The sequence below is a fragment of the Arthrobacter sp. NPDC058192 genome, from assembly GCF_042883665.1.
Lineage (GTDB): Bacteria > Actinomycetota > Actinomycetes > Actinomycetales > Micrococcaceae > Arthrobacter.
This window is the reverse complement of sequence record NZ_JBHVVJ010000003.1, coordinates 56,413-283,832: the sequence shown is the minus strand read 5'-3', so window position 1 is coordinate 283,832 and position 227,420 is coordinate 56,413. Positions and strand designations below refer to the sequence as shown.

Below are 227,420 nucleotides of genomic sequence, written 5' to 3'. Positions count from 1 at the left end.
GCGCTGGATACGGGTGCGGCACCGGCGCGGGATACGGACGCGGCACCGGCCTTCGACTTTGCGTCGTCAGACATTGCGGCAAACTTTGCGTTCGACTCGGCGACCGGCCCGGCGGCGACCGGCCCGGCGTCGTCCGACTCGTCGTCGTCCGACTCGTCGTCAGCCAGCAGGCGGTCCGTGCTGGCAACTACCGCGGCGCTCGACTGCCCGAAGCCCCGGAAAACCAAGGCTGCGATGGCCGCGCCGACCAGGGGTGCCACCCAAAACAGCCACAGCTGCCCGAGCGCGTTCGGACCGCTGAAGATCGCCGACGCCGTGGCCCGGGCCGGGTTGAAGGGGACGTTGCCGAGCGCCTGGCCGAACTGCAGCAGCACCGCCGTCGTCAGGCCGACCGCGAAGGGGGCAGCAGCCCTGGCGGGATTCCTGCTGGCCGTCGTGGCGAGGAACACCGCGACGAGCAGGGCCGTGCCGAGGACCTCCATGAGCAGGACGCCGGCCATGGGCACCTGGATGATCGAGTGCTCGCCGAATCCTGCCGCCACGGTGGCAAAGGCGCCCTGGCTGTCGGCAATCGTCGGGACGGTGGACAGGACGCCAAACAGGGCGGCGGCTCCGAGCGCGGCGCCCACCAACTGGGCGCCGATGTAGGCGGCGGCAGGGCCAGGCTTGATCCGGCCGGCAATGACGTTGCCCACAGTGACGGCTGGGTTGAAGTGCCCGCCGGAGACGTAGCCGACGGCCAGCATTGCCGCCGTCAAGGCCAGCCCGGCGGCCAGGGCGGCGGGCAGCGGGTTCGACTGCGGAATGGTGAACAGTGGCACGCCAAGCCCTGCGACCACGATGATCAGAGTTCCGAACGCCTCGGCGGACAACCTGGCGGCGAGGCGGGGGCGGCGCGGGCTGCTGTCGACGGCGGCCATGGGCAGGACGCCGCCGGACTCGGGGGCAGGAACAAGCAGGGTCATGGTCAGGTTTTTTCCTTTGCTGATGGCGGCACGCCCCGGGTCCGGTTTTTTGCGCCGTCGCTGGCTGCCGCGGGGTCGTGCTCCGGGTGCGCCTTGGGCCACGCGGAGAATTGGGTCCACCCGCAGTCTGTCAGCGCCGTCTGGATGTTGGCTGGGTTGCCCCTGCAGGCCCGCTCAGTGCCCCAGGCCCACTGCGGCCACGGCGCTGGCGGCGAGGACGACGACGGCGGCCGCGGCCCAGCGCAGGAGCCCCGCCGGCGGCGCGGCGTTGGAGCGGCGGAGCTCCCGCCCGCGGACCAGCACGCACACGCCCAACACCAGGGTGGCGGCCATGGCTACGAGGGCGCAGATCCCCAGATAGTCAACAGGCCCCGGGACGCTGCGGGACGCTGCGAGCGCCCAGGTCCGCCATATCAGCAGGTCCGCAACGATCAGTGCCAGCAGGGTCCGGCGCCACGCCAGGGAAGTCCGCTCCGGCTGCAGCCCTGGATCCCGGGACTCGCCGGGGCCTACCGCACCCCGGCTCACCGGACCATCAGGATCAGGACGGCGAACACGAGGGCAGCGGCCGCGACGCCGATCGTCATCACCAGCATCACGCCGGAAAACGGCAGCTCCCGGTTATTGCGCATGGCCGCCTCCATGAGCCCCCACCGGCGATAGGCCAGGGCGGCCAGGCCGGCGCCCAGGAACGCGAGGATGACGCACAGCACGACGCGCACGGGTGCCGGCGCAATCTCCGGGGCTAGTTGGTCAATCGCCAGCGCGCCCGCGATCAGGGCCAGGGACGTGCGGATCCAAGCCAGGAACGTCCGCTCATTGGCTAAGGAAAATCTGTAATCCGGCGTGCTGCCGGTCTTCCGCCACGCTGGTTCGTGCATTGGTTTCCTCTTACTGGGCGTATCTGGGCCGGCCGGGCACGGCGGCGGCTGCTTTGCCTGCGTCGGACTGACCGCCGGACGGGTCCTAACTGCACCCTACCGGCGTTGGGCACCGGCGGGGCGGCATTGGGTGCGGCAGCTTCGGTCAGGCAGCACGGGGCAATGCGGGATCGGGCGTCATTGGGCGGTGCGCGGCGGTGCCGGTAAATTTGGGGACATGAGCACCGAGCCCGGGACCACGCCCGCACCTGCCCCAGTACCCGGCCCGCCGCACGCCCCGGCCCCGGCCCCGGACCCGGACCCGGACCACGGTTCGCGCATCCACGGCTGCCTGCTCGGCGGGGCGCTCGGCGATTCGCTGGGCTACGCCGTCGAGTTCGACGATATTTCCGCGATCCGTGCCCGGTTCGGCCCCGCGGGCCTGCAGGACTTTTCTGCGCTCGACGCCGGCAGCCCCTTCTCGGACGACACCCAGATGACGCTGTACACGGCCGACGGCCTGCTCGAGGCGCTGGAATGGGCCAGCGACGGCGTGGCGGCCGACATCAACGCGTGCGTGTGGCTGGCGTACCTGCGCTGGCTCGGGACCCAGGGCGTCGCGGTGCCGCCCTCGGCCCCGGTCCAGCCGCCACGCTGGATCGACGGCCAGGATGTCCTGAAAAACCGCCGTGCGCCCGGCAACGCGTCCCTCAGCGGACTCGCCACGGGCGAGATGGGTACCGTCCAGCGTCCGGTCAATCCCGATTCAAAGGGTTGCGGCACCGTGATGCGCTCGGCTCCGTTCGGCCTGATCCCCCACCTCGCACCCGAAACGGTCTATAAGCTCAGTGCCGACGCCGCGTCCCTGACCCATGGGCACCCCGCGGCACGGCAAAGCGCCGGAGTCTTCAGCCTGGTCGTCCAAGCCCTGGCTTCCGGGCTCGAACTGCGTGAAGCAGCGGAATCGGCGCTCGGGCACCTGCGCGGCGGGGTCCTGCGCAAGGGCGAAGAGCCCGATGCTGAAGTGGTGGCCCGGCTGGAGTCGGCCCTGCGGCTGGCGGGCGACCGGCTCAGCCCCGAGGCCCTGGTCAGCGAACTCGGCGAGGGATGGGTCGCCGAGGAGGCCCTCGCCGTCGCGCTTTACGCCGTACTGGCAACAGTCCCGGAAACGGGAACGACGACGGCGGCCGGCGCTGCTGAGGCCCATTTCCGCGCGGCGATCGCCGTCGCGGTAAACCACAGCGGGGACAGCGACTCGACGGCGTCGATCGCCGGGAACATCCTGGGGGCCTACTACGGCGAGCAGTGCCTGCCGGCCGGCTGGCTGTCGGCCCTGGAGGCGCCGGAGGTCATCCGGGGCATGGCGTCAAGGCTGGCGGCCGTCACCGGCGCCTGAACTCACCGGGGGCACATGTCCATTCCTGGCCGCCGCATCCCCGGCACATGCCCACCCTCCGCGGCGAGGAATGGACATTACGCCATCATGTCCAACCGTCAGCGCCTCCCGAGCACACGTCCCTCCCTGGCCGCGGGCTCGCCGGGACATGTCCAACTCCGCCTGCGAGCGCGGAACATGTCCGCCCCAGGTGCCACGCCACTAGGACATGCCCTGTGGCCCCTCGCCGCGGGGCACATGTCCATTCCTGGCCGCCGCACCCCCGGCACATGCCCAACCTCGGCGGCGAGGAGTGGACATAATGCCATCATGTCCAACCGTCAGGGCCTCCAGAGCACATGTCCCTCCCTGGCCGCCGGCTCGCCGGACATGTCCAACTCCGACTGCGAGCGCGGCGCATGTCCATTCCTGGTGCCACGCCACACTAGGACATGACCTGTCACGCCTGACTGCGACGGACATGTTCATCTGCCGCCGCCCAACCACGACATGCTCTGTGACCCCCTCGCCGCGGGGCACATGCCCATTCCTGGCCGCCGCACCCCCGGCACATGCCCAACCTCGGCGGCGAGGAGTGGACATAATGCCATCATGTTCAACCGTCAGGCCCTCCCGAGCACATGTCCCTCCCTCGCCGCCGGCCCGCCGGGACATATCCAACCGTCAGGCCCTCCCGAGCACATGTCCCTCCCCGGCCGCCGGCCCGCCGGGACATGTCCAACCGTCAGGCCCTCCCGAGCACATGTCCCTCCCCGGCCGCCGCGGCCCGCCGGGACATGTCCAACTCCGACTGCGAGCGCGGAACATGTCCGTCACATCTCCAGGCGCCAGTCTTACGTGCGCGGGAGCGCAATGTTGTTGCAGGCCTCGCAGACGTCTTCGGGGATGAGCCCGCGGCGCTGCAGGAAGCCGAAGATGCTGCAGCCGAGGCAGAACCCGGCGAACGCCTCCAGCGAGGCCGCGGCGATCAGCACGGCCAGAAGGACCCACGCCGCCGGGGCGAGGCCGGCGGCCAGTAGCAATGCGGCGGCCGTCGACGCGGCGGTGCCGATGCCCTGGGCGAAGCGCTTGGGCGGGCCGGGAACCAGCCGGGTCCGCCCGAGCCAAGGCGTCAGGATCTTGACGGAGAGCCGGGCCAGGGGCGAGATCCGCGGGCCGAACAGCACGCGCAGCCAGAACCCGGCCGCGATAATGGCAAGCCCCCAGCCGAACCCGGTCAGCAGCGTCACTGCGGAGAGCGCCACCACCAGGGCAGCAGTGATGCGGGCGGAGTACTCGTTCACCGGGTTAGGGAACGCGAACACCCTGCGCCAGTCGATTCCGTGCTCCGTTGCCGCGGCGGGAGCCTGTGGATCCGGTTTGCTCATGGGCCAAGAGTAGGGAGCGGCGCCCGCCGGCGGAATGATTGTTGCGCCGTGTGACCGCCCGCATGCTCAGGCCGGGGCAGCCGCCACGTGGCCGCCAACCATCTGAAGGAATTCCCCCTCGGACAGGACTTCGATCCGTTGCCCGCGTTCGTGCAGTTCCAGGACACGGCGTGCCTTGCCTGTGAGCCGGCCGGAGCGCAGGTCCGCGGCCACGAAGCCGTCGCCCACCACCAGGACGGTGGTCCTGGCCGTGACCCGGCTTTCGGGCCGGGCACCCAGCTCGGCGGAGCGGACCTTGGCTTCTGTGCGCGGCATCGCCAGCTCGCCGGTGAACACGACGGTCTGGCCGAACAGCGGGTGGCCGGGGCTGGCTGCGGCGTTGGGCTCGGGGTTCGGTCCTTCCTCAGGCCACCCGGCAACGAATGGCCGGCGGGAGGGCGCGGCCGTTCCACCGGCGAGCGCCTCCAGGGCGGCCACGCTGGCTTTGGACAGCGGGTCCAGCCGGGGGTCGAAGGCCGGCTGGTGCGAAACGGCCAGGCCGAGGGACAGATGGAGTTCGGCAATGCTCGCCGCCCCGTTGCGGCGGGCGATGTCGATCAGGATGCCGGCACAGGCACGGGCGTCCTCGGCGGCATCGTGGTGGTTGACCAGCGGCACACCGGCTTCCTCCGCGGCGTAGGGCAGCGAATTGGACACCAGCGAGTAGCAGCGCCGGGACAGCATCACCGTGCAGACGTAGTCGTAGGCAGGACCGGGCAGCCCCGACACTTCCAGGCCGGAGCGGATCACGCCAAGGTCAAACGCGGCGTTGTGGGCGGCCAGCACGTCCCCGCCAATGAAGGCCCCGATCTCAGGGAAAAGCTCGCCGAAGCGCGGCAGGCCGGCCACCTGGTCCGGTCGGATGCCGTGGATCCGGACGTTGTGGTGATCGAACGTGTCGTAGTTTTCCGGCGGCCGCATGAGCCAGGACGCCTCTTCGACGACGACGCCGCCGCGGACCTTGCTCAGGCCAACGGCGCACGGTGAACCCCGGAAGCCGTTCGCGGTCTCAAAGTCGATCGCCGTAAAGTCCAAACCCACGGCCCAAACTTTACCGCCCGATGGCGGAACCTCGCGCACGGGACTCCGGCCGCGGCGCTAGGCCGGCCACCGCACCGCCGGCCGGCGCGGGGCCGTCAAGTACCCTTAACGGGTGAACGTATTAGCAATGAGCGACCTTGCCGTGTCCGCCCTTGGCGGTGCCGGCCCCGTGCAGCCGCACCTGGCCTCCTTCCTGCCCGACTGGCTCAACCCGCAGGTCTTCCTGGCCAATCCGGCTTTCGCGCCGTGGGTGGTCCTGCTGGTCTGCGGCATCATCTTCGCGGAAACCGGGCTGCTGGTGGGCTTCTTCCTGCCCGGGGACTCCATGCTGTTCACGGCCGGGCTGCTCGTGGCCACCGGCACCATCCAGGTCAACATCGTGGTCCTGACAGCTCTCATCATTGTCGCCGCGATCATCGGCAACCAGGTGGGCTTCCTGATCGGGTCCAAGGCCGGACCCGCCCTGTTCAACCGGCCCAATTCCAGGCTGTTCAAGCACGAAAACGTGGAAAGCGCCCATGCCTTCTTCGAGAAGCATGGCGGCAAGTCGCTGATCCTGGCCCGTTTCGTGCCAATCATCCGCACCTTCGTCCCGGTGATTGCCGGCGTCGCGGAGATGAGCAGGCGCAAGTTCTTCACCTACAACGTGATCGGTGCGGTGCTGTGGGGCGGCGGCGTCACCCTGCTCGGCTACCTGCTGGGCGACACGGTGCCGTGGGTCCGGGACAACCTGGACATCATCTTCATCGCCATCGTGCTGGTCTCAGTGATCCCCGTGGCCATCGAGGTCATCCGTGGAGCCATCGCCAAACGGCAGTCCGGAAAGTACGGCACGGACCCCGTGGACGAGTTCATCGAAGAGCACGAGCCGGAGGAAGAGCGCCGGACCCCCTGATGCCACCGACGACGAAGGCGCCCACGCTGTGGGGCGCCTTCGTCGGTTAAACGGATATCCGCGACACCTGCCGCGGCCGCGTCGGCCTACCGTCCGGCCAGGGCCTCGACAATGGCCGGCAGGAGCGCCCGGAACGCATGTCCCCGGTGGCTGATGGCGTTCTTCTCCTCGGAGCTGAGCTCGGCGCAGCTGCGGTCCAGCCCGCGCGGCTGCAGGACGGGGTCGTAACCAAAGCCGCCCTCCCCGCGCGGCTCCCGCAGGAGCACCCCTTCCAGCTGCCCGTACTCCACGACTTCCCGGCCGCCGTCGGCTTCGGCCCCGGGGACCGCAAGCGCCGCGGCGCAGACGAATGCCGCCCCGCGGTACGCGTCCGGCACGTCCGCCAGCTGGGCCAGCAGCAGCTGCAGGTTCGCGGCGTCGTCGCCGTGCCGGCCGGACCAGCGCGCGGAGAAGATGCCGGGCGCACCGCCCAGCACGTCCACGGCCAGCCCGGAGTCGTCGGCGATCGCCACGAGCCCGGTGGCCTCCGCCACGGCCCGCGCTTTCAGGAGCGAGTTTTCGGCGAACGTCACGCCGGTCTCGGCGACGTCGGGTGCGCCGACGGCGCCGGCGTCCACCACCTGCGTGTCGACGTCGAGCCCGGGCACCTGGCCCCGCAGCAGCTCACGGAGCTCCCGGAGCTTGCCTTTGTTGTGCGTGGCAAGGACCAGGCGGGGGGCCGCGCCGTTCTGCTGGTCCGTCAGCGGCGCTGCCGTCACGGGGCTTCCGCCAGGGTGTCGCGCTGGATGGCCGCGAGCTGCTCGGTGCCGAGGAGGGCCAGGTCCAGCAGCTGGTTCAGTTCGTCGCGGTCGAAGGGTGCGCCCTCGGCGGTGCCCTGGACTTCGACGAATTTTCCGGAGCCGGTCACCACGACGTTCATGTCCGTCTCGGCGCGCACATCCTCGACGTAGGGCAGGTCGAGCATCGGCACGCCGTCGATGATGCCGACGGACACCGCGGCGATGGTGTCGATCAGGGGTTCGGCGTTCCGCGCGATCATCTTCTTGTCGCGGGCGAACCGGATGGCGTCTGCCAGCGCCACGTAGGCGCCGGTGATGGCCGCGGTCCGGGTGCCGCCGTCGGCCTGCAGGACATCGCAGTCCAGCACGATGGTGATCTCGCCGAGGGCCTTGGTGTCGATGATGGAGCGCAGCGAACGGCCGATGAGCCGGGAGATCTCGTGCGTGCGGCCGCCGATCTTTCCCTTGACCGATTCGCGGTCGGAACGGGTGTTCGTGGCGCGCGGGAGCATGGCGTATTCGGCGGTAACCCAGCCGCGGCCTTCGCCCTTGAGCCAGCGCGGGACGCCCTCCGTCAGGGATGCGGTGCACAGGACGCGGGTGTTGCCGAACTCGATCAGGGCCGATCCCTCGGCCTGCTTGGACCAGCCGCGGGTGATGCTGATCGGACGCAGCTGATCGGCGGTGCGGCCGTCGGCGCGGATGACGGGAACAGTAGGAGCTTGGGAAGTCATGCCTCTAGCTTATCGACTTGCCCGCGGGTGCCCGGGCGGGCTACACCGTGTAGTGCACGCCCGCGACGGCGACGGCCACGTCCTTGCCGAAGACCTCCTTGGCTTCGGCCATGACGGTGGTGGGAGACGTCCAGACCGGAATGTGCGTCAGCAGCAGCCGCCGCGCCCCGGCGGCGACGGCGGCTTCGCCCGCCCGCTTGCCGGTCAGGTGCACGTCCTTGATCCCGTCGTCGCGGCCCTCCTCAAAGGCTGCTTCGCACAGGAAGAGGTCGGCATCCCGGGCCGCATCCTCCAGCCCGCTGCAGGAGTCCGTGTCCCCGGAGTAGCTCAGGATGCGGGTGACGGGGTTGCCGTCCTTGTCCGGTTCGGTGACCTCGACGCGCAGGGCGTAGGCCTCTTCCACGGGGTGGTTGACGGCGTAGGGCGTGACCGTGAAGGGGCCCATCGTCACGGGTTTGCGCTCGGACCAGTTGGCGAAGTCGAATTCCTCATGCATCCCGGGATCCAGGTCCAGGCCGTACGCGGTGGCCATCCGGTCGGCCGTGGCGGCGGGTCCCCACACGGGGATTCTGCCGCGGCCCCAGCCGCCCGGCTTCCAGCGCACGGCAACGTGAAGTCCGCACAGGTCCATGCAGTGGTCCGGGTGCAGGTGGGTGAGGAAGATCGCGTCAATGTCCTCCAGGTCGGTGTACCGCTGGATGGCGCCGAGCGCCCCGCTGCCGAGGTCCAGGACGATCTTCCAGTTCCGCTCGCCGTCGGTGGCGGTCAGCAGATAGCACGACGCCGGCGAGCCGGGGCCGGGAAAGGAGCCCGTGCAGCCCACGATGGTCAGCTTCACAGCAGTGTTCCCCCGCCTGCCGGTTCGCCCACGAAGTTGGAGATCCGCGGTCGGACGGCACCGGCCTGGGCGGCGGATTGGGCGGCGGCGATCATCTCCGGGGTGATCCGGGCCAGGCTGCCGGTGGGGTACTGCGCCGCGACGTGGTCCACGTGGCGGACGCTGAGGACCTCGGGTCCGAGGAAGCGGCGGGCAAGGTGCTCGAACGCGGCGGCGTCCCCCGTGGCGATGAAATGGTGTTCCGGCGCGGCAGCGTCCGTGCGCTCAAGCCCGCGGGAAGCCAGTGACCTGTAGACGTCCTTGGCGGTTTCCTCGGCACTGGATACCAGGGTGACGTCCTCGCCCAGGACGAAGGACAGCACGCCCGTCAGGAGCGGGTAGTGGGTGCAGCCGAGCACCACGGTGTCCACCCGGGCGGCAACCAGCGGCGCCAGATATTCGCGGGCGACGGCGAGCAGTTCCGGCCCCGTGGTGACGCCGGCCTCCACATAGGGCACGAACGCCGGGCAGGCCACGGATGTGATCTCCAGGTCCGGTGCTGCCGCGAACGTGTCCTCGTACGCTCGCGAACCCACCGTGGCCGAGGTCCCGATCACGCCCACCCGGCCGGTCCGGGTCGCCGCGACGGCGCGCCGCACGGCCGGCTGGATCACCTCGATCACGGGAATGCCGTACCGGGCGGTGTAGCGCTCGCGGGCATCGCGCAGCACGGCGGCCGAGGCCGAGTTGCAGGCAATGGTGAGCAGCTTCACGCCGGAGTCAACGAGCTCGTCCATGACGCCGAGGGCGTTGGCGCGGACTTCGGCGATGGGAAGGGGGCCGTAGGGGCCGTTGGCGGTGTCTCCGACGTACAGGATGGACTCGTTGGGCAGCTGGTCGATGATCGACCGGGCCACCGTGAGGCCACCGACGCCGGAGTCGAAGACACCGATGGGCCGCGACCCGGGCTCGGATGCCTGCCCGGGTTCCGCGGGGGCGGTTGCGCTGCTGCTCGCTGGGGAGTCCGCAGCAGACGCTGCGGGATCCATATTCGATGCTGAAGTCATGGTTATTTGAGGATAGGGCTTCGACACGGGGGCGGCCATTACATTGTGGCGCGCAACTCGTGTCTCATGTGTCACAGACCGGGGCTCAGCGCCGGGCATCGAGCGAGTGCATCATGGCCTGCACCAGGGATTCCTGCAGCCAGGTGGTGAAGTTGTACACGAGGGCCAGGTAGCTTTCCACGTCCTCGGCCTGGGACCAGTCCTGCATGAGGTGGATGTTGTCGGCGTCGGCGTCGTCGCGGATGTCGAGGCGCTCGGCCAGCACCAGCCGGACATCGTTGAGCGCTGTGGCCCAGTGCCGGGCGTCGGTTGCGGTCAGTACCAGGTCCTCCCGGTCCAGGCTCAGCGCGGCCGCCTTCAGCGCGCCGATCTTGCTTTCCCGCAGGGACCGCTCGGTGTAGCGGCGAAACTCGAGTGAGGCTTCGCCGTCGTTCTTCATGACATTCGGCAGCAGCCGCCGCAGGGCGCGGTCGGAGGGTTCGCGGGCTTCGGGGTCCAGCCCCACCAGGGCGGCCAGCGGGTCCTCGCTGGCCCGCTCCGCCGGCTCGAGCATGGAGATGACGTCATCGAAGAGGCTGCGCAGCAGTTCCCGCTCGGCCGGCTCCAGGTAGCCCCGGATGCCTTTTAGCCCGTATTTGAATGCCTTAGCCACGTTTTCCCTTGCCCTTGCCGGAACCGCTGCCGTTGCCTCCGGTGGCTTTTTCCACCGTGGCCCAGAGTCCGTAACCATGCATGGCCACCGCGTGCTGTTCCACCTGCTCCTTGCTGCCGTGCGCGACGATCGACCGGCCCTTCTTGTGGACCTCCATCATGAGCTTGTTGGCCTTGGTCTCCGAGTACCCGAAATAGCTGCGGAACACATAGCTCACATAGCTCATCAAGTTCACGGGATCGTTCCAGATCACGAGGTTCCAGGGGATGTCCGGGGCGGTCAGGACGTCGGTGGACGCCACTGTTCCGGTCTGGGTGCTCTCCCGCGTGTCGGGGCCGAGCGCAACGCTGAGGGTCATCTGTCCATTCTATGGGGAGGATGGGCCCACGCCGGCGAGGGCCCCGCGGCGAAGCGTAGCGAGACGAGGGAGCCGGTGCTGGGCCCACGCCGGCGAGGGCCCCGCGGCGAAGCGTAGCGAGACGAGGGAGCCGGTGGGGACTAGAGTGAATTTGTGAGTACCTCAGCCGGCTGGGACAGTCCCCGCACGTCCTTGTACACAGACCACTACGAACTGACGATGCTGCAGGGCGCGCTGCAGTCCGGTGCGGCCCACCGGAAATCGGTGTTCGAGGCCTTCGCTCGGCGGCTGCCCGACGGGCGCCGGTACGGGATCGTGGCGGGCACCGGCCGTCTCCTGGAAGGGATCGCGGACTTCCGCTTCGGCGAAGCGGAACTGGACTTTCTGCGGCGGACCAACGTCGTCAATGACCAGACACTGGAGTACCTGGCCGACTACAGCTTCTCCGGCGACATCTGGGGGTATCCGGAGGGTGAGGCGTACTTCCCGAACTCCCCCGTCCTGATCGTGGAGTCCACATTCGCCGAGGCCTGCATCCTGGAGACCTACCTGCTCTCCGTGCTCAACCACGACTGCGCGATCGCCTCTGCCGCCTCCCGGATGATCTCGGCCGCCGGCAACCGCCCGTGCATCGAGATGGGCTCACGCCGGACGCACGAGGAAGCCGCGGCGGCCGCCGCCCGGGCCGCGGTCATTGCCGGCTTCGACAGCACCTCCAACCTCGAAGCGGGATTGCGCTACGGGCTGAAGACGGTGGGCACCGCGGCCCACTCCTTCACCCTCCTCCACGACACGGAACGTGAGGCGTTCGAGGCCCAGATTGCCGCCTTCGGGCCGGAGACTTCGCTCCTGGTGGACACGTACGACGTCGAGACCGCCGTCCGCGCCGCCGTCGAACTCGCCGGGGACAGGCTGGGCGCCGTCCGGCTGGACTCCGGGGACCTCGTGGCGCAGGCCCAGTGGGTCCGGCAGCTGCTCGATGAGCTCGGCAACGACCACACGAAGATCGTGGTGACCTCCGACCTTGACGAATACGCCATCGCCGCGCTGCAGTCAGCGCCGGTTGACTCCTACGGCGTGGGCACCTCGCTGGTCACAGGCTCCGGCGCCCCGACGGCGAGCATGGTTTACAAGCTCGTCAGCCGCACCGACGACTCCGGCGAGTTCGTCTCCGTTGCCAAGGCGGCCAAGAACAAGGCCAGCAAGGGCGGCCGCAAGTACGCCCTGCGCAAGCTCAACGAGCGCGGTACCGCCACGCAGGAGATCGTGGGCGTCGGCCACCACCCGGAGGACGACGGGAACGACCGTGCCCTGCTGCACCAGTTCATCAAGAACGGCGAGGTCCTGCCGGGGTGGACCGGCCCCGAGGCGGTCCAGCGCGCGCGCCGCCGCCATGCCGAGACAATGCAGGAGCTGCCCGCCGTGGTCAACCGGCTTCAGCGCGGCGAGGCAGCCATCCCCACCATCTACGAGGAGGACTGAAATGTCCCGTGCCTTGCTCATCGTCGACGTCCAAAACGATTTCTGCGAGGGGGGTTCCCTGGCCGTCGCCGGCGGTGCGGAACTCGCCGGCGAGATCAGCGAGTACCTCGACGCGCACCACGGCCAGTTTGACCACGTGGTGGCCACCCAGGACTGGCACATCGATCCCGGGACGCATTTCTCGGAGGAGCCCGATTTCGAGGACAGCTGGCCGCGGCACTGTGTGGCCGGTACCCGGGGGGCCGAACTGCATCCGCATCTCGACCCCGAATATATCCAGGCCTACTTCCGCAAGGGCCAGTTCGCCGCGGCGTACTCAGGCTTTGAAGGACTCCTGGCCCCCGAGGACGATGTCCCCACGGGCGACCGGAAGGCCGGCACACTGCCCGGCTCCGGAGCCGGCACCGGGTCCGGCCCGGAAGAAACAGAGGATTCCTTCGCTGCCATGGAGGATGCGATCGGGCTGGACGACTGGCTCCAAAGCCACGACGTCGAGGATATCGTGGTGGTAGGGATTGCCACGGACCACTGCGTCAAGGCGACCGCGCTGGACGCCATCCAGGCCGGCTATTCCGTCACCGTGTTGCGCAGTTTGACAGTGGGAATCGCCGATGACCTCGACGACGCCGTTGCCGAGATGGAGCTCGGCGGCGTCGATGTAGCCTGAGGCCGCCACAGTAGACTCGAAACCCTTGCCATATCGTCTTACCCGTAGAACCCCGGAGTACACCATGAAGAAGACCCTGACCGTCCTGATTGCCGCCGGAGCCCTGCTCGGCGCCGCCGGCTGCGCAGCCACACCGCAGCTGACCAACGAGGAAACCTGCGCCCGGGTCAAGACCGTGGTCTCCGCGGCTTCGGCCACGTCCGACAAGACCGGCATGAACAGGGTCGCGAACCAGCTGCGGCCCATCAAGGAGGCGGCATCCGATGACCTCCGGGATTCGCTGCAGACCATCATCGAGTACTTTGACGAATCGGCCAAGCCCCACCCGGACACCGCCAAGCTCAACACCATGAAGGCCGACTACACGGCCGCCGGCCAGAAATACGGACAGGTCTGCGGCGGCGGCGCCGGACAGTAGCGACAAGCGCAGGGACGAAAGGGACCAGGCGATACGCCTGGTCCCTTTCCTGTTATTTGCGCCCGATGAACCAGTCCTGGAGCTTCCGCAGCCGGGTCTGCAGCTGTTCCTCGTTGGCTTGCGCAACCGCCGGGCCGCCGCAGACGGTCCTGAGCTTGGTGTGGATGATCCCGTGCGGCGTCCCGGTCCGGGCGGACCACGCCGCGACGTTCTTTGCCAGCTCCGTGCGCAGGTCCATGAGCATCCGGTGGTCCGGCACGGCCGGGGCTGCCGCCGCGGGGGCACCGACGGCCTGGGTGCCGCGCTTGTTCTTGCGGTTCAGCTGTTCGTGCTGGCGCTGGCGCAGCAGCGTGCCGACCTGTTCGGCGTCGAGCAGTCCCGGGATGCCGAGGAAGTCAAGCTCATCCTCTGAGCCCACTTCGCCGCCGGTGCCGAACTCGCCGCCGTCGAAGAGCACCCGGTCAAAGGACGCCTGCGAGTCGAGGGCCTCGAACTTGCCCTTCATCAGCGTGTCCGAGGCTTTCTCCTCGCGGTTCGCCTCGTCCAGCAGCGAGTCCTCGGGATTGAACAGGCCGTCGCCGTCTTCCTTCTCCGGGCGGTCCAGCGCGTGGTCGCGCTCGGCTTCCATGGAGTTGGCCAGCGCCATCAGCTGCGGCACCGAGGGCAGGAAGACCGACGCCGTTTCGCCGCGTTTGCGGGCACGCACGAAGCGGCCCACGGCCTGGGCGAAGAACAGGGGCGTGGAGGTGGAGGTCGCGTAAACGCCGACGGACAGCCGCGGCACGTCCACGCCTTCGGACACCATCCGCACCGCCACCATCCAGCGCTTGTCGCCGGCGGAGAATTCCTCGATTTTGTTCGACGCCTTGGCGTCGTCGGAGAGGATGACGGTGGGCGACTCGCCGGTGATCCTCTTCAGCTGGCCCGCGTAGGCGCGGGCGTCCTCATGGTCGGTGGCAATCACCAGGCCGCCGGCGTCAGGGACGCTCCGCCGGACCTCGCTCAGTCGCTTGTCCGCACCGGCAAGCACGGCCGGAATCCATTCGCCGGCCGGATTCAGCGCCGTGCGCCAGGCCTGCGAGGTGATGTCCTTCGTGACGGCCGACTCCCCGAGGGAGGCCGCCATTTCATCGCCGGCGCTCGTGCGCCAGCGCATCTGCCCGGAGTACGCCATGAACATGACCGGGCGGACCACATGGTCCTGCAGCGCCTTGCCGTAGCCGTACGTGTAGTCGGCCTTGGAGCGCCGGATCCCGTCCCTGTCCTCGGCATATTCAACGAACGGGATGGGCGAGGTGTCGGAGCGGAACGGCGTGCCGGTCAGGGACAGCCGGCGGGCCGCGGGATCGAACGCCTCGCGGAGGCCGTCGCCCCAGGACAGCGCCTCACCGCCGTGGTGGATTTCATCCAGGATCACCAGCGTGCGGGCGGCCTCGGTTTTGGCCCGGTGCAGCATGGGCTTGCTGGCCACCTGTGCGTATGTCACAGCGACGCCGATGAACCCGCGGCCGTGCTGGCCGTCGGCGTTCTTGAAGTTCGGGTCGATCGCGATGCCCACCCGGGCAGCGGCGTCGGCCCACTGGCGCTTCAGGTGGTCGGTCGGGGCCACGATGGTCACGCGGTTGACCACCCCGGACTCGATCAGCATCGACGCCACCCGCAGCGCGAACGTCGTCTTACCGGCGCCGGGGGTAGCGACGGCGAGGAAATCCTTGGGGTGGGTGCTGAAGTAGCTGTCCAGGGCCTCCTGCTGCCAGGCTCGCAACTTCGGGGCGGTACCCCAGGCGGCCCGCTCGGGATAGGCGGGGGGAAGCGTGGGTCCGCCGAAAAGTGTCTCTGTCATCGGGGCGCCCTCCATCCGCGCATGGCTGCAGCCGACGGGGAAACGCAATTCAGCACAAAAAACACCAATCTATTTTGGACAAAGAAAATCGCGGCGGCGCGGGGGCACCGCCGGGGAGGAACGGCTAGCGGATCCTGATTATTCCGTTGTTGCCGCTACTTGTCGCCGGAGTCCTTGCCGCCGTCGTTCCCGGGGCGCAGGCCCTCGTAGACTTCTTTGCACTCGGGGCAGACCGGGAACTTCTGCGGGTCGCGGCCGGGCGTCCAGACCTTGCCGCAGAGTGCGATGACGGGCTCGCCGGTCAGCGCGGATTCCATGATCTTTTCCTTGCGCACATAGTGCGAGAAGCGCTCCCGGTCACCGGGCTCCACTTCCTGGCGCAGTTCCTCGCGCTCGATCGTTGCCGTTGACGCCCCAGCTCCGGAGAGCTCGCGCATCGGGTCGTTTTCGAGAGGATCGGTCATGCTTGTCATGTCACCCATCTTAGCCGCTGCAAGTGCGCCGGCCGACGTGCCGAAGCGTGACGGCGGAGCTGTTGATGCCCGGCGGCGGAGCCTAGAGGCCCTGCCAGGCAGGTTTGTGGTCGTAGCTGTGGCGATAGTAATCGGCCAGCCTTAGTGACGACGCCGCCGCCTCGTCGACGAGGATGCTGGCGTGCGGGTGCAGCTGCAGCACGGAGGCCGCGCAGATCGCGGCGACGGGGCCCTCCGCGAGATCCCGGACGGCCTGGGCCTTCTGCGCGCCGGCGGCGATGAGGATCACATGGCGGGCGTCCAGGATGGTGCCCAGGCCCTGGGTGAGGACATGGTGTGGCACGTCGGCCACGCTGCCGAAAAATCGTGCGTTGTCCCGGCGTGTCTGTTCAATCAGGGTCTTGATCCGTGTCCGGGATGCCAGCGACGAGCCAGGCTCGTTGAAGCCGATGTGGCCGCCGGTTCCGAGGCCGAGGAATTGGAGGTCCACTCCCCCGGCGTCCCGGATGGCATCTTCGTAGGCCTGGCAGGCCGCGGGGATGTCGGCCGCCGCACCGTCGGGCACTTTCACGTTGGCCGGGCTGATGTTGACCCGGGCCGTGAATTCGCGGGCGATCACCTCGCGGTAGGACGCGGGATGTCCCGCAGGCAGTCCCACGTACTCGTCCAGGGCGAACGCCCGGGCCTTGCTGAAGTCCAGACCGTCGCGCTCGTGCCGCAGCGCCAGCTCGGCGTAGACGGGCAAGGGGGTGGAACCGGTCGCCAGGCCCAGGACAGCGTCGGGCTTGCGGCGCAGGAGGGCCTCCACCGCATCTGCCGCAAGCGAGGCAATCTGCCGGCTGCCGGGCAGGATGACAACTTCCATGATCACTTACCTTCGCTGCTGTTCCGGACCTTTGCCGCTAGTTCCGGGCGCTCCAGTCTGCGCCCTCCCAGCATGCACCCCGTCAGCGGTCGACGGCCAGTTGTGCCAGCAGTTCCGGTGCCCGCCGGTCAAGCCATGCTCCGCCGGCGCGGACCCCGACGACGAAGAGCGCGATGCCGAGCACGGGTCCCAGGACCAGGGTGATCCACCCCGGCAGGGAGCTGCCGGTGATGAACTGCGCGGCCACGAGCGCCAGTTCCGGCGCGACGAGGACCAGGAGCACGGCCATGCCGCCGAACTGCACCGCCAGGGTCTGCGCCACGTTGCCGGGCGGCTTCTTGAACGGGCTGTCCCCGGGCAGCGGGACGTTCACGGTGTACCGCGCCGAGACCACCGAGGCCAGGCCCAGCCCGGTGAAGAGGACACCGAGCGCGAGCCCCAGGACGGCCGGCAGCCGGTCCCAATCGCCGGTGAGGAAGAACGGTCCGATGCTGAAAATGAGCACCACCGGCAACGCGAAGCTCAGGCACGCCACCGCCCGGCCGAGCCGGTCGTGCAGGCCGCGCACCCCGGTGGCCACGTGCAAAGCGAAGGCCGTGCTGTCATAGGAGACATCCGAGGAGATGGACCAGGCCAGCAGGAAGGCCGTCACCGGTCCCACAAACTGGAACGGCGCATAGAACCCGCTTTGGCTGCCCTGGAAGAGCATCAGTACGGGCAGCAGGGGGACGACGACGAGTGCCCCGGCATAGCGCGGGTCCCGCAGCCAGTAGCTCAGCGACCGGGCGGCCACCGCACCAGCCGGCGTCGCCGGAAACACCCGGAACAGGCCCAGGCCCCCGGCGCGCTTTCTGGACGAGCCGGCGTAGGGCGGCGTGGTCAGCGCCCGCTGCAGCAGGCTCTTCCAGCACAGTCCGAGCCCGGCCAAGGTGGCGAGGGCTATGACGAATTTGACCGCTGCCGCTCCCAGGTTGCCGGCGGCGACGTCACCCCCGAGTGAGAAAGCCGCGCCGGCGGGGGTCCACGACAGGGTGCCGGCCAGGTCGGTCAGGAAGTCCCGCGAGCCGGCAATGCCCCGTGCGACGGTCCCGATGATGGGGCCCATCAGGACCAGGGGGATGAGGAAGGCAACGGCGCTGACGTCCTTGAAGCGGCGGGAGCTCGCCAGTCCCGCGGTCGCCGTCGTCACGACCCGGGACAATACGATGCACGTCAGCACGCCGAGCACGGCCCCGGCCAGGGCTGCGGCCGCGGCGGGAATGCTGCGGGAAAAGGTGCCCACGGTGGCGAGGGACACGAGCGCCGTCGCCGCTCCCGGGATGCCGATGAGGCCGCCGAGGGCCAGCCCCGCCAGCAGCTGCGGGGTCGGGACGGCAAAGGTGGTGAAGCGTGCGGGGTCGAGCGTGAGGTCGGCCGCGGACGCGGCCACCGGAATGACGGCCCAGCCTAGGAGCGCCGCGGCCCCGCCAAGCACCACCACCGTCTGGGCCAGCGCGGTGTCCTGCCCGCGCAGGAGCAGCAGCCCGACCACGCAGAGGCCGACGACGCCGAGGGCGTACAGCGCCCCGAGTCCGAGGCCCACGAGCTGCCAGGGGTTGCGCCGGACGCTGTTGCGCAGGAGCGTGACCTTGAGCCTTAGAAGGTGCGCAACCATTCCAGCCCCTCCGCCTGACTCCGGCCGCCGACCAGCTGGACGAAGCGGTCTTCGAGGCTCGCGCCGGCGCGCACCTCTTCCACGGTGCCGGCCGCCAGCACCCGGCCGCCGGCGACGACGGCGACGTGGTCGCACATGCGCTGGACCAGGTCCATGACGTGGCTGGAGACGATGACCGTTCCGCCCGAGGCGACATAGCGGTCCAGGATGTCCCGGATGTTTGCCGCGGAGACGGGGTCCACCGATTCGAACGGCTCGTCCAGGACCAGAAGCCGCGGTGCGTGGATCAGGGCCGAGGCCAGGGCGATCTTCTTGGTCATGCCGGCGGAGTAGTCGACCACGAGGGTGCCGGCGTCCTGCGTCAGGTCCAGGGCCGCGAGCAGTTCCTGGACCCGCGATGCCACGACGTCCTTGTCCATGCCGCGCAGCAGGCCGGCATAGGTGACCAGCTGCGTGCCGCTCAGGCGGTCGAACAGCCGGACGCCGTCGGGCAGGATGCCCATCAGCTTCTTGGCGCGCAGCGGCTCCTGCCAGACGTCGACGCCGTGGACCAGGGCAGTGCCGAAATCGGGGCGCAGCAGGCCCGTCGCCATGGACAGGGTGGTGGTCTTGCCCGCGCCGTTGGGGCCGACCACCCCGAAGAAGGAGCCGGCCGGGACGTCCAGGGCAATCCCGTCGACGGCTATCTTGTCCCCGAAGCGCTTGGCGAGACCGCGCAGCGACAGGGCGGGAACCGGGGGAACCGGCGGCACGGACGGTCCCTGCGGGGCTGGCTGTCCCTGCGGGGCTGGGGGCTGGTAAGTCATGACGCTAGACTAACCGTCCCCCAGCGCGGAATGGATCGTCCGCAAGGCGTAGTTTCGTGCCCGGCGGCCGGCTGGCCGGAAGGCTGGCAGGGTGTCCTAGAACGTATGCCGGGGCTTGGCGCGTTCGTACTGCGGCGGCCACGCCAGGTCATGGCCGAGCTCAAACGCGGCCCGCAGCCACCAGTGCGGATCCCGCAAGGCGGCCCGGGCTATGAATACGCCGTCGGCTTGGCCGGTCGCCACCGCGTGCTCGGCCTGCCCGGCCGAGGTCAGGAGTCCCACGGTGCCCGTCCTGACCCCGGTTTCGCGCCGGATCCGGGCGGAGAAACCGGTCTGGTAGCCGGGGCCTGCGGGGATCTGCTGGTGGGCAACGGCTCCTCCGCTGGACACGTCCACCAGGTCCACTCCGTGCTCGGCGGCGGCTGCGGCCATCCGGACCGAGGCCTCGGCGTCGATCCCGCCCGGCGCCCAGTCGGAGGCCGAGATCCGCAGCAACAGCGGCATCGAGTCCGGGATGACATCCCGGACGGCGTCCACCACGGCGAGCGTCAGCCTGTTGCGGCCGGCTTCGTCCCCGCCCCAGCTGTCCGTGCGGTCATTGATGAGCGGGCTTTGGAACTGGTGCAGCAGATAGCCGTGGGCGCCATGGATTTCGATCGTGTCGAACCCGACGTCGACGGCCCGCACGGCGGCGGCCGCGAAGTCGGCGATCACGGCGTCGATCTGCGCCTCGGTCATGGCCGACGGCGGCGCGTAGCCGTCGAAGGCCCCCGTGCCGGGGCCCACGGTGTCCCAGCCGCCCTCGGACGCCGGCACGCTGCCCTTCTTACCGGAGAACGGCCAGTACGAGGACGCCTTGCGCCCCGCATGCGCCAGCTGGGTGCCGATCTTGGCCCCGGCGGTCCCGTTCCGGTGCACAAAGGAGGTGATGCGTTCCCACGCCTCGGCCTGGCGATCGTTGTAGATGCCGGCGTCGCGGGGGCTGATCCTGCCCGCGGCGTTCACGGCGTTGGCCTCGGTGAGGATCAAGGCCGCTCCCCCGGTGGCGAACGAGCCCAGATGCATGAGGTGCCAGTCCGTGGGCACGCCCTCGCCGGTGCCGGGCTCGCAGCTGTACTGGCACATCGGGGACACCCAGCCGCGGTGCTCCAGCCGCAGGGATCTCAGCTCCAGCGGCGCAAAGAGAGCCGACCCCACTAGAACAGCACCCGGGCGAGGCCCTGCCGGGCCTTGGCGACGCGCTCGTCACTGGCGCCCACGACGTCGAAGAGCTCCAGCAGCCGGACCCGGGCGGTCTCCCGTTCCGGGCCGAAGTTCCGGCCGATGAACGCCACGACCCGGCCCAGGCCGTCCTCGATGTGCCCGCCGGCGATGTCGAGGTCGGCGACGCCGAGCTGGGCATCGATGTTGTCCGGCTCATCGGCCGCGAGCCGGCGGAGGGCATCCGCCTCCGGTCCCGAGATGGACTGCAGTCGCTCCATGAGTTCCACCTGCGCCAGCCCGGCCTTGGCGTCGGCGTCGGCGGGCATTTCGTTCAGGGCCTGCCGGTAGGCTGCCGCCGCGGCCGCGTAGTCGCCGGCCTCGATCGCGTCGAACGCGGCCTGGTGTAGTGGCGGCAGCGGCGGGGCCTCCGGTTCCGTGCTGCCGGGTCCGCCCGCGCCGATCCGGCCGGTCACGCCGTTCGCGGCCGCCACCTTGAGGAGTTCATCGAACAGGCTGCGTACCTGCTGCTCGTCGGCGCCGCCCTGGAAGAGCGGAACGGGCTGGCCCTTGACGACGGCGACGGCGGTGGGTACGGCCTGCACCTGGAAGGCCTGGGCAAGCTGCGGGAAGACGTCGATGTCCGCGGCGCCGAGGACCAGCCGGCCGTCATAGCTCTCGACGATGCCTTCGAGGACGTCCACGAGCGCGCCGGAGCCGGGCGAGTAGGAGGCCCAGAGGGCGATCACCACGGGCACCTGGGCCGACAGTTCCACGAGTTCCTGGAAGTTGCCCTCGGTCACGTCCACGCGCAGGGGCCGGCCGGCGTGCCCGCCGTCGCCGGCCGCTGCCGGGTCACCGGCCGAAGCAGCCGGCCCTGCTTCCGGGGGGCGTGCTGCGGACGGGCGCGCGGGGGCCGGCCGCTGTTTTAGGGCAGAAAGGTCGACGGCGCCGCGCAAGTTGAGCGGGCTGGCGGCAACTGGCGGGACCGGTCGGGAAGCTGGCGTAGTCATAGCACCACTCTAGCCATTCGAGCCGGCCCCGGCGCCACCCCGGGCGCCGCGGGCGGCTACTTGAAAGCCGCCCCGACCAGGCCCCGGGTGGCGGCCACGAGCTTCATCGGATCCGAGGACCCGGTCGGCGGGACGTAGACGGCTACGGACTCGGCGAAGTTGAGCACCATGCCGGTGCCGGTCTCCTTCCCGCCGGCGAGGGCGGCTGCGTCCTCGCCGATCGTGAGCTTGTCGCCGGATGCCTTCGGGGTGCCGTCAAAGGCGAAGTTCAGGCGGCCCAGGACCAGGGCTCCGCCGTCGGCCGTCCGGAACACGACAGTGCTGCCGGGCGCCACCTTATGCGTGAAGGCAAAGCTGCCGTTGACGCCGGACTTGACGACGTCCGCCTGGTACGCGAGGGTGTCCGCAATGTACGGGGATGACTGGCCTTCAACGAGCTTGTCCTTGAAAGTGGAGTCGGCCTTGGTCAGGCGGTCACCGAGCCCGGCGAGCGCTTCCTCGCCGCTGTACAGCAGCCCGGACTTGTCGGAGTGGGCCAGGGTCTGCGTGCCTTCGCGCCCGATCGCCGGGAACGTGGCGCCGGGCTGCAGCGGCGTGGTGCTGACGAGCTTGTAGTTCTCCCGCGCGGTGGCCTGGGTCAGGGTCAGCAGCTGTGGCACGACGTTGCCCTCGCCCTGCGTCACGGCCAGGACCGAGCGGGGCCAGCTGCGCTGGTTCGTGACCACCGTGGTCAGCAGTTTTGTGGAGCGGACGGGCATGCGGGCCTCGTAGGAGCCGACCTTTGCGCGGACCTTGTAGTTCTGCGTGCGTACCTCGAGCTCGGACTGTGCCACGCGCGGCTTCAGTTTGGCGGCGTCCTTGGCAGCGTCTCCGGCATCAACGGCACTGGCAACCTGTTCCAGCACGCGGCGGAACTGGGCGTCCAGCAGCACCGGCGCTTCACCGGCCTGGTCCTGGCCGGCGGTGCCGGGGGTCGCGCTGCCGGAGGCCGGAGCGCTGGGAGCCGGGGCGCTGGGAGCCGGGGCGCTGGCGCTCGGCGACGGTGCGGGCGTCTGGCTCGCCTGGGCCGCCACGGAGGTGCCGCCGACGGCGGCGGCCGTCAGGACCGCCACGATGATGCCGGAGCGCCGCGCCTTGGTGACGCCCTTGAACGGCTCGGGGGTGGTGTTCCCGGGCGTGGACTTCTCGGGCCCCGTGGCCTCTGGCGCTGCGGTCTGTGGTGCTGCGGTCTGTGGTGCTGCGGCGTTGGCCTGACGGCGGCGGCCGAAGATGCTGCTGCCCCCGCCGCCTGCCCGGTTGCCGGACTTGGGCTTGAGGACCATCAATGCACCGCCGGCGATGATCAGCAGGCCACCAAGCACCATGAGCGGAATGGCCCAGGGCGTGGAGGCGTCATTGACGAACGTCATCGTGATGGAGCTCGGGGCGGGCTTGGTGCCGTCAGTTGCCAGCAGGAGGGACCAGTCGCCGTCGGCCGGCGCGTTCCAGGAGTAGTTCATTTCGCCGCTGGCGTTCTCGGTGCTGACCCAAAGATCGGACCCGGCGGGCGAGGGCGCGGTGGCTTCGCCGTCGGTATGCGTCACCTGCAGGGCCTTGCCGTCGTCCGAGACGCCGGCCACGGTGTTGTGCGCCGTCTTTGCCACCCAGGCGTCGACGTCGTCCGGGCGGCCCGCGGCGAGCATGAAGCTGCCTTCGCCCTTGACGTTGATCTGCACGGTCCCGGAGTGCAGCGTCCTCAGCTTCTCGTCGAAGACGGTCAGCGGCGCGGCAGTGCCCGCGGGAGCGGTGGCTGTGATTGTCTCTGGAGGAGCCCAAAAAGTCTTCTGGCCGATTCCGGCCAGCAGTGTCAGGAGGCCGAGCAGCACCAGGGCGACTGCAGTCTTGAAACGCAAAATACACCTATCATCAGCGGAGACTTAGCTTCAATAGTAACCATTTTGTTACCCCTGAGTCAGATCGGCGGCCCCGTCCCCCCGCGCCCGGGGGGACCGCCGCGGCCCGCCGCCCTTGTGTTGACAAGCCTGCTGATAGTGTTTGCGGTGATCATCACACTAGGGCCGCCTGCCTGGCGCCACGAAGAATTAAGGGCATTTAAACGCAGTGACTGAACATACGGATTCATCCTCCGCCGGATCGGAAGAAGCCCAAGAATCCGGCAGCCAGGAACGCCGCCCGCAGCCAGCCGTCCCGAGCCCCCGGGCAGCCGCCGCCAGTTTGCTCGTGTCCGTGGCCCGCCGCCTGCGCCAGCCGATTCCCGGAGCCCAGCCCCGGCTTCGCTTCGAAATGCCGCCCGACCATGAGGCCGAGGCCGCCACGGCAGCCGAGGACGGGACCGGCGCCCGCTTCGGCAGCCCCGGACCGCGGATGTCCGCCCAGCACCCGCTGTATATGGGCTTCATGGGCACAGTAGGCGTCGGCTTCGCGCTGCTGGTCTACTGGATCGGCTCAAACACGACGCAGCTGCTCCTGTGGATCCTCACTGCTCTCTTCATCACCCTTGGGCTGGACCCGGTGGTGCGCTGGCTCGAAGGCAAGAACGTCCCCAGGCCGGCCGGCATTCTCATGTCCGTCTCCACACTGGCACTGGGGGTGGCCGCATTCTTCGCCACCCTCATCCCCACGATCGTGCAGCAAGTCACACAGGTGGTGCAGCAGGCGCCGCAGTGGGTCCAGAACTTCATTGATTCCGACTTCTTCCACAGCGTTGACAGGCAGTTCGGCATACGGGACCGCATCGCCCAGGAGCTCACGAAGTTCGTCAACAACCAAGAGGCCATGAGCGGCATCTTCGGCGGGGTTGTGGGCTTCGGCTCCACCGTAGCCAACGGGTTGTTCGGCGCTCTGATCGTGCTTGTCCTGAGCCTGTACTTCCTGGGTGCCCTTCCCTCGATGAAGAAGTGGGGCTACCGGCTGGCGCCGCGCACGCGCCGGGCCCGGGTTGCCGCCCTGTCCGAGGAAATCACCAGTTCCGTGGGCAACTACGTGATCGGCCAGGCCGCCGTAGCACTGCTGAACGCCACGTTCGCCTTCATCGTCATGTCGATCATCGGGGTGCCGTTCGGCACGCTGCTGGCGTTCGTGGTGGCCCTGCTCGCCTTCATTCCGCTCGTGGGCGGCATGATCGCCGGGTTCCTCGTCACCCTCGTGGCCCTGTCCGCCGGCTGGCAGACGGCACTAATTTTCGCCATCTGCTACTTCGCCTACCTCCAGTTCGAGGCCTACTTCATCTCACCCCGGATCATGCAAAAAGCAGTGGCGGTGCCCGGTGCGGTCGCCGTCATTTCGGTGATCGCCGGCGGGAGCCTGCTCGGCGTGCTCGGAGCACTGATCGCCATCCCCACAGCAGCGGCGATCCTGCTGCTGGTCAAGGAAATCTTCATCGCCCGGCAGGACAGCCGCTGACCGGTCTTCGCACCGAAAGCCGGTTACCGCAACGAAACAGGACAGCCGCACCGTGGATCCACGGTGCGGCTGTCCTGTTTCGGTGCGGATTTCCGGGGGGCTGCGCGGATTCCTCAGGCGTGGGCCGTGGCGACCGGTCCGTCCCATTCCTGTGGCAGCGCAGTTCCGGCAGCACCTGCAGAGCCACCGGGAACACCGCCGGGAATGACCTCGTCCACGATCTCGTTGAGCACCCGCCCGGCGTACTTCTCCCCCACCCACAGATGCTTCGCGCCGTCCACGCCGATCACCTGTGCCTGGGGCACGACGGCGAACCGTTCCGCCGCAGCGGCCGGCTGCAGGTAGTCATCGTGCTCCGGCACCAGCACCTTCAGCGGCTTGCCGGCCCTGGCCCATTCCAACAGATGCGCGTCCGTTGCCCGGTGAAGCGGAGGCGAGAGCAAAACAGCCCCCTCGACCTCAGAAGCTACTGGTTCCGTGGCCCCGTACATGAGGGCAAGCTCGGTGCCGAAGGACCAGCCCACCAGCCACCGGTTCGGCAGGCCACGGTCGACGGCGAACCGCACGGCGGCCTCGACGTCGAGGCGCTCCCCGATGCCTTCCTCGAAGGATCCCCCGCTGACGCCCCGCGGCGAGGACGTGCCGCGGGTGTTGAAGCGCAGCACCGCGACCCCGGCGAGGGCCGGCAGCCGGTAGGAGGCCTTGCGGTAGACGTGCGAATCCATGAAGCCGCCGTGCGTCGGCAGCGGGTGCAGGGTGATGAGGGTCGCCTTGATCTCCCCGGATTCCGGGACCGCGAGTTCACCCACCAGCCGGTGCCCGTCCGAGGTGCGCAGTTCGACGTTCTCGCGGCGGGCTGGGAGGACAGTAGAGGCGCGGATCGCGGTTGGCGTGGACGGCTGGGTGAAGACGTACGACGCGGGATCAAAAGTCATGCTGTCCACCTTAGCGAAACCGGTCAGCGGAACCGCCTAGCGGTACCGGTAGGTGCGCGTGGTCCAGCAGTTGGTGTGCCAGTGGCGTCGCTCCGCGAGGCCAGCGGCGGCACCGAAGAGATGGTCTTCGGACCAGACCACCAAGTGGGCGATGCCCGGCAGCACGGCCGTGGAACAGCCGGGGCAGATGTAAGTCTTCTCCGCACGGCTGGCGGTCATAGAGCGGACCATCCATTCACCGTCCGGCGCGCTCTCCCTGCGCGCGAAGCCTGAGCGTGCACGTTCCAGATCGAGCTCCGGCGCCGGGCCATGCTTCGCTCCGGGCGCCTTCTTTCCCGAAGCAGCAGCCCTTCCTGAAGCAGCGCGGCGGGGTCGGTTGGAACGGGGCATGCCTCCATTCTGCCCCAGCCCGGCCGCCTCTTCGCGCTCCGCGGCCAGGCCCCGGACCCGTCCGGCTCACGGAAGGTAGAGTAGACCGGGTGCGTTTAGTCATAGCCCGTTGCTCCGTCGATTACGTCGGCCGCCTCAAAGCCCATCTCCCTCTGGCCACCCGGCTGCTGCTCGTCAAGGCCGACGGCTCCGTACTGGTCCACTCCGACGGCGGGTCCTACAAGCCGCTGAACTGGATGAGTCCTCCAGCGTCGCTGCGGGTGTCCACGCCCGAAGAGGTCGATGTCGAGATCGGTGTGATCGAACAGTGGACGGTACAGTCCGCCAAGACCGACGACCGGCTGATCATCAACATTCACGAGCAGCTTCACGACACCTCCCACGAACTGGGCCAGGACCCCGGCCTGATCAAGGACGGCGTCGAGGCCGACCTCCAGCGCCTCTTGGCGGCCCAGATCGAGCTGCTCGGCACCGGATTCTCGCTGATCCGCCGCGAGTACTTCACCGCGATCGGCCCCGTGGACATTCTGGCTAGGGACGCTGACGGCGCCACGGTGGCCATTGAGCTCAAGCGGCGCGGCGACATCGACGGCGTCGAACAGCTCACGCGGTATCTGGAACTGCTGAACCGGGATCCGTTGCTGGCGCCGGTCCGCGGAATCTTCGCGGCCCAGCAGATCAAGCCGCAGGCCAAGGTCCTCGCCAAGGACCGCGGAATCGACTGCGTCACCCTGGACTACGACGCCATGCGCGGCGTTGACGACAGCGCGTCCAGGCTCTTCTAGACCGGGCTCCGGCCGCTCCGGGAAGCCCTCCGGGGCCGGTGATTCCCGTTCAGCAGTTCTTTGCACAAATTTTATGCAATTCTCGCTTGCGACCGTTGACCTGACGCAGGTGACATGAAATTCTTATACAAGTCTTTGTGTAGGTGTTTTTTCATGCTCGCAAGACATGTTGCGAGCGTGAAGCTCCTGCCGCCAAGGTCCGTGTATCCGGCCCGAGGCCAAGGTTCTTCTCGCAGAGTGACCAAAGTCCGGTGTGAAGTGCACCAGGCTTATTCAAGATCCACAATGAGGAGAAACAAATGGCACAGGGAACCGTGAAGTGGTTCAACGCAGAAAAGGGCTTCGGCTTCATCACCCCGGATGACTCCGACGGTGACGTCTTCGTTCACTACTCCGAGATCCAGACCGGCGGCTTCAAGACTCTCGACGAGAACCAGCGCGTTCAGTTCGAGATCGGTCAGGGCGCCAAGGGCCCCCAGGCTACCGGCGTGACGCTGGTCTAGTCTCCCGCCAGGAACTGCCAAGTGCATTTCCGGTAAAAAAATGGTTCCCGGCATTTTGCCGGGGGCCATTTTTTTGCATTGCCAGGACGGGTGGCCTCCCATTTCGCTGCTTTACCGCAGGGGCGCCGATTCGGCAGGCGGCAAAAGCACTCGCGCTGGCGGACAATTCAGCAAAACAAAGTGACCCCTGAACAATGGGAAACCACGCCGGGCGGCCGGCCGACGCAGAAGCGCACAACTGCATTCCCGCCTACCGCACGAGCGTTCGCAACAGACGCGCACTCTGCCGGACGGACAGGCCGGGAAGATACGCCCGGCTCAGCGCCCGGCCCATCGCGGGCAGTTGCAGCGGATCCTGGTAGTACAGGTAGAGCGTCCGGTAGTCGGGTTTGAAGCGCGATTTGAACGTTGCCAGCGATCGGAAGCCGTACACGGGTTCCAGGGCACGACCCACCACGTCGAGGATTCCAGCCAGACCGTTCGGGCCGGCCTCGGCTGCCGCGGCGTCAGTTGCCTCCCTGGAACCGGGCTCACCGGAACCGGCCTCACCGGAACCGGCCTCACCGGAACCGGCCTCACCGGAGCCGGCTTCACTGGAACCGGTTTCTCGAAGCCCCGCTTCACTGGAACCGGTTTCTCGAAGCCCCGCTTCACTGGAACCGGCGCCTTCCTTAGCCAGCGGCGAGCCGGAAAGGGAGATGACCTCGACAGTGCGTTTGAGCTCCAGCACCGCGGAAGCGATGAGGAACTCCATGACGCCAGGAAAGGCGTCTCCGCGGCGCCGCATGAAGTCCAGGGTCCAGCTGACCAACCGGCCGTCCTCGTACACCGGCAGCCAGCTGGTGACGCCCTGCACCCGTCCCGCGGCGTCCACGGCCAGGCAGCAGAGCACTTCGTCGTCGTCGAGCTCGTCGATGCCGCCCAGCGTGAACCCCATTTCCGGCACGTGCTTTTGCGCCGCCCAGTCTTCGGAGACCTCGATGAGCTGGGCGCGCAGCGCGGCCGGGAATTCGCTGTAGCGTCCCCACACGACGCCGACGCCGGTCTTGGCCGCGCGGTTCAGGGCCGTGCGGACGTTTTGCCACTCCTTGCCCTTGAACTCGAGTTTGCGCACGGCGAGCCTGGTTTCCTGTGCCACGGCTACACGGCGGAAGCCCCTGGTGCGCAGCATCGGCCAGAGTTCGGCGGTGCACGAGTAAAAGCATGGGATCAGGGCGTGCTCGGCGCAGTAGCGCATGAACCCTGCCGCTGTTTCCTCACGGAGCGCCGCGGGACCAAACGGCCCGGCGAGCGTCAAGGCCACGTTGCCGTGCTGCTGGTACGCGACCCCCGCGCGCCGGTCCGCTGTGAACCAGTATTTGTTAGGTTCCCAGAGCGCCATCCAGGACAGCGAGTCACCGCCCTGGCGGATCAGGTCACGGGCCGAGTCGCGGTCCCCAGAACCGGCGTCCGTGCTGCTCGGCCCGGTACCATGCAGCCGCCGCCGCAGGACCAGCCAGACCGCAGCCAGGGCAACACCCCAGAAGATGATGCCGGCAGAGGCGAACAGAAAGGCTTCGACGGCGTTCCGGTTCTGGAAGAGGCGGCCGTAGGCGCCCGGAATGGGCAGCGGCAGGTACTGCCGGGCGAGTTCGGCCGCCAGGCCCAGCACTCCCCCGTCACGGTCCATCCCGCCGGCGGCCAGCCACGCCACGGCATAGGCGCCGGTGAGGGCCAGCCACGTGCCGCCGACCACCAGGCCAAGAATTTTCCGGGCCCGGGGCGCCGTCTCCACCCGGAACTGCCGGCGGTTGAGCCAAAGCAGCACAACGAGCAGCAGCGGCACGGCCACCAGCGGAAGCACGTGGACGAAGCCTGAGCCCATGATGGCAGTGCGGGGCCGGGTGGGGTAATGCGGGATGCGGGCGAACAGGGCCAGGTATACGGCGGCGAGGGCGGTCACGCCGAGCTGGACGGAGATGGCGATCCGCAGGGCCAGCCGGCGTCCGTGCCGCATGCCGTCCGCGCAGATCAGCAGGAGGACCACCGGGACGACTGCCAGCGCGAGGCCCAGCGGGCCGGCGAAACCGGACCGGCCGGCCTCCAGGCAACTGACGTCGACGGTCCCGCCGCAGTTTTGCTCCAGCTGGCTCAGCGTGGGCAGCGGATTCAGCACGACGTCGCGCAACAAGGCGAGCGGCCCCGTGGGGCTGCTGACCGCCGCCGTGAGGATCGGTCCCACCGCAAAGATGGCAACCGTGAGAGCCAGCAGGTTGCGCGTTTCGCGTCCCGTTGAGCGGTGCCGGTGCAGGGTCCCCCGGTCGTCCTGAATCCACCAACCTGTAGCCAGGCCGGCGAGGGCCCCGGTGAGCCCCACCACCGTCTCGGGATGCCCGACATAGAGGACCAGCAACAGGGAGGCGGAGATGACGCCGGTCCGCAGGCGCCGCTGCCACAGGGCAGGCAGCAGCCCGCTGGCGGCCAGGGCCACGGCGAGGATGGCGGCGTACGGGCCGATCAGCCGGGCATTGACCATGAGGCCAAGCCAGTCGTCGCCGAGATACCGCGCAACCTGCGTGGCCAGCAGGTATAGCGATACCGCCGCGAACTGGCCCGCGAAGAAGAAGACGGCCGTCCGCAGCGTGCCCAGGTGCCGTTCGGCAAGACCCAGCAGCAGCAGGATCATCAGCGACGCTGCCAGGTAGGCCAGCAGATTGGTGGCGAAGAACATGGACGTGAACAGCGACCACCAGTGACCTGCCCGCAACCCCGGGGCGCTGACGGAGGCCAGCGGCAGCAGGGCCTTCGGCGGCCCGGACAGGAAGCTGCCCGTGATGGCACCGACCGCGAGGAAGGTCGAGAGGACCGCCAGGGTGAAGGGCACGGCCCGGAAGTGTGCAAGCGTCCGCCGCATGCCCTGCCGCCATACCCCCAGCCACGATGCGTCCTCCGGTCCCTGGCGGGCGGTGTTCGGGGCGTTGGTGTCCGCACTCATGGCGCGATCCCCCAGCGGCGGGAGAGGAAGTCCAGTCCGCCGGGCAGGCCGTTGGCTGCGGTCTCCCAAGAGTGCCCCAGGTTCGCGATCCGGTGCGATTCGACAGTGAACCCGGCCTTTCGTGCCGCCTCAGAAAGCACGTCCATGTGCCCGATGAATTCCGGGTCCCGCTCGCCGGCGGCGAAGTACGCGCCGTGGCCGTCGAAGCGGTCCTTGGCCATGACGGACAGCGGCGTCAGCCGGTCGAAGGAGGCAGCGTCTGCGCCGAAGGTGGCCTGGATGGTCTTGTCGCGCTCCTTGGCGATGGCAGGTTCCTTCTCGCTGGAGAAGGCCAGCGCGGCGCCGTAGACGTCAGGATGCCTGGTGACCATCTGCAGGGCGCAGGTACCGCCGAAGGAGAAGCCGCCCGCTGCCCACTTCCGCGGATCCGGATCCACGTCGAACGTCTGGTTGATCCAGTCAGGCACGTCCCGGGCCAGGTAGGTGTCCGCCCGGGCGATCCGGCTGTCCATGCACAGTGTGTTGGCCGAGGCCGAGCCGTTGGGGTCGACCACCACCGTCACAGGCGCCACCCCAGCATGCTGGGCGGCAAAACTGTCGAGACGTCTCTGGAGCGCGCCGCCGGTCAGCCAGTCGGCGGGGCTGCCCGGCTGGCCGGAGAACAGCACGAGGACAGGCAGCGCGGGCCTGGGGGAACTCTGGTAGGCCGGCGGAAGGTAGACGTAGGCGTCCCGGCTTTGGAAGCCGGAAATTGTGCCGGGGATTGCCGCCTTGCGAATGATGCCCGACGGAAGGTCCCGGGGGGCGCGCCACTGTTCGAGGCCTGCGGCAGCCGGAGCGCCGGCCGCACGTCTCAGGCCGGCGTCGAGCGTCGGGATCCGGGCCACTGCCGCCCCGGTCAGGTCGCCGACGGTGTGGTTCAGGCCGAAGTAGATGTTGATCTGCACGGCACACAGCGCCAGGACGGCCAGGAAGGCAGCCGCTGCGGCGGCACGTGAGCGCCAAGCGTCCGCGCGGTTCCGTCGGGTGCTGTTCCGTCGGGTGCTGTTCTGTTGGGTGCTGTTCTGTCCGGCCCCGTTGCGGACACCGACGCCACTCGGGCGGCCAACGCCGCGCAGGAGCAACAACAACAAGGCCACGACGGCGGCTGCGGACCACGCCAGCGGCTCCGCGGGAAGTTCCGAAGGGAAGACAGAGACCGCATAAATCAGGAACCAGTGCACGGCCGCGACGAGGGCCGCGGCGAGCAGGACCACCCCTGCGAGCGTGACAGCGGCCGGGCCGGGGGGACGCCACCGGCGGCCACGCCCGAAGACGGCGTGCCAGAGAAGGTAGGCCAGGCCGGCGGCACCGGCGGCCCACGCGGCCCAGGCAACCGGGCCGTCGACCACGCGCAGGTCGTCGATGAATTCCACCGGCGCTAGCGCCAGGTGCCGACGCCGATGACGGGTCCGGCCTCAAGCCAGGACGACAACCCTGTGTAGGCGTCGAACTTCATCGCCAGCAGGACTTGCTGCCCCTCGTAGCGGAGCTCCACAATCACAGCGTCAGGCTGGACCTTGAGGAGCTCGGATTCGGTGGGTTTGCGCCGCCCCAACAGCTCCAGCGAGCTGCGCCGGAAGGTGTGCTTGGGGCGCACGCTGAGTGAGACCACACGGAACCACTCGAGGTCGTTGTCCTGATAACGACAAACCCCCATCTGCCAGCTCTTTCCAGCCGTGCAAATGGAGGCGTCCACCGTGCCGAGGGCACGCCGCAGATTGAAGCGGCGCACCCCCGCAAGGCACAGTGCAAAGACCAGCAACGCGAAGGCAGTTGCCAGGACGATGAACGGCAAACCAATATCGTTCATCAAGGTCGTGCTAGCGGATCCCCGCAGTAGCCGCTTCGCCCATTTGGGCGTTGTCAGCAACAATAACCACCCTGTTGTTGTCGACGGAGAAGAATCCGCCGTCGACAGCTACAGAGATCCGGTCACCGGAAACCGGCTCGATGGCCAGTTCACCTTCGGCCAGAATCGCCAGCAGGGGCGAGTGGCCGGGCAGGATTCCGATTTCACCATCGCTGGTGCGGGCCTTGACCATCTTGGCCGCTCCGGACCACACGAAGTGATCCGCTGCGACAATCTCAACCTCAAGCTCAGCCATATTACTTGGTCTGTTCCTGGATCTTGGCCCACTGGCGCTCGACGTCGTCCAGGCCGCCGACGTTGAAGAACGCCTGCTCTGCAACGTGGTCAAGCTCGCCGTCGCAGATCGCGGTGAAGCCTTCAACGGTGTCCTTGATGGACACGGTGGAGCCCTCGACGCCGGTGAACTGCTTGGCGGTGTAGGTGTTCTGCGAGAGGAACTGCTGGATGCGGCGTGCACGCGACACGACGATCTTGTCTTCTTCAGAGAGTTCGTCAACGCCGAGGATGGCGATGATGTCCTGAAGTTCCTTGTTCTTCTGCAGGATCTGCTTCACGCGGACGGCCGTGTTGTAGTGGTCGTGGCCGATGTACTGCGGATCCAGGATGCGGGAGGTCGACGTCAGCGGGTCAACGGCCGGGTACAGACCACGGGAGGCGATTTCACGGGACAGTTCCGTGGTCGCGTCGAGGTGTGCGAAGGTCGTGGCCGGAGCCGGGTCGGTGTAGTCATCTGCGGGAACGTAGATGGCCTGCATCGAGGTGATGGAGTGGCCCTTGGTGGACGTGATGCGCTCCTGGAGGAGGCCCATCTCATCAGCCAGGTTGGGCTGGTAGCCCACGGCCGAAGGCATGCGGCCGAGGAGGGTGGAAACCTCGGAGCCTGCCTGGGTGAAGCGGAAGATGTTGTCGATGAAGAGCAGCACGTCCTGGTTCTGCACATCGCGGAAGTACTCCGCCATGGTCAGCGCGGACAGCGCCACGCGCAGACGTGTTCCCGGCGGCTCATCCATCTGGCCGAACACAAGCGCGGTGTCCTTGAGGACGCCTGCCTCTTCCATTTCGACCCAGAGGTCGTTGCCTTCACGGGTACGCTCGCCGACACCGGCGAACACCGAGGTGCCACCGAAGTTGCGGGCAACACGGGTGATCATTTCCTGGATCAGCACGGTCTTGCCGACGCCGGCACCACCGAACAGACCGATTTTTCCACCCTTGATGTACGGGGTGAGGAGGTCGATCACCTTGATGCCGGTTTCCAGCATCTCGGTGGAGCCTTCGAGGGTCGCGAAGGCGGGAGCCTTGCGGTGGATTGACCAGTGGTCCGAAGCCTGGATCTCGGATTCTTCAACGTCAAGCGGCTTGCCGAGGACGTTGAAGATGTGGCCCTTGACGCCGTCACCCACGGGAACGGTGATGGGCGAGCCCGTGTCCACCACGTTGGTGCCGCGGACGAGTCCGTCAGTGGCCTGGAGGGAGATGGCACGGATGAGGTTGTCGCCCAAGTGCAGGGCAGTCTCGAACGTGATGGTCTTGGTCTCACCGTTGAGAGTGATCTCGGTGGTGAGTGCGTTGTAAATCGCGGGGATTGCGTCAGCCGGGAATTCGACGTCGACAACCGGGCCAATAACGCGGGCAATACGGCCGGTGGCACCGGCCGTTGCGGCTACGCGTTCGGTAGCAGTGGCAGTCATCTCTCTCACTTCACTCAGTAGATGGCGTGGGGTTAAGTTTATCTCTTGGTGCAGGTACAGCTGGATCCGGGCTCGTGTTGGCTAGGACGCGCTCAAGGCGTCGGCACCGGCCACGATTTCGGAAAGCTCCTGCGTAATTTCAGCCTGGCGGGCAGTGTTGCGCAGACGCGTGTACTTCTTGATGAGTTCCGTGGCGTTGTCACCGGCGGACTTCATCGCCCGCTGGCGGGCTGCGAGCTCGGAAGCTGCTGCCTGCAACATGGCGGCGAAGATACGTGATTCGATGTAGCGCGGCAGCAGGGCATCGAGGACCTGCTCCGTTTCCGGCTCGAACTCGTAGAGCGGCAGCAGGTCCGATTCGGACGCGGCGGTCTCTTCGACGACCTCGAGCGGCAGCAGACGGACGACCGTCGGCTCCTGGGTGACCATCGACTTGAAGCGGGTGTACACGACGTGGATCTCGTCGACACCGCCCTCTTCTTCGTAGGCGGCTGCGAAGTCGGCCAGCAGTGCTTCACTGACTTCCTTCGCCGTCGCAAACTCCGGTGCATCCGTGTTGCCGGTCCATACGCGGTGGTACGGCCGGTTCCGGAAGTCGAAGTACGCCTGCGCCTTGCGGCCGACCAGGAACGTCTTGACCTCTTTGCCTTCCGCGTGGAGCAGCTCGTTGAGACCTTCGGCCTGCTTGAGGACGCTCGCGGAATACGACCCTGCGAGGCCGCGGTCCGAGGTGATGACCAGGACGGCGGCCCGGCGGATCTGTGCCGGCTCGGTGACCAGCGGGTGGTCGACTTCGCTCTGGCTTGCGACAGCAGAAACGGCACGCGTGATCGCGTTCGCGTAAGGCAGTGAAGCTGCTACGCGTGCGCGGGCCTTGCCGATGCGCGAGGTAGCGATCAGTTCCATCGCCTTGAAGATCTTGCGCATCGACGTCGTCGAGCTGATCTTCTGGCGGTAGACCCGGATCTGGGCTCCCATACTTATCCTTTCCTATAATCCCGATGGCCGGGACTGCCGGAACCCGTGCGGGTCCCGGCAGTCCCTGCCAGCGAAACTAGCGCTTCTGCTTGACGATTTTTTCCTGGTCGACCTGATCCTCGCCGATGGCGTTGTGCTCCTCATGGCCCGCACCGACCAGGAGGCTGTCCCCCTCGCCGAAGAAGCCCTTCTTGAAGTCCACGATCGAGGTCTTCAGTGCTTCAGCGGTGTCGTCGTCCATGACGTTGGTCTGCGCCAGCGTCGTCAGGATGGAGGACTTGTGCTTGAGGTGCTCCAGGAACTCGGTCTCGAAGCGGCTGATGTCTTCAACCGGAACGTCGTCGAGGTAGCCGTTGGTGCCGGCCCAGATGGAGACGACCTGGTTCTCTACCGGGAACGGCGAGTACTGGCCCTGCTTGAGCAGTTCCATCAGGCGTGCACCACGGGTCAGCTGCTGGCGCGATGCGGCGTCGAGGTCCGAGGCAAACATGGCGAAGGCCTGCATGTCGCGGTACTGCGCCAGTTCCAGCTTCAAGGTACCGGAGACCTTCTTCATGGACTTGACCTGGGCGGCGCCACCGACGCGGGAGACGGACACGCCGACGTCGACGGCGGGACGCTGGTTGGCGTTGAAGAGGTCCGACTGCAGGAAGATCTGGCCATCGGTGATGGAGATCACGTTGGTCGGGATGTAGGCGGAAACGTCGTTCGCCTTGGTCTCGATCAACGGCAGGCCGGTCATCGAGCCTGCACCGAGTTCGTCGGACAGCTTGGCACAACGCTCCAGCAGACGGGAGTGCAAGTAGAAGACGTCGCCCGGGTAGGCTTCGCGTCCAGGCGGGCGGCGGAGCAGCAGCGACACTGCACGGTAAGCCTCGGCCTGCTTGGACAGGTCATCGAACACGATGAGGACGTGCTTGCCGCCGTACATCCAGTGCTGGCCGATGGCCGAGCCGGCGTACGGTGCCAGGTACTTGAAGCCTGCGGGGTCGGACGCGGGAGAAGCCACGATCGTGGTGTATTCCAGTGCGCCGTTGTCCTCCAGCGTCTGGCGGATAGCCGCGATCGTGGAAGCCTTCTGGCCGATGGCGACGTAGATGCAGCGCACCTGCTTCTTCACGTCACCGGAAGCCCAGTTGGCCTTCTGGTTGATGATCGTGTCGATGGCGATGGCCGACTTGCCGGTCTGGCGGTCACCGATGATCAGCTGGCGCTGGCCGCGGCCAATCGGGATCATCGCGTCGATGGCCTTCAGGCCGGTCTGCATCGGCTCGTGGACCGACTTGCGCTGGGTCACGCCGGGCGCCTGGAGTTCCAGGGCGCGCGACGTTTCGGCCTTGATGTCACCAAGGTCGTCCATGGGCTGGCCCAGCGGGTCAACCACGCGGCCGAGGAAGGCGTCGCCGACCGGCACGGACAGAACCTGTCCGGTGCGGTGGACTTCCTGGCCCTCTTCGATTCCGGTGAAGTCACCGAGGATGATGACACCGATCTCGCGGACGTCGAGGTTCTGGGCCAGGCCCAGGGTGCCGTCTTCGAAGCGAAGCAGCTCGTTCGCCATGACCGAGGGAAGGCCCTCAACACGGGCGATGCCGTCACCTGCGGTTGTTACACGGCCGACCTCTACGCGCTCTGCGTTTCCGGGTTCGTAGGACGCCGCGAACTCGTTCAACGCATTACGGACGTCGTCGGCGTTGATGGTCAATTCGGCCATCTGCAGTCCCTGCTCTCCTGTTTCGTGATCATCGTTGCTCACGATGACCGGGGTTTCTTGTCGTTAGGTTGTGCTTGTCCGGCTAGCCGGCAAGCTGACGGTGAAGTTCACCCAGACGGGTCAGGACGGAAGCGTCAACCACTTCATCCCCAACCTGGATCCGGACGCCACCGATCAGTGCCGGGTCAACGTTGATGTTGATCTTGAGCTCGCGGCCGTAGAGGGCGTTGAGCCCCGCCTGCAAACGGCTGGTCTGGGTCTCCGTCAGCGGACGGGTGACGCTGACCGTTGCAATCCAGCGCTGCTGGCGCTTGGCGGCAAGCTCGGCGAAACGGCCAACGAGCTTGGTGACCTTGAGCCCGCGCGGAGCCGTGACGGCCTGTCCGATCAGGACTTTCGCTTCCTCGCTTGCACCGGGTACGAGCTTTTCGGCGAGGGTCACCTTGGCGGCCGGGCTGGCCTGCGGCTCGGACAGAGCACGCTGGGCCTCGTGGCTGGACTCGACGGACTGGTTGAAGGTGAACAAATCGTTCTCCAGGGATTCCAGCCCGGTGAGCCCGGAGGCAGAGACGGCCGACTTGTTCTCGGCAACTGCGATGACCACCGAAGCGGCAAGAGTCTCGAGTGCATCGCCGATATCCCGTGCCGACGCCCAGCGGGAGCTGGCCAGTCCGGCAACGATCTCAACAGCATCAGGGGATACTTTTCCGCTGAAAAGCTGCTTGATCAGCGCCGACTTTTCGTCCGCACTGCGGGACGGGTCAGTCAGGGCGCGGCGCAAGCCAGCCGAGCTGTCCAGCGTGCCCAGGATTCCGAAGAGTTCCTTTGCCAACTGCAGCGACGCGGAGGGAAGCTTGGCTTCCAGTGCCGCCAGCGCAGCGGCCAGCGATTCGCTCGATACGCCTGCCATTACTTAGCTACACCCGCGTTCTGGTTCTCCAGATCTGCCAGGAAGCGGTCAACCACTCGGGCAGACCGTGCGTCGTCGCTCAAGGCCTCGCCGACGATGCGGCTTGCCAGCGTCGTGGCCAGCGTGCCGACCTCCGTGCGGAGCGACACAACGGCCGCCTGCCGCTCGGATTCGATCTGCGCGTGGGCCTGAGCGGTGATGCGGGCCGACTCGGCGCCGGCCTTCTCCTTCAGTTCCGCAAGGATCTGGGCACCTTCGGCGCGTGCTTCCTCGCGGATGCGGTTGGCTTCCGCGCGGGCATCCGTGAGCTGCTGCTTGTACTCTTCGAGTGCTGCGGAGGCCTCGGCCTGGGCCTTTTCGGCCTTGGCGATGCCCCCCTCAATGGCCTCGGCCCGCTCTGCGAAGGTCTTCTCGAACATCGGGACAACGTACTTGACCACGATGAACATGAGGACAGCAAAGCCGGCGAAGACTACAAGCATCTCCCAAGGATTGGGAACGAGGGGGTTAGTACCGCCTTCGGTGGCGGCTGAGATGATCGCTTGATGCATATTTCACCCGTCCTTATCTACTCGGTTCTGGATGTTCGGTTGTTCTGTTTACTTGAGAACGAACGCGAAGACCAGGCCCAGGATGGCGAGGGCTTCAGTCAGCGCAAGGCCGAGGAATGCGATCGGCTGCAGGACGCGCTGGGCTTCCGGCTGACGTGCCACGCCGTTGATGTAGGCGGCGAAAACGAGACCCACACCGATACCACCGCCGATGGCGGAGAGGCCGTAGCCGACGAGGTTGAGGGAGCCGTTGATGGAGCCTTCCATTTTTGTTCCTTTCAAGATGCCACCCATGTGGCAGGTTGTTTGGGTTGCTTCATCCCCGTGAGGGGAAGACTTGTGTTGTGCCTGCGGCGTTGCGCCGGTTGGCGTGTGCCCGACTTTGCCGCCTAGTGGCTGTCGGCGTGGAGCGCACCTTCGATGTAAATCGCGGTCAGCAGCGTGAAGACGTAAGCCTGGAGCACCATGATCAGCGCTTCGAGCATGTACATGGCGATGGCGCCGCCAAGGACGAGTACGGACGCGCCCTTGAGCAGAACGCTTTCCTGCATGACGAGGAATTCAACGCCAGCGCCGGCGATCATCACGATCAGGTGGCCGGCCAGCATGGTGGCGAACAGACGGAGGCTGTGCGTGACCGGACGGACCAGGAAGTTGGAGATGATCTCGATCGGAATGACAATCGGGAGGATGTACCACGGAACACCGGTAGGAACGGTGGCGAGCTTGAAGTAGCGCAGGCCGTTCTTTCGAACGCCGATGCCGATCCAGGTGACGTACACGATCGCGGCGAGCACGTAGGCCCCACCGACGTGCGAGAAGGTCGGGAGCTGGATGACGGGGATAGCACCGTAGATGTTGTTCACCAGGATGAAGAAGAACAGGGTGAACAGCAGCGGGACGTACTTCATGAAGTCCCTGCCGCCGATGATGTCCTTGGCGATGCCATTGCGGACGAAGCCATAAGCTGCCTCGCCTGCGAACTGCAGCTTGCCGGGGACCAGCTTCTGCTTCCGCGCAGCTAGCACAAAGAATGTTGCGATAATGACGACCGACAGGATTACCAGCAGCATCTGCTTGGAGAATCCTTCGGCCGCACCCCAGGGCAGGATAGCCGGCAGGTGAAGTTCTTCAATTCCAGGAGGCGTGAAGGTTCCTGAATCTTGGGCCGGGAGCGCAAGCGCGATCAACGCGTTTCCTCTCTGCAGTGTCCATCATTGGGCGTCGGGCGGGGACCGGCGACATTACTGCCCGCCTCTCCCCCTGTGAAATTATTTGGCATTACTGTTCCTCGTCCTGGGACGGGCCACGTGCAGCATTGCCGTCACCAGCTGAAGTTCCGTTGCTGGTGAGACCGTGCATATGAGAAAGATAGAACCCTCCCGCAGCTCCAAGCAGGGCGCCTGCGAGCACAATCCAGCGGGTTCCCCACAGATTATCCAGTCCCCACCCTATCAAACTCCAGACGACGATTCCGCCAACAATGTAGCTAAAGACGGCGATTCCGGCGTTGTATCCGCCGTCACTGTCGTCGGTCGATACACCAGGGGCCCCGGTGGTGGTTTTGGGTGCTTTGGCTGCCTTCTTAAGTGGCCCGGCAGTCGGCCTTCGGCCCGCATTGCGGCTAAACATCAGTGCCGCCTCTTCCGGTGTCGGGATCGTTGTAAATCTGAAGCCTGGCCTTGCTGAAACCGTAAATTTCGGCTGCCTGCCAAAACACGACGGTCACCACGGCGCCGACCAGGAACCACCGGCCGTGCAGCCACGCCGGAGCCCCGATGGCGAACAGGACCACTGCAAAGCCGACAACCTTGACGAAGTACGTCGCGACGAACAGTCCAATCGCTCCGGAAGGGTTGTTGCGGCCGACGAAGTGGCCTACCGCGAGGCTGATGGCAAAGAACGCCATCACCAGCGCTCCCCCGAAGAGGGAGGACCAGAATCCCACGGCGCCATTGAAGACGAAGGCGGCCAGGCCGGTCAGCACCAGGGCGACGGCGGAAACGGTGGAGCTCATGGCCAGCAGTCTCAGCCACAGCGATTTTGTGGGGCCGGAGACGCCAACGGGGCCTTTGCCGGACGCGGGTCCGGGTTCGGCGTTGGAGGTCATGAGATCCCAATCGTCGCTGGCGTGAGGCTGGTCAAGGTGGGCGGCGAAGTGCCGCCCCTGAATTCTACATCAGATAGAAATTATTCTGAAAATTTCCTGTGAACGCACTGTGCCTGGCTACTCGGACGTCCCGGCGACCTGGCGGGGCCCCCGCTGCCGCAGGTACGGCAAGGCAGTCACCACGGCCAGAACCGCAGCGGCGGCCAGGTCTACGGCGAGGACGATATGCCAGGGGAAGATCGCGAACGCGAGGCCGCCGAAGGCGAGGATGCAAGTCCACAGGTACATCAGCACGACGGCGCCGCGGTGCGAGTACCCGATGTCCAGCAACTTGTGGTGCAGGTGTCCGCGGTCCGCCGACCACGGCGAACGGCCCAGCGCGGTCCGCCGCACCACCGCCAGGCACAGGTCCAGGAGCGGCAGGAACAGCACGGCGAACGGCAGGAGGATCGGGATCACGGTGGGGATGCCGTTGGCCCGGTCGTACAGTCCGGAACTGATCTGGCCGGTGGAGACGACGCCGGCCGATGCCATGATCAGGCCGATCAGCATCGCCCCCGAATCGCCCATGAAGATCTTGGAGGGAAACCAGTTGTGCGGCAGGAAGCCGACGCAGCTGCCGACCACGACGGCGGTCAGGAGGGTGGCCAGGTCCGAGCGGTCCAGCAGAACGGCGGTCCGGTGGACCCAGTAGGCCGTGAGGAAGAACGCCGCTCCCCCGATGATGGCCACGCCCGCGGCGAGGCCGTCCAGCCCGTCGATGAAGTTGAACGCGTTCATGGTGGTCACGATCAGCCCGGCGGTCAGCGCGATGCTGACGGCCTCGTTCTGGATCACGAACGGTTCGGGGACGAACGGCATGACCGTCATCCGGACTCCCCACATGGCCACGACCAGTGCCGCGGCGCTTTGGCCGATCAGCTTGATCCACCAGCGCAGATCCACCAGGTCGTCCGCGACGCCGATCAACACGATCAGGGCGGCACCGGCGAGGATGCCCCAGGGTGCGGTGTTGTTGCGGAAGATGTCCTTGACGAAGAACGAGTTGCTCGCCATGACCAGTGCCACCAGGACGCCTGCGAAGATGCCAAGGCCGCCGAGCCGGGAGATCGGGGTGGAATGCATGTCGCGGCTGCGGATCGGGGAATACAGCTCCAGCTTGTTGCCGGCAAGCCGGGCACCCCAGGTGGCCGTGTAGCTCACGATCGCTGCGGTCAGCATCATGAGCAGGTACATGATCACGGAAAGACCACCGGCCCGATGCCGAGGGGTGGATTCAATTGCCGTGGAACTGTCTTTCGAAAAATGAAACTTCTCCGTCGCCGTGCGCAGGGCAGGCAGTGCGTAGTGCCTGACAGGGCTGTATTACAGTGGACTCTAGTCAAGATACTAATGCCAACGGCCACCTGTCTTCGCGTCACACGGCCCTCCGCCGGCGGGAAAACCACTGACGGTCGTGCTGAAAGGACCCCGCGATGACCCCCTCGGTTGCAGTCGCTGCCGTGACGTTTGACCGTCCCAGGGAGCTGGCTGTCCTGCTGGACGCCATCAACAACCAGAGCGCCGCGGTCCGCTCCATTTGCCTCGTCGACAGCGGCACCGCGCCGTCGAAGGAAGTCGCCAACCGGCACGCCAATGTGGACTATGTCCGGTCCGAGGCAAACCTCGGCGGTGCCGGCGGATTTTCGCTGGCCATCCTCAAGGCAGTCGCCAGCGGCGCGGACTGGATCTGGATGATGGATGACGACGCCGAGCCGGCCGATCCCGAATGCCTCGCCACGTTGCTCCGCGAGGCACAGAACCGCGGACTCGACGCCGTCGTGCCGCTCGTGGTCGCGCCCGGCCACCCGGACCAGCTGTCCTTTTTCTTCCGGCTGGACGGCAAAGTCACCCACGAGCGCGCGGAGGTGGAAAAGGTCGGCTTCCTGCCCAACGACGGACACTTCTTCAACGGCGCCCTGATCCGGTCCGACGTCTTCTTCAAGGTCGGACTGCCGGACATGCGCCTGTTCATCCGCGGCGACGAGGTCGACTTCACCCTCCGGCTCCGAAAGGCCGGGATCCGCTTCGGCACAGTCACCACCGCAGCCATCAGCCACCCACACGCCTTCGCCGAAACCAAGCACGTCTTCGGCGCGCGGTGGCACGTGATTGTTCCGGACTCCGCCTTCAAGCGCTACTTCTACTACCGGAACCGGGGCTACATGATCCGCCGCCATTTCCGGGTCAAGTCCTTCGTCGCGGACGTGGGCGGCTACCTCGGCTACTTCCTGCGCAGCGGCGACTTCCGCGGGCTCGCTCACTGGTTCTCCGCCTTTTCCGCCGGGCTTCGCGGCAAGGGCTTCGGTCCGCTGGAGGACCAGAAGTTCTGACCGTTCCCGCCGCAGGCGAATAGGTTGCAGTCCTAGGCCTGCCGCCGGAGGACCGGCAGCCGCCGGCGCAGCAGCAGGCCCAGCAGCACCCAAGGCTCGCCGAAGACCCGGTAGGCCACCCGTTGGGGGTGGAGCATGAGCCGCCAGGCCCACTCGAGACCGAGTCGACCGATCCAGCGCGGCGCCAGCTTCTGGACACCGGCAATTTGTTCGATGGCCCCACCGACGGTGCAGTAGACAGCCGGCGGGAGCGCGGCCAGCCGGCGTGACAGGACCTGTTCCTGCAGCGGCATGCCGAGGCCAAGGAGCACCAGCTGCGGGCGCAGCCGGGAAAGCCATTCGACGGCGGTTTCCTCAACGTCGCTGTTCCAGCCTTCACCCGGCATGCCGTCCACCCGCGCCCCGGGGACGATCTGCTGCAGCTTCGCCACGGCGCCCGCGTTGGCCACCGAGCCGGCCCCGATGACGGCAATCCTTTCGAGGCCCTGGATATTGCCCAGGGCGGGAATCCAGTCGGTCGAACCCAGGCGGTAATCCATCACAGGGGCCCTTCCGTCGTCCTCTTCGCCCGTCTTGGCCCAGAGCCAGAGCACCGGGGCGCCGTCGATCAGCACCACGTCGGCGTTTGCGTAAAAAGACCGGAAGGCGGGTTCGGAGTGCAGCAGCGTGACGCTGTGCAGATTGTGCCCCACCACGAACCGCGTCCCGCCCTCGGCCACAAACTTATTCAGGACGGCGGTCAGTTGGGAGACCGTGAGCGGAGTGGCTTCGACGTCGAGAAACGGGACAGACTGTCGCTCGAGCGTCATGCGGAGCCGGACCCTGCGCCCGGCGCCGCGCGTGGTTCGGGCTCAACGGGTTCGGGCTCAACAGGCTCCGGCGCATCCAAGGCCGGCTCGACCGGCTCAGGCGCGGCCGGGGCGTTGCCGTCGATGTCCACCAGACCGGGGACCACGGCCCGCAAACGCTCGAGGCTGATGGCCCCCTGGCGGACCACGCGCAAGGGCAGGGCGGTCGCGTCGATGATGGTCGAGGCGAGGGCCTCGGCACCGCCGGCGGGCCGGGGACCGTCCTCAAGGTAGACCTCCACTGAGTCCGCGAGCTGCGCCTCCGCCTCGGCAGCAGTCTGCGCCGCCGCGTGCCCGGTGCGGTTCGCGGAGGAGACGGCCAGCGGCCCGGTAAGGGTCAGCAGTTCCTGGGCAACGTCGTCGGCAGGGATCCGCAGGGCCACTGTCCCCTTCGTCTCGCCGAGATCCCAGTCAAGGGAGGGCTGGGCATGCAGGATCAGGGTCAGGCCGCCGGGCCAGAAAGCCTCGGCCAGCCGGCGCGCCTCGGCCGGAACGTCCGTGGCAAGTCCATCAAGTGCGTTCAGCCTGGGGATCAGCACGGGGGGCGGCATCTTCCGGCTCCGGCCTTTGGACGCGAGCAGCAGGGTCACGGCCAGGGGCGAAAAGGCGTCGGCGGCAATGCCGTAGACCGTGTCCGTGGGGAAAACCACGCACTTGTTCTCACGGATGGCCCGTTGGGCGTGTTCGAGTCCTGCGGCGCGCTGCTCAGCTGCCGTGCAATCGTAGCTAGTCGTCACTGCCTTATTCTTTCATTACTTGTCGCACGCTTTTGACGAGGTTACGACGGGCGGGGTCAGACTGACGGTGCCAGCACAGCGCTGGTGGCCCGGTCCTTGCCGTTGAGGTCCAGGTGCGTCCTCACCTCGGACCACAGCCCGGTACGGTCGAGCATCGCGGCGATCCACTGGGACTGCACTTCCGCGTGCTCCATCACGAAGTAGCCGCCGGGTACCAGCAGCCGGGCGGCCGAGGCGGCCGCCGCCGTCGGAAGTTCCATGCCGTCCGCTCCCCCGCCGTAGAGCGCAACGGGAGGATCGTGCAGCGCCACTTCTGGTTCGTTCGGAATCGCTTCGGCCGGAATGTAGGGCGGGTTCGAGACGACGACGTCGAACGTGCCGTCGTGTTCGGGCAGCGCGTCGCGCAGGTCGCCGCGGACGAGGTGGACGCCCAGGGGCAGGAGGTTTTTTGCCGCCCACGCGTGCGCGAACTCGCTGTACTCCACCGCGTAGACCTCGGCTCCGGGGACCTCGTGCGCGATCGATCCCGCGATTGCGCCGGACCCGGTGCCCAGGTCCACCACTTTGGGATGCGGCATGCCCTGGAGGCGGTCAATGACCAGCTGGACCACGGATTCAGTTTCCGGGCGCGGGATGAACACGCCCGGGCCGACCGAGAGTTCGAGGTAGCGGAAATGCGCCACACCCGTGATGTGCTGCAGCGGAATCCGCTGCGCCCGTTCGGCGACGAGGTCCGCATAGCCCTCCGGCGCCGGGGAATCGCCGAGCATCAGCGCGCGCAGCCGGCCGAGGCCGACGCCGAGCAGGTGCTCGGCCAGGAGCTCGGCGTCGACGCGCGGGCTGGGCACACCGGCCGCGGCCAGGACCGCCGTCGCCTCGCGGACGGCCTCCGCGAGGCTCGGGCGGTCGCCTGCTGTCATCACAGCCCGGACCTATTCGCCGATGGCGTCGAGCCGGGACTGCTCGTCCAGTTCGATGGCCGACTGGATCACCGGTTCCAGGTCGCCGTTCATGACCTGGTCCAGGTTGTACGCCTTGTAACCGGTGCGGTGGTCCGCGACCCGGTTTTCGGGGTAGTTGTAGGTACGGATGCGCTCGGAGCGGTCCATGGTGCGGATCTGCGATTTGCGCTGGGCGGAGTTCTCGGCGTCGATCAGCTCCTGCTGGTGCGCCAGGATGCGGGCACGCAGCACGCGCATGCCGGCTTCACGGTTCTGCAGCTGCGACTTTTCGTTCTGCATGGCCACGACGATGCCGGTGGGAAGGTGGGTGATGCGCACGGCCGAGTCGGTGGTGTTGACCGACTGCCCGCCGGGTCCGGAGGACCGGTAGACATCGATCTTGAGATCGTTTTGGTTGATCTCGAGTTCCTCGGGCTCGTCCACTTCGGGGAGCACGAGTACGCCGGCTGCCGAGGTGTGGATGCGGCCCTGGGATTCGGTGACGGGGACGCGCTGCACGCGGTGGACGCCGCCTTCGAACTTGAGCCGCGCGTACACGCCCTCGGCGGGGTCGTTCGAGCTGCCCTTGACGGCCATCTGGACGTCCTTGTACCCGCCGAGGTCCGATTCGGTGGCCGAGATGATCTCGGTCTTCCAGCCACGGGATTCGGCGTAACGGCTGTACATCCGCAGCAGGTCCGCGGCGAACAGCGCGGCCTCGTCGCCGCCTTCGCCGCCCTTGACTTCGAGGATCACGTTGCGGGCGTCGTCCGGGTCCCGCGGAATCAGCAGCCGGCGCAGCCTGGCCGCAGACGTCTCCAGAGCTTCCTCCAGCTCAGGCACCTCAGCAGCAAAGTCAGGGTCCTCGTCCGCCATTTCCTTGGCAGCCGCGAGGTCATCTCGAATGCCTTCCCAGCGATGGTAGGCCTCGACGATGCCGTTCAGCTGGGCCGAACGCCGCCCCAGTTTCCGGGCCAGCCGCTGGTCAGCATAGACAGCAGGATCCCCCAGCTGCGCCTGGATGGAATCATGCTCATCCAACAGGCCCTGTACGGACTCAAACATTTCTTAAACCTTTCAACGCCGTGTGTATAAGTTTAGTGATGCCCACAGCGGCAGGTGACGGGGGGCGACCGCCGTCGGATATTTTTGCCGGCCAGGGAGTGGCATCGGGCCTGCCGGAGCGTTGCTGCTGACGTACTGCGTACGTCAGCAGCAACGCGGAGGGGCGGTGCCGGCAAAAATATCCGGCGGCCCCCAACGACAAAGGGGTGGGGCCCGCGAATCTACGCGACGGCCCCACCCCTAACTCAGCTACTTGTCGTTATCGGACTTCGCACCAAGCGTCGTCTTCTGAACCTGCATGAGGAACTCGACGTTGCTCTGGGTCTCCCGGATCTTGTTGGTCAGCAGCTCAAGGCTCTGCTGCGTTTCGAGTCCGGAGAGGACGCGGCGCAACTTCCACATGATCTTGACTTCCTCGGCGGAGAGCAGATTCTCTTCGCGGCGGGTGCCCGATGCGTTGACGTCCACGGCCGGGAAGATGCGCTTGTCAGCCAGCTGGCGGGACAGGCGGAGCTCCATGTTGCCGGTGCCCTTGAACTCTTCGAAGATGACCTCGTCCATCTTGGAGCCGGTCTCGACGAGCGCGGTGGCCAGGATGGTCAGCGAGCCGCCGTTTTCGATGTTGCGGGCTGCACCGAAGAAGCGCTTCGGCGGGTACAGTGCCGCGGAGTCCACACCACCGGACAGGATGCGGCCGGAGGCCGGTGCTGCCAGGTTGTAGGCGCGGCCCAAGCGGGTCATGGAGTCCAGGAGCACCACGACGTCCATGCCCATTTCCACGAGGCGCTTGGCGCGTTCAATGGAGAGCTCGGCCACGGTGGTGTGGTCGTCGGCGGGACGGTCGAAGGTGGAGGCAATGACCTCGCCCTTGACGGTGCGCTGCATGTCCGTGACTTCTTCGGGACGTTCGTCAACGAGCACCATCATGAGGTGGACCTCAGGATTGTTGGTGGTGATGGCGTTGGCGATGGACTGCAGGATGAGAGTCTTGCCGGCCTTCGGCGGCGAAACGATCAGCCCGCGCTGGCCCTTGCCGATCGGGGCCACGAGGTCGATGACGCGGGGGCCGATCTTCTTCGGGTCCGTCTCGAGGCGCAGGCGCTCGGAGGGGTACAGCGGAACGAGCTTCGCGAATTCGACGCGGTCCTTAAGTTCCTCGGGGGTCTTGCCGTTGACCGAGGTGGTGCGGACCAGGGCGTTGAACTTCTGGCGGGCGGACTGCTGGCTGCGGTCCTCGCCTTCGCGCGGGGCGCGGATGGCGCCGACGACGGCGTCGCCCTTGCGCAGGTTGTACTTCTTGACCTGGGCGAGCGAGACGTAAACGTCGTTCGGGCCCGGCAGGTAGCCCGACGTGCGGATGAACGCGTAGTTCTCCAGCACGTCGAGGATGCCGGCGACCGGCAGGAGGACATCGTCCTCGGTGACCTCGACGTCGTCGACGTCCGGCCCCTGCGCGCGGCCGCGGCGGCGGTCGTTCCGGTCGCGGAAGCGGTCGTTGCGCGAGGAGTTGTCGCGGCTGTCCTGCTGGCCCTGGCGGTCGTTGCGGTCACGGCGGTTGCGGCGGTTCCGGCGGCTTCCGCCATCAGAATCATCGGAGTCACGGACGTTGTCGCGGTTGCCCGCAGTCTCGTCGCGGCCGCCGCGGTTCCGGGAGTCGCGGCGCTGGCCGTCTTCGCTGCCCTGCTCGCGCTGTTCCCGCTGCTCGCCCTGGCGCTGTTCGCGCTGTTCACCCTGGCGCTGTTCGCGCTGTTCGGTGCGCTGCTCGGCCGCGGGCTGTTCGGTCTGGACCTCGCCGGCGTTTTGGCCGGCGGCGTCGGCAGCCTGGGCTGCCGCTTCACCGCGGCGGCGGTTGCGGGTGCGCGGCTGCCGTGTCCGGTCGCCGCCTTCCGTCGTGGAAGCCGCAGATCCGGCTTCGGCGGCGGCTTCGGTGGAAACCGCGGGGGCATCTGCCGGGGCCGGGGCGGGTGCCTCGGTGGCGGCCGGTGCGACAACCCCGTCGCTGCCTGCACGGCGGCTGCGGCCGCGGCGCGCGCGGGTGCCTTCCTGCGCCGGGGCCTCCTCGGCGGCGGGTTCCGCAGCCGGTGCCTTTGCGCGGGAAACCGTGCCGTTGTCGGTCGCCTTTTCGGCAACGCGGGCCGGCGCCTGATTCACCGGAGTGCCGGCACGGTGGGCCGAAATGGCCGTGACCAGATCGCCCTTACGCATGCGGGAACCGCCGGAGATCCCAAGCTGGCTGGCGAGGGCCTGGAGCTGGGCGAGCTTGAGGCCTGCAAGGCCGCTGCTCTTGGCAGGTGCGGCCGTTGATCCGGCAGCAGAAGATGTATCCACAGCCGGAGACAGCTCAGTGGTTTCGGTCACGAAGGATCCTTCCCCCTCGACGGCGTCCAGGCTAAGAGCTGGACGCGGTGATTTGATCTGGGCTGCAGTTCAGATCTGCAGCCGGATTTCGGCCTTGCCGGATGGAATTTCGGCCAGCAGGGCCGGATACTGCTTCACCATGCACGATCCGAGAAAAGAGGAACGGCGGTCTGACGGTTCAGGGGCAGAGAAAATCTGCTGATTCCTGCGTCAGACCGAAAGCAGGTGGCACCGGAAAATATAGCGCAGTGAAAGATGAGAGAGGCTACGGGGCCAACATCGCGGTCTTTGGAACGGTTACTGATTTACCGCCTGCGTATTTACCGCCGGTGCACTTCTACTTTAGCACCTTCAACGTCCACGGCCAGCTTCATCACTCGCCAGCCAACTTCCGGCGTGTTGCCGGCCGTGTGGGCGCCGATGAAGTCGACAACCTGACGGGCTTCAGTTTCGCCGTTGGCCAGCACCAGCACGGTGGGTCCGGCCCCGGACACGACGGCGGCGTGCCCTGCCGCGCGCAGCGCGGCGATCAGCTCGGCGCTTGGCCGCATGGCCTGGGCGCGGTAGCTCTGGTGCAGGTAGTCCTCGGTGCCCGGCAGCAGGAACTCAGGGTTGGCGGTCAGCGCGTGGATCAGCAGGGCGGCACGCCCGGAGTTCATGGCAGCGGCGTGGTGGCCCACCGACGGCGGCAAAAGGGCCCGGGCGGCCTCGGTGGAGAGCTCGTAGTCCGGCACGGCGACGACGGGAATCACCGATGCGGCCACTGTTGCGCACGTGCTGCTGTACTGGTCACTGTCCTGCCATGACAGCGCCAGTCCGCCGAAAATGGCCGGTGCGACGTTGTCCGGGTGGCCTTCCATTTCGCTTGTCAGCTGCAGAATCCAGTCCCGGCCGCGTCGGGACTGCTCCGGAACCAGGGCATTCGCTGCGGTGACGGCCGCCACCACGGCCGACGCCGAGGAACCCAGGCCGCGGCCGTGCGGGTTGACGTTGTCCGCGGTGATCCGGAGGCCTTCGTGCCGGAAGCCGAGGCGGTGCAGCGCCTCGGTGAGGGCCTTGACCACTAGGTGCGTCGCGTCGCGGGGCAGCGACTCGGCGCCCTCTCCGCTGAGCTCGAATTCAAGTTCGCCGCTGGCAAGGGTCTCCACGGTGAGCGTGTCGTGCAGCGTGAGCGCCAGACCGAGGCTGTCGTACCCGGGGCCGAGGTTGGCGCTGGTGGCCGGCACCCGGACGGTGACCAGCTGGCCGGCCGGTACGGCCGGGGAGCCGGCAGCTGATTCGGCCGGGACGGTGAGGGTTGTTTCCAACGTTATTTTTCTTCCAGTCCCAGTGCCGCTGCGACGGTGACGACGTCGTTGGAGACCTTGACCGGCTGCACATCGCTGCCGTCCTCGGTGCGCAGGGCCCACTGCGGGTCCTTGAGGCCGTGGCCGGTTACGGTGATGACGATCGTCTTGCCGGCCGGCACTTGCCCGGCCGCGTGCTTCTTGATCAGACCGGCGACGCCGGCAGCGGAGCCGGGCTCCACGAAGACGCCTTCCTTGGCGGAGAGCCAGCGGTGCGCGGACAGGATTTCCTCATCTGTAACCGCCTCGATCACGCCGCCGGATTCATCCCGCGCCGCGACGGCGGTGTCCCACGAGGCCGGATTGCCGATCCGGATGGCGGTGGCGATCGTGTCGGGCTCGGTGATCGGGTGGCCGGCCACGAACGGCGCGGCCCCTGCGGCCTGGAAGCCCCACATGACCGGCGTCTTGGTCGCGACGGCTGGCAAGGTCCCGGCGGTGGGCGAGGCGAACGCCGCGGCGTACTCCTTGTAGCCCTTCCAGTACGCGCTGATGTTGCCGGCGTTGCCCACGGGAAGCACATGGAAGTCGGGGGCGTCACCGAGTGAGTCCACCACTTCAAAGGCGCCGGTCTTCTGGCCCTCAATCCGGGCCGGGTTGACGGAGTTGACCAGGAACACCGGGTAGGATTCGCCGAGCTTGCGGGCGATGTCCAGACAGTCATCGAAGTTGCCGTCCACCTGCAGCAGCGTGGCGCCGTGCGCGATTGCCTGGCTGAGCTTGCCCATGGAGATCTTGCCCTCGGGGACCAGCACCGCGCACTGCAGCCCGGCCGCCGTCGCGTAGGCCGCGGCGGAGGCCGAGGTGTTGCCGGTGGAGGCGCAGACCACGGCCTTGGCGCCGGCGGCCACCGCCGCCGTCATGGCCATGGTCATGCCGCGGTCCTTGAACGAACCGGTCGGGTTCATGCCCTCGACCTTGAGGTAGACGGTGCTGCCGGTCAGTTCCGAGAGCTGGCGGGCGTGCACGAGCGGGGTGCCGCCCTCGCCCAAGGTAATGACCTTAGTGGCTTCCGTGACAGGAAGACGATCAGCGTATTCGCGGATGACACCGCGCCATTGGTGAGCCACTTAGACCCCTTCTACCCGCAGAACGGATGTGACGGAATTGATGACGTCCAGGCCCTTGACGGCCTCGACGGTTGCTGCAAGTGCGGCTTCGCGTGCACGGTGTGTCACGATCCGTAGTTCGGCTGACTCCACGTTGGAGTCGGCGTCGCGGTGGATGGTCTGCCGCATGATTTCGATGGACACGTTGTGCTCGGCAAAGAGGTGGGCGATCTTGGCCAGGACCCCGGGCTGGTCCGCTACGTCCAGCCCGATGTAGTAGCTCGTGACGGAGGCGTCGATGGGCAGCGCGGGCACGTACCCGGTGGTGGTTTCGGTCCGGCCGGGGCCGCCCAGGACGACGCGACGGGCTGCGGAGACGAGGTCGCCCAGCACGGCAGAGGCCGTCGGCGTGCCGCCGGCGCCCTGGCCGTAGAACATGAGCTCGCCGGCGTTCTCGGCTTCGATGAAGACGGCGTTGAACGCACCGCGGACGGCCGCAAGCGGGTGCTCGCGGGGCAGCAGCGTGGGATGCACACGGACCGAGACGCCGGTCTTGCCGTCTTCGGTCTCCAGTTTCTCGGCGATCGCGAGCAGCTTGATGACGAAGCCGGCCTCCTTGGCGGCAGCGATGTCCGCCGCGGTGACGGCCGTGATGCCCTCGCAGGAGACATCTTCCAGGGCGAACCGGGTGTGGAAGGACAGGGAGGCAAGGATCGCGGCCTTGGCGGCGGCGTCGTGGCCCTCGATGTCGGCGGTGGGGTCGGCTTCCGCGTAGCCCAGGCGCTGGGCCTCTGCCAGGGCATCGGCGAACTGTGCGCCCGTGGAGTCCATCTGGTCGAGGATGAAGTTGGTGGTGCCGTTGACTATGCCGAGGACGCGGGTGATCCGGTCACCGGACAGGCTGTCGCGGATCGGCCGCAGGATGGGGATGGCACCGGCGACGGCAGCCTCGTAGGAGAGCTGCACCCCGGCCTTGTCCGCTTCCTCGTAAAGCGTGGGGCCGTCCTGCGCCAGGAGCGCCTTGTTGCCGCTGACAACACAGGCCCCGTTGCGCATGGCCGTCAGGATCAGGGTCCGGGCCGGCTCTATCCCGCCCATGAGCTCGATCACGAGGTCGGCGTCCTTGGCGAGCGTTTCGGCGTCGGTAGTGAACAGCTCCTGCGGCAGTTCGACTTCGCGCTCGGCGTCCACGTTGCGGACCGCGATGCCGCTCAGTTCAAGGCGGGCGCCGGTGCGCGCGGCGAGTGCGTCGGCGTCGTCAATGAGAATCCGCGCAACCTGGGCCCCGACGTTGCCACAGCCCAGCAGGGCCACTTTCAGGGTTCGCAATTCGGTCATTCAGACTCCCATGTCGCGGTTGAGCAAATCTTCTTCGGTTTCCCCGCGGACAATGAGTCGGGCAGATCCGTCGCTGACAGCGACAACGCCCGGCCGGGCCAGATAGTTGTAGTTGCTTGACAGGGCCCAGCAGTAGGCGCCGGTCCCCGGTACAGCAAGCAGATCACCGGCTGCCACGTCCTCGGGCAGATATACATCTCTAACAACTATGTCGCCGCTCTCGCAATGTTTGCCCACTACGCGGGACAGCTGCGGCGCCGCGTCGGAGCTCCGCGAGGCGAGAATGGCCGAATAATCCGCGTCGTACAGCACCGGACGGGGGTTGTCGCTCATCCCGCCGTCCACCGACACATACCGGCGGGGGTACGTAACGTCGCCGCTGCCCTCGGCGGCGGGAGCATCCACCCGGACGGTCTTGATGGTGCCGACCTCGTACAGCGTAAACGTGGTGCTTCCGACGATTGCGCGGCCCGGCTCGATCGAGATCCGCGGTGCGGTGATGCCGAGCGCGGCGCACTTGGAGCGCACGACGGCGGCCATCGCCTGCGCGATTTCGGCGGCAGGGCGGGGCGTGTCGACGGGAGTATAGGCGATGCCGTAGCCGCCCCCGAGGTCCAGTTCAGGCAGCACGATGGAGTACTTGGACTGCATCGCAGCTAGGAAATCCAGCAGCTTCTCGGCAGCGAGGGCGAAGCCGTCCGGTTCGAAGATCTGCGAGCCGATGTGGCAGTGCAGGCCCAGCAGCTCGATGCTCTCGTGCCGGGTTGCCGCGGCCACGGCTTCCTCTGCGGCGGACAGACCGGCCTGGTCGGTGGTATCCCCGGCCATGGAGAGGCCAAACTTCTGGTCCTCGTGCGCGGTGGCGATGAACTCGTGGGTGTGGGCGTGAACTCCGGGGGTCAGCCGGAGCATAACCCTGGCGGTGTCGCCCCGGTTGGCTGCAATCGTCGCGACACGTTCGAGTTCGTCCAGGCTGTCCACCACGATCCGGCCCAACTGCATGTCGAGGGCCCGGTGGATTTCGCCGTCGGACTTGTTGTTGCCGTGCAGGGCGACGTCGGCGCCGGGGATGCCGGCGCGGGCGGCAACGGCAAGTTCACCGCCAGAGGCCGTGTCCAGGCGCAACCCCTCCTCCTCCACCCAGCGGACCACCGAGGTGCACAGGAAGGACTTGCCAGCGTAGTAGACGTCCACTCCCCCGCAGATGTCCGCGAAGGCGTCGTTGAACGCGTCGCTGAACGCCCGGGCCCGGGCCCGGAAGTCGGACTCGGACAGCACGAACAGCGGCGTGCCGTACTGCCGCTGCAACTCGCTGACCGCCAACCCGTCGATGGTCAGTTCGCCGTCGCCGTTCCGTGCGACACCGGCCGCCCACAGCGGTTCGTGGAGGGCGTTCAGGTCGGCCGGGACCTCGAGCCAGGCGGGCGCGAGCGGGGAATTTGAAGTCATGGCGGTCACATCCGTTCCGGCGCCGAGACGCCCAGCAGTTCGAGTCCGTTGGCCAGCACCTGGCTGGTGGCGTCGTTGAGCCAGAGCCTGGTGCGGTTGGTGTCGGTGATGGGTTCTTCGCCTTGGGGGGCCACCCGGCAGGCGTCATACCAGCGGTGGTAGGCACCGGCGATGACCTCCAGGTGGCGGGCCACGCGGTGCGGCTCGCGCAGTTCGGCGGCCTTGGCCACCACGGAAGGGTAGCTGCCCAGGTGCGAGAGCAGCTCGTTTTCGGTGGGGTGGTCCAGGAGGGCAGCATCGAAGCTGTCTTTGCCGTTCACGCTGCGCTCCACTCCTGCGGCCACGGCGTTGCGGGCGGCGCCGCGGGAACGGGCGTGGGCGTACTGGACGTAGAACACCGGGTTTTCGTTGCTGTGCTTCTTGAGTAGCTCGGGGTCCAGGGTCAGAGGCGAGTCGGCGGGGAACCGTGCGAGGGAGTAGCGCACGGCGTCCTTGCCGAGCCAGGAGATGAGGTCCTTGAGCTCGATGATGTTGCCCGCGCGCTTGGAAAGCTTGGCGCCGTTGACGGAGACCAGCTGGCCGATCAGGACCTCGATGTTCACCTCGGGATCGTCGCCTGCGGCGGCTGCGATGGCCTTGAGCCGGTTGATGTAGCCGTGGTGGTCGGCACCAAGGAGGTAGATCTTCTCCGTGTAGCCGCGGTCCTTCTTGGACAGGTAGTAGGCGGCGTCGGCAGCGAAGTACGTCGGCTCGCCGTTCGCGCGGATCATCACGCGGTCCTTGTCATCGTCGAAGTCCGTGGTGCGCAGCCAGACCGCGCCGCCGTCGTCGTAGACGTGGCCCTGTTCCCGCAGGCGGGCGACGGCATCTTCGATCGCGCCGGCGTCGTGGAGTTCCTGCTCTGAGAAGAAGACGTCAAAGTCGACGCCGAACTCGGCCAGCGTCGCCTTGATGTCGTGCATCTGTGCCTTGTAGGCAGCCCCCCGGATTACCGGCAGGGCCGCCACTTCGGTGAGTTCGCGGATGTCCGGGTGCTCGCTTAGCACCTCATGGCCGAGGTCGGCGATGTACTGGCCCGGGTAGCCGCCTGCGGGCACGTCCCGGCCATGGAGCCTCGCGAACACCGAGTTCGCGAACACGTTCATCTGGGAGCCGGCGTCGTTGATGTAGTACTCGGCCGTGACGTCGGCGCCGGAGGCCCGCAGGACGCGCGCAATCGCGTCGCCCAGGGCGGCCCAGCGGGTGTGGCCGATGTGCAGCGGGCCGGTGGGGTTGGCCGAGACGAACTCCATGTTGACCACGTGTCCGGCGAGCGCGGTGTTGGTCCCGTAGGCCGGACCTGCTTCGACAATGGCCTTGGCGAGTGCACCCGCAGCCGCGGCGTCGACCGTGATGTTCAGGAAGCCGGGCCCGGCGATGTCTACCGCGGAAACGCCGTCGATCGTTTTCAACCGGGCACTGAGGACGGACGCGAATTTACGCGGGTTGGTGCCTGCCGCCTTGGCCAACTGCAACGCAATGTTGGTGGCCCAGTCCCCGTGGTCCCTGTTCTTCGGGCGCTCGACGCGCACCTGATCCGGGATGTCAGCGGTGGCGAGGGCGATTTCGCCGGCCGCTACGGCGTCCTTCAGGCAGGCGGATATGGCGAGGGAAAGTTCTTCTGGGGTCACACTTCTAGCCTACCGGTGGGCCAGTGGTGCGGCGGAATCCCGCGCCAGGCGTGACGGCTGGGGCCCGGCCCAAGGAAAACCTAAGGCTCCGCACACTTTGCTCCAAGGTGAACCGCTACCCTGAAACCAACGTCATCACAACTGTCAATGCCTGCACAGTTTCGCTGTCCGGTCCCCGCAACGAATCGAGTCCCGCATGAATACCGCCATCCGTAAGAGCGTCCTGGTCGGCCTTGCCGGCCTGTCCGTTGCCGCCACCGCGGCCGGCTGCGCCCCGGCTGTGCAGCCGCCGGCCGCCGAGGCCGCGCCGCCGGCGCCCGGGTCCGCCGGCACCGGTTCCTACAAGGACGGGACGTACAGCGCCGACGGCAACTACAAATCCCCCAACGGCACTGAGACCGTTGGGGTGGAACTGACGCTGGCCGGCGGAACAGTGTCCGATGTGAAGATCACAACGCACCCGTCAAACTCGAACACCCGCAAGTTCCAAGGCGAATTCGCCGGGGGCATCCAGGCCCAGGTTGTGGGTAAGAAGCTTGACGAGCTCCAGGTGTCCAAAGTTGCCGGATCGTCGCTGACCAGCGGCGGCTTCAACCAGGCCGTGGCCAAGATCAAGTCCCAAGCCCAATAAGGCGCGGGGACAGGGGAATCGTGCCGCATCCGGGCTGGACGCGCTTCAGTTTTGACGGGATCGGGACCAGCTGGGAGATTTCCACGCCCTCCGGCCTGTCCGTCGAGCACCGCCGCGGGCTGCTCGACACGGTGGAACGGTATGACGCCGCGTGGTCCCGTTTCCGGCCCGACTCGCTCGTAGCCGACGCTGCCCGCTCGCCCGGGCGTCTGGAGCTGCCCGCCGAGGCCGCGGCGCTGGGAGAGCTGTACGCCACGCTGTACCGGCTCACCGACGGGGCGATGACCCCGCTGATCGGCAGCAGCCTCGAGCAGCTTGGCTATGACGCGGCGTACACGCTGCGCCCGTCCGGCCGGCCGCTGCCCGCGCCGCGCTGGGAGGATGTCCTGGACTGGCAGGGGGCCGTGCTGACCAACACCGCACCCGTCGTGATCGACGTCGGTGCCGCCGGCAAGGGCCAGCTCGCCGATTTGCTCTCCGCCCAGCTGCGGCAAGTCGGCCACGCGGAGCACTTCATCGACGCCAGCGGGGACCTGCTGAATCCCGGGCCGCAGCCGGTCGAGGTGGCCCTCGAGCACCCGTACGATCCCACGCAGGCCATCGGGACGATCCGGTTCGGCGCGGGCGCTCTTTGCGCTTCCGCCGCCAACCGGCGAGCCTGGGGTGACGGCTTCCACCACGTGCTGGACGGCACCACCGGAGCTCCGGTCCGCACGGTCGTTGCCAGCTGGGTCGTGGCCCAAACCGCTATGGTGGCCGACGCGCTTGCCACCGCGCTGTTCTTTGTCGACGGCCCGCGGTTGGAAAAGGACTTCGATTTCGCCTGGCTCACCGTACATTCGGATGGGCATGCAGAGTTTTCCACCGGCTTTGAGGGGGCGCTGTTTTCATGACTGCCATCACCACGACTTCACTCGGTTCCAGGCTGGACACCGCCCTGGGCCGGCTCACGATGTACCGGCTGGTGCTGTGGGTTCTGGCCGTCCTGGCCGCGTACAGCCTGCTGCTCAACGTGCTGGGCTGGCTCACCTTCGGTCTGCCGGAAATGATCGCGCACCTGGTCCTGTGCCTCGGCCTGACGTACGCCTCCAACGGGGCACTCGCCGCGCTCTTTCGCGTGCGGCCGCATATGGAGTCCTCACTCATCACCGGCCTCCTGCTGTACTTCCTCTTCTGGCCCAGCCAGGTGACGCAGGGGATTCAACTGGCCGAACTCGCCGGCGTCGCCTTGGCCTGTGTGCTGGCCTCGGCCTCGAAATATGCGCTGGCCTGGCGCGGCCGCCACATCTTTAACCCGGCCGCGGCGGGAGCCTTCCTGGCCGGGCTGACCGGATTAAACATTGCCACTTGGTGGGCGGCGACACCGGCAATGCTCGTGCTGGTGTTACCGGCTGCGCTCCTGGTGCTCTACCGGGTCCAGAAGCTGACGATGGCCGCCGTCTTCACAGTCGTCGCGGTGTCCGTCGTGGCCGCCGACCTCCTCCAGTCCGGGACGGCGCTGTCTGAGGCGCTGTGGCAGCCGCTCGCGCAGCGTCCGGTGCTGTTCTTCGTCGGGTTCATGCTGACCGAGCCGCTCACCCTGCCGCCAAGGCGCTGGCAGCAGCTGGCGGAGGCCGCCGTCGTCGGGGTGCTGTTCGCAGTCCCCTACGACCTTGGGTTTGTGTTCAGCTCACCGGAGCTTGCGCTGCTGGTGGGCAACCTGCTCGCCTTCGCCGCCGGGCAGCGTGGCGGGGTCCGGCTGCGGTTCGTCGACCGGAGGCAGCTAACGCCCACGACGACGGAATTCAGTTTCCGTCCCGAGCGCCCCGTGCGCTTCACGGCCGGGCAGTATCTGGAGCTGCACCTGCCGCCGGATAAGGCCGAGGACAGGCAGGCCGGCGGCAGGCAGTCCGGCAAAGGTGATGGAAAGGGAATCCGGCGGGTGTTCAGCCTGACCAGCGCGCCCGGCGCACCCCTGCTGACGATCGGGGTGGGGACCGCCGAGCCGGTGTCATCGGCCAAACGCTCGCTGCTGGCCCTGGTCCCGGGTGACAGGCTCAGCGCCACCACGGTGGGTGGCGACTTCGTGCTGCCGCGGAACCCGTCCACGCCTGTGCTGCTCATCGCCGCCGGAATCGGCATCACCCCTTACCTGGGCGGCCTTGCGGGCGGCCCGGCGGCGAACCGGGACGTCGTCCTGCTGTACCTGGCAAAGAATTCGGCGGAACTCGCCTATGCCGCGGAGCTGCATCGCTCGGGGGTGCGCATCCTGGCCCGGCTTGCCGACGGTTCAGCGCCGCCGGCCTTCATGGAGGACGCGGGTGCCCGGCGGATCGACGCGGCGGCCTTGAAGGAGCTGGTCCCGGATGTCGCCCGCCGGGAGGTGTTTGTCTCCGGATCGCCAGCCAGTGTGCGTTCGCTCGGGTCCGCGGCACGAGGCGCGGGTGCCCGCAGGGTGCATGTGGATTCCTTCGCGGGCTACTGAGCGGACCGGCGAGTTGGTGGCTTGTCAGAGGCCAGGACACGCACTCAACGCGCCTGATTCGTCCGAATAAAAACCGGCGCAGGCGGGCCGATTTTCCGTTGGGGGCCACCTTCCTGCTAAGCTCTAGGACGTCCCGCCGGTAACGGCAGGATCCCTGGATGCCCTCGTAGCTCAGGGGATAGAGCGTCTGCCTCCGGAGCAGAAGGTCGTAGGTTCGAATCCTATCGAGGGCACAGAAGAAACCCCGCCACTTCAAGGAAGTGGCGGGGTTTTGCATTTCCCCGGAAAACCTGCGGCTAATTTCCTGCCGATTTGTCGGTGCCCGCTCGTAGGCTGTTCTCATCGGTGGCGGGCTACCCTGCACGCCCCGAAGCATGAGGGGGTCTCACATGTTCGTTCCGAGTGTGCCGTTTTATCCATCTGTTCGCTGTTCCATCGTTCCGCCGTACCTGCTCCGCCGCATCGCCGCCCAGCAGGAGCCGCGGCTCTCCGGCGCCGCCGAGGCCGCACGGAAGGCGCTGCTGCACGTCAGTAGCTTCCGGGCGGCCCGCGCCGAGCCGTCCCCGCTGGCGATCCCGGGCGTGGTCGGGGCCAAGCCCGGGCCACCGGAGCGCACCATCTATGACGCCATGTCCCTGGAAGAGCTCCCGGGCAGCCCGGTCCGCAAGGAGGGCAAGCCACCCACCGGGGATGCCGCCACGGATGAAGCGTACGACGGCCTGGGCTCCACGCACCGGCTCTACGCGGACGCCTTTGACCGCGACTCGATCGACGGACGGGGGCTCCCCCTCGAAGCCACTGTCCACTACGGCAAACGCTATGACAACGCGTTCTGGGACGGCCGGCAGATGGTATTCGGCGACGGCGACGGCGAGGTCTTCGGCAGGTTCACCAAGTCGCTGAGCGTGATCGGCCACGAACTCGCGCACGGCGTCACGCAGTTCTCCGGCGGCCTCAACTACCGCAACCAGGCTGGTGCCCTCAACGAATCCCTGTCTGACGTCTTCGGCGCCCTCGTGGAGCAGTACACGAAGCAGCAGTCCACCGCGGAGGCGAGCTGGCTGATCGGCGAGGGGCTGTTTACGGATCAGGTTCAGGGCGCCGCCCTGCGGTCCATGAAGGCCCCGGGGACTGCGTATGACGACGATGTCCTCGGCAAGGATCCCCAGCCGGACTCGATGGATTCCTATGTACGGACACGGGCGGACTATGGCGGCGTGCACATCAACTCCGGCATCCCGAACCGCGCGTTCTGCCTGGTGGCCACGGCCCTCGGCGGAAACGCGTGGGACGCCCCCGGGCAGATCTGGTACGAGACCCTGACCGGCGGTTCGCTGGCGCCGAACGCGACGTTCGCGGCCTTCGCGAAGGCCACCGCTGCGTCTGCAAAGGAGTTATTCGGCGAGAATTCGAGGGAACATGACGCCGTTCGGGCGGCGTGGGACACTGTGAAGGTGAAGTTCCCGGGGGTCCGACGATAAGCCACGCCCCTGCGGATCCGAGTCCCCTAAGATCCGAGTCCAATGAAAATCATCGTGCAGCGCAGCGGCGGCCTGGCCGGAATGAAACGGACATGGACCGTCCAGCCGAAGCCACCGGAGGACACCGACCGGTGGCAACCGCTGATTGAAGCATGTCCTTGGGATGCCATCACCGGAAGCGGCGGGGCCGGTGGGGCAGACGGGGCAGGCGGGGCAACAGCCCAGCCGGACCGGTTCATGTACAGCATCCGGGCCGACCGACGCCGTGCGGTCCTGCCCGAGCGTGAACTGACGGGCCCATGGCGTGACCTTGTCGAATGCACCAGGGCTGCGGCCGAGGAGGCAGCACCACGCGACCTTGCCTAGCCGCGCCCCGGGGCAGAGCCGTTGTCCAGGGGTCTTGCCTAGGCCGTCGCCAGGTGCCCCCGGAATGTGCGGCGGTAGGACTGCGGGCTCGTGTCCAGCGCCTTCGTGAAGTGGTGCCGCAACAGGACCGAATGCCCGAAGCCGGACTCCCGCGCGATCTCGTCAATGTTGAGCTCCGTGGTCTCCAGCAGTTCCTGGGCGCGCAGCACCCGCTGGCCGTTGAGCCATGCCGCCGGGGTGGCCCCCGTTTCCGCGCGGAACCGCCGCGCAAACGTCCGCGGCGACATGTGGACCCGAGCCGCGAGTTCGTTGACCGGGTGTTCCTCTTCCAGATGACGGACCATCCACTGCAGCAGCTGTTCCATGGGCTCCGAGCCGCATTGCGGAATGGGCCGGTCGATGTACTGTGCCTGGCCGCCGTCGCGGTGCGGCGGAACCACCATGTCGCGGGCGATCGCGGCGGCCACGTTGGCGCCAAATTCAACCCGGATCAGGTGCAGGCAGGCATCGATCCCTGCGGCCGTCCCGGCGCTCGTGATGATCCGGTCGTCTTCGACGTAAAGCACGTTTTCATCCACCAGGGCAGCAGGGTACCGGCTGGCGAGCTCCTGCGAGTGGTGCCAGTGCGTGGTGCAGCGGCGGCCGTCAAGCAGGCCCGCCCTGGCCAGGGCAAAGGCCCCGGTACAAATAGACATTACCCACGCACCGCGGGCGTGGGCGGCCCGCAGCGCATCCAGAACGGATGGCGGGACGTCCTCGTCGCGGGCGAAGGGCGCCATCACCACCAGGTCTGCGTCCGCCGCCGCGTCCAGCCCGAAGCCGACGTGCATGGACAGCCCGGATTTGAGCGGGACATCCCCCGGTTCCGGCGCGCAGATCCGGAAATCGAAGGCGGGCACGCCGCTTCCACGGTCCGAACGGTCGATGCCGAAGACCTCGAAAGCGGTCGCAAACTCAAAGATCGAGAAGTTGGGAACCACGATCATCGCCACTGATTTGATCATGTTTCCAGTGTGGCAGAAATTATAGCTTTTTGGGCATTTCTGCCACTTTTTTTCGTCTGTCCACCGGAGAACCATAGAGGTATGGAACTCCTCGGAATCGCCGTCATCATCCTGATCCTCGCCATCATCACGGCCACTATTTCCGCCCTCCGCAAGGACGGCCTCGGCCACAACCCGCCCGTTCGCTCGGACGAGTATTGGATGGCCCGGGATCTCCCCAGCGTCAGCTACACGCTACGGATTTTCTAAACCCATACCCGTCACCTACAGCGCACCCCGCCCACCCGCACACCAACCCACCCGCATCAATACCGGGCCCGGCCCTCCAGCCGGGCCCCCGTCACGCGCCGGCCCGGCTGGAGGACCGCCACCGGACCGGTTACCCCACAGAAGACAGCCCGCCCCAGTAGACTGTCTCCAGCCATGACATTGCATATTTCCTACCCCGCCGAGCTGCCGGTTTCCGAGCGCCGCGAAGATCTGATGGCCGCCATCGCGGCGAACCAGGTGACCATCATCGCCGGCGAGACCGGCTCCGGGAAGACCACCCAGATTCCCAAGATGTGCCTGGAGCTTGGCCTGGGCGAGAACGGCCTTATCGGCCACACGCAGCCCCGCCGGTTGGCCGCACGCACGGTGGCCGAGCGCATCGCGGAGGAGCTCGGCGTCGACATCGGGCAGGAGGTCGGCTTCCAGGTCCGCTTCACCGGCGAGGTCAGCCGCAACACCAAGATCAAGCTGATGACCGACGGCATCCTGCTGGCCGAGATCCAGCGCGACAAGCTGCTGCGCAAGTACAACGCCATCATCATCGACGAGGCGCATGAGCGCAGCCTCAACATCGACTTCATCCTCGGATACCTCAAACGGATCCTGCCGCAGCGGCCGGACCTGAAGATCATCATCACCTCGGCCACCATCGATCCGCAGCGCTTCGCCAAGCACTTCGGCAGCGAGGATGAGCCCGCGCCCATCATCGAGGTGTCCGGCCGCACGTATCCGGTTGAGATCCGCTACCGCCCCCTGTCCCAGCCAGCCGGAGGACCCGGCGAGGACGAGGCCTCCGACGACGAACTGGAGGAGGACCGCGATCCGCTGGACGCGGTCTGCGACGCCGTCGACGAGCTCGCGCAGGAGGCGCCGGGCGACATCCTCATCTTCTTCTCCGGCGAGCGCGAAATCCGTGACGCGGCGGAGGCCCTCAATGGCAGGATCCAGTCCAACCGGAAGCTGGCCGGCGCCGAGGTGCTCCCCCTCTTCGCCCGGCTGAGCCTGCAGGAACAACACAAGGTCTTCCACCCCGGCAGCAAGCGCCGGATCGTGCTCGCCACGAACGTCGCCGAGACCTCCCTGACGGTCCCCGGCATCAAGTACGTGATCGACACCGGCACCGCCCGCATCTCCCGCTACTCGCACCGCACCAAGGTCCAGCGCCTGCCGATCGAGCGCGTGTCGCAGGCGTCCGCCAACCAGCGGTCCGGCCGCTGCGGCCGTGTCTCGGACGGCATCGCGATCCGGCTGTACGCGGAGGAGGACTTTGAGTCCAGCCCGCCATTCACGGATCCCGAGATCCTGCGCACCAACCTCGCCGCCGTCATCCTGCAGATGACCGCGATGGGGGTGGCCCGCGGCCCCAAGGATGTGGAGAACTTCCCGTTCGTGGAGCCGCCGGATTCCCGGGCCATCAACGACGGCGTCACGCTTCTGCGCGAACTCGGCGCCCTGAGCGCCGCGCGGCCGCAGGACGAGCCGGGCGACGGCGACCAGCGCCGCGACGGGCAGCGCGGCGGACACCGCCACGGTGCCGGCCGCCCCGGAAGCGGGCTGACCGCCGTCGGGCAGCAGCTTGCCCAGTTGCCTGTGGACCCGCGGCTCGGCCGGATGATCGTCGAGTCCGGCAAACGCGGCTGCGTCCGCGAGGTCATGATCCTCGCCGCCGCGCTGACCATCCAGGACCCGCGGGAGCGCCCGACCGACAAGCAGCAGCTCGCCGCGGAAAAGCACGCCCGTTTCCGCGACGAGAACTCGGACTTCACCGGCTTCCTGAACCTGTGGAACTACATCCAGGAGAAGCAGCAGGAGCTGTCCTCCACCCAGTTCCGCAAGCTGTGCCGCACGGAGTTCATCAACTATCTGCGCGTCCGCGAGTGGCAGGACCTGTTTGCCCAGCTGCGCCAGCTCGCCCGGCCGCTCGGCATCAGCCTGGACAACAAGCGCCTGGCCGATCCGGTGGGCAACCATGAAGGCATCCACATCAGCCTGCTCTCGGGCCTGCTGAGCCATGTAGGCATCCTCGATGAGCGCAAGCGCGAGTACGTCGGCGCCCGCGGCACCCGCTTCGCGATCTTCCCGGGCTCGGCCCTGTTCAAGAAGTCCCCCACCTTCGTGATGGCCGCCGAGCTCGTGGAGACGAGCCGGCTGTGGGCCCGCGTGGCCGCGAAGTTCGATCCGCTCTGGGTGGAGCAGGTGGCGCCGGACCTGGTCAAGCGCAGCTACAGCGAGCCGCACTGGTCCAAGAAGATGGGTGCGGTGATGGCCCACGAGAAGGTCACGCTCTACGGCGTGCCGATCATCCCCAGCCGCCGGATCAACTACGGCAAGGTGGATCCGGAGCTCAGCCGGGAGCTCTTCATCCGGCATGCCCTGGTTGAGGGCGACTGGCAGACCCACCACAAGTTCTTCCACCGCAACCGGGCCCTGCTCCACGAGGTCGAGGAGCTGGAGGCGCGGATGCGGCGCCGGGACATCCTGGTGGACGATGAGACGCTGTTCGAGTTCTATGACGCCCGGATCGGCAAGGACGTGGTGTCCGAGCGGCACTTCGACAAGTGGTGGAAGGACGCCCGCCGGCAGGATCCCGCCTTGCTCGATTTCGACCAGGCGCTGCTGATCAGCGACGACGCCGATGCCCTGGACGACTCGGCCTACCCGAAGACCCTGCTGCACAAGGGCTTTGAACTGCCGCTGACCTACGAGTTCCACCCGGTTGCGCCCGGGTCACCGCCCAACCCGTCCGATGGCGTCACCGCCGAGGTGCCCGTGCTGTTCCTCAACCAGCTGGACGACGAAGCCTTCCGCTGGCTGATTCCGGGCCAGCGGGTGGAGCTGGTCACTGCACTGATCAAGTCGCTGCCGAAGCAGGTGCGCAAGAACTTCGTTCCGGCCCCGGATGTCGCCCGGCAGGCCGTCGCGGCGCTGGAGGCCGACTTCGATCCCGCCGTCGATGAACTTGAGCCTTCCCTCGAACTCGTGCTGCGCCGGATCCGCGGGCAGGTTATCCCGCCAGGGTCCTGGAACTGGGGAGCCGTACCAGCACATCTGCGCGTCAGCTTCCGGGTGGTGGATTCCCGCGGCAAGGTGCTCGATGAGGGCAAGGACCTCGCCGCGCTGCAGGAGCGTTTGGCGCCCGCCACCCGCCGCGCCATCGCGGAATCGCTCGGCGCCACCCCGGGCACGACGGCGCCCCCGGCCAGGGGGAAAGCCTCACCGAACGGAAAGGGCGCGCCGCGGGCTTCGGCGGGATCGCCGCCGTCGGGTGCTCCGTCGACGTCGGGTGCTCCCTCGGCCGCACTGGGGGCCGGCAAGTCAGCGGCTGCCGGCGGATTCGCCGAACTGTCCGGCCTCAAGGACTGGACGTTCGGAAAGGTGGAGCGCCAAGTCCAGGGCAGCGTCGGGGGGCACACCGTCACCGGCTACCCTGCCCTGGTGGATGAAGGCACTTCCGTGGCGCTCCGGCTGTTTCAATCAGCGTCCGAACAGCAGGAGGCCATGCGCGCAGGCGTCATCCGGCTCCTGGCCCTGAAGGTGCCGCCGCCGGACCGCTACGTCCTGGAGCACCTGAACAACACCGAGAAGCTGACGTTCAGCCAGAACCCGCACGGCTCCGTGACCGCGCTGATCGCGGACTGCGCCCTGGCCGCAATCGACAAGCTCACGCCGGCGGAACTGCCGTGGGACGAGGCCGCGTTCAAGGCGCTCTACGAGACTGTCCGTGCGGAGCTGATCGACACTGTCTTCACAGTGACAGCCGTCGTCGAACGCATTCTGGCCAGCACGCGCCGGATCGAAAAGCAGCTCAAGGGCACCACGAGCCTGGCCCTCATCAGTGCGCTCAACGACGTCAAGAGCCAGCTGGAGCAGCTCGTGTACCCGGGTTTTGTGGCACGGACGGGCTACGCCCAGCTCAGCCAGCTGCCGCGCTACCTGGCGGCGATCGAAAAGCGCCTCGAGAAGCTGCCGGGCAACGTCCAGCGGGACGCCCAGCACATGGCCGCCGTCCAAGCCCTTGAGGACGACTACGACGACGCCGTCTCCGCCCTGCTGCCCGGACGGCGGGCCGGCGCCGAGCTCACCCATGTGCGCTGGATGATCGAAGAGCTCAGGGTGAGCTTCTTCGCCGTCGAACTCGGGACCGCTTACTCGGTGTCCGAAAAACGCATCCGGGCCGCGCTGAACAAGGTGCTGGCGCCGGCGTAGTCGCCGGGCTTAGGCGTCCGGAACGTGCTCGGCGTGGCCGGCCGTGCGGAGGCCCGCGCGGAGCTTCTCCGCGTTGGCGTCAAGCCGGGCCGGATCGGGGTGATGGTCCGCCGAACCGAAATCAAAGTCCGCCATTGAGTTGGACGGCCACACATGGACGTGCATGTGGTTGATTTCGTAGCCGGCCACGATCAGGCCGGCCCGCGCCGCGCCAAACACGTCCACCTGAACGGCGCCGATCTTGCGGGCGACCTCCATGACCTTGCCGACCACCTGGGGCGGGGCGTCCGTCCAGCGGTCCACTTCCTGGACGGGTACCACGAGGGCGTGGCCGTCGGCCAGTGGACCCATGGTCAGGAACGCCACGACGTCGTCCTCGCGCCAGACGAAGCGGCCCGGGATCTCGCCGTTGATGATTTTGGTGAAGAGAGTGCTCATGCATCCGCCTTTTCCGCCGGGGACCCCAGGGTGCTGAGGTCCAGGACAAAACGGTACTTCACATCGCCGGCCACCATGCGGTCGTAGGCTTCGTTGAGCTGGTCTGCCCCGACCACCTCAATGTCCGAGACCACGCCGTGTTCGGCGCAGAAGTCCAGCATCTCCTGGGTCTCGGCGATGCTGCCGATCAGCGAACCCGCGTAGGCGATTCTGCGGCGGATCAGCGCGGCTGGATTGACCGGCGGCATCGCCTCCGAGGGCAGGCCCAGCTGGAAGAGTGCGCCGTCGAGGCGCAACGTGCGGAAGTACGGGTTGAGATCGTGGGGGGCGGCGACGGTATCGATGATGACGTCGATGCTGCGGTTCGCGGCCTCCATCTCGGCCGGGTCCGTGGAAAGGATGACGTCGTCGGCACCCAGCTCGCGGGCCGCGGCGAACTTCCCCTCCGACGTCGTGAAAACCTTGACCTCGGCCCCCATGGCCTTGGCGAGCTTGACGGCCATGTGGCCGAGCCCGCCAAGACCGACGACGCCGACCACGTCGCCTTCCTCGACCTCGAAGTGGTTCAACGGCGAATACGTGGTGACGCCGGCGCACAGCAGGGGCGCAGCGGCCGCGGGGTCCAGGCCCTCCGGGATCCGCAGGACGTAGTTGCGGTCAACCACGATGGACGTGGAGTAACCGCCCTGGGTGATGGCGTCGTCGTTGCGGCGATCCTTGGCCCCGTACGTTCCCACGTTGCCGTTTTCGCAGTACTGCTCAAGGCCCTCCATGCAGCTGTCGCATTCGCGGCAGGAATCCACCATGCAGCCCACGCCCACGCGCTCGCCCACGGTGAAGTCGTCGACGGCGGAACCGACCCGGGTAACCAGGCCGACGATCTCATGGCCAGGAATCAAGGGGTACGTTTTGCCGCCCCATTCGCCCCGGGTGGCGTGCACGTCAGAGTGGCAGAGCCCGCAGAATTCAATGGCGATCTCGATGTCGTCCGCTTTCGGCTCCCGGCGGGACACGGTCAAGGGCACCAGCCCGCTTTCCGGCGACGTGGCACCGTACGCAGCGGCCAGGGTGGGGCCGGCGGTCGCGGAAGCAGTAGTGGTCTCGGGAGCGTGGATATTCGGCAGCGGCTTGGCAAGGGGCGGGGGTACAGGACGTCCAGGTGTCATACGTCGACGCTACCCCGGTCCCGGGGTGGGTTCCACTTTGGCGGGGCGGGCGCTGGGCGCGGCGGCAATTCTCGAAGTAGAGCCGGCAAACGCTGGCTCAGCGGTTCCTTTGGGATCGTTCGCGGAGCAGATTCAGGCTTGAGGGTGAGGCAGCAAGTTCCAGGGTGCCCTTGTCGGTGCTCAACTCAATGACTCTTCCTCTGGGAAAAACGGTCCAGGGCGCTTTCACGGGCTGACTGACGACTTTAGGCTCTGAATAGATTTCTATCGGACCGAATAGAGGGCCGGTCATCCCTGTCCTTGCCTGAAAGAGAAGCCTGCCAGGTTCTGCTTTCGCGTAGCCCAAGGCCCATCTTCCCCTGAGCGCTGATCCCGACTCGCGCTGCGCACATTCGAAAAGCCCATGTTCCGCGTCCAGCGCATCCCGCTTTCTCTTCAGCGGCCTCAGGAGCACTTGCAGGAGCACCAGTAGCGCCAGACCGGACAGAACGATGAGCGCCAAGGCAGGCCAAAAGCCGATCGCTTCCTGCAAAGGGCGAAACACGGCTGCGAGGACGGCGAGCAGGAGAAAGGGCCCGATATTGGAATCGTCTGCTTTCTCCAGCCACCCTCGAGGTGCGGGCGCCAGATCCTGTTGTCGCATCAGAGCCCGCCCTTCCCGCTGTGCCCGGAGCTGGACGGTGCTTCCAGTGGCATCCCCATGGCGTGAAGCATCGCATGGCGGGCACCGGAAGCCCAGGAAGCTCACGAACTTTCTTTGCCAACGCCACGCAGGCCCGGCCGGGGGGGGTCCGCGATGACGCCATCGAAGTGATGGCCACTCATTCTGCCTAATGGTTTCCGCAAGTCTGGCCGAGTGAATGTTTTGTCGTAGGTCGCAGGGACACTTGATTCATGGAAGGCAATCACGGGCCCGAAGTGGTTCTGACGGGACGCGGCATCGCCAATGACGGCGGTGTCACTGAGGGTGCGGCTGATGTTGAAGACGTCGACGGCGGCGTTTCCGACGGCGGCCCGATTGGCCACGGGACCGTTCTGACAGTGGATGACCTTGCCCGGATCGTAGCTGGCCTACGGGCCCCGGACAGCCCCGCCGGCCTGATTGACGAGATCCGCGGCCTCGAGGACCTGAAATCCGCCCTGGGCGCCCGCCAGGCCCGCCTCACCGTCGCCTTCGACCTGTCCCAGCGCCGCGAACAGGCCGCCGCCGGCATTCCTGCGGAGAAGCTCGGCGCCGGCGTCGCAGCGCAGATCGCCCTGGCCCGGCGCGAATCCCCCGCCAAAGGCGGCCGGCTCCTCGGCCTGGCCAAAGCCCTCGTGTCCGAAATGCCCCACACCCTCGCCGCCCTGCAGACCGGGCAGCTGAACGAATGGCGCGCCACCCTGCTCGTGCGCGAGACGGCGTGCCTGAGCGCCGCGGACCGGTCCGCCGTCGACGCCGAGCTCGCCGCCGACACAGGCACGTTCGCCGGGGCCGGTGACCGGCGGCTGGTGGCCACTGCCCGGGCCGCCGCGTACCGGCTGGACCCCCGCTCCGTCACGCAACGTGCCGCGCACGCCGTGTCCGAGCGGTATGTCAGCCTCCGCCCCGCTCCGGACACCATGTGCCACCTCACCGCGCTCCTGCCCGTCGTCCAGGGCGTGGCCATCTACACCGCCCTGAGCCGGCACGCCGACACCCTCCGCGCCGCCGGGGACCCGAGGGGCCGCGGCCAGGCCATGGCCGACACCCTGGTCGAACGCACCACCGGCACCCCGGGCGGGATCACCGGGGTGGAAATCCAGGTCGTCATGACCGACCGCACCCTGCTCCAGGCCGACGCCGAACCCGCCCGGCTCCCCGGCTACGGCACCGTCCCCGCCCAATGGGCCCGAACCCTCCTCACCACCGGCACCACCCCCGGAACCAACCCGGCCCCCGGAACCAACGACACCAGCCGCCCCGGCGGCGCAGCCCCGCCCGACACGGCCACGCCCATCACGGCCCCGCCCGACGCGGACCCGGACCAGGCCGCGTTCAACCTCTGGGTCCGCCGGCTCTACACCCACCCGCACACCGGCGAACTCACCGCCATGGACTCCCGCGCCCGGATCTTCCCCACAGGACTCCGCCGCTTCATCCAGACCCGCGACGACACCTGCCGCACCCCCTACTGCGACGCCCCCATCCGCCACCTGGACCACATCATCCCCTGGCACACCGGCGGCAAAACCACCGCCACCAACGGCGCCGGACTCTGCGAAGCCTGCAACCACGCCAAAGAAACCCCCGGCTGGAACGCCCGAACACCAACCGCGCACGGGACAGACCACGAAGGCGCAGCCGGGCCGGAATTAGTATCTGCATCCCAGCCCCCGCCAGCGACGACCACCGGCTCCAGGCACACGCTCGAACTCAGCACCCCCACCGGCCACACCTACCACTCCACCGCACCACCCCTGCCCGGGACACCGCTTCGGGCGGCGGTGACGGAAGGACTAGACCAGCGGCACCGCCTCCGGCATCGCGCAAAGGTCCTCAAACGCGCTCGATTGCTCGGCAGCTTGCCTCTTGTGACCACGCCCTGACCTCAGGCAGCAGCGCGAAAACACGCCCGACCCCGAACCAAGGCTGCACCGCACGGACGTCCCAGAAGCAACAACGCCCATGTTCCGGCGGATTTTCCGATAGTTTGGCGGCGTGGACACGATCATTCAGGCAGATATGGCAGACGCACGGATTGTGCAGTGGCTCGGGGAACTCCTTCGGGCCTACCACCAGCAAACAGAACTGGAGAAAGCTGCACACGGAGTGTCTACTGCAACTGGAGGCGGTCAGCTACCGGCCCACTACCAAAAGGAAATTGATCGGCCCTCTGAGGCCTTCGCCAATTCGCTGGTCTTCATCGCGCATCGGGGCTCTGTCCCCCTGGGCATGGTGGTGCTGACATCGGTTGACGATGCCATAAAGGAAGTGAAGCGTCTTTGGGTGGATCCGGGCGCCCGCGGCTGCGGGGTCGGCGCAGCCCTCCTTCGCGAGGCATTCCGCACCGCGGAGGCATGCCGGTCTGATGTCCTTCGCCTCACCGTGTGGAATTGGCGCGACTCAGCCCTGCGGTCCTACCGCCGGATGGGCTTCACGACCGTTCCGTCGTGGGAGGACCGGGCCGGCCTGGAGTGTATGGAGCTCCGGCTGCCGGCAGCTCACAGGAGCGCCCCCGCGCACTAGTCCCGCACTAGTTTGAAACAGCGCCCTCGCTGTACGGGGCGGCCCCGGTGACAACGTCGTTCGAGGCGCTGTGGCACCATTCCGAGAACGAACCCGGGTACAGGGCAGCAGAAAGTCCGGCGATCTCGAGGGCGGCGATTTCATGCGCGGCCGTCACCCCGGAACCGCAGTACACCGCGGTGGGGACGCCGGCCCGGTAGCCGAGCCGCTCGAAGCGCTCCCGCAGCTCCGCCGGGGTAAGGAATCGCCCGTCGGGCTGCAGGTTTCCCGTGGTGGGGGCACTGACTGCTCCAGGGATATGCCCGGCGCGGGGGTCCACGGGTTCGATTTCCCCGCGGTACCGCTCTCCCGCCCTGGCATCGAGCAGCAGCCCATGCTGCCCCCAGGAGGCGGCCTGTGCGGCGTCGATTGCGGGCATGGCTCCCCCGCTCAGCGTGACGTTGCCTGCTGCCGGCTGCTCGGCTCCCGCCGCGGTGTCGAATCCGGCGCCGCGCCACGCGGCGAGGCCGCCGTCGAGCAGCTGGACCGACGGGAAGCCGGCGTTTCGCAGCATCCACCACAGCCGGGCGGCAGCCATGCTGCCGCTGTCGTCGTACGCCACCACCGCGTCGCCGTCGTTGATGCCCCAGCGGCGGGCGGACTCCTGAAACTGCTCCGGTGGCGGCAACGGATGGCGTCCGCGTCGTGGATCTGCGGGTCCGGCGAGCTCGGTGGCCAGATCCACGAAGACGGCGCCCGGGATGTGTCCGTGCAGATAGTGGCCGTGGCCGTGGGGGTCGCCGAGGGCCCACCGGACATCGAGGACCACTGTGTGCTGCCCGGTTCCGTCGCGGGCGTCGAGCCGGGCTTTGAGGGCGGCCGCATCGATGAGGGTGTCCATGGGCCCACTCTATCTCCGCTCTCCGGCCGTCCCGGTAGGCTGTTGCGGTGAATACCGCGCACCAGCAGGACCGGGACTGGGCCGACGAGGCCGTCCGCCGGATCAACGCCGAAGGCAACAGATCTGCCGACACGCACCTGTACGCGGTGCCGCTCCCCGCGCATTGGGGCGTGCAGCTGTACCTGAAGGACGAATCCACCCACCGTACGGGCAGCCTCAAGCACCGGCTGGCGCGTTCGCTGTTTCTGTTCGCCCTGGTTAACGGCTGGATCCGGGAGGGCACCACGATCGTTGAGGCCTCCAGCGGCAGCACCGCCGTCTCCGAAGCCTATTTTGCGCAGCTGTTGGGCCTGCCCTTCATCGCCGTGATGCCCAGGACCACCAGCCCCGAGAAGATCGCCCTGATCGAGCAGTTCGGCGGCTCCTGCCATCTTGTGGACCAGGCCTCCGAGGTTTACGAGGCCGCCGCGGAGCTCGCCGCCCGCACCGGTGGACACTACATGGACCAATTCACCTATGCCGAGCGGGCCACGGACTGGCGCGGGAACAACAACATCGCCGAGTCGATCTTCGACCAACTGGCCCAGGAGGAGCACCCCATCCCCCGCTGGGTGGTGGTCGGGGCAGGCACCGGCGGGACCAGCGCCACGATCGGCAGGTACCTGCGGTACCACCGCCACGCGACGCGGCTGGCCGTCGTCGATCCGGAAAATTCTGCGTTTTACCCGGGCTGGCGGGACAGCCAGTCCGACGGCGGGATCCCCACCGCAGCTGGGAGGGCAGCTGCCGGGACGGCGGCGACCGGCCGGCCCTCTCGCATCGAGGGCATCGGCCGGCCCCGCATGGAGCCAAGCTTCGTGCCGGCTGTCATCGACCACATGATCCAGGTTCCCGACGCCGCATCCGTGGCCGCCATGCGGCACCTCAGGGAGCACGCCGGGCTGCACGCCGGACCGTCCACCGGCACCAATCTCTGGGGTGTGTGGCAGCTCATCGCCGGGATGATCGCCGAGGGCCGGCGCGGCAGCATCGTGACGCTCATGTGCGACGCCGGAGACCGCTACGCCGGCAACTACTACAATCCGGAGTGGCTGGCCGCCCACGGCCTGGACCCGGAACCCCACGAGGCCACGCTGCGCGGGTTCTTCAACACCGGCGTCTGGCCGGCCTAACGGCGGGTCCCCTGCGAGTTAAACCTCCACTGAGTCGCCGCTGGAAAGATGCCGGTACTCTGTGCCGTACTTGGCACCGATCCGCGTGACGTGTCCCTCCACCAGGCCGCGGCCTATGTCATTCAGGAGCGCGTCATGGATCGGGAACGCCAGGGGTGCGCGGGCGCCGATCACGAAGTCCACCACTTCGCCCACCTTGTTCCACGGGGCGTGGATCGGGACAAGCAGCGTCCGGACGTCGACGCCGTCGGGGATCGCGAAGGAATCGCCGGGGTGGTAGACGTTTGCATCCACCAAGTACCCGACGTTCGCCACCACCGGAATCTGGGGGTGGATGAGGGCGTGCTGGCCGCCAAAGGTGCGGATCGAGAAGCCCGCGGCCTCAAATTCCTCTCCGGGGGCGGCGGTGTGGATGCGGCTTCTGGCGTCGGCGGCCTTCCCGCGCAGCGTCCCGGCCACTGCCTCCGGGGCAAAAAGCTCAAGGGCCGTATTAGCCTGCAGCGCCGCGGCGACGGCGTCGACGTCGACGTGGTCCCCATGTTCGTGCGTGATCAGCACGGCATCCGCCCCGGCGAGGGCCTGGTCCGTCTCCGAGAACGTCCCCGGATCGAAGACGAGCACCCGGCCGTCCTTCTCGAGGCGGACACAGGCGTGGGTGAATTTGGTCAGCTTCATCGGGCCAGCCTAGGCACCAGCCAGCCACGGTGTCCACGGAGCCCGGCTGGTAATCTTGAACATTGCACCACCCGCAGCGGGTCCCACCCGCGAATCCACGAAGCGAGTTCCACGATGTCCCAGGGCGCCACCGCCGGCAGCAGTCGGGTCCCGGCTTCCGCACCGGCACCGGCCCCCGCCCCGGGCAAGGAGCAGCGCGTCACCAAGCAGCGCCTCGCCGTCAGTGCCGCCCTGGACGACCTGGCGGACTTCGTCAGCACCCAGGAACTGCACCGCATCCTTCAGGAGCGCGGCACCGCGGTGTCCCTGGCCACCTCCTACCGCATCCTGCAGTCCCTCGCCGACGACGGGCTCGTGGATGTCCTGCGCAACGCCGACGGCGAAGCCGTATACCGCCGCTGCGCCGTCACCGGACACCATCACCACCTGCTGTGCCGCAACTGTGGCAAGGCCGTGGAAGTCGAGGCCCCCGCCGTCGAAGCCTGGGCAGCCCGGATCGCGCGAGAGCACGGCTTCACCGCCGTCGAGCACACCGTGGAAATCTTCGGGCTGTGCCCCGAATGCACGGCGCTGCAAGCCGGCGGCTAGCTACACTGCCGGACTAGGAAAAAGGGCAGCGCCTACGCGGCTGACGCCGCCGGGGGCCGCACGATCCGGCCGTTGAGCCCGCGCTTGGCCCGGGCACCGCCGACCACGCGGCAGGCGACATAGATCAGGAATGACAGCGTGGTCACGTAGGGGCTGATCGGCAGCCGTCCGCCGAGTGCCAGCAGTATGCCGCCGACGGTCGCCGTCATCGCGAAGACGATGCTCAGGGTGACCACCAGCCGCGGCGAGGACGTGACACGCATGGCAGCCGCGGCCGGAGTGATCAGCAGGGCCAGCACCAACAGGGCGCCCACAATCTGGATCGACAGCGCCACACTGATGCCCAGCAGCACCATGAAGCCAAGAGCCAGGGCCCGCACCGGCACGCCCCGGGCGGTGGCGACGTCGGGGTCCACGCTGGCAAAGGTCAGCGGCCGCCAGATGCCGACCAGCGCCAGCATCACCACGACGGCGGCGACCGCCAGGACCTGCAGCTGGACCGTTCCGACGGACACGATCTGCCCGGTCAGCAGGCCGAATTTGTTGGCGGCCCGGCCCTCGTACAGTGACAGGAACAGGATGCCCAGGCCGAGGCCGAACGGCATGATGACGCCGATGATTGAGTTCTTATCCCGCGCCCGTACTCCCATGACGCCCAGCACCAGGGCTGCCAGCACCGAACCTGCCAGTGAACCGAGAATGATGTCCGCCCCGATCAGCAACGCGAACGCGGCGCCGGCGAAGGAGAGCTCGGAGATGCCGTGGACCGCGAAGGCAAGGTCCCGTTTCATCACGAAGGTGCCCATCAGGCCGCCGAGCAGCCCGAGCACCGCACCGGCCCAAATCGAGTTCTGGACCAGGACCAGCAGCTCGCCATAGTTTTCGAAGTTGAAGATCGAATGCAGCAGTTCGCCCAGATCCACTCAGCCCACCTCCCCTGCGACCGCATGCGCGTCCTCGTGGTGGTGCGTCGTGGCGTCCGGCAGCCCCACCACGATCAGTCGGCCGTTGGCCTGGATGACTTCGACATGGCTGCCATACAGGTCGGAGAGCACCTCGGTGGTCATGACCTCGGCAGGCGTGCCCACCCGGAACCGGCCGCCGGCCAGGTACAGGACCCGGTCCACGTAATCCATGATCGGGTTGATCTCGTGTGTCACGAACACCACTGCGCTGTCCGCCTCGTGGCATTGCTTGTTGATCAAGGAGCTGACGGCTTGCTGGTGCGTCAGGTCCAGGGACAGCAACGGCTCGTCGCACAGCAGCAGGTTTGGATCCGTGGCCAGGGCCTGGGCCACGCGCAGGCGCTGCTGCTCACCGCCGGAAAGCTGTCCCACGGGCACCTTGGCGTAGTCGGTGGCGCCAACGAGTTCCAGGAGATCATCGACTCTTCGGTTCACTTTGGCGCCGCCAAGGCGGATGCCCCAGCGGTGGCCGTCGACGCCGAGGGCCACGAGGTCGCGCGCGCGCAGTGGGGTGTCGGGGTCGAATGACTTTTGCTGGGGCACGTAGCCGATCCGGCGGCTACCCCGCTCGACGGGACGGTCGCCGAGTACGGCCGTGCCGGCGCTCAGCTCCTGCAGCCCCAGCAGCACCTTGAGGAAGGTGGTCTTGCCGCTGCCGTTCGGGCCGAGCACCGCAAAGAATTCACCCGGGTTGATGTCCAGGTCCAGGCCCTCCCACAGTGTCCGCTGGCCGAACGCCAGGGAGGCGCCACGCAGGCTCAGTACCGGTGTCAAGAGAGGGTTCCTCGATTTCCTGCGGAGACAACTGCCCGCGCTGTTGCGATCATCCTAGGGCCTTGCTGATGCTCTCCACATTCGAGGTCATCCACTGCAGGTAGGACTGGCCGCCCGGGAGGGTCTCGCTGAAGTCCAGGACCGGGACGCCGGCGGTTTCGGCTGCCTTCTTCAGTAACGCCGTCTGCGGCCCCTCGGTCTGGGTGTTGTAGGCCAGCAGCCGGACGCCGCGGGATGAGACGAGATCGACGGTGGCCTTGAGCACGGCCGGCGGGACGTCGGCGTCTTCCTCGATTGCCGCCGTGTACTCGGCCGGCGTCTCATTTTCCAGTCCGGCATCCTCGAGCAGATACAACGGCACCGGCTCGGTGACGGCCACGGGCACGTGGCCGGAGGTGGACTTGATGGTGCCGAGCTTGGCTTCCAGGCTGCCGAGCGAAGCTTTAAAGGCCGCTGCCTTCGTCCGGAACGTCGCCGCGGAGGCCGGCTCCAGCGAGCCCAGCTTGTCGGCGACGGCGTCCGCGAGGCGGGACATGGCCGGCAGGCTGTACCAGACGTGCTCGTTCAGCCCTGCGTGCTCATGCGTGTGGCCTGAGGAGTCTGGGGCCGCCGCTGCGGGGCTTTCCGTGGCCAGGCCGGAGACGTCCACAGCGTTGATGACGTTGCCGTGGTCCAGCCCGGTGTCGGTGGCGAGTGTGTCGATGAAGGCGTCGTAGCCGCCGCCGTTCTCCACCACGAGTTCGGCCTTGGAAACCGCCAGCTTGTCCTGCGTGCTGACCTCGTAGGAGTGCGGGTCCTGGCTGGTGCGGTTGATGATCGAGCTGACCCGGACCTTGTCACCGCCGATGCTTGAGACGATGTCACCATAAACACTGGTGGAGGCGACGACGTCGACCACGCCGTCGCCCGCGGTGCTCCGGGAGCTTCCCGCCGCCGGAGCGCACGCCGTGAGCGTTAGGCCCAGGCCGGCAACGGCAGCCAGCATGGGTCGGACGGCGGGACGGCGCACGGAAACCTCGGATCTGTTATTGAGAATCGGGAGCAATAGCAACACACCGAGTGTATCCCTAAATAGGAATCATTCCTATTTAGGGATACACGGCGCGCCCAACTGCCTCCTGCCCGCTACTGTTCCTGCCCCAGCCTCCGGTAGCCGGTGGCCTGGGTGGCGTCCCGGATTTCGCCGACCAGCAATTCGATCACGTCTTCCAGGAACAGCACCCCCCTGGTCAGCCCGTCGGGTCCGATCACGCGGGCCAGGTGCGAGCCCGTGCGCTGCATGACGGACATGGCCTTCTCGATTTCATCGTCCATGGCAAGGTTCGCCAGTGACCGGATGTGGCTTTCCGCGATCGGCTGGCGGTAGCCGCCGTTCTCGATGGAGAGCACATCCTTGATGTGGAGGTAGCCGGCCAGCATGCCGTCGTCGTCGAGCATCGGGAAGCGCGAAAACCCGGTCCGGCTTACGGCCTTTTCGAATTCAGCCGGGGTGCTGGCGGCCTTGAGCATGACGAGCTTTTCCAGCGGAACCATCACACGGGAGGCCGTGTGTTCAGAGAACTCCAGCGCTCCGGTAATGAGTCCGGCGTCGTCATCCACGAGCCCGTGGCGGGTGGATTCCTGCACGATCGACTGCACTTCTTCGAGCGTAAAGGTCGACGTGACCTCATCCTTCGGCTGAATCCGCATCAGCTTCAGAATGTGGTTTGCGGACCAGTTGAGGGCCGCGATCACGGGCTTCACCATGCGCGCGATGAACATCAGCGGCGGCGCCAGCAGCAGCGCGGCCTTATCGGCAACCGACACGGAGATGTTCTTGGGCACCATTTCACCGAATGTCACGTGCAGGAACGTCACCACCATTAGCGCGACGGCGAAAGCGGCAATGTCGGCGGCTTCCATCGGAATGCCTAGCGCCTCCAGCGGCACCGCCAGAAGGTGGTGGATCGCGGGCTCGGCCACCTGCAGGATCAGCAGGGAGCAGACGGTGATGCCCAGCTGGGCACAGGCGAGCATGAGCGAGACGTTTTCCATCGCCCGCAGGGTGGTTTGCGCGCGCTTGGAGCCGGCGTCGGCCAGCGGTTCAATCTGGCTGCGCCGGGCCGACATGACGGCGAACTCCGCAGCGACGAAGAAGGCGTTGCCGACCAGCAGGACGGCAAGCCAAAGAATTCCGGCCCAGTCACTCATGCGGCACCTGCCTGGCTGGCGGCCTGGCCGCCGCCCGGTACGCGGACGGGCCGGAAGCAGATCCGGTCGATCCGGCGGCCGTCCATGCGGGTCACGCTGAGCGTTCCGCCGACGACGTCGACGGTGTCGCCGACTGCCGCGATGCGGCCAAGCTGGCTCATGACGTAGCCTCCCACCGTTTCGTAGGTAGCCTCGTCGGGCACGGTCAGGCCCGGGATCTGTTCGGAGAGTTCATCGGGCCGGAGCAGTCCCGGGAAGTACCAGTCCCCCGAGGCGCTCTGCAGCAGCCCCGGCCGGACCTTGTCATGTTCGTCCGCAACTTCCCCGACGATTTCCTCCACGAGGTCCTCCAGGGTCGCGATGCCGGCTGTGCCGCCGTATTCGTCGAGGACGACCGCCAATTGCAGGTTGCCCTCGCGGAGCTCTGCCAGGAGTGCGTCCAGGTGAATGGTTTCGGGCACCCGGAGCACATCGGTCATGATGGCGCCGGCCTGCAGCTTGGACCGCCGGCCGGAGGGAACGGCGATGGCCTTCTTGATGTGGACCACGCCGCGGATGTCATCGGAGGACTCGCCGATCACCGGGAACCTGGAGTAGCCGGTGCGCCGGGCGGCCTCGACGATGTCCGAGACCGGCTGGTCGGCGTCGATGGTCTCCACGCGGATGCGGGGCGTCATGACGTCTGCCGCGGACCGGCCAGAGAACTTCAGGGTCCGGGCGATGAAGTTGGCGGTGCCGGCGTCGAGGGTGCCCATGGCAGCGGAGCGGCGCACCAGGGAGGCGAGCTCGGCCGGGGTGCGGGCGCCGGAAATTTCCTCCTTGGCCTCGAGTCCGAAGACGTTCAGGACCTTATTGGAGAAGCCGTTCAGGACCACGATGGCCGGTTTGAAGATGGCGGTAAACACCAGCTGGGGCCGGGCCACGGCCTTGCCGATCGGGAAGGACAGCGCGATGGCCATGTTCTTTGGCACCAGTTCGCCCAGCACCATGGAGAGCAGCGTGGCCAGCGCCATGGCGAGGATCAGGGACATGGAGGCAATCGCCGCTGCCGGAACTCCGACGGCGGCGAGGGGACCTTCGAGCAGCTTGCCGACGGACGGTTCCATGACGTAACCGGTCAGCAACGTTGTCATGGTGATGCCCAACTGGCAGCTGGAAAGCTGGGTGGAAAGGGACTTGAGGCACTTCAGCAGCGGCTGGGCGGCGGTGTCTCCCCTGTCGACCGCACGCTGCACGGTGGCCTGGTCGAGGGCGACCAGGGAAAATTCCACGGCCACGAAGAATCCCGTGCCAAGGATGAGCAGGAACCCTGCTGCGAGCAGTAGCCATTCCATCAATGGCCTGCTTCCGGAGCAGCGGCAACCTGCCGCTGCCCATGCGTAAGACGCAGTGGGTGCGGGGTTTGGAAGGATCTCGCCGGCGGAGGATGGTCGGCAGCGGCCGACCCTGTTACATGGAAGGCTCCGGCGTGGCGCGTGGCTGGAGAGTGATGGGCGCGTGAACGGGGTTTGCCGGCTCTGCGGGTGGGCTGCGCGGGAACGGTTTCCGTTGTCCGCTGACAGCGCCCAGGCCGGCACCTAGATTTACTGTCCATAAGAATTTCAGTCTACAGGAGCAGCCGCCGCCCGCCTGCGGGGCTCACCAGCCCCACAGGCGGCATTACTCCTGCTGTGATCACCAGCTCTGTGGAACCGGGCGGCCTTCCTCGTACCCCGCCGCCGACTGGATGCCCGCGACGGCGCGTTCCCGGAATGCGGCGAGGTCGGCGGCGCCGGCGTAGCTCATGGAGCTGCGCAGGCCGGCGGTGATCATGTCCAGCAGGTCCTCGACGCCGGGCCGCGCCGCGTCGACGTACATGCGGGACGTGGAGATGCCTTCCTCAAAGAGCGCCTTACGGTCCTTATCAAAGGCACCCTCGCGCTGGTTGCGGTTCTGGACCGCACGGGCCGACGCCATGCCGAAGCTCTCTTTGTACTGCCGGCCGCCCGCGTCGACCTGCAGGTCCCCGGGGCTTTCGTGCGTGCCGGCAAACCAGGAACCGATCATGACCTGGCTGGCCCCTGCGGCGAGTGCCAGGGCGACATCGCGGGGGTAGCGCACGCCGCCGTCGGCCCAGACCCGGCCGCCGGCCTCCCGCGCCGCGGCGGAGCACTCCAGGACGGCGCTGAACTGCGGGCGGCCGACGGCCGTCATCATGCGCGTGGTGCACATGGCGCCCGGCCCCACGCCGACCTTGACGATGTCCGCTCCGGCTTCGATGAGCTCGCGGGTGGCCTCGCCGGTGACCACGTTGCCGGCAACCACAGGCACGCCGGGGTTCAGTCCCTTCACGGCGGCCAGGGCGTCGAACATTTTCTGCTGGTGGCCGTGCGCGGTATCAAGGACCAGCACGTTCACACCGGCCGCCAGGAGCTCGGCCGCCCGGCCGGCCACGTCGCCGTTGATTCCGACGGCGGCAGCCACCTTGAGTTTTCCGTCCTCGTCCAGCGACGGGCGGTATATGGTCGAACGCATGGCACCCTTGCGGGTGAGCACGCCGGCAAGGACTCCGTCCTGCTGCACCGGAGCGTAGTCCGTCCCGGCAGCGTCCATGGCCTCGAAGGCGCGGCGGAGGGCCCGCACGGAAGGTGCGCCGGACTCACCGCCCGCTAGGCCGGCGCCTTTCATTCCGTCGCCGTACAGGCCGCCGTCGAGCATTCCGGCGTCGAGCACCAGCGGCTGGTGGCGGATCACGGACGCCAGCGAGGCGAACCGGTCCTGGCCCTCGCAGTCGGCGGCGCGGACCACCCCGGTAACGGCGCCAGCGGAGTCCACCACCACCACGGCACCGTGCGGTCGCTTGCCCATCAGGTGCAGGGCATCGATCACGGTGTCCGTGGGCGCCAGGGTGACGGGCGTCTCCAGAACCGGGTGGCGGCCCTTAATCCAGGCCGTAACGTCCCTAATGACGTCGAGGGGGACGTCCTGGGGCAAGACCCCGAGCCCGCCTCTGCGGGCCATGGTCTCGGCCATCCGCTTCCCCGTCACCGCCGTCATGTTCGCCGCCACCAGCGGAATCGCCGACCCGGTCCCGTCGTCGGCCGCGAGATCCACGTCCAGGCGTGAGGTGACGTCGGATCGGGACGGCACCAGGAATAGGTCAGAGTACGTCAGATCGGTGGTGGGCTCATTCAGGAAACGCACGGCTGCTCCTTAGCTGGCACCTTCGGCGCCAAACGGGTTTCTTCCTCGATTCTAGGGCGGTTTCCACGGCGGGTGCGGACCCGTACGCTGCCGCTTCCTGCGCCGCTTCCTGGCCTATTTTTCGAGACATCTTCTCTGTATTTCAGTGCCTGCGACAACGGATCATGATTTGAGTCACGCTTATTGGCGGTTTGGCAAGAATCCTCACTAGACTGGCATGGGTCTGGGGAACACTGGACGCAGAGACTGGCTCGATCGTTGTGCCGAGGCACCGTTGAAGCCAGAGGGAATCAAACTCATGGAAGAGGCGTATTTCAAGTGCCAGAGCAGCCAAGCCACCGTCTACCAGAGGAATTTGGCGGAAACGAGTGGCTCGTTGACGAACTGTACGAGCGTTACCAGCAGGACAAGAACACGGTTGACGCCAAGTGGTGGCCGCTGTTCGAGTCCTTCGAAGCCGGTGACTCTTCGTCCGCCAACGGAACGTCCGGCGTAGCTCCTGCTGCGCACCCAGCAACCCGCGAACTTCCCGTTGTAGCTCCTGCTGCCGCGGCTCCGGCAGCGCCGCCGGCCACGCCTGCAGCACCCGCTCCGGCTGCCCCCGCTCCGGCCCCCGCGGCCACAAGATCCCCGGCCACCGTCGCCCGGGACCGAGCCAAGACACCCGACGCCTTACCCGGCACCGCCCCGATCCCTGCGCAGCTGCCGAAGAACCTCAAGGCGCCGACCGCGCCGGAGGAGGACGTCGTCTCCGTCCTGCGCGGCCCGGCCAAGGCCATCGCCTCGAACATGGTCACCAGCCTGGAGGTGCCGACCGCCACGAGCGTCCGCGCCATCCCCGCCAAGCTGCTGATCGACAACCGCGTGGTCATCAACTCCAACCTGGCCCGCGCCCGCGGCGGCAAGGTCTCCTTCACGCACCTGATCGGCTACGCCGTCATCCGCGCCCTGTCCCAGTTCCCTTCGATGAACGTCTACTACGACGAGATCGACGGCAAGCCGGTGGCTGTCCAGCCGGCGCACGTGAACTTCGGCATCGCGATCGACATGCCCAAGCCGGACGGCACCCGTCTGCTCATGGTGCCGAACATCAAGAAGGCGGAGACCCTCAACTTCTCCGAGTTCTGGCACACCTACGAGGACCTGATCAAGCGCGCCCGCGCCGGCAAGCTGACCGCGGATGACCACTCGGGCACCACCGTGTCCCTGACCAACCCCGGCGGCATCGGCACCGTGCACTCGGTGCCCCGCCTGTCCAAGGGCCAGGCCGCCATCATCGGCGTCGGCGCACTGGACTACCCGGCAGAGTTCCAGGGTTCCAGCGAGAAGATCATCGCGCAGAACGCGATCAGCAAGGTGCTGACGCTGACCTCCACCTATGACCACCGCGTCATCCAGGGTGCCGGCAGCGGCGAGTTCCTGAAGCTCGTACACCAGCTCCTGCTCGGTGCGCAGAACTTCTACGACGAGATCTTCGAGTCCCTGCGCATCCCCTACGAGCCCGTGCGCTGGAGCCCGGACCTGCAGGTGGACCCGGCCGACGAGATCAACAAGGTGGCCCGGATCCAGCAGCTGATCCACGCCTACCGCGTGCGTGGCCACCTCATGGCGGACACCGACCCGCTCGAGTACGTCCAGCGCAAGCACCCGGACCTCGATGTCCTGACCTACGGCCTGACCCTGTGGGACCTGGACCGCGAATGGCCGACGGGCGGCTTCGGCGGCAAGCCCATGCTGCAGTTCCGCGACATCCTCGGCGTCCTCCGCGACGCCTACTGCCGCACCGCCGGCATCGAGTACATGCACATCCAGGACCCGGCCGAGCGCAAGTGGTTCCAGGACCAGCTGGAGCACCCCTACTCCAAGCCGAGCCGCGATGAGCAGCTGCGCATCGTGTCCAAGCTCAACGCCGCCGAGGCCTTTGAGACCTTCCTGCAGACCAAGTTCGTCGGCCAGAAGCGCTTCTCGCTCGAAGGCGGCGAGTCCCTGATTCCGCTGCTGGACGCGGTCATCTCCAACGCCGCCGACGACGAGCTCGACGAAGTCGCGATCGGCATGGCCCACCGCGGCCGGCTCAACGTGCTCACCAACATCGCGGGCAAGACCTACGCCCAGGTGTTCCGCGAATTCGAAGGCACCCAGGACCCCCGTTCGGTGCAGGGCTCCGGCGACGTGAAGTACCACCTCGGCACCGAGGGCACCTTCACGTCGGACAACGGCAAGGAGACCAAGGTCTACCTCGCCGCGAACCCCTCGCACCTGGAAGCCGTCGACTCCGTCCTGGAAGGCATCGTCCGCGCCAAGCAGGACCGCCTGGACCAGGGCGAGGCCTTCCCCGTGCTCCCGATCATGGTGCACGGCGACGCCGCCTTCGCCGGCCAGGGCGTCGTGGCGGAGACACTGAACCTCTCCCAGCTGCGTGGCTACCGCACCGGCGGAACCATCCATATCGTGGTCAACAACCAGGTCGGCTTCACCACCGCCCCGTCGTCCTCGCGGTCCTCCACCTACTCCACGGACGTCGCCAAGATGATCCAGGCCCCGGTGTTCCACGTCAACGGTGACGACCCCGAGGCCGTGGTCCGCATCGGCCAGCTCGCCTACGACTTCCGTCAGCGGTTCCACAAGGACGTCGTCATCGATATGGTCTGCTACCGCCGCCGCGGCCACAACGAGGGCGACGACCCCTCGATGACCCAGCCGCTGATGTACAACCTGATCGAAGCCAAGCGTTCGGTCCGCAAGCTGTACACCGAATCGCTGATCGGCCGCGGTGACATCACCGAGGAAGAAGCCGAGCAGCTGCTGCGCGACTACCAGGAACGCCTGGAGCGCGTGTTCGCCGAGACCCACGCCGCGCAGACGTCCCCGATCCCGATCATCACGGCCGATTCCGCCGCGGTGTCCGATCTCGAACGCCCCATGGCCCAGCAGTCCGATTCCGGCGTGAGCGCCCCGGCCTCCACCGCGATCTCTGCCGAGACCCTGGCCCGCATCGGCAAGGCCCACACGGCCATCCCGGAGGGCTTCACCGTCCACGCCAAGCTCAAGCAGCTCCTGGAGAAGCGCGAAGTCATGTCCCGTGAAGGCGGCATCGACTGGGGCTTCGGCGAACTCGCCGCATTCGGCTCGCTCATCATGGAAGGCGTACCGGTCCGGCTCGCCGGCCAGGACTCCCGCCGCGGCACCTTCGTGCAGCGCCACGCCGTCTTCCACGACCGCGCCAACGGCGACGAATGGCTCCCCCTGGCCCACTTGTCCGAGAACCAGGCCAAGCTGTGGATCTACGACTCCCTGCTCTCCGAATACGCGGCCATGGGCTTCGAATACGGCTACTCAGTGGAGCGCCCGGATGCCCTGGTGCTGTGGGAAGCGCAGTTCGGTGACTTTGTCAACGGCGCGCAGACCATCATCGATGAGTTCATCTCCTCCGCCGAGCAGAAGTGGGGCCAGCGGTCCTCGCTCGTGCTCATGCTGCCGCACGGCTACGAGGGCCAGGGACCGGACCACTCCTCAGCCCGCATCGAGCGCTTCCTGCAGCTGTGCGCCGAGGAGAACATGATCGTGGCCAACCCCACGACGTCGGCCTCGCACTTCCACCTGCTGCGCCGCCAGGCTCACAGCAGGCCCCGCAAGCCGCTCATCATCTTCACGCCGAAGCAGCTGCTCCGCCTCAAGGCCGCGGCGTCCTCGGTGGAGGACTTCACCACCGGCTCGTTCCTTCCGGTGATCCCGGAGCACGAGCAGCTGCAGGCGGACGCCGTCGAACGCGTCCTGCTGGTCTCCGGACGCCTGTACTACGATCTGCTGTCCACGCGGCAGAAGACCGGCAACAAGACCACGGCGATCGTGCGGGTCGAGCAGCTTTACCCGCTGCCGGCCGCCGAGATCGCGGCGGAGCTGGCCAAGTACCCGAACGCCGAAGTCGTCTGGGCACAGGACGAGCCTGCCAACCAGGGTCCGTGGCCGTTCATTGGCCTGAACCTGCCCGATGCCCTGGACCGCCGCGTCCGCCTCGTCTCACGTCCCGCTTCCGCTTCCACGGCCGCCGGGTCAATGAAGCGCCATGCGGCACAGCAGGACACCCTGCTCAAGCAGGCATTCGCACCTAAATAGCGGCGTAACTGCCCGGCCGGAGACTGAAACACAACACTCCGGCCGGGCAGTTCTGTTTAATGGACTGTTAGTGGTCAGCTTGATGGACAGCGTGAAAGTGAAGAGGTAGTCGTGGAAGATCGAAAGCTGCGGATCGCAGCCGTTGGGGACGAGCTGTTGGCCGGGCTTGGTGATCCGCGGGCTCTGGGCTGGCTGGGCCGGGTGTTGGCCCGCACGCCCCAGGACAGCGTGGCTTTGGAGTGCTATTCCCTGCCCTGCCCCGAGGAGGGCACGGAGGGAATCGCGGCGCGCTGGCTCGAGGAGGCGGGCCGCCGCTTCGGCAACCACCACGAGAACCGCCTGGTGATCGGGCTGTCCGGGCGCGACATCGAATTCGGCCTGTCCACTGCCCGCAGCCGGTTGAACCTGGCCAACATCTTGGACTCCGCCTCGCAGAATAAGATCGAGGTTTTCGTGGTGGGCCCGCCGCCGACGCTTGACCCGGCACAGAACCGCCGGCTTGGAGAGCTCAACACGGCCTTCGCCGATGTCACCACCCGCCGGAAGCACTTGTACGTGGACACCTTCTCGCCGCTCCTGAACCACGAGCAATGGCGCCAGGACCTCGCGGCCAACGGCGGCACGCCGGGGCAGGCCGGATACGGGCTCATGGCGTGGCTGGTGCTGCACCGCGGCTGGTTCCAGTGGCTGGGCATGGACACGCCAGAGTAGCCTCGACACTCGGGCGGCCGCGCCGCCCCCGCCGGGACAATCGCGATATATCTTGACCCTGCCGCGTGCTCGATATATCGTGACTTGTGTAGTCGCGATATATCGTCAGTCGTCCAGTCGTTCAGGCACCAGTCGCAAGTCCCGGAGGAACCATGTCAGAGAGCACGTCGGAGAACCTGTCAGAGAACACGTGGACCGTCACAGGCCCGCAGACCATCGACGTCGACGGCGTCCGCTCCCTCAAGGTCGGCATCGTCCGGGGCCGGTTCGACATCGTCACACACGACGAGGCGGTGGCCAGGATCGAAGTCTCCGAAATCCAGGGCGACCCGCTGGCGGTCTCGGTGGCCAACGGCCGGCTGGAAGTCCGCCACCAACTCCACGGCCCGCAGGGCTGGTTCAAGAACCTGATGGGGTCCGTCAACAACAACAGCAGCAACTCAGTGGTCATCAGCATCGCCCTGCCCGCCGGCGTAGAAGTGGAAGCCGGGACGGTAAGCGGCGACGGCATGGTCTCCGGTGTCAGCGGCCATGCCCGGCTCAACACGGTCTCAGGCTCCGTGCTGGCCGACGGCACCTCCGGAGAGCTCGCCGTGAACACCGTCAGTGGCGAGGTCATCGCCCGCAACCACCGCGGAGTCCTGACGGCCAAGAGCGTCTCCGGAGAGGTGACTGCCTCCGGCGATTTCAGCCACATCCGCGCGAACACCGTCAGCGGCGACTTGAACTTCGACCTGCACGGCTTCACCCGGGACTTCGGCGCCAACTCGGTCTCCGGCGATGTCACCATCCGCCTGCCGTACGACGTCGGAGTGGACATCATCGCCAAGTCCGCCAGCGGGGCCGTGGTCATTGACAACCAGCGATACATCCAGCCCGGCGGCACGGTGCAGACCATCGAGGGACCGGACACCAAACTGATGCTGGTCCGGACCAACTCGGTCTCGGGGAAAACCTCGATCTTCCACGCCCAGCCCGCCCCGGACACCGAAACGGCCCTCTGATGGCCCCCGTCTTCGCCCACGGGGCGCTGCGACTGTACCTGCTCGCACTGCTCGAATCGGGCCCCAAGCACGGCTACGAGCTCATCAAGGCCCTCAGCGAGCGGTTCGGCGGCACCTACTCCCCCAGCGCCGGAACCATCTACCCGCGCCTGGGCAAACTCGAGGAGGAGGGGCTGGTGGCCACCCACACCGAGGGCCGCCGCACCAACTACAGCATCACCCCGGCGGGACTCCTGGAGCTGAACAGCCGGCGGGACGAACTCGCCGGCGTCGAGAGCGACATCTCGGCCTCGGTCCGCCGCCTCGCCGACAACCTGCGCCAGGACATCCGCGTCAACATGCGCGGTCTCCGGGCCGACCTGGCCGCGACGGCGGAGGCTGCGCGCGCCTCGGCCCGCACCGCGGGAGTGACGGGCGCCGGTGCGGCGGCCGGGCGGTACTCGCCCGACGGCGAACGGCGGCTGAAGGAGGCGGAGATGCTCGTTCAAAGCTTCCGCGACGACATGCGGGTGGAGCTGCGCCGTCACGCCGGGAGCCGCCCCGTCAGCGCCGTTACTCTCGAGACGGTCAAAACGGTGCTGGACCAGGCCCGGATCTCGATCCGCAACTCGCTGGAAGGGTGAACCGCAGCCCAGGGCGCCGGTTCGCGGCGGGTGCCGTGATGTGGGAGACTTGAGGGCAGCTCTTTTGAGTACCAAGATTAAGGAGGCCAGCTATGAGCAAGCGTGCACGTAAACGTCGTGACCGTAAGCGTGGCGGCGCGAACCACGGTAAGCGCCCCAACACCTAAGCCACGGCTAGGATTGACTGCTTTAAGCGAAAGACCCCGGACACCTGATGGTTCCGGGGTCTTTCGTTGATGGGCTCAGGCGGCGGCGCGGCTCAGGCTTCCACAGTCGTGATGGAGTGGATCCGGTTCAGGATGGAGTTCTTGAGGTTTTCCGGAGCCGCTTCGGTGCACGAACGCTTGACCATCACTCGGATGACACATTCGAGGTCGTACTGCTCCAGGCACTCGGGGCAGCTGTCCAGGTGGTCCTTGATCTCCGCGATGTCGCTATGCGTGAGCGCACCATCCAGATACTCATAGATACGTTGCATCCGGGCGTCGTCGCAATCGCCCAGTCCCTGGCAGTCGCTCATTTCCTGTTCTCCTGATTGTTGCTCTCGGCCTTGGCGCCTGACTCGGTGGCGGCCCTGAATCCCCGCTCGGCGGCGTAATCCGCAAGCATGTCCCGCAGCATCTTCCGGCCGCGGTGCAGCCGGGACATGACGGTTCCGATGGGGGTGTTCATGATGTCTGAAATTTCCTTGTACGCGAAGCCCTCGACGTCCGCGAAGTACACGGCCAGCCTGAACTCCTCGGGAATCGCCTGCAGTGCGCGCTTCACGTCGGAGTCGGGCAGGTGGTCCAGGGCCTCGGCCTCCGCCGAACGCAACCCAGAGGACGTGTGCGACTCGGCGCGGGCCAGTTGCCAGTCCTCGATGGTGTCCGAATTGGACTGCAGCGGTTCGCGCTGGCGCTTGCGGTACAGGTTGATGTAGGTGTTCGTGAGGATGCGGTACAGCCAGGCCTTGAGGTTGGTTCCGGGCTTGTACTGGTGGAACGCGGAAAACGCCTTCGTGTACGCCTCCTGGACCAAGTCCTCGGCATCCGAAGGGTTCCGGGCCATCCTCATGGCAGCGGAATACAGCTGGTCCACATACTGCATGGCATCGCGTTCAAACCGCACCCGGCGCTCTTCCGCCGACTCGCTAGACACATCCAGCGGCCTGCCGTCCACCTCGGTCTCCAAGGTTGCGGCAGACTCAGCGGGCGTCGGCGAAGCGGACGGTTCCTCGTGCTTGGCCGTAACGGCCGGGTCCATGGTGCTCATTGCGTTCAAGTCTACTGTCACCTTCCGCCGGGCGCCCGGCACGAGCAGAGCGGCTGCCCACGGTTGCGGGCAACCGGCGTCCAGTTCCGTTCTGTCCAACACCTGCGTCAAGTCGTCCCCTTCCTCTGCGTAGCGACCTGCTTTCTGCAACCACGTCCCGCGGGCAAATATTCCGCAAAAGTGCAAGACTAGAACCGGTTCTCCCGCAGTGAAGCCGCGGTTCGTCGATCCAGGAGGAAATTCATGTCGTTTGTCCGCTTTCTCGCCCGGCCCATGCTCGCCTCCAGTTTCGTCCTCGCCGGCGTGGACAAGCTAAAGAACGCGGATGACACTGCGGCACAGCTGTCCCCATTGCTGCGCCGCGCGGCCGACGCACTGCCGTTCCAGACCAATGAGAAAGTCCTCGCCCGGGTGATCGGGGGCACCCAGGTCGGCGCCGGCGTCTTCTTCGCCCTCAGCAAGTCGGCGCGGCTGGCAGCGACGGTGCTCGCCGTCATTTCGGCGCTGAACGGCTACGTGGAGTGGCGCAGCGCGGATACCTCCTCGAAGGAAGCCCGGGATGCACGCCGCAAGCAGCTCCTGAAGAACGTCTCCCTGACCGGTGGCGTGATGCTCGCCGCCGTCGACACCGCCGGCAAGCCCAGCCTGACCTGGCGCGCCGGGCACCTCGCCGCTGACGCCCGGAAGAACGCCAGCCACTTCGCGGCCGATGCCCGCAAGACCACCAATAAGCAGCTGAAGAAGGCCGACAAGGTCGTCCGCAAGGCCGTTGACCACGCGGCCGGGGCTTAGGACGGTAATGACTGGCGCCATCCCCTCCGCAGCAACCCCTTCCGTTCCGGCCGGCTCCGTTCCGGCAGACAGCGGTCCGCACTGGCAGGCACCGTTCGCCGTCCGGCCGGTTAACGCCACGGTCACCGTTCCCGGTTCCAAGTCCCTGACCAACCGGTACCTGGTCCTTGCCGCCCTCGCGGACGGGCCGTCCCGCCTGCGGGCGCCCCTGCACTCCCGGGACTCTGCGCTGATGATTGAGGCCCTGCGGCAGTTGGGCGCCACCGTCACGGAAGTCCCCGGCGACGGCGCGTTCGGCCCCGATCTGGAGATCATCCCGATCAGCATGTCGGCAGACGCGTCGGACGCGGCCATCGACTGCGGCCTGGCCGGCACCGTCATGCGCTTCGTGCCGCCGGTGGCCGCGCTGCGCCGCGGCGAATCCGGCTTCGACGGCGACCCGCACGCCCGCAATCGCCCGATGGGCACCATTATCGAGGCCCTGGCCGGCCTGGGCGTGACAGTCAGCGCGCCCGACGGCGGACCGGCGTCGTCGCTGCCGTTCACGGTCCACGGCACAGGAGAAGTGCGCGGCGGGCGCCTCTCAATCGACGCCAGCGCCTCGTCGCAGTTCGTCTCCGCCCTGCTGCTGGCCGGCGCCCGTTTCACCGAGGGGCTCCACCTCGAACACGCCGGTAAGCCCGTGCCGAGCCTGGACCACATCAACATGACCGTCGCCGTGCTCCGCGGCGTGGGCGTGGCCGTCGACGACTCGGTACCGAACCACTGGGTGGTCTCCCCCGGTCCGATCCGCGCCATTGACCAGCGGATCGAACAGGACCTCTCCAACGCCGGCCCGTTCCTCGCTGCGGCCCTGGCCACCGGCGGCACCGTGCGGATCCCGAACTGGCCCGCCGGGACCACACAGGTCGGCGACCTCTGGCGCGGCATCCTCACCACCATGGGCGCGACTGTCGAGGTGGACGGCGGCACCCTGAGCGTCACCGGCGGGCGGGAAATCAAGGGCGGCGACTTTGATGAGACCAGCGAACTCGCCCCCACCGTGGCCGCGCTCTGCGCCCTGGCCACCGGCCCCTCACGGCTGAGCGGCATCGCCCACCTCCGGGGCCACGAAACGGACCGGCTCGCGGCCCTCGTCGCCGAAATCAACCGGCTCGGCGGCGACGCGGAAGAGACCGCGGACGGACTCATCATCCGTCCGGCCACGCTGCACGGCGGCGTTGTACACAGCTACGCCGACCACCGCATGGCAACCGCCGGCGCCATCCTGGGCCTTGCCGTGCCCGGGGTGGAGGTCGAGGACATCGCCACCACCGCCAAGACCATGCCCGACTTCCCGCAGCTCTGGGAAACGATGCTGGCTCAGGGAACCGGCGCAGACGAGGACACCCCCGGTGGCACGCAGCACTGATTCCTGGGACGAGTCCGATGTCCGGATCCGGCCGAACAAGAAGGGTTCCCGGCCCCGCACCAAGGACCGGCCCAGCCACGACGACGCAGTGACCGGTCGCATCATCACGGTCGACCGCGGGCGATACACCGCCGTCGTCGGCGAAGGCACCCCGGACGAACGCAAGATCATCGCGGCCCGGGCCCGTGAACTGCGCCGCAATCCGGTGGTCGCCGGCGACTTCGTCTCCCTCGTCGGGGACGTCACCGGCGAACCCGACACTCTCGCCCGGCTGGTCAGGATCCAGGACCGCAAGACGCTGCTGCGCCGCAGCGCCGACGACACCGACCCGGTCGAGCGCGCCGTCGTGGCCAACGCCGACCAGCTCGTCGTCGTGGTCGCCGCGGCCAATCCGGAACCGCGAACCGGTTTCATCGACCGGGCGCTGGTGGCCGCTTACGACGCCGGCATCGAGCCGCTGCTCCTCGTCACCAAGGCCGACGTCAAGGATCCCGCCGAGCTGCTGTCCAATTACCGGCACCTCGACTTCCCCGTCATCATTTCCAAGACCGCTGACTCCGCCGCGTCCGGCATCGACGCCCGCTCCGACGACGGACTCTCCGCCCGGCTCGACAAGGACGCCGTGTCCCAGTTGCGCGAGCACCTCGACGGCAAAGTCACCGTCATGCTGGGCCATTCCGGCGTCGGAAAATCCACCATGGTCAACGCGCTGACCGGGGCCGAACGTGCCACCGGCGGCGTCAACGCCGTGACCGGCCGCGGCCGCCACACGTCCTCCTCCGCGCTGGCACTGAAAGTCAGCGCGGCCCCGGCGGGCAGCTGGATCATCGACACCCCCGGCATCCGCTCCTTCGGGCTGGCCCATGTGGATCCTGACCGGATCCTCCATTCCTTCCCGGACCTGGAACCGGGCACCGACGACTGCGAACGCGGCTGCAAACACGACTCCACCGCCGTCAACTGCGGCGTCGACGCCTGGGTTGCGGCCGGGCACGCGGGGCCCTCCGGCGCCGCGCGGCTGGCGTCCCTGCGCCGCCTGCTGGGCACGGACCCGCGGATGGAAGCGCAGGAAACCAAGGAACTCGGCACCGTATCCTAGGCGGCGCGGCTCCCTGGCAGGCTCGCGGCGCCGCGGCTTCCGGCCTGCCGCCCGCTTTGCCGGTAGTTTGGAACCATGAGCCAAACCGCTTCGAGTTACAACGATGACCTGCGCCTTGCCCATGTACTGGCAGATTCCGTCGATTCCCAGACCATGAGCCGCTTCAAGGCGCTGGACCTGCGGATCGAAACGAAGCCCGACCTCACCCCCGTCACAGACGCCGATAAGTCCGCGGAAGAGGCCATCCGCGGCCAGCTCTCCCGGTCCCGTCCGCGCGATGCGGTCCTGGGCGAGGAATTCGGCAGCTCGGGCCACGGTTCCCGCCGCTGGATCATCGACCCGATCGACGGGACCAAGAACTTTGTCCGCGGCGTCCCCGTCTGGGCCACCCTGATCGCCCTCGTCGATGAGGGCGAACCGGTGGTCGGTGTGGTCAGCGCCCCGGCACTGGGCAAGCGCTGGTGGGCGGCCAAGGGTGCCGGCGCCTACACGGGCCGCTCGCTCGCGGCTGCCACCCGGCTGAAAGTCTCCAACGTGTCCAACCTCGAGGACGCCTCGCTGTCCTACTCCAGCCTTGGCGGCTGGAAGGAACGCGGCAACCTTGATGAGTTCGTGGGCCTGACTGAGGAAGTGTGGCGCACCCGCGCTTATGGTGACTTCTGGTCATACTGCCTCGTGGCCGAGGGAGCCGTGGACATCGCCTGCGAACCCGAACTGAACCTGTACGACATGGCGGCCCTGGTGCCGATCGTGACCGAGGCTGGCGGCCGCTTCACCTCGCTCGAGGGCGTCGACGGGCCGTTCGGCGGCAACGCCCTGGCCACCAACTCCATCCTCCACTCCGAAGTCCTCAAACGGCTCAACCCCGGCCTCGACGACCTCCTCTAGGCTCCTTCAGACTTCCGGGCATATCGAACATTCGACGGCGGCAGTCCCCTTTCCGGGGCTGCCGCCGTCTTTTGTTCGGCCACTGGGCCGTTCTGGCTGCGTAACAAAGCGCTTCACATTCCGGGGCCGCCTTTTCCCCGCCCGCGGGGATGTCCTACGCTCGATGCAGGTCACGAGTGCCAGCGCTAAACCCCGGTTTGCTGGCCGGCAACCCTCCAGTCGCGGTGGGGTGCCCCGGGTGACGACCTGGCCGGTCCGGAACGGGCACGGCAAGCGCGGATTCCCACGAGGTGGGGTCCTGTCCGAATGAGGTCCCATGACAACTGCCGTTTTCCCCACCGCCCCCGAATTCCACGCCGAGGCCCGGCGGGCTGCCGGACGCTTTGCCGCGGCCGCCAGCCCGCTGGCCGCCGTCACCGGGGCCGAAATCCAGGCTCCGCTGATCACCGGCGGCTCCGCCCGCTACGCCAACCTCGACTATGGCGCCTCCGCCCCGGCCCTCTCCGTGGTCTCGGCCTACCTGAACGAAATCCTGCCGTATTACGCGAGCGTCCACCGCGGCGCCGGCTATGCATCCCAGATCAGCACCTCCGTTTACGAGAACGCCCGGGACATTGTGCGGGAGTTCGTCGGCGGCCGGCCGGATGATTCCGTCATCTTCACCCGGAACACGACCGATTCCCTGAACCTGCTGGCCGGCTGCCTGCCGTTGCGGGACGGCCGGCCCGCCGGCGAAGTCCTCTACCTCGACATCGAGCACCACGCCAACCTCCTGCCCTGGCAGAACGTCCCGCACCGCAGCATCGTGGCCGCCCCCACCCTCGCGGCCACCGTCGACCGTCTCCGGGAGGAGCTTGCCCGCGGCGGTGTGAGCCTGCTGGCCGTCACCGGCGCCTCCAACGTCACCGGCGAAATCCTGCCGATCCGGGCCCTGGCTGCGCTGGCGCACGAGTTTGGCGCCCGGATCGTCGTCGACGCCGCGCAACTGGCCCCGCACCGGCGGATCGATACCGCCGCGGACGACGTCGACTACGTCGCCTTCTCGGGGCACAAGCTTTACGCCCCGTTCGGCGCCGGCGTGCTCGTGGGGCGGACCGACTGGCTCGACGCCGGCACCCCCCACCTTGCCGGTGGCGGCGCCGTCCGCGACGCCCGGCTTGACTCCGTCAGCTGGACCACCGGGCCGGCCCGGCACGAGGGCGGCTCGCCCAACGTCCTCGGCGCCGCCGCCCTTGCCCGCGCCACCCAGGTCATCGGGGAACTGGACCCGGCGCAGTGGTACGCCCATGAGGATGCCATCCGGTCCTTCCTGGTCGCGGGACTCGAGCGCATCGAAGGCGTGACCGTGCACCGGATCTTTGCCGATTCCTCCCCCGCCGAGGATCAGACCAGCACCATCGGCGTCGTGAACTTTTCCGTGGAAGGCTACGACGCCGGGCTGGTGGCCGCCTACCTGTCCGCCGAACACGGCATCGGCCTGCGCGACGGCCGCTTCTGTGCCCACCCCCTGCTCAAGCGGCTCGGCCTGCCGGCCGGCTCGCTGCGCGCCAGCTTCGGTCTCGGGTCCCGGCTGGAGGATGCCGAACGGCTGCTGGCTGGCCTGCAGCAACTGCGCCAAACCGGCCTCGGCTGGGACTATGTGGTGGACGCCGGCCGCTGGGTCCCGGCCAACGACACACGCACCTACCCCCACTGGGCGCCGAACACGCCCGGCACGGCCGGCGCCGCGCCCTGCACCGTGGAATAAGGACGGCGGGACTAAGCCAGAACCTTCGGGCCAGGTGCCAGTGCGGTAAATTCAAAAGGTATCTGTAACCGGCAGGACCTTCCCGAAGGAGATCGCACTTGGCACGCGGCGGCCCCAAATTGCACAGTGTGCGGCGCCAGGAGCTCGGACAAAGCTTCCAGGACGGCGGCGCGCACTACGAACGGGTCCGCCCGGGCTACCCAGCGGAATCGGCTGACTGGCTGATCCCCGCCGGAGCGCACGACGCCGCGGACATTGGTGCCGGCACCGGCAAATTCACCGCCCTGCTGGCGGCACGCGGACTGCACACGGTGGCCGTTGACCCGTCCGCCGACATGCTCGAGCAGCTGCGCGGGACCCTGCCGGTTGTGACCGCCGTCGAGGGCACCGCCGAGGACACCGGACTGGAGCCGGAGTCCTTCGATCTGGTCACGGTGGCCCAGGCCTGGCACTGGTGCGATCCCGGCCTTGCCAGCACCGAGATCGCCCGGATCCTGCGCCCGCACGGCGTCCTGGGCCTGGTCTGGAACCAGCTGGACACCGCCGTGCCCTGGGTGCACCGGCTCTCGCGCATCATGCACGCCGGGGACGTGCACAAACCGCACTTCCGCCCGCCCGTGGGCCCCGAGTTCACCGGCCTGGAGAGCCACCTGACCCGGTGGGAGGATCCCGTCACCACGGGCGACATCCAGGAGCTGACAAAGTCGCGCAGCTACTACCTCGCGGCATCCGAAGCCGCCCGGGCCAAGGTCATGGCCAACCTCGATTGGTACCTGCACGAACACCTGGGCCATGCCCCCGGCGAGCTCCTCCGGCTGCCCTACCTCACACAGACCTGGCGCGCCTTCCGGACCTGAGGACCGGCCGGCGGCTTTACCGACTGACCCGTGCCGGCCGGCTCATGACTCAACCGATCAGCTCAGGATTGCACACCGCCGCCCCCGGGCTTATGGTTTCGGTATGCCTAACAAATTCTTGTAGGCAATCGAAACTCTGACGCCGGTGTCTTTATTCCAGCCGGCGCCGATCATCGCGTCGACGGACGCGCCAATCACGGGAGCTGCCAGTGCTGGACGTCAAAGGACACGAACAACCGCCGCAGGGTTCCCGCACGTACAAGCACCCCGGTGCCCGCAGGGCGCTGATCACGCTGCTGGGGCCCGCCTTCGTGGCCTCGATCGCCTACGTGGACCCCGGAAACGTGGCCGCCAACCTGACCGCCGGTGCGCAGTACGGCTACCTGCTCGTGTGGGTGCTCGTGGTCGCCAACGTCATGGCCGTCCTCGTGCAGTACCAGTCCGCCAAACTCGGGATCGTCACCGGCAAGAGCCTGCCGGAAATCCTGGGCGAACGGCTCAAGCCCTTCTGGCGCCGGGCCTTCTGGCTGCAGGCCGAGATCGTGGCCGCCGCCACCGACCTGGCCGAGGTGGTGGGCGGGGCAATCGCACTCAACCTGCTGTTCGGCCTCCCCCTCCCCCTCGGCGCACTGATTGTCGGCGCGGTATCGATGCTCCTGCTCGCCGTGCAGGCCCGGGAGAAGCAGCGGCCGTTCGAATTCATCATCATGTTCCTGCTCGGCATCATCACCATCGGATTCCTCGCCGGGCTGATCATCAGCCCGCCGGATCCGAGGGCAGCCCTGGCCGGCCTCATTCCCGGTTTCCAGGGGCCGGACACCGTCCTGCTGGCCGCCAGCATGCTTGGCGCCACCGTCATGCCGCATGCCATCTACGTCCACTCCGCGCTGTCCCGGGACCGGCACCGGCCCAACGAACACGAGCATGTCCCGCCGTCCGCCGTCGCCCGCCTGGTCCGGGCCACCCGCCTCGACGTCGTGTCCGCGCTGGCCATCGCCGGGGTCGTGAACATCGGCATGCTGCTCCTTGCCGCCTCCACGCTCGGCGGCGAAGAGGGAACAGACACCATTGAGGGCGCGCACGCGGCCATCTCCGCCAACCTCGGCCCCATCGTCGGCGTGGTCTTCGCGGTCGGGCTCCTCGCGTCCGGGCTGGCGTCCACCTCCGTGGGCTGCTATGCCGGCGGCACCATCATGCAGGGACTGCTCAAGATCCGGATCCCCGTCATGGCTCGCCGCGTCGTCACGCTGATTCCCGCGGTGGTGCTGCTGGCGGTAGGTTTCGACCCCACATGGGCACTGATCCTGAGCCAGGTGGTCCTGAGCTTCGGCATTCCGTTCGTCCTCGTCCCGCTGGTGGTCCTGACCAGCAAGAAATCCCTGATGGGCCGGTTTGCCGACGGCATGGTCCTCCGGGTTGCCGCGATTATCAGCGTGGTGCTCGTGGTGGCCCTGAACCTGGTCCTGCTGTGGCTCACCTTCTCGGGGCGCGGCTGACGGTAGGCTTGGGTCTGTGAAGACCAGTACGCCCTCCTCCTCGATCGAGGACTACGTCAAGGTCATCTATTCCTTCACCGAGTGGCAGCACAAACCCATCACCTCCACGCAGCTGGCCCAGCGCCTGGGCGTCGCCAACTCCTCGGTCTCGGAAATGGTCCGCAAGCTCAAGGACCAGGGCCTCGTTGACCACAAGCCCTACAGCGCCGTCACCCTGACCAGCGACGGCACCCGCCTCGCGTTGTCCATGGTCCGGCGGCACCGGCTGATCGAAACTTTCCTCGTCCAGGAGCTCGGCTACCGCTGGGACGAGGTCCACGATGAAGCCGAACTGCTGGAACATGCCGTCTCGGACGCCTTCATTGACCGGATGGCCGCGAAGCTGGGGAACCCGGTGCGGGACCCGCACGGCGATCCGATCCCGGCCGCGGACGGCTCCGTGGTGATGCCGGCAGCGCACCGCATGAGCGACCTCGACGACGGCCACACCGGCAGGATCACCAGGATCAGTGACGAAAACCCGGAGATCCTTCGCTACCTCGCCGCCGAGGAAATCGAGCTCGACGCCGGCGTGGTGGTGGTTGGCCGCAAACCCTTCGGCGGCCCGCTCGTGGTGCGGATCGACTCCCCTGCAGGGCCCCGCGACTTCGATCTCGCCGGGGAAGTAGCCTCGGCCCTCTGGGTCCACAGCGACGCTCCACACCCGGGCTGCAGCGTCGAGGACCGCTAGATGAAGGAGGCCCTCGACGTACGCCCAGCCCGTTCCCGCCCCGGGGTGCCGGGCTGGAAGGCCTGGGCCGCCGTCGCCGTCGGCGGGCTGATCGGCACCGAACTGCGGTTCGGCGCCGGGCTGCTGTTCCCGGAAAGCGCGGGAGAGGTGCCGTGGACCACGCTGGCGATCAATGTGGCCGGAAGCTTCGTCCTGGCAACGCTGACCACCATCTGGATCGCGCGGCCCAGGACCGCTTTCTGGCTGCGGGCCGGCATCGGCCCCGGCGTGCTGGGCTCCTTCACCACCTTTTCGGCACTGGTGCTGGCCATTGACCAGGAGATCCACGCCGGCCTCCACGCCATCTGGCTGACCTACCTCGGGCTCTCGCTGGTTTTGGGCCTCGGCGCCGCGGCCGCGGGCTGGAAGACGGGCAAGGCGATTGCCGACCTCCGCGGGGGTGCGCAGTGACCACCGCGCTCCTGGTGGGCGTGTTTGGTGTGGCCGGTGCCCTCCTGCGGTTCGCCGTCGACTCCTTCTTTGCCCACCACCAGGGCACCCGCCCGCACTGGCCGTGGGCGACCCTGGCGGTCAACATCGCGGGATCGTTCATCATCGGCTGGTCCGTGGGCCTGACCGGCCACCTGGAGCTGGGCGCCGACTGGCACGCCGGGATCGCGACCGGACTGGCCGGCGGCCTGACCACCTTCAGCTCGTGGAGCACCGCCACGGTGCGCCTGGTCAGCGAAACGCGCTACCGCGCGGCAGCGCTCAACGTCGGCTCGAATCTCCTCACCGGCCTCGCGGCGGCGGCCCTTGGACTCCTCCTCGCCGGCTAGCCGCCGTCGGCTCCGCCGTCGCCGTCGTTCCCGTATCGTTGAAGGATGGTTACCCGACGTGAAGCAGCCCAAATCCTCGACATTCCGCTGGAGATGGCGAACCGTCACGGCATCCCTTCCCGCCTCACCGAAGCCGAGCTGGGCGACCTGCTGGACAATCCCCCCGCCTGGCTTGTGCAGTCCAAGGCGAACCGGACCGGCAAGCGTCCCGTCTGGGTCCAGCTCACGTGCGCCGTCTGCGGATTCTCCGAGGCGGCGCGGCCCAAGAAGTGGTGGCCGGATTTCACCTATGTCTGCTGCGCGCACCACGAGGCCCGCGACATCCCGCCCCTCGGTCCCGGACTCGTGCGCAGTGTGTACGACGGCGTCGGCAGCCGCTTCGCAGGCATCGTGGACGCCGCCGTTCCCGAGGCGTAGCTTAGAAAGAGGGGCTACTCCGGGCCCCTGCCGTGAGGGAGAGCACCATGCCTGACAAAACGCCGCACCAGAGCACGACGAAGAAGTCGGTCAAGACCATCAAGGAAAAACGGGCAGAGAAGAAGGCAAAGCACATCGTCGATGCCCACACTGACCCGGTGGCACACATCAAGAAGCGCTGAAACCAAAGCGCCAAACCCAGAGGGCCGGAAGCCGTTGCTTCCGGCCCTCTGGCGTTCCACATGGGCGCCGGGCTCACCCGCAACGGGTGATGCGGGTGCCCCTGCTTGGCGCTTTAGTGGTCTTGAGGTCCATGTCGTTATGACGTCCACACCAGGACCAGCGCGCTGTCCGGCGTGCTCGAACCAGACCGGAGGAATGCCAGTGACAACCACACCGGAGACCGAGGCCCACGGGCCGGTCGACTTCGTACTCCTTGAGTTCCCCGTGGAGGGACTGACGGGGCGGGCGAGCGAGGAAATGGTCAAGCTCATCGAACAGGGCGTGATCCGCCTGTTCGATCTCCTCGTCGTCATGAAGAACCAGGACGGCACCGTCGAGGTGCTCGAACTTACCGACCCAACCGGTCCGGCGGCGGCGTTCTCCTACTTCGACGGCGCCCGGTCTGGACTTCTGGACGATGACGATATTGCAGAGGCGTCGGCGGCGGTCCAGCCAGGAACGGTCGCCGCGCTGATTGTCTACGAGAACATCTGGGCCGCACCGTTCGTAGCGGCCGTCCGCGATAGCGGGGGCGAGCTCATCGCGAGCACACGGATCCCTGCACCGGACGTGATGGAAGCGCTCGAAGCCCTCGAGGCCCAGGATGCGGCGCAGCAGCAGCAGGAAACCGGCACGTAAGGGCCTAGGGGCATAAGAACAGATGCGGGAAGGGAAGAGTTATGGGACTCCTTAGGGGAATGGCACGGACGGCGGTCGTTGCTGGGACGGCGAGTGCGGTGAGCGGCCGGGTCCAGCGCCGGCAGGCCTCGAAGTTTGCCGAGAAGGACGCTGCGACTGCGGCCAAGCAGCAGGAGGCCTACGACCAGCAGATGAACCAGCAACAGGGGTATCAGCAGCCGCCGGCATACCAGCAGGAACAGGCGTATCAGCAGCCCGCGGCATATCAGCAGCAACCCGTGTATCAGCAGCCGGCGCCGGCCCCACAAGCCGCGGGCGGCATCAGCGACGACACCATCCAGCAGCTCAAGGAGCTTGGTGCGCTGAGGGAGCAGGGAATCCTGACCGACGAAGAATTCGCGGCCCAGAAGGCGAAAATCCTGGGGACGTAGCGCCCGCGCTACGGGATCTACGCCGCCCGGGGCTACCCGTAAAACGGGACGACAAGATCTGGACAACAAGAAAAGGTGGGGGAAGCGTCGTAAAACGCTTCCCCCACCTTTTCTGCGGGGTTTGTCAGTCCAGCCGACTGCTGTCCCCCATGAATTAGTCATGGGCTAAACAATAGCTCCAGCCCGCGACACACTAGGGCGCGGCAGCATGCTCCCCAGGCCGCCAATAACTTCGTCGCCCATATGGCCGAGACTTTTACACCGGAACGATACTTATCTTGCCGAGGCGAACCTCAGACGCGAGCAGCGCCCACCGAAACCCAGGAAGGAGTCTGCTCGGCGGATTCAATGCCACGCAGTTCGTCGAAGCGATCAAGCAACTCTTGGCGCTTTGTCTCGTCGGCGTTCTGCCAAAGGATGACTATTGGCCAAACCTCAGCGAGGACGATGGAGCGGACGCGTAGTTCCTTCGACCGGCTCTGAAGTGTGAGCTCACGAATGCTGTTTAGGAGCTCGATCTCGTCGGCGTTCTTGGCGAGCAGGCGGGCCGATGCAATCTCGGCGAGCAACTTTATATCCGAAGGAGTCCTTGGCCGGTCCTCGACGGGGACATACTGATTGGCAGTCCTCGCATACTCCTGATAGGAAGCGAAATCTTGCAGGTCGCCAGCAAGACCAGCAATGGCGCCAAATACTTCGATGAACGCTCCATGCATGCGACCTTCGTACTCCCGGTCAACTCGCTCCGACTCGGCAGCTACACGTGCGTCTTCCGAGTCCGAGGCGATGTCGCGGGCCTTCTTCGCGATGGTTGCCGAAACCACCGCGACTGCCGTGGACGCGGCGGCCGCAAAGATGGGCACGATCAGGGTTGCCCACACGGTAAAAGCCGACGGACCATCTGAGAGCGCTCTAGCGACTTCGAGGATTGCACACGTAACGGTGTCGCCCGGAGGGCACGGAAGTATGAAGGCCATTGCAGAAGCTTATCTAGGGAGGCAGCCGGCAACTCCGTAACGCGGCCGGCGGCCCGTGACCTCGTCGCCTGCATGACTGAAACCCTGCAGGCTGCATAAGTCAGCTAGGAAGCCGCATCCACTTGGGGAGTGATCCGCTCGTCTTCCCTGCCGAACATGCCAGCAAAGAGCAGAGCCAGAACAACGAGGAGGAGCGCAACGCTCGCAGCGATGAAGAGGCTGATCACAAAGTCCTCAATCTTCGTGACGACGATACCCAAGCAAAAGGCCAGGGCCAGAAGATTTGCGATGACGGCAGCCTCCCTCCATTGCATGAGTCGCCGGCGCCACTTCCGGGCCGAGATCTTGGCAGGGGAAAGGCGGTCCTCCAAGGCAAGGAAGACCAACAGAGCCGGGATCACCTGAGCGAGCAAACCTGCAGAACTAACGTCAATAGTCATGGCCGGAGCATACAGAAAGTCACCGACAGTCTCGCTGCCCCTGACCTCGTCGTCTGTATGGCCGAAACCCGGGGCGGTGAATCACTTATCCAAGCGATCCAGCAACGTACGGTAACGCTCAGAATCGTCCTCCGAGGACTTTCGAAGGTCACCAAGCCGCGAAAGCATGTCCGTCCGGTCCTCCGGTGTGGAGCGATGCCACAGCGCGAGGACAGTCGTCAGAGTCACACTAGCCATAGTCAACGTCGCCAACGGACCTCCGTCATGGTCCAGCCGCGCATCCCACTCAATGCTCGCCAGTTTGGTGAGATCCCAAATCAGATATATCCACGACTCGAGCTCTTTCATCAGATCGGGCGAGTCAGAGTCGAAACTCATGCGAACGCGAGCAGATTCCATCTGGACAAATGCCTCCTCGATGTCGCCTCCCCGCCGAAAAACGTTGGCGCACGATTCTACGGCTGTGATGAGGTCGGCCGTGGCGGTGAAGTATCGCGCTTTGGACGCCTCAGACCTCTGAGCTTCGAGCTGGACCTTCATCGAACTCCGTTGTTCAAGTAGTTCACGGTGGTATTGAAACTTCTGCTCCCGCGAAGCGGTTGCCGCAAGATTCCGCTGCTCGGCCAGAGCCCGCTCAGCAATGTCACGTTGTTCCTGAAGTGCCTCCGAAGCGAGCCGCTGCTGTTCCTTTAGAGCAGCAGCGGCCAACGTGCCCTGGTGCTTGTTCGTCAGCCAAACTACGAGGAACGCCACGCCTGCGGCAAGGACGGCGCTTGCCAGTGCACCGATCAGGCCGTTCCAAAACGCGATCCACGTGCCGCACGAGACCCAAAGCGCATCACCACAAACGATCAAATCCATCCCCGGATCATATACGCGGACGGCTCTTGGCCTGTCCGAGAAGGGACCAGCATGGCTAGGCAATACGGGCAGATCAAGGTTGGAATCTGGGTTGATGATGACTTCCTGGACCTGTCCCCCATGGCCCAATGGTTATTCATCCACCTGTCCACGCACGCCGACCTCAGCCACTGCGGCGTCGTGGACTGGCGACTCGAACGCATCGTCCCAAAGGCGAAGGGCCTCACCCTGAACATCCTCGAGTCTGCCGCCCAGGAACTCATCGAGAACGTCTACATAGTGGCGGACGACGACCCGCGCACCCGGTGAGGATCACCGCTGGATGGCGCCAGCAGATTCAGGTAATCACCACAAGGGGGTCCGAAGGCCAAACCTCACACAGGCGAGATGGGCGCTGACCGTTCCGCCCGCAGGTGTTCAACCTCGACTACCTCGTGGACTACTACGTCGGCCGCCGACCCGGGCCCCGCGAATATCGGAAGCCCTGGCGCGTGACCGTCGACGGCGAAACCCGCGGCAAGTACCGCACGCATGCTCGGGCTGTTGCCAAGGCGGCCAAGATCGCACGGACGGCGAAGAAATAATGGGCAGCCTCAAATTCGAACTGAGCATCGCCGGACGCTCGACGACCATCGAAAGCTCACGGGATGAGTTCTACGACATGTAATCCAGCGAGCGCACTCAAGGCATCAGCGTCATCGCCGAGATTGAAGCATCAGTCCAGCGACTCCTGAATGGCGCCTCACTCCCCGGCGATAAGCCTCTGCGGGCCACCATCGCCGAGGCCAAGGAGTGAAGCGCAAGCCTGGCGGCCACACGGCGCGCACGGATCCGGCAACCGATCGCCTCTTCCGGACCATGCGCGCAACCGTCGAGCTCGTCCGGGACCTCGACGGGCGCCTCAGCGACGACGCCAACGTGCACCTCCGCGCCGCAGCACTCGGCGTGATGACTGCTTATGGCGAACTCACCGGACTGCCCGCACCAATCCAAATCATCGAAGGGACGAAATGACGTTCTACGGGAAAGCCCGAAACCACCCCGGCCCGGCGACTCCGGAAGTTCGCGTACCGGGTCTACGACGGCGGCTCCGATCGCGAGATCAGCTCCCATGAAATCTACTTCTACGAAGCCGGACGAGTCGGTTTCTGGAACCACGGCGACAGCGACGGCGAGCGCATCCTCGTGCTATCCACCAAGGCGTTCACCGTCAGAGAGGTGCTCAACAAGTGAGTCACGAATGCACCACTGAGGATTGCCGGAACCACACCAGCACATACCTGTGCGGACGCTGCACATCCGACCTGCAGCAGTGGCTCGATAAGGTGCCCGTCCTCGTCCGCGAGCTCAGCGTCACCGTGGCCAGGCTCGACAACGTCAGGCCAGCAGGTGGTGGTGGAGGTGGCGGCCACCAGCCCGGATCCGCGGCGCCCATAAGCCTCGACGCCCTCCAGCTGCAAGAGAACCTCCGCAGCGTCGGGACGGATGCGAAGGCCTATGCCCAGGACAGCCGAGCGGCCGGACTCGCGTGGCTCATTCAGGACTGGGTCACCAAAGCCGAGCTACTCGTCAGCGGTCCCGACGAGCCACCCATCAACCACGCCGCCAACCGCGAGCGCGTCCGCAACATCGCACCGGCAATGCCAACGCGAGAACTCCTCCCCTGGCTGAGGCAGAACGCCAGGATCGTCGTCACCAGCATGGACATCCGGAACTGGGCACGCCGCGGCAAACTCAACCCAGTCGGCCGAGAACCGCAGCCGACCTACCACCCGCACGAGGTCATCAATGCATGGCACGACACGCGGGTCCCTTAGGTCGCAGCGGGCCACAAACTGAAGCCCCGCCGACCCCTACCACGGCGGGGCTTCATATGTTGTCACGTCATCGGCCCCAGACGTGGCGATTTCGTGCTCCAGGCACACTCAGCAATAATGAGCTGATGCCCCGCTCGTCTAAAGAGTCTCAAGTGCCCCAGCGCCTGCTCGATCCCACGACCATCGGGGGCGTTGTAGCTTGATCAAGTGGTTGTACCAGTTCCCGAGGCTCCGCAGGTTCTTCGCCAGCATCTGGTCCACGCTCTTATCATCGGCCGTTACCTTCGCGGGCGGCGCGCTAGTCACGATTGGGCTGCGTGACCTAAGCAATCCGGGGAAGAAATTCATAGCCTGCGGGATTCTCATCCTTTCCCTCGGATGGTTCCTGGCTCACGTCGCAAAAAAGTTCGAAAACGAAGAGAAGGACTCTTCCAAGCGAGACCTTGAGGGTGCCGGCCGGAAGGCAGTGGCGGCATTCAACGGTCGCCTGTCTCATGTGTATACGTTGCTGCTGAAGGTACTGGACCCGGTTACAAGGCAAGCGAATCTCGAGGCGTACATCCAGTCCGCCATGACGAGCTCTGTATCGCTCTTCGATGTGGAGCGGGCGAGGGCATGCCTGTACATCCTCGACGGATCTGTGACCAAGGCCGACAGCGACAAGCCAAGCCTGCTGGTTCACCGCCCCCCGCACTGCGGCCGGGCCGACTCGCCACGACGGGACTTTCGAAGGGGCACCGATCACGGCGATCTCCTATTCGACGTCCTGGCCACGCGGCAGCCCCTACACATCACGGATACCTCAAAAACGAACAAGCGTATTGATTCGGAAGCAAAGATATACAACTCATTTGTCGCCGTGCCCATATACTCTGGTAACGACGAACTCGGCGTCCTGACGCTCGATGCAGTCGTGGCGGGCTCACTGACCGACGATCATGTCGTGACTGCCCAAACGCTAGCTTCCATGCTCGCGATTGGTCTTCATCTGGCCGCTCCGAGCGAGCCGGTGGTGCCCAGTAGAACGCTAACAGTCCGCAGCCTTCGCACGGCACCGTATCCGGCATCCGCGACCAGAAGTACTGTAGCCTTTGACCAACGCAATGAAGGGAGCAACAATGGCTGACGTTCATGACGTTGCTGCTTACATAGTTTCCAGGCTCGGCAACATGTCCACCATGAAACTGCAGAAGCTGTGCTACTACAGTCAAGGCTGGCACCTCGCATGGGAGGGTAAACCGCTCTTCCGAGCACGGATCGAGGCTTGGCGACTCGGCCCCGTCGTACGGGAACTTTATGCATATCACCGCCTCGAAGCTTCGGTGGACGTTTGGGAAAAAGGCGATGCATCCCAGCTGTCCCACACGGAACGCTCCGTAATCGATGACGTTTTGGCTGCATACAAGAACATGAGTGGGCTGCAGCTCAGCGAACTGACCCATCAAGAAGAGCCTTGGCTTAAAGCCCGGGGGTCGTCGCATCCGGGTGCCAGCAGCAATCAGGAAGTAAAGATTTCTGACATGGAGGCCCATTTCCGGGCGCTCGCTCAGGAATCGCGGGCTTAGAGTTCCTGCCGGCTCAACTTCTGAACCTCTCGAGCGCCATGCAACCCGCCTCACCGCCAAATCCCGGTGGTGGGGCGTTCTGCGTTGGCATGACAGTCCCGCAGGCAGGCCGACACCACCCCAACGAGTTGCTCGGTGACTGGCACGACACGCAGAGGCCCAGATAAGTCGCCATGGAACGCACAAATCAGATAGTGTGTCAGATCGAGGGAAGAAGTGTTTCCCCACCAAGCCGGATCGCCAACAGCGACCGGCTTTTTTGTTGCCATCATTCCCCCATGGAGGCCGCATCCCCCGCCCAGGGTCAAGCGCACCGCCGCTCGCCGTGATGGCGCCGGCACAATGCTCAGTAGCTCAAATGGCAGGGCACCCGGCTGTTACCCGGGAGGTTTCAGGTTCGACCCCTGACTGATCAACTGACGGTGACCGCCCCTGACCAACCATTGCGCACAGCAGCGGAGCCAGTAGCCGTCCAAAAGTCCGATGCTGCGGCACCCAACGGACGAAAGCGCCAGGCAGATTTCTGCTGGAGACATGCCGCATCCGAGTACTGCAGAATGTCGCAGCCCAATGTGAGACTAGCTGCATGACCAACGACTATGCCCCGTTCAGGATCACCGGAGTCAACACAGCCACCATGGGCGTGCCGACGAACGATGGATCCCCGGGCTCTGCTCTCTACGCTGTTCCCCTTACGCTCTCCCGTCCACTGAGCAACTTCGAACAGCAGGCTATGGTAGCCGTTTGGGATGCGCCGCCATCCTCCACGACGATGCACCGCCCTGGCACTGCTCGCTGCTACATGGACTCCTTCGTTCTCAGTTCGACGACGGTCGAGGAAGTGCGAGATTACCACCTTCAAACGCTGACCGGCGTTGTGGCAAAGGTGAATGAACTGTCGGAGCGGAACCACCGGGAAGCAATTCAGCGCCACGACGCGGAGGCAGCCCGATTGGTGGAACACAAGAAAAACGTTGAGGATGTCGCGAAGGGATTGTCCTTCTGACGCGGCCAATAACTCAAGCCGACGCAAAATACTGACGCCGGACGCAGAGGAGGCATCATGCGCCTATACCGCGCACTCTGTGCCTGGCTCGAAGCAGCGGCAGCAGCCATCAGCAAACCCCACGAGTACGGGCCCAAAGGCGCAGGCGAAGCACGAAGCGAGCATGCGCACTCCTTCACGTCCCCTCCCGAGATGCATAGCGGCTACCCTGGCCGATCGATCGATGACGACGACAGCGGCGCCTACCGGGCAAGGCCTGTCGGGTTCAGCCGGAACTGACGTGGCCACATCGCGCACTGGCACTTCCCAGTACAAGAAGGCTCGCAGGCGCATGCTTCACCTCGCCCAAGCACAAGGCATAGAGCGCTGCCCATACTGCCAGGTCAATCTTGACTACCAAGTCAGCCTCAAGCCCAGCAGCGCCGAGACAGACCACGTCATAGCCCATGCCAAGGGCGGACAAGACCACGTCGACAACCTCGCAGTGTGCTGCAGACGATGCAACCAACCAAAAGGCGATCGACCAGCACCCAAAACCAAAATCATCCTCGCAGCCAGGCCACTCAAGACAAGCAGAGCATGGTGACTGTGGACAACCTGCGGATAGCGCTTTTCCTTATCCCAGACCCCATAAAAAAGGGGTAGGGGGAGTACCCCCTCCCCCACCGCCCGCGCCTCGCTCCCCGGGCATAGCGAAAAATATCCCCCCGAGTTGCTCAACCGCAGGAACGCACCAAGCTCGCAGTCGCTTCCTTCGCGCGTCGGATGGAGTCCAGCGCTCCTCTTCGCTCCGATTTGTCGGCCGCTTGGAACCACACGACGATGGCTGCAGAAGTCCTTGCAGTTATCTGGAGCAGTTCCTTCCGGGCTCGCTGATTGCCAGCCACTACTTCCGGAGTTTCCTCAAGTTCACCGATCATCTGCATAAGAGTCTGTGCAAGGTCCGTGTGCTCACGCTCGAGTCGGAGGCTGTGGGCAGCGAGAATGATGGAGTCAATCTGCTCACTCATCTGCTCCGCCGATGCCTTTGAGGCCCTATTCACGAGCCACAGGCCAGACAGAATGCCCGCAGCAGCCACATGTGCCCGCTCCCTTGTTGCTTCTGATTTCTGAGCCTCAAGTTGCTCGGAATGGAGGCCGCGTGCCGTCCGCAGTTGAAGCCGATGATTCTCTTCCTGGTGTTCAATGGTCCTGCGCAGTACCCACACTGCTACCGCTCCACCGGCAACCGAACCGACCAAACCTGAGAGCAACACGCCCCATTGATGCGGCGTTACACCAAAGACATTCCCCAGCGCGCCTGCGTCAACGCGGAAGCCGGTGTGTCCGACCATGACGCCAAAGCCGAAGACGAAGGTTAGTGCTGCCAGAACTGCAACCCATCGTTCGCGTTGCCTGTTGTTGTGATTCACCCCCAAATCTCATCACACATCGCGTAAAAGGAGGCGAGGCCGCTTGGATGTTCCTGCTGGCCTTGGTGAGCGCGGTTCGGCTCTGAGGGACGCGATAGCGACGGCTGATGTTCCCCGCGACGTTATGGTCCTTGAGGCGGCGCGCTTGGCTGACCGTTTGGATGAGTTGGACAACATCATTCAGGGCAAGGGCGGATTTTAGGCCGACCGGCATAAACCAGTCGGCCGCAACGTACAAGGACTGGATCCCGGCGACCCCGGGCGCTAAGTACGTATTCCAGGCGAACATCACGCTTCAGACGGGCATGTGACCGGCGACATCCGCATCTCGGGGCGCACAAAGGACGGGGCGGCAACCGTCACGATCACCGGCGCGCCGGCGCTCGTGAACGGCGTCAATACCTACGTGGCCGACATCCCGGCGACGTGCTATTGGATCCTGCCAGAGGTCCGCGTCTCGGGGCTTGTCGGCAAAGCGACCATCGTGGCCAATAGCCTCATGCTCCGCAAGCAGGTAAACGCGGTCACGATTGAGGACGGTGCGGTCAAGGCCGCCAAGCTGGAGGCCACCCTGGCGCTGATCTCGGAAATCATCGCGGGCAACCCTGCCGGGACTCACGCGAAGATGACGCCAACCAGCTTCAAAGTCCTCGCGGCCAACGCCGCCGGCGGACTGCCGACCGAGGTTATGCGGATGGGCACCGACGCGGACGACTATTTCGGCGTGCTGAATGCCCAGAACGAGCTCGTCGCGTCCATCAGCTCAACGGGCGCGATGTCGGCGACCAGCATGGACGTCGAGGGATACGACCTGGTCACGAATACCGGCGGGATCATCCTAGGCGGCACGCAGCTAAGCGACACGTTGGACGGGCTCGGCGGCAACATCATCGCGTGGGCCTCAAGGTACACCGACGGCAAGTTCTACGCCGGCACCTCGGCGCACCCTTACCTGCACCTGCAGGCATCGCTCAAGGCCGGGCGCATGTATACGGTTTCGACCTCGCCGATCCACATGAAATCGGACACGGCGAACTCGGACACTATGGTCAAGCTGCACCAGGGACCCGCCGGCCGGGCCGCGACTATCGCGGACCCGGTCATCGACCAGGCCTATTCGCTTCCCGCGTCATGGAACACGAGCGTCCGCTCGCCGATCACGTTCAACCGGCTACTGACGACGACCACGAGCGGCGACTAGTCCCTGTTGCTCAGTTATCAGGTCGAGTCGGCCGGCCGCGGCAAGGTCATCGCGAACGGTTACCGCGGCGTGATTATGACCGTCACCGACATCGGCCCGGCGGTCCCCGAAACCGGCGAGGACCGGGACGGCACGGCCGACGCTCCCCCGGGCGGTTCCACCGGCGGAGAGGTCACGGCGCCGCCCGTTCGGAAGAACTACGACCAGACGTTCCCCGCAACCGGGATTCGGTCCTTCCTGGGTAACGGCGCCACGTACAACTGGGACTCGGGGCATATGTACTCGGGCCTGCAGTACGGCACGAGTAACGGCGACCTGTCCTCTATGGCGGTCTTTGGGTCGGCGATCTCTAGCGCGATCACCTCCGGCGGCACCGTCACCGGCGTCTGGGTCTATGTGTATTACGACTTCTGGTATCAGGGCTCGGGCGGCGACGCCTACATCGGTCTGCACGGGCAGACCGGGCTCACCTCGACGGCGCCGGCGAAAACCTACGCGCACGCGGCGTCGCTCGGCTGGCCACGTGCGGCCGGCCGCTGGATCAAGCTCAGCACGAGCACGTGGGACGGTTTCCGCACCGGCTTGCACCGAGGGCTCACCCTCGGCGGATCCGGTGGCGGATACGAGCGGTACGGCTACGCCCACGATCCGAAGATCCGGGTCACCTGGACGAAGTAACCCCACAACGCAGCGGGCCGCCTCACACCCTGGGGCGGCCCGCTGCTACGCGAAAGGACACAAAACATGGCAGACACAGAACTGCTGAAGTACGCCCGGATCCGCGATGACTACGAGCTGCAGCAGCGAGCGAACGCGGCCTTGCTGGTCCAGGCGCTCTATTGGGTAGCGAACCCGCCGGACATGACGCTGGAGCAGCGTCTCATGCGGGATTGGGTAGTCGACCACCCGCTGGAGCCGATCGAGCTGATGACTGCCTACGTGGCCAACATGCCGGAGGTCGCTGCGGCGTCAACTCTGCTCCAAGGCGGCGGCGTGGACACCAGCGAAGTCCTCGACTACAGCATCAAATACATCGTCGAGGCGAAGTGGAACGTCGTTGCCAATAACCAGTTCGGCGCCGCAGCGTGAAGCGGCCGGATCTGAATGGCCGGCGTGGAGCTTTCCAGCTCGTGGAGAGCGTCGTCTATCTCGTCGTCGGCGCTGCTCAACGGCGTATTGCTCGCCGTCATGGACGCGCTGCGGCCCTATGAGGTCTACCTGCCCGGCTGGGTCTTCCTCGGACTCAACGGCACGCTGGTAGCAGCGACCGCGCTGGCCGCCATCGTGACCAGAGTCCTCGCCGTCCCCGGCGTAAACGAGTGGCTGCGCAAGTATCGCGTCCTCCGCTGGTTCGCTCCCCAGGACGGCGGCTAGCACCATCCGAGCAACGGAATGCCCCCGCTGTCCTAAACGGACGGCGGGGGCACTTTTTGTGTCTGTCTAAGAGGCGGGCGCGGCCTCGACTGGATTGGACATGCCGGTCGGATAAACCGTGATCGACGCCATCTCAGTAGGCACGGGCGGCCCGATGAGGACAAAGTCCTTTACCGCCTTCGGTTTGGCCGACTCCATGTGCGCGTTGCCGGCCGCGATGAACTGGTTATAAACATCGGCCGACGCGCCAGACGGCCTGATCGAGTCGATGTAGGCGTCTGCGTTCGTGTACTTGAGTTCCTCGCCCGCAGGCGTGAAGATGCTGACGCCGTACATGTTCGCTGCCACGGTCCCTACCCGGTTATCTACGTGAACGGTCAAGTACGTCACCTTCGGCGCACCTGGTGCCAGCGCCCGGAGCTTCTCTATCTCGGCGTCCGGCTTGCCCGGGATCTGCAGCGCGCCCTTGGTGCCAGCGGCGTTCTCGAAGGTGAACGCACCGGGCTTGAGGACGATCGGCGCCGCAGCGGTCGGCGTGGCACTCGCGGTCGACGTCGACGGCTGGGCCGCCGGCGCTTGCGTTTGGGCACTGCAGCCCGTCGCCGCCAGGATAAGTACGATCGCGGCAAGAAGACGTTTCAAGGTGGACCCCCAAGTAGTTGATTGTTCGGCGAGCATACCGGGGCGGACCGACGATCAAAAAGTCGAGCCTCTTGACGGGCCGATACTCTTGGCGCATGGCATCGTTTACCCTCGACAGGACCGCTTACGAGTATCTCCGTCCTGATCCCGGACACCCAGCGGAGGAGACACGTTCGTGGGAGTACGGGAACTACCCCAAGGTCATGGCGAGCGTCCCGCTGGCCGGCGGCGCCACGCTGGACGTGTACGCCGTCGCCGAACGGTGGAACCCCTCTTATATCCTCGTTGCCTGGGGCGACGACGCTGACCACAAACACTGGGCATGGGTCCCCGCCGGCAACGTCCGCCGTGTCACCGATTCCGAATGGGACATCGAAGAATACCGGCGCTGCCCGGAGAAACTCCGCGCCATCCGGTGGGGCAACCGGCTCTCTGGCTTCCTGCTGGCATAAAGGGTGTCCATTAGAACGGCCCGTGACTAGCGTGGCCCCTCCACTGGAAGGCGTCAAAGACTGACTGTACGATTCGTTGGGCGATAGCCACGGACGCCACACTGATCTCCACCTCACCGTAGCTTCCATCTGCCAACGTGGTCCCATATCGATTGCCGTTCAGAAGGTCTGTGGCCATGAAGCCGTTAGGCGCATGGATCGTATCGTTTATGACCGGGACCGGCTCGATCCGGGCTTTTCGTTTCTTACCTTGCACTCGGTCCTCGGCATGATGGGCAGAATCCCGGACGGCGACCAAGCCCGGAAATGCCGCATCGAACTCGCTATAGGCCTTCTCGACTTGACCCGGCGCCGCGGGCAGGCACTTCAGCGTTTTTAGGGACTTGTGCATCGTATCCAGCGCATATAGGCAGGACTTCGCATGAAGGAACGGAAGCCGGCCAGTGTATGACTTGGGCACTTCGCCGGCCTGCCACCGCAGCCTCTTCGCTTCAATGTGTGATTGGTCGACAAGACTCCCATATGCCTCGCCGTACGCTTTGTACGCTTCTTCTTCTCCGTGCTCGGCCCTCAACCGGGACATCAAATCGCTCTCCATGCGCTTCAGAATGAGGTACTCCTGTTGCCTCTCCTGTTCCCGCTTTTCCTGATCGAAGCCCGGCTGCGCGTAGTCATTTGCGCTTGCCTCTTGGAAGAGTGAGAGTGACACGGCCGCATCGATGAGGCAGTCGGACAATAGGTCAAGCAGCGCGTTGATGTCTTGCATTTCACGCTCATCGTCAATACCTTCAAGCCATCCGCCAGGCTTTGTAAGCTCAAATACGTGCATACTGACTCCTTGATTCGTGGAACGCTAGCAGAGTCCCATGGTCGCACCTCTTCGCAGACCCGCCCGACATGTGATCAACAGTCCATGTACTAGCCGAGGGCGTCCGCTGCAGCGGCGTCGGATGCCTTGGACAGTCGAGCGTATACGCGCAGGGTGGTCTGTGGGTCCTCGTGCCCTAGTCGAGCCTGCACGACGTGGACTGGGACGCCGGCATCGAGCAGGTGTATGGTGTGCGCGTGCCGGATCTCGTGTATCCAAGGCTTGCGGTCCAGGCTGCCGTCCTCGAGCAGCCGCGCCATGAGGGGTTGCCAGACTTCTTTGTGGAAGCGGGAGTTGCGGACGTAGTCGCCGTCTGGCCGCTGGAACGCGAAGTCGTCCGGGCGCAGCGGCTTGAGGTGTTCGGCGAGCTCGGCTGACAGTGCCACGTTGCAGGTCACTGTGCGCCTCGCCTTCTTGGTTTTCGGCGGCCCGATCTCCTCACCCTGGCCTACCGACTTCCATGCTCGTTCGACGCGGACAGCGGCGCGGCCGTCGCGCAGGGTGATGTCCCGCCGGCGTAGTGCGGTCGCTTCGGAGTAGCGGAGTCCGGTGCCGGCCAGGAACCGGATGAACAGTGAGTAGTGCGGGTTGACGCGCTCGGCGAGCATGACGAGATCTTCGGGCGAGAGGTAGATGGCCTCGCGCGCTTCGTTGAGGTCTGCTTCTGCGACTCCCTTGGCTGTGTTGCGGGTCATTGTCTCGGCGTCCATGGCGGTCACGAACGCGGCGGAGAGCAGTGCGTGGACGTTCTGCTAGGACTTGCGGGACAGTGGCTCACCGACCTTCTGGTTGGCCCCTGCAGCACCTTGAGCTGGTCGAGCCAGTCGATCACAGCGGCCTTGTTGACCTTGTCGACGCGTGTCTGGCCGAGGTCGCTGCCGTCGATGTGGCCGGCTGCCATGCGCCGGTACTTAGCGATCGTGCCCGGCTGAGGTTTCCGCAGGAGGTCGATGTGGCGTATGACGACTTCGGAGACGGTCGGCGCCGTGGAGTCTTTACGGACCTTCGCTTTGGCGGCGAGCTTGAAGCTGTTCCCATTGCCGTCGAGGAAGTCTTTGAGTTCCTGCGCCTTTTGCTTGTCATCGAAGGTGCGCGACTTGAGCCCAGGCTCAGGGTCACGCCAGTTCACGGTGTGCGACTCGGCGCCGTTCGCCTTCACACGAGTCCGGATGCTAGCCACGGGATACGTCGCCTCTCAGCTTCCGCTCTACGGCGTCACGATGGGCTGCGAGCTCGGTGTGGCTGCTCCTGAATTTGACGCCGCACTCGCAGTACCACCTACCCCATACGTACTCGACGTCCGAGTGCTTCTTCAGCTCTTGGGCGATCTGATCCTCTCGCTCCTCGCCTCGTTCTGTCTCCGGCCTGTCCTGCATCTGTCCCATGCCTGTCCCCTAGCTGAGTCGTTTTTCGCCAACAAAATGGGCCTTCTCGCCAACAGGCAAAAAGAAAAGCCCTAGATCACTGGGATCTAGGGCCTACCTTAGGTGGAGATGGGGGGAATTGAACCCCCGTCCGATGTCGTGTTGTCAGGGCTTCTCCGGGCGCAGTTTGCGTTGGAGTTTCTCGGCCCCAGCCATGCTGCAAACAGCTGGCTGATCCGGGCCCAGTCATCTAAGAGTCCCGTTTACCCCGATGACGGAGGCAAACAGCAGTGGCTATTTAAATGACGCCAGGATCCGGGGCAATAGCAACCTCGGGCTGACGGACTGTCTTACTGCTTAGGCAGCGAGAGCGAAGTCAGTGCGTTTTGATTCGGCACTTATTGGTTTGCAGACAGCGTTTACGAGATAATTCTGCATCCTCGGCCCGCTTCACCTGTCGCGACTAACATCGTCGAAACCGATCATCCCCGTATTTTTTTATCAATTTTCTTTCTCGAACCAGGCTGGCCTTCCGCGGAATCCCATCCCGGACTACCCATCATAACGCACCGTCGGCCGGAATCATTCCCGCGTGGCCGGAACGGCGGCTGCGGCTTTCCTTCAGGTGCGGTCCCGCCTGCCGCTAGCGGCGGTTGCGTTCCCGCATGACCCGCTGCGCCTCGCGCTTGTCCTGCTGTTCGCGAAGCGTCTGGCGCTTGTCGTATTCCTTCTTGCCGCGGGCGACGCCGATCTCCACCTTCGCGCGGCCGTCGACGAAGTACAGCTGCAGCGGCACGATCGTGAAACCCGACTCGCGGATCTTGTGCGAGATCTTGGTCAGCTCCTCACGGTGCAAGAGCAGCTTGCGGCGGCGGCGCGCGGCATGGTTGGTCCAGCTCCCCTGGTTGTATTCGGGGATGTGGATGGCCTCCATCCACAGCTCGTCGTTGTAGAAGGTGCAGAAGCCGTCCACCATCGAGGCATGGCCCTCGCGCAGGGACTTGACTTCCGTGCCCATCAGCGCGATGCCGGCCTCGTACGTGTCAAGGATGTGGTAGTCGTGCCGGGCCTTGCGGTTGGTGGCCACTACCTTACGGCCACTTTCTTTGGGCACGGTAGGACTCCTCGGTTTGGTTGGCGGTTCACTCCGGCCGTGTGGTGCGGAGTGTTTCCAGTTTACGGCAGGACGGCGGCCCCGCGCTGGCGGACGGGCAGGCCGCCCGGGCTACAGCAGGGTCATGGGGTCCACGGCGCGGCCATTAAGCCAGGTCTCGAAGTGCGCGTGGCACCCGGTGGAGTTGCCGGTGGTTCCCGAATAAGCGATCAGCTGGCCCTGTTCAACGTGCTGGCCAACCGAGACCGTGACGGACGTGTTGTGGTAGTAGATCGTGGTCAGCGAGTTGCCCTGGACCACACCGTGGGAAATCTTCACCCGGTTGCCGCCGCCGTCGTTCCCCCAGCCCGCCGAGAAGACGGTGCCGGCCGCCGCGGCGTAGACGGGCGTGCCGCACGTTGCGCCGAAGTCGAGGCCGGTGTGCATGTAGCCGCCGGTGCCGTAGAAGTCGATGGTGCCCGGCGGCGTCGCACGCCAGCCGAACCCGGACGTGATGGGGATACTGGCCGCGAACGGGTGCCGGAGGCCGAAGGCCGAAGGCGGTCCCTGGACCGGGACGTACGGCTGGACGGCCTGGCCCCGGGCCCTGGCGGCGGCCGCCGCGGCTGCGGCGATGCGCCGCTGCTCGGCTTCCCAGGCTTCCCGGAGCTTGCGGTCCCGTTCCGCGATTTCCGCGGCCACGGCGTCCTGCTGGGCCTTGACCTGGGCGAGTTGTTTCTGGATGCCGGGCTTGGCGGCCTGGAGTTGGGCATCGAGCCGCGTGGTGTCTGCGATGAGCTTGTCCACCGCGGCCTTCTTGGCCTCGGCCTCGTCACGGGCGGCCTTCTCCCGCGCGAGCGCGGCGTCGGCCTTCGCCTTCAGCTCCGTGATCTCCGCCTCGACGGCCGCAAGCCGGGCCTGGGCGTTGACGTTGGTGGCGTTTTGCTGGGTGAGCTTGTCCATCGCGGAGTTCTGGCTGCGCAGGGCCTGGTCTGCGAGGTCGATGGTGTCCGTCAGGCTGCCGCCCTGGTTGGAGCCGAAAAACAGGGAGAGGTTGGACGGCACGCCGCCGGACTTGTACGCCTGGGTGGCGATCTGGCCGATCAGCTTCCGGGTGTCCGCGATTTTTTGCTTGTCCGCATCAAGCTGCTGGGTGATCTTCGCCTTGTTCTGCTGCGCCAGGTCCACGCGGGCCGCGAGGGCCTCCACTTCCTGGACCGCAGCGGCCACGCGGCCCTGGGCGTCCGAGAGCGCCTGCTGGGCGGCGGGAAGCTGGCCCTGGTACAGGACCAGGTCTGCCGCGGCCTTGGAGATCTTGGCATCGACGAACTCAAGGGAGTCCTGGACCCGGGCCGCTTGGTCCCGGAGCGCGGCCTGCTGGTCCTCCAGGCTGTCTGCGAATGCCACCGGAGCCGACGCGCCCATGCTCCCCGCGAGGACCAAAGCCAGGGTGGCGCTGATCATCCGGCTGCGGCGTCCCACCAGGCGGGCCCGGACGGAGTGCCGGAGGGGACGGCGGGTCATCGGTGTCATATACATTCCCTTTTCGTTGTGCACAGCTAGACCCGCAAGTATCGGCGGAGGGTCAGCAGGGAGGAAATTCCGGCCAGGACGACGCCCAGGCCAATCAGGGCGGGCGCCAGGATCAAGGTCTGCCCGGGTGAGATAAACGCGGTGTCCGGATACTGCTTGGCCATTACGTCGCCGAGGAAGAAGTGCGCCACGGCCCAAAGGGTGACGGAGGCCAGGGCCGCCCCGATCACCGCGGCGATCACGCCCTCGAGAATGAACGGCAGCTGGATGACCATCTTGGAGGCACCCACGAGCCGCATGATGCCCGTTTCGCGGCGGCGGCTGAACGCCGAGAGCCGGATGGTGGTGGCAATGAGCAGAATCGCGCAGACGATCATGACCCCGGCGATGCTCACAGCGACCAGGGACGCCGCGTTCATGGCGGAGAACAGCTTCTCCAGGAGTTGGCGCTGGTCGATCACGGTCTCCACGCCGGCCTGCGAAGAGAAGGTCTCGCTGATGATCTCGTACTTCTGCGGGTCCTTCATGTTGATCCGGAACGAGGCCGGAAGCTGGTCCGGCGTCACGGAATCGACGATCGGGGAATTGGAGAACTGCTCCTTGAAGTGCTTGTAGGCGTCGTCCTTGGACTCGTACTGGAAGTCGTTGACGTACTGGGCCACCGCGGGCGACTTCAGGAGCGCGCGCAGGTTCTGTTCCTGCTCGGGCGTCGCCGGGCCGGTGGCGCAGCCGGGCGCCGTCGAACCGTCACTGCAGAGGAAGATGGCCACCTGGACTTTGTCGTACCAGTAGCCCTTCATCTGGTTGATCTGGAGCTGCAGCATGCCGGCCGCGCCGACGAACGTCAGGGACACGAAGGTCACCAGGATGACGGAGATCACCATGGACAGGTTGCGGCGCAGGCCGCTGCCAATCTCGCCGAGAATGAATGCGAGCCTCACGCCTGGCCCTCCCCTGCGGTGCGCAGCTCGGCCCGCGACCCGGCGCGCGTCTCGGCCCTGGACACGGGAGGTGCGGCGGGAGGTTCGTTCCGGCCGCTGGCGTCGCGCAGGCGGCGCGATTGGCCCACCGCCGGAATCATGGAGGTGTAGAGGGCCCGGGCCTCGTCGCGGATCACGACGCCGTTCTGGAGTTCCACCACCCGTTTGCGCATCTCGTTGACGATGTCGTCGTCGTGCGTGGCCATCACCACGGTGGTGCCGTTCTGGTTGATCTTGTCCAGCACGCCCATGATGCCCATGGAGGTGGTGGGGTCCAGGTTGCCGGTGGGCTCGTCGGCCAGCAGGATGCCGGGCTTGTTCACGACGGCGCGGGCGATCGCCACGCGCTGCTGCTCGCCGCCGGAGAGTTCGTGCGGGAGGCGGTTTTCCTTGCCTTCCAGGCCCACGGTCTTGAGGACCTCGGGGACGGTGTCGCGGATCACGCTGCGGCTCTTGCCGATGACCTGCATGGCGAAGGCGACGTTGGCGAAGACGGTCTTCTGCGGCAGCAGGCGGAAGTCCTGGAAGACGACGCCGATCCCGCGGCGCAGGCGCGGCACGCGCCAGCTGGAGATGTTGGCGACGTTCTGGCCAGCGACGTAGACGGCCCCGGAGGAGGCGCGGTCCTCCTTCAGGACCAGGCGCAGGAACGTCGACTTGCCGGAGCCGGAGGCACCGACAAGGAAGGCGAACTCGCCACGGTCGATCTCAAGGTTGATCGAATCCAGCGCCGGCTGCGCCTTCTGGTCGTAGACCTTGGTGACATTTTCGAAACGGATCATGGCCCTTAGTACCCTGCAGGACGGGGCCGCGGAGGCCCGGTTCTGCTGCCGGCGCAAGGGCTTTCGTTTGGGGGAAGTAGAGCTCCGGCCCCTCGACTATACGCACGGGTAACAGCCGATCGGCCGGAACGGCGGGGCGTGTCGCGCGATTGTCAGGCACCTCCCAGCCCGACCGCTTTGCCGGGGGCAGATTCTACTTCTCGGCGTTGCGGTTGTCGGTCCGCCAGCGGATCCCGGCGTCAATGAAGTCGTCGATCTCGCCGTCGAACACCGCGGAGGTGTTGCCGACCTCGTGTTCGGTGCGCAGGTCCTTGACCATCTGGTACGGGTTGAGGACGTAGGAGCGCATCTGGTCGCCCCACGATGCCTTGACGTCCCCGGCGAACGCCTTCTTCTCGGCGTCCTCCTGCTCCTTCTTCAGCAGCAGCAGGCGGGACTGGAGCACGCGCATGGCGGCGGCGCGGTTTTGCAGCTGCGATTTCTCGTTCTGCATGGACACGACCGTGCCGGTTGGAAGGTGGGTCAGGCGCACGGCGGAGTCGGTGGTGTTGACCGACTGGCCGCCCGGGCCGGAGGACCGGAAGACGTCCACGCGGATCTCGTTGTCCGGGATCTCGATGGAGTCCGTCTGTTCGATCAGCGGGATCACTTCGACGGCGGCGAAGGAGGTCTGGCGGCGGCCCTGGTTGTCGAACGGGCTGATCCGGACCAGCCGGTGGGTGCCGGCTTCGACGCTCAGCGTGCCGAAGGCGTAGGGCGCCTTGACCTCGAAGGTGGCGGACTTGAGCCCGGCCTCTTCGGCGTAGGAGGTGTCCATGATGGTTGTCGGGTAGCCGTGCCGTTCGGCCCAGCGCAGGTACATGCGCATGAGCATTTCGGCGAAGTCCGCCGCGTCCACTCCGCCCGCCCCGGACCGGATGGTCACCACGGCTTCGCGCTCGTCGAACTCGCCGGAAAGCAGCGTGACCACTTCGAGGTCGGCCAGCGCCTTGCGGACGGAATCGAGCTCCGCCGCCGCGTCCGCCATGGAGTCGGCGTCGTCCTCGTCCTGGCCGAGCTCCACGAGGACCTCGAGGTCGTCGATCCGGGCCGCCAGCTTGTTGAGCCGCTCGAGCTCGGACTGCTTGTGCGAGAGCTTCGAGGTGATGACCTGCGCCGCCGCGGGATCGTCCCAGAGATTGGGTTCACCGGCCCGCTCGCTGAGCTCGGCGATGTCTTCCTTGAGCGCCTCGACGTTCGAGACGTTCTCGATGGACGCGTAGGTGGCCCGCAGCGCGCGGATTTCAGCGGGAAAATCAATGTTTGCCATGGTGTTTTTAAGCCTACGCTATGTGGCCCAGCCGCCCCGACTCTTCCATGGCGCCCCAGCCGTAGCCTGTTAGCCGGGGACGGTGAAGTAGCCTTTCGGGTCGTCCGCGCCGAGCAGGTCATGGTGGAAAGTGATGGCATCCACCGGTCGGGTGTCCGCGAAGAGTACGGCCACCGTCCGCGAGTGGACCACCGTGTAGCGGGTGGGGCCGTCCACCCAGGAATGGATCCCGGTGTACTCCTCGACGTCCAGCCCGCCGTTGAGCAGGCCCCGCTCCGAGAGCAGGTCATAGACAACGTTCCAGGCGCGATCCATCAGTTCGTTGATCGCCGCTTCCACTGTTGGAGCCGTCATGCCGTAATTTTCCCACCGGGCTCCGACAGCTTTGGGCACCAGCCGGGCGTGTCGCCATACTCGCAGGAGACCGCGCCCGCGCCCCATGAGGGTCCCTGCCGGGGCACGGCCCTGCCGCCCTCCACTAGCGCCCGACGAGGTCGAACACCGCTATGTTCCGCGGGGGTGGAGGCCCTGCGGGGTCGAATCCGTGGAAGCGCGCCAGTTGCATGGTGAACCAGCGGTCGAAGCTGTGAGCGCTGGATGCGATCCGATGGTCCTCTTCCCAGGGAGAATTCCCCTGGATGACAGGTATGACCATGTCCTGGCCATCTGAGGATTGCAGAAACACCTCCTCCGCAAGCCCGAGCCGGTCCCGTTGACCCTGCAGGTCGTCGCGGCGGGGGCCTGCCAGTTCTGCGCAGAATTCGAGCCACTCGCCTGTCAGACCGGGCACCAACGGGATGGTGAAGGCGTAGACGTTCCCGGCCGCGCCGGCTGCCGGCTTGGCCGTTATGGCGAGTTCAACCTGAGGGACCTTCACCCCGGGAATCGAGGTAACCTCACCGGCCGCTGGTCCTTCCTGGTAGACGACCAGCCAGTGGCCGGCAGGGCCCGCCTGTTCAAATGCCAGCTCCCGCCGCAGCCCTTCAGCCAGAGGAGGCGCAGCGCCACCGGACAGCGGACTGCCGGACAGCGGGCCGCCGGACAGCGGACTGCTCCGTTCCAAGTCAAGGACGAAGGCATAGGTATCCATCACGCTCCACCTCCCCTAAGGGTGAACACCCGGTTCACCTGTCCCTATAAGCTACGCGCGCCTGATCGGTCGCCGTAAGCCCTACCGGCTGAGGCGGGAGCGCGCCGTCGACCTCGCCTCGATCCGGATGCCGTCCGGCACCAAGAAATTGACCACCGGAGGGTGAACGGACGCACTGATCACCACGACGGCGGTGACCCCGTCCGGGCTGCCCGTCGTCGGCGCCACGCTCAGGCCGCTGAAGCGGCCGAACGCGCCGTCGCGGCCAAGGTAGTCGAGGACGGCGTTGCGAACCCGGGCCCCGCTGAGGACGGCGGACGGCGTGCCGCCGGCGTTGCCGAGCTGACCGAGGGTGAAGCTGTCGGCTGCGGCCACCGAGGCGCCGTCCGCGAGGGAGAGCAGTTTCTTGTGTTCCAAGTAGACGCTGGACGCAGCGATCACCACGGTTGCGACGAGCAGGGCGGTCATAACGAAGCCGATGATCAAGACGAGCACCTGGCCTTCCTGCCCGCGGGCCGGCGGCTGCCGTCCTGGTTGCCGACCTCCGGGGTCCTCGGTGGGCCTTGGCCCGCCGGCCGGGATTTTCACCGGAACCTCCCCACGAGCTGGGTGGCCGAGGCGCTGAGCCGGCTCGCGTTCAGATGGAGTGCGTCGCTGAAGGGCACGAACGGCAAGGGCACGGTGAGGTTCACGGTGACGGTGACCGCAGAGCCTGGAGCCAGGCAGTCCGCAGGTTCGCAGCGCGCGTCGATGCTCGCGTTTTCCGCCGGCTGTCCATAGTCGGCGAGCGCCACCAGCACGGCCCGCTCGGCGGCCGCCCGGCCGCTGGCCGCGTCCGGCTGGGCAACGTAGACCTTGGCGGCCTGGTCTGCGGCGCCGACCACGGCGAAGGACCCGCCCTGGATCTGGCCAACGGTAATGACGAAGTAAACCAGCGGCACCATCAGCAGCAGGGACAGGAAGATGAATTCGACGACCGCGCTCCCCTGCTCGGCGCCCTGTTCGCCGGCCCCGGCGCGACCCGGCGCTGCCCGTTCACGGCTGGATGGCTGCATGGCCCTTCACTTCCAGAAGCGCCCGGGGACCGATGAAGCCGACCACGGGCAAGGGTGCGCGGACCGTTACTTCCAGAGTGCGGATGCCTTGGTACGTCGATTCGCTGGTGGCAACATCTCCCGCGAACTCGGAACTGAGCGCCGTCGTGATCAGCTGGACCGTCCGGTCCCTCGCGTCCGCGGAATTGCGGTCGGCCAGTGTGCCGTATCTGGCCCCCGAAGCGGCGGCGTCGATCAGGGTGTTCCGGACGTGCAGCACCAAGGTGAGTTGCACGATCGCGAGGAAGAACAGCGTCGCCAACGAGCCGATCAGCACGAAGTCCACCACGGCTGCGCCGCGCTCAAGCCCTGCCCTGCGCCCGAGCGGCCTGGTGACACGTCCGCTCGGGCCGGCGCCCCCTGTTGCCACCGGGTTACTGTCCGACCTTATCCATGGCCTGGTTGAACAGTCCTTCCAGCGCCGGACCCGCCAGGGCCAGGAGGGCGGCGACGAGGACAGCAGACATCAGGGTGATCATGACCCAGCCGGGGACGTCCCCGCGCTCGGAATGGTGCACGCCGCCGCCGGTGCTATCCGCCGCCCGCCGCCGCGGCAAAGGAGACCACCACGTCAGCATGCTGAGCGTGCAGGCCACTAACGCCACCCGAGTTCCAAAGTTCTTCACCGAGTCCTCTTTCCTGGTTTGCTGGTTCTTCTGTTGTTTGTTTCCTAGAGGCCAAGGCTGACCGCGACCAGGCCGGGAAACACGGCGAAGATCACCGTGAGTGGAAGTACGCCGAAGACGAGGGGCACCATCATCCCGATTTCCTTTTTGCCGGCCGACTCCATCAGTTCCCGCTTAGCTGTGTCCCGCACATCTTGCGCCTGCGCCCGGAGCACGTCTGCAAGTGGTGTTCCGCGCTCCACGGCCACGATCATTCCGTCGACAAAACGGATCAGGGGTCCCTGATCAGTCCTGGATGAGAACTCCCGCAGGGCCTCAACGAGAGGCGTTCCGGCCCGGGTCTCCGCGAGAACGCGGCTAAATTCCTGCGAGAGCTCACCCCGGGCACTGCGGCAGACCCGGTCCAGTGCACCGGTGGCACTTTCGCCGGCGCTCACAGCCAGGGCCATGAGTTCGGCAATGCTGGGGAATTCCGCCATCATCCGGATTTCCCGTTTCTTGATCTGCGCGCCCAGCAGGTAGTCCCGGAGCAGGAACCCGCCGACGGCGCTCCCCAGGACGGCAGCGACTGCCACGAAGGGGCTGAAACGGCCGACGATTCCCCCCAGAGCCACCACGCTGACTGCCGTGACGAAACCGCCGGCAGCCCACACGAGTTGCTCGGCCCGGAAGTCCACTGCCGTTCTGGCGCTACCGGCGCGGGCAAGCCTGCGGTTCAGTGCCGCCGCGCCAAGGTTGATGCGGCCCAGCGACCTGAGACCGTCGCGGAAGGCCGGGCGCAGGATTCTTTCCAACGGCCCAAACGGAGTGAGGTTCCTTGGGGCAGTGCGCAGGAGCCGGGATTCCAGATTGTGCGTCCTCAATTGTGGCTCGATGCGTTCGATAAACGTCGTCGGCCGCATGAAGGGAAGCCGCACGAGGAACAGCCAGAGCCCGGCGCCGAGCACCGCCCCGCAAACTGTGGCGCCAGCCATCAGCCCCGTCACCGGAGGACCCGCTGTTCTTCGGGCAGGGCACCGATCCGCAGCATGATGGCATAGGACACCAGGGAGACGGCAAGCCCGCCTGCCAGGACCGCGGCCCCGACGGGGGTGTTGTAGGCCATCACGGCCTCCGGGCGGCTTGCCAGCAGCACCAGGACAATCCACGGTGCCGCCACGGCCAGCCGCGCGGCGTTGACGGTCCAGGACTGTCTAGCTTCCAGCTCGCTCCTGGTCCGTGCGCTTTCCCGCAGGAAATCGGCGAGGGTGCCCAGCAGCCGGCCGAGATCCGACCCGCCCACTTCCCTGGTGAGCCGGAGCGCCTCGACGATGCGGTCGGCCACGGGATCTGCCAGACGCTCTTTGAGCCGCGTGAGCGAAGGATCGAACTGGCCTCCCGAGCGGTAGTCAGCGCCGAAGTCCACAAACACGTGGCGGAGCTCCGCGGGGCCTTTCTCGCCCAGCTGGATGAGAGCCTCGGGCAGCGACAGGCCTGCGCGGATCGCTGACCTGAGGTGATCAACGACGTCGGGCCAGAGTTGGCGTAAGACAGACGTGCGCCGTCGCGCACGCCAGCGGACGACCGCCATCGGCAGCCAGCCGCCAAACAGGCCAAAGCATCCCGAGATCGGCCAGGATCCTGTCACCGCGAAGAAGGCCAAGGTCGTGAATGCCCCGACCCCCAGGCACGAGGCAAGCAGCCCGGCGGCGCTGACCCTTTCGATCCCGGCGCTCAGCAACAGGTCCTCGAGGCGGCTGGGGCGGAGCGTGCGGCGGGCTCGCTCAGGCTGCTCCCATGCGGACCACCAGATGAGCAGGAATCCGACACCGCCCGCAATTCCAAGGAGCGGCGCCATCACCGGGACTCCAGCAACGCCGCAACGTCGTAGCCGGAGCGGGCAAACTTTTCCGCAGCGGGCATGGAGTTGGCCTTCGGCACCAGTTGCCCGTCGGACATCGTGAACACCATGGAGGATTCGATGATCCCGTTTTCCACCCGGCGGCCCAGCGACAGGATCTCCGTGACCTGACGGCGCCCGTTGACGTGCCTGCTGCAGTGGATGACCAGATCGATGCACGAGGCCACGGTAGGAACCACGAAGGCACTGGAAATGTTGTCGCCGGCGAGCAACGGCAGCGTGCAGATCTTCGTGACCGCGTCGTGTGCAGAGTTGGCATGCACCGTGCACATTCCCGGCAGGCCCGAGTTCAAGGCGATGAGCATGTCCAGGCTCTCGGCCTCCCTGACCTCACCGACCACGAGCCGGTCCGGTCTCATCCGCAACGCCTCCTTGACGAGCCGCCGCAGCGGAATCTCGCCCTGCCCCTCCAGGTTCGGCTGCCGGCACTGGAGCCCCACGACGTCGCGCAACGGAAACTGCAGCTCGAAGATCTCCTCCACTGTGATGACGCGCTCGCGGGTGCCGATGCTCGCGGCCAGGCAGTTCAGCATGGTGGTCTTGCCGGCCTGGGTGGCGCCCGAGACCAGGATGTTGAGGCCGCTGGCGACGGCCGCCCCTAGAAACCGAGCCGCCTGCGGGGTCAGCGTTCCCAGCTCCACCAAATGCTCCAGCCGGCTGGCCTTGACCACGAATTTGCGGATGTTGATGGCCCAGTGACGCCGGGTGACATCCGGGATCACCACGTGGAGGCGGGAGCCGTCCGGGAGCGCGGCATCCACGAACGGGGAGGACATGTCCAGCCGCCGGCCGGAGCTCTTCAGCATCCGTTCCACCAGATCCCGGACCTGCTGATCCGTCAGTGACACGGAGGTCAGTTCCGATTCGCCGTTGCGCGCCACGTAGATCTCAGTCGGCGCATTGAGCCAGATTTCCTCGATGCTCGGATCGTCCAGGAGCGGCTGAAGCGCACCAAACCCCGCCACAGCGTCGAAGACAAACCTCCGCGCCGACTCCAACGGACCGAGCGGCGGCAACGGCGCCAGCAGTGCCCGTTCGTCGTAGTCGCTGACTGCCGCCTCCACGAGGCGGCGCACTTCACCGCTCTGCCGCAGTGGATCCAGTCCACGGCGACGGATCAACTCACGGACCTCGTCTTCGACGATGCGCACAGCTTCCACGGTGCCCCCCACACGACCGCTACCCATCCCCCTGGGGCAGTGCAATTGGGTTAAAAGTAGAGGAGCCCCCGCGTTCCGACAAGGGCGCCAGCGGCGCTTGTGGATAAGTTAGCGGCAGCGGCCGGCATGGCAGCACCACAGAATGCCCCTCCGCCGGAGACCGGCGCGGGCGTGCCACTCCCCGATGAAGCCACGGCCGGGTGGGGCTTCACTGTGCCGCGCTGTCGAAATCCTTCTGCCATTGGGCCAGCTCGCGGCCGACGTCCTGCCGGCGGCCGGGATTCCATCTGGGCAGGTAATCGGGGGCCGGCAGGTCGCGGACAGGCTCGGGCCTGGGCTTGGCCGGAGGCCCGGTCTGGACCCGCTTGGCTGCAGGCCGGGTCTGGACAGGCTTGGCCACAGGCCGGGTTTGGACGGGGTAGCGGGGATAGGTCGGCTTCGGATTGGCCGCCGCCAGATTGATGAGGGCGCGCACAATACTCAGAGACGCCCACAGGGCGAGCCCGGCCAGAATGTACTGCCAAAACAGGACCACGAGCGCGATGCCAATCAGCACAACGATCCACATGGCGCCACCATCGCATATGCCACACGCCGGGAGATAGGGCCTTACTCCCCTGGTTGCCCGTGCGGAAGATGCCGTCCCTGCACCGGCCCCAGCCCGCACCCCGGTGTGGCGGCGACTAGACTCGGACATTAGCCAACAGAAAGGTCGAAAGTGCCACAGCTGAGCGTGCTGCTCCCCGTCAAGGACGGGATGCCCTACCTGAAGTCAACCGTTGCCAGCACCCTGCGCGCGATGCCGCGGGACTCCGAGCTCCTTGTTCTGGACGACGGCAGCACCGACGGCACCGAAGCCTTCCTCGCAGGCACGAATGACAGGCGGCTCAAGGTCTTCCGGAATGAGCAATCAGCCGGCGTCGCCGCTGCTTCGACCACCCTGCTCTCGCACGCCAGCGGCGAACACGTCGCCCGCATCGACGGCGACGACATCTGCCTGCCGTGGAGGTTCGCCGTCCAGCGGCGAGCCCTCGAGGGCGTGGACATGGTGTTCTCGCAGGCTCTCATGATCAACGCCAAGAATGTCCCGTTCAGGCCACGCTTCGAAGCGGGCATCTCCGCCGAGGCCATGCCGCTGCACCTGCTGCTGACGAACGTGCTGATGAACCCGACGATGTACGCCTCCCGCGCCGCCCTGGAGTCGCTTGGCGGGTACCAGGCGACCCCGGCAGAAGATTATGACCTGTGGCTTCGTGCCGCGACGGCGGGGCTGCGCATGCGCCGCATTTCGCGGCTGCCAACCATCGCCTACCGGCGCCATCAGACCCAACTCAGCCAGACCCGGGCCTGGTCGAACGAGAACGGGGACAAGGTCCTCGCTGAATCGTTCGGCAAGCTGGCCGCGGACCGGATCGGGTTCCACGGATCGGCCTCCACCATCCTGTACAACCGGCCGGCGGCGGGAAAACCGTACCCGGAGGACCCCGACATTGCTGAATTCGCCCGTTGCATGATGGAGGCGGCCAGCCGGCTGGGTGAGCGCGACCGCCTCGGCATCGAGGCCCGGCTGAAGGCCAGCTACCGCCTCTGAGGGGAAGGCGCTAGTCGGCCTTGACGCCGACGGTCTCGGCAACCGCGGAGTAGCCCTGCGGGTTTCGGCTCTGCCAGCGCCAGTGGTCCTCACACATTTGTGCAAGGTTGCGGTGCGCGGACCAGCCCAAATCCGCTAGGGCAGCCGACGGGTCGGCGTAACTGACGGCGGCGTCGCCGGCACGGCGGGGCGCGAATTCATAGGGCACCGGGTGCCCGGCCGCCGTGCCGAACGCCTCGATGACTTCGAGCACGGAGGAGCCCCGGCCGGTGCCAAGGTTCCAGCGGAACACCCCTGCCTTGTCGCCGAGGTAGCCCAAGGCGGCCAAGTGGCCGGCAGCGAGGTCCATCACGTGGATGTAGTCCCGCACCCCGGTGCCGTCCGGCGTTGGGTAGTCGTTGCCGAACACCATCACTTTTTCGCGGCGCCCCACGGCCACCTGGGCCACGAACGGGAGCAGATTGTTGGGGACGCCGCTGGGGTCCTCGCCAATCAGGCCAGACTCGTGGGCGCCCACCGGGTTGAAGTAGCGGAGCAGCGCGATGCTCCAGCTGGGATCGGCGTCCCCCAGGTCGGAGAGGATGTCCTCGATCTGTTCCTTGGTACGGCCGTAGGGGTTGGTGGCATCCAGCGGCGCCTTCTCGATGAGGGGAACTTCCTCCGAGGCGCCATAGACGGTCGCGGACGAGCTGAAGACGAGGCGGCGTACCCCCGCGGCGTCCATGCTGTGCAGCAGGTTGAGGGTGCCGACCACATTGTTCTGGTAGTACATGAGCGGCTTCTCGACGGACTCACCAACGGCCTTCAGGCCGGCGAAGTGGATGACAGCCTCGAAGCCGCCCTCGGCAAAGACGCTGTCGACGGCGGCAGCATCCAACAGATCGACCTCCCGGAAGTCGACGCTCTTTCCAGTGATCTGCTCCACCCTGCGAAGGGATTCGGGGTTGGAGTTCAACAGATTGTCGACCACCACAACCTCGTGCCCGTCTTCGAGGAGGCAGAGCGTAGTGTGCGATCCGATGTAGCCGGCCCCGCCGGTAACCAATACCTTCATGCATCACAGCTTAGAAGGATCCACCGGCCACTGCGAACTCGAGCAGGGCCCGCCGCGTCCGCATGCCGATAGCCCGACTTCTCGCGGACAACCTGCATATTTAAGACCGTCAAGTGGCAGCTTCGACCCCACCGATCACAACAGCAACAATGGCCTCACTGGATTCACGGTGCTAGGGTGGGCGCCATAAGTCAGCCATTCTCATGGTTCGGTGGCCCGCTGGCGGGTCCGAGCACTAGCTGAGACATATATGCCGCGCTCGCGAAGCGCACCATCGTTCCGGAGCAGAAAATGAAGCGCATCCAACTTCCCCACGGCAACGATTTCGGCAGACGGGCCGGCAGCGCATTGCTGCTCGTTTCATTGTTGGCTGGTCCCGGGCTGGCAGCGCCCTCCACGGCCGCCGAACCACCGCTCCCTACTGCTGCGACGCCGACGTCGGCCGCTACGTCCACGCCAACGCCAGTCCCGACTCCAACGCCCACACGAACCCCCACGGCTACAGCGGTGGCCACGACGGCGCCGACCGGGCGGGCAACGACGCCACCGGCACCGGCACCAACCACCGCTGCCCCGACGCCGACTTCGTCGCCAGGCCCCGGTGTACCCGATAGGGCCGCGATGGCCGCGGCGGTCGGCGCAGGCGGCGCCGAGATGGGGCAACGATCTGCCCGCGTCACGGGGACGGCTGCCGCAGGTCCCGGCACCGCCAGCAAGTCCCTGACCACTGAGGCTCTGGCGGCGGCAGCCACCTGGCAGCCGTCGTTCGGCGTTCAGGGGCTTGATGTCAGCGGCCATCAGCCCTCGGTCGACTGGCAGCAGCAGTGGAACATGGGGGCACGTTTCGCCTATGTCAAGGCAACAGAAGGCAACTACTACTCAAGCGAAACCTTCTCTTCCCAGTATCAGGGTGCCCGCAGCGTGGGAATGGTCCGCGGCGCCTACCACTTCGCCATTCCCAATTGGTCCTCAGGGGCAGACCAGGCCCGCTATTTCGTCCGGAACGGTGGCGGATGGAGCGCCGACGGTTACACAATGCCTCCGGTCCTCGATATTGAATTCAACCCCTATGCCGGCCGCACCATCAGCGGCTTCTACTTTGGAAACACCTGCTATGACATGTCTGCGGCCCAGCTGACCTCCTGGCTGCGGGACTTCGGGAACACCATGCGTTCGCTGACGGGACGCTTGCCCGTGATCTACACCAACACCTCCTGGTGGAGACAGTGCACGGCAGATGCGACGGCGTTCGCGGATTACCCGCTGTGGGTTGCCGCTTACCCGTCAAGCCCGTCGGACTACGCCGGATCCCTACCCTCGAGTTGGAGCAACTACAGCATCTGGCAGTACAGCAGCATGGGTGCTTTTGCCGGTGACTCGAATGTTTGGAACGGCGACTACGCCGGCCTGAGACGTTTCGCGTCCGGATACGGCGTCAAGGGAGCCATCGGGTCCGCATGGGCTGCCCTTGGGGGCGGTGGCGGGAAACTCGGCTACCCAACTAGCAATGAAATGTGCGGGCTAACCGGCGGCGGCTGCTACCAGCGCTTCCAAGGGGGAACCATCCACTGGTCCCCCGGCACCGGCGCCCACGCCACCTGGGGCGGCATCCGCGCGGCTTGGGGCTCCCTGGGCTACGAAAAAAGCAAACTCGGCTACCCGGTCAGCAACGAGATCTGCGGCCTGACCGGCGGTGGCTGCTACCAGCGCTTCCAGGGCGGAACCATCCACTGGTCCCCCGGCACCGGCGCCCACGCCACGTGGGGCGGCATCCGCGGGGCTTGGGGCGCCCTGGGCTACGAAAAAGGCAAACTCGGCTACCCCGTCAGCAACGAAGTCTGCGGCCTGACCGGCGGCGGCTGCTACCAGCGCTTCCAGGGCGGAACCATCCACTACTCCCCCACCACCGGCGCCCACGCCACCTGGGGCGGCATCCGCGGGGCTTGGGGCGCCCTGGGCTACGAAAAAGGCAAACTCGGCTACCCCGTCAGCAACGAGATCTGCGGTTTGGTCAACGGCGGCTGCTACCAGGGCTTCCAGGGTGGAACCATCCACTACTCCCCCACCACGGGCGCCCACGCCACCTGGGGCGCAATTCGCACCGCCTGGGGCGCCCTGGGCTACGAAAAAAGCAAGCTCGGCTACCCCGTCGGCAACGAGATCTGCGGGTTGGTCAACGGCGGCTGCTACCAGCGTTTCCAGGGCGGAACCATCCATCTCTCCCCCACCACCGGCGCCCACGCCACCTGGGGCGCCATCCGCACCGCCTGGGGCGCCCTGGGCTACGAACGCGGCAAACTCGGCTACCCCGTCAGCGGTGAATCCTGCGGGCTCGCTAACGGGGGCTGCATCCAAAATTTCCAGGGCGGCACCATCAGCTGGACAGCTGCGCTCGGCGCAAAGGTTTCCTTCAGCTAGGAGGCTCGGCTCAGCCAGGTCTGCCGGGCCTGGCTGACGCGGTGCGTGCATCCCAGCCGCATCTCCACCGTCAGAAACAACACTGGTCACTCTGGAATGCGGGACCTTCCGGTGCTATCGTTTCGGCGTCATGACCAAACGAATTGACTAATCGGCTCCGGCTCACGGATGCCCGGTGATCGTGAACTAGTTGGCGTGTTTTGCCGAGCACGTTGACGCTCCGGAGAGACGCATGAAGCCGAACACGCCCCAGTCAATTCTCCGCAACTCGCGGCTCAGGACGGTTGCAGTCGTGGTGGTCACCGCGGTAGCGGCGCTCGGCCTTCCAGCGCGGGCCTGGGCTCTCGAACCGGCACCCAGCCCGGTCCCGGCGGCTTCGGCGTCGCCGGCAGAAACGGGCACTGCTCCGGGCGCCATCGATATGAAGGCACTCAACGCCGCCATCGGAGCAAACGGCGCGTACATGGGCCAGGGGCTGAAAACCCAGCTGGCCGGCTCCCCCCGGTCCGCCGCTTCTTCAGCAGTCGCGGAGTCCCTGCAGATCGAAAGCACCTGGCGGCCCCCCGGCATTCAGGGCTTGGACGTGAGCGGCTACCAGCCAACGGTGAATTGGCCGGCACAGTACTCCATGGGCGCCCGCTTCGCGTACGTGAAGGCCTCCGAAGGCCTCACCTACCGCAGCCCCGTTTTTGCTTCCCAGTACTCCGGTGCCCTGAACGCCGGCCTCATCCGCGGCGCCTATCACTTCGCGCTTCCCAGCATCTCCACCGGCGCGGCGCAGGCGGACTACTTCGTCAACAGCGGCGGCGGCTGGAGTTCCGACGGGAAAACCCTGCCGCCGCTGCTGGACATCGAATACAACCCGTACAGCACGCTCGGCAATACCTGCTACAACATGAGCGCCGCCGCCATGGTCGGCTGGCTCAAGGACTTCTCCAACCGGGTACTGTCCCGAACCGGCCGCCTGCCCATGATCTACACCACCGCGGACTGGTGGTCCCGGTGCACCGGCAACTCGGGCGCCTTCGGGAACCAGCCGCTGCACCTGGCGCGCTACTCGACGTACGTCGGCAATGTGCCGAACGGCTGGGGAACCTACAGCGTCTGGCAGTACAGCAGTACGGGCCCCTTCGCCGGCGACTCCAACGCGTGGAACGGCACGTACGCCAACTTGCAGAAATTCGCCTCCACTGCCGACCGGGCGGTCCTCAAGCCGTCGATCATGTCGACCGGCGACGTCGTAGCGGCCGATGCCAGCGGCGCCCTCTGGGACTACCCGGCCAGCGGCGCAGGCACTTTTGGTGCCCGGAAGCAGATCGGCCAAGGGTGGAGGGGGCTCCGGTCGATGAACGTGATTGACTGGAACGCCGACGGGGTCCTCGATGTCGTAGCGCAATGGACGGCCGGCCGGGTTAACATCTACCTCGGTGTCGCTTCCGGCGGCTTCTCGACAGGACCTGTGCTGGCGGCCTCCGGTTGGGGCGGCTACCAGCTCACCATCGGGTACTGGCTGAGCAACAGTCACTTCCCTCAAGTCCTCACGCGGGACGACGCCGGCACCCTCACTTTCTGGCGCAACAGCTCCGGCGGAGGACTCGGTACTGCCAGCAAAATAGGCACTGGCTGGGCCAAACTCAACCTGACGATGGTGGACTTTGACGGCGACGGTAACCAGGACATCCTCGCCCAAGACGCCGCGGGGATCATGCGCCAATATCGTTCCAACGGCTCCGGCTCCTTCATCGCTGAATCGCGCCGGGCTGTCGGTTCCTCATGGAACCAGATGACCAGTGTGACGGTTACTTTCTCCTTCAAGGGCTACGCGGCGACTGGCATCATGGCCCGCACCCGTGAGGGCATCCTTCGGTACTACCCCGTTCCGGGGAACTCCAGCTGGGGAGCCGTCACCATCATCGGCTCGGCGTGGGGCAGCTACCTGATCGCCGGCGGCGAGAACATCAACGGTCAAGTCCCCTCCGCCCCGCCAAGCCCGACGCCGGCGGCTAGCCCTTCCATTAAGGCCGCGTCCGACGTCGTTAGCGCCTACGCGGACGGCATTCTCTACCGACGCCCGACCGGCGCCGGAGCCCTGGGCTCCCCCGTCAAGATCGGGGCAGGCTTCACCGGATCAGCCTCCGTGCATGTCGTCGACTGGAACGGGGACGGCGTCCAGGACCTGGCGGTCCAGACCAACGCCGGTGTCCTGTCGATCCGCAAGGGCCTGTCCGCCGGCGGCTTCTCCGTGCCCACGGTTCTGCTCTCGGGATTGGCCGGAGCGGACCTGACGTTTGGACCCTGGCTGAAGAGCTCCAAGTATCCGGGATTGATTGTCCGCCGGCCGGACGGAGTCGTGGCGTTCTACAGCAACGCCGCCGGCAGCACCCTAGGAGCCCCAGCAACCCTGGGCACGACTTTTGCCCGCACGGACCTCACCATGCTGGACGCCGACGGGGACGGCAGCCAGGACCTCACCGCCGTGGACAACCTCGGTCAGATGACGCTCTACCGCTCCAACGGCTCGGGGACCTTCATCAATGAGAACCGCGCGCTGCTCGGCGTCGGCTGGTCCGTCATGAACAGCATCAGCCCCGCTCGTGGCTTTACCGGGCCGGGGTCCACGGGCCTGCTCGCTCGTGACACAACCGGTGCCCTCAGCTACTACCCCCTGGCCAAGGGCGCCCTGGGGACCAAAAAGGCCCTGGCGGCCGGATGGAACACCATCCTGATCGCAGGCAGCGCCACCATCATCCGCCAGCAATCCCTGTCCACAACGTCCGACGTCGTCCGGGCAGATGCCGGCAAGCTGTGGGCTTACCCGGCCAACGGAACCGGCGGCTTGGGATCGCCATACCCGATCGGGACCGGCTGGTCCACCGCTAAGACGCTCCACGTTCTGGACTGGAACAAGGACGGTGTGCCCGATGTGCTGGCACAGTGGTCAGCGGGTGCCCTCAGCGTGTACTTCGGCGCCAAGTCCGGGGGCTTCACCGGCCCTCTCACCCTCGCCAGCACTGGCTTCGCCCAGACGACTTTCGTCACGGGCCGATGGGTGAAGGCGAGCAGCTATCCGGGCCTCGTGGGTTATGGATCGGACGGGATTCTGTACTACTGGGCCAATGTTTCCGGCGGAGCCCTCAGCGCCCCCGCGAAAATCGGGGTGAGCTGGGGTGGTCTGAAGATCGTCATGACCGACTTCGACGGCGACGCTAACCAAGATCTGCTTGCAGTCAATTCTCTCGGCAGCATGCGGCTCTACCGTTCCAATGGCCAGGGCGGCTTTATTTCCGAGACGCGGAAGACTGTCGGCTCATCCTGGCAGTACTTCAAGCAGTTTTCCAGCACGGCTGGCTTTGCGGGCGCCGGCTCCAAGGGAGTCATGGCACTGTCGACGAACGGCCAGCTGAGCTACTACCCCATTGTGGCGGGAAGCAAGTGGGGCACCCGCACCACGGCAGGAACCCTGCCGACGTCGTCGGCCGTCGTCTCCATGGCCACCTCCGCCTATTAGAGAAGCCCCCTCAACGTGCGACGACGGGCCGCACCACCTCAGGACACCGGGAAATCGGAGGCAGGCAGCAACGCGCGGATCGCGGCTTCCCAGATACCGAGCTGTGATTCCGCTGCCAGCGGCCTGGCGGCGCGGTCCGCCGCGCGCTTCCACTCCATGATCTGCCCGCGGTCCAGTGACTGGATCGTTTTGGCCAGCGACGCCGGGGTGAAGTCCGGCGTGACCGTACCAAAGCCGTACTGGTTGACGATTTCCACCATCGACGGTGACGGTCCCACAACTACTCCCAGCCGGGCTTGAACGGCTTCGAAGAACTTGTTGGGCAAGGCGTTCTCCATGTTGAAATTTGTCGGTGGAAGGAACACCAGCGAGATGTCATATCCGCTCAGGGTCTGCACGAGTTCGGCATAAGGCACGGGATCGCGGAACTTCACCGCAGGGACGTCAGCCGCTGCCTGCTTCAGTTCGGCGACGTAGTCCGGTTCGTTGGGCATCACGATCATGTCCAGCTCGACCCCGGACGGCGCGCTGCGCATCGCCTCAATGAGGTTCTCCAGCTTCCGGTAGCGCTGCCCCGCAGCACTGTGGATCAGCCTGATGGTTTCCCCGACAGGCCGGGGCGCCCCCTCCGCGAAGGGCGCCGCGTTCGTGACCACGTCCGCCGCAACCCCGAAGTCCCGGGTGTACTGCGCAGCGATGCCCGGAGCGACCGTGGTGAGGGAGCGGGCACGGGGCAGGTACGTGCGGCAGAGCCACCGCATGTACGGTGCGACGAACAGGCGCCACTTGAGGTCGTCGTCCTTTTCTTTCGGCGCAAACTCATGGAGGTCGGAATGGACCCCGTACTTCGGTTCCAGTTCAAGGGCCACCGGCAGCGTGTTCAGATCATTGGCAAGAACGACATCAACGGAAACGCCTGCCAGCAGCTTCCGCGCCTGCTGAACCGCGGACATCTGGTCATACGCGCGGCGGTAGCGACGACCCAGCAATCCGATCCTGTCCGAAGGCCAGCCGACCGCATCGGGCGACAACGCAAAATGTTCATCCACGCCCTCCGGTGCGGCACCGTAACCGCACGTGATGAGGTGGTATTTGCCGCTGAAGAGCCCGACCTGCTTGAGCACGCGCGGGTCAGACCGGATCGGCGAGAAAGAGATGATGAGAAGTCGGGGCAAGGCAGTCATGCTCCCATCATTCCAGACCGCGAGGCCACCTCTTCACGCCAGGGTGCGCCCCGCCGGCACCGGCGGCGAGAATGGCTGGCGCTAAAAAATGTTCCGCAGAATGGGAATCCGCGATGCCAGGACAGCCACGGCAAAACTCAAGACCAGTGTTGCCGCGTAACTGCCGAAGGCTGCCACGACAGACCTGCCGTCGAAGACCGCGGGCACGTTTAGCCTGATGATCTCGAAAACCAGAAGGTGGACGAGGAACACGCCGAAGGAAGCAGCGGAGATGGTCACCAGCATCCTTCCGGTCGCGGGTGCGGGCGTGATGCGGCTGAAAATGGACCTGGCCGACAGGAATACCGCCACGGCCAGCAGCATGACGGTTGGCGAGAGGTAGCTGATCGGCGACACCACATTCAGCAGCCCGGTCTGTCCCTGGTGCCCGTACTGCCACAGGCAGAGTCCCGCTAAACCGATGGCGACCACGATCGCGGCGAAAAGGGACCAGCCCCGGAGCAGGACGCCCCGCAGCGCGCGGCCGGCCACGAAATAGCCAACGTATGGCAGCCAGTGAGTGAAGATGTTCAGGGTGATCGGCCGGCTGAAGCCCAGCGACGCTGCGATTCCAGGAGCCATGAAAGCCAGCGCGGTGGCGGCCAACAGGGCGGCCGCGAGGACCTGCGCCCGCCGCGGGCCCCCGTTCTGCAGGAACGCCGTGATGAACGGAGCAACCAGGTAAAGACCGAGAATCAGCCAAAGGAAATACAGCTGGGTAAAGACGGCGCCGTCGTAGAGCATCTGGGCCACCCTGCCCGGTGGCAGGTCTTCACCGCGCATCAGCCAGCGGACCCCAAGCAGGTAGACCAGGTGCCACACGACGAGTGCCGGCAGCAGCCGCACCGCCCGCTTGCGGTAAAACGACCTCGGCTCCAGGACCCGGTCCTCGGGGGCCAGCAGGAGTGCGCCGGAAATCATGACGAAAACCGGCACGACCCAGATAAAGGGGATATCCAGGGCCGCCCCCAGCCACCAGTTGCGGGACCCGGGCTCGGAGTGCCCCACGACGTACCCGAAGAGGTGGATCGCTACCACGCCGCAAATACTGAGAATCCTCAGGATGTCAAGGGAATAGTCGCGGGGCAAGGTGACGGACGCGCTACCTTCCGGGCGTGCCCTGAGAACGGTCACTCGCTCTCCTGCATCCGTTCCGAGAACACATCCGAACTCGCCGGCGGCGTCTCCTTAAGCCAGGGGCGGGGGGTTTCGTCAATGGCGATCCGGCGGGAAAGTTGGGTGAGCGTTGTCTCCATGTGCCGGAAGCGCTGGTAGGTCGTTGCCATAAACACCATGAAGCTGACGATCAGCCCGTACAGGACAAGATCTGTGCCGCGGCCAATTCCGAGGGAACGGGCGAGCATCGTCAGCAGCTCAGGAAAGAAGATCGACAACGCGGCCACAACCGCGAAAATTACCAACATTATCCGGCGGATGGCCAGGTGCCGGGCATTCGAACCGCCGCGCATGAGCGCGAGGGAGACGATGATGACGGCAAGTACGAGAACTACTTGGACTATGATCTGCAATTTCTCACCTAAACAGAAGGTCAGCGATGATGTTGACGGAGTTCAGCAGGGACTGGCCTTTTGCCTTTGAGTAATCGGTGTAGATGATCTCCACGGGGTGCTCCACCCAGCGCGGGCTGATCTCGGACACCTGGTGAATCAACTCGGAGGCGTGCGCCATCCTGTTCTGGGTGAGGTGGATTTTGCGGGCAACCTCCGGGCCGATGGCGCGCAGCCCATTGTGCGCATCCGTCAGCGCCATTCCGGTGGCCAGCCGGGACTGGACCGCGGCGGTCCGCAGCACCAAACGCTTGGCCGGGGAAAGTTTCGTCCGGCCGTCCAGGAACCGTGAGCCCAGAACCAGGTCGGCTTCGCCTGTCCGCACCCGGTCAGCCATTGCTTTGGCGTCCTCAACCCGGTGCTGGCCGTCGGCGTCGAACGTTACGATGCAGTCAAGTTCGGGATCCTGCAGCGCGTACTCGAAACCCGTCTGCAATGCCGCCCCCTGGCCCAGGTTGACCGGGTGCTGGACCACGACCGCGCCGGCCTGCCGGGCCACATCCTGGGAGCCATCACTGCTTCCGTCGTCGACGCACACCACATTCGGAAACTCCTTGCGGACTCCCTCGATCACCCCGCCAACGACAGAGGCCTCGTTGTACATAGGTATGACTATCCAAGTGCGACTCACCCATCAAGTATTCCACAGACGCCACCATGGAACCGGGCGGCACCGCGGCCGGCGGCCCGCAGGGAACGGCTGAAGCCGGGCCCGGATCCGGCACTCGCGTGACTACCGCGTGGCAGGCAGAACCGGAGCCCATGCAGCACCCCGCGTAGTATGGAAAGGATTCTTCCCCGCCGCCTTGGAGTACTCCTTGAAACAACTGCGCCGCACGATGCGCGAGCTGCTGCCTCTTCTCCCCGACAATGCGAGGCGCTTCCTCACCCTCTTTGGCGTGCTCTCGGCGGTCCTTTCGCTCCTCGATTCGGCGGCACTGGGCGTCTTTGCCTTGGTCTTGAACCAGATCCTCAAGGGCGGGCCGATGACCCTGCCGGTTATAGGAACCGTCAGCCAGGAGATGAGTCTCTTGATCCTCGTCTCCTCGGCCATGGTCATGATCCTGAAGTCCGTGCTCAGCATCTGGCTTCAGTGGGTGTCCACCCGCAGGTTTGCCGACTATGAACTTGAGATTGGCTCCATTCTGTTCCAGAGCTACATCCGTGCTCCGTGGACCGAACGGATGAAGCGGTCCACCACCGAGCTCGTCCGGATGATCGACGTCGGAATTGCCAACACGGTGTCTGGAGTTCTTTTCCCGGCCGTAACGCTGCCGGCCCAGGCGCTGACTTTCGCATCGGTCCTCGTGGTGCTGGTCGCTGCATCCTGGCAGACCGCTTTGTCCACTGTCCTTTATCTCGGGCTCATCGCGGCGTTCCTTTACTTGTGGCTCTCAAAGAAGTCGTATGAGGCAGGAAAGGTGAACCGCGACGCCGCACAGCGCATGTCCACCCTGGTGTCTGAAATGCTTGCGGCCCTGAAGGAAATCACCCTCCGCGACAAGGCGGAAGAGGTAGGCGGCATCGTCCTGCACAGTCGGGAACGTGCCGCCCGTTCACGATCGAACATCAGGTTCATCAGTTCGGTCCCCAAGTTTGTGATTGACATGGCCCTGATCGGCGGCTTCCTGCTGATTGGTGCGGTGGGCTACATGATCGGCGGTATAGAAACGGCGATGTCATCGGTCGCGATCTTCGGTCTGGCTGGCTTCAAGCTGGTGCCGGCACTGACCACGGTCCAAGGCCAGATAACCCTGATCCAGTCGACTCTTCCCTACACCGAGATCGTGATGCGGGACATCAAGGACGCGGCCGTCTTCCGGGAAAACGCCGAGAAGCTGGGCAAGACCCCCATCACCACCGAGCCGAAAATGCTCGAACTGCAGGACGTTGAATTTACTTACCCGGGGGCAGAGGGTCCGGCGGTCACCAACATCAGCCTCAGGCTACCCATCGGATCGTCCGTGGGAATCGTGGGTCAATCCGGTGCCGGTAAATCGACCCTCATCGATATCTTCCTGGGGTTGTTGACCCCGTCGAAAGGCACCATGACCCTCGACGGCATTCCGCTCGAGGAGGTGCTAGCGGATTGGCGCAAGCGGGTGGGCTATGTGCCCCAGGATGTGGCGATCTTCGACGGCACCGTCGCCCAGAATGTTGCCTTGAGCTGGGGCGGCGACATTGACGAGGACAAAGTCCGAAGCGCGCTGGAACGCGCCCAGCTGCTCGAGACCATCAATACCCGCGCGGGCGGCATCAATGGCCGGGTCGGCGAGCGGGGTCTGGCCCTCTCGGGCGGACAACGCCAGCGCCTGGGCATCGCACGTGCCCTGTACATGGACCCCCTGGTCCTGGTGCTCGACGAGGCTACCAGTGCGCTGGACACGGCCACGGAAGCCGCCGTCGCAAATGCGATCAGCGAACTGCACGGCGAGATCACGGTAATCTCCGTGGCTCACCGGCTCTCCACGATCCGGCACAATGACCAGATCTGTTTCATGAAGGACGGCACTATCGTGTCGCAGGGAAGTTTTGACGAGGTCATCCGCGTCAACCCGGACTTCGCCCAGCAGGCTGCACTCGCGGGTCTGCACCAGCCGAACGGCGACGCCCCCGTTCCGGGAGAGGCGGCGCGCCCCGAGGCACGCGCGCTGTAAGCAGCCCCGGGGCCGCTTGCTCGTCAGTGGCTGGCGTGCCATTAGGGGGTGTGCCGGTTCCGTCCGGAAAGGCTCCTAGCGGTCGGCGATTCCCCGGTAGAGATCCGCCAGACGGTCCACGTACGCTGCCGCGTCGTATCTGGGCAGCGCCCACGTTGATCCGCCCAGTGTGCGTGCAGCAGCCGGCGGGTCCTCAAGCGCTTCGAGGACCTGCTCCACGACGTCGTCCTCCGTTCCCTGCAAGACCGGCGGCGTCGAACCGTCATCCGGCCGCGCCAGCCGCGTCCCCAGGGCGGCCAGCGGCACACCCATGCACAAGGCCTCGAACTCGCTGGTAGCGAAGTTGTTGGTGGCCTGGCCGACGCCGACATGGGCCCCGGACATCACGCGGTGGTATTCCTCTTGCGACATGCGCTCCAGCAACGTCACACCGGCCTCTGCCGCCCGCCCGGCCCCCGGCCCCCAGTTCAGTCCGAGCATTCGCACCTCTGGGCCGACTGCGCGCCCGAGCCGGTGCGCCAGGCTCAACTGCCGTTCCACCCCCTTGTCCTCGTCCCAACGCGAAACAAAGAGGATGGTCGGCCGGGCGTCCGGCCGCCAGGCAGGGAGGCTGGCAGCGTCAACCAGCGCTGGCAGGAATTCGGCGTCCGGCCGCGCCGCCAAGGCGTTCTCAGCAGTGTCGTTGTTCGCGTAGAAGACGTGCGCGGCACCGTCGATGGCACGCTGGATCTCATCGTGGAAGACAGGGTCGGTCCACTGTTTGCGAATGTCGGTACCGTGCAAGGTCAGGGCGTAGGGACGCCGCGGCATGCCTCGTTCGCGCAGCAGCCGCGCGCTGGTTGCGTAGTGGACATGGACGACGTCGGCCTTCCGCAACTTTGCGGCCCTCCGGGCGACATACGGAACAAAGCGCGCCCTGGCCAGGACCGGGTTGGCCGGCGCAGGGGTCAGGGGGCGCACCAGTTCGGGCGGCAGGTAGTCCCAGGCGATGCCGGCCCGTTGTGCCGCGCGCACCAGGGAGCGGGCAACATAGGCACAGTCGTTGAACTGGAGAATCCTCGGTTCGTTACTCACGCGGTCGCTCCGAGCACTAGGCACGCGCCAGCGCCGCCACATAGGCGCGGTCAAATAGTTCCCCGACCGCAACAGGTGAGAAACGTGCCCGGATGGGATCCGCGATGTCCTCCGCGGGGACGTTCTTGAAGGCGGCACGCGCGTCGAGGACCGCCCGTCCGAGCGCTTCCGGAGCGGGGTCATCCACCAGGCGGCTGTTTGCGTCATCGGCGTAGTCGCTGAAACCGCCGACTCGGGTGGCTACGACGGCGCGGCCCGCTGCCAGTGCCTCGGCAGCCGAGGTGAAGAAATTCTCCTGGGCGGTAGGCAGGAAAAAGAGGTCGGCATCGGAGAGGTATCCTGCCACGTCAGCGGGCCTAACGGCTCCCACCAACCTCACCCGGTCCTTCAGGCCAAGCGTGGCGGTCATCTCCTCGCACTCCTCCCGCAGCGGCCCCTCCCCCACCCACGTCAGGTTCGCGTCTGTCCCTTGGTCCCGCAGCCAGGCAATGGCCTCGATGGCCTCTTTGGGGCGCTTTCGTGCGATCAGGCCGCCGACGGCCACGAGCCGCAGTACCGGTCCGAACGGTGCGGCTGTCAGGGTTTCCGGTCCTCTGACGACGCAAGGGATGGTCATCGCCGCATGCGGACGCGCGAACTTCTGCATTTCGCCAGCGAGTTGACCGGTGACACCGGTGACCACGTGGGGCAGCCGAAGCACCGCACGCAGCCAAGAGAGTTTGGCCCACACGGGCGATACGCTCCGGGGGTTGACGACGCCGTTCCAATGCTCGGTATGGACCCACGCGGGGCCGCGCCCGGTCACCGCGCGCAGTGCCCAGGCCGCGGAGGTGACGAGGATGCTTGAGAAGGCCATCGTATGGACGACGTCGGCCCATGCCATTTCACGGTGCAGGGTCCGCAGAGCCCGCAGGAGAGTGCGTGGTTGGGCGGGGTCCGCCAGGACGCGGCGCACCGGCGTTCCGTCCCAGACGCCTGATTCCCGGCTCGGCATCGCCAACCCGCTGCCGAGCCGGACGTGGACCACCCGTACCTGGTGACCGCGACGTCGAATCGCCTCGACATGGTCCGCATTGAACGGTGCCTCGGCAGGGTTCTCATCGTTCGGGTACCACGTGGCGATGACGAGAATCTTCATGGGTTCCTTCTGTGGCGTGGACGGGCGCACCGCGTTCACGGCGGTCGTCGCCGAGAATGTCCTCGGCGGATGGATTAGACGAGTGCCGAAGCACTCATGAAACGCAGGGGAGCTTCCGGATGCAGGACATGGGCAAGGTCGCGCGGCATCCAGGTCCACGGGCTGGTAAATTTCCGCCGTGCAGCGGCGAGCCCCGCCATGATCGCGGCGTCCGCCTCCTGGCGGACGACGGCGTCCAGAAGCCGCCTGTCGGCCAGGGACAGCGGCCGGGCGGCAAGCGGGGCCTCGAAAAGCAATTGCCGCAACACGGCGGCCATCTTGGATGCGTCGGTGGCGTTCCAGGTCCCGGACTGCGCGCGCAGCATCACGTGCCCGAAGACGTGGATGCGGATCAGTTTGGTCACGAGTGCCTCGCGAGAGCCGGGCGTCAACCGGCCAAACCAGTCAGTGGCCACGAGGTCCGTGGCGAAGGCCAGATCCTCCGTCACGGGCCGGGGTGTCCGGGTGACCCGCAGTTGGGCGTCGTCGTGGACCAAATACCGCGGAAGGCCGCGCCCGTAGCTGATCCGGGCACCGGAGAACCACAGCTTCGCGGAGAACAGCTGGTCCTCCCCTGTGGCATAGTCCGTGGGAAACACTAGGCCGAGGGCGCGAATCAGCGATAGCCGCATCAGGCCCAGGGGGGCAGTCCGGTAGCTCAAGCGGTCCCGCACCGGATCAAGGCCGGCCCGGCGGGTCGGCCGGACCACCGGCGTGCGGATCGTGCTGCCGCCCGCATGCGCCATCGGCGCGATGAGGACGTCGGCCCGTTCAGCCTCGGCGCTCTCGACCCAGCGGGCCAACGCGCCGGGCTCCACCGAATCGTCGCTTCCCATGATCGCAACCCAAGTTCCGGTGGCTCGGGCGATGCCGTGGTTAAAGGGACCGGCCGGGCTCTTGATCCCGTCGCTGTAGTGCAGGAACCGGACCAGGGGCTGATGCTCGGCAGCCACCCGGGCGCGGATGGGATCCACGCCGGTGTTGTGGCAAACGACGTTGATCCTCAGGCGCTGCGCTCCATGCGGATCCGTCGGGAGTCCGCCGGCAACCAGGGAGGCTACTGCGCGTTCCACCGGCCGATCCGGAGTGTGCACAGCGATCACGACGTCGAGCAGCACGGAATCCTGGCTTTGGTTGTCCACCCAGTAAGGTTATCGCGGAACCCAACGCACACCGCCAAGGAGTACGAACCCGTGAGCCGGAGCATCGAAGTCGTCATTCCGGTCCATGACCCGGCCCGGCCGGTAGCGCGCGGAATAGCCTCAGTCCTTGACCAACGCCCGGCGATGGCCAATCACGGCGTCGAGCTGCGCGTGACTGTGGTGCTGCACAACCTTTCCCCGGACAGCCTGTCCCACCCCGGTTTTCCCTCCGGCCTCGCCGGCGTAACCTATCTCACCCATGCCGACGGCGTGGCGTCACCTGCAGGCCCCCGCAACTACGCCCTGGGCCGCAGCAGCGCGGACTACCTCAGCTTCCTTGACTCGGACGACTACCTGGAACCTGGTTCGCTGCTGTCCTGGTGGCAGGTGGCCGAGAAGCAGAGTGCCGCGGCCGTAATCGCCCCGCTGCGGAACCCGTCGGGGACGATTCTCGCCGCTCCCCGGATCCGGCCCTCAAAGCCCCGGATCCTCCACCCCCTACGTGACGGGCTGGCGTACCGCAGCGTGCCGTACGGGCTGTTACGCCGCGAGAGCCTGCAGGCCCTGGGGTTTGGCTACACCGAGGGCATCCTGACCGGTGAAGACATTGAACCTACGCTGCGGCTGTGGTTCCGCTCCGGGGCTGTTTGCTATCCGTATGGCGCCCCCGCGTACCGGCAGACGGATGACTCAGGGGCAGGCCGCGTAACGAGCGCAATCCGGCCGTTAGGGCAGGAGTTCGCCTGGCTGGAACGCCTCCTTGACACGGACTGGCTGCGGCAGGCGTCGACGCCGGAAAGGCGCGCCATCGCCCACAAGGTCCTAAGGGTGCACGGCATCGGGGCGCTGCTCAGGCGCGCTGACGCCCCCGAGTCCCCCGGCCGCGCCCCGTTGTGGGATCCCGAGGAGAGCCTGTACTGGCGTTCCGTTGCCGGGCGGGTCCTGGCTCTTGCCGGCGGTTCCATCCCAAGCATCAGCCGGCGTGACTCCGCGCTGATCGGGGCCGCTGGCTCTGCCGGTGAGCTTCGGCAGCTGCGCGCCGCGGTGGCGGATTACCGGGGCTCCGGACGGTGGGCGGAGCTGCTCACTCCACGGCTGCAGGACTCGCTGACCCGCGATTCGACGCTCCGCCACTACCTCAGCGAAAGACTGCGGGCCAGGACGGGCGTTTTCAGGGCACCGCCCGCCGCACCTTGACTAGGGAACCCGCGCGGCCGTCCCGCCCGCTGCCGGAGGCTCCCGAGCGCACTCTTGATGTTTCTTCCCGGGTTACGCTTGTGACACGTGCGCAGCATCACAGCCGACGGGTCCGGACACCCGCTGTCGCCTAAGCTTGGAACATGCGTATTCTCAGCGTCGTCGGCGCAAGACCACAATTTGTAAAGCTCGCACCGATCGCGTCGGCCCTCTCCGGCCGGGCGGAGCATCTGATTGCCCACACCGGCCAGCACTATGACGAGCTCATGAGCGATGTTTTCTTCCGTGACCTGGGGATCCCAGCGCCCGATTTCAACCTCGGCGTGGGCTCCGGCAAGCACGGTGCCCAAACGGGGGCCATGCTCGCAGGCCTCGAAGAGATCCTGGAAGAGGCCAATCCAGACTGCGTTCTGGTCTATGGCGACACGAATTCCACCTTGGCCGCCGCGATAGCCGCGGTTAAGATGCACATCCCGCTGGCCCACCTAGAAGCCGGCCTGCGTTCTTTTAACCGGCGCATGCCCGAAGAACACAACCGCGTCCTGACCGACCACGCCGCGGACCTGCTGCTGGCCCCCACCCAGGTGGCCGTTGACCACTTGGCCAACGAGGGCCTCGCGGACAAGACTGTCCTCGTCGGCGACGTCATGACCGACGTCCTGTACCAGGTCCGGGCCCTGCTGGCGAGCAGGAAAGAGCCCCTCCCCCTCGATGTGACCCCGCAGGGATACTACGTCAGCACGATCCACCGTCCGGACAATACGGACTCGCCGTTCCGCCTCCAGTCCATCCTCGCGTCCCTGGCCTCCCTGGACCGTCCTGTCCTGCTGCTAGCCCACCCGCGCCTGGTCAGTTTCGCCGAACGCCACGGACTGGCCCTCGAGCAGGGAAGCATCCGGGTATGCCCGCCGCTGGCCTATCCGCAGCTGGTCAACGCCGTAGTCAACAGCGCAGGCGTCATCACCGACTCGGGGGGCCTGCAGAAGGAAGCCTTCCTGCTCCGGGTACCGTGCACGACGATCCGTCCCGAGACGGAGTGGGTTGAAACCCTCGAATCGCGGTGGAACGTCCTGGTGAGCGAAGACCTCTCCATCCTTGCCGACACAGTGAAGCGGCCCGCTCCCGAGCCCACGGACGCAGCCCCATACGGCGACGGACACGCTGCCGAGAAGATTGTGGACACGCTGCTGAGCTTCAAGGCGGAGTCCGTCAGCAAGTAGCGCAATTCAGGGGCGGGAACGGACTACAGGGAGTCCGTTCCCGCCCCTGCTGTTCTCCCTGCAGGCCGTAGGGACCGTCAGCGGCAGGTCCCCGCCACCGTGGCAACGACCGCCGCCGCCGCCTGGCCTGCCGCCGCGAGGGAAGCGTGGTCCGCCACCCACTGCGAGCGGAGTCCCCGGCCGGAGTCGGCGGTTTCGAGCGCGGCGATCATCGCAGCGGCCACGGCATGGGGGTCGTGGCCCACCGCGTCGCCGAGTCCGTTATCAGCCACCACTGCCGCCCCCTCGCCGGCCCCGGCAAAGATCACCCGGGTGCCGCATCCTGCGGCCGCATAGATTTTGGTGGGCTTGGCGAAGTCATAGCCCTGGCCTGGCTTGATGCTGACAAGAGCCGCAGCGGCTCCCCGCAGCCACGCCGCAGCCTCCCGGGGCGGAACGACTCCGCCGAAAACCACGCTCCCGGGAGCGATCTCGGCCGCCAGCGCCCGGAGGGCCGGCTCATCGGTGCCCTGGCCGAAAAAGCGGATCTCCGCGTCCGGAAATTTCCGCTGCACGATCGGCAGTGCGCGGACGAAAACATCGGCTCCCTGCCATTCCGAAATGGTTCCGGTGTAGGCGAAATAAGGCCGTTCACTGGCCGCGGCCTCACCCTCGGGGTTGAAGACTGAGGTGTCCACCCCGTTGGCCACCACGCGGAGCCGCTCGGCCGGCACGTCGAACTTTGCGACTTGCTCGGCCACGGCATCAGAAATGGCGATAACGCAGGCCGCACGTCGCAGTACGAAGCCTTCCACGTGCCGCATGATGCCGATGACGACGCCGGGCACGTCAGTTGCGGACAGCGCTTCGCTCCACACGTCCGCTGCGTAGTACACGAACGGCCGGCGGCGCAGCCAGCTGCTGAGGGCCACCACCAGCCCGGTGGTTGGCGGCGGCTCGGAGACAACAACATCCGCGCCCTGAACCAGCAGGCGGAAGAAGGCCGGTATGTCGAAGCTCAGGTACTGCAGGTAGCCGCGGACGTTGCCGCCCGGGTCCCGCAGGACGGGCCAACGGCTGATTTTGAACGGGACGCTGCCGGCCGAGGCTCCGCCGGGGGCGCGGGTGGTCACGACCTGGACCTCAGCCCCCGCGGCCACCAGCCCGTCCACCAGGGCCTGGAGACGAAAGGCAGCGGCCCCCACTTCCGGTGTGAAAAGCCGGGTGGCGACCGCGACCCTCAATCCGGGACGGGCCCTCACGAGGCGACGACTTTGACCATCTGCCCGCTGCGCGCGGACTCCAGCACGGCCTCGGCAACGGCGAGCGTCTCCAGGCCTTCGCGCATGGTCACGACGTCGTTGCGCAGTCCCAGAACGGCGTCGCGGAAGGCCTCGTGCTCGGTGCGCAGCGGTTCTGGTTTGGCGATGGCAAGCCGGGTCATGTTGCCCTCGGAGACACCCCGGAAAGCTGCCATGGACTCCCACTCCGTGGCCACGGTGCCGTTTTCGAAGAACGTCAGGTCCGCCGTCACCGTGTCGGCCACGAAAGCGCCCTTTTCGCCGGTGACGATTGTCAGGCGCTCTTTCATTGGGGAAAGCCAGTTCACCAGGTGATTCGTGATGACACCGCTTTCCAGCTGCCCCGTCGCCGCCACCATGTCTTCGTGCGGACGGCCGCTGCGCGTGGTGACATGGGCGAAGATCGATTCGAAGCGGCTCCGGGCGAGCCAGGCGGTGAGGTCGATGTCGTGCGTGCCGAGGTCCTTCACGACCCCGACGTCGGCGATGCGCGACGGGAAGGGACCCTGCCGGCGGGTGGCAATCTGGTAAACCTCCCCGAGTTCGCCCGCTTCAATCCTCTTCCGCAGGGACTGCAGGGCCGGATTGAAACGCTCGATGTGTCCCACCGCGCCCACGAGGTTCCTGGCCTCGAATGCATCCACGAGGCGTCGGCCCGCCGAGGCGCTTTCGGCAATCGGCTTCTCCACGAGGGTGTGGACGCCGGCTTCGGCCAGTGCCAGGCCGACTTCCTCATGCATCCCCGTGGGGACGGCGGCGACCGCCATGTCCAGGCCCTGCGCAATGAGTTCCTCAACCGAGGACAGTACGTCCAGGCCCCCGGCGACGCCGTGCGGATCGCCGTAGGCGTCGGCCACAGCCACGAGGTCGACGCCGGGCAGCTCGCGAAGAACCCTGGCATGGTGCCGGCCCATCATTCCCAGCCCGATCAGGCCTACGCGCAGATTCGCCATCTCAGGCACCGGCCTTGGCGACGGCGTTGACGGCAGTGACGATCCGATCGAGGTCGTCCTGGCTCAGGGAGGGGTGAACAGGCAGGGAGAGCACTTCCTTGGCGGCCGTCTCCGTGTTGGGCAGGTCTTCGGTGCGGTTGAAGGACGGAAGCCGGTGGTTCGGGACCGGGTAGTACACGCCGGTTCCGATGTTGTACTCGTCCCGCAGCGCCTTGGCCATCCCGTCGCGGTCCTCGGTCACGCGGATGGTGTACTGGTGGTAGACGTGCCCCGCCCCCTCCTTGACGGCCGGGATCCCGACGTTCTCCAGGTTGGCGTCGAGGAACGCCGCGTTCTGCTGCCGCTGCGCGGTCCAGCCGAGCACCTTGGTGAGCTGGACGCGGCCGATGGAGGCGTGCAGGTCGGTCATGCGGGCGTTGAAGCCGACGATCTCGTTCTCGTACTGCTTTTGCATGCCCTGGTTGCGCAGGAGCCGGAGCTTGTGCTCGACGCCGGCGTCCGACGTCGTGACCATGCCGCCCTCGCCGGAGGTCATGTTCTTCGTCGGGTACAGGCTGAACATGGCGAAGGTGCCGAAGCTGCCCACCTTCTTGCCGTTGAAGCTTGCTCCGTGGGCCTGGGCTGCGTCCTCGTAGAGATCGATGCCCCGCTCCGACGCCAGCCGGCCGAGGCCCTCGACGTCGAAGGGGTGGCCGTAGAGGTGGACCGGCATGATGCCCTTGGTCTTCTCCGTGATCAGCGAAGCGACGTGGTCGGTGTCCAGGGTGTAGTGGTCCAGCTCGATGTCAGCGAAGACCGGGGTCGCACCGGTCAGCGCGACGGCGTTGCCGGTGGCGGCGAAGGTGAAGGACGGCACGATGACTTCGTCGCCGGGGCCAACGCCGGCGGCGAGGAGACCGAGGTGGAGACCGGAGGTGCCGGAGTTTACGGCGACAGCCGCTCGTCCGTCGACGAGCACGGAAGAGAACTCGGTTTCAAACTCGGCTACCTGCTTGCCTTGGGCCAGCATTCCAGAGGCGAGTACGGCATCTACGGCCGCCCGCTCTTCGTCGCCGATGATCGGCCTGGCTGCGGGGATAAAGTCCGGGCTCATGCGTTGTCCTCTGCCTCTTTCAGGGAATTTTCTTCTTCTACATACTTGGCGCCTGTCTCGGGGCACACCCAGAACCCCTCCACCTCACGCAACGGGAAGCCGGCCTTGCCGACCCAGCCGAGCCGTTTGGCCGGTACTCCGGCCATCAAGGCGAAGGCGGGGACATCCTTCGTGACGACAGCGCCTGCGGCGATGGTCGCCCAGCGCCCGATCGTCACCGGAGCCACGCAGACGGCGCGAGCGCCGATGGACGCTCCATCCTCGATGGTGACGCCCACCGGGGTCCAGTCGTGCGCGCTCTTCAAGGATCCATCGGGGCTGACGGAGCGGGGGTAGGTGTCGTTCGTGAGGACCACTGCGGGTCCGATGAAGACGCCCTTTCCGAGCCTGGCCGGCTCGTAGACCAGCGCGTAATTCTGGATCTTGGTGTTGTCGCCGATGTGGACGCCGGTGCCTACGTAGGCGCCACGGCCGACGATGCAGTTTTCTCCCAGGGTGGCGTCCTCGCGCACCTGGGCCAGGTGCCAGATCTTGGTGCCGGCGCCCAGCACGGCGCGGTCAGAAACATCAGCGCTCGGGGCAATGTTATTCATCGTGGATCTCCTGTCGACGGGAAGATGTGCGGCGCAACCACCGAGGTCATGCCTTGCCGATGACGCGGTACTGGACGCCGTCCCACGCCTCGGGGCTGCTCACCCTGCGCCCGTCGATGAACACCCGGACCCCAGGAAGGTCCTGTGGTCCCAGCGTGCGGTACTCGGCATGGTCTGCCTGGACCACGGCCGCGTCCGCGGGCTCCCCCAGGTGGTAGGGCTGGAAGCCCAGCTTCTGGAGTTCCTCGTCGGTGTACAGCGGGTCATGGACCAGCGCCGAGGCGCCGCGCAGTTCGAGTGCCTTGACGGCGTCGAAGACACCGGAAAACGCCGTCTCCTTGACGCCGCCGCGGTAGGCAGCTCCGAGTACCACCACGCGGGCGCCTGTCAGGTCGCCGTAGGCTCCCTCGAGCAGTCCGATGGTGTAGGCCGGCATGTCGGCGTTGGCCGCGCGGGCTGCGCGCACCACCGTAGCCTCCGGATCGTTCCAGAGGTACAGCCGCGGATAAACGGGGATGCAATGTCCGCCGACGGCGATTCCCGGTGTGTGAATGTGGCTGTAGGGCTGGGAGTTGGCGGCCTCGATGACCTGGTAGATGTCGATGCCCGCCGTGGCGGCATAGCGCGCGAACTGATTGGCGAGTCCAATGTTCACGTCGCGGTAGGTCGTTTCCGCCAGTTTCGCCATCTCCGACGCCTCGGCGGAGCCCAGGTCCCAGACGCCGTTCGGCCGGGCCAGGTCAGTCCGCTCATCGAAGTCCAGGACGGCCTGGTAGAACTCGACCGCTTTGGCTGCCCCCGCTTCGGACAGGCCGCCCACCAGCTTGGGGTACTTGCGCAGGTCCTCGAACACCCGGCCGGTGAGCACGCGCTCCGGGGAGAACACCAGGTGGAAGTCCTGCCCCTCGACCAGGCCCGAGGCGGCTTCCAGGGCCGGCTTCCACCGGGTCCGGGTGGTGCCGACCGGGAGGGTGGTTTCGTAGGACACCAGGGTGCCGGGCGTCAGGTGCTTGGCCAGTTCGGCGGTCGCCACATCCATCCAGCCGAAATCGGGATTCGCCTCGGCGTCGACAAACAGCGGCACGACGAGGACCACAACGTCCGCTTCCGGGACGGCGTCAGCGTAGTCAGTCGTCGCCCGGAGCTTCCCTGCGGGCACCAGCTCGGAAAGCTTTTCCTGCAGCTTGGCTTCGCCGGGAAAGGGCTCTGTTCCGGCGTTGACGAGGTCGACAACCTGCCGGTTGACGTCGACGCCGACCACCTCATGACCCTTGGACGCAAACTGGACGGCCAAGGGCAGGCCGATCTTACCCAACGCAATTACAGCAATCTTCACGATTTTCGTGCCTTTTCTCTCATGCCTGATGGCGGGGCCGAAGGACCAGTCTCCACACTAGCGGCTGCCGCGCCGCCAGTGCACAGCTGATCGACCCCTCAAAACAATACATTTCCGTGCTCGCCGGGCGGCCCACAGGTTCCGCGCTCACTGCCCGCAGGCTGTCAGTTTGTAGATCTTTGCCTGTCCTTGGGAATCCACGAGTCTGGCCACCCCGGCGGCCTCTAGGTTGTCCAGCCCGCGGAAACCGTTGTCGCCGCCGTGTACTTCTTGGTGGCCAAAGTCGAGCACGTACCCGATATGCAGGCGCTGAACGATCGGGCAGAGTTTCGGATCCGAATTGGCCATATTGAGACGCGTGAACAGTTGATCCGAGCCGGCAGGGAGCTCGCCGGTCATGTGAAGCTGGATGGGTTTCCTGTCGGCAAACGCGTACGCCAGGGCGCTTCCGTTCCACGGATTGCCCAGGAGAGTCGCGTCTTGAGGAATCTCGTCCGGCAGTCGCTTCAGCAAAGCCATTTCGTCTAGGGAGATCAGTGGCGAGTCGTTGGTCATCCGATAGCTATTGGTGGCCGAATCGGTCGCCGCCCCAACATTCTCTTGCTGGGTACCGACGGCGAGCAAGCCTGCAACGACGATCGCCGTCGCTATAACGGCATACCGTGGAGTTACACCAGGTTCATCCGCAGACGACGGTTCCTTGGCGGCGTATCTGGCCATCAGCGGAACCAACCATTTCTCCCAGCCGCGGACTGCGCCTACAACTGCCAATGGAAGAATCGTGAGAGGGAGGAGCGACGCAAGCCGGGGGGGATCGTTGTACCACACGCCGGTGAAAAATGTCCGAACGTCCCCGAAGGGGAAGGACGCCACGATGACGAAGAGACTGGCGATAACAACGTACATCCCGACAAGCCAGAGCTGCTCGCGCCGCAGGATCAGCGAGACTAGTCCGGCCACCGCCAGTATCATCACTGCCCATGAAACCGGCCCTCCAATGGCTGAACTGGTGAGTACCTCGCCAATGGCACGCCCCGTCGTTTCGACGGGGGGCCACATGGACGATCTCTCGCTCGGGCGAACGTTTGTCCACAGAACGCCAAGCGCGCCCAGCCCCAGAAGAAGTGCCAGAATCATGCCAGCGACAGATAGTGCCGGGCGGGGCGACCGCCGCGCCGACCTGGATGCGATCTTCGACCAAAGGATCAGCAGGGGTGTGAGCATCAGCGCCATCAGCGCCATGAGGCTGCTCGGGTGCGCTAAAGCGAGGCCAGGAAGCACCAAAATGAATAGCAACCAAGCTACGGGTTTCGACTCCGAGGGCGTTCTTGCCAATCCCATTGCTTGGATTCCCAACGCCACGACCGCCGGCAGTAATGCGTTGCCCAGGAAATTCGGATAAAGGACACCGAAGTCCAGCAGCAGCAGTGGGAACGCGCCGAAAGCCGCGGAGAGAATACCTGCGGCAACGCTAACGACGACGCGGTTTCCCAGAACCTTATGTGCAAGGAAAATGCACCCGAGCGGCCAGACGATCGCCCCTACGACGATGTTAACGGCATTTACGGAAACGGGGATGGCGGCCCCGGTTGTGGCGGCAACTAGTGCCACGAGATCGTGCCAGGCGGCCGGATAAAATCCGCCGCCGATCATGGAGCTCACTGTAAGGGACGATGCCGATCCCGTGTCGAGAATGTACCGCACGGCGTTAAGGTGGAAGACATTGTCGTACGTTTGAGAGAACGACTCCGGCCGGCCGAAGGCTGCCACTAGACGGCGGCTGATAAGAAAAGCCGCAGCTAGTAGGGCGAAACCGTGTCCAGCACCGGCCGCCCAGTTAATCTGGCTCCGTGGGCCGTGTGTCGCGGCTTTGGTATTCCTGGTGAGGCAGATCGTTATTGCCAGGGCAACGGCAGTGAGCAGCGCGGTGAAGAGGAATACCGGCACAAGTGACCATTCCATGTGCAGGAGGGGCGCCACAATAGCTGACACTGCCACGATCGACACGGTGATGGCCGGAGCCATGGCCAGCAGCGCCATCCCGCGGGCTCGACTCGCCCAGGCGACGAACGCCCCGGGAACGAAAAACACACCGATCGTCACAAGGACAATCGGAACCACAGACCACCACGACAAAGGAAATCCTCCGAGAACGTTGATTGAACGGCAGAAACGGACCGTAAGGTCGAGGCCGTCCCTAGAAATCTTACTTGGCTGGGGGTTCGGTACCGGCCCAGCTAGAGCCCGAGCCCCTTGGCGAGAGCGGGTGCCAGAGTCTTGGCAAATGTGTTGGCCATGTGGTTGTCGCGATAAACCAACGCGTTGCCAATCACGGCCGGGCAGACGTCCTGCTGGCAGAAATGCGAGTGCAGATCAACCACTTCGACGCCTGGCACCTGCGGGTTCCGGGACGAGCGATTCAAACGTCGCCTGACGACGCCTACGCATCCGGCACCTGCTATTCCGGTGCCGGCATCATGCGCGCAGGAGCGCGACGGCCTCGTGAATGGGTCCGTCGAATGCCACGTTGCCGTGCTCAAGCAGCACACCGCGGGCACAGATACGGGAGACCAAGTCCAGGTCGTGGCTGACCACGACGAGAGTCTTGCCACGCTCTGCCAGTTCCTGAATCTTGGCTATGCACTTGCGCTGGAACGGTTCATCCCCGACGGCGAGGATTTCGTCGATCAGGAAGACCTCGGGGTCAGTGTGAACTGCTACGGAAAAGGCCAGGCGCAGGTACATGCCCGACGAATAGAACTTGACCTCCGTGTCGATGAATTCGCCAATCTCGGAGAATTCCACGATCGCGTCGAATCGCTCGTTGATCTGCTTCTCCGTCATCCCCAGGATCGCTCCGTTGAGGTACACGTTGTCGCGGCCGGACAGGTCGGGATGAAAACCTGCCCCGACTTCAATCAGGCCGGCCACGCGGCCGCGGGTGTAGACACTGCCGGAATCCGGAAGCATGACGCCGGAGATGTGCTTAAGCAGGGTGGACTTCCCGGATCCGTTGAGGCCCAGCAGTGCCACGGTCTCCCCTGTTTCCACCATCAGGGAGACGTCCCTCAGGGCATGGAACTTCTTGGAAAGATCGCCCTTGCGGCCCTTGACCAACCACACGACCGCCTCCTTGATGGAACGGGTGTGGCGGAGCACGAACTCCTTGCTGATACTGGAAACTTCGATCGCGTTTGCCATTTACAGCTCCTGAGCGAAGCGGCCTTCAAGCCGCCGGAAAGTCAGCTGCCCCAGTGCCAGGACCACGAGGGAAATGGCGAGCCCGATCGGCAGCCACAGGCTGAACAGGTTCGGCGGCATCGCGGCCGAGCCGTCAGTTGTGGGGTACCAGAAGGCGTAATGGAACAACTCAACGCCCACCGTGATGGGATTGGCCTGGTAAATGGCGAAAACCACCGGGCCCAGCTTTGCCTCCACCATCGTCCACGAGTACATGACGGGCGAAGCCCAGGTGGCCACCATCAGCAGCATGTCAACGAGGTTTTCCGAATCACGGAAATATACGTTGGCGGCGCCGAACAGCAGGCCGAGCCCGGTGGCCAGGAAGCCCACGATCGCGAATCCGCCGACCGCGGCCAACAGCTGGAACACGTCCGGATGCCACCCCGCGAAGAGGCAACCGATCACGAGCACAACGAGCTGGGGGAAGAAATGGACCGCCGACACCCAGACCGACGCCACCGGAAACAGCTCCCGGGGGAGATAGATCTTCTTGATCAGGTTGCCGTTGTTAACAATCGATCGTGCCGCGTTCCCGAGGGCCTCGGAGAAGAAGTTGATCAGCACGATTCCGGAGAAGAGATACACCGCATAGTTAGCGAGGCCGTCCGGGTTTTTTGCGCTGCGTTCCAGGCCGAGGAAGACACCCAAGGCCACGTAGAACACGACAAACTGCACACCGGGCTTCACATAGGACCAGAGGAGGCCCAGGACCGAGCCGCGGTAACGGACTTTCAGTTCCTTGCGGACCAGAAGCTTAAGCAGAAAACTGGACTGGCGAAGATCCCGAAATCCACCGCCGAGACCCGGGCGGGTCAATTCCCCGGAAATCGTGGTTGTCACGCTACTTCACTTCACTCTGGGTATGTTCTTCGAAGATTTTCTTCCAGGAATCCAGGGACGTGAGCTCCGGCATCGCTGACCTGTATTGCTTGCTCAGGGACCGCCAGTCCTTGAGCAGCGCGGCATGCAACCGGCTGCTCTCGGTGAGCATTTCCCGCACGCGCTTGGGGTCCCGCCTGTACCAGGAGGCGCCTGTTCCTTCGGCGTTGGAGACGAGGGCGCTGTCAAACTGCGCGATCCGCCACCAACGGTTGTCCTGATGCGCAATGCTGGTTTGCGGACGTTCCGCGCTGGTGCGCCCGACAGGCCGGAAAAGTTGCCGTGCGACAGTCTTGGCCGCCCAGGGCAGAAGAGTGATCTTGGACGGCTGGGACACACCGTGCCCGTGGCGCGGCGGCTTCGCCATCTTCGGCGTCGGGAACTCGTCCGGATCCGCGCGGAAAATCGAGTCGGAGTAGCCGGCCATCATCTTCCGGATTTCGGGCAGCTTCGAGGGAAGCAGTTCCGGCAGGCCGGACGGGCCTTTAAGCACGTCCTGAAGCGCCCAGCCGCGGCCGTGCGCGGTCGCGTACTGCATCGACACGAGGTGCTTGATGTCCGCGTACTGGGATTCGCGCACAACCCGGCCGCCGAATTCGTAGGGGCTGTGGAGGAGGGCCGTCACGATCCGGTTGCGTGCGTGGAAGTAAGCCTGCCAGCCGACGAGGTCGTCCTTGTCGATCCAGGACACGTGCCATACGGCCGAACCAGGCAGCGAGACTGTCGGGAAGCCGTGCGCCTTGGCGCGCAGCCCGTATTCCGAATCGTCCCACTTGATGAAGAGGGGCAGCGAGAGACCGATTTCCCGGATGACCGAGGTCGGGATGAGGCACATCCACCAGCCGTTGTAGTCCACGTCGCAGCGGCGGTGCAGCCAGGAGGTCTGGCGCAGGTTCGAAGACAGGAAATCGTGCCCCAGGACCATGTCCTCGCTCGGCAACGAGGGCTGGAAACGGTACGGGTTGACGACCTCGCCGAACGTGTGGAGGACCGTCCGGTTGTAGAGATCGAACATGTGGCCGCCCACAATCGTGGGCGTCTTGCAGCGGTCCGCGAAGGTGAGCAGGCGGATGATGCTCTCCGGCTCAACCACGATGTCATCGTCCATCAACAGGACGTAGTCACTGCCGTTTTCGACGGCCTCGAACATGCCCCGGGCAAAGCCGCCGGATCCGCCGAGGTTCGACTGGTTGATGATGCGCAGCTTGCCGCCCAGCGAGTCCCGGACCGCCGCGAACCCGTCAGCGTCCTCGACCTTTTGGGTGCCCTGGTCAACCAGCAGGATTTCCTGGACATGATTGAGGGCATCGGGGTTCTCGGCAAGCAGCCGGAGATTGTTGAGGCAGAAGTCGGTCTTGTTCAGCGTCGTGATCTGCAAGGTAACCGAACCGGGGGTGCGGTCAACAGCGACCCCCTGCCACTCGGCGTCGAGCATCACCAGCGGTTCGGAGCCGGCAACAAGGTCGAACCAGTACCAGCCGCCGTCGCCGAAAGGCGCCAGGGACAGTTCAAAGGTGTTCTCCGCCGTACCCTCCACACGCCGCGTGTCGACGCGCTGCAGGGACCCGCGGGCGTTCGACTTATAGACGATGACGGATCCTGCGCCCTCGGTGCGCACCTGCAGCCGGACAGAATCCACAGTCGTCCAGCGGCGCCAGTAACTGGCAGGGAAGGCGTTGAAATAGCTGCCGAATGAAACGCGTTCCCCGGACCTGACCTTGGTGGAGCTTCGCGACAGGAAGTCCTCAACGTGGGCTTCCTTGGTGGCGCTGCTGAAGGTCCGCGGCTTAGTGTTTTTTCCGTCGCGGTCACCGACCGTGGGCAGCTGGATGCCGGTCGCGGTGCCCATGTCCATGTACAGGGGAACCGTATCCATCTGGCTGGCACTGGGCAGGATGACCCGCTGCAGGGTGTCCCACTGCTGGGCGGACTTTACCTGGGTATCTGTTGCTGCGCTCATGCGTCCACTCCTCCGCTTTCAATCGTGGCGCCTGCCTCGAAATGCGGGCGGATCTTGTTCTCGAACATGGTCAGGGCCGAGCCGATCGCCATGTGCATGTCAAGGTATTTGTAGGTGCCCAGGCGGCCGCCAAAGAGGACGTCCTTCTCGGCTGCAGCGAGGTCCCGGTACTTGAGCAGGCGTTCGCGGTCAGTCGGCGTGTTGATCGGGTAGTAGGGCTCGTCGCCCTTCTCGGCGGCGCGGGAGAATTCGCGCATGATGACGGTCTTCTCCGTCTGGTAGTCGCGCTCCGGGTGGAAATGGCGGGGCTCGATAATGCGGGTGTACGCGACGTCCTCGTCGTTGTAGTTCACCACGGACGTGCCCTGGAAGTCCCCGACGTCGAGCACCTCTTCTTCGAAGTCGATGGTGCGCCAGGACAGATCGCCCTCGGCGTAGTCGAAGTAGCGGTCAACGGGTCCGGTGTAAACGACCGGGATGGTCCCGACGACCTTGCCCTTGCTGTACTCGTGGGACTCATCGAAGAAGTCCGTGTTGAGCCGGACCTCGATGTTGGGGTGTTCGGCCATCTTTTCGATCCACGCCGTGTAGCCGTTGGTCGGCAGGCCCTCGTACTTGTCGTTGAAGTACCGGTTGTCGTAGTTGTAGCGCACCGGGAGGCGGGAGATGATGCCGGCGGGCAGGTCCTTCGGATCCGTCTGCCACTGCTTGCCGGTGTAGTGCTTGATGAACGCCTCGTAGAGAGGGCGGCCGATCAGCTGGATGCCCTTGTCGTTCAGGTTCTGCGGATCGGTGCCTGCGAGTTCGCCGGCCTGTTCCTTGATCAGTTCCTGCGCCTGCCCGGGGGTGAGGTTGGCCCGGAAGAACTGGTTGATCGTCGCCAGGTTGATGGGCAGGGAGTAGACCTCGCCCTTGTGCACGCCGTAGACCTTGTGGACGTAGTTCGTGAAGGTCGTGAAGCGGTTCACGTACTCCCAAACGCGGTCGTTGGACGTGTGGAAGAGGTGGGCACCGTAGCGGTGCACCTCGATGCCCGTCTGCTCTTCCTTTTCGCTGTAGGCGTTGCCGCCGATGTGGTGGCGGCGGTCGATGACGACTACCTTCAAGCCCAGCTCAGTGGCGGCCTGTTCTGCGATTGTCAGGCCGAAAAAGCCCGACCCTACGATGACGAGGTCAGCGGTCACAAACTCTCCTGGTTCGAATGCGGGCAGCGCAATGTGGTGCATTGTCTGCTGGTCTAGCCTACCCGAGACGGGGCGGGTACAGGCGAATCGCGGCCCGCCCCACGGTCCGACGCCACGGCAACCACCGGCCCGGGAGCCAGGCGTGCCGGGGGGACCATGCCGCTCCGGCGCGCTTTCCACATGGCACAATTTCCCGGCCCACCCGGGCCGACGCATCCTTAACGTGGAACCCGGGCACGCGGGAAAGGACGCCCGGATGATCTTCCACTGCACTCTGGTAGCGGGCACCCTTGGGCAGAGCACCTTGGTGCCAGGTTCGACGCCGGGTGGCCGGCTCATCGAGCTGGCCACCGACGTCCCGGACGCCTGCCCGGGAGCCGACCTGGAAGCCGCCATCACCCGGTGCTACGGGACGGGCCAGCTGTTCGTCCGGGGCGCCGGGGTCGCTGCCATGACGGTCGGCACCGCTCCCCTGGTCCACGGCGCTGTGCTTGTCGAGAACTCTGTGCTTGGTGCCAGTTCTGCGCTTGTTGGCAACTCCGGTGCAACTTCGCGGCACGGGCGCGCGGAAAGTGCCACGTTGTTGTTGGCCGTGCACGGCGGCCCCGGCGCGGGCACCCTCGTCGTGTTGCGGCGGGGCCGGTTCCGGATCGGGCGCGGCGGAGCCGGGATTGTGATCCCGGATCCCGCGCTCTCCCGTGAGCACGCCCGCCTGGACATATCGGAGGCTGACGTCACGATCGTGGATCTCGGCAGCGCGAACGGAACCAGCGTCGACGGCCGGAAGGTAGGCACGGCCAGGGTGACCACGGCGTCCTCGATTCGTTGCGGTGACTCCACCATGTCCCTCCGGCTCGGCACGCCGGCCATGCCGGACGCGGCCGAGCCCGTGACGGGGCGGGCAGGTTCGAGCGTCGCCGAGCCGCTGGTTGTCCGCGGCACCGCTGCCCCAAGCCACCGCTCCGCCGTGGTCCTGGCCGTGGTGCTGCCGATCCTGGTGGGCGCCGGCCTCGCGCTCCTCACCGGCACGTGGATGTTCCTGGCCTTCACCGCCGTTTCGGCCGCGTCCCTGCTCCTGCCCCTCTTGACTGGCCGCCGCCAGCGCCGCGAGCTTGCCGCCGCCATCGCGGGAGCTGCCCTGCAGGACCTGGATCGGCGCCGGCAGGCGGCCCCTTCGGCCGCGGACCTGGTGATGAGCCTCGCGCCCGGCGCGCCCGCGCCCGCGCCGGCGGCTGCGGGTCGTGGGGAGCCGCCGGAGATCTGGCTCCGGCTCGGGCTGGCGGACCAGCGGGCCAACATCCGGCTGGAGCCACCCGAGCCCGGCTTCCTGCCTCCCCTGCTCAGCCAGGTCCCGGTGACCTTGGATCCGGCGTCGGCTGTGGTAACCATCCACGGCCCCGCAGCTGCGGCAACTGGCCTGGTCCGTTCCTTCATCCTGCAGCTGGCCGCCTTTCCACTCACCGGCAGCACCGGCCTGCTGGTGCACGGCCCGGTGGACGCGGTACCGCTGGCCGCGCGTTTCCTGCCCGGTGTCACGCTCTCCGCCAATGAGGCCACCACGGCCGGGCTGTTGACCGCCGGGTCCGGCGAGACAACCGACCGCGGGATCCTCATCCTCTGGGCCGCGCCCGAGCGGCCGGGGCCGGCCGCCGGTGCTGAAGCCGCGGACGCAGGGCCGGCCCTGCGGTCCCTGGCCACGGCTCACGGGTGGCGGGTCATTGAATGCTCCCCTGAGCTGCTTCCCCAGCCGCATCCGCAGGCTCATCCGGGCATTGTCCTGGGCAAGCGCCCCGCCCTCGTCAGAGCCGGGGCGCCACCCTTGGAGTTCGTCCCGGATCTGGTCCCGCCGGCGGTCTTCGACCGCTTCTGCCGGGGGTTCAACGGCAGCGCGCGCACCCCGGCGGTTCCCCGGCCGGCCATCCTGCGCCGCTGCAGCCTGGCCGATGTCCTTCCCCTCGGGGCCCAGGATATCTCCGGGCGCTGGTCCCGTTCCGGTCCCGCGGCCGGACTGAGTACGGCGGTTGGGGCGGGCAGTTCGGGTCCCGTGTATCTCGATCTGCGGGCGGACGGTCCGCACTTCCTGGTCGCCGGGACCACGGGTTCCGGCAAATCGGAGTTCCTGCGCACTCTTGCCGCCGGCCTCGCGGCCAGCCATCCCCCCGACCGCGTCAACCTGCTTTTCATAGATTTCAAGGGCGGCTCGGGCCTGGGCCCACTGACCGGGCTCCCACACTGCGTCGGGATGCTCACGGATCTGGGCGCTGCGGAAGTGGACCGCACCCTCATTTCATTGCGGGCCGAGGTGCGGCGGAGGGAGGAGTTGCTTGCCCGGGCGGGTGTCCCGGACCTCGCAGGCTACGAGTCGTCCCCGACCCCGGGCCGGGCGGTGCCGTATCTGGTGATTGTCATTGACGAGTTCAGGGTCCTGGTGGACGAGGCTCCCGCCGCGCTCTCCGAACTCATGAGGATTGCCGCCGTTGGCCGGTCGCTAGGGATCCATCTCATCATGGCCACGCAGCGCCCCCAGGGAGCCGTGAACGCCGACATCCGGGCCAACGTCACCAGCTCCATCGCCCTTCGCGTCCAGACCGGCCACGAATCAATGGACGTCATGGGCTCGCGGCTGGCGGCCGCCATCCCCATCGCACGCCCGGGGCGTGCGTTCCTCGTCCGCGGCAACCAGGCTCCGGAGGAGTTCCAGACGGCAACACTGGCTTCCGGGACCGCCCTGCGGACTACTGGGGCAGTCACCGTGCGCACCGTCGAGGACGCTCTGGCCCATCCCCGCGCGGCAGCCAGTCCTGCGGCGGCCGGGCCCGGAGCCGGTGACTCCGCCGGCAGCCAGGATGACGCCTGCAGCACCGTTGGAGCACCGGGACCGGCGGCGCTCATCGCCATGGTTGCGGACCTGTGGCACAAAAGCGGCGGCCACCCTCTCCGCCGCCCCGTGGCGGACCCCCTGCCGACGCTGTTGCGTTCATTGGACCCCGGGTTCCCTGACCCGGACACTGACCGAGCCATGGTTCAGCTGGGGCGGGTGGACCTGCCCGAACTTCAACGTGTCGACAAACTTGTCTGGAGCCCCCGTGAGCATGGGCATCTGGGCCTCGTCGGCACCGGCGCCGGCGGCCGTGACGCGGCGATGGCGCTGGCCGTCAGACAGCTTCTGACCGGAGGGGTGGAGTCGCACCTGTACATTCTCGACGCCACCGGTTCCCTCAGCACCGCCTCGGCGGCGTCCCGGGTCGGGGCGGTGGTCGGCCTGCAGGAGCTCCGCCGTGCGGCCAGGGTCCTGCAGCGGGTCGCCGAAGAAGTCACCGCGCGGCTCGGCGTGCCCGCCTCCACGCCTCGTCCGCCGCTGGTGCTGGTACTCAGCGGCTGGGGCGCCTGGGTTTCGGGGTTCCGCTCCGGGCCGCTCGCGTGGGCTGAAGACCTCGTCCATGACATCGTGCGGGACGGCTCCAGAGCCGGGATCACAGTCCTCGTCTCCGGCGAGCGCGAACTTGTGACGGCAAGGTTCTTCGCCGCCCTGCCCAACCGGATCTACTTTCCCGCGGGCTCGACCGAAGAGGGACGTCTGGCATGGCCACGACTTCCAACGTGGGAGCCAATCCCCGGCCGCGTTGCCGTATTCGGCCCGTTTGTGCCGACTTCGCTGGAGACCGGCCATGCTGCCCAGCTGTTCGAGCCGCAGTCCGCGGCAGGGCGCTGCCTGGCCGATGGAGCCGTCTCGACGGTGCCCTTTCGAGTCGAGGCACTGCCGGCATTGGTGACTGCGGGCGAGGTCCTTGCCCGGTGCGGCGTGCGGGGCCGGGGCCGCAAACCGCGTGGGGGAAATTCGCCGCCCGATGCCACGATCACTGGCGTCCCGGGTAAAAATGAGGCCCCGGTCCCGGCAGCCGCGCTGCTGATCGGGGTGGCAGGAGATGAGCTCAACCCGTATGGACTGCTGCTGCCGGCCGGTGGCGTTCTGGCGGTCCTCGGCGGTCCGGGCTCTGGGAAGAGCACGCTGCTGGCGGCACTGCCCGCAATGAATCCCGCCGAAACCTGGCTCGCGCCGCCGGCGGGGACAGATCCGGCCACGTACTGGTCGGGGGCGCATGCCAGCGCGCTGGCCGGAACCCTGGAACGGAGGTCGATTGCGCTGGCAGACGACGCAGATCTGCTCCCGCACGAGGCCAACAGCAGCCTGGCCGTCCTCAACAGCCTGGGCTGGCGGGTGATAATGGCGGCGGGATTCGGGCCGGCCTTTGGGGAACGGGTGGCTCTGGCTCCCAGGGCGCGCAGCCAGGGGCGGGCGGTCCTGATCCGCCCGCGGGGACTTCTGGATGGCGACCTGTTCGGCGTCCGGTTCGAAACGGAACTGAATCCCCCGGCGGGCCGCGCCATCGTCCTTTTCGACGGTCACGCCACGCCAGTCCAGCTGGCCGCACTGCCGGACGGATAGTGACGGGAGCGCCCGGGACAGAACGGGCTACGCGGCCTTACAGGGCGGGCGGGGTGCCCGCGGCGCGTGACGCGAATGCTATGACCCGCTTGTCGAACAGCAACACGATGGCGGCCAAAGCGGGGACCAGCATGGCCAGTCCGGCCACCGGAAAGCCGCCGGTCAGCGTCGGGAAGCCGATGGTCAGCACGAACAGCTGCGCCACCAGGGCGCCGGCCCTCGGCCAGCGAAAACCCCGCATTAGGAAGCGTGCCACCGCGAAAAGCCAAACGGAGAACGCCAGCAGCAGCCCCAGCGTGAAGACGGCACCCCAGAAGGAGAGCACGGGCGCTCCGGTCAGCAGTTGCGTGCAGTACCAGCCGGCGGCAACCAGCAAGGCCGCGGCCTCTAGGGCGACGACGGCGGCAATGACCACGACCGCCCTGGGCCGCTGAGCGGTCGTGGCAGGATCTCCAGCCGTATTCCGGGGCGGTAGTTCCGCGGAATTTTTGCCGGCGAAGTCGTCCGCATCGTCGTCGCGATTTCCGGGAAGGTCTTCAGGGTTTTCGGGAGGCCTTGACACACTGGCACACTACCGGACATAGTCGTCTAGGTGTGAGGAAGCCGCCACTGAATGTGATGCATCGCTCACGGTCTCGAGCCATTTTGGCCTCTATTACCCCTTGTTTACACGGCGTTAACATGACACGCTTAATCCAGATGACCGAGGGGCCCCGAGTGGGGCCTTTTCTTATGAAGCCTCTAGTGAATAATTTCACAAGGCATTTAACGAGTTTTCCCAGGAATGGAGTGACTGATCAGCATGGATTGGCGTAATCGCGCAGCCTGCCTTGACAAGGACCCGGAGCTGTTCTTCCCGGTCGGCAACACCGGCCCTGCCCTCCTGCAAATCGAGGAAGCGAAAAGCGTCTGCCGGCGCTGCCCCGTTGTCGACACCTGCCTGCAATGGGCACTGGAGTCCGGTCAGGACGCCGGGGTCTGGGGCGGCATGAGCGAGGACGAGCGCCGCGCCCTCAAGCGCCGCGCGGCACGGGCCCGGCGCGCTTCCTAGTTGCGTTGCCGGAGCACCGCCGGCTTGCGGCAATGGCCGCGGACCGAGAGGTCCGCGGCCATTGCTCTTTAACGGCTACTGCGTCTTATCGGCTACTGCGTCGCAAGGCTCAAGACTATCTGGACCGCGGTTCCTCCGCCGGTGCGGGCCTGCCACTGGATGGTGCCGCCCAGTTCGCTGGTGACCAGTGTCCGGACGATCTGCAGGCCAAGGCCCTCGGCGTACGGCGTGTCCGGAAGCCCGACGCCGTCGTCCTCCACAGTCACAGCCAAGAGTTCATGGCCATCTTCGGTCTCGGAGCGGTCGGCAATCAGCCAGACAGTGCCGGTGCGTCCCTCCAGGCCGTGCTCGACGGCATTCGTGACCAGCTCATTGATGACGAGGGCGAGCGGGGTGGCGAAGTCGCTCGGCAGGTCGCCAAAGAGGCCTGAGCGCTGTGTCTTCACCTGCTGCGAAGGCGAGGCAACCTCGGCCGAGAGGCGGAACTGGCGGCCGATAAGTTCGTCAAAATCCACGCTCTGGGTCAGGCCCTGGGACAGCGTCTCATGCACCAGGGCAATGGTCGCCACCCGCCGCATGGCCTGCTCGAGCCCCTGTTTGGCCTCGTCGCTGACCATGCGCCGGGACTGCATCCGCAAGAGGGCCGCGACGGTCTGCAGATTGTTCTTCACCCGGTGATGGATTTCCCGGATGGTGGCATCCTTGGTCACCAGCTCCATCTCCCGGCGACGCAGCTCCGAGACGTCGCGGCAGAGGACCAGGGCGCCGAACCGCTGCTGCTCGTCGCGCAGCGGGATGGCCCGCAGCGAAAGGCTCACGCCGCGCGACTCGATTTCGCTGCGCCACGGCATGCGGCCGGTGACGACGAGCGGCAGAGTTTCATCGACCAGGCGCCGGTCCTTCAGGAGCCCGGCGGTCACCTCGGCGAGTGAGCGGCCTTCGAGGGACTCTCCGTCGCCCAGGCGACGGAACGCGGAAACCCCGTTGGGGCTGGCGTACTGCACGATCCCCTCAGCGTCGAGCCTGATCAGACCGTCACCCACGCGCGGGGCGCCGCGGCGCGAGCCCGTGGGCGAGGCAAAGTCCGGCCACAGGCCCAGTGTTCCCATGCGCAGCAGATCGTAGGCGCACTGCCGGTAGGTGAGTTCGAGCCGCGACGGCATCCGCGAGCTGGAGAGGTCCATGTGGGACGTCACGATGGCCAGCGTGCGGCCGTTGCGGACCATGGGAACGGCCTCGACCCGCAGCGCCATGTCGCTGCTCCAGTTCGTCTCATTGGAGCGCTCGATCGCGCGGCTCTCCCACGCCTTGTCGACCAGCGGCTGCAGGTCCGACCTGATCCCCTCCCCCACGAAGTCGGCGTGGAACACCGTGTGCGTGGTGGAGGGGCGGACGTGGGCGAGCGCCACATAGCCGAGCTCTGGATGCGGGAACCACAGGGCGAGGTCGGCAAACGCGAGGTCGGCGACCATCTGCCAGTCGCCGACCAGGAGGTGCAGCCACTCGGCATCCCCCGGGCCAAAATCAGCATGCTCCCTGATAGGGTCCGTAAAGATTGCCACTACACCTCCATTTGTGACACTCGGACATCAGCCCTAGCGTCGGACGATTGACCTCAAGAGCCTCAATGCTACCGACAGTGAGGCCATGTCATCGGCTTCAAGCGCATTGACCTCGTCGAACATTGACTTCGCCCGGCCCAGCTGCTCCGCGTTCTGGCTCTCCCAGTCCGCCAGCCGTTCCTCGGCGGGGATGCCGGCCGGGGTGCTGGCCAGCACCGCCGTCGTCATGTCCGAGACGGTGGAGTAGAGGTCGTCGCGCAGGGCCGCCCGGGCCAGTGCCTGCCACCGGTCCTTCCGCGGCAGCTTGGTGATGCGTTCGAGGAGGGAGTCGACGTGGAAGCGGTCGAAGACCGCGTAGTACACGTGGGCAATCTCGGCCACCGGCTCCGGGCTGGCATGGACGATCTTGGCAATGTCCAGGAGCACGAAGCTTTCGAACAGCTCAGCCCAGCGGTGCGCCAGGTCTTCCGGCAGGTCCCAGCCGCGTGCCTTCTCCAGCCACGCGAGAACGCGGGCGCGGTCGTCGCCGCGGAGGTAGTCCAGCAGCCGGGCCCGCATGGGATCCAGGAGCGGCTTGAATTCGGCCACGACGTCGGCGATGGGACGGGACGCGCCGCCCTGGCCCAGGAGCCACCGGACCGCGCGGTCCAGGAGCCTCCGGATGTCCAGATGGACTGTGCACCAGTGTTCGGTCGGGAACGACGCCGGCAGCTCGTTGAGTTCCTTGACCATGATGTCCAGTTCGTACACCTCGCGGAGGGCCACGAACGCCTTAGCGAGGGCCGACTCCGTCGCTGACGTTTCCTCAATGGCGCGGAACGCGAACGTGATGCCGCCGAGGTTGATCATGTCGTTGGCCACGACGGTTGCGATGATTTCGCGGCGCAGCGGGTGGGTGTCCAGTTCGGCGTCGAACCTTTCCCGCAACTGCTCCGGGAAGTAGGCCCGCAGCGTGGAGCGGAACCACGGATCATCGGCGAGGTCGCTGTCGCGCAGCGCGGAAGCAAGTTCGATCTTGGCGTAGGCAGCCAGGACCGAAAGTTCCGGAGAGGTCAGCCCCTGGCCCTGCTCCAGCCGTTCCCGCAGCGCGAGAGTGGTGGGCAGCGCCTCCAGGTCGCGTTTGAGGTCTGCCGACTTCTCCAGCCAGTCCATGAGGCGTTCGTAGCTCGGGCTCCATTCGGCGACCCGCATCCGGTCGTTGAGGAGCAGGATGTTCTGGTCGATGTTGTCCTCGAGCACCAGCCGGCCGACCTCGTCTGTCATCGAAGCCAGGAACGGTGCCCGCTCGCCGCTGTCCAGTTTGCCGGCCGCGACCATCCGGTCCACAAAGATCTTGATGTTGACCTCGTGGTCGGAGCAGTCCACGCCGGCGGAGTTGTCGATCGCGTCGGTGTTAAGGATAACGCCCTGCAGCGCCGCTTCGATGCGTCCGCGCTGGGTCATACCCAGGTTTCCGCCTTCGCCGACCACCTTAACGCGCAGCTCGCGGCCGTCGACGCGGATGGGGTCGTTGGCCTTGTCCCCGACCTCGGCATTGGATTCAGTGCTCGCCTTGACGTAGGTGCCGATGCCACCGTTGTAGAGCAGATCCGCCGGGGCCAGCAGGATTGCCCGCAACAGTTCCGGCGGGCTGAGCTCCGTGGTGCCGTCCGGGAGTCCGAGCGCCGCCCGGACCTCGGCGGACACGGGGATGACCTTGGCCTGTCGGGCAAACACACCGCCGCCCTCGCTGATGAGCGCCCTGTTGTAGTCATCCCAGGAGGAACGGGGCAGTTCGAAGAGCCGCTGGCGCTCCGCGTAGGACGTTGCCGCGTCCGGAGTGGGGTCCAGGAAGATGTGCCGGTGGTCGAACGCAGCCAACAGGCGGATCTGCTTGGAGAGCAGCATGCCGTTGCCGAACACGTCGCCGGACATATCGCCAACTCCCACCACTGTGAAGGGCTCGGACTGGGTATCGAGGTCCAGTTCGCTGAAGTGGCGCTTGACCGATTCCCAGGCGCCGCGGGCGGTGATGCCCATGGCCTTGTGGTCGTACCCCACGGAGCCGCCGGAGGCGAAGGCGTCGCCGAGCCAGAAGCCGTATTCGGCGGCCAGCCCGTTGGCAATGTCGGAGAAGGAGGCCGTGCCCTTGTCGGCCGCGACCACGAGGTAGGAGTCGTCGTCGTCATGGCGGACGACGTCGGCCGGCGGCCTGACCGTCTGGCCCTCCGGCGTCACGATGAGGTTGTCCGTGATGTCCAGGAGCCCGCGGATGAACGTCTTGTAGCTCTCGACGCCTTCGGCCATCCAGGCGCTGCGGTCGCTCGCCGGGTCCGGGAGCTGCTTGGCGTAGAACCCGCCCTTCGCGCCGGTGGGGACGATGACGGCGTTCTTGACGGTCTGTGCCTTGACCAAGCCCAGGATTTCGGTGCGGAAGTCTTCGCGCCGGTCCGACCAGCGCAGTCCGCCGCGGGCCACCTTCCCGAAGCGCAGGTGCACGCCCTCCACGCGGGGCGAGTAGACCCAGATTTCGAACATCGGACGCGGGAACGGCAGCCCGTCGATGGCCGCAGGGCTCAGCTTAAAGCTGACGTGGGTCTTGTTCTGGAAGTAGTTGGTCCGTACCGTGGCCCGGATCAGGTTGGCGAACGTGCGCAGCACGCGGTCGGCGTCCAGGGTGGCGACGTTTTCAATGGCGGCGTCCAGTTCCGCGCCCACTTGCTCCTGCTTGAGCCGGCGTTCGGCATCGCTCAGCGCGGGATCGAATCGTGCGGCAAAGAGCCCGGTCAGCGCGCGGGCCACGTCCGGGTTTGCCAGCAGGGTGTCGGAGATGAACCCAAAGGAGTTGGTGTTGCCCATTTGCCGCATGTACTTGGCGTAGGCGCGCAGCACGACCACCTTGCGCCAGGGCATGCCCTCCCGCAGGACGAGGCGGTCGAAGCTGTCCGATTCCACGGCGCCGGTGACGGCAGCGCCGAAGGATTCGGCCAGCAGCTGCCCGGTGGCCTGGGGGTCCACGCCCGCCGGGTATTTCAGGCCGAGATCGTAGAGGAAGTAATCGCGGTGGTCCGCGGTTTCAATCTCGAACGGGCGTTCGTCCAGGACCTCAAGTCCGAGGTTGTGGAAATACGGCAGGATCTGGCTCAGGCTCTTCGGCTCCAGCATGTAAAGCTTGACGCGGGCGTCCTCTTCCAGGGTGGCTCCGGCGCCTTCGGGCAGGTACACGTGAACGCCGGGTTGTTCCCGAACCGCTTCGCCGGCGCGTTCGGCCGCAGCGCCGTACTTTTCGAAGCGGTCGATGTCCGTCAGCGCGTCTTCGATTTCGTAATCCACCCGGTAACCGACCGGGAACGCCTCGGCCCAGTTGGCTGCCAGTTCTTTGGCACCGCTTTCCCTGAGGCCGGTGCCACCGCCGTTGCCGCGGGCGCGCAGGACCTCGGATATGCCCTCGCCCCAGGAACGGGCGGCCCGGACCAGTCGCTTCTCCAGCTCGTCACTGTTGATGTTGCGGACGTCGGCATTCTTGGGCAGCCGGATTCTGAAGAAGAGGCGGGCGAGGGCGGATTCGGTCATCCGCGCCTCAAAGTCGATCGACACGGCGTTGAAGGTCTCGCGCAGTTCCTGCTCAATGCGCAACCGGACGTTCGTCGTGTAGCGGTCGCGCGGGAGGTAGACGAGGGCGGACATAAAGCGGCCGTAGATGTCTGGGCGGAGGAACAAACGCGTGCGACGTCTTTCTTGCAGCCGCTGGATTCCGTTGGCGATGGCGGCAAGGTCCGGAATTTCGACCTGAAAAAGCTCGTCGCGGGGGTAGGTTTCGAGGATGCCCAGCAGGTCCTTGCCCGAGTGCGAGTCCGGCGGGAAACCGGCAGCGTTGAGGATTGCGGCCACCTTCTCCCGGACTACGGGGATCTCCCGGACGGAGCCGGCATAGGCGGTGGTGGCGAAGAGGCCGATGAAACGGCGTTCACCGTTGACGTTTCCGGCGGCGTCGAAGCTCTTGACGCCGATGTAGTCCAGGTACGCCGAGCGGTGCACGGTGGAGCGCGAGTTCGCCTTCGTGATCACAAGGGCGCGCTTCTCGCGCGCCTTCCTCCTGCCGGCCTCGGTGAGGTGCTGGACCTGGCGGGTGTCAGCGCCGCCGCGCAACAGACCGAGTCCGCTCTCCTCACGCAGTTCCAGGACGTCCTCGCCGGATTCGTTCACGAGGTCGTATTCGCGGTAGCCGAGGAAGGTGAAGTTCCCGTCGTCGAGCCAGCGGAGCAGTTCCTGGGCCTGCCGCAACTCGGCAATCTGGGCACGGTTGGCCATCCGGTCCAGGTCGGCGGCGATTTCCAGCGCCTTGGTGCGCATCTTCGGCCAGTCTTCGACGGCGGCGCGGACATCGCCGAGCACCCGGGTGATTCCCTCGATCAGTTCCGCGCGCCTCGCCTCGCCGACCGGGTCGATTTCGACGGCGATCCACGACTCCATGTGGGAGGCGTTGTCGCCCTGGGCGATCAGGTGGGACAGGTTCGGCATGGCTGCGGTGTCGCCGCTGGAGATGCCCAGGTGGGAGGGAACGCGCTCGACCTTGACCAACTGGCCGCTCTCGCGGTTGCGGGAGACCACGAAAAGCGGGTGCAGGACCAAGTGGATGGGTGCTTTCTGGCGGACCAGTTCGGCGTTCACGGAGTCCACGAGGAAAGGCATGTCATCGGTGACGATGAACAGGACGCTGCAGTCGGCCTCGTTCCGAAGTTCGATGTTCGCGGTCCCCGGCCGGCGCTTCGCCGCGATCCGGCGGTGGGCGTCCGCCCTTTCCGTCAGGACTTCCTCGGTATACGCCCCGCGATCCTCCTCCGCAAGGTGTTCGTAGTAATCCCCTAAGTAGCTTGCGCCACTGCTACCGATCGAGACGGGCTGATCCTCCACGCTGGACCCAGACGACATCGAAACGCCTCCATAAAAGAAGTTCACGGCCGCCTCTTTGCGGCTCTTACGACGACCCTAGCCCTTTGACAGGCGCCGTGCTGTGGATGAGAAGACAATAGATTTCGTATTTCGCTGGGCAGGTGCACAAACCAGGGTGGCGATGGCCCGGCGCAGCTCCGATTCGGGAGCGGATTCGAGCAGAAGGGTGCCCGACAGCAGGGCGGCATCACTCGCCGCGGGGTCGGAGGGCAGGAAGGCCGAGAGGGTCGCCGCGGGGCCGTACCGCTCCCACGCGGCACGGAGCTGGCGCTCAGGCGACCGGCCCACGGCGGCGGCCCGGACTTTATTCAGAACCACGCGGGGCGCCGCGTGCGGAACGGCTGCCTGCAGCTCGGCCAGACCCCGGACCAGCCGCGGCACTCCGATGGAGTCGGCGGTCCCCACCGCAAAGACGGTGTCGGCCAGTTCCAGGCTCTTCAGGGTCGCCGCGTTCCTGCGCGGCGCGCCGGTGTCAAAGCTGAGCTCCTCATCGGCCTCCAAACAAAAGCCGGTGTCAACCACGGTGACGTCCGCGACCTCCCGGGCCCGCTCGAGCACCAGCGTCAGCGCCGCAGCGCGCAATTCCGTCCAGCGGTCGGCCCGCGTAATCCCGGTGAGCACGCGAAATGTCCCTGCCTTGGTCGCCACGGGGGTGGCGATCCGGAGCAGGGCGTCGGCGTCGAGCAGACCCTGGTCTGCCAGCCGGCAAGCCTGGGCCAGCCCCGCGGCCTCGTCGAGTAGCCCCAGCAGTGCGGCCACGCTGGCACCATAGCTGTCGGCGTCGACCAGCAGCACCGATTGTCCTTCCGCGGCCAGCTCACCTGCTATGTTGGCAGCCACCAGGGTCCGGCCCGGCGCCCCCGCTGGCCCCCAGACCGCAATGAGCCGGCCCTTCCCGGTCGGTCCCCGGGCGGCGCTGGCGTGCCCTCCGGACGCCCGCTGGGCGTGTCCGGGGTCCGCCGCGTGTCCGGGGCCGGAGCCCCCGGCGGAACCGCCCACGTGGACGCCGCGTGGAGAGCCTTCTGCCGCAGGCCCTGCACGGCCGGCGGGGCCGCTGAGCCGTGCCACCGCAGCAGAAATTCGTGCCGCGAGGGCCGCGGCCTCAACACCGTGGGCTTCTGCTGCCACGCCGATGGTCTGCAGGCGGCTGGTTTCCTCGGGGTTGTCGGTCAGCGCGATGACGACGACGCCGACAGCGGACAGGCGGTCCACCAGTGAGGCCGTCAGGTCCTCGCTGCCTGCCGCGACGACGGCGGCGCGGGCGAGGCCGCTCTGGCAGGCCGCCAGCAATTCGGCCAGCTCACTGCACCGCCGGACAACGGAGACTGGCCCGTGGAGTCGTTCCAGGCCGCCCACCAGGTCATCGCGCGAGTCCCCTACTGTCACCACCGGAATGCTCATCGGGCGGTACCGCCGGGGTTCCAGACGACCGCGATCTTTGCCTTGTTCGCCTGCGCGCCCAGCAGTTTCGGCATTTGGGCATCAGGGACAAGGATCATGACCACCGTGGAACGGGAGGCCCCCAAGGCTGTGCTTCCGGCGGTGACCTGGGCAATTTCGGCTCCGGACAGGAGCAGGGTGGGTTCGCTGAAACCGTTGCGGTTGTCCGGCAGGGCCACCCAGACATCCACGCGGGAGCCCGCCACGGCCTGCGCGGGGAGGCTTTCCTCGACCGTGACGGCGACGGGCTTGCGGTTGAGGACATCGAGCCGCCCCACGCTTTCTCGCGGCAACAACTGGTCCTTGCCTATCCGTTGCACTGCCACGAGTCCGGTAGCCAGGCCGGACTCCGGGGTCAGGTAGCCCTGTTCAACCTCGCCTAGCCGAACCTTGACCCGATGCAGCTTGTCGGCGGTCAGTGTCTCGCCGACGGCGATCGGCTCCCGTGCGGCATATGCTTCCGTGGTCTGGTCCGCGGCACCAACCAGGGAGACCACTCCGGCCATGGACGCAAGGACCAGCAGGATTCCGACGAGGAGCCTGGGGTCTTTCCAGGAAGGCTTCTTCAATCGGGCTCCCCCGGCTGCCGCGCTTCCACTCATGCGTCCGCTCCCCCTGTCGTCGCCGTCCGTTCCCGGATGCCGGCCACCCTTATTGTTACGCCCCGGCGGTCCGGGCGGAAGATGCAGAACCAAACAAGGGCAAACTGTGGATAAGGGCGCCAGTTGGGTCCAACGGTGGCAAAATGGGCGTATGCCCCGATTCCTGACGCTCGCAGACGTCGCCGAACAGCTCCAGATCAATTCCCCGGCCGCCTATGCACTTGTCCGCAGCGGAGAGCTGAAGGCCATCCAGGTCGGCGGGCGCGGCCAGTGGCGCGTTGAGGAAACGATGCTGGAGCAGTACATCCAGGAGCGCTACGCCGAGGCCAGCCGCATGATCGAAGAGGCCAAGTCGAAGTCCGCGGGGCGCTCAGCCTAAGCGGCGGGCTGCCGGGCCGGGGCCTAATTGCCCGCGGGGCTGGCAGACCTGATGGCGGCGAGGGCCGCAAAGGGAATGGTCACCACCTGGCGGACGCCTGCCGGGCGCCTGTCTTCTCCCACCTGCATCACGGCAAGATCCAGGAAATCTCGACCCACGGTGTCGATGACGCCGTACTGCTCCGCCTCTGCCCGCCCGCGGGCAACAAGAATTGTCACCGGTGTCCGGCTGCCGGCGAGTCCCCGGAGGGCGCTGCCCAGGCCCAGCCGATGGCGCACCCTTGACGGTTCTACGGCCAGCCGGGAAAGACCCGCAAACTGCGCGGCTGCGGCGTAGGGAATGAGCACCTGATGCATCGGCTCATCGAGAACCAGTGCTTCGCTGCCCGCGTGGCTCAGCGCCCCCTCGAAAGCGGTCCCGGACGACACGTGCACCCTGATGCTCCGCCCCAAGGATCCCCGGAGCCGGCTGGCTAACTCCACCGCGGCCGCGTCCGCCAGCGCCCGCTCCGCCACTTCCGCCTCAAGATCCAGCCGCTGGCGCGCCGCCAGCTGCGCCTCCATGTCCTCAAACAGTGCATCCCACCGCATGGCGCCAGCGTAAGCGCGCCACCCGCACCGGTCAATCCACAAACGTCAGTCTGCATAGCCAGTCCAAAGCCGTCATCCACAGGCATCTTGCTGCCTCTGTACAAACCGAGCCTTCCGAATCAAACTGGGTTAAACAGCATCAAAGATCCCTAAACGGCATCAAAAGTAGTAGAAATAGTAGATAAGGAGAGGGCGAATGGACGGGAGGGCAATGCGAGCACCCCAGCCCCGACGGCAGGCACTCCGGGCCGACGCGGCGATGGCCGCCGTGATCCTGGTTCTAGGAGTCTTCCTCGCCGTTACGGGAGGCTTCCTCATCCAGCGCTGGCACACGGCCTCCGCCCGCCAACAGTCAATGTCCTTTGAGGACCAGCTGGGGATCGCGGCCAATACCGCCGGACTGATCGTCATCGTGTGGTGGGTCATGTCCTTCGCCATTGCCATGACGGCAGCCCTCCTCGACCGTTCCGGCAGGACCCGGGCGGCGGCCGCCACGGGGCGGTTCAGTCCAGCGTTCATGCGCCGGCTGGTTCTCGCCGCCGTCGGACTCCAGTTAGCGGCCGCACCGATCGCCAACGCCTCCGTCCCGCACGACGTACCGGGCCCTGGCGGCACTGTCCCGGCGGCGGTGTCGGCCTGGACGCCCGCCCGGATCGCGTTACCCCTCCAGTACGCGCCGTCACCGCCGCCAAAGCCCGGGGGGCACGCCGCAAGTTCTGCGGTTGATCCGCGGTGGAAGCCAGTACGCCCGGTGGTGGAGGCCGGCCCCCTAACCGCACGGCATGTCCGGGAGCAGGACACCGCGGACACCGGACGAGAAGTCACTGTACGGTCCGGTGATTCGCTGTGGAGTATCGCGGCGGCATCGCTGGGGCCGTTCGCGACGGACGCCGACATTGCCAGGGAGTGGCCCCGGCTGTATGCGGGCAACCGGGACGTCATCGGCGCAAATCCGCACTTCCTGCGGCCGGGACAGGTCCTGATCCTGCCGCCGGGAACCTAAACACACCGCCACACCGCACACTGAACACCGCAAACCCCAGCCCCAGCCCCAGCCCCAGCCGAATAGTCATCCGGCATCCGCCACCAAACCAAGGAACTGTCATGAATGCAGCCACCGGGATCGGCACCTCGGCGATCCCAGCCCCTTCCGCCCCCGCCCTCCGGGTTGTCTCCGGCACGGCACCGGCCGGGCATCGCCCCGCGGAGGACCGCCCGGCCCTGCGCGCGGTTGACGAGGCCCGTGAAATTTGCGCGATTTCCCGGGCCACCGTGCAGGCGGCCATCGAGGTGCTGGCCGGCACGCGGCCCGCACAGCAGCTCTCACGTCGCCTGGACCCACGGTGCCTGGCGGCCCTGCAGCACCGGGCCGCGCTCACCCGGCGGGTTGCCTCTGGCGCCTCCCCCACGGCTGGCCGGCTGCACCGCAACCCCTCGGTCCGGTCCGTCCGGGCATGCCGGGTCTCCGACGGCGTCTACGAGGCCAGCGCGGTGGTGGCCGAGGAGTCGCGGGTCCGGGCGGTCGCCTTGAGGCTCGAGCGCGGCAGCGCGGCTTGGCGTGTCACGGTCCTGGAAATCGGCTGAAGTCGGCCGGGGCCGGATGCGCGCCGGAGAAAAGCCGGATCTGCGAGGGAAAGGAGGCGCAACGGCAGGAGGACCGGAACAGATGTTCCGGTCCTCCTGCCGTTGGCGGTAGTTCCTAGCGCCGCTTCTTCTTCGCGGTGCGGCGGCCGATGTCCTGCGCCGCTGCCTTGGCCGGGTTCCCTGAGCGCCCGGAGCCCTTGGCTTCGATCCGAGTCTGGGCAGCGCCGTCCTCGCCTGGGGCGGTGTACTGCAGCTGGGCGGGCTTCTCCGGGGCCTCGAGGCCGGCGGCACGGATCTGCGGCTCGTGGTGTTCCGTATGCTCGCCAGCGGTGTCCGCCACCACTACGTCCTCGGCGGGGGTCACCTCGACGTCGAGGTTGAAGAGGAATCCGACGCTCTCCTCACGGATTGCTTCCATCATGGCCTGGAACATGATGAAGCCTTCGCGCTGGTACTCCACCAGGGGATCGCGCTGGGCCATGGCGCGCAGCCCGATGCCCTCCTTGAGGTAATCCATCTCGTACAGGTGTTCCTGCCACTTCCGCCCGATGACGGACAGCACCACCCGGCGCTCAAGTTCGCGCATGCTTTCGGCGCCGATCGCCTGCTCCCTCGCCTGGTAGACCAGCCGGGCGTCCGAAAGGATCTCTTCCCTCAGGAAGTCGACCGTGACGCGCGACTTGCCGCCGGCCTCGTCGATGACGTCGCGCGGCGTGAAGCTGACCGGGTACAGCGTCTTGAGGTTGGACCACAGGAGGTTGAAGTCCCAGTCGTCGCCGGTGCCCTCGGCCGTGGCCTCGTCGATGAAGGCGTTAATGGTGTCTTCCAGGAAGTACTGGACCTTCTCGTGGAGGTCATCGCCCTCCAGGATGCGGCGCCGGTCACCGTAAATGGCTTCACGCTGGCGGTTCAGGACGTCGTCGTACTTCAGCACGTTCTTGCGCTGTTCGGCATTGCGGCTTTCCACCTGGCCCTGGGCCGAGGCGATGGCACGCGAGACGAGCTTGGACTCGAGCGCGACGTCGTCCGGCACCGAGCTGTTCATGAGCCGCTCGGCCGCGCCGGAGTTGAACAGGCGCATCAGGTCATCGGTCAGCGAAAGGTAGAAGCGGGACTCGCCGGGGTCGCCCTGGCGTCCGGAACGGCCGCGGAGCTGGTTGTCGATGCGGCGCGACTCGTGCCGCTCCGTGCCGAGCACATAGAGCCCGCCCAGGTTGAGGACTTCCTCGTGCTCGTCCTTGACGGCCTGCTTGGCAGACTCAAACGCTTCGGGCCATGCGGCCTCGTACTCCTCGGAGTTTTCCTCCGGGTCAAGGCCCCGCTTGGCCAGTTCCGCCACGGCAGTGAACTCGGCGTTGCCGCCAAGCATGATGTCGGTGCCGCGGCCGGCCATGTTCGTCGCGACGGTGACGGCGCCCTTGCGGCCGGCCTGGGCCACGATGGAGGCTTCACGGGCATGGTTCTTGGCGTTCAGGACCTCGTGCCGGACGCCTTCCTTGGCCAGCAGCCGCGAGAGGTATTCGCTCTTCTCGACGCTGGTGGTGCCGACGAGGACGGGCTGGCCCAGCTCGTGGCGTTCGGTGATGTCCTTGACGACGGCGTCGAATTTGACGGTCTCGTTCTTGTAGACCAGGTCGGCCTGGTCCATCCGCTGCATGTCGCGGTTCGTGGGGATCGCGACGACGCCGAGCTTGTAGGTGCTCATGAACTCGGCGGCCTCCGTCTCGGCCGTGCCGGTCATGCCCGACAGCTTGTCGTACATGCGGAAGTAGTTCTGCAGCGTGACGGTGGCGAGTGTCTGGTTCTCGGCCTTGATCTCGACGCCTTCTTTGGCTTCGATCGCCTGGTGCATGCCCTCGTTGTAACGGCGGCCGGCGAGGATACGGCCGGTGTGCTCATCAACGATGAGGACCTCGCCGTCGAGGATGACGTAGTCCTTGTCCCGCTTGAACAGTTCCTTGGCCTTGATGGCGTTGTTCAGGAACCCGATCAGGGGCGTGTTGGCGGACTCGTACAGGTTGTGGATGCCGAGGTAGTCCTCGACTTTTTCGATACCGGCCTCGAGGACGCCGACGGTGCGCTTTTTCTCATCGACCTCGTAGTCGGTCTCGGGCTGAAGGCGCGTGACGACCTTGGCGAATTCGCTGTACCAGCGGTTGGTGTCCCCCTGCGCCGGGCCGGAGATGATGAGCGGGGTGCGGGCCTCGTCGATGAGGATCGAGTCGACTTCGTCGACGACAGCGAAGTGGTGGCCGCGCTGGACAAGTTCCGAGCTGTCCCACGCCATGTTGTCGCGCAGGTAGTCGAACCCGAATTCGTTGTTCGTGCCGTACGTGATGTCCGCAGCGTACTGCTCGCGGCGCAGCGCAGGGTCCTGGTTGGACAGGATGCAGCCGCTGGTCAGGCCGAGGAAGCGGTAGACGCGGCCCATGAGGTCCGACTGGTACTCGGCAAGGTAGTCGTTGACGGTCACCACGTGCACGCCCTTGCCGGCGAGGGCGTTGAGGTAGGCCGGAGCAGTGGCCACCAGGGTCTTGCCTTCACCGGTCTTCATTTCGGCGATGTTGCCCAGGTGCAGGGCGGCGCCGCCCATGAGCTGGACGTCGAAGTGGCGCATGCCGAGGGTACGGGACGAGGCCTCGCGGACAGCCGCGAACGCCTCGGGCAGCAGGTCATCCAGTTTTTCGCCGTCCCGGTGGCGTTCGCGCAGGCGGTCGGTCTCTTCACGGAGCTCAGCGTCCGAGAAGGTCTGGAAGGAGCTCTCCAGGGCGTTAATGGAATCGGCATAGTTCCGCAGTTGCCGCAGGGTTTTTTTATCACCCGTGCGGAGAAGTTTTTCGATAAGTGATGCCACGTGAAGTTGCTCCCAGTCTCAAGCTGCCGAATTCTGGCGTGTTTAGTCTACGGGAGAGACACAAGGCCGGTGGCGCCTGTTCCCTCATAGCGGATACTGCGGTCTACCGGGCAGCCACTGCGTCGGCGAGCGCCGGCGCGAGGTCCCCCGCCGGGGAAACAACCACCTCGTCCAGTCCCAGCCACTCTGCCATGAGCCGCAGTTCCGCGGCGAGTTCGACGGCGGTGTCTTGCGGTGCGCGGGCTTCGGCGTGCGCGGTCCGCACCAGGAGCCGGCCCCCGGCCCGGTCGGCCTTGAGGTCGACCCGCGCGACGATTGCATCCCGCAGCAGGAACGGCAGGACGTAGTAGCCATACTGCCGCTTCGGTTCAGGGGTGTAGATCTCGATCCGGTAGCGGAACCCGAACAGCTCCTCGAGCCGCCGCCGTTCGAACACCAGGGAGTCGAAGGGGCTCAGGAGGGCACGTCCTGTGGCGGCGCGCGGAATTTTTGCCTCGGCGTGGCGGTACAGGGGGCGGTCCCAGCCGGCCACGGTGACCGGCTGCAGCCGGCCGGCGTCCACGAGGTTCCTCACCGCCGCTGCTGCAGCCTTCTGCGGGGTCCGGAAGTAGTCCGCGAAACACCGCAGGGTGCCGATGCCGTGGGCCCGTGCGGCGGCGTCGATCAGCCGGTCCATCGCGGCAGCGGCGTCCTGTTCAGGAGCCGGCGCTCCTGCGCCCGTCGCGGGGAGCACCTTGGCGGTAAGGGTATAGCGCCGCTCGAAGGATTCGGTCCGAGAGGATGCGGAGACCAGACCTTCCTCGAACAGATCCTCCAGGACCCTTTTGACGGCGTTCCAGTTCCAGCCCCAGTTGTCACGCTGCCGGTCTTCGACGTGACCAAGCCGGGCTGTCAGTTCGGCGGCCGTCATCGGTTTGCCTGCCGCCAGGGTTTCCAGCACCCTGGCCGCTACGCCGCTGCGGAGTTCAGGGTCCATACTGTGCGCGCCCACCCATTTGCGGTTCTGCCACTGCACGAGGTCGTAAAAGTGGTCCGGCCGGATGAAGCAGGCCTCGTGCGCCCAGTACTCCATCATCCGGCGCGGGTGGGTCCCCGCCATCCGTTGCAGGATCGTGCGGTCGTAGTTGCCCAGCCTGGAGAAAAACGGCAGGAAGTGGCTGCGGGACACAACATTGACGGAGTCAATCTGGACCAGGTGCAGCCGGGTAAAGGTACGGCCCACCGCCCGTGCTGTCACGGGCCCGGCGGGCCGTACCTTGTCCAATCCCTGGGCTGCCAATGCGATGCGCCGTGCCTGTGCCAGGCTCAGCGATGCGTGCACGTCAGTCCCTTCGTCGGATGTCCTGCCCCAGCTTATGCGCTGGCGGGCTCATCCTCTGACCGGTAGGCGAGGATTTTCTCTTCCACAGTCGAATGTCCGGGCTCACACGTCTGGTCGAGGGAGATGACCCCGTAGGTCCAGCCGTCCCGGCGGTACACGACCGACGGCGCCTTGGTCTCCTTGTCGACGAAAAGGTAAAAGTCGTGGCCCACAAGTTCCATGTTGTCGACGGCGTCATCCAGCGTGAGCTGGGAGGCGGGGAACACCTTCCGGCGGATCAGCACGGGCGAATCGCCGGCCGGAATGTCATTCTCGACGTCGTAGGGCGATTTCTCTGCCGCCGCAACCGCTGCCTCCTGCTGGTGCGCCGCCTCGACGAAGAGCGGTTCGCTGGGGCTTGCCGGCTCCAGGGTTGCCGTCGCCTCGGTGACGGATTTCGGGGTGTGCCTACCGTGGTGGACCTTCCTCCGGTCCCTGGCCCTGCGGAGGCGCTCAAGAAGCTTGTTGTAAGCGAGATCGAACGCAGCGAACTTGTCGGCGGCACTCGCTTCTGCGCGGATTACTGGGCCGCGTCCCAGGACTGTCAACTCAACCGTGAGCGATTCGGCGGTCTGGCGGGCTTTGGTCTCCTTGGTGACCTTTGCGTCTACCCGTTGGACCTTGTCTCCCAACGAGGCGATCTTCGAGATCTTGTCGTCGGCGTATTCACGGAACCGGTCTGAGACCGTCAAGTTGCGTCCGCTGATCATGAACTCCATGGTGCCCTCCAAATGACTTCGGTGACACGACGGCGGCAAGTCCGGGGCACGATCTGCATGACAGTCGAGCCCCTTTCCGAGCCGCTATCGACAGGTACATCTGTTCTTGGTACCCATCTTCGACGTTAGTTCATAGCCACCTGTTATTCATCCTTTTCCGGTTTATATTTTTTCCTTCCGGCCGTCCGCGGCCAGCGCGGGGACGCGGGCGGCCGGGTCGGCGCTGACCGGCGGGCGTGTCGCGGCGACCACCACGGCGCCCCCGATGACGGCACCTGCCGCCCGCAGGGCACGGGATGCCTCGGCGAGTGTTGCACCGGTGGTCAGGACGTCGTCGACGATGATGCAGGTGCGTCCTTGGATCCTCGCTGGCCACGGCCCGGCCCGGACCCGCATGGATCCGCGCACGCGCCGGGCGCGGGCGCCCCGGCCCAGTCCCTTCTGCCCTCCGGTTCCCCTGCCGGGCAGGTTGCGGACCCCGGCCCGGACTGCCCGTGCATGGCCCTCCCGCCAACGGGTTTTTCGCAATGCGTCCGCGAGCGTGAACTCCTCAATGTCGTGCCCTCGAATGAGCCGGCGGAGCAGGAGATGGACGGGACTGAAGCCGCGCTTGCGGAAGGCGGCGGCGCTGGTGGGCACCGGGACGAGGATCAGTCCCGGAGCCGGCCCGGCGGCGGCGTGGAGTGCGCGCGCCAGGCTGCCTGCCAGCTCGCCGGCAAGCCGGGGCTGGCCGTGGCGCTTGAATGACAGCAGGGATTGCGCCAGTTCGGCCCGGTACGTCCCGGCGGCCACCACGGGAAGAAGGACGGAGCCGTCCATGTCCATCAGGGCCGGCGCCTGGGCCTCGGCCCGGAATGGCCGCAGGGTCAGCGCGCGCACCTGCCGCGAACACGCTCCGCACAGTGCAGAGTCCTCCGCGCCGCAGCACACGCAATCCACGGGCAGTGCGAGGGCCAGCAGCTCGGCCGCTGCTGCCGCCGTCAGGTCGGACAACCGCGCCAGCGGCCGCGCGTACACGCCGCGGTGCCTCGCCGCCGTCAAGGGGGCCGGGCAAAGGTCCGGATCCGCCGCTTGACGCCCGGCGTCCTGGGGGCGGGTGCTACTGCTCATCCTCCGATGGTGGGCCGGGGCGGCGCCCCGCGGTAGCTCCGGGGACGGGTATGTGGACAACGCCCCGGCCGGCGACGGTCAGCCGGGGAAAGCCGGGTCGACGGGGCCCTTGAGCTGGGGCGACCAGCCGTTGCCCAGCCGCTGGAAGATGCCTTCGGCGGATTGGCCGTAGATTTCCGCAGTTCCGTTGCCTGCGCTGAGCCCGGTCAGCCCGGGCCACGGCGCCAGCTGCTGCGGCTGGGCGGAGGTCAGCGACAATAGCTCGGGAGTCACGGCGCCGCTGGCGGAGGCCTTCATGACCGCCACCGTGGTGTCGTCCACCCAGACCCCCTGGTCCGGATTCCGGGGGGTCAGGAGCGTCAGGGGCTCGGTGAGGTCCCGCGGGGTGCCGTCCACGGTCCGGATGACCCCTGTGATCTGGACCAGGCTCTTGCCGTTCTGTTCGGAAATGACCAGCGCCCGCGTGCCGTCCCGGGACATCCGGAAGTCCTTGACGGTCCGGCCCGCCAGCCACCGCGGCGACAGGGTGACGGCGGGTACCCGGGCCTTCGGGGCCACGCCCACCGGCCGGTAGGCAACCACCTCGGTGGCTCCGGACCCGCCGGGCCCTGCGGTCCAGACCCAGTCGTACCGGCCGAACGAGGGCGGGGACAGAATGGTCCGCGTGGTCAGGGCCCGGGCGGGCTGCCCCGGAACGATCGAGTACAACGTGGAACGGGCCGCGTTGAGGAAGGCGACGGCCTGCGACTCGCTCGATTCCGCCGGCGCCCGCGGCGACAGGGCCGCGACGGACTGGATGTCCGGCACGGGAGACAGGCGGTTGTTCTCGTATCGGACCAGGTCATTGTTGCTGACGGCGATCTGGTGGGCGGGGACGTTTTCATCGCGGATGGGAGGCAGGACGGTGCCGTTGTCCTCGACGCGGAGCAGGTCCTGGTTGGCCCGGAGCTCGACGTTGATGACATCAGGCTGGCTGCGGAATGTCAGGGCCAGCTGGGTCTGCATCCGCAGCCGGTCCTCGTTGGAGGCGTCGACCAGGTCCTTGGCTGTGAGATCCACCTGGGCGGCGCCCGAGACGACGGGAACGGACTCCCGTGCCAGCTTGATGCCGGAAGGGAAGGCACTCACGACGGCGCCCTTGAGGTAGGGTGCGGGTCCGCCGAGGAGGGCACTGGTCATGGCTTTGACGGTTTTCTTGCGGATGAACCACCGGACGTCGGGCACGGCGTAGGTGAAGGTGGGGTCGTAGAAGTAGATCGGGTAGGCGCCATAGATGACCTTGAAGGTCTCTTCCGGGATAGCGGTGCCGTCGGGGAGGTCGGAGATTCTCCATTCGCCGTCCACCTGGGTCACCGTGACCGGCACGTTCTCGGTGGTGCCCTCGGGAAGTTGCGTGGCCACGCCGTCGGCGTCCACCGAGTAGGCGACGTCCAGCTGGTAATTGAAGACGTTCTCGACGCCGGTGGCCACCACCGTGGCCTTCCGGAAGACGAGCGCCCGCTGGTCCGGCTTCCACGTCACGGACGACGCCTGGGTGAGGTACTGGCGGGCTACCGCGTAGTCGTCTTCGTAGCCGCTCCCGGCCAGGTAGAAGTCCTCGATAACAGCCTTGGGCCCGGCACCGGGACGCGGCGCGGCCGGGAAGAATACCGGCGCGTTGGGGTTTCCGGCGCTCTCGTCCGTACTTTTGCCCACCGGTCCGGAGCGCGGAATCTGGGCGCACGAGGTCAGCAGGAGAAGAACGACAGCAAGCAGCGCGGCCATCGCCCGGGTGAGTTTGCGTGAAGAGCCGCTCATGCCCCGTCCTCCGTCCCGGTGGCCCCGGGACCGGCCGGGCCGCGGCGCGGGACCGCCCCCGCGACGCCTGCCGCGCCGGCCGCTGAGGCTGCTCCCGCAGCCGCTGCCCCGGTCCGCGGCGGGTCGAGCAGCAGCACGGTCCGCTGGCTGCCGTTCTCCGGCAGGCCGACGTTGACCGGTTCCAGCTGCAGCGGAGACCGGGTGATCGGCTCGTCGCGGCGCAGCGGGAGGGTCAGCCGGAAGTTTGACCCCTCGCCCTTGCTCCCCCACGCCTGCAGCCAGCCGTTGTGGAGCTTCGTGTCTTCGGCGGCGATGGACAGTCCCAGCCCGCTGCCGCCGGTGGTGCGGGCCCGGGCGGGGTCGGCCCGCCAAAAGCGGTCGAAGACGCGGGCCGCTTCGGCCGGTGTCATGCCGATCCCGTGATCCCGTACGGCCACGGCAACGGCGGAGCCGTTGCCGGCAACAGAGATGTTCACTGGCCGGCCCTCGCCGTGCTCAAGCGCATTCAGGACCAGGTTGCGCAGGATCCGGTCGATCCTGCGGTCGTCCATCTCCACAATGATGCTGCCGGCCGGGGCGTTGAGGGTGAGGTCGGATCCGTACTCGGCGGCGACGGGCGCCACCCCCTCCATCACGTGGGAAACGAGCTGGACGATGTCCGCGGGTTCCGCGTCGAGAGTGGCGGCCCCGGCATCGAACCGTGAAATTTCCAGCAGGTCCGCCAGGAGCGACTGGAACCGCTCCACCTGGTTGTAGAGCAGCTCCGCGGACCGCCTGTTGATGGGGTCAAAGTCCTCGCGGGCATCGTAAAGGACTTCCGCGGCCATGCGCACCGTGGTGAGCGGGGTCCGGAGCTCGTGCGATACATCGGACACGAAGCGCTGCTGCATTTGCGAGAGCGTGGCCAGCTGCGTGATCTGTTCCTGAAGGCTCGCGGCCATGTGGTTGAAGGATGCGCCGAGTCTGGCAACCTCGTCCTCGCCCTTGACCACCATGCGCTCCTGCAGCTGGCCGGCGGCGAGCTTTTCGGAGACGACGGCGGCATGGCTGACCGGGCTGACCACGTTGCGGGTGACGTACCAGGCGACCCCGCCGATCATGAGGACCAGGAGGGCCCCGCCGGCCAGCAGGACGTTCTGGATCTCGTCGAGCGTCTTCTGCGCCGTGTTGAGGTCATAGATGAGGTAGAGCTCGTAGACGGTGCCGTTGAAGGTCACTTTGTTGCCGACCGCGATGCCGGGCCGGTCTTCGGTCCCTACCGGGAACTGCGTGGACGCCCAGTACTGGTCCTTGCCCGAGTCCTGCACGGCCTTGCGCAGGTCCGGCGGGATGACGCCGATGGTGAGCTGGTCCGAGGCCCGGGATTCAACCCAGCGGTTGCGCGGCTTGGTCTGCTCCGGCATCGCCTCGAAGACATAGCGCCGCTGGATCACGGACCCGCGGCCCTCGACGGCGTTCAGGGTGTCGTAGACCAGCGTGATGACGCTGGACTGGTCCGTTACTTGGGCACCGTCGAAGGTGTCCTGGACCTGCTTGACGTTGTAGCGCGTCTCGGATTCGGCCTGCGCGAGCCGTTCCTGGAACAGGTTGTTGGCGATCTGGTTGGACAGGTAGGCTCCCACGATGGCGAACGAACCGATGGCCAGCAGCAGTGTGGTCAGCACGGTCCGGAACTGCAGGGAACGCCGCCACTTCCGCTGCACCTCACGGAGCAGGTAACGGACGCCGGGCAGGAAACGCCCTGCCCCGGTCCGGACCAGCCGGGCAACCCGGACGGCGACGATCCTGGCGCGTTTGGCCCACAACCGGGTCCGGAAGACTAGCCCGCGTACGGGGCCCCGGCCGCCGGCAGGACCCGCGGCACGCGGTTCCGCCTCGGCCGGTTCCGCCTCGGAAGGCGCGGCTCGGCGCTGCGCGGATCCGTGCTGTTCCCCGGACACACCCGGCGGCGCGTCCGCAGCCGGGTGCGGCGTCCGGTCCTGCGGGACGCCGCGGTCCGCCGGTTCAGGAACCTGCTTTGTAACCGACACCACGGACCGTCAATACAACTTCAGGGGCTTCGGGGTCACGCTCAATCTTGGACCTCAGCCGCTGGACATGGACATTGACCAGCCTCGTGTCAGCGGCGTGCCGGTAGCCCCAGACCTGTTCGAGGAGCAGTTCACGCGTGAACACCTGCCAGGGCTTGCGGGCGAGGGCGACCAGGAGATCGAATTCGAGGGGGGTCAAGGAGATCCGGTCGTTGCCCCGGCTGACCAGGTGGCCGGCGACGTCGATCGTGACGTCGGCGATCCGCAGGGTTTCCGGAGCCTTCTGGTCACCGGGGCGCAGCCGCGCCCGGACCCGGGCCACGAGTTCTGCGGGCTTGAACGGCTTGGGCACATAGTCATCGGCCCCGGACTCGAGCCCGCGGACCACGTCCGAGGTGTCAGCTTTGGCGGTCAGCATCACAATCGGGACGTCAGACTCGGCACGGACCTGGCGGCAGACTTCGATGCCGTCCACTCCCGGCAGCATCAGGTCGAGCAGGACGAGGTCCGGCTTGGAGGAGCGGAACACGTCCAGCGCCTGTCCGCCGTCGGCGCAGAACACGGGTTCAAAGCCGTCATTGCGCAACACAATACCGATCATCTCGGCGAGCGCCTCGTCATCGTCTACTACCAGAATGCGTGCCTTCATAGTTATATATTCCCCCATTGAATTGGCTTTGTCGTATCGGGCCGCCCACCGGCATGGCGCAGAAGCACGGGCCAGGGCCGCCTGGACCGTGCTGGCCTGCGGGTACGTTGTGACATTTCCCGCGTCGTCCTGCATGCTGTGGACAGGCCTGTGAACCGGCCCGGACTGCAGGAGGACCCGTGAACACCCCCATCTACGAGCGCACCCTGGGCAGTGACTTTGCCCGGCTGCAGCCGGAACTTCAAGAATACTTCTCGTTGCCACCCGGTTCGGGCCACTACGGCGTTGGCGAGGGGGTGTTCGACGTCGTCGGTTGCCGCCAAAGGTGGCTGCGGCCGCTGCTGCGGCTCACCACCGGTGAGCAGGCCTTCTTCCCGGACTACGGCGAGGGGGTGCGCTTCCGGATCGAGAACCACGCCCACCTGGACCCGTTCGGCAGGTCGAGCCTGACGGCCCGGCGGGAAATCTTTTTCCCCGACACCACCCGGCTGTTCCACGACACCACCAGCTTTGACGACTCCAGGGGCAGGCCGGGGCTTGTGGACTACGTCGGCCGGTACCGCCGGATCGTGACCGATCTCAACCTCAGCGTCACGCCGGAGGGCCGGCTGCGGGGGGTGTCGGAGGCGTCCCGGCTGTTCCTGGGGCCGCTGCGGATTCCGTTGCCGGCGGCCCTCGACGCCAAGGCTTATGCCGAACAGTGGTGGGAGCCGCAGGGCGGCGGCCGGCACCGGATCCAGGTCAAGGTGATCCAGCCCCAGCTCGGCCTGGTCCTGGTGTACGCCGGCCGGTTCGATTATCGGCTGGAGCCTTACCCCGGGGGCGTGGCGACGCCCGGGTACCTGCCCGGATATGCCGGCCCGGACGGCTGGGAGGGCAGGGTCTGAGCCCTGCTCCCGCCGGCCTGCTAGCCGAGGGCGAGCTGATTCAGCCCGTCTGCCACCTGGGTCAGCCGGGTGAGGACGTTCCTTGCCGCAGCGGGTGAGTGGCTTGCCAGCCCCTCCGACGGGGTGACCCTGAGCGCCCCCAGCGTGGAGGCGGGCAGGCCCAGCTGCCGCCAGGGCCGCCACACGTTTTCGACGACGTCGCGGACTTTCGGCAGCGCCGCCGCGGGGTCGGCGACGTCCAGCGCTCCGGCCCAGAGCCGTTTGCCTGCCTCCACCGCGCTGGCGAGCTGTTCCCATTGGCGGGTGGTCAGTGCCCGGAGCGGCACGGCGATGCCGTCCGCGCCTGCCGCCACGATCCGCTCGAACGGCGCTTCGACCTCCGGAACGGCCACGACGGTCTCGACGGAGCCCGCCGCGCGGAGCGCGTCGATCACCAGTTGCCAGGACTCGGTGGCTTCCCGGCCCGGCACGGATCGCAACGTCCGGTAGCCGCTGGCCGTGGGGATGGTGCCGGCCAGGACGGCGGCGATCTCCGGCTCGTCGATCTGCACGATGATCCGGGCGCCCGGGGCGGCGGCGGCCACCCGTTTGAGGTACCCTTCCACGCCCGCCGCGAGCGAGGCGGCAATGTCCCGGCGGGCGCCGTAGTCGATCAGGGCCCGTTCTCCGTTGTGCAGGTGGAGGCCTGCGGCGAGGCTGAGCGGCCCGCGCAGCTGGAGCTTGATGTCTTCCGAGGGCGCGTCCTCAGCGCCGATCACGTCCGCGAGAATGTTGATGTCGCTGGACAAGGCTGATTTTGCCCGCTGCAGGTCTTTCCCGGGACGGTCCACGAACCGCCAGCCATGCGGCTGGACGTCGACGGCGAGCTCCACGAGCAGGGACGCGGTCCGGCCCAAGGCATCGGAGCCGACCCCGCGGTCCGGCAGCTCGGCAAGGAAGGGCAGGTGCGGAGTGCCCAGTTCTCCACGGATCGTGCGTGCGGCCTCGACCGGGTCCTCCCCCGGCCATGCGCCCAGGCCGGTCGCGGTGACCTGGCCGGGCGCGTTCGATGCTGGACCGGCCATGCTTAGGCGTCTGCGGCGCGGGCGGCGCCGGCCGGGCCGGACGCCTGCGCGGCTTGATGGTCCTCGGCGATGGCCTCGTGGTGGCGGATGACTTCGCCGATGATGAAGTTCAGGAACTTCTCCGCGAAGGCCGGATCCAGGTGAGCCTCAGCGGCAAGGCGACGCAGCCGGGCGATCTGCGCGGTTTCACGGCCCGGGTCGCCGGCGGGAAGCTGGTGCGCGGCTTTGAGGAAACCAACCTTCTGGGTGGCCTTGAAGCGCTCGGCAAGGAGGAAGACGAGGGTGGCATCGATGTTGTCGATGCTGGAGCGGATCGACAACAGCTCCGCCATCACTGCGGGATCCACGGAACCGGCCAGTGAACTTGCCGCCGGGTCGTAGGAATCGGCATCAGGAAGATTGAGGTTCTGCTCGGTCATTGACCCAGTCTAGGGCCACGGCGGCTAATGCTTTCTGCTGTTAAGCGTGCGCAAAAGCCGGACATGCCCACCGTTCGAAGCGAACGGTGGGCATGTCCGGCTTTGCAGTGTTCCCGGCGGTCAGCTGTGCAGCACTGCCCGGAAGGCCTCGCGCCGTCTGGCCTGTTCGTCGGGGTCAGGAACGGGCAGCGAGGCGATGAGCTTGCGCGTGTAGTCGTGCTGCGGGCTGCCCATCACCTGGTTGCCGAGGCCCTGCTCCACCATCTTGCCCTTATAGAGCACGCCAACCCAGTGGGAGAGCATGTCCACCACGGCGAGGTCATGGCTGATGAACAGGGCCGCGAAGCCGAACTCCTGCTGGATCTCCTTGAACAGTTCCAGCACCACCGCCTGCACGGACACGTCCAGCGCCGACGTCGGCTCATCGGCGATGAGCAGCTTCGGGTTGAGGATCAGCGCCCGCGCCAGTGAGGCGCGTTGCCGCTGTCCGCCGGAGAGTTCGTGCGGGAACCGGTCAGCGTAGGACGCCGGCAGCTGCACTGACTCGAGCAGCTCGCCGACCCGTTTGCGCGCCTCGGCCGGGCTCGGGCTGGCGTGGATGATCAACGGTTCCGCCACGCAGTCGCCGATGGTCAGCTGCGGGTTGAACGAGGCCGCCGGGTCCTGGAACACGAAGCCGATCTCCTTGCGGAGCGGTTTGAAGGTGCGCTCCTTGTAGTTCAGCATTTCGTAGCCGAGTACCTTGAGGCTGCCGCCCGTGGTCCGGTTGAGGCCGGCGATCGCCCGGCCGATGGTGGTCTTGCCGGACCCCGACTCCCCCACCAGTCCGAAGACTTCGCCCTCGGACACCGTGAAGCTGACGCCGTCAACGGCTTTGAATGCCGGGCTGCCCAGCCGGCCCGGGTACTCAATGGTCAGGCCCCTGGCTTCGACCAGCACTTTGCCGCCCTGGTGGGCGCGCTCCAGCATGCCGGCGGATGCCGAGTTGCGGCCCAGGTGCGGGACCGCGGCAAGGAGCTTCTTGGTGTAGTCCTCCTTGGGCTGGGCGAACAGCGCCCGTGCCGGGGCCTCCTCCACGACGTCGCCCTGGTACATGACCACCACGCGGTCGGCGAGGTCGGCAACGACGCCCATATTGTGCGTGATCAGCACGATGGAGGTCCCATAGTTGTCGCGCAGGTCCCGCAGCAGTTCCAGGATCTCGGCCTGGACGGTGACGTCCAGGGCGGTGGTCGGTTCGTCGGCGACGATGAGGCCAGGGTTCAGGGCCAGCGCGGCGGCAATGACGACGCGCTGCTTCTGGCCGCCGGAGAACTGGTGCGGATAGTAGTTGACCCGCGTTTCCGCATCCGGGATGCCCACCTTGCGGAGGGCTTCGATTGCGCGCGCCTTGGCTTCCTTGGCCGAGACCTTGCTGCCGCCGGTGCCGGCGTGCGCGCGGATGCCCTCGGCAATCTGCCAGCCCACGGTGTAGACCGGGTTCAGAGCCGTGGACGGTTCCTGGAAGACCATGGCCACATCGCGGCCCCGGATCTCGCGCAGCTTGGCTTCGCTGACACTGATGACGTTGTTGCCGTTAATCAGGACGGCGCCCTGGCTGGTGGCCGTCTCCGGCAGGAGTCCCAGGATGGTCTTGGCCGTCACTGTCTTGCCGGATCCCGATTCGCCAACGATGGCGACGACCTCGCCGGGGTTGACCTCGAGGCTGACGTCCTTGACGGCGTAAACATCCCCGGCATCGGTGGCGAAGGTGACCTTGAGGCGGTCGATGTCCAGGACCGGGCCTGCGCCCGCGCCGGGCCTGTCGATATTGGTGGTCATAGCACTCTCGCTTCTGCTTCAAGGGCGGCCTGGGCGCCGGCGGTGGAGTCCGGTCCGCCCTTGCCTGCGACGGCCTTCTTGCGGCCCCGCAGGCGGGGATCGTTGAGGTCGTTGATGCTCTCGCCGACGAGGGTCAGGCCGAGCACGGTCAGGACGATCGCCATACCGGGGTAGACACCGGTCCACCAGATGCCCGAGGAGGCGTCGGCGATGGCCTTGTTAAGGTCGTAGCCCCACTCGGCCGCGGAGGACGGTTCGATGCCGAACCCCAGGAAGCCGAGACCGGCCAGCGTCAGGATCGCTTCGGAGGCATTCAGCGTGAAAATCAGCGGCAGCGTGCGGGTTGCGTTCTTGAAGATGTGGCGGCCCATGATGCGGGCGCTTGAGGCCCCGACCACCTTGGCTGATTCGACGTAAGGCTCCGCCTTCAGCCGGATGGTCTCGGCGCGGATCACCCGGAAATACTGCGGGACGAACACCACGGAGATCGAGATGGAACAGGCAACGATGCCGCCCCAGAAACTGGACTGGCCGTGGCTGATCACGATTGACATCACGATGGCCAGCAGGAGTGACGGGAAGGCGTAGATCGCGTCGGCGATCACCACCAGGGCCCGGTCCAGCCAGCCGCCGAAGTAGCCGCTGAGCAGGCCGAGGGCCACGCCGAGGAAGATCGACATGGCCACGGCGACGACGATCACGACGAACGCTGTCTGGGCGCCCCAGATCACGCGGGAAAAGACGTCGTAGCCGCCCACGGTCGTGCCCCAGATATGGGCGGGGCTGGGGGGCTGCTGTGCCGGGAAAGGACCGGCGGCGTCGCTGAGCTGGGCAAAGCCGTAGGGGGCGATGACCGGCGCCAGCGCCGCCGTCAGCAGGAAGACGAGCGTCAGCACCAGGCCCGTGACGAGCATTCCGCGCTGCAGCCCCACGCTCGTCCGGAAGTGCGAGATCACCGGCAGCCGGTAGACGAGGGGCTGCTTGCGCCCGCTTACTGTGGTTTTATTCATGGCTAGTACCTCACTCGCGGGTCGATCAGGGCTGCGACGACGTCAACGATGAAGTTCGTGACGGCCACGATGACCGCCAGCAGCACGACGATGCCCTGGACGGCGACGAAGTCGCGGGAGTTCAGGTATTGCACCAGCTGGTAGCCGAGTCCCTTCCACTCGAACGTGGACTCCGTGAGGACGGCGCCGCCCAGCAGCAGGGCAATCTGGAGCCCCATGACCGTGATGATCGGGATGAGCGCCGGCTTGTAGGCATGCTTGGTGACGAGCCGGTAATTACTGACGCCGCGGGACCTGCCGGCCTCGACGTAGTCCTTGCCCAGGGTGCCGATGACGTTTGTGCGGACCAGCCGGAGAAAGACCCCTGCCGTCAGCAGGCCCAGGGTGGCTGCGGGGAGGATCGAGTGGGATACGACGTCGCCGTAGGCGGTCATGTTGCCGCTGCGCAGTGCATCGAGCCAGTAGATCCCGCTGGGTGCTGCCAGGCTGCCCATGGCCAGTTCGGTCCTGGTGGAGGCCCGTCCCGCGACCGGCAGCCAGCCGAGCCAGACCGAGAAGGCCAGCTTCATCAGCAGGCCAGCGAAGAACACAGGGGTCGCGTAGCAGAGGATGGCGAAGAACCGCAGGACCGCGTCCGGCGCCTTGTCGCGCCGGTAGGCGGCGATGAGTCCGAGCGGGATGCCGACCAACAGCGCCACGATGAGCGCGTTGATGGCCAGCTCCAGGGTTGCCGCGCCGAAGGTTGCGAGCATTTCAACGACAGGCCGGCGGTCGGTGATGGTGGTGCCGAAGTTGCCGGTGGCCACCTGGCCGACGTATTCGAAGTACTGCACGAGGATGGGGCGGTCATAACCGGCTTCGTGGATACGCTGTGCCAGCGCCTCCGGGGGAAGCCGGCCGCCCTGGGCGGCGGTGATGGGGTCGCCGATGACCCGCATCAGGAAGAACACCAAAGTCACGAGGATGAATATGGTGGGAATGATCAGGAGGAACCGGACCAGGATGTAGGTCCCCAGTCCCCCGCCCGTGGATTTTTTCTTGGACGGAAGGAGTCCGTCGGCGTCGTTGAGCGGCGCCTCTGTCAATGTTGTCATTGGTACCTAAGAGTTGTGCTTTCGCGGCCAGGGGCCGTCCGGCGTGAACTGCAGGAGCGGCAATGACCAGCAAAGGCGGGGCGCCTTGAGGACGCCCCGCCTCGCAGGCTGGTCAAAACAGCAGGGATGCAGCCTTACTTGGAAACAGTTCCCAAACGGAACTTGAAGGAGGCATCGAGGGTCGTATCGACACCCTTGACGCCGCTGCCGGAAATGGCAACCTGCGCGCCTTGGAGCAACGGAAGCGTGGAGATGTCCTTGGCGAGGGCATTCTGCACGTCCTTGATCGTGGACTCGCGCTGAGTCTTGTCGACGGTGGTGAGCTGCTTGTTGATCAAGTCATTGACCGTGGGGTTGTTGTAGTGGTTCTTCAGGAAGCCGCCCTCCGGGAAGAATGGGGTCAGGTAGTTGTCGGCGTCGCTGAAGTCCGGGAACCAGCCGAACTGGAACAGGGGGTATTCATCGGCGCGGCTGGCCTTGCTGTAGGTGACCCATTCGGTGGACTGCAGGTTGACCTTGAACAGGCCGGACTTCTCCAGCTGGTCCTTGATCATGGCGTATTCGTCGCCGGAGGACTTGCCGTAGTGGTCCGGGTTGTACTGCAGGTTCAACGACACGGGGGTGGTCACTCCGGCGTCGGTCAGGACCTTCTTGGCCTTGTCCAGGCTGGGCTTGCCGGCATCGCCGTAAGCGTCCTTGAACGACTCGTTGGCGCCGAGGAAGCCGTTGGGAACGTTGGAGTACAGAGGCAGGTAGGTGCCCTTGTAGACCTGGTCCGCGATGGCCTGGCGGTCAACGAGGTTGGCGATGGCCTGGCGGACGGCGGTCGCCTTGGCCGGATTGGCGTCGGGGGCCTTGGCGCCGTACGGCATGGTGTCGAAGTTGAACGTGATGTAGCGGATTTCGCCGCCTGGGCCCACGTTGACCTTGACCTTGGAGTCCTTCTTCAGGTCGTCGATGTCGGTGGCGCTCAGGCTGCGGTTTGCGACGTCGATGTTGCCCTGCTGGACATCCAGCTTCATGTTGGTGGGATCCGCGTAGTACTTGATCGTGGCGGCGTCGTTGGCCGGCTTGCCGAGCACTCCCTGGTAGTCCGGGTTGGCCTTGAAGCTGATCAGTTCGTTCTTTTTGTACGTGTCGATCGTGTACTGGCCGTAGAACGCCTTGGCCTTGACGATCGAGTCGTCATCCAGCAGCTTGTCCGCGGGGAAGACTTCATCGTCCACGATCGGGGCGGCAGGGCTGCTGAGGATCTGCGCGAAGGTCTGGTCGTTGGCCAGTTTCAGCTTGAAGACGACCGTGGTGGCATCGGGGGCGGCGACGCTTTCCACGTTGGCCAGCAGGCTTGCGGGGCCGGCAGGATCGTTGATCTTGGTCTGCCGGTCGAAGGAGAACTTGACGTCCTTGGAGTCGAGGGTGTGCCCGTTGGCCCACTTCAGCCCCGGCTTGAGCTTGACCGTGTACTCGGTCGGCTTGGTGAAGGAGGCGGACTCGGCCAGGTCCGGAACGGGATCCGCGCTGCCCGGCTTCGAGTTCAGCAGGAAGGAGTAGACCTGGTTCATCACCATGAACGAACCGTTGTCGTACGAACCCGCCGGATCCAAGGCGGTGACCTTGTCCGTGGTGCCGTAGGCGATTGGACCGCTTGCGGCGGCTGATGACCCGCCAGCGCCGCCGGACGGCCCCGTGCAGGCCGTCAGTGCAAAGGCGGAAACCCCGGCGAGCGCGATGACGCTCTGCAAGGCCTTTTTGTTCATTGCCATCTGTGAACTTTCTGTTCGATGCGTTCTAGCGCAGCCCAAAGAAACGAGGGACTCGTGGGCGGCACGCTTTGCTGATTTCTAGATTCAACCAGACAACCGTTGGCCGAACCGTCGGTTTTGTGAGTTGAGACACAAAATTTATACGAACCGAACAATACTCCCCTTTTTCCGCAACGTTGCATCCGCTTCTTCGGCAGGGAGCCCGTAGGGCGCACACAACGAAGGGCCCCGCCGGCTGGCGGGACCCTTCGTTGAACTCTGCTATTCGGGGCCTAAAGCGCGGCCCGCTGCAGCGAGCGCGCGGCATCGATCGTGGCCTGGCCCAGGACGCGGCTGCCCTGGTAGAGCACCACAGTCTGGCCGGGGGCGACGCCACGCAACGGCTCGGCGAGTGTGACGACCAGCCCGTCCCCGGCCGTCCGGGCGCTGGCGGGGACCGGGTCGCCGTGGGCACGGACCTGGGCGTAGCAGTCAAAGTCCTCGCCGGTGCCCACTTCGGCAATGGGCAACCCCGCCCAGGAAATCTTGATGCCGCGGATTTCATCGATGGCCAACAGCGCCTCCGGGCCCACCACCACCTTGTTTTCCTTCGGCCGGATCTCCAGCACGAAGCGGGGCTTGCCGTCCGCGGCGGGGGTGCCGAGCTTGAGGCCGCGGCGCTGGCCGACGGTGAAGGCATTGGCGCCGGGATGCTCGCCGACCTTCGCGCCGGACTCGTCCACGATGTCCCCCGTGGTCATTTCGATCTTTTCAGCCAGCCAGCCGGCGGTGTCGCCATCGGGAATGAAGCAGATGTCATGGCTGTCGGGCTTGTTCGCCACCGAGAGGCCGCGGCGCTCGGCCTCTGCCCGCACCTCGGCTTTGGACGGCGTGTCGGCAAGCGGGAACATCGAGTGTTTGAGCTGCTCGTGGGTCAGCACACCCAGGACATAGCTCTGGTCCTTGGCCCAGTCCGCGGCGCGGTGCAGTTCCGGGTTGCCGTCGGCGTCGGTGATGACCTTGGCGTAGTGGCCGGTGCAGACGGCGTCGAAGCCGAGCGCGATCGCCTTCTCCAGCAGGGCGGCGAACTTGATGCGCTCGTTGCAGCGCATGCACGGGTTCGGCGTGCGCCCGGCGGCATATTCATCGATGAAGTCCTGGACGACGTCTTCCTTGAACCGCTCGGAGAAATCCCACACGTAGTAAGGGATCCCAAGGATGTCGCAGGCGCGCCAGGCGTCACGGGAGTCCTCGATCGTGCAGCAGCCGCGGCTGCCGGTTCGCAGGGTGCCCGGCATCCGGGACAGCGCGAGGTGGACCCCGACGACGTCGTGCCCCGCCTCGACGGCGCGGGCGGCGGCAACGGCGGAATCAACGCCGCCGCTCATGGCTGCAAGAACTCGCATACTGGCTTTCTCTAGCTTTCGGGGTGTCGCCGGCTTCTAGCACAAAGCCTGCCGCCCCATTCTATCGCCGCGCCGATTCCCCGCCCAAAACCCCGTGACCGGCCCGGGTCCGTCAGTTCCTGCCGGACGCTTGGCGGGCGACGGTTCCGGCGGTCTGGATGCTGGATTCGTGCCCCGCCATGCCGGCCTGGCGTGCCCGCGCGTAGGCGCCCGGCAGGGCGGCGAGCAGGGTGTCCACGTCCGCGTCGGTCGAGGAATGCCCCAGTGAGAAACGCTGCGCGCCCCTTGCCGCGTCCTCGTCCAGGCCCATGGCCAGCAGCACGTGGGAGGGCCTCGGCACCCCTGCTGTGCAGGCCGATCCGGTGGAGGATTCCACCCCGGCCAGGTCCAGCAGGAAGAGCAGGGAGTCGCCCTCGCAGCCCGGGAAGGTAAAGTGCGCGTTTCCGGGCAGCCGCCCGGCGCCGGGCGCGCCGCGCAGCACCGCCTCAGGCACGGCAGCCAGGACGCCGTCGACGAGCCGGTCGCGGAGGGCGCTGATCCGCGCGGACTCCGCAGGGAGCCTTGCCGTGACGGCCTCCGCGGCCGCGGCGAAGGCCGCGATCGACGCGGTGTCGAGGGTCCCGGAGCGGACGTCGCGTTCCTGTCCCCCGCCGTGCTGGACTGGGGTCAGCAACACCCCGCGGCCCAGAAGGAGCGCGCCGACGCCGACCGGTCCGCCGATCTTGTGGCCGGAGATGGACATGGCATCCAGACCGGCGCCGCGGAAGTCCACCGGGACGGAACCGAAGGCCTGGACGGCGTCCGAATGCACCGGAACGCCGGCGGCGTGGGCGAGTTCAACGATCCTGGCAACCGGCTGGATGGTGCCGACTTCGTTGTTGGCCCACATGACGGTGACGAGGGCGATCGATGCCGGATCCCGGGACAGTTCGGCCTCCAGCACCGCGAGGTCGACCACTCCGTGGGCATCGACCGGCAGCCAGCTCACCTCGGCACCCTCGTGCCGCTCGAGCCATTCCACGGTGTCCAGCACGGCATGGTGTTCGACGGCGGAGCACAGTATGCGGGTGCGGGCCGGATCCGCGGCCCGCCGGGCCCAGTACAGGCCCTTGACCGCGAGATTGTCGGCCTCGGTCCCGCCGGAAGTGAAGATGACTTCCGAAGGATGCGCCCCGGCCGCTGCCGCCAACGTCTCACGGGCGTCCTCAACGGACCGCCGGGCCCGGCGGCCGGCTCCGTGCAGCGAGGAGGGGTTGCCGGTCCGGGCGAGTTCGCGCGTCAGGGCGGCCAGGGCCTCCGGGGCGAGGGTGGTCGTGGCGGCGTGATCGAGGTAGACAGGCACAGGGCAATTCTACCCGCGCCGGCCCCGGGCCGGGCGCGGGAAAGGAGCGGGCAGGGACCCGCCGCTGGTGTAGATTCAAGCGGTGAAAGCGCCCATCTACCTTGTCCTGGCGACCCTGTTCTGGTCCGGAAACTTCGTCGTCGGCCAGGCGGCGGTCGCCTCCATGACACCCCTGGAGCTGACGTTCTGGCGCTGGACGCTTGCGGCCGTACCGCTGCTGCTCCTGGCCCACTTCTTCGAGAAGCCCGATTGGCGGGCGGTACTTCGCCGCTGGCCGGTGCTCCTGCTCCTGAGCGTGCTGGGCATGAGCGCCTACACAATGCTGTTGTACGGGGCCTTGGGCTACACCTCAGCCATGAACGCTTCCCTGATCACGGCCGCCAATCCGGCCATCATCGTGGTGATGGCGATCGTCCTGCTCGGCGAGAAGACCACGCGGCTGGGTTGGCTCGGCATCGGCCTTGGCCTGCTGGGGGTGCTGCTCGTGCTGACCAGGGGCGAGCTTCAGCGCGTGTTCAGCCTGTCCATCAACACCGGCGAGCTGATGATGATCGGCGCGATCGTGGTCTGGGGCCTCTATACGATCATCGGCCGCCGGCTGGACGTCCCGGCCACTGCCGCCACTGCCGTGCAGGTGGTGATTGCGACCGTGACCCTGGCGCCGTTCGCGCTCGCCATGCACGTGCAGTTTCCTGACACGCCGGCCGAGGGCTGGTCGCTGGCCTACATCGCCCTGTTCCCGTCCCTTGGCGCGTTCCTCTTCTGGAACCTTGCCCTGAAGACCACCCCGTCGGGGACCGCGGGGAACTACCTGAACCTGATGGTTGTCTTCACGGCGATCATCACAGTCGCATTGGGGACGCCGCTCACCCCTGCCCAGATGGCAGGCGGCCTGATGGTGATCGGCGGCGTGCTGCTGACGGGCATCAAGGGCCGCCCCAGGCCCGCGGCGCCGGTCGCCTTAAGGGCAGCGCCCGGGCCGGGCCGCTAGTCCGGCCTCGGCTGCAGGTCAGGGTTACGAAGGCAGGATCCGGGCGCAGCACTGTCCGGCCCGTGCACTCCCCTGCTTCCTCAGCGCTTCGATGTCGAGCGCTTCCACCCGCCGCGGGTCGATCCCCAAAGCCGTGGAGGCCCCGCCGAGGAAGGCCCCGTTCATGGCGCAAACCACGTCCGTGTGGCCGGCGGCGAGGCGGTGGAAGGGGCAGTTCAGCAGCAGCAGTCCCCCCTCACCGTCGTCGGCCGGGCAGTAGCCCTGCCCGGCCAGGAAATCCGCGAGGGGGGCCGTCCTGTCCGTGCCGCCGGCGGCTTCGGAGGCCGCCGGCCCGGCCGCGCCGGCCTCGGCCGGTCCGGTTCCGGAGGCGGCCTCCGCACCCGCCGAACGGCCCTTCGCACGGGCCGCGTGAAGCAAGGCCTCGCGGGGCGAGCCGCCGTCCGCGGACGCAGCTTCGATTGCGGAAACCAGCAGCTCGCCGGCGAGATCGTAATTCCGCTCGGGGACCGATGCGGCCACCTCGTCCACAGCGGTCCGGTACAACTTGGCCGGCCGGCCCGAACCCGGGCCCTCCCGGCCGCCGAGCTTGCGGAACTCCACGGCCAGCAGGCCGTCCTTCACGAGCCTGTCCAGATGGAACGAGGCCGTGCTCCGCGCCAGGCCCAGGACGCTGGCGGCGTCGTCCCTGCCGACGGCGTCTGCCGCGCTGGCGACGAAGTCGAACAGCCTCCGGCGGTTCTCATCACCGAGCGACGCGACCGCCGCGAGGCGGCTGTTCCACGCAAGTCTGGTCATGACCCAAGGATATCTCTAAAAACAACAATCATTGCTTAATTCGCCGGACCGGTTCTAAAATCGGAGTATCCATTTTTAGAACAGGAGCGTCTCATGAAAGCTTTCCCAGTCCTCTCCACTCCGGCGCCGCAGCTGGAAGCCGCCCGGCACCGCCAGGCCTTCATGCTGCTGCGGACCGTCTTTGTGATTGCGCCGATCCTTTTCGGCCTGGACAAGTTCACCAACCTGCTGACCGACTGGACCATGTACCTCGCACCCGTGGCGACGTCGGTGGTCCCGCTGCCGGCCCAGACCATCATGTACATCGTTGGCGTGGTGGAAATCGTTGCCGGCGTGGTGGTGGCCGTGCGGCCGCGCATCGGATCCGCGATCGTTGCCCTCTGGCTGTTGGGCATCATCATCAACCTGCTCGTCCTCGGCAGCTTCTACGATGTCGCGCTGCGTGACTTCGGGCTGCTCGTAGGCGCCCTGGCCCTCAACAGGCTGTCCCCGGCACCGCTGTCCACGCACAAGGCCGCGTAGACCGCGCAGGCCGCCACCCCGGCCGCCGCCGGACCGCTGCCAGTTCGCCGCCGCCAGGCCGAACTGGCAGCGCATTCCTGCCCCCATGTTCGGCAGAATCCTGCCCTTCGCCGGGAACCATCCCGGCACGCGCACTCGTTGTTCCTTCAGCCGGTTAAACTGGCCACGCCGGGCGCCCGCGAACGGTCCGGCATTTCACCGCCGGCACTTTCGACGAAAAGGATTTCTGTTTGACGCAGGGCAGCAGCTCGCATTACCAGGTCCTCAGGATCCCCGTGACGGCGACGGAGAAGGAAATCAAGGTGGCGTACCGCAAGGCCGCCAGGCTGGCCCATCCGGACCACGGCGGCGATCCTGCGGCGTTTAGGCGCGTCACCCTCGCCTACGAAACGCTCATCGACGCAAGGCGCCGCGCGGACTATGACCGCTCCTACGGCAGTTCAACCGGCGGGCCGTACTCGACCCCCGCCGACGACGGCGCGCACTTCGACGCACCGGCCGCCGGAAGCCGGGCCGCGGCGAACGTGCGCCGCCCGAACACGCCGCGGAACACCGCCGCGGACGCGCCCATCTATGTGCCGCCTTTCGAACAGTTTGACGGCGGCGCCGCCGTGCCGCTGGTTCCCGCCGCCGTGGCCCGACAGCAGGTCCACGGCATGCCCCGCAAGCGCGGGATCTTCGGCGCCGAGGCCCGGATCCAGCGCGAGATGCGCACCGTTCAGCTGATCAGCAGGCAGATCCTCACCGTGATTCCTGCCGCGCGCCTCGTCAACGGGTTGCAGTCCCCGGCGGACAACAGCCACATCGACCACGCACTCCTTGCCGGGTACCGGCTCGCCATCGTCGGGTCCATGCTGCTGCCGCCGGGCGCCTATGCCTGGAACGGCAGCACGTTGACACACGGCGCCCGCTCAGTGGCCCCGCCCCAGCTGGCCCACGTTGTCCGGCGCATGCAGGACATCTTTCCCGAGCTCAATGTCACCGGCTGGGTTGTTGTCCACAGCACGGACGGAAATCTGCACCAACCCGTCATCGACCGGCACCGCCGCCCGGCCGGTGCGGGCCGCGCGGACGGAGCGGGCTCCGGACTGGTTGAGGTGGTCAACGCCGCCGGCCTGGTCCGCGGCCTGAAACTATTCCTCGGTTCAGGTCCTGCCCCCAATACCGTCAACGTTCCCGTGCTCGCCCGGCTGCTGCGCGGAATGCATTAGGCGGCCGGCGGCTCGCTAGGATGGGATGGTGTTCCGCATCCTCTTCCACACCCCCGAAATTCCCGGCAATACGGGAAACGCCATCCGGCTGGCAGCCATCACGGGCGCCGAACTTCACCTGGTGGAGCCCCTGGGCTTTGATTTTTCCGACGCCAAGCTCAAGCGGGCCGGCCTCGATTACCACGACCTCGCCGTCGTGACCGTCCACCCGGACATCAGTGCGGCCTGGGCTGCGCTGAAGCCGGAGCGGGTGTTTGCCTTTACCTCCGACGGCGAGACCACGTATACGGACATCAGCTACCGCGCGGGGGACGTCCTGCTGTTCGGTCCTGAATCCGTCGGGCTGCCGGAGGAGATCAAACACGCTCCCCAAATAACGTCCCGTGTCCGCCTGCCGATGCTGCCGGCCCTGCGGTCGCTGAACCTTGCCAACGCCGCATCCATTGCCGTATATGAAGCCTGGCGGCAGAACGGGTTCGCGGGGGCCAAGCTGTAACGGCTAAAGAACCCGCAATTTCCGCCCATCCGGCCTCCGGGCTGCGCCGAATCCCTTCTGAAGGCGGGCGCACGGGGCCGCTGCCCTAAGCCAACAGAGCCGGAAAACGGAAAGGAGCGAGGAGCCGCGGGTGAGCACAGCAGATCTGGATAGGCGCGCCTGCCCTGGGGCAGCCGCCGGCCCCACGCCGCCTGCAGCGTTCCGTGGTCCACGTCCGGGGAGAGGCCCCCTATGCTTGGGAGTGATGGAAAATCCGAATGCCCCGAACCCCGGGAGCGCCGCCCCCGCAGGCACCTCCGCCGACATCAACGGCCGGCTCGGCAGTCTGCTCGGGCTAATTGCCCAGGGCGATCAGGCGGCTTTCGCGGAATTCTACAACCTGACTTCGAGGCGGGTCTTCGGCATGGCACGCCGGGTCCTGATCGATACCGAACTGAGCGAGGACACCACCCAGGAGGTCTTCCTGCAGGTCTGGCAGAACGCCGCCAACTTTAACGCCGCCGCCGGCAGCCCGCTCGCTTGGCTCATGACCATCTCCCACCGCCGCGCCGTGGACAAGGTCCGGTCCACGCAGTCCGCCACTGACCGCGAAGCCAGGTACGGCGCCAGCAGCCAGGAGATCGACCACGATGCCGTCTCGGACGAGGTCGGCAGCCGGCTCGAGGCCGAAGCCGTCGTCCGGTGCTTGGAGACGCTGACCGAAACACAGCAGGAGTCTGTCCGGCTGGCATACTACGGCGGCCTCACGTACCGGGAAGTGGCCGAGAGGCTGAACGCCGCGGTGCCCACCATCAAGTCCCGCATCCGCGATGGACTTATCCGACTGAAGACCTGCTTGGGGGTGAGCTGAAAGTGACCGACATGAACGCACCTGAGAACAGCCGCCGCCCCGGCGGCTTCTCGGCAGACATCGCCGCCGACCTCGCGTCGGGCAGGGTCGTGGACCTTGCCGAGGTGTACGCGCTCAACGCCGTCGACGACCTCGACCGTGCCGCGATCGAGCACTTCCTGGCCTCTGCACCCGCTTCGGACCGGAACGCCTTCAATGAGCGGGTCCGGCAGGCCCGCGAAACCCTGGCCGTGAGCTTTACCGCCGAGGAAGAGCCTCCCGCCGGGCTGTTGGACCGGATCATGTCCTCCCTGCCGGCCCAGGCGGCAGCCCCGGCCGCTGTCCCCCCGCCCGGCGCCGGTCAGCAAACCGCACCGGAAGCGGCCCCACCCGCCCGCGAAGGCACCGAGCCGCCAGCCACCGACGAGCTCGCCGCGGCGCGCAAGCGCAAGGAAGAACGCCGCCGCCCGCACGGCACACGGAACTGGCTTATCGGCGTCGCCGCCGCGGCCGTCATTGCCCTTGGCGGCGTGGGGGTCGGCGCCTACGTGGCGAACCAGAACGATCCCCTGACCCAGGTCCGGCAGGCCGGCGACGTCCGGCAGGCCACCGTCGACGTCACGGGTGGCGGCACGGCCACCGTGACGATCTCCCAGTCCAGAGACGCCGCCGTCGTCCAGATGAATGGCGTCCCGGCGCCGCCCCCGGGCAAGGTCTACCAAATGTGGCTGATCCCCAAGGACGGCTCGGCACCGGTGTCCCAGGGCCTCATGGACGCCGAGGCCCTGTCCAAGCCGGCAGTGGTCAAGGGCATCGACTCCGCCGCGGCCCTTGGCATCACGGTGGAACCGACGGGCGGGTCGGCGTCGCCGACGCTGCCGACGGTCGCGGCGGCGCCGCTGGGCGCCTAGCTGTACTGTCCCGGCACGGCCCGCGGGGACGCCTTTGTCCGCCGACAAGAAAGCCGCCCGGCCTTGCCTCCTTGCGTTGAAGGGGACAAAGCCGGGCGGCTTCCTGCGTTAAGGCGGGTGCAGACGGCGCGGGATTCCTTGAGGGCGCTATATGACGAGCGAGAGCAGCATGACCAGGCCGAAGCTCACGACGGAGATCAGCGTCTCCATGACGGACCAGGTCTTGAACGTCTGTCCCACGGTCAGTCCGAACAGCTCCTTGACGAGCCAGAAACCGGCGTCGTTCACGTGCGAGAGGAACAGCGAGCCGGCACCGATGGCGAGCGCGAGCAGTGCGGCATGGGTCGGTGACAGCGAACTGGCGAGCGGTGCCACGATGCCGGCAGCCGTCACGGTGGCGACGGTCGCCGAGCCTGTAGCCAGGCGCAGGGCAACGGCCACGATGTACCCGAGCAGCAGGACGGACATGTTGGTGCCCTCGGCCCAGGCCTTCACGGAGTCGCCCACGCCGGCGCCGATCAGCGTCTGCTTGAAGCCGCCGCCGGCGCCGACGATCAGCAGGATCGCCGCGATCGGGCCCAGGCTGGCGCCGAGCTTTTTCGTAATCAAGGCGCCGTTGAGGCCCACGGTGTAGCCGAAGGTCACCATGGCCAGCAGGACTGCGAGGGTCATGGCGACCAGCGGCTGACCGACGAAGTCGAAGAAGGTCCGGATGGCCGGCGCCGTCTTGGGGTCGGGCCAGATGATGTCCATGACGGCCCTGAGCAGCATCAGCACCACCGGGAAAAGAATGGTCATCAGCGTGACAATGAAGCTCGGCGGCCGCTTGACGCCTTCCAAGTCCGCACCGTGCACGGTGTCGACGCCGCCGGCGACGGCGGGAGCGCCGACAGGCACCCACCGCGCGGCCAGGCGCGAGAAGAGCGGTCCGCAGATGATGACCGTGGGGATGGCGACGAGGATGCCGAGGGCCAGCGTGGTGCCCAGTTCGGCTTTGACGGCGCTGATCGCGATCAGCGGGCCCGGGTGCGGCGGCACGAGTCCGTGCAGCACGGACAGGCCGGCCAGCGCCGGGATGGCGATGCGCATGAGCGGCATCTTGGAGCGCTGGGTGACCAGGACGATCACCGGCAGCAGCAGGACGAGCCCGATCTCGAAGAACATCGGCAGGCCGATGATCACGGCGACGAGGGTGATGGACCAGACCAGCTTGTTTCCGGTGGCTTTGGCCAGCAGGGTGTCGACCACCTTGTTGGCGCCGCCGGAATCGGCGAGCAGTTTGCCCAGCATGGCGCCGAGGGCGATCAGCAGGCCGACTTCCTTCAGGACGCCGCCGACCCCGTCCTCGAAGTTGCCGATCACCTTGGCCGGTTCCACGCCGGCGGCGAGGCCCACGAACCCGGAGCCCAGTATCAGGGCCAAAAACGGGTGGAACTTAAACTTGGCAATCAGCACCACGATCAGGGCGATGCCCAGGCCGGCTACGATCAGCAGCTGGGTGTTGACGCCGTCGGTGGCCTCAGCGGCAGCTGAAAGCTGCGTTGCTATCAGAGATTTCAAAACGTTTCCTTGGTGCGCTGCGGTTCGCCGGCTCAGGGCCTGGCGTCGCCGGCGTCGAGATTAAGTCGATCGATGATTTCCTGTGCCTCTTCCAACGGCGTTGCGGAGACACACAGGCTGATGAAGTTTTCGTCCTCGGTGGGCGCTTCGAGTGCCTCGAACTGGGATTCCAGCAGGGCCGGGGGCATGAAGTGCCCGTGACGGGACGCCAGCCTGTCGGAGATGCGGTCCCTGCTGCCCTCAAGGAACACAAACACTACGCCTTCGCCGCGGAGGATGTCCCGGTAGCGCTTCTTCAGTGCCGAACAGGTCACGACGCCCGGGGTTCCTGCGGCCGTGTGGGCCCGGATCCACCCGGCGATGCTCTCAAGCCAGGGCCACCGGTCCTCATCGGTCAGCGGCAGGCCCGCGTGCATCTTCGCCACGTTGGACTCGGGGTGGAGGTCATCGCCTTCGGCAAGGTCCCAGCCCAGGCGGCCGGCCAGTAGCCCTGCCACGGTCGATTTGCCGGAGCCGGAGACACCCATGACCACAAGGACGGGGTACTGCGCAGTCTTCGCCATCAAAGTCTGCCTTTCATAAAAATAAATATGATTTAAACAGATTCCAGCATATGACACGGGTTACATCAGGGCAACATCAGAACCCCGCGATGGTGCCCGCCCCGTTCACAGTTACGACATGAAAGGCTTCGGCACTGCGTCCGGGTGGCAGGCCGGCGCGTGCCCCGACCTCCAGCATGAGTCCGCGGACGGTGCGGTCCATGGCCGCCACGTCGGGATGCTGGCTGGTGTGGATGTGGATGGCGGCGAGCTTGCTCCCGACGTGGTCCGTCACGTCCACGAAGTGGTTCTCGCGTTCCTCGGGTCCGGCGAAGAGCCAGAGCCACGGCAGCTTGTAAGCGGCGAGTCCGGCCGCGGCGAGTTCCGGGTAGGCAAAGGGGTTCTCCAGCGCCGGATACACCGCGCGCGTCACCGCCTCCCCCACCGCGAGGTGGTCCGGATGGCTCTTCTGGATCCGGTTCCAGTTTCGTTCCGGATGCATGGACAGCACGACGTCGGGCCGCAGTTGCCGGATCAGCCGGACCACGTCGCGCATCACCTCATGCGAGGGTTCCAGGTACCCGTCGCGCTGGTGCAGATAGTGGATGTCGGTCACGCCGACGAGCGCGGCGGCGCGCTGCTGCTCGGCAGTGCGCAGCCGCACGATCTCCTCGCGCTGCGCGGGATCGAAGCCGCCGGCGTCGCCGTCGGTCATGATGCAGTAGCTGACCTGCACCCCGGCGCGGGTCCAGGCCGCGATGGTGCCGGCGGCGCCGAAGTCGATGTCGTCGGGGTGGGCGGTGAAACAAAGCACCCGTTCGATCCGGGACGTTTCCGGATCGAACGGGCTTTGCGCCATGGGGGCGTCGGTGCTCACGCGGTCAGCCTCTGCGTTTCTTGATCTCTTCAGTGGCCTGCGGCAGCACCTTGAAGAGGTCGCCGACGATGCCGAAATCCGCGATCTCGAAAACCGGCGACTCGGCGTCCTTGTTCACCGCAACGATGACCTTGGCCGTCTGCATGCCGGCCTTTTGCTGGATGGCGCCGGAGATTCCGGCGGAGATGTAGAGCTGGGGCGAGACCGTTTTGCCGGTCTGGCCGATCTGGGCGTCGTGGCCGATCCAGCCGGCGTCGGTGGCCGCCCGCGAGGCGCCCAGAGCGGCTCCCAGGGTGTCGGCGAGTTCCTCGAGCGGGCCGAAGTTCCCGTCCACGCCGCGGCCGCCGGCTACGACGATCCTCGCCTCAGCCAGGTCGGGCCGCCCGCTGGCCGGCTTCTCGTTGCGGGCCGTGATGCGGGCCGAGGCTGCGGTGGCTGTCTCCGGGACGTTGACCGTCGTGGTTGCCGGGGCGGTGCCGGTAACGGCCGGTTCGGGTGTGATGCTGTTGGGCTTGACGGTGAGCACGGCCACCGGCGTGGTGGCCTTCGACGTGCTGGTGTACGAGCCGGCGAGGACGGACTTGTGGGCCGTTCCGTCCGGGTCCACGGCTACGACGTCGGTGATGACGCCCGCGCCAAGCTTGATCCCGAGCCGGGCGGCGATTTCCTTGCCCTCGGCGGAGTTCTCGGCGAGGACAACGGTGGCGCCGGAGGTCTGCACCGCGGCTGCCAGATAGGACGCCTTGGGGCCCACGAGGTAGTCGTCGAGGTCGCCGGCCGAAGGGCGGTAGAGTGCCTGCGCGCCGTATTCGCCCAGGGAGCGGGCGACGCCGTCCTGCAGCTCGCCGTTGAAGGCAACGGCCGGTTCCCCGAGGGACCGGGCGATGGTCAGCAGCTCCAGGCTGGACTTTTTCAGCGCCTGGCCGGGGTTGTCGATGAAAACAAGTACTTTTGGCATGTTCGGATAATCCCCTTAGAGCAGCTTCTGGGCGGCCAGGAACTCGACCAGCTGGATGCCGGCGTCGCCTTCGTCGGTGATGATGGTGCCGGCCGTGCGCGGCGGGCGGGCCTCCGCGGTTTCGACGGCGGTCCAGGAACCGGCCCTGCCCACCTGCGACGCGTCCACGCCGATATCGGCAAGGGACAACGTGGTGATGGTCTTCTTCTTGGCCGCCATGATGCCCTTGAAGTTGGGGTACCGGGGCTCGTTGATCTGGTCGGTGACCGAGACGACGGCCGGCAGCCGGGCCTCGATGGTGTCGGAGTGGGAGTCGCCGTCGCGGCGGGCGGTGAGCTTGCCGCCGTCGAGCTCCAGCGACGCCGCGAACGTCACCTGCGGAAGTCCCAGCCGCTCGGCGAGCTGTGCCGGGACCAGGGAGGTCTCACCGTCCGTGGAGGCCATGCCGGTGAGGACCAGGTCCGCGGGGGTCTCCGCGCCGACGTGCCTGATCGCCGCGGCCAGTGCCAGGGACGTTGCTGCGGCGTCCGAACCGGCCAAGGCGTCGTCGCTGAGGTGCACGCCTTCCGTGGCGCCGATCTGCAGGGATTTCTTGACCGCGTTGACTGCCCCGGCCGGGCCCATGCTCAGGGCAATGACCTGGTTGCCGGCCGCTTCTCCGCCGCGGGCTTCGATCAGTTGCAGCGCCGCTTCCAGGGCGTATTCATCGAGTTCGGACAGGATGCTTTCGGAGCGGTCCGTGGTGTTGCCCTCACCGGTGAGATGGCGGTCGAACTGCGCATCAGGGACGTGCTTGACCAGCACAATGATTTTCAGAGTCTCTTCCACTGTGTCTACAGCAGCCTTCCATGCGGGTGGATAGCCGCCCCTGGCGGGGTCATGGCCACGGAACGACCGTAGCCGGGCTGTTCCTAGCTAACCATATAGCCGCCGGAGGCCGCGGCCTTGGTTAACGCCTGTGTCCATGCCCTGTCCCGGGCACGGCTAAGGCCGGGCCGCACCCGTTGGTGCTGCCCGGCCTTGCTACGGTTCCCTCTACTGTTCGGCGGCAGCGCCGAGGGTTACATCAACTTCCTTCGGCTGGCCGCCGCGGAGGACCGTGACCTTGACCGTGGACCCCGCGGCCTGTTCGCGGACCGCGGCGGTCAACTGGTTGGGATCGCTGATCGCCAGATCCTGGAACTTCGTCACGACGTCGCCGACCTTGATGCCGGCTTTGTCCGCGGCGGAACCGGACTCGACAGTTGCGACCTCGGCGCCCACCGAGAATCCTGAGGTTGACGAGCCTGCGGCCTTGGGCTTGACGCTGACGCCGAACTGCGCGTGGGTGGCCTTGCCGCTGCTGATGATCTCCTGGGCCACCCGTTTGGCGTTGTTGATCGGGATGCTGAAGCCCACGCCGATGTTGCCGCTGCTGCTGCCGGTGGCCGAGTCTCCGCCGGCGGAGGCGATGGCGACGTTGACGCCGATGATCTCGCCCTTGGTGTTGACCAGCGCGCCGCCGGAGTTGCCCGGGTTGATGGCCGCGTCAGTCTGGATGACGTTGATGGAGATGGATCCCTGGTCCGCCGTGCTCTGGGCCTGGCCGCCGCCGGGGGGCGCGAACTGGAAGCCCTGGCCACCGCCCTGCGAGTTGTCCTGGCCGTTCTTCGGCGCGGCCGAGGACGCCACGCTGATGGTGCGGTTCAGGGTGGAGACGATGCCGTCGGTGACCGTGCCGGTGAGTCCGAGCGGCGAGCCGATGGCGACGGCGGTGTCGCCGACGTTGAGCTTGCTCGAGTCACCCAGGGTTGCGGGGACCAGCCCAGAGGGATTGTCGATCTTGATGACGGCGAGGTCGGAAAGCGGATCGGTGCCGACAATCTTCGCGGAGAACACCTTACCGTCGCTCGTCCGGACCTCCATCGCAGCGTTCGCGGTCTTGCCGTCGAGCGTCACCACGTGGGTGTTGGTGAGGACATGTCCGTCGGTATCGAGGATGATGCCGCTGCCCGTGCCGCCGTCGCTGCCGCTGGTGGCCTTGATGGTAACAACGCTCGGCGACGCCTTGAGGGCGGCCGCGGAGATGGCGTTAACCTCTTCCCTGTCGTTGACGATCACGGGTCCGGCCTGGGTGGTGCTGCTCGTCGAGGCTGCGCTGGGGCGGTCCACGAGCAGGGCGTTGCTTCCGGCGACCACGCCGCCGCCGATCAGTCCCGCCGCCACCATGCTGGCCACGAGGGTCGGGACGCCGAACGCCGCCTTGCGCTTGGGGGCGTTGGCAGGGTTGTTGGCAAAGAAGGAGCTGGAAGCGTAGGACGGACCCGACGGCGACTGGCCGCCGGAATGTGCGGCACCGTAGGGGGCCTGGCCGTACTGGAACTGTCCGTACTGGGACTGGCCGGGCTGCGACTGGCCGGGCTGGGAGGGCTGGGCGGGCTGATGCTGCGGATAGACCGGACGCGGCGCGCCGTCTTCGGCGTGGTCCAGCCGAAGAGTGGGGTTGACGGGCGCAGGAGAACCAGGGGTCGCCTCCGGCTGCGCCGAATCATGCGTCTGCGCTGAGACGTGCGGCTCCGCCGGGACGCCATCTTGCGCTCCCGCCGAATCCTGATTCTGGGGTGTCGGCTTCGGTGATGCACCCGGCACTGGGTTCTCAGTCATGAGACTTCCTTTCATCCTCTTCTGCCTATTAACTATGGACGCCCTGACTGATACTAGAGCGGACATTTGCTGGGAGGTTCCTGAACGGACGGACGGCCGGCTCCGGCACGTGTTTTCCCCTGCTTAAGCGCGTTTCGCTGGTGGCATATTCCCGTAGGTGGACTGCCATTTGGGTGCACCATAGAATCAAATGGAATTGCCACAGCGACCTGCGGCTTTACATCTGCGTGGGGGCGCTGCTGCATTCTGGAACGACTGGTTCGACCGAACCGGTCGCAGAAGTGCTGAAGGGTTGCACATGCGGTCAAAGTTCAATCGTTTCCTCGCCGTCCTTGGCGTGGCCGGATTGCTGGCGCTTCCCGCCGCTCCGGCCATGGCCGAAGATCCGGTGACCATCCCCTCCGGGCAGAACATCGTGGACAGCGGGAACCTGCTTGGCAGCCGCAAGGGCGAAGTCCAGGACGCGATCCAGACGTTGTTGAAGGACCACAAGTACAACCTGTACGTCGTCACGGCCAAAACCTTTGAGAATCCCACGGATCCCAAGGGCTGGGCCCAGGCCGTCGCCACGAACAAGGGCATGGGCAAGGCCGACGTCATCCTCACGATGTCCGACGACGGCCATTACTACTTCTCCCCCAGCTCCGCCAGCGCCATCTATCCGAAGACGAGCAACATCGCGCAGAACGCGATCGTTCCAAACCTTGCCGGCGGAAAGCGCGACTTTGCGCAGGCGGCGATCGACACGGCCGCCGCCGTGGGTGACGCGGCGGGCGGCGGCAGCGGGTCGGTCCCGTCCGGCGCCGGAGCGGGCAGCGCCGTCCTTGTGGGGGTGGGCGTCGTGGCCGCGGGCGGGGCCGGAGCCTATCTGTATCTCCGCAACCGCCGGAAGAAGGCTGCCCAGGGCGCAGGGGCTTCCTCCGGGACTGCAGCCGGGCCGGCGGACCCGCTGGCGGGGCTCAGCGTGACGGAGCTGCGCCGGAAGAGCGATTCGTTGCTGATCGAGGCCGACGACGCCATCAAGTCCAGCGAGCAGGAACTGGGATTCGCCCAGGCCCAGTATGGCGACTCGGCGGTCGGCAATTTCACCAAGGCGCTGCAGGAGGCCAAGGGCCACATGACGGAGTCGTTCAAGCTGCAGCAGCAGCTCGACGACCACATTCCCGACACCGAGGAGCAGCAACGGAGCTGGCTCGGCGAAATCATCCGCCGTTCCGAAGCCGCCCTGGCATCGCTGCAGGAGCAGAAAGCGGACTTTGATTCGCTTCGGGAGCTGGAGAAGAACGCGCCGCAGGCCCTGGCCGCCGTCGGTACCGGAGCCGCCGACGCCGAGGCCAAGATTGCCAGCGCCGAACGCTCGCTGACGGAGTTGCGCGCCAAGTACGCCGAGAGCGCGCTGGTCCCGGTGGCGGACAACATCAAGCAGGCGAAGGAACGCCTCGACTTCGTGCAGAACGCCTCCGCAGCGGCAAAGGAAAAGCTCGCCGCGGGCGAGAACAGCCTGGCCGCGGTGGCCGTGCGGGCCGCGGAGGAAAGCCTGCACCAGACGAACGTGCTGATCGGCGCGATCACCAAGGTGGCCGGCAGCCTCGACGAGGCGCGCAGCGGCCTGGAATCAGCCGTCGCAGACACCGCCCAGGACCTGGCCCAGGCGAAGGCGATACTCCAGTCCGGCGCCCATCCCGAACTTTCCGGCCCGGTGGCCGCCGTGGAAGCGGCGCTGGCGCAGGTCAAGGCGGAGATCCAGGGCGGCAAGATCGATCCCATCGCCACCCTGGAACGGGTCACGACGGCGCACCAGACACTGGACCAGTCGCTGGGCGGAATCCGCGACCAACAGGAGCAGGCACGCCGCGCCCAGGCTTCGCTGCAGCAGACCATCATGTCGGCCCAGGCGCAGATCAGTGCGACGTCGGACTACATCACCGCCCGCCGCGGCGGCGTGGGTACCGAGGCCCGCACGCGCCTGGCGGAAGCCCAGCGGAACCTGGACTACGCGCTCTCCATTTCCCGCACCGACCCGGTCACGGCCGTGCAGTACGCGCAGCAGGCGTACGCGCTGGCCGCACAGGCCGCACAGCTGGCCCAGTCCGATGTTGACCACTTCGACGGCTACGCCAACCAGGGTTACGGCCGCGGCGGGATGTTCGGCGGCAGCGGCGGCGGAGGCCTCGGCGGCGCCATCCTCGGCGGTATCCTCATCAACTCGATCCTCCACGGCGGAGGCGGCGGAGGCTGGGGCGGCGGCGGAGGCTGGGGCGGCGGTGACTCCGGCGGCGGCTGGGGCGGCGACTCTGGCGGCGGCTGGGGCGGCGGCGACTTCGGCGGGGGCGGTGACTTCGGCGGCGGCGACTCGGGCAGTTTCTAGCCTGCGGGCGCCGCACCGGGAACATTCCAAGCCACGCGCCGGCTGACAGGCGCCGGCTGCGGGAGAAGCGATACATCATCTGTTCACTGGAATCAGTGAGACAACTGAGCAGGACGAAAGGTAACACCATGGTTAAGCAGTCCATTTTCGGCCGCATGGCGCAGCTGGCGAAGGCCAACATCAACTCGATACTGGACCAGGCGGAGGATCCGCAGAAGATGCTGGACCAGATGGTCCGTGACTACTCGAACAACATCGCCGAGGCTGAGTCCGCCGTCGCCCAGACCATCGGCAACCTGCGCATGCTCCAGGACGACTACAACGAGGACATCCGCAACGCCCAGGACTGGGGCAACAAGGCCCTCGCCGCGTCCCGGAAGGCCGACGAATACCGGGCCAAGGGCGACTCCGGTGATGCGGAGAAGTTCGATAACCTGGCCAAGGTTGCGCTGCAGCGCCAGATCGCCTCTGAGAATGAGGCAAAGGCCTCCGCGCCGAGCATCGCGTCCCAGACCGAGGTGGTGGACAAGCTCAAGCAGGGCCTTGACCAGATGAAGGGCAAGCTGAACGAACTGACCAGCAAGCGCAATGAGCTGGTGGCCCGTTCCAAGACCGTGGCGGCGCAGAGCCAGGTCCACGACGCCCTCAAGAGCATCAACATCATGGACCCCACGTCCGAGGTGGGCCGCTTCGAAGAGAAGATCCGCCGCGAGGAAGCCAAGGTCCGCGGCCAGCAGGAACTCGCTGCCTCAAGCCTGGATGCCCAGTTCAATTCGCTGGAAGACCTGGGCGAACAGACCGAGATCGAAGCCCGGCTTGCGGCGCTGAAGTCCGGTAGCTCCCCCGCGGCCATTGGTACCGGGGACCGGACCGCCGCGCCCGACTCCACGGTCGACGAAGCCGACTTCGACAAGCTCTAACCGGCCCCCGGTTCCGGACAGCGGGCGCGCCCCCGCTCCAGGCCAGGGTCCCCCAGTTTCGGCCGGGTTCCGGCGGATATGCCTGATTCCAGGCTCACCCGCCGGAGCCCGGCCTTTGTTGTGCCGTGCCCGGCATTGCGGCGTGCACTGTTGCCCCTGCCTCCGGCCGCGCGTGTACCGTGGACCCATGTCTGCGACCCTCGTCTGGCTCCGCGACGACCTCCGGCTGGATGACAATCCCGCGCTGGCCGAGGCCGCCGCTTTGGGCACTTCCCTGACCGTCGTCTACGTCCTCGACGAAGTATCGCCCGGCATCCGGCCCCTGGGCGGTGCCGTGAAGTGGTGGCTGCACCACTCCCTGGCCCGGCTCGGAGCCGCGCTGGAAGCCGCGGGCTCGCGGCTCGTGCTCCGCCGCGGCCCGGCAGCGAGCATCATCCGGGATCTCGCCGCAGAGACATCTGCCGGCACCCTGCTGTGGAACCGCCGCTACGGCGGGCCCGAGCGCAGCGTCGATGCCGGCCTGAAGAACTGGGCCACTGCCGAGGGCATCAGCGCCACCAGCTACCAGGCCAACCTCATGTTCGAGCCGTGGACTGTGCGGACAGGCGGCGGCGGGCCCTACAAGGTCTTCACGCCGTTCTGGAGGGCCTGCCTCGCCGGCACCGAGCCGCGCCTGCCATTGGCCGCCCCGGACCGCCTGCCGACTCCGGCGTTCACCCCCGGAGGAGCCCCGCCCGCGAGCGAACCGCTCGAAAGCTGGGGTCTGCTCCCCCGCAATCCCGACTGGAGTAGCGGGCTGGCGGGGACCTGGACGCCGGGCGAAGCCGGCGCCCATAACCGCCTGGCCGATTTCGTGGACGGCCCGGCAGCCCAATACGGCCGCGGACGCGACATCCCCGGCGTCGAAGGCACCAGCCGGCTATCGCCCCATCTGCGGTTTGGCGAAATCAGCCCGTTCCGAATCTGGCACACGCTGCGGGAACACCACGGGCCGGTGGCGCCGGCCGACGTCGGGATCTTCCGTGCTGAACTCGGCTGGCGCGAATTCTGCTGGCAGCTGCTCTACGAGAACCCGGATCTGGCGACGCGGAACTACCGGCCGGAGTTCGACCGCTTCCAGTGGCGAATGCCGTCGGCAACCGAGCTGGCGGCCTGGCAGCAGGGCCGCACGGGCTTCCCGCTGGTCGACGCGGGCATGCGCCAGCTCTGGCAGACCGGCTGGATGCACAACCGGGTGCGGATGGCGGCGGCATCGTTCCTGGTGAAGAACCTGCTGGCGGACTGGCGGATCGGCGAGGCGTGGTTTTGGGACACCCTGGTGGATGCTGATGCCGCAAGCAACCCGGCCAACTGGCAGTGGGTGGCTGGGTCAGGGGCAGACGCTTCACCGTATTTTCGGATCTTCAACCCGGTCACGCAGAGCAAAAAGTTCGACGCCGCCGGAGGTTACCTGCGCGCGTACGTTTCCGAGCTCGCCGCGCTGGAGGGCAAGGCCGTCCACGAGCCTTGGAAGGCCGACGGCGCTGCCCCGGGCTACCCGGCACCCATCGTGGACCTGGCCGAGTCCCGGGCGCGTGCGCTCGTGACCTACCAGCGGCTCAAGGACGGCTGAGGACAGGAAAGGCCCGGATCCTTGGATCCGGGCCTTTCCTGTTAATGCTTTCTGGTTGCGGGGACAGGATTTGAACCTGTGACCTCTGGGTTATGAGCCCAGCGAGCTACCGAACTGCTCCACCCCGCGTCGCTCGAACAACAATACCCTACTTTCGGGGCCGCCATGACCACAGCCGCTTCCTGGCGCTTAACGCAGAAAGTCCGGAACACCGTTTCCAGTGTTCCGGACTTTCTTCTCCAGTTGCGGGGACAGGATTTGAACCTGTGACCTCTGGGTTATGAGCCCAGCGAGCTACCGAACTGCTCCACCCCGCGTCGCACTAACTACTCTACCCGGCGGTGAACATGGGGCCAAATCGGCGTGACGTGATGTGCATCTCCCGTCGGACGCTCCCGCAACCCGGCCGGAGGTCAACAGAGAAGCCAAAGGCCGGGCTTGCCGCTCCATGGAGGGCAAACCCGGCCTGTGGCCACCAGGAGGACCGCGCGTTGTCCCAGCGCTTTGCCCTAGAGCCGCATCAGCTGCCGGCGGTCGCTGAGGGGGTGGGCGACGGCGTCGGCGCGGCAGTGCCCGACGGTGCCGGGGCGCTCTGGGTCTCCAGCTTCGCTTCGGCCTGGAGCGCCTTCTGCAAGGCCGCCGCGAGCTTCTTCTGCTGGTCGCCGTAGGTCGCAAAGTCGCCCTTGGCGAGGGCGTCCTGGCCGGCCTTGATGGCGGCGTTGGCCTCGTCCAGAGCGGCCTTCAGCTCCGCCTTCGCGTCGGTGCCCCCGGGCGGCGTGGCGCCCCCTGGGGCCGTGGGCACGGCAGGCGTTTGTCCCTTGTTCGCCTTGTCCCCCGCCGAGGCTCCGGAATTGCCGCCGAACAACTGGTTCAGGGCCTCATCCAGTGTGGGCGCGAATCCGATCTTGTCGCCAAAGGCCACCAGGACCCGCTGCAGCGTCGGATAGGACGTTTCACCGGTGGACCGCAGGTAGACGGGCTGGACGTACGCCATGCCGCCGCCGACCGGCAGCGTCAGCAGGTTGCCGTTGAGCACTGCCGACGCACCCTGGCGCAGCAGGTTAAGGGCCTGCGAGACGGTGGGGTCCGAGTTGAATTTGTTCTGCGCCTGGCCGGGTCCGGGGACCTGGGTTTCCGGCGGGATCTGCAGGAGCCTGAGCTGGCCGTAACTGTCAGCCTTGACGCCCTTCTTGTTCCCGGCGTCGGAGTCTGCGGCCAGGAAGCCATAGAGCACGTTGCGGGCTGCGCCGTTGACCACCTGCGGGATGAACGACGAGGTCAGCTGGAACGCCGGTTTGTCCTGGTCCGGCATCTTAAGGGACATGTAATAAGGCGGCTGCTTGACCTCGTCCTGGACGGTGGGGTCATTCGGAACGGACCATGCATCATTGTTGGTGTAGAAGGCGTCCGGATTCGTGACGTGGTAACGGCCAAGAAGTTCGCGCTGGACCTTGAACAGGTCCTCGGGGTACCGCACGTGGCTCATGAGCGCACCGGACATCTCGGTGTACGGCTTCAGGGTGGTGGGGAAGACCTTCTGCCAGGCCTTCAGCACGGGGTCCTGGTCATCCCACGCGTACAGCGTTACGGACCCGTCATAGGCATCCACCGTGGCCTTCACCGAGTTCCGGATGTAGTTCACCGAATTGTTCGGCAGGGCCACCGTCCGGTTCGCGGCGGTCTGCGAGTCCGCCGTGGCGGCAGAGAGCTGCTCCTGCTGGGAGTACGGGAAGTAGGGACTCGTGGTGTAACCGTCCACGATCCACTTCACCCGGCCGTCGACGACGGCGGGGTAGGCATTGCCGTCGACGGTCAGGTACGGTGCGACCTTTTCGACGCGTTCGCGCGGGTTGCGGTCGTAGAGGATCTGCGACTCGGCGTTCACGCCGTCGGAAAGCATCAGGTCCGAAGACTGGAACTTGATCGCGTAGAGGATCTTGTTGAAGAAGCTGCCGACGTTCGGGCCGCCGTTGCCGGTGAAGGTGTACTGCGTTTCGCCGTCCCCTTCCTTCGCCGCGGGCCGGTCCTGCTCCCGGTGCGGGGCGCCGTCCGGGGCGCCGACGATCGAGTAGTCAGGCGAGTTCTCGCCGAAGTAAACGCGCGGCTGGTAGGTCGTGTCGTTGCCGAGCGCCCCGGTGGAGGGGATACCGGCCTGCAGGAAGTCCGGCTTGCCGTCCACGGTGAACTTGTTGCCCTTGGCCGCGACCACGCCGTATCCGTGGGTGTAGACCACGTGCCGGTTCAGCCAGGACTGCTGGTTCGTCGCGAGTCCGTCCGGGTTCAGTTCACGGACCGCGATGACCGTGTCCTGGGTTTTGCCGTCAATCTGGTAACGGTCCACGTTCAGGGCTTTGGGGAACTGGTAGTAGGGCCGGTACTGCTCAAGCTGCGAAAACGCGTCGGAGATCAGGTTCGGGTCCAGCAAGCGGATGTTGGCGGTGGTCTGCGCATCTGGGGCCAGCGCCCCGGTGGTTGCGTTGGTGGTGGCGTTGTACCGTTTTTCCTGGACCTTATCCAGCCCATAGGCCGCCCGGGTCATGGCGATGTTCCGCTTGATGTACTCGTTTTCCAGGGTCTGTTCCGAGGGCCGGACCTGGAACTGCTGGATGACCCAGGGGTAGACCCCGCCGGCGAGGATGGCCGTGATGACCAGCATGGCGGTGCCGATCACCGGAAGCCGCCACTTGCCGATCACGGCAGCGACGATGAACAGCACGGCGACGATGACCGCGGCCACGGCCAGAATTGCCTTGGTCGGGATGACGGCGTTCACGTCCGTGTACAGCGCACCGGCCCAGCGTCCGCCGTTGCTCTGTACCGTGGAATAGCGGTCCAGCCAGAAGTTGATGCCGAGCAGCAGCAGGAAGGCAGCGCCCGTGACGGCCAGGTGGATCTGCGCGGCCCGGCTGGTGAAGATCCCGCGTTCCATGATCCGGATGCTGCCGTAGAGGTAGTGGGTGAGGATCCCCGCGAGGCCGGCGACTATGGTGACGCTGATGAGGAACCCGGTGACAAAGCCAAGGAAGGGTAGGGTCATCAGGTAAAAGCTGATGTCCAGGCCGAACTGCGGATCGTTCTGGCCGAAGGCTTCCTGGTTGAAGAACAGCAGGACTTTCTGCCACTGGCTGGCGGCGGCGCTTCCGGCGAACAGGCCGAAAAGGATGGGAATCCCGATCATGACGACGCGCCGGACGGGTTCAAGCTGGGCCTGGTAGCGGTTCAGGTTGTCCCGCACGTCCGAATCGGGGGCGTAGACCGGCCGTGCATGGTAGGCAATCCGGATGGCGTAGAAGACCGCAAGAAACATGACGGCAAAGCCGGCCAGGAAGGTCAGCATCCTGGCCAGGTTCTCGGTCAGGAACACTTCGAAGAAGCCCAGCTGCTGGTACCAGAGGACATCCGTCCAGACGTTGGCGAAGAAGATGAATCCGATCACGATCAGGGCCACGATGATCAACGTCGGCGTCAGGGCGCCGCGTCGTGTCTTGGGTCTTCCTGGCGGGACTGTGCTGGCGGGACGGGACAAACTCGGTACCTCATAGCTGGTCGTCTACTGCTGGTTTGTAGTTGTGTGTCGCTCATTAGTGCCACGAGCGGGGCGGGTGCTTAGTTCCGCGGTCAGTCTAGTTGCTCGTGCAGACAGGAAGGCCGGATATGTCGCCGCCTGACGCCGCGAGTTCAACCGCCTTGCGCGCCTCGGCGAGGTTTTCCACCCGGACGACCTGCAGTCCGTCCGGAACATGACCAACGACGTCGTCACAGTTCGCCGCAGGCGCCAGGAACAAGGTGGCGCCGCCAGACCTCGCGCCCTGCATTTTCTGGGCAATTCCGCCGATCGGTCCCACGGCGCCGTCCGGGGCGATGGTTCCGGTTCCCGCGATGTGTTTGCCGCCGGTCAGGTCACCGGGTGTGAGGGTATCCAGGATGCCCAGGGCGAACATCATTCCGGCGCTGGGCCCGCCGACCTGGTCGAGGGAGATCTTGACGTCGAAGGGGAAGGTGAACTTGTACTGCAGCAGGACACCGAGAACGTAGCGGCCCGTGCTGCTCTTGGCCGGGGTGATGGTTGCATTGACCGCGCTGCCTGCCCGTTTCACGGAGACCTTGGCCGGTTTGCCGTTGCCGGCGGCCAGTTCCGCCTGGACGACGCCGAGGGCCGTGATGGGCTTGTCATTGATGGAGACCAGAACGTCCCCCGTCTGCAGGACGCCCTTCGAAGCGGAGTCATCCGGGAGGCCGGCGATCTCCATTTTCTGCTCGAACGGGATATTCATTTCCTTCAGCGCCGCGGCTACCGCGTTTTCCTGGGAGGTGGTCATCGCGGTGGCGCTTTCCTGCTGGGACTGCTCCTTCGTCACACCGGCGGGGAACAGCAGTTCCTGCGGGTAAACGGCCTTGCTCCCGTTAAGCCAGGCGGAAAATGCCTCGAAGACGCTGACGGGGCCGTTGGGGCCGCCGTCGACGTAGACGGTGGTGAGGTCGAGATTGCCCTTGGCGGGAAAGGTCTTGTGGCCGGTAACGCTGATGACCGGCTTGCCGTTGTCCTCGCCGATGGTATTGAAGATGGGTCCGGGAGCCTCGACCACGTAGGGCACCGGCAGGCTCACGGCAGTGATACCCAAGGCCAGGGCCAGCAGGCCGGAGACGAGCATCGCCGATGACCGGTTCGCAAGTTTCCGCGGGCCGCTCGCGCCTGCCGGACGCGCTCTTCTCCCCCGGACCGGGCCGGCCGCCGGGTCGCTGGCGGGCTGCTCACCTTGGGTGATTGTCATTGAACGACCTCTCCGTATTCCAACTTCCAAGACTACGCGCTTGGCGGCCTTGACCGCTCTTTGCCTACAGCGAACGTGGCGCTGTTTCGGCAGACAGCCGCTCTTGCCGAGGGGTACCGTGAAGTTGAATAGCAGCCACACCGACGATCGGCGGGACCATGACTTCCAACCCACTCAATCCGTCCAATGGCGACGAGGAACCCAAGGATCCTTTGGCAGAAATGCTCAAGAACCTGATGGGCGGTCAGGGCATGGGCAACATTGACCCCGCTGAACTCGCCAAGGCCGCGGGCCTCCCGGACGATCCAAACCTCCTGGCGCAGATGTTCTCGCAGGTGCAGGCGATGATGAGCGCTCCGTCGGAGGGGCCCGTCAATTGGCAGCTGGCGCATGAGAACGCCCGGCGCGTGGCCGCCAGCGGATCCGACCCGTCGGTCACTTCCCACCAGTCCCGTGAGGTCGATGAGGCCCTGCGGCTGGCCGAGCTCTGGCTCGACCAGGTCACCGGGCTTCCGGCCACCGGACTGATCGGCCGGGCGTGGTCCCGGGCCGAATGGGTCGAGGAGACCCTGGGGACCTGGAAGCGGCTGACCGAGCCCGTGGCCAACAGCATCGCCAATGCCCTCTCCGCCGCGATGACCGAGCAGATGCCCGAGGAAATGAAGTCCATGATGGGCGGTGCCTCCTCAATGATCCAGAACATGGGCGGGGCGATCTTCGGCATGCAGCTGGGCCAGGCGATCGGTGCCCTGTCCGGCGAAGTGGTCAGCTCGACGGACATCGGTGTGCCCCTGGCAGACCTGGAAATGGCGCTCCTGCCGGCGAACGTGGCGAAGTTCGGTGAGGGCCTGAGCCTGCCGGAGAATGACATCCGCCTGTTCCTCGCCGTGCGCGAGGCGGCCCACGCCCGCCTGTTCGTCCAGGTCCCTTGGCTGCGGGGCCACCTCCTCAGCGCGATCGAGGATTACGCGCGCGGCATCCACATCGACACTTCCAAGATCGAAGAGCTCGCACGGGAAATTGATCCCAGCAACCCCGAAGGCATCCAGGAGGCCCTCTCCCAGGGCGTCTTCATGCCGCAGCGCACGCCCGCCCAGGAGCAGGCGCTCGAAAAACTCGAGACGGCCCTCGCTTTGGTGGAAGGCTGGGTGGATGAACTCACCTGGGGCGCGACCGAGAAGCTGCTGCCCTCCGCCGCCGCATTGCGTGAGACGGTCCGGCGTCGCCGGGCGACCGGAGGCCCCGCGGAGCACGCGTTCTCGTCCCTCGTGGGACTCGAACTGCGGCCGCGCCGGCTCCGTGAGGCCGCCACACTCTGGGCGTCGCTGAAGGTCGAGCGCGGGGTCGAGGGCCGCGACGCCGTGTGGAAGCATCCCGATCTGCTCCCCACCGCCGAGGACCTGGACGATCCGCAGGGCTTCAGCGAACGCCGGAAGCTGGCCGAAGCCAGCGACAGCGAGGTCGATGACGCACTGCAGAAGCTGCTGAGCGGAGGCTTCGACGAGCCTGCTGAGACCGATGCGACGGGCACCGGTTCCGATGACAGCGATTCCGGTGACGCCGAAGGCCTCAACACCGAAAGCCCCGAGACCGAAAGTGCTGCGACCGAAAGTCCCGAGACCGAAAGCGCTGCGGAGTCCGGCGGGTCCGGTCAGGAACCGCCTGCGGCCGACGACGACGACCGCGGGGACGGCGGGACGCAAGACGGCGGTAGCCCCCGGGCGTAGGCTGGAACGCTAGTTGGCCCCGGCCGGGATTTCGGTTCCGTCCGCGGCTTCGTCGTATCCGCCGCCGGGTCCGAGGCCCCGGGATGTCGCGAAGGAGACCCCCTCCAGGAACGCCTTGGCACGCTCGGTCTCCGGATACGCTGCCAGCAGCCGCCAGAAAGCGGCGTCGTGGCCGGCCACCAAGAGGTGGGCGAGCTCGTGGAGCAGCACGTAGTCGATCACCCACTGCGGCATAGGCTGGAGTTTCGTCGAGAGCCTGATGGTTCCTTCGGACGGTGTGGCCGAACCCCAGCGTGAGTTCTGGTTGGTGACCCAGCGGACCGAGGACGGCGCGGACCGGCCGCCGAGGTACTTCGCTGACAGGACGGCGGCGTGGGCTGCCAGATCGGCGTCGCTGCGCGGCCGCCGCCGGCCGGACCCGCGCGGGCCGCGGGCCCCCTGGAGCCGCAGTTTTTCCAGCATGCGGTGCACCCATTCGCGTTCCTGGGCCCTGCTGAAGGAAGCGGGAATGGCGACCACGGCGGTGCCATCTTCCCAGAACGCGGCGACTGTCCGGCGTCGGCGGGCGGACCGCCGCACCACCACGGGGGCGCCGTCGGCCGTGGTCAGCGGCGTTACCGCCGGAACCGCACCGGCTGCCCCGCCCGGGCGGCGGCCTCCGGCGCTCCGGGCGCTGTTCTTGTCGCTGTTGTTGTTTGGGGCGACCATCAGTGCCCCGAATTCTCGGCCAGGACCGTCAGCACGGCCTCGCCGTACTTTTCCAGTTTGGAGGGGCCCACCCCGGCGAGTTTGGCCAACTGCTCCAGCGATTCCGGGCGGGCCTCGGCGATGGCGGTCAATGTGGCGTCGGTGAACACCACGAACGCCGGGACGTCGGCCTCCAGCGCGGTGTCCTTCCGCCATTGCCTCAGCGCGTCGAACGTCTGTTCCTCGTAGCTGGGCGGGCACTGGTTGCACCGCCCCACCTTGCGTTCCGCGCCGCTGGAGAGCATGCTGCCGCAGACCCGGCACGATGCCGGGACGGCCGCCTTGCGGCGTGGGGCCGCGCCCTTGCCCCTGAGGTGGGAGCTGGCCACGGAATCGGGGCGCAGACCGTCCAGGAAGCGTGAGGGCTTGCGGTTGGCCCGCCCGCCCGGTGTCCGGGCTGTCGACCAGGACAGGGAGAGGTATTCCCGGGCGCGGGTGATGCCGACGTAGAGGAGCCGGCGCTCCTCATCCACCGCTCCCGGGGTGTCCGCGAAGGAGATCGGCATGAGTCCCTCGCTGAGGCCCACAAGGAACACTGCGTCCCATTCCAGTCCCTTGGCGGCGTGCAGCGATGCGAGGGTGACGCCCTGGACGGTGGGCGCGTGCTGCGCCAGGGACCGTTCCTGAAGTTCGTTGACGAAGTCCGCGAGCGTGAACTGCGGTCCCCGGCTGATCACGAGCTCGTCGGCAAGGGCAACGAGGGCGGCCAGCGATTCCCAGCGTTCCCGGAGTGCGCCGCCGTTGTGCGGTGCCGCGTCGGTGTAGCCGAGCGAGGCAACAATGTCGCGGACCAGTTGTCCGAGGGGCTCAGGCGTGGCGGTTTCGGCCACGGCGCGGGTGGCGGCCCGCAGCTGCAGGATCGCGTCCCGGACTTCCTTCCGTGCAAAGAACCGCTCGCCGCCGCGCAGCTGGTAACCGATCCCGGCCGAGGCCAGGGCCTGCTCGTAGGCTTCAGACTGTCCGTTGGTGCGGAAGAGCACGGCGACCTGACTGGCCGGGGTGCCGGCGTCGAGCAGTTCCCGGATCCGGGCGGCGACCGTGGCGGCCTCGGCCTCGTCGTCGGAGCATTCGGTGAACTGGGGCGCCGGACCGGCCGGGCGCTGCGCGATGAGCTGCAGGGGCGTCGCCCAGGCGGCGTCGGCCGCGGGGCCGCCGCTGCGCCGGCCCGCGAGGAGGTCGTTGGCGAGCCGGACGACCTGCGGCGTGGAACGGTAGTCCCGGATCAGCTTGACCACGTGGGCCTCGGGGTACATGGCCTTGAACCCGAGCAGGTGCCTCGGGGAGGCGCCGGTGAAGGAGTAGATGGTCTGGCTGGCATCGCCCACGACGCAGAGGTCGTCGCGGCCGCCTAGCCACAGCTCCAGGAGCCGCTGCTGCAGGGGCGAAACGTCCTGATACTCGTCGACGACGAAGTGCCGGTACTGCTCCCGGACGGTAGCCGCCACCTTCGGATCTTCCTGCAGGATGCCCACGGTGATCAGCAGAACGTCCTCGAAGTCGATGACGTTGCGGTCGGTCTTGACGTCCTCGTAGGACTGGAAGACCCGCGCGACGGCGGTCAGGTCAAAGCCGCCGGGAGTGCCACGGCCCAGGGCGTTTTCCAGATAGTTCGCCGGGGTCAGCATGGAGACCTTGGCCCACTCGATTTCGGAGGCGAGGTCGCGGATGGAGGCGCGGTCCGTGCTGAGCCGGAGCCGCCGGGCGGCCTCGGCGATCATCTGGGCTTTGTGGTCCAGCAGGTTGGGCAGCGTGCCGCCGACCGCCTGCGGCCAGAAGTACTGCAACTGGCGCAGGGCGGCCGCGTGGAAAGTGCGCGCCTGGACGTTGCCGGCGCCCAGGTCCCGGAGCCGGCTGCGCATCTCCGCGGCGGCGCGGGCGGTGAACGTGACGGCCAGGAGCCGTTGCGGACTGTACACGCCCGAGTGCACGCCATAGGCGATCCGGTGCGTGATGGCGCGGGTCTTGCCCGTTCCGGCGCCGGCCAGCACGCACATTGGCCCCTGCAAGGTGCTGGCGACCTCCCGCTGCTCGGCGTCGAGGCCGCCGAGGATGCGTTCCTCCAGCGAGCGCGTGTCCGGTGCCGGACCGCCGTCGGAGATGGGCCCGGCCATCGCGCCACCGGACACACCATCTCCAGATATGGCGGACCCGTCGCCGAAGATGGTGCTGAAGTTCATTTTCTCTGTGGTCACTTTTGCTGCTCAGTCAGTAGTGGTTGTCCTGCGGATGGGTCAGGCCGCGTCAGGCGGTGCCGGCAGCGTCCTGAATGACGCCGCCGTACCAGTGTTCGATGAGGGACCGGGCGATCGAGAGCCGGGTGGAAATGACGATCTCGCCGCTGAGGACGGCCTCCTGCAGCTCATTCCGGCTGAACCAGCGCGCCCTGGTGACCTCGACGCCGTCGGGCCGGGCTTCGGTGTCGGCCGTGGTGGCCGTGAAGCCGAGCATCAGGGAGGCGGGGAACGGCCAGGACTGCGAGCCCAGGTACTGGGAGGCGGTGACCCGGACCCCGACTTCCTCGCCGATCTCCCGCTGCACCGCCTGTTCAAGCGACTCGCCCGGCTCGACGAAGCCGGCGAGCGTCGAATAGTTCCGGGCGTCCAGCGGGCCGCCGCCGCCAAGCAGGATCCGCCCGTCAGGTCCCACCACGGTCACGATGATGGCCGGGTCCGTCCGGGGAAAGTGCTCGGAGTTATCGGCCGGACAGCGGCGGACCCAGCCGCCGGCCTCCACCTGCGTGGGCGTGCCGCAGCGCGGGCAATGCGTGTGGGTGGCGTGCCAGTTGGCGATGGCGCTGGCTTCGATGAACAGGGCCGTGTCCGTGGCGTTCAGCCGTGCGGCGACATCGCGGAACCCTGCCCACTGGGCATCGGCGGGGATGCCGGCGACGTGGGGTTCGAACTCCTCTGCCCGGACTTCAAACTGGACAGGCAGGACGAAGAGGACGATCTCGGTGCCGGCGTCGAGACCGGAACCCGGCAGGGCAGACCCCAAGTAGATCACGTGCTCCGGGGCGTAGGGGCCGTTTGCCAGGTGCTCGGTGAGCTCGACCGCGTCCAGGAATACGAGGCCGTCCCCGCTGACCAGGGCCTGCCGGCCGGAGAGCACGAGGGCCCGTGCCGAGCCTGAGTCAAGCAACGCCGCCAGCATTCCGGGTTTTTGCCGGGCCGCGGATCCGCGGTCGATCAGCGCCGGGTGCACGGGCAGCACCGTGTCAATCAGGTGGTTTGCCGGCAACCGCAGCACCGGCGGCGCCCCGCCGTCGGGTGCCGTGGGTTCAGCGGTCGTTTGGTCTCCTGCCGGTGACGGTGCCGATGCCGACGTTGCCAATGACGACGATGCCGATGAAGATGCCGGTGACTCCGCAAGACTCATATACCCACCGTACTGACTCGGGCAGACAATTTACATTTGCCGTCCCCGGCGCCGGCCCCCGCGGTGGGGCGGCACGCCCCACCGGTCTGCGAATCAGGCCTGATTTGGCCTTGATCTCAAGACTCGCCGAGGTGCATCGCTGTCTTGGGCGCCGGTGACCCTACCGTGGAAGGGTGAGAAGGAAACCAATCGAACTGGCAGCTGTAGCAACTGCGGCGGTACCCGGCCTCAGCCCGACCGCCGTCAGCTCTGCGCCCGACGATCCGGCAGACTTCGATGCGGCCCTCCTGCTAGATTCCGAGGGTAAGCGGTGGCGCGTCCGGTCCCCCCGGCACGCCGAGGCCAGCGCCCGGCTGGAGACCGAATTCCTGGTGCTCCGGGCCTTCGCGCCCGGCATCCGGGCCGAACTGCCGTTTCTTCTGCCCACAGTGGCCGGAACCGTCCGGCAAGGCCAGCTCAGCACGTTCGTGTACTCCCATCTGGCCGGGGCGACCCGCTCCCTCGATGACCTCAGCGACGGCTCGCCGGCCTTGGCCCGTGAGATCGGGTCCGCACTGGCCGCCATCCATGACCTCCCGCGGTCGATCGTGAACAACGCCGATCTTCCCAGCTACACCCCCAACGAATTCCGCCAGCGCCGCCTGAACGAACTGGACCAGGCCGCCACCACCGGAAAAATCCCACCGCTGCTGCTGCGGCGCTGGGAACACGCGATGGAAGACGTCTCCCTCTGGCGCTTCAACCCCTGTGTCGTTCATGGCGACCTCCATGAGGACAACCTGCTGGTGGACGGCGACCGCGTGACCGCCGTGACAGGGTGGACCGATCTGCGCATCGGCGACCCGGCGGACGATATGGCCTGGCTGGTTGCCTCGAACGAACAGGACTTCGTCAGCGCGGTGCTGGAGCACTACGCCTCCGCTCGTCGTGACGTACCCGACGCCCATCTTCTCCGGCGGGCAGCGCTGTCAGCCGAGTTCGCCCTGGCCCAGTACCTGGTCAAGGGACTGGCCTCAGGCAACGGAGACATGATCGACGAGGCCGAGTCCATGCTGGCCACGCTGGCCGATGACGTCGCAGAGCACGGGGGCCAGCCCATCAGCGTGGAACCCCTGCCCCTGCCGGTCGCGGCACCCGCGGCTGGCCCCGGGGGTGCCGCCGTCCTCCCCGACGCACCCGGCCGCCCCGATGCGCCCCCAACGGCCGCTCAGGCGGTTCCGCCCGCAGCCTCGGTACACGCCGGGGGCAAGGTCACGCTGGTTCCTTTGGACCAGGTACCTGATCCGGAGGCCGCTCCGGCGCCGGCCCCGGTTCCGGAGGTCAGTGCCCGGCCCGCGGTGCACGTTAAGCCCATCCCCCGCGATGAGGAAGCAGATGCCGGGAAGGCTGCCCAGAGCAGCTCGGACCCGGACCGGAAAGACGAACCTGCACCTGACATTGCGGTACTCGATGACGGGGCCGACCAGACGACCGTGGATGATCCGAAGTCCGGCGGCGCCGTGGCGGAGACCTCGCCGGACGCGAAGGCCGATGCCACGGACAACAGCCCGGCAGAAACCGCCGCGGAGGCCCCGGAAGGTGATACCCCGTCCGCGGCCCCGGATGACCCCTCGACGCAGTCAATTGCCGTCGTGCAACCCGATTCCGGCAAGCGGCCGGGACCTGGTGACAACACGTCGACCGCCGCCATCACGGTGGTCGACACCCAGACCCGCTAGGCCGGCGGCGGGGTCAGGAGCCGCCGGCCGCTGCTGTCCTTCCCAGCGCCGCAGCCACAATTGCCTCCAGTTGCTCCGCTGATCCGAGGTTGTGCGGCCGGACGACCTGGTTGTCGGCCACGTAGTAGAACGCTGCCCGGACGTCCTCCAGCGGGACCCCCTTGAGCCGGGCCCAGGCCAGGCGGTAGACAGCGAGCTGGACCGCCTTCACTTTCAGCTGGGACGCTGAGGGGCGGCGCCCCGTCTTCCAGTCCACAAGATCCCAACCGCCGTCGGCGTCGCGGAACACGGCGTCGATCCTGCCCCGGACCACAACGTCGCCGATCCGCGTCTCGACCGGGACCTCGACGTGCACGGGGGCGCGGTGTGCCCACTCGGACTGGCGGAAGGTCTCCACCATGGAATCCAGGCCGTAGGCCTCGTCGATGTGGTCGTCAGCGCCGGCGGCCTCGCCGAGGTCCAGCATGCCGGCGGCGCCGAAGTATTCTTCGACCCAGGCGTGGAACGCCGTGCCTTTGCGGGCCGACATTCCCGGTTCGCGCGGGACCGGCCGCCGCAGGCGGGCCACGACAGACTCCGGGTCATCTTCCAGGTCCACGAGGGTGGACGCCGAGATATGGCCCGGCAGGTGCACGTCCTGGACGACGGAACGCCGGGATCTGCGTTCCAGCAACGTGGCTGCTTCCTTGGCCCACCCGGCCGCCGGGCCGCGCAGGACGGGTCTCGGTTCGTGGTCCCCGCCGTGCATGGCCGCCAGGACGCGCGCCGCAGCACCTTCCATGGCCGCACGGCGGCCCGGGACAAGCCTCAGGCGTTTGCCCGTCCGGGGGTCATACGGTCCGTCCAAGGGATCGTAGGGCCACCCGGCGACTTCGAGCTCGGAGGTCAGGGGGCTTTCGGCGGGCAGCGCGTCCTCGCTGACGGACAGGGGGTGGATCTCGGCTCCGCCTCCGGCCGTGAGGGCCTCGAGCTCGGCAAGAAAGGGCGACATCTCAGCGAGCCCGGCGCGTGACCCGACCCAGGCCGCACTTGAGATCCAGAGCACGTGTTTGGCACGGGTGTACGCCACATAGGCCAGCCGCCGTTCTTCGGCCTCGCCGTGTACCTGGACGGCAGACTTGAACTCCTTCTCAGCGTCGAGCCAGCCCTTCTGGTCCGGCTGGTCCAGGTCCCACTGGGGCAGGTCGGCGCGGTCGCCGCGCAACGGCCATGGCAGGGCCGCACTTCCGCTGCTCCACCGCGAGTCCCTGCTGCTGGGGAACGCGCCGGCGTTCAGCCCGGGAACGAACACCACGTCCCACTCCAGGCCTTTGGACGCATGCACGGTCAGGAGCTGCACTGCCTCGTGGTTTACCTCCGGCGCCGCGGCATCGAGGCCGTTTTCCTCAGCCGCCGCTGCTTCCAGCCAGGCGAGGAACGCCAGCACGTCGACGCGGTGCGAGGTGTGCAGAAATCCCGCGGCGGCGTCCTGGAACGCGTCCAGGTTGCGGCGCGCCTGATGGATGCTGATCCCGGGCCGCGCCGCAACCTCGATGTCCAGGAGCATCGCCCGTTCGACCTCGCCCAGCAAGGTGGTGAGGTCATCCCCCATGAAGGTGCGCAGCAGCCGGAGCTCGTCCGAAAGCTTTTGCAGGCGCCCACGGGCCTCGGGGCTCAGCCTGCGGCCATGTGCCGAGGTCCAGCCGTCGCGAGGCAGCCAGTCAAGGGCCTCGACCAGGCTGGCG

Annotated in this window: 211 protein-coding genes, 4 tRNA genes, 1 other RNA gene, 1 pseudogene and 1 riboswitch (2 of these 218 only partly in view); of the genes and pseudogenes, 78 read left to right on the top strand and 139 right to left on the bottom strand. The window is 66.7% G+C overall.

The window, feature by feature from the left end:
* From ACFVVK_RS05015 to ACFVVK_RS05005, 3 genes are all read right to left on the bottom strand, one after another.
* On the bottom strand, positions 1-965 hold the 5' portion of the coding sequence (locus ACFVVK_RS05015) for an MIP/aquaporin family protein (protein ID WP_390264259.1). Its footprint begins 43 nt before the window's first position; only the first 965 of its 1,008 coding nucleotides appear in the window; its start codon is at positions 963-965; the stop codon falls past the left edge of the window.
* 174 nt (positions 966-1,139) lie between these two features.
* Complete coding sequence (locus tag ACFVVK_RS05010) at positions 1,140-1,493, bottom strand: DUF202 domain-containing protein (protein ID WP_390264256.1); 354 nt, start codon at positions 1,491-1,493, stop codon at positions 1,140-1,142.
* Positions 1,490-1,846 (bottom strand): YidH family protein, encoded by a 357-nt coding sequence (locus tag ACFVVK_RS05005; RefSeq protein ID WP_390264253.1) that lies wholly within the window; start codon positions 1,844-1,846, stop codon positions 1,490-1,492. Before ACFVVK_RS05005 ends, ACFVVK_RS05010 begins: the two co-directional genes overlap by 4 nt.
* A gap of 217 nt (positions 1,847-2,063) precedes the next feature.
* Here ACFVVK_RS05005 and ACFVVK_RS05000 point away from each other — a divergent pair, with 217 nt between their 5' ends.
* Positions 2,064-3,221, top strand: coding sequence for an ADP-ribosylglycohydrolase family protein (locus ACFVVK_RS05000; RefSeq protein ID WP_390264250.1), 1,158 nt, complete (start codon positions 2,064-2,066; stop codon positions 3,219-3,221).
* A gap of 833 nt (positions 3,222-4,054) precedes the next feature.
* Here the strand turns inward: ACFVVK_RS05000 and ACFVVK_RS04995 are convergent.
* Positions 4,055-4,588 carry a DUF4395 domain-containing protein gene (locus ACFVVK_RS04995; RefSeq protein ID WP_390264248.1) on the bottom strand — a complete coding sequence of 178 codons (534 nt, stop codon included), beginning with the start codon at positions 4,586-4,588 and terminating at the stop codon, positions 4,055-4,057.
* 66 nt (positions 4,589-4,654) lie between these two features.
* A complete protein-coding gene (locus ACFVVK_RS04990) occupies positions 4,655-5,668 on the bottom strand; it encodes an exonuclease domain-containing protein (protein ID WP_390264245.1) in 1,014 nt (337 codons plus the stop codon).
* A 127-nt stretch (positions 5,669-5,795) separates the two neighbouring features.
* Here ACFVVK_RS04990 and ACFVVK_RS04985 point away from each other — a divergent pair, with 127 nt between their 5' ends.
* Positions 5,796-6,563 (top strand): VTT domain-containing protein, encoded by a 768-nt coding sequence (locus tag ACFVVK_RS04985; RefSeq protein WP_390264384.1) that lies wholly within the window; start codon positions 5,796-5,798, stop codon positions 6,561-6,563.
* Positions 6,564-6,649: 86 nt separating this feature from the next.
* Here ACFVVK_RS04985 and rdgB read toward each other — a convergent pair whose 3' ends face one another.
* From rdgB to clpS, 6 genes are all read right to left on the bottom strand, one after another.
* Entirely contained in the window at positions 6,650-7,321 is a 672-nt protein-coding gene (gene rdgB / locus ACFVVK_RS04980) for an RdgB/HAM1 family non-canonical purine NTP pyrophosphatase (RefSeq protein WP_390264242.1), read from the bottom strand.
* Positions 7,318-8,076 (bottom strand): ribonuclease PH, encoded by a 759-nt coding sequence (gene rph / locus ACFVVK_RS04975; protein WP_390264239.1) that lies wholly within the window; start codon positions 8,074-8,076, stop codon positions 7,318-7,320. The genes rdgB and rph overlap by 4 nt, the downstream gene beginning before the upstream one ends.
* A 40-nt stretch (positions 8,077-8,116) precedes the next feature.
* Complete coding sequence (locus ACFVVK_RS04970) at positions 8,117-8,914, bottom strand: MBL fold metallo-hydrolase (protein WP_390264236.1); 798 nt, start codon at positions 8,912-8,914, stop codon at positions 8,117-8,119.
* Entirely contained in the window at positions 8,911-9,960 is a 1,050-nt protein-coding gene (gene murI / locus ACFVVK_RS04965; protein ID WP_390264233.1) for a glutamate racemase, read from the bottom strand. The genes ACFVVK_RS04970 and murI overlap by 4 nt, the downstream gene beginning before the upstream one ends.
* Before the next feature lie 85 nt (positions 9,961-10,045).
* Positions 10,046-10,612, bottom strand: coding sequence for a DUF2017 domain-containing protein (locus ACFVVK_RS04960; protein ID WP_390264230.1), 567 nt, complete (start codon positions 10,610-10,612; stop codon positions 10,046-10,048).
* Positions 10,605-10,970, bottom strand: coding sequence for an ATP-dependent Clp protease adapter ClpS (gene clpS / locus ACFVVK_RS04955; protein ID WP_390264227.1), 366 nt, complete (start codon positions 10,968-10,970; stop codon positions 10,605-10,607). The genes ACFVVK_RS04960 and clpS overlap by 8 nt, the downstream gene beginning before the upstream one ends.
* A 153-nt stretch (positions 10,971-11,123) precedes the next feature.
* Between clpS and ACFVVK_RS04950 the strand changes: the two genes are divergently transcribed.
* The 3 genes from ACFVVK_RS04950 to ACFVVK_RS04940 all read left to right on the top strand — a co-directional run bounded on the left by ACFVVK_RS04950 (position 11,124) and on the right by ACFVVK_RS04940 (position 13,537).
* Positions 11,124-12,452 carry a nicotinate phosphoribosyltransferase gene (locus ACFVVK_RS04950; protein ID WP_390264225.1) on the top strand — a complete coding sequence of 443 codons (1,329 nt, stop codon included), beginning with the start codon at positions 11,124-11,126 and terminating at the stop codon, positions 12,450-12,452.
* Between the two features lies 1 nt (position 12,453).
* Positions 12,454-13,119, top strand: coding sequence for an isochorismatase family protein (locus tag ACFVVK_RS04945; RefSeq protein WP_390264222.1), 666 nt, complete (start codon positions 12,454-12,456; stop codon positions 13,117-13,119).
* Between the two features lie 64 nt (positions 13,120-13,183).
* Entirely contained in the window at positions 13,184-13,537 is a 354-nt protein-coding gene (locus ACFVVK_RS04940) for a hypothetical protein (RefSeq protein ID WP_390264219.1), read from the top strand.
* 52 nt (positions 13,538-13,589) lie between these two features.
* Here ACFVVK_RS04940 and ACFVVK_RS04935 read toward each other — a convergent pair whose 3' ends face one another.
* The 8 genes from ACFVVK_RS04935 to ACFVVK_RS04900 all read right to left on the bottom strand — a co-directional run bounded on the left by ACFVVK_RS04935 (position 13,590) and on the right by ACFVVK_RS04900 (position 23,283).
* On the bottom strand, positions 13,590-15,380 hold the full coding sequence (locus ACFVVK_RS04935) for a DEAD/DEAH box helicase (RefSeq protein ID WP_390264216.1): 1,791 nt from the start codon (positions 15,378-15,380) through the stop codon (positions 13,590-13,592).
* A 155-nt stretch (positions 15,381-15,535) separates the two neighbouring features.
* Complete coding sequence (locus tag ACFVVK_RS04930; RefSeq protein WP_390264213.1) at positions 15,536-15,862, bottom strand: DUF3039 domain-containing protein; 327 nt, start codon at positions 15,860-15,862, stop codon at positions 15,536-15,538.
* A gap of 73 nt (positions 15,863-15,935) precedes the next feature.
* On the bottom strand, positions 15,936-16,718 hold the full coding sequence (nagB, locus tag ACFVVK_RS04925) for a glucosamine-6-phosphate deaminase (protein ID WP_390264211.1): 783 nt from the start codon (positions 16,716-16,718) through the stop codon (positions 15,936-15,938).
* A gap of 82 nt (positions 16,719-16,800) precedes the next feature.
* Positions 16,801-18,372, bottom strand: a complete 1,572-nt coding sequence (locus tag ACFVVK_RS04920) for a transporter (RefSeq protein WP_390264208.1) — start codon at positions 18,370-18,372, stop codon at positions 16,801-16,803.
* Positions 18,354-19,178: an ABC transporter ATP-binding protein gene (locus ACFVVK_RS04915; protein ID WP_390264205.1), complete on the bottom strand. Its 825-nt coding sequence runs from the start codon at positions 19,176-19,178 to the stop codon at positions 18,354-18,356. The genes ACFVVK_RS04920 and ACFVVK_RS04915 overlap by 19 nt, the downstream gene beginning before the upstream one ends.
* 96 nt (positions 19,179-19,274) lie before the next feature.
* Complete coding sequence (locus ACFVVK_RS04910; RefSeq protein ID WP_390264202.1) at positions 19,275-20,375, bottom strand: NADH:flavin oxidoreductase/NADH oxidase; 1,101 nt, start codon at positions 20,373-20,375, stop codon at positions 19,275-19,277.
* Positions 20,375-21,391, bottom strand: coding sequence for a co-chaperone YbbN (locus ACFVVK_RS04905; RefSeq protein WP_390264199.1), 1,017 nt, complete (start codon positions 21,389-21,391; stop codon positions 20,375-20,377). The genes ACFVVK_RS04910 and ACFVVK_RS04905 overlap by 1 nt, the downstream gene beginning before the upstream one ends.
* Positions 21,392-21,447: 56 nt before the next feature.
* On the bottom strand, positions 21,448-23,283 hold the full coding sequence (locus ACFVVK_RS04900; RefSeq protein WP_390264196.1) for a hypothetical protein: 1,836 nt from the start codon (positions 23,281-23,283) through the stop codon (positions 21,448-21,450).
* 322 nt (positions 23,284-23,605) lie between these two features.
* Between ACFVVK_RS04900 and ACFVVK_RS04895 the strand changes: the two genes are divergently transcribed.
* Positions 23,606-24,793, top strand: coding sequence for an AI-2E family transporter (locus ACFVVK_RS04895; RefSeq protein WP_390264381.1), 1,188 nt, complete (start codon positions 23,606-23,608; stop codon positions 24,791-24,793).
* A 113-nt stretch (positions 24,794-24,906) separates the two neighbouring features.
* Here ACFVVK_RS04895 and ACFVVK_RS04890 read toward each other — a convergent pair whose 3' ends face one another.
* Both ACFVVK_RS04890 and ACFVVK_RS04885 read right to left on the bottom strand, forming a co-directional pair.
* The gene (locus ACFVVK_RS04890) at positions 24,907-25,728 is read right to left on the bottom strand and encodes an alpha/beta hydrolase (protein WP_390264193.1); all 822 of its coding nucleotides are present in this window, start codon (positions 25,726-25,728) and stop codon (positions 24,907-24,909) included.
* Positions 25,729-25,764: 36 nt separating this feature from the next.
* Complete coding sequence (locus ACFVVK_RS04885; RefSeq protein ID WP_390264191.1) at positions 25,765-26,118, bottom strand: ATP/GTP-binding protein; 354 nt, start codon at positions 26,116-26,118, stop codon at positions 25,765-25,767.
* Between the two features lie 89 nt (positions 26,119-26,207).
* Here ACFVVK_RS04885 and nucS point away from each other — a divergent pair, with 89 nt between their 5' ends.
* Complete coding sequence (nucS, locus tag ACFVVK_RS04880; RefSeq protein WP_390264188.1) at positions 26,208-26,903, top strand: endonuclease NucS; 696 nt, start codon at positions 26,208-26,210, stop codon at positions 26,901-26,903.
* 299 nt (positions 26,904-27,202) lie between these two features.
* On the top strand, positions 27,203-27,406 hold the full coding sequence (locus tag ACFVVK_RS04875) for a cold-shock protein (RefSeq protein ID WP_011692441.1): 204 nt from the start codon (positions 27,203-27,205) through the stop codon (positions 27,404-27,406).
* A gap of 250 nt (positions 27,407-27,656) precedes the next feature.
* On the opposite strand, the gene ACFVVK_RS04870 is transcribed toward ACFVVK_RS04875, so the two are convergent.
* The 14 genes from ACFVVK_RS04870 to ACFVVK_RS04805 all read right to left on the bottom strand — a co-directional run bounded on the left by ACFVVK_RS04870 (position 27,657) and on the right by ACFVVK_RS04805 (position 41,488).
* Complete coding sequence (locus ACFVVK_RS04870; RefSeq protein ID WP_390264185.1) at positions 27,657-30,380, bottom strand: phosphatidylglycerol lysyltransferase domain-containing protein; 2,724 nt, start codon at positions 30,378-30,380, stop codon at positions 27,657-27,659.
* Positions 30,377-31,795: an alpha/beta hydrolase gene (locus ACFVVK_RS04865; protein WP_390264182.1), complete on the bottom strand. Its 1,419-nt coding sequence runs from the start codon at positions 31,793-31,795 to the stop codon at positions 30,377-30,379. Before ACFVVK_RS04865 ends, ACFVVK_RS04870 begins: the two co-directional genes overlap by 4 nt.
* A gap of 5 nt (positions 31,796-31,800) precedes the next feature.
* The gene (locus ACFVVK_RS04860; RefSeq protein ID WP_390264179.1) at positions 31,801-32,232 is read right to left on the bottom strand and encodes a DUF2550 domain-containing protein; all 432 of its coding nucleotides are present in this window, start codon (positions 32,230-32,232) and stop codon (positions 31,801-31,803) included.
* Positions 32,233-32,242: 10 nt separating this feature from the next.
* Positions 32,243-32,527, bottom strand: coding sequence for a F0F1 ATP synthase subunit epsilon (locus ACFVVK_RS04855; RefSeq protein ID WP_090581408.1), 285 nt, complete (start codon positions 32,525-32,527; stop codon positions 32,243-32,245).
* A 1-nt stretch (position 32,528) separates the two neighbouring features.
* Positions 32,529-33,983, bottom strand: a complete 1,455-nt coding sequence (gene atpD, locus ACFVVK_RS04850) for a F0F1 ATP synthase subunit beta (RefSeq protein WP_390264175.1) — start codon at positions 33,981-33,983, stop codon at positions 32,529-32,531.
* An 81-nt stretch (positions 33,984-34,064) separates the two neighbouring features.
* Positions 34,065-34,961, bottom strand: coding sequence for a F0F1 ATP synthase subunit gamma (locus ACFVVK_RS04845; protein WP_390264172.1), 897 nt, complete (start codon positions 34,959-34,961; stop codon positions 34,065-34,067).
* 76 nt (positions 34,962-35,037) lie between these two features.
* A complete protein-coding gene (atpA, locus tag ACFVVK_RS04840; RefSeq protein WP_390264378.1) occupies positions 35,038-36,675 on the bottom strand; it encodes a F0F1 ATP synthase subunit alpha in 1,638 nt (545 codons plus the stop codon).
* An 82-nt stretch (positions 36,676-36,757) separates the two neighbouring features.
* Entirely contained in the window at positions 36,758-37,585 is an 828-nt protein-coding gene (locus tag ACFVVK_RS04835) for a F0F1 ATP synthase subunit delta (protein ID WP_390264169.1), read from the bottom strand.
* Positions 37,585-38,136 carry a F0F1 ATP synthase subunit B gene (locus ACFVVK_RS04830; RefSeq protein ID WP_390264166.1) on the bottom strand — a complete coding sequence of 184 codons (552 nt, stop codon included), beginning with the start codon at positions 38,134-38,136 and terminating at the stop codon, positions 37,585-37,587. The genes ACFVVK_RS04835 and ACFVVK_RS04830 overlap by 1 nt, the downstream gene beginning before the upstream one ends.
* 48 nt (positions 38,137-38,184) lie before the next feature.
* Positions 38,185-38,403 (bottom strand): ATP synthase F0 subunit C, encoded by a 219-nt coding sequence (gene atpE / locus ACFVVK_RS04825; RefSeq protein WP_028276067.1) that lies wholly within the window; start codon positions 38,401-38,403, stop codon positions 38,185-38,187.
* 122 nt (positions 38,404-38,525) lie between these two features.
* Positions 38,526-39,326, bottom strand: coding sequence for a F0F1 ATP synthase subunit A (gene atpB, locus ACFVVK_RS04820; RefSeq protein WP_390264163.1), 801 nt, complete (start codon positions 39,324-39,326; stop codon positions 38,526-38,528).
* A gap of 91 nt (positions 39,327-39,417) precedes the next feature.
* Positions 39,418-39,768: a hypothetical protein gene (locus ACFVVK_RS04815; RefSeq protein WP_390264160.1), complete on the bottom strand. Its 351-nt coding sequence runs from the start codon at positions 39,766-39,768 to the stop codon at positions 39,418-39,420.
* A complete protein-coding gene (locus tag ACFVVK_RS04810; protein WP_390264158.1) occupies positions 39,761-40,246 on the bottom strand; it encodes a hypothetical protein in 486 nt (161 codons plus the stop codon). Before ACFVVK_RS04810 ends, ACFVVK_RS04815 begins: the two co-directional genes overlap by 8 nt.
* Before the next feature lie 117 nt (positions 40,247-40,363).
* The gene (locus tag ACFVVK_RS04805) at positions 40,364-41,488 is read right to left on the bottom strand and encodes an MraY family glycosyltransferase (protein ID WP_390264155.1); all 1,125 of its coding nucleotides are present in this window, start codon (positions 41,486-41,488) and stop codon (positions 40,364-40,366) included.
* A gap of 233 nt (positions 41,489-41,721) precedes the next feature.
* Here ACFVVK_RS04805 and ACFVVK_RS04800 point away from each other — a divergent pair, with 233 nt between their 5' ends.
* Positions 41,722-42,618: a glycosyltransferase gene (locus tag ACFVVK_RS04800; protein ID WP_390264153.1), complete on the top strand. Its 897-nt coding sequence runs from the start codon at positions 41,722-41,724 to the stop codon at positions 42,616-42,618.
* A gap of 32 nt (positions 42,619-42,650) precedes the next feature.
* Here the strand turns inward: ACFVVK_RS04800 and ACFVVK_RS04795 are convergent, their stop codons facing one another.
* From ACFVVK_RS04795 to argS, 10 genes are all read right to left on the bottom strand, one after another.
* Positions 42,651-43,427: a WecB/TagA/CpsF family glycosyltransferase gene (locus tag ACFVVK_RS04795; protein ID WP_390264150.1), complete on the bottom strand. Its 777-nt coding sequence runs from the start codon at positions 43,425-43,427 to the stop codon at positions 42,651-42,653.
* Entirely contained in the window at positions 43,424-44,203 is a 780-nt protein-coding gene (locus tag ACFVVK_RS04790) for an L-threonylcarbamoyladenylate synthase (RefSeq protein WP_390264147.1), read from the bottom strand. Before ACFVVK_RS04790 ends, ACFVVK_RS04795 begins: the two co-directional genes overlap by 4 nt.
* Positions 44,204-44,259: 56 nt before the next feature.
* Entirely contained in the window at positions 44,260-45,123 is an 864-nt protein-coding gene (prmC, locus tag ACFVVK_RS04785; protein WP_390264375.1) for a peptide chain release factor N(5)-glutamine methyltransferase, read from the bottom strand.
* A 12-nt stretch (positions 45,124-45,135) separates the two neighbouring features.
* On the bottom strand, positions 45,136-46,209 hold the full coding sequence (gene prfA / locus ACFVVK_RS04780; RefSeq protein WP_390264145.1) for a peptide chain release factor 1: 1,074 nt from the start codon (positions 46,207-46,209) through the stop codon (positions 45,136-45,138).
* A gap of 249 nt (positions 46,210-46,458) precedes the next feature.
* Positions 46,459-48,567, bottom strand: coding sequence for a transcription termination factor Rho (gene rho, locus ACFVVK_RS04775; RefSeq protein WP_390264142.1), 2,109 nt, complete (start codon positions 48,565-48,567; stop codon positions 46,459-46,461).
* 320 nt (positions 48,568-48,887) lie between these two features.
* Positions 48,888-49,874, bottom strand: coding sequence for a homoserine kinase (gene thrB, locus ACFVVK_RS04770; protein WP_390264140.1), 987 nt, complete (start codon positions 49,872-49,874; stop codon positions 48,888-48,890).
* A 2-nt stretch (positions 49,875-49,876) separates the two neighbouring features.
* Positions 49,877-50,983, bottom strand: coding sequence for a threonine synthase (gene thrC, locus ACFVVK_RS04765; protein ID WP_390264137.1), 1,107 nt, complete (start codon positions 50,981-50,983; stop codon positions 49,877-49,879).
* A complete protein-coding gene (locus ACFVVK_RS04760; RefSeq protein WP_390264135.1) occupies positions 50,984-52,300 on the bottom strand; it encodes a homoserine dehydrogenase in 1,317 nt (438 codons plus the stop codon).
* On the bottom strand, positions 52,301-53,749 hold the full coding sequence (lysA, locus tag ACFVVK_RS04755; protein WP_390264132.1) for a diaminopimelate decarboxylase: 1,449 nt from the start codon (positions 53,747-53,749) through the stop codon (positions 52,301-52,303).
* A gap of 5 nt (positions 53,750-53,754) precedes the next feature.
* Entirely contained in the window at positions 53,755-55,419 is a 1,665-nt protein-coding gene (gene argS / locus ACFVVK_RS04750; protein ID WP_390264129.1) for an arginine--tRNA ligase, read from the bottom strand.
* A gap of 196 nt (positions 55,420-55,615) precedes the next feature.
* Between argS and ACFVVK_RS04745 the strand changes: the two genes are divergently transcribed.
* The 6 genes from ACFVVK_RS04745 (at position 55,616) to ACFVVK_RS04720 (ending at position 60,361) form a co-directional block, all read left to right on the top strand.
* Positions 55,616-56,050 (top strand): hypothetical protein, encoded by a 435-nt coding sequence (locus ACFVVK_RS04745; RefSeq protein ID WP_390264127.1) that lies wholly within the window; start codon positions 55,616-55,618, stop codon positions 56,048-56,050.
* A 20-nt stretch (positions 56,051-56,070) separates the two neighbouring features.
* Positions 56,071-56,943 (top strand): FAD:protein FMN transferase, encoded by an 873-nt coding sequence (locus tag ACFVVK_RS04740; RefSeq protein WP_390264124.1) that lies wholly within the window; start codon positions 56,071-56,073, stop codon positions 56,941-56,943.
* A complete protein-coding gene (locus ACFVVK_RS04735; protein ID WP_390264121.1) occupies positions 56,940-58,514 on the top strand; it encodes a ferredoxin--NADP reductase in 1,575 nt (524 codons plus the stop codon). The genes ACFVVK_RS04740 and ACFVVK_RS04735 overlap by 4 nt, the downstream gene beginning before the upstream one ends.
* 160 nt (positions 58,515-58,674) lie before the next feature.
* Positions 58,675-58,747 (top strand) — tRNA-Arg (locus ACFVVK_RS04730).
* A 156-nt stretch (positions 58,748-58,903) separates the two neighbouring features.
* Positions 58,904-59,995 carry a M4 family metallopeptidase gene (locus tag ACFVVK_RS04725; protein ID WP_390264119.1) on the top strand — a complete coding sequence of 364 codons (1,092 nt, stop codon included), beginning with the start codon at positions 58,904-58,906 and terminating at the stop codon, positions 59,993-59,995.
* Positions 59,996-60,037: 42 nt separating this feature from the next.
* Positions 60,038-60,361, top strand: coding sequence for a protealysin inhibitor emfourin (locus tag ACFVVK_RS04720; protein WP_390264116.1), 324 nt, complete (start codon positions 60,038-60,040; stop codon positions 60,359-60,361).
* A 38-nt stretch (positions 60,362-60,399) separates the two neighbouring features.
* Here the strand turns inward: ACFVVK_RS04720 and ACFVVK_RS04715 are convergent, their stop codons facing one another.
* Entirely contained in the window at positions 60,400-61,365 is a 966-nt protein-coding gene (locus tag ACFVVK_RS04715) for a GlxA family transcriptional regulator (RefSeq protein ID WP_390264113.1), read from the bottom strand.
* A gap of 81 nt (positions 61,366-61,446) precedes the next feature.
* On the opposite strand from ACFVVK_RS04715, the gene ACFVVK_RS04710 reads away from it, so the two are divergent.
* Positions 61,447-61,614, top strand: a complete 168-nt coding sequence (locus tag ACFVVK_RS04710; RefSeq protein WP_390264110.1) for a hypothetical protein — start codon at positions 61,447-61,449, stop codon at positions 61,612-61,614.
* A gap of 174 nt (positions 61,615-61,788) precedes the next feature.
* On the top strand, positions 61,789-65,841 hold the full coding sequence (hrpA, locus tag ACFVVK_RS04705) for an ATP-dependent RNA helicase HrpA (protein ID WP_390264107.1): 4,053 nt from the start codon (positions 61,789-61,791) through the stop codon (positions 65,839-65,841).
* Between the two features lie 9 nt (positions 65,842-65,850).
* Here the strand turns inward: hrpA and ACFVVK_RS04700 are convergent, their stop codons facing one another.
* From ACFVVK_RS04700 to ACFVVK_RS04690, 3 genes are all read right to left on the bottom strand, one after another.
* Positions 65,851-66,279, bottom strand: a complete 429-nt coding sequence (locus ACFVVK_RS04700; RefSeq protein WP_390264104.1) for an HIT family protein — start codon at positions 66,277-66,279, stop codon at positions 65,851-65,853.
* On the bottom strand, positions 66,276-67,445 hold the full coding sequence (locus ACFVVK_RS04695; protein WP_390264101.1) for an NAD(P)-dependent alcohol dehydrogenase: 1,170 nt from the start codon (positions 67,443-67,445) through the stop codon (positions 66,276-66,278). The genes ACFVVK_RS04700 and ACFVVK_RS04695 overlap by 4 nt, the downstream gene beginning before the upstream one ends.
* A gap of 97 nt (positions 67,446-67,542) precedes the next feature.
* Positions 67,543-68,088, bottom strand: a complete 546-nt coding sequence (locus tag ACFVVK_RS04690; protein WP_390264098.1) for a hypothetical protein — start codon at positions 68,086-68,088, stop codon at positions 67,543-67,545.
* A 251-nt stretch (positions 68,089-68,339) separates the two neighbouring features.
* Between ACFVVK_RS04690 and ACFVVK_RS04685 the strand changes: the two genes are divergently transcribed.
* Both ACFVVK_RS04685 and ACFVVK_RS04680 read left to right on the top strand, forming a co-directional pair.
* Positions 68,340-70,013, top strand: a complete 1,674-nt coding sequence (locus ACFVVK_RS04685; protein ID WP_390264095.1) for a DUF222 domain-containing protein — start codon at positions 68,340-68,342, stop codon at positions 70,011-70,013.
* 112 nt (positions 70,014-70,125) lie between these two features.
* On the top strand, positions 70,126-70,653 hold the full coding sequence (locus ACFVVK_RS04680; RefSeq protein ID WP_390264092.1) for a GNAT family N-acetyltransferase: 528 nt from the start codon (positions 70,126-70,128) through the stop codon (positions 70,651-70,653).
* Between the two features lie 7 nt (positions 70,654-70,660).
* On the opposite strand, the gene ACFVVK_RS04675 is transcribed toward ACFVVK_RS04680, so the two are convergent.
* Positions 70,661-71,533 carry a sulfurtransferase gene (locus ACFVVK_RS04675; protein ID WP_390264090.1) on the bottom strand — a complete coding sequence of 291 codons (873 nt, stop codon included), beginning with the start codon at positions 71,531-71,533 and terminating at the stop codon, positions 70,661-70,663.
* A gap of 47 nt (positions 71,534-71,580) precedes the next feature.
* Between ACFVVK_RS04675 and ACFVVK_RS04670 the strand changes: the two genes are divergently transcribed.
* Positions 71,581-72,705: a PLP-dependent cysteine synthase family protein gene (locus ACFVVK_RS04670; RefSeq protein ID WP_390264088.1), complete on the top strand. Its 1,125-nt coding sequence runs from the start codon at positions 71,581-71,583 to the stop codon at positions 72,703-72,705.
* A gap of 18 nt (positions 72,706-72,723) precedes the next feature.
* Here ACFVVK_RS04670 and ACFVVK_RS04665 read toward each other — a convergent pair whose 3' ends face one another.
* Entirely contained in the window at positions 72,724-73,380 is a 657-nt protein-coding gene (locus ACFVVK_RS04665; protein ID WP_390264085.1) for an MBL fold metallo-hydrolase, read from the bottom strand.
* A gap of 114 nt (positions 73,381-73,494) precedes the next feature.
* Between ACFVVK_RS04665 and ACFVVK_RS04660 the strand changes: the two genes are divergently transcribed.
* Positions 73,495-73,968, top strand: a complete 474-nt coding sequence (locus ACFVVK_RS04660; RefSeq protein ID WP_390264082.1) for a Fur family transcriptional regulator — start codon at positions 73,495-73,497, stop codon at positions 73,966-73,968.
* 32 nt (positions 73,969-74,000) lie between these two features.
* Here the strand turns inward: ACFVVK_RS04660 and ACFVVK_RS04655 are convergent, their stop codons facing one another.
* The 6 genes from ACFVVK_RS04655 to ACFVVK_RS04630 all read right to left on the bottom strand — a co-directional run bounded on the left by ACFVVK_RS04655 (position 74,001) and on the right by ACFVVK_RS04630 (position 81,080).
* Positions 74,001-74,891, bottom strand: a complete 891-nt coding sequence (locus ACFVVK_RS04655; RefSeq protein WP_390264079.1) for a metal ABC transporter permease — start codon at positions 74,889-74,891, stop codon at positions 74,001-74,003.
* Positions 74,892-75,707 carry a metal ABC transporter ATP-binding protein gene (locus ACFVVK_RS04650; RefSeq protein WP_390264076.1) on the bottom strand — a complete coding sequence of 272 codons (816 nt, stop codon included), beginning with the start codon at positions 75,705-75,707 and terminating at the stop codon, positions 74,892-74,894.
* Positions 75,708-75,756: 49 nt separating this feature from the next.
* A complete protein-coding gene (locus ACFVVK_RS04645; protein ID WP_390264073.1) occupies positions 75,757-76,692 on the bottom strand; it encodes a metal ABC transporter solute-binding protein, Zn/Mn family in 936 nt (311 codons plus the stop codon).
* Between the two features lie 140 nt (positions 76,693-76,832).
* Entirely contained in the window at positions 76,833-77,897 is a 1,065-nt protein-coding gene (locus tag ACFVVK_RS04640) for a hemolysin family protein (protein ID WP_390264070.1), read from the bottom strand.
* Complete coding sequence (locus tag ACFVVK_RS04635) at positions 77,894-79,231, bottom strand: hemolysin family protein (protein ID WP_390264067.1); 1,338 nt, start codon at positions 79,229-79,231, stop codon at positions 77,894-77,896. Before ACFVVK_RS04635 ends, ACFVVK_RS04640 begins: the two co-directional genes overlap by 4 nt.
* Before the next feature lie 340 nt (positions 79,232-79,571).
* Positions 79,572-81,080 carry a GuaB1 family IMP dehydrogenase-related protein gene (locus ACFVVK_RS04630; protein WP_390264064.1) on the bottom strand — a complete coding sequence of 503 codons (1,509 nt, stop codon included), beginning with the start codon at positions 81,078-81,080 and terminating at the stop codon, positions 79,572-79,574.
* 318 nt (positions 81,081-81,398) lie between these two features.
* Here ACFVVK_RS04630 and ACFVVK_RS04625 point away from each other — a divergent pair, with 318 nt between their 5' ends.
* The 5 genes from ACFVVK_RS04625 to ACFVVK_RS04605 all read left to right on the top strand — a co-directional run bounded on the left by ACFVVK_RS04625 (position 81,399) and on the right by ACFVVK_RS04605 (position 87,701).
* The gene (locus ACFVVK_RS04625; protein ID WP_390264061.1) at positions 81,399-85,196 is read left to right on the top strand and encodes a multifunctional oxoglutarate decarboxylase/oxoglutarate dehydrogenase thiamine pyrophosphate-binding subunit/dihydrolipoyllysine-residue succinyltransferase subunit; all 3,798 of its coding nucleotides are present in this window, start codon (positions 81,399-81,401) and stop codon (positions 85,194-85,196) included.
* 111 nt (positions 85,197-85,307) lie between these two features.
* Positions 85,308-85,907, top strand: coding sequence for a GDSL-type esterase/lipase family protein (locus ACFVVK_RS04620; protein ID WP_090950245.1), 600 nt, complete (start codon positions 85,308-85,310; stop codon positions 85,905-85,907).
* A gap of 176 nt (positions 85,908-86,083) precedes the next feature.
* Positions 86,084-86,911 (top strand): DUF4097 domain-containing protein, encoded by an 828-nt coding sequence (locus tag ACFVVK_RS04615; RefSeq protein ID WP_390264373.1) that lies wholly within the window; start codon positions 86,084-86,086, stop codon positions 86,909-86,911.
* Entirely contained in the window at positions 86,911-87,534 is a 624-nt protein-coding gene (locus ACFVVK_RS04610) for a PadR family transcriptional regulator (RefSeq protein ID WP_390264058.1), read from the top strand. Before ACFVVK_RS04615 ends, ACFVVK_RS04610 begins: the two co-directional genes overlap by 1 nt.
* A 92-nt stretch (positions 87,535-87,626) precedes the next feature.
* Complete coding sequence (locus tag ACFVVK_RS04605; RefSeq protein WP_369299106.1) at positions 87,627-87,701, top strand: 50S ribosomal protein bL37; 75 nt, start codon at positions 87,627-87,629, stop codon at positions 87,699-87,701.
* Positions 87,702-87,793: 92 nt separating this feature from the next.
* Here ACFVVK_RS04605 and rsrA read toward each other — a convergent pair whose 3' ends face one another.
* Positions 87,794-88,054 carry a mycothiol system anti-sigma-R factor gene (gene rsrA, locus ACFVVK_RS04600; protein ID WP_390264055.1) on the bottom strand — a complete coding sequence of 87 codons (261 nt, stop codon included), beginning with the start codon at positions 88,052-88,054 and terminating at the stop codon, positions 87,794-87,796.
* Positions 88,051-88,788, bottom strand: coding sequence for a sigma-70 family RNA polymerase sigma factor (locus tag ACFVVK_RS04595; protein WP_390264053.1), 738 nt, complete (start codon positions 88,786-88,788; stop codon positions 88,051-88,053). The genes rsrA and ACFVVK_RS04595 overlap by 4 nt, the downstream gene beginning before the upstream one ends.
* Positions 88,789-89,031: 243 nt before the next feature.
* On the opposite strand from ACFVVK_RS04595, the gene ACFVVK_RS04590 reads away from it, so the two are divergent.
* The 14 genes from ACFVVK_RS04590 (at position 89,032) to ACFVVK_RS04525 (ending at position 100,335) form a co-directional block, all read left to right on the top strand.
* Positions 89,032-89,580: a DoxX family protein gene (locus ACFVVK_RS04590; protein ID WP_390264050.1), complete on the top strand. Its 549-nt coding sequence runs from the start codon at positions 89,032-89,034 to the stop codon at positions 89,578-89,580.
* A gap of 7 nt (positions 89,581-89,587) precedes the next feature.
* Positions 89,588-90,991 carry a 3-phosphoshikimate 1-carboxyvinyltransferase gene (gene aroA, locus ACFVVK_RS04585; RefSeq protein WP_390264048.1) on the top strand — a complete coding sequence of 468 codons (1,404 nt, stop codon included), beginning with the start codon at positions 89,588-89,590 and terminating at the stop codon, positions 90,989-90,991.
* Positions 90,975-92,090 carry a ribosome small subunit-dependent GTPase A gene (locus ACFVVK_RS04580; protein WP_390264045.1) on the top strand — a complete coding sequence of 372 codons (1,116 nt, stop codon included), beginning with the start codon at positions 90,975-90,977 and terminating at the stop codon, positions 92,088-92,090. Before aroA ends, ACFVVK_RS04580 begins: the two co-directional genes overlap by 17 nt.
* Positions 92,091-92,165: 75 nt before the next feature.
* Complete coding sequence (gene hisN / locus ACFVVK_RS04575; RefSeq protein ID WP_090950263.1) at positions 92,166-92,978, top strand: histidinol-phosphatase; 813 nt, start codon at positions 92,166-92,168, stop codon at positions 92,976-92,978.
* A gap of 168 nt (positions 92,979-93,146) precedes the next feature.
* A riboswitch (SAM riboswitch) is annotated at positions 93,147-93,260 on the top strand.
* A gap of 34 nt (positions 93,261-93,294) precedes the next feature.
* The gene (locus ACFVVK_RS04570; RefSeq protein ID WP_390264041.1) at positions 93,295-94,725 is read left to right on the top strand and encodes an aminotransferase class V-fold PLP-dependent enzyme; all 1,431 of its coding nucleotides are present in this window, start codon (positions 93,295-93,297) and stop codon (positions 94,723-94,725) included.
* Between the two features lie 98 nt (positions 94,726-94,823).
* Complete coding sequence (locus tag ACFVVK_RS04565; protein ID WP_390264038.1) at positions 94,824-95,582, top strand: class I SAM-dependent methyltransferase; 759 nt, start codon at positions 94,824-94,826, stop codon at positions 95,580-95,582.
* A gap of 209 nt (positions 95,583-95,791) precedes the next feature.
* Complete coding sequence (locus ACFVVK_RS04560) at positions 95,792-97,078, top strand: Nramp family divalent metal transporter (RefSeq protein WP_390264036.1); 1,287 nt, start codon at positions 95,792-95,794, stop codon at positions 97,076-97,078.
* A gap of 16 nt (positions 97,079-97,094) precedes the next feature.
* On the top strand, positions 97,095-97,808 hold the full coding sequence (locus ACFVVK_RS04555) for a metal-dependent transcriptional regulator (protein WP_390264033.1): 714 nt from the start codon (positions 97,095-97,097) through the stop codon (positions 97,806-97,808).
* Entirely contained in the window at positions 97,809-98,258 is a 450-nt protein-coding gene (locus ACFVVK_RS04550; protein ID WP_390264031.1) for a fluoride efflux transporter FluC, read from the top strand.
* Positions 98,255-98,626 carry a fluoride efflux transporter FluC gene (locus tag ACFVVK_RS04545; protein WP_390264028.1) on the top strand — a complete coding sequence of 124 codons (372 nt, stop codon included), beginning with the start codon at positions 98,255-98,257 and terminating at the stop codon, positions 98,624-98,626. The genes ACFVVK_RS04550 and ACFVVK_RS04545 overlap by 4 nt, the downstream gene beginning before the upstream one ends.
* A gap of 45 nt (positions 98,627-98,671) precedes the next feature.
* A complete protein-coding gene (locus tag ACFVVK_RS04540) occupies positions 98,672-99,043 on the top strand; it encodes a hypothetical protein (protein WP_390264026.1) in 372 nt (123 codons plus the stop codon).
* Positions 99,044-99,090: 47 nt separating this feature from the next.
* On the top strand, positions 99,091-99,225 hold the full coding sequence (locus tag ACFVVK_RS04535; RefSeq protein ID WP_390264023.1) for a hypothetical protein: 135 nt from the start codon (positions 99,091-99,093) through the stop codon (positions 99,223-99,225).
* A 202-nt stretch (positions 99,226-99,427) separates the two neighbouring features.
* Positions 99,428-99,904 (top strand): DUF6325 family protein, encoded by a 477-nt coding sequence (locus tag ACFVVK_RS04530; protein ID WP_390264020.1) that lies wholly within the window; start codon positions 99,428-99,430, stop codon positions 99,902-99,904.
* 41 nt (positions 99,905-99,945) lie between these two features.
* Complete coding sequence (locus tag ACFVVK_RS04525; protein WP_390264017.1) at positions 99,946-100,335, top strand: SHOCT domain-containing protein; 390 nt, start codon at positions 99,946-99,948, stop codon at positions 100,333-100,335.
* 293 nt (positions 100,336-100,628) lie between these two features.
* On the opposite strand, the gene ACFVVK_RS04520 is transcribed toward ACFVVK_RS04525, so the two are convergent.
* From ACFVVK_RS04520 to ACFVVK_RS04510, 3 genes are all read right to left on the bottom strand, one after another.
* Positions 100,629-101,312, bottom strand: coding sequence for a hypothetical protein (locus ACFVVK_RS04520; RefSeq protein WP_390264014.1), 684 nt, complete (start codon positions 101,310-101,312; stop codon positions 100,629-100,631).
* A gap of 104 nt (positions 101,313-101,416) precedes the next feature.
* Entirely contained in the window at positions 101,417-101,752 is a 336-nt protein-coding gene (locus ACFVVK_RS04515; RefSeq protein WP_390264011.1) for a hypothetical protein, read from the bottom strand.
* 81 nt (positions 101,753-101,833) lie between these two features.
* Complete coding sequence (locus ACFVVK_RS04510) at positions 101,834-102,613, bottom strand: hypothetical protein (protein ID WP_390264008.1); 780 nt, start codon at positions 102,611-102,613, stop codon at positions 101,834-101,836.
* 51 nt (positions 102,614-102,664) lie between these two features.
* On the opposite strand from ACFVVK_RS04510, the gene ACFVVK_RS04505 reads away from it, so the two are divergent.
* The 10 genes from ACFVVK_RS04505 to ACFVVK_RS04460 all read left to right on the top strand — a co-directional run bounded on the left by ACFVVK_RS04505 (position 102,665) and on the right by ACFVVK_RS04460 (position 107,587).
* A complete protein-coding gene (locus ACFVVK_RS04505; RefSeq protein ID WP_390264005.1) occupies positions 102,665-102,922 on the top strand; it encodes a hypothetical protein in 258 nt (85 codons plus the stop codon).
* Positions 102,923-103,026: 104 nt separating this feature from the next.
* The gene (locus tag ACFVVK_RS04500) at positions 103,027-103,197 is read left to right on the top strand and encodes a hypothetical protein (RefSeq protein ID WP_390264003.1); all 171 of its coding nucleotides are present in this window, start codon (positions 103,027-103,029) and stop codon (positions 103,195-103,197) included.
* Positions 103,198-103,405: 208 nt separating this feature from the next.
* A complete protein-coding gene (locus ACFVVK_RS04495) occupies positions 103,406-103,627 on the top strand; it encodes a hypothetical protein (RefSeq protein WP_390264000.1) in 222 nt (73 codons plus the stop codon).
* 215 nt (positions 103,628-103,842) lie between these two features.
* Positions 103,843-104,430 (top strand): hypothetical protein, encoded by a 588-nt coding sequence (locus ACFVVK_RS04490; protein WP_390264387.1) that lies wholly within the window; start codon positions 103,843-103,845, stop codon positions 104,428-104,430.
* 199 nt (positions 104,431-104,629) lie between these two features.
* Positions 104,630-105,556, top strand: a complete 927-nt coding sequence (locus ACFVVK_RS04485; protein WP_390263997.1) for a GAF domain-containing protein — start codon at positions 104,630-104,632, stop codon at positions 105,554-105,556.
* A complete protein-coding gene (locus tag ACFVVK_RS04480; protein WP_390263995.1) occupies positions 105,549-105,995 on the top strand; it encodes a Panacea domain-containing protein in 447 nt (148 codons plus the stop codon). Before ACFVVK_RS04485 ends, ACFVVK_RS04480 begins: the two co-directional genes overlap by 8 nt.
* A gap of 343 nt (positions 105,996-106,338) precedes the next feature.
* Positions 106,339-106,411 (top strand) — tRNA-Asn (locus ACFVVK_RS04475).
* 170 nt (positions 106,412-106,581) lie between these two features.
* Entirely contained in the window at positions 106,582-107,001 is a 420-nt protein-coding gene (locus ACFVVK_RS04470; RefSeq protein WP_390263992.1) for a hypothetical protein, read from the top strand.
* 57 nt (positions 107,002-107,058) lie between these two features.
* Positions 107,059-107,280 (top strand): hypothetical protein, encoded by a 222-nt coding sequence (locus ACFVVK_RS04465; protein WP_390263989.1) that lies wholly within the window; start codon positions 107,059-107,061, stop codon positions 107,278-107,280.
* On the top strand, positions 107,225-107,587 hold the full coding sequence (locus ACFVVK_RS04460; protein WP_390263986.1) for an HNH endonuclease: 363 nt from the start codon (positions 107,225-107,227) through the stop codon (positions 107,585-107,587). The genes ACFVVK_RS04465 and ACFVVK_RS04460 overlap by 56 nt, the downstream gene beginning before the upstream one ends.
* 130 nt (positions 107,588-107,717) lie before the next feature.
* Here the strand turns inward: ACFVVK_RS04460 and ACFVVK_RS04455 are convergent, their stop codons facing one another.
* Positions 107,718-108,413, bottom strand: coding sequence for a hypothetical protein (locus ACFVVK_RS04455; RefSeq protein ID WP_390263983.1), 696 nt, complete (start codon positions 108,411-108,413; stop codon positions 107,718-107,720).
* A 307-nt stretch (positions 108,414-108,720) separates the two neighbouring features.
* Between ACFVVK_RS04455 and ACFVVK_RS04450 the strand changes: the two genes are divergently transcribed.
* The 4 genes from ACFVVK_RS04450 (at position 108,721) to ACFVVK_RS04435 (ending at position 110,988) form a co-directional block, all read left to right on the top strand.
* Positions 108,721-109,614, top strand: a complete 894-nt coding sequence (locus ACFVVK_RS04450; protein ID WP_390263980.1) for a hypothetical protein — start codon at positions 108,721-108,723, stop codon at positions 109,612-109,614.
* A 6-nt stretch (positions 109,615-109,620) separates the two neighbouring features.
* On the top strand, positions 109,621-110,292 hold the full coding sequence (locus ACFVVK_RS04445; RefSeq protein ID WP_390263977.1) for a hypothetical protein: 672 nt from the start codon (positions 109,621-109,623) through the stop codon (positions 110,290-110,292).
* Between the two features lie 66 nt (positions 110,293-110,358).
* Positions 110,359-110,703 carry a hypothetical protein gene (locus tag ACFVVK_RS04440; RefSeq protein WP_390263974.1) on the top strand — a complete coding sequence of 115 codons (345 nt, stop codon included), beginning with the start codon at positions 110,359-110,361 and terminating at the stop codon, positions 110,701-110,703.
* Between the two features lie 24 nt (positions 110,704-110,727).
* Complete coding sequence (locus ACFVVK_RS04435; RefSeq protein WP_390263972.1) at positions 110,728-110,988, top strand: hypothetical protein; 261 nt, start codon at positions 110,728-110,730, stop codon at positions 110,986-110,988.
* Positions 110,989-111,054: 66 nt separating this feature from the next.
* On the opposite strand, the gene ACFVVK_RS04430 is transcribed toward ACFVVK_RS04435, so the two are convergent.
* A complete protein-coding gene (locus ACFVVK_RS04430; RefSeq protein WP_390263969.1) occupies positions 111,055-111,630 on the bottom strand; it encodes a hypothetical protein in 576 nt (191 codons plus the stop codon).
* Positions 111,631-111,725: 95 nt separating this feature from the next.
* Here ACFVVK_RS04430 and ACFVVK_RS04425 point away from each other — a divergent pair, with 95 nt between their 5' ends.
* A complete protein-coding gene (locus tag ACFVVK_RS04425; RefSeq protein WP_390263966.1) occupies positions 111,726-112,082 on the top strand; it encodes a hypothetical protein in 357 nt (118 codons plus the stop codon).
* A 10-nt stretch (positions 112,083-112,092) separates the two neighbouring features.
* Here ACFVVK_RS04425 and ACFVVK_RS04420 read toward each other — a convergent pair whose 3' ends face one another.
* The 20 genes from ACFVVK_RS04420 to ACFVVK_RS04325 all read right to left on the bottom strand — a co-directional run bounded on the left by ACFVVK_RS04420 (position 112,093) and on the right by ACFVVK_RS04325 (position 126,449).
* Positions 112,093-112,911 (bottom strand): hypothetical protein, encoded by an 819-nt coding sequence (locus ACFVVK_RS04420; RefSeq protein WP_390263963.1) that lies wholly within the window; start codon positions 112,909-112,911, stop codon positions 112,093-112,095.
* An 89-nt stretch (positions 112,912-113,000) separates the two neighbouring features.
* Positions 113,001-113,645: a site-specific integrase gene (locus ACFVVK_RS04415; RefSeq protein ID WP_390263960.1), complete on the bottom strand. Its 645-nt coding sequence runs from the start codon at positions 113,643-113,645 to the stop codon at positions 113,001-113,003.
* A 20-nt stretch (positions 113,646-113,665) separates the two neighbouring features.
* Positions 113,666-114,130, bottom strand: a complete 465-nt coding sequence (locus tag ACFVVK_RS04410) for a hypothetical protein (RefSeq protein ID WP_390263958.1) — start codon at positions 114,128-114,130, stop codon at positions 113,666-113,668.
* The gene (locus tag ACFVVK_RS04405; RefSeq protein ID WP_390263955.1) at positions 114,123-114,335 is read right to left on the bottom strand and encodes a hypothetical protein; all 213 of its coding nucleotides are present in this window, start codon (positions 114,333-114,335) and stop codon (positions 114,123-114,125) included. The genes ACFVVK_RS04410 and ACFVVK_RS04405 overlap by 8 nt, the downstream gene beginning before the upstream one ends.
* Before the next feature lie 100 nt (positions 114,336-114,435).
* Positions 114,436-114,804: a transfer-messenger RNA gene (gene ssrA / locus ACFVVK_RS04400) on the bottom strand.
* A gap of 153 nt (positions 114,805-114,957) precedes the next feature.
* Complete coding sequence (gene smpB, locus ACFVVK_RS04395) at positions 114,958-115,428, bottom strand: SsrA-binding protein SmpB (protein WP_390263952.1); 471 nt, start codon at positions 115,426-115,428, stop codon at positions 114,958-114,960.
* A 111-nt stretch (positions 115,429-115,539) separates the two neighbouring features.
* The gene (locus tag ACFVVK_RS04390; RefSeq protein WP_390263949.1) at positions 115,540-116,940 is read right to left on the bottom strand and encodes a peptidoglycan DD-metalloendopeptidase family protein; all 1,401 of its coding nucleotides are present in this window, start codon (positions 116,938-116,940) and stop codon (positions 115,540-115,542) included.
* A gap of 26 nt (positions 116,941-116,966) precedes the next feature.
* Entirely contained in the window at positions 116,967-117,881 is a 915-nt protein-coding gene (ftsX, locus tag ACFVVK_RS04385) for a permease-like cell division protein FtsX (protein WP_390263946.1), read from the bottom strand.
* Positions 117,878-118,702 (bottom strand): cell division ATP-binding protein FtsE, encoded by an 825-nt coding sequence (gene ftsE / locus ACFVVK_RS04380; protein ID WP_390263943.1) that lies wholly within the window; start codon positions 118,700-118,702, stop codon positions 117,878-117,880. The genes ftsX and ftsE overlap by 4 nt, the downstream gene beginning before the upstream one ends.
* Before the next feature lie 193 nt (positions 118,703-118,895).
* Positions 118,896-120,011 (bottom strand): peptide chain release factor 2, encoded by a 1,116-nt coding sequence (prfB, locus tag ACFVVK_RS04375; RefSeq protein WP_390263941.1) that lies wholly within the window; start codon positions 120,009-120,011, stop codon positions 118,896-118,898.
* 69 nt (positions 120,012-120,080) lie between these two features.
* Complete coding sequence (locus tag ACFVVK_RS04370) at positions 120,081-120,365, bottom strand: hypothetical protein (RefSeq protein WP_390263939.1); 285 nt, start codon at positions 120,363-120,365, stop codon at positions 120,081-120,083.
* 124 nt (positions 120,366-120,489) lie between these two features.
* Positions 120,490-121,101, bottom strand: coding sequence for a hypothetical protein (locus tag ACFVVK_RS04365; protein ID WP_390263936.1), 612 nt, complete (start codon positions 121,099-121,101; stop codon positions 120,490-120,492).
* Positions 121,102-121,182: 81 nt separating this feature from the next.
* On the bottom strand, positions 121,183-121,596 hold the full coding sequence (locus ACFVVK_RS04360) for a pilus assembly protein TadG-related protein (protein ID WP_390263934.1): 414 nt from the start codon (positions 121,594-121,596) through the stop codon (positions 121,183-121,185).
* Between the two features lie 89 nt (positions 121,597-121,685).
* On the bottom strand, positions 121,686-122,156 hold the full coding sequence (locus ACFVVK_RS04355) for a hypothetical protein (RefSeq protein WP_390263932.1): 471 nt from the start codon (positions 122,154-122,156) through the stop codon (positions 121,686-121,688).
* Complete coding sequence (locus ACFVVK_RS04350; protein WP_390264370.1) at positions 122,137-122,481, bottom strand: TadE family protein; 345 nt, start codon at positions 122,479-122,481, stop codon at positions 122,137-122,139. Before ACFVVK_RS04350 ends, ACFVVK_RS04355 begins: the two co-directional genes overlap by 20 nt.
* An 88-nt stretch (positions 122,482-122,569) precedes the next feature.
* Complete coding sequence (locus tag ACFVVK_RS04345; protein ID WP_390263929.1) at positions 122,570-122,821, bottom strand: hypothetical protein; 252 nt, start codon at positions 122,819-122,821, stop codon at positions 122,570-122,572.
* Between the two features lie 44 nt (positions 122,822-122,865).
* Positions 122,866-123,795: a type II secretion system F family protein gene (locus ACFVVK_RS04340; protein ID WP_390263926.1), complete on the bottom strand. Its 930-nt coding sequence runs from the start codon at positions 123,793-123,795 to the stop codon at positions 122,866-122,868.
* An 8-nt stretch (positions 123,796-123,803) separates the two neighbouring features.
* Positions 123,804-124,658, bottom strand: a complete 855-nt coding sequence (locus ACFVVK_RS04335) for a type II secretion system F family protein (RefSeq protein ID WP_390263923.1) — start codon at positions 124,656-124,658, stop codon at positions 123,804-123,806.
* Positions 124,658-125,881: a CpaF family protein gene (locus ACFVVK_RS04330; RefSeq protein ID WP_390263920.1), complete on the bottom strand. Its 1,224-nt coding sequence runs from the start codon at positions 125,879-125,881 to the stop codon at positions 124,658-124,660. Before ACFVVK_RS04330 ends, ACFVVK_RS04335 begins: the two co-directional genes overlap by 1 nt.
* A 208-nt stretch (positions 125,882-126,089) precedes the next feature.
* Positions 126,090-126,449, bottom strand: a complete 360-nt coding sequence (locus tag ACFVVK_RS04325; RefSeq protein WP_390263917.1) for a hypothetical protein — start codon at positions 126,447-126,449, stop codon at positions 126,090-126,092.
* 150 nt (positions 126,450-126,599) lie between these two features.
* On the opposite strand from ACFVVK_RS04325, the gene ACFVVK_RS04320 reads away from it, so the two are divergent.
* Positions 126,600-127,472, top strand: coding sequence for a glycosyltransferase family 2 protein (locus tag ACFVVK_RS04320; protein ID WP_390263914.1), 873 nt, complete (start codon positions 126,600-126,602; stop codon positions 127,470-127,472).
* 10 nt (positions 127,473-127,482) lie between these two features.
* Here the strand turns inward: ACFVVK_RS04320 and galE are convergent, their stop codons facing one another.
* Positions 127,483-128,526 (bottom strand): UDP-glucose 4-epimerase GalE, encoded by a 1,044-nt coding sequence (gene galE / locus ACFVVK_RS04315; protein ID WP_390263911.1) that lies wholly within the window; start codon positions 128,524-128,526, stop codon positions 127,483-127,485.
* Positions 128,527-129,180: 654 nt separating this feature from the next.
* Here galE and ACFVVK_RS04310 point away from each other — a divergent pair.
* Together ACFVVK_RS04310 and ACFVVK_RS04305 are read left to right on the top strand one after the other, a co-directional pair.
* A complete protein-coding gene (locus tag ACFVVK_RS04310; protein ID WP_390263909.1) occupies positions 129,181-130,944 on the top strand; it encodes a GH25 family lysozyme in 1,764 nt (587 codons plus the stop codon).
* Positions 130,945-131,176: 232 nt separating this feature from the next.
* Positions 131,177-134,452 (top strand): GH25 family lysozyme, encoded by a 3,276-nt coding sequence (locus tag ACFVVK_RS04305; RefSeq protein WP_390263906.1) that lies wholly within the window; start codon positions 131,177-131,179, stop codon positions 134,450-134,452.
* A 38-nt stretch (positions 134,453-134,490) separates the two neighbouring features.
* Here the strand turns inward: ACFVVK_RS04305 and ACFVVK_RS04300 are convergent, their stop codons facing one another.
* The 4 genes from ACFVVK_RS04300 to ACFVVK_RS04285 form a co-directional block, all read right to left on the bottom strand.
* Positions 134,491-135,636, bottom strand: coding sequence for a glycosyltransferase family 1 protein (locus ACFVVK_RS04300; protein ID WP_390263904.1), 1,146 nt, complete (start codon positions 135,634-135,636; stop codon positions 134,491-134,493).
* An 81-nt stretch (positions 135,637-135,717) separates the two neighbouring features.
* On the bottom strand, positions 135,718-136,809 hold the full coding sequence (locus ACFVVK_RS04295; protein ID WP_390263901.1) for an acyltransferase: 1,092 nt from the start codon (positions 136,807-136,809) through the stop codon (positions 135,718-135,720).
* Complete coding sequence (locus ACFVVK_RS04290) at positions 136,806-137,204, bottom strand: DUF2304 domain-containing protein (RefSeq protein WP_390263899.1); 399 nt, start codon at positions 137,202-137,204, stop codon at positions 136,806-136,808. Before ACFVVK_RS04290 ends, ACFVVK_RS04295 begins: the two co-directional genes overlap by 4 nt.
* 4 nt (positions 137,205-137,208) lie before the next feature.
* Entirely contained in the window at positions 137,209-137,847 is a 639-nt protein-coding gene (locus ACFVVK_RS04285; protein WP_390263896.1) for a glycosyltransferase family 2 protein, read from the bottom strand.
* A gap of 214 nt (positions 137,848-138,061) precedes the next feature.
* On the opposite strand from ACFVVK_RS04285, the gene ACFVVK_RS04280 reads away from it, so the two are divergent.
* A complete protein-coding gene (locus ACFVVK_RS04280) occupies positions 138,062-139,900 on the top strand; it encodes an ABC transporter ATP-binding protein (protein WP_390263893.1) in 1,839 nt (612 codons plus the stop codon).
* 75 nt (positions 139,901-139,975) lie between these two features.
* On the opposite strand, the gene ACFVVK_RS04275 is transcribed toward ACFVVK_RS04280, so the two are convergent.
* The 3 genes from ACFVVK_RS04275 to ACFVVK_RS04265 form a co-directional block, all read right to left on the bottom strand.
* Positions 139,976-140,974: a glycosyltransferase gene (locus ACFVVK_RS04275; protein ID WP_390263890.1), complete on the bottom strand. Its 999-nt coding sequence runs from the start codon at positions 140,972-140,974 to the stop codon at positions 139,976-139,978.
* A gap of 16 nt (positions 140,975-140,990) precedes the next feature.
* Positions 140,991-142,112, bottom strand: coding sequence for a glycosyltransferase (locus tag ACFVVK_RS04270; RefSeq protein WP_390263888.1), 1,122 nt, complete (start codon positions 142,110-142,112; stop codon positions 140,991-140,993).
* 74 nt (positions 142,113-142,186) lie between these two features.
* Positions 142,187-143,293, bottom strand: a complete 1,107-nt coding sequence (locus ACFVVK_RS04265; RefSeq protein ID WP_390263885.1) for a glycosyltransferase family 2 protein — start codon at positions 143,291-143,293, stop codon at positions 142,187-142,189.
* Between the two features lie 51 nt (positions 143,294-143,344).
* Between ACFVVK_RS04265 and ACFVVK_RS04260 the strand changes: the two genes are divergently transcribed.
* Together ACFVVK_RS04260 and wecB are read left to right on the top strand one after the other, a co-directional pair.
* Positions 143,345-144,490 (top strand): glycosyltransferase, encoded by a 1,146-nt coding sequence (locus ACFVVK_RS04260; protein WP_390263882.1) that lies wholly within the window; start codon positions 143,345-143,347, stop codon positions 144,488-144,490.
* Between the two features lie 143 nt (positions 144,491-144,633).
* Complete coding sequence (gene wecB, locus ACFVVK_RS04255) at positions 144,634-145,710, top strand: non-hydrolyzing UDP-N-acetylglucosamine 2-epimerase (RefSeq protein WP_390263879.1); 1,077 nt, start codon at positions 144,634-144,636, stop codon at positions 145,708-145,710.
* A gap of 77 nt (positions 145,711-145,787) precedes the next feature.
* Here wecB and ACFVVK_RS04250 read toward each other — a convergent pair whose 3' ends face one another.
* The 11 genes from ACFVVK_RS04250 to glf all read right to left on the bottom strand — a co-directional run bounded on the left by ACFVVK_RS04250 (position 145,788) and on the right by glf (position 158,231).
* Positions 145,788-146,894, bottom strand: coding sequence for a glycosyltransferase (locus ACFVVK_RS04250; protein WP_390263876.1), 1,107 nt, complete (start codon positions 146,892-146,894; stop codon positions 145,788-145,790).
* Positions 146,895-146,947: 53 nt separating this feature from the next.
* Positions 146,948-147,943, bottom strand: coding sequence for a Gfo/Idh/MocA family oxidoreductase (locus ACFVVK_RS04245; RefSeq protein ID WP_390263874.1), 996 nt, complete (start codon positions 147,941-147,943; stop codon positions 146,948-146,950).
* A gap of 1 nt (position 147,944) precedes the next feature.
* A complete protein-coding gene (locus ACFVVK_RS04240; protein WP_390263871.1) occupies positions 147,945-149,036 on the bottom strand; it encodes a DegT/DnrJ/EryC1/StrS family aminotransferase in 1,092 nt (363 codons plus the stop codon).
* Complete coding sequence (locus ACFVVK_RS04235; protein ID WP_390263869.1) at positions 149,033-149,629, bottom strand: acyltransferase; 597 nt, start codon at positions 149,627-149,629, stop codon at positions 149,033-149,035. The genes ACFVVK_RS04240 and ACFVVK_RS04235 overlap by 4 nt, the downstream gene beginning before the upstream one ends.
* Positions 149,630-149,675: 46 nt before the next feature.
* Positions 149,676-150,965 carry a nucleotide sugar dehydrogenase gene (locus ACFVVK_RS04230; protein WP_390263866.1) on the bottom strand — a complete coding sequence of 430 codons (1,290 nt, stop codon included), beginning with the start codon at positions 150,963-150,965 and terminating at the stop codon, positions 149,676-149,678.
* 147 nt (positions 150,966-151,112) lie between these two features.
* The gene (locus ACFVVK_RS04225; protein WP_390263863.1) at positions 151,113-153,101 is read right to left on the bottom strand and encodes a DUF6541 family protein; all 1,989 of its coding nucleotides are present in this window, start codon (positions 153,099-153,101) and stop codon (positions 151,113-151,115) included.
* A 101-nt stretch (positions 153,102-153,202) separates the two neighbouring features.
* Entirely contained in the window at positions 153,203-153,514 is a 312-nt protein-coding gene (locus tag ACFVVK_RS04220; RefSeq protein WP_390263861.1) for an SGNH hydrolase domain-containing protein, read from the bottom strand.
* Positions 153,441-154,166 carry an ABC transporter ATP-binding protein gene (locus ACFVVK_RS04215; protein ID WP_390263858.1) on the bottom strand — a complete coding sequence of 242 codons (726 nt, stop codon included), beginning with the start codon at positions 154,164-154,166 and terminating at the stop codon, positions 153,441-153,443. Before ACFVVK_RS04215 ends, ACFVVK_RS04220 begins: the two co-directional genes overlap by 74 nt.
* A complete protein-coding gene (locus tag ACFVVK_RS04210; RefSeq protein WP_390263855.1) occupies positions 154,167-155,048 on the bottom strand; it encodes an ABC transporter permease in 882 nt (293 codons plus the stop codon).
* Position 155,049: 1 nt separating this feature from the next.
* A complete protein-coding gene (locus tag ACFVVK_RS04205; protein WP_390263853.1) occupies positions 155,050-157,047 on the bottom strand; it encodes a glycosyltransferase in 1,998 nt (665 codons plus the stop codon).
* Positions 157,044-158,231, bottom strand: a complete 1,188-nt coding sequence (glf, locus tag ACFVVK_RS04200) for a UDP-galactopyranose mutase (RefSeq protein WP_390263850.1) — start codon at positions 158,229-158,231, stop codon at positions 157,044-157,046. Before glf ends, ACFVVK_RS04205 begins: the two co-directional genes overlap by 4 nt.
* Positions 158,232-158,487: 256 nt before the next feature.
* Here glf and ACFVVK_RS04195 point away from each other — a divergent pair, with 256 nt between their 5' ends.
* Positions 158,488-162,678: an FtsK/SpoIIIE domain-containing protein gene (locus tag ACFVVK_RS04195; protein ID WP_390263847.1), complete on the top strand. Its 4,191-nt coding sequence runs from the start codon at positions 158,488-158,490 to the stop codon at positions 162,676-162,678.
* A gap of 37 nt (positions 162,679-162,715) precedes the next feature.
* Here ACFVVK_RS04195 and ACFVVK_RS04190 read toward each other — a convergent pair whose 3' ends face one another.
* Complete coding sequence (locus tag ACFVVK_RS04190; RefSeq protein ID WP_390263844.1) at positions 162,716-163,240, bottom strand: hypothetical protein; 525 nt, start codon at positions 163,238-163,240, stop codon at positions 162,716-162,718.
* A 240-nt stretch (positions 163,241-163,480) separates the two neighbouring features.
* Here ACFVVK_RS04190 and ACFVVK_RS04185 point away from each other — a divergent pair, with 240 nt between their 5' ends.
* The gene (locus tag ACFVVK_RS04185) at positions 163,481-163,729 is read left to right on the top strand and encodes a WhiB family transcriptional regulator (RefSeq protein WP_003804966.1); all 249 of its coding nucleotides are present in this window, start codon (positions 163,481-163,483) and stop codon (positions 163,727-163,729) included.
* A 92-nt stretch (positions 163,730-163,821) separates the two neighbouring features.
* Here ACFVVK_RS04185 and ACFVVK_RS04180 read toward each other — a convergent pair whose 3' ends face one another.
* The 4 genes from ACFVVK_RS04180 to ACFVVK_RS04165 are packed head-to-tail and all read right to left on the bottom strand — an operon-like array spanning position 163,822 to position 172,265.
* Positions 163,822-165,291 carry a sensor histidine kinase gene (locus tag ACFVVK_RS04180; protein ID WP_390263841.1) on the bottom strand — a complete coding sequence of 490 codons (1,470 nt, stop codon included), beginning with the start codon at positions 165,289-165,291 and terminating at the stop codon, positions 163,822-163,824.
* A 33-nt stretch (positions 165,292-165,324) separates the two neighbouring features.
* On the bottom strand, positions 165,325-170,202 hold the full coding sequence (locus ACFVVK_RS04175; RefSeq protein ID WP_390264368.1) for an NAD-glutamate dehydrogenase: 4,878 nt from the start codon (positions 170,200-170,202) through the stop codon (positions 165,325-165,327).
* 57 nt (positions 170,203-170,259) lie between these two features.
* Positions 170,260-171,624, bottom strand: a complete 1,365-nt coding sequence (locus ACFVVK_RS04170; RefSeq protein ID WP_390263838.1) for a CpaE family protein — start codon at positions 171,622-171,624, stop codon at positions 170,260-170,262.
* On the bottom strand, positions 171,621-172,265 hold the full coding sequence (locus ACFVVK_RS04165) for a hypothetical protein (protein ID WP_390263835.1): 645 nt from the start codon (positions 172,263-172,265) through the stop codon (positions 171,621-171,623). The genes ACFVVK_RS04170 and ACFVVK_RS04165 overlap by 4 nt, the downstream gene beginning before the upstream one ends.
* A 151-nt stretch (positions 172,266-172,416) precedes the next feature.
* Between ACFVVK_RS04165 and ACFVVK_RS04160 the strand changes: the two genes are divergently transcribed.
* Positions 172,417-172,644 (top strand): helix-turn-helix domain-containing protein, encoded by a 228-nt coding sequence (locus ACFVVK_RS04160; protein ID WP_390263832.1) that lies wholly within the window; start codon positions 172,417-172,419, stop codon positions 172,642-172,644.
* Positions 172,645-172,667: 23 nt separating this feature from the next.
* Here ACFVVK_RS04160 and ACFVVK_RS04155 read toward each other — a convergent pair whose 3' ends face one another.
* Positions 172,668-173,234, bottom strand: a complete 567-nt coding sequence (locus tag ACFVVK_RS04155; RefSeq protein WP_390263829.1) for a hypothetical protein — start codon at positions 173,232-173,234, stop codon at positions 172,668-172,670.
* Between the two features lie 196 nt (positions 173,235-173,430).
* On the opposite strand from ACFVVK_RS04155, the gene ACFVVK_RS04150 reads away from it, so the two are divergent.
* Positions 173,431-174,237 carry a LysM peptidoglycan-binding domain-containing protein gene (locus tag ACFVVK_RS04150; protein WP_390263826.1) on the top strand — a complete coding sequence of 269 codons (807 nt, stop codon included), beginning with the start codon at positions 173,431-173,433 and terminating at the stop codon, positions 174,235-174,237.
* A gap of 101 nt (positions 174,238-174,338) precedes the next feature.
* Positions 174,339-174,818: an Rv3235 family protein gene (locus ACFVVK_RS04145; protein WP_390263823.1), complete on the top strand. Its 480-nt coding sequence runs from the start codon at positions 174,339-174,341 to the stop codon at positions 174,816-174,818.
* Positions 174,819-174,933: 115 nt separating this feature from the next.
* On the opposite strand, the gene secA is transcribed toward ACFVVK_RS04145, so the two are convergent.
* From secA to mtrA, 7 genes are all read right to left on the bottom strand, one after another.
* Positions 174,934-177,672: a preprotein translocase subunit SecA gene (gene secA / locus ACFVVK_RS04140; RefSeq protein ID WP_390263820.1), complete on the bottom strand. Its 2,739-nt coding sequence runs from the start codon at positions 177,670-177,672 to the stop codon at positions 174,934-174,936.
* 103 nt (positions 177,673-177,775) lie between these two features.
* Positions 177,776-178,993: a winged helix-turn-helix domain-containing protein gene (locus ACFVVK_RS04135; RefSeq protein WP_390263817.1), complete on the bottom strand. Its 1,218-nt coding sequence runs from the start codon at positions 178,991-178,993 to the stop codon at positions 177,776-177,778.
* Between the two features lie 32 nt (positions 178,994-179,025).
* Complete coding sequence (gene hpf / locus ACFVVK_RS04130) at positions 179,026-179,751, bottom strand: ribosome hibernation-promoting factor, HPF/YfiA family (protein ID WP_390263814.1); 726 nt, start codon at positions 179,749-179,751, stop codon at positions 179,026-179,028.
* A gap of 162 nt (positions 179,752-179,913) precedes the next feature.
* On the bottom strand, positions 179,914-180,861 hold the full coding sequence (locus ACFVVK_RS04125) for a ComF family protein (protein ID WP_390263812.1): 948 nt from the start codon (positions 180,859-180,861) through the stop codon (positions 179,914-179,916).
* Positions 180,862-180,939: 78 nt separating this feature from the next.
* The gene (locus ACFVVK_RS04120) at positions 180,940-182,658 is read right to left on the bottom strand and encodes an LpqB family beta-propeller domain-containing protein (protein ID WP_390263809.1); all 1,719 of its coding nucleotides are present in this window, start codon (positions 182,656-182,658) and stop codon (positions 180,940-180,942) included.
* Positions 182,655-184,463: an MtrAB system histidine kinase MtrB gene (gene mtrB, locus ACFVVK_RS04115; protein WP_390264365.1), complete on the bottom strand. Its 1,809-nt coding sequence runs from the start codon at positions 184,461-184,463 to the stop codon at positions 182,655-182,657. The genes ACFVVK_RS04120 and mtrB overlap by 4 nt, the downstream gene beginning before the upstream one ends.
* 199 nt (positions 184,464-184,662) lie before the next feature.
* Positions 184,663-185,337 carry an MtrAB system response regulator MtrA gene (mtrA, locus tag ACFVVK_RS04110; RefSeq protein ID WP_390263807.1) on the bottom strand — a complete coding sequence of 225 codons (675 nt, stop codon included), beginning with the start codon at positions 185,335-185,337 and terminating at the stop codon, positions 184,663-184,665.
* 179 nt (positions 185,338-185,516) lie between these two features.
* Between mtrA and ACFVVK_RS04105 the strand changes: the two genes are divergently transcribed.
* Positions 185,517-186,224: a DUF4166 domain-containing protein gene (locus ACFVVK_RS04105; RefSeq protein ID WP_390263803.1), complete on the top strand. Its 708-nt coding sequence runs from the start codon at positions 185,517-185,519 to the stop codon at positions 186,222-186,224.
* A 20-nt stretch (positions 186,225-186,244) separates the two neighbouring features.
* On the opposite strand, the gene ACFVVK_RS04100 is transcribed toward ACFVVK_RS04105, so the two are convergent.
* The 8 genes from ACFVVK_RS04100 to ACFVVK_RS04065 form a co-directional block, all read right to left on the bottom strand.
* Positions 186,245-187,288: a hypothetical protein gene (locus ACFVVK_RS04100; protein ID WP_390263800.1), complete on the bottom strand. Its 1,044-nt coding sequence runs from the start codon at positions 187,286-187,288 to the stop codon at positions 186,245-186,247.
* Between the two features lie 2 nt (positions 187,289-187,290).
* Entirely contained in the window at positions 187,291-187,707 is a 417-nt protein-coding gene (locus ACFVVK_RS04095; RefSeq protein WP_390263797.1) for a chorismate mutase, read from the bottom strand.
* 120 nt (positions 187,708-187,827) lie between these two features.
* On the bottom strand, positions 187,828-189,528 hold the full coding sequence (locus ACFVVK_RS04090; protein WP_390263794.1) for an ABC transporter ATP-binding protein: 1,701 nt from the start codon (positions 189,526-189,528) through the stop codon (positions 187,828-187,830).
* A complete protein-coding gene (locus ACFVVK_RS04085; protein WP_390263791.1) occupies positions 189,525-190,538 on the bottom strand; it encodes an ABC transporter permease in 1,014 nt (337 codons plus the stop codon). The genes ACFVVK_RS04090 and ACFVVK_RS04085 overlap by 4 nt, the downstream gene beginning before the upstream one ends.
* Positions 190,539-190,540: 2 nt before the next feature.
* Positions 190,541-191,632 carry an ABC transporter permease gene (locus ACFVVK_RS04080; protein WP_390263789.1) on the bottom strand — a complete coding sequence of 364 codons (1,092 nt, stop codon included), beginning with the start codon at positions 191,630-191,632 and terminating at the stop codon, positions 190,541-190,543.
* 134 nt (positions 191,633-191,766) lie between these two features.
* Positions 191,767-193,395, bottom strand: a complete 1,629-nt coding sequence (locus tag ACFVVK_RS04075; protein ID WP_390263786.1) for an ABC transporter substrate-binding protein — start codon at positions 193,393-193,395, stop codon at positions 191,767-191,769.
* 272 nt (positions 193,396-193,667) lie between these two features.
* Positions 193,668-194,780 (bottom strand): tRNA 2-thiouridine(34) synthase MnmA, encoded by a 1,113-nt coding sequence (gene mnmA / locus ACFVVK_RS04070; RefSeq protein WP_390263783.1) that lies wholly within the window; start codon positions 194,778-194,780, stop codon positions 193,668-193,670.
* A gap of 112 nt (positions 194,781-194,892) precedes the next feature.
* On the bottom strand, positions 194,893-196,122 hold the full coding sequence (locus ACFVVK_RS04065) for a cysteine desulfurase family protein (protein WP_390263780.1): 1,230 nt from the start codon (positions 196,120-196,122) through the stop codon (positions 194,893-194,895).
* 82 nt (positions 196,123-196,204) lie between these two features.
* Between ACFVVK_RS04065 and ACFVVK_RS04060 the strand changes: the two genes are divergently transcribed.
* Entirely contained in the window at positions 196,205-197,113 is a 909-nt protein-coding gene (locus ACFVVK_RS04060) for a DMT family transporter (protein WP_390263778.1), read from the top strand.
* Between the two features lie 24 nt (positions 197,114-197,137).
* Here ACFVVK_RS04060 and ACFVVK_RS04055 read toward each other — a convergent pair whose 3' ends face one another.
* Positions 197,138-197,908 carry a helix-turn-helix transcriptional regulator gene (locus tag ACFVVK_RS04055; protein ID WP_390263774.1) on the bottom strand — a complete coding sequence of 257 codons (771 nt, stop codon included), beginning with the start codon at positions 197,906-197,908 and terminating at the stop codon, positions 197,138-197,140.
* Between the two features lie 93 nt (positions 197,909-198,001).
* On the opposite strand from ACFVVK_RS04055, the gene ACFVVK_RS04050 reads away from it, so the two are divergent.
* The 5 genes from ACFVVK_RS04050 (at position 198,002) to ACFVVK_RS04030 (ending at position 201,877) form a co-directional block, all read left to right on the top strand.
* A complete protein-coding gene (locus ACFVVK_RS04050; protein ID WP_390263771.1) occupies positions 198,002-198,430 on the top strand; it encodes a hypothetical protein in 429 nt (142 codons plus the stop codon).
* 230 nt (positions 198,431-198,660) lie between these two features.
* A complete protein-coding gene (locus tag ACFVVK_RS04045) occupies positions 198,661-199,641 on the top strand; it encodes a J domain-containing protein (protein ID WP_390263769.1) in 981 nt (326 codons plus the stop codon).
* A gap of 28 nt (positions 199,642-199,669) precedes the next feature.
* Positions 199,670-200,137, top strand: a complete 468-nt coding sequence (locus ACFVVK_RS04040) for a tRNA (cytidine(34)-2'-O)-methyltransferase (protein WP_390264362.1) — start codon at positions 199,670-199,672, stop codon at positions 200,135-200,137.
* Positions 200,138-200,381: 244 nt separating this feature from the next.
* The gene (gene sigK / locus ACFVVK_RS04035; RefSeq protein ID WP_390263766.1) at positions 200,382-200,987 is read left to right on the top strand and encodes an ECF RNA polymerase sigma factor SigK; all 606 of its coding nucleotides are present in this window, start codon (positions 200,382-200,384) and stop codon (positions 200,985-200,987) included.
* Positions 200,988-200,998: 11 nt separating this feature from the next.
* The gene (locus ACFVVK_RS04030) at positions 200,999-201,877 is read left to right on the top strand and encodes an anti-sigma factor domain-containing protein (protein WP_390263764.1); all 879 of its coding nucleotides are present in this window, start codon (positions 200,999-201,001) and stop codon (positions 201,875-201,877) included.
* A gap of 147 nt (positions 201,878-202,024) precedes the next feature.
* Here the strand turns inward: ACFVVK_RS04030 and ACFVVK_RS04025 are convergent, their stop codons facing one another.
* The 6 genes from ACFVVK_RS04025 to ACFVVK_RS04000 all read right to left on the bottom strand — a co-directional run bounded on the left by ACFVVK_RS04025 (position 202,025) and on the right by ACFVVK_RS04000 (position 208,457).
* Positions 202,025-203,428, bottom strand: coding sequence for a gluconate:H+ symporter (locus ACFVVK_RS04025; RefSeq protein ID WP_390264359.1), 1,404 nt, complete (start codon positions 203,426-203,428; stop codon positions 202,025-202,027).
* A gap of 41 nt (positions 203,429-203,469) precedes the next feature.
* Positions 203,470-204,000: a gluconokinase gene (locus tag ACFVVK_RS04020; RefSeq protein WP_390263761.1), complete on the bottom strand. Its 531-nt coding sequence runs from the start codon at positions 203,998-204,000 to the stop codon at positions 203,470-203,472.
* Positions 204,001-204,076: 76 nt separating this feature from the next.
* Positions 204,077-204,838, bottom strand: coding sequence for a PIG-L deacetylase family protein (locus ACFVVK_RS04015; RefSeq protein WP_390264356.1), 762 nt, complete (start codon positions 204,836-204,838; stop codon positions 204,077-204,079).
* A 22-nt stretch (positions 204,839-204,860) separates the two neighbouring features.
* Complete coding sequence (locus ACFVVK_RS04010) at positions 204,861-205,814, bottom strand: electron transfer flavoprotein subunit alpha/FixB family protein (protein ID WP_390263759.1); 954 nt, start codon at positions 205,812-205,814, stop codon at positions 204,861-204,863.
* A 15-nt stretch (positions 205,815-205,829) separates the two neighbouring features.
* Entirely contained in the window at positions 205,830-206,630 is an 801-nt protein-coding gene (locus ACFVVK_RS04005) for an electron transfer flavoprotein subunit beta/FixA family protein (protein ID WP_390264354.1), read from the bottom strand.
* Between the two features lie 219 nt (positions 206,631-206,849).
* Positions 206,850-208,457, bottom strand: a complete 1,608-nt coding sequence (locus ACFVVK_RS04000) for a trypsin-like peptidase domain-containing protein (protein ID WP_390263756.1) — start codon at positions 208,455-208,457, stop codon at positions 206,850-206,852.
* Positions 208,458-208,755: 298 nt separating this feature from the next.
* On the opposite strand from ACFVVK_RS04000, the gene ACFVVK_RS03995 reads away from it, so the two are divergent.
* The 3 genes from ACFVVK_RS03995 to ACFVVK_RS03985 all read left to right on the top strand — a co-directional run bounded on the left by ACFVVK_RS03995 (position 208,756) and on the right by ACFVVK_RS03985 (position 213,357).
* Entirely contained in the window at positions 208,756-210,825 is a 2,070-nt protein-coding gene (locus tag ACFVVK_RS03995) for a TPM domain-containing protein (protein WP_390263754.1), read from the top strand.
* A gap of 128 nt (positions 210,826-210,953) precedes the next feature.
* Positions 210,954-211,745: a PspA/IM30 family protein gene (locus ACFVVK_RS03990; RefSeq protein ID WP_390263752.1), complete on the top strand. Its 792-nt coding sequence runs from the start codon at positions 210,954-210,956 to the stop codon at positions 211,743-211,745.
* A 187-nt stretch (positions 211,746-211,932) separates the two neighbouring features.
* The gene (locus tag ACFVVK_RS03985) at positions 211,933-213,357 is read left to right on the top strand and encodes a cryptochrome/photolyase family protein (RefSeq protein WP_390263750.1); all 1,425 of its coding nucleotides are present in this window, start codon (positions 211,933-211,935) and stop codon (positions 213,355-213,357) included.
* A 52-nt stretch (positions 213,358-213,409) separates the two neighbouring features.
* On the opposite strand, the gene ACFVVK_RS03980 is transcribed toward ACFVVK_RS03985, so the two are convergent.
* From ACFVVK_RS03980 to ACFVVK_RS03965, 4 genes are all read right to left on the bottom strand, one after another.
* Positions 213,410-213,486 (bottom strand) — tRNA-Met (locus tag ACFVVK_RS03980).
* Between the two features lie 114 nt (positions 213,487-213,600).
* Positions 213,601-213,674, bottom strand: a tRNA-Met gene (locus ACFVVK_RS03975).
* 203 nt (positions 213,675-213,877) lie between these two features.
* Positions 213,878-216,883, bottom strand: coding sequence for a UPF0182 family protein (locus ACFVVK_RS03970; protein ID WP_390263747.1), 3,006 nt, complete (start codon positions 216,881-216,883; stop codon positions 213,878-213,880).
* A gap of 97 nt (positions 216,884-216,980) precedes the next feature.
* Positions 216,981-218,129 carry a PDZ domain-containing protein gene (locus ACFVVK_RS03965; protein WP_390263744.1) on the bottom strand — a complete coding sequence of 383 codons (1,149 nt, stop codon included), beginning with the start codon at positions 218,127-218,129 and terminating at the stop codon, positions 216,981-216,983.
* Positions 218,130-218,287: 158 nt separating this feature from the next.
* Between ACFVVK_RS03965 and ACFVVK_RS03960 the strand changes: the two genes are divergently transcribed.
* Positions 218,288-219,856: a zinc-dependent metalloprotease gene (locus tag ACFVVK_RS03960; protein ID WP_390263742.1), complete on the top strand. Its 1,569-nt coding sequence runs from the start codon at positions 218,288-218,290 to the stop codon at positions 219,854-219,856.
* A 9-nt stretch (positions 219,857-219,865) separates the two neighbouring features.
* Here ACFVVK_RS03960 and ACFVVK_RS03955 read toward each other — a convergent pair whose 3' ends face one another.
* The 3 genes from ACFVVK_RS03955 to nudC form a co-directional block, all read right to left on the bottom strand.
* Positions 219,866-220,564: a M48 family metallopeptidase gene (locus ACFVVK_RS03955; protein ID WP_390263739.1), complete on the bottom strand. Its 699-nt coding sequence runs from the start codon at positions 220,562-220,564 to the stop codon at positions 219,866-219,868.
* On the bottom strand, positions 220,564-222,714 hold the full coding sequence (locus ACFVVK_RS03950; protein WP_390264351.1) for an ATP-dependent DNA helicase UvrD2: 2,151 nt from the start codon (positions 222,712-222,714) through the stop codon (positions 220,564-220,566). The genes ACFVVK_RS03955 and ACFVVK_RS03950 overlap by 1 nt, the downstream gene beginning before the upstream one ends.
* Positions 222,715-222,844: 130 nt before the next feature.
* Positions 222,845-223,978, bottom strand: a complete 1,134-nt coding sequence (nudC, locus tag ACFVVK_RS03945; RefSeq protein ID WP_390263736.1) for an NAD(+) diphosphatase — start codon at positions 223,976-223,978, stop codon at positions 222,845-222,847.
* A 173-nt stretch (positions 223,979-224,151) separates the two neighbouring features.
* On the opposite strand from nudC, the pseudogene ACFVVK_RS03940 reads away from it, so the two are divergent.
* Positions 224,152-225,315 (top strand): annotated as a pseudogene (locus ACFVVK_RS03940) (macrolide 2'-phosphotransferase); the annotation flags it as partial.
* Positions 225,316-225,709: 394 nt separating this feature from the next.
* Here the strand turns inward: ACFVVK_RS03940 and ACFVVK_RS03935 are convergent.
* Positions 225,710-227,420, bottom strand: partial view of an ATP-dependent helicase gene (locus ACFVVK_RS03935; protein ID WP_390263734.1) — the end only. It continues 1,847 nt past the right edge of the window; 1,711 of the gene's 3,558 nt are visible here — the last part of the coding sequence; its start codon lies off the right edge, out of view; its stop codon occupies positions 225,710-225,712.

What these genes read in the sequence shown, in the direction of transcription:
- ACFVVK_RS04890 (WP_390264193.1), bottom strand. Translation starts at nt 25,728, where the DNA reads ATGACTTTTGATCCCGCGTCGTACGTCTTCACCCAGCCGTCCACGCCA.
- ACFVVK_RS04920 (WP_390264208.1), bottom strand. Translation starts at nt 18,372, where the DNA reads ATGGTTGCGCACCTTCTAAGGCTCAAGGTCACGCTCCTGCGCAACAGC.
- ACFVVK_RS04510 (WP_390264008.1), bottom strand. Translation starts at nt 102,613, where the DNA reads ATGGATTTGATCGTTTGTGGTGATGCGCTTTGGGTCTCGTGCGGCACG.
- ACFVVK_RS04085 (WP_390263791.1), bottom strand. Translation starts at nt 190,538, where the DNA reads ATGAATAAAACCACAGTAAGCGGGCGCAAGCAGCCCCTCGTCTACCGG.
- ACFVVK_RS04715 (WP_390264113.1), bottom strand. Translation starts at nt 61,365, where the DNA reads ATGATCAAATCAGTGGCGATGATCGTGGTTCCCAACTTCTCGATCTTT.
- ACFVVK_RS04945 (WP_390264222.1), top strand. Translation starts at nt 12,454, where the DNA reads ATGTCCCGTGCCTTGCTCATCGTCGACGTCCAAAACGATTTCTGCGAG.
- ACFVVK_RS04550 (WP_390264031.1), top strand. Translation starts at nt 97,809, where the DNA reads ATGAAGGAGGCCCTCGACGTACGCCCAGCCCGTTCCCGCCCCGGGGTG.
- ACFVVK_RS04870 (WP_390264185.1), bottom strand. Translation starts at nt 30,380, where the DNA reads ATGAGTGCGGACACCAACGCCCCGAACACCGCCCGCCAGGGACCGGAG.
- ACFVVK_RS04100 (WP_390263800.1), bottom strand. Translation starts at nt 187,288, where the DNA reads ATGGCCGGTCCAGCATCGAACGCGCCCGGCCAGGTCACCGCGACCGGC.
- ACFVVK_RS04995 (WP_390264248.1), bottom strand. Translation starts at nt 4,588, where the DNA reads ATGAGCAAACCGGATCCACAGGCTCCCGCCGCGGCAACGGAGCACGGA.
- ACFVVK_RS04055 (WP_390263774.1), bottom strand. Translation starts at nt 197,908, where the DNA reads ATGACCAGACTTGCGTGGAACAGCCGCCTCGCGGCGGTCGCGTCGCTC.
- ACFVVK_RS04535 (WP_390264023.1), top strand. Translation starts at nt 99,091, where the DNA reads ATGCCTGACAAAACGCCGCACCAGAGCACGACGAAGAAGTCGGTCAAG.
- ACFVVK_RS04270 (WP_390263888.1), bottom strand. Translation starts at nt 142,112, where the DNA reads ATGAAGATTCTCGTCATCGCCACGTGGTACCCGAACGATGAGAACCCT.
- ACFVVK_RS04155 (WP_390263829.1), bottom strand. Translation starts at nt 173,234, where the DNA reads ATGCGGTGGGATGCACTGTTTGAGGACATGGAGGCGCAGCTGGCGGCG.
- ACFVVK_RS04305 (WP_390263906.1), top strand. Translation starts at nt 131,177, where the DNA reads ATGAAGCCGAACACGCCCCAGTCAATTCTCCGCAACTCGCGGCTCAGG.
- ACFVVK_RS03960 (WP_390263742.1), top strand. Translation starts at nt 218,288, where the DNA reads ATGACTTCCAACCCACTCAATCCGTCCAATGGCGACGAGGAACCCAAG.
- ACFVVK_RS04470 (WP_390263992.1), top strand. Translation starts at nt 106,582, where the DNA reads ATGACCAACGACTATGCCCCGTTCAGGATCACCGGAGTCAACACAGCC.
- ACFVVK_RS04685 (WP_390264095.1), top strand. Translation starts at nt 68,340, where the DNA reads ATGGAAGGCAATCACGGGCCCGAAGTGGTTCTGACGGGACGCGGCATC.
- ACFVVK_RS04355 (WP_390263932.1), bottom strand. Translation starts at nt 122,156, where the DNA reads ATGCAGCCATCCAGCCGTGAACGGGCAGCGCCGGGTCGCGCCGGGGCC.
- ACFVVK_RS04370 (WP_390263939.1), bottom strand. Translation starts at nt 120,365, where the DNA reads ATGACGGCTCCAACAGTGGAAGCGGCGATCAACGAACTGATGGATCGC.
- ACFVVK_RS04815 (WP_390264160.1), bottom strand. Translation starts at nt 39,768, where the DNA reads ATGTTTAGCCGCAATGCGGGCCGAAGGCCGACTGCCGGGCCACTTAAG.
- ACFVVK_RS04240 (WP_390263871.1), bottom strand. Translation starts at nt 149,036, where the DNA reads ATGAGCCCGGACTTTATCCCCGCAGCCAGGCCGATCATCGGCGACGAA.
- ACFVVK_RS04515 (WP_390264011.1), bottom strand. Translation starts at nt 101,752, where the DNA reads ATGACTATTGACGTTAGTTCTGCAGGTTTGCTCGCTCAGGTGATCCCG.
- ACFVVK_RS04325 (WP_390263917.1), bottom strand. Translation starts at nt 126,449, where the DNA reads ATGTGGATCGTTGTGCTGATTGGCATCGCGCTCGTGGTCCTGTTTTGG.
- ACFVVK_RS03995 (WP_390263754.1), top strand. Translation starts at nt 208,756, where the DNA reads ATGCGGTCAAAGTTCAATCGTTTCCTCGCCGTCCTTGGCGTGGCCGGA.
- ACFVVK_RS04930 (WP_390264213.1), bottom strand. Translation starts at nt 15,862, where the DNA reads ATGGGTGACATGACAAGCATGACCGATCCTCTCGAAAACGACCCGATG.
- ACFVVK_RS04660 (WP_390264082.1), top strand. Translation starts at nt 73,495, where the DNA reads ATGTCCCAGGGCGCCACCGCCGGCAGCAGTCGGGTCCCGGCTTCCGCA.
- ACFVVK_RS04875 (WP_011692441.1), top strand. Translation starts at nt 27,203, where the DNA reads ATGGCACAGGGAACCGTGAAGTGGTTCAACGCAGAAAAGGGCTTCGGC.
- ACFVVK_RS04185 (WP_003804966.1), top strand. Translation starts at nt 163,481, where the DNA reads ATGGATTGGCGTAATCGCGCAGCCTGCCTTGACAAGGACCCGGAGCTG.
- ACFVVK_RS05000 (WP_390264250.1), top strand. Translation starts at nt 2,064, where the DNA reads ATGAGCACCGAGCCCGGGACCACGCCCGCACCTGCCCCAGTACCCGGC.
- ACFVVK_RS04245 (WP_390263874.1), bottom strand. Translation starts at nt 147,943, where the DNA reads ATGGCGAATCTGCGCGTAGGCCTGATCGGGCTGGGAATGATGGGCCGG.
- ACFVVK_RS04570 (WP_390264041.1), top strand. Translation starts at nt 93,295, where the DNA reads ATGACAACTGCCGTTTTCCCCACCGCCCCCGAATTCCACGCCGAGGCC.
- ACFVVK_RS04195 (WP_390263847.1), top strand. Translation starts at nt 158,488, where the DNA reads ATGATCTTCCACTGCACTCTGGTAGCGGGCACCCTTGGGCAGAGCACC.
- ACFVVK_RS04595 (WP_390264053.1), bottom strand. Translation starts at nt 88,788, where the DNA reads ATGAGCACCATGGACCCGGCCGTTACGGCCAAGCACGAGGAACCGTCC.
- ACFVVK_RS04645 (WP_390264073.1), bottom strand. Translation starts at nt 76,692, where the DNA reads ATGCTGGCTGCCGTTGCCGGCCTGGGCCTAACGCTCACGGCGTGCGCT.
- ACFVVK_RS04170 (WP_390263838.1), bottom strand. Translation starts at nt 171,624, where the DNA reads ATGAGCATTCCGGTGGTGACAGTAGGGGACTCGCGCGATGACCTGGTG.
- ACFVVK_RS05005 (WP_390264253.1), bottom strand. Translation starts at nt 1,846, where the DNA reads ATGCACGAACCAGCGTGGCGGAAGACCGGCAGCACGCCGGATTACAGA.
- ACFVVK_RS04000 (WP_390263756.1), bottom strand. Translation starts at nt 208,457, where the DNA reads ATGACTGAGAACCCAGTGCCGGGTGCATCACCGAAGCCGACACCCCAG.
- ACFVVK_RS04365 (WP_390263936.1), bottom strand. Translation starts at nt 121,101, where the DNA reads ATGGATACCTATGCCTTCGTCCTTGACTTGGAACGGAGCAGTCCGCTG.
- ACFVVK_RS04145 (WP_390263823.1), top strand. Translation starts at nt 174,339, where the DNA reads ATGAATGCAGCCACCGGGATCGGCACCTCGGCGATCCCAGCCCCTTCC.
- ACFVVK_RS04835 (WP_390264169.1), bottom strand. Translation starts at nt 37,585, where the DNA reads ATGGCAGGCGTATCGAGCGAATCGCTGGCCGCTGCGCTGGCGGCACTG.
- ACFVVK_RS04675 (WP_390264090.1), bottom strand. Translation starts at nt 71,533, where the DNA reads ATGGACACCCTCATCGATGCGGCCGCCCTCAAAGCCCGGCTCGACGCC.
- ACFVVK_RS04165 (WP_390263835.1), bottom strand. Translation starts at nt 172,265, where the DNA reads ATGAGTGGAAGCGCGGCAGCCGGGGGAGCCCGATTGAAGAAGCCTTCC.
- atpE (WP_028276067.1), bottom strand. Translation starts at nt 38,403, where the DNA reads ATGGAAGGCTCCATCAACGGCTCCCTCAACCTCGTCGGCTACGGCCTC.
- ACFVVK_RS04725 (WP_390264119.1), top strand. Translation starts at nt 58,904, where the DNA reads ATGTTCGTTCCGAGTGTGCCGTTTTATCCATCTGTTCGCTGTTCCATC.
- mnmA (WP_390263783.1), bottom strand. Translation starts at nt 194,780, where the DNA reads ATGCGAGTTCTTGCAGCCATGAGCGGCGGCGTTGATTCCGCCGTTGCC.
- ACFVVK_RS04665 (WP_390264085.1), bottom strand. Translation starts at nt 73,380, where the DNA reads ATGAAGCTGACCAAATTCACCCACGCCTGTGTCCGCCTCGAGAAGGAC.
- ACFVVK_RS04935 (WP_390264216.1), bottom strand. Translation starts at nt 15,380, where the DNA reads ATGACAGAGACACTTTTCGGCGGACCCACGCTTCCCCCCGCCTATCCC.
- ACFVVK_RS04905 (WP_390264199.1), bottom strand. Translation starts at nt 21,391, where the DNA reads ATGACTACGCCAGCTTCCCGACCGGTCCCGCCAGTTGCCGCCAGCCCG.
- ACFVVK_RS04700 (WP_390264104.1), bottom strand. Translation starts at nt 66,279, where the DNA reads ATGAGCACTCTCTTCACCAAAATCATCAACGGCGAGATCCCGGGCCGC.
- ACFVVK_RS04505 (WP_390264005.1), top strand. Translation starts at nt 102,665, where the DNA reads ATGGCTAGGCAATACGGGCAGATCAAGGTTGGAATCTGGGTTGATGAT.
- ACFVVK_RS04050 (WP_390263771.1), top strand. Translation starts at nt 198,002, where the DNA reads ATGAAAGCTTTCCCAGTCCTCTCCACTCCGGCGCCGCAGCTGGAAGCC.
- lysA (WP_390264132.1), bottom strand. Translation starts at nt 53,749, where the DNA reads ATGACTTCAAATTCCCCGCTCGCGCCCGCCTGGCTCGAGGTCCCGGCC.
- ACFVVK_RS04940 (WP_390264219.1), top strand. Translation starts at nt 13,184, where the DNA reads ATGAAGAAGACCCTGACCGTCCTGATTGCCGCCGGAGCCCTGCTCGGC.
- ACFVVK_RS04460 (WP_390263986.1), top strand. Translation starts at nt 107,225, where the DNA reads ATGACGACGACAGCGGCGCCTACCGGGCAAGGCCTGTCGGGTTCAGCC.
- hrpA (WP_390264107.1), top strand. Translation starts at nt 61,789, where the DNA reads ATGACATTGCATATTTCCTACCCCGCCGAGCTGCCGGTTTCCGAGCGC.
- ACFVVK_RS04855 (WP_090581408.1), bottom strand. Translation starts at nt 32,527, where the DNA reads ATGGCTGAGCTTGAGGTTGAGATTGTCGCAGCGGATCACTTCGTGTGG.
- ACFVVK_RS04735 (WP_390264121.1), top strand. Translation starts at nt 56,940, where the DNA reads ATGACTGCCATCACCACGACTTCACTCGGTTCCAGGCTGGACACCGCC.
- ACFVVK_RS04420 (WP_390263963.1), bottom strand. Translation starts at nt 112,911, where the DNA reads ATGCACGTATTTGAGCTTACAAAGCCTGGCGGATGGCTTGAAGGTATT.
- ACFVVK_RS04800 (WP_390264153.1), top strand. Translation starts at nt 41,722, where the DNA reads ATGACCCCCTCGGTTGCAGTCGCTGCCGTGACGTTTGACCGTCCCAGG.
- ACFVVK_RS04525 (WP_390264017.1), top strand. Translation starts at nt 99,946, where the DNA reads ATGGGACTCCTTAGGGGAATGGCACGGACGGCGGTCGTTGCTGGGACG.
- ACFVVK_RS04795 (WP_390264150.1), bottom strand. Translation starts at nt 43,427, where the DNA reads ATGACGCTCGAGCGACAGTCTGTCCCGTTTCTCGACGTCGAAGCCACT.
- ACFVVK_RS04150 (WP_390263826.1), top strand. Translation starts at nt 173,431, where the DNA reads ATGGACGGGAGGGCAATGCGAGCACCCCAGCCCCGACGGCAGGCACTC.
- ACFVVK_RS04030 (WP_390263764.1), top strand. Translation starts at nt 200,999, where the DNA reads ATGAACGCACCTGAGAACAGCCGCCGCCCCGGCGGCTTCTCGGCAGAC.
- ACFVVK_RS04415 (WP_390263960.1), bottom strand. Translation starts at nt 113,645, where the DNA reads ATGACCCGCAACACAGCCAAGGGAGTCGCAGAAGCAGACCTCAACGAA.
- atpD (WP_390264175.1), bottom strand. Translation starts at nt 33,983, where the DNA reads ATGACTGCCACTGCTACCGAACGCGTAGCCGCAACGGCCGGTGCCACC.
- ACFVVK_RS04590 (WP_390264050.1), top strand. Translation starts at nt 89,032, where the DNA reads ATGTCGTTTGTCCGCTTTCTCGCCCGGCCCATGCTCGCCTCCAGTTTC.
- ACFVVK_RS04520 (WP_390264014.1), bottom strand. Translation starts at nt 101,312, where the DNA reads ATGGCCTTCATACTTCCGTGCCCTCCGGGCGACACCGTTACGTGTGCA.
- ACFVVK_RS03985 (WP_390263750.1), top strand. Translation starts at nt 211,933, where the DNA reads ATGTCTGCGACCCTCGTCTGGCTCCGCGACGACCTCCGGCTGGATGAC.
- ACFVVK_RS04540 (WP_390264026.1), top strand. Translation starts at nt 98,672, where the DNA reads ATGGTTACCCGACGTGAAGCAGCCCAAATCCTCGACATTCCGCTGGAG.
- ACFVVK_RS04695 (WP_390264101.1), bottom strand. Translation starts at nt 67,445, where the DNA reads ATGACACCTGGACGTCCTGTACCCCCGCCCCTTGCCAAGCCGCTGCCG.
- hpf (WP_390263814.1), bottom strand. Translation starts at nt 179,751, where the DNA reads ATGGAGTTCATGATCAGCGGACGCAACTTGACGGTCTCAGACCGGTTC.
- nudC (WP_390263736.1), bottom strand. Translation starts at nt 223,978, where the DNA reads ATGAGTCTTGCGGAGTCACCGGCATCTTCATCGGCATCGTCGTCATTG.
- aroA (WP_390264048.1), top strand. Translation starts at nt 89,588, where the DNA reads ATGACTGGCGCCATCCCCTCCGCAGCAACCCCTTCCGTTCCGGCCGGC.
- ACFVVK_RS04205 (WP_390263853.1), bottom strand. Translation starts at nt 157,047, where the DNA reads ATGAGCGCAGCAACAGATACCCAGGTAAAGTCCGCCCAGCAGTGGGAC.
- ACFVVK_RS04020 (WP_390263761.1), bottom strand. Translation starts at nt 204,000, where the DNA reads ATGGCGAAGACTGCGCAGTACCCCGTCCTTGTGGTCATGGGTGTCTCC.
- ACFVVK_RS03965 (WP_390263744.1), bottom strand. Translation starts at nt 218,129, where the DNA reads ATGACAATCACCCAAGGTGAGCAGCCCGCCAGCGACCCGGCGGCCGGC.
- ACFVVK_RS04390 (WP_390263949.1), bottom strand. Translation starts at nt 116,940, where the DNA reads ATGACACCGATGACCCGCCGTCCCCTCCGGCACTCCGTCCGGGCCCGC.
- prfB (WP_390263941.1), bottom strand. Translation starts at nt 120,011, where the DNA reads ATGGCAAACATTGATTTTCCCGCTGAAATCCGCGCGCTGCGGGCCACC.
- ACFVVK_RS04745 (WP_390264127.1), top strand. Translation starts at nt 55,616, where the DNA reads ATGAATACCGCCATCCGTAAGAGCGTCCTGGTCGGCCTTGCCGGCCTG.
- ACFVVK_RS04015 (WP_390264356.1), bottom strand. Translation starts at nt 204,838, where the DNA reads ATGGCGCAAAGCCCGTTCGATCCGGAAACGTCCCGGATCGAACGGGTG.
- clpS (WP_390264227.1), bottom strand. Translation starts at nt 10,970, where the DNA reads ATGACCCTCAGCGTTGCGCTCGGCCCCGACACGCGGGAGAGCACCCAG.
- ACFVVK_RS03955 (WP_390263739.1), bottom strand. Translation starts at nt 220,564, where the DNA reads ATGGTCGCCCCAAACAACAACAGCGACAAGAACAGCGCCCGGAGCGCC.
- ACFVVK_RS04125 (WP_390263812.1), bottom strand. Translation starts at nt 180,861, where the DNA reads ATGAGCAGTAGCACCCGCCCCCAGGACGCCGGGCGTCAAGCGGCGGAT.
- ACFVVK_RS04090 (WP_390263794.1), bottom strand. Translation starts at nt 189,528, where the DNA reads ATGACCACCAATATCGACAGGCCCGGCGCGGGCGCAGGCCCGGTCCTG.
- galE (WP_390263911.1), bottom strand. Translation starts at nt 128,526, where the DNA reads ATGAAGGTATTGGTTACCGGCGGGGCCGGCTACATCGGATCGCACACT.
- rsrA (WP_390264055.1), bottom strand. Translation starts at nt 88,054, where the DNA reads ATGAGCGACTGCCAGGGACTGGGCGATTGCGACGACGCCCGGATGCAA.
- ACFVVK_RS04480 (WP_390263995.1), top strand. Translation starts at nt 105,549, where the DNA reads ATGGCTGACGTTCATGACGTTGCTGCTTACATAGTTTCCAGGCTCGGC.
- murI (WP_390264233.1), bottom strand. Translation starts at nt 9,960, where the DNA reads ATGACTTCAGCATCGAATATGGATCCCGCAGCGTCTGCTGCGGACTCC.
- ACFVVK_RS04610 (WP_390264058.1), top strand. Translation starts at nt 86,911, where the DNA reads ATGGCCCCCGTCTTCGCCCACGGGGCGCTGCGACTGTACCTGCTCGCA.
- ACFVVK_RS04175 (WP_390264368.1), bottom strand. Translation starts at nt 170,202, where the DNA reads ATGTCGTCTGGGTCCAGCGTGGAGGATCAGCCCGTCTCGATCGGTAGC.
- ACFVVK_RS04340 (WP_390263926.1), bottom strand. Translation starts at nt 123,795, where the DNA reads ATGGCTGGCGCCACAGTTTGCGGGGCGGTGCTCGGCGCCGGGCTCTGG.
- wecB (WP_390263879.1), top strand. Translation starts at nt 144,634, where the DNA reads ATGCGTATTCTCAGCGTCGTCGGCGCAAGACCACAATTTGTAAAGCTC.
- ACFVVK_RS04985 (WP_390264384.1), top strand. Translation starts at nt 5,796, where the DNA reads ATGAGCGACCTTGCCGTGTCCGCCCTTGGCGGTGCCGGCCCCGTGCAG.
- ACFVVK_RS04440 (WP_390263974.1), top strand. Translation starts at nt 110,359, where the DNA reads ATGGCAGACACAGAACTGCTGAAGTACGCCCGGATCCGCGATGACTAC.
- ACFVVK_RS04310 (WP_390263909.1), top strand. Translation starts at nt 129,181, where the DNA reads ATGGGGCAACGATCTGCCCGCGTCACGGGGACGGCTGCCGCAGGTCCC.
- ACFVVK_RS04760 (WP_390264135.1), bottom strand. Translation starts at nt 52,300, where the DNA reads ATGACCGAATTGCGAACCCTGAAAGTGGCCCTGCTGGGCTGTGGCAAC.
- ACFVVK_RS03950 (WP_390264351.1), bottom strand. Translation starts at nt 222,714, where the DNA reads ATGGCCGGGCCCATCTCCGACGGCGGTCCGGCACCGGACACGCGCTCG.
- sigK (WP_390263766.1), top strand. Translation starts at nt 200,382, where the DNA reads ATGGAAAATCCGAATGCCCCGAACCCCGGGAGCGCCGCCCCCGCAGGC.
- ACFVVK_RS04075 (WP_390263786.1), bottom strand. Translation starts at nt 193,395, where the DNA reads ATGGCAATGAACAAAAAGGCCTTGCAGAGCGTCATCGCGCTCGCCGGG.
- ACFVVK_RS04845 (WP_390264172.1), bottom strand. Translation starts at nt 34,961, where the DNA reads ATGGGAGCCCAGATCCGGGTCTACCGCCAGAAGATCAGCTCGACGACG.
- ACFVVK_RS04335 (WP_390263923.1), bottom strand. Translation starts at nt 124,658, where the DNA reads ATGGCGCCGCTCCTTGGAATTGCGGGCGGTGTCGGATTCCTGCTCATC.
- ACFVVK_RS04425 (WP_390263966.1), top strand. Translation starts at nt 111,726, where the DNA reads ATGGCATCGTTTACCCTCGACAGGACCGCTTACGAGTATCTCCGTCCT.
- ACFVVK_RS04810 (WP_390264158.1), bottom strand. Translation starts at nt 40,246, where the DNA reads ATGACCTCCAACGCCGAACCCGGACCCGCGTCCGGCAAAGGCCCCGTT.
- ACFVVK_RS04080 (WP_390263789.1), bottom strand. Translation starts at nt 191,632, where the DNA reads ATGACAACATTGACAGAGGCGCCGCTCAACGACGCCGACGGACTCCTT.
- ACFVVK_RS04465 (WP_390263989.1), top strand. Translation starts at nt 107,059, where the DNA reads ATGCGCCTATACCGCGCACTCTGTGCCTGGCTCGAAGCAGCGGCAGCA.
- ACFVVK_RS04235 (WP_390263869.1), bottom strand. Translation starts at nt 149,629, where the DNA reads ATGAATAACATTGCCCCGAGCGCTGATGTTTCTGACCGCGCCGTGCTG.
- atpA (WP_390264378.1), bottom strand. Translation starts at nt 36,675, where the DNA reads ATGGCCGAATTGACCATCAACGCCGACGACGTCCGTAATGCGTTGAAC.
- ACFVVK_RS04635 (WP_390264067.1), bottom strand. Translation starts at nt 79,231, where the DNA reads ATGGAATGGCTACTGCTCGCAGCAGGGTTCCTGCTCATCCTTGGCACG.
- ACFVVK_RS04120 (WP_390263809.1), bottom strand. Translation starts at nt 182,658, where the DNA reads ATGAGCGGCTCTTCACGCAAACTCACCCGGGCGATGGCCGCGCTGCTT.
- ACFVVK_RS04885 (WP_390264191.1), bottom strand. Translation starts at nt 26,118, where the DNA reads ATGCCCCGTTCCAACCGACCCCGCCGCGCTGCTTCAGGAAGGGCTGCT.
- ACFVVK_RS03990 (WP_390263752.1), top strand. Translation starts at nt 210,954, where the DNA reads ATGGTTAAGCAGTCCATTTTCGGCCGCATGGCGCAGCTGGCGAAGGCC.
- ACFVVK_RS04095 (WP_390263797.1), bottom strand. Translation starts at nt 187,707, where the DNA reads ATGACCGAGCAGAACCTCAATCTTCCTGATGCCGATTCCTACGACCCG.
- ACFVVK_RS04830 (WP_390264166.1), bottom strand. Translation starts at nt 38,136, where the DNA reads ATGCATCAAGCGATCATCTCAGCCGCCACCGAAGGCGGTACTAACCCC.
- ACFVVK_RS04720 (WP_390264116.1), top strand. Translation starts at nt 60,038, where the DNA reads ATGAAAATCATCGTGCAGCGCAGCGGCGGCCTGGCCGGAATGAAACGG.
- prmC (WP_390264375.1), bottom strand. Translation starts at nt 45,123, where the DNA reads ATGACAGCAGGCGACCGCCCGAGCCTCGCGGAGGCCGTCCGCGAGGCG.
- ACFVVK_RS04690 (WP_390264098.1), bottom strand. Translation starts at nt 68,088, where the DNA reads ATGCGACAACAGGATCTGGCGCCCGCACCTCGAGGGTGGCTGGAGAAA.
- prfA (WP_390264145.1), bottom strand. Translation starts at nt 46,209, where the DNA reads ATGTTTGAGTCCGTACAGGGCCTGTTGGATGAGCATGATTCCATCCAG.
- ACFVVK_RS04215 (WP_390263858.1), bottom strand. Translation starts at nt 154,166, where the DNA reads ATGGCAAACGCGATCGAAGTTTCCAGTATCAGCAAGGAGTTCGTGCTC.
- ACFVVK_RS04300 (WP_390263904.1), bottom strand. Translation starts at nt 135,636, where the DNA reads ATGACTGCCTTGCCCCGACTTCTCATCATCTCTTTCTCGCCGATCCGG.
- ftsE (WP_390263943.1), bottom strand. Translation starts at nt 118,702, where the DNA reads ATGATCCGTTTCGAAAATGTCACCAAGGTCTACGACCAGAAGGCGCAG.
- ACFVVK_RS04640 (WP_390264070.1), bottom strand. Translation starts at nt 77,897, where the DNA reads ATGAGTGACTGGGCCGGAATTCTTTGGCTTGCCGTCCTGCTGGTCGGC.
- ACFVVK_RS04285 (WP_390263896.1), bottom strand. Translation starts at nt 137,847, where the DNA reads ATGTACAACGAGGCCTCTGTCGTTGGCGGGGTGATCGAGGGAGTCCGC.
- hisN (WP_090950263.1), top strand. Translation starts at nt 92,166, where the DNA reads ATGAGCCAAACCGCTTCGAGTTACAACGATGACCTGCGCCTTGCCCAT.
- mtrA (WP_390263807.1), bottom strand. Translation starts at nt 185,337, where the DNA reads ATGAAGGCACGCATTCTGGTAGTAGACGATGACGAGGCGCTCGCCGAG.
- ACFVVK_RS04710 (WP_390264110.1), top strand. Translation starts at nt 61,447, where the DNA reads ATGGAACTCCTCGGAATCGCCGTCATCATCCTGATCCTCGCCATCATC.
- ACFVVK_RS04010 (WP_390263759.1), bottom strand. Translation starts at nt 205,814, where the DNA reads ATGCCAAAAGTACTTGTTTTCATCGACAACCCCGGCCAGGCGCTGAAA.
- ACFVVK_RS04160 (WP_390263832.1), top strand. Translation starts at nt 172,417, where the DNA reads ATGCCCCGATTCCTGACGCTCGCAGACGTCGCCGAACAGCTCCAGATC.
- nagB (WP_390264211.1), bottom strand. Translation starts at nt 16,718, where the DNA reads ATGGAAGTTGTCATCCTGCCCGGCAGCCGGCAGATTGCCTCGCTTGCG.
- ACFVVK_RS04405 (WP_390263955.1), bottom strand. Translation starts at nt 114,335, where the DNA reads ATGGGACAGATGCAGGACAGGCCGGAGACAGAACGAGGCGAGGAGCGA.
- rph (WP_390264239.1), bottom strand. Translation starts at nt 8,076, where the DNA reads ATGACTTCCCAAGCTCCTACTGTTCCCGTCATCCGCGCCGACGGCCGC.
- ACFVVK_RS04860 (WP_390264179.1), bottom strand. Translation starts at nt 32,232, where the DNA reads ATGAACGATATTGGTTTGCCGTTCATCGTCCTGGCAACTGCCTTCGCG.
- ACFVVK_RS04915 (WP_390264205.1), bottom strand. Translation starts at nt 19,178, where the DNA reads ATGACTTACCAGCCCCCAGCCCCGCAGGGACAGCCAGCCCCGCAGGGA.